Genomic DNA, 166560 nt, shown 5'->3' on the forward strand with positions numbered 1-166560 from the left:
GCTTTCCCGGCGGCTGCGCCGCTTTCCCGGCGGCTGCGCCGCTTTCCCGGCGGCTGCGCCGCTTTCCCGGCGGCTGCGCCGCTTTCCCGGCGGCGACGCCACCTCCGTGCATGGTCACCCCCGGCGGCTGCGCCGCCGACGCGCGAGGCACTACCTCTGCCGCCCGCGCCAGCCTCGGCGGACACAAAGTTCTTTACATAAGCATGTTCTTTGCGATACAAAGTAGGAGTGACTGAGGTGAACACGGTGCTCTCCGAGGTGGAGCAGCTTCGTCAACGGGTGAGGACGCGGGCACACGGCGGCGCCTGGGTGCCTGCCCTGGCTATCGGAACCTTCTTGGTGTGCAGCAGCTTGCTCTACAGCCAGCCCTTCTCGAGGTGGCTGGTCAAAGAGATCCAGTTCCCCTATTGGGCCGGGTTGCCAGACGAGCAGCGTAGTCCCGTCGTCTCCTATCTGTTCTGGTTCCTGGGCCTGCCGTTGCTGGTCGGGCTCATCGGCTGGTGGTACAGGTGGCGGTCGCGCAGACTCGGCATCCGGGTCGCCTGGAAATGGTTTGCCATCGTGGCCATCGGATCGCTTGTCCTGCTTGGACTGCTCAGTTCGGTGCCCGCGTCAACCATTGAGGTAGGTTCGGCGACCGCCACGGTTCGGCTCAACCGGGACCTCGACTGGCTCAGCGCTTTCGCCACGCCGTTGATCGCGATGGCGCTTGGCGTCGTGGTGCTCGGCTGGGTGGAGCGAAGCGGCTGGCTCATCTTTGCCGGGCTGTGGATCGGATGGCTCACCTGGTGGCAGGGTGCATTCCTGACCTACGGGGGATTGGGTGGGCTGCCGCCGTGGGCGGGCGGGCCGGGCGTCGTCACTCTGCTGGGCGTAGATCGTCCGGGCTGGCTGCTCATGTGGATGGCGTTGCCACTGATGGTCTTCGGCGTCGTCCGCGGTTTGAGGGCGCGCGGATGACCACCGACAAGCCGACGCATCCCGCGATGGATCTCGATGACACCGTCCATCAGCGCGTGCGGCTGGGAATTCTGGCGGTGCTGAGCGAGGCGAGCGAATGCACCTTCGCCACCTTGCGCAGCGAGCTGGAGCTGACCGACGGAAACCTCAGCCGCCACCTGCAAACCCTGGAGGCGGCAGAGTTGCTGGAAATCAAGAAGGGTTACGAAGGCAAGCGCCCCACCACCTGGCTGCGCCTGACCGGCAAGGGCAGATCGGCGCTCAAACAGGAGCTGGAGGCGCTGGAGCGGCTGGCGCAACGGCTACGTGGCAGCCTTTGACGCCCGGATCGGGTGGCGCGGCGCGAGCCAGGGCAGAGTGAGACCCGCGCCGCGCGCTTTCTCAGGTGAAGTTCCGGATCGCGCCTTCGCCGCCGCAAGGGAACCCGCCCGTACGGACGAAGTAAGCCTTGTAACGGCCGTAGAGGCCATAGATCGTCTTGGAAATGGTGGCCTCGCTGCCGGAATCGCCGCTACCGACAAGAACGCCGTTGCCCGTGTCGTAGACCTTCCACTTCACCCCGCAACCCCGTTCCTTCGCGTCGAAGGTGACCTTGACCCAGTGCTGGCTGGAGTGTGGCGGGATGTCGATAGTGGTGCACTCCCAGCCGAGCCCGTTGATGTTGCAGTACTTCGCGTCGTAGGCGGCCTGGGCCGGGCTGGCGATGCCAAGCGTTGCCGTGGTGGCCATGACAGCAGCGCCCACCAGCGCTGCCAGCCTCTTTTTCGTGAGGGCCATGGTGTTCCCTTCCCCCGTAGCGATGGGACCATTTCCCATCCTTCGATGGGCTGATGATGAGTGGGGTCCGGTCGCGTTTGGAAGGTGTTTAAGGCACGGCTACATGTCCCAGGTCGCGAGGACTTCGGCGACCGAATGCTCGCCCGGCTCGGGGGGTTTGCTCCGCAATTCGGCCGCGGTTCTGGAGAAGCGCGGGGCCGGTGAGGGCTGCATCACACCGTCGCTTTCAAGATACGTGCCCCGGGCGCGCAGGTGGGCGTCGGCGGCGGCTTCCCGCATTGACAGAACCGGTGCCACGCAGGCATCCGAGTCGGCGAACAGCTCGGTCCAATGTGCCTGCGGGTGGGCGGCGAAAGCCGCCGCGAGCAGCGCGCGCAAACCGGGCCAACGCTCCCGGTCAAAGTAGTCGGCGGCGTGGTCGGTCAGGTCGAGGCGGCGCATCATCTCGGCGAAGAACTGCGGCTCCAGCGGCCCGACCGCCATGTGTCTGCCGTCGGCGGTCTCGTAGACGCCGTAAAAGGGGGCGGCGCCGTCGAGCAGATTGACGCCGCGCTCGTCGCGCCAGGTGCCCCCGGCGAGCATGCTCCATTGCAGGGTCAGCAGGTGGGCCGCGCCGTCGACGATGGCCGCGTCGACGATCTGGCCCTGGCCGGAGGAGCGTGCTTCCCAAAGCGCGGCAAGGATTCCGGCGGCCAGGTACATGGCGCCGCCACCGAAATCGCCGAGCAGGTTGAGGGGAATCTGAGGCGGGCCGTCGTGCTCGCCGATCGTGTGCAACGCCCCCGACAGGGCTATGTAGGCGATGTCATGCCCGGCGGTGTGTGCGCGCGGGCCGGTCTGGCCCCAGCCCGTCATGCGGCCGTAGACGAGCCGCGGGTTGCGCTGCAGGCAGACCGACGGCCCGACGCCGAGCCGCTCGGCCACCCCGGGGCGGAAGCCCTCGATGAGCACATCGGCCTTTTCGATCAGCTGAAGCGCCGTCTCCGACTCGGTTTTCAGGTCGAGCGCCACGGATCGCTTGCCACGATTGAGTAAATCGAGTTTGTACTCCACCGCGGACGTTCCGCCGCTGGGCCGGTCGATGCGCACCACATCGGCGCCCAGGTCGGCAAGAAACATGGCGCAGAAGGGCCCCGGGCCGATGCCTGCCAGCTCGATCACCCGGAGCCCGGAAAGCGGACCGGTCATGGCTTCTTGTACATCGTGACGACGGCAGCGCCGCCCAAGCCGATGTTGTGTTGCAACGCCACGGTGGCCCCGGGGACCTGGCGGGCGTCGGCTGTGCCACGCAGCTGCCAGGTGAGCTCGGTGCATTGGGCGAGGCCGGTGGCGCCCAGCGGGTGGCCCTTGGAGATGAGGCCGCCCGACGGGTTGACGACCCAGCGGCCGCCATAGGTGGTGTCGCCGCGATCGATGAGACCGCCGCCTTCGCCCTCACCGCACATGCCGAGCGCCTCGTAGGTGAGCAGCTCGTTGACGGAGAAGCAGTCGTGCAGCTCGATGACGTCCACATCGGCGATGGTAAGCCCGGACTTCTGGTAGACCCGTTGCGCCGCCAGCTTGCTCATCTGCGCGCCGACGATGCTGATGGCGCTGCGGTCGTCGAAGGTGGCCGTGGTGTCGGTGACCATCTCCTGCGCGGCGATCTCGATCGCGCGATCGGCCAGGCCGTGCTCGTTGACAAAGCGTTCGCTGGCAAGGATCGCAGCCGCCGCGCCGTCGGAGGTCGGCGAGCATTGCAGCTTCGTCAGCGGTTCATGGATCATCGTGGAGCCCAGGATCTCTTCCAGCGAGTAGATGGTCTGGAACTGAGCGTAGGGATTGTTGGCCGAGTGGCGATGGTTCTTCTCGGCGATCCGCGCGAACTGTTCCGCCGTGGTGCCATATTTCGCCATGTGCTCGCGGCCGGCGTCGGCGAACATCTGCGCTGCCATGGGCGCGGCCGTGAGTTCATAAAGCTCCGAGAGCGCGGCCAGGTGGCGCATCAGCGGCTGTTCGCGGTCACCGAATTGGGCGGTCAGCGAGCCGGGCTGCATCTTTTCGAACCCGAGCGCCAGCACGCAGTCGGCGAGCCCGCCCTGCACCAGCTGGCGGGCCAGGAAGAGGGCGGTGGAGCCGGTCGAGCAGTTGTTATTAACGTTGCTAATCGGAATGCCGGTCAGCCCGAGCTCGTAGACGCCGCGCTGCCCGCAGGTCGAGTCACCGTAGACGTAGCCCACGACGGCCTGCTCTATAGCGCTATACGCGACACCGGCGTCATCGAGCGCCTTCTTTCCCGCCTCGCGCACCATCTCCGGGTAGTCGATTTCGTCGCGGCCCGGTTTGCGAAACGGGGTCATGCCGACGCCGACCACGTACACCTTAGAAACAGTCACGACTGTATGTTAATTGGCTTCCGGCGATCGGGATAGAGCCATGCATAATGCCACAGTGGACGATGCGAAGAAGGGCTCATCCTGGTCGTCGACCATCGCGATGATCACTGCTGCGGGCACCCTGTTGGCAGCACTGGTAGCCCTGGCCAGCTTCCTGGTCGGCCAGCAGTTCTTTGGCGATACACCGGCCGGCCGCAACCCCGACGGCCAGCCCGCCGACGGACCGGCCGTGACCGATACGCAGGGCAAGCGGCTCAACGAGGAGGTGCTCTGGCCGCCGAGCAAAATGCTGCTGGCGTCCAGTATGGACTTCGACGGCAGCCAGGGCCCGATCCGCGACTCGGAGTACCCAGACACAGACGTCTATCAGTGGTTCACCGACGACGCCATCTCCTCGCCGCACTGCATGGTCAAGTGGACCGGGGCGGGCGTCCCCGGCCAGAACGATTGCGCGACCCTGCTGGCCACCCACGGCGTGAGCGATCACCTCAGCTACGAAGCCGGTGACCGCTTCTGCTTCAGAACAAGCAAGGCCCGGATAGCGATGTTCGAAGTGCTCGGCCCGACCGACACCGGCGTGGAAGTGCGAGCCACCACCTGGAAACAACGCCTCTAGCCGGAGACGCCGTCCTCGACGAAGCGGGGGCGGGCGACGGCGAGACCGGCGAAGACCTGCACGATGGCCGCGGCGACCAGGAAGCCGATGGGGATTTGCCAGGCGCCGGTGAGGTCGTGCAGCATGCCGACCACCAGCGGGCCGAGCGCGGCGATCACGTAGCCGGTGCTCTGCGCGAAGGCGGAGAGGGCGACTATTCCGTCCCGGGTTCTTGCCCTCATGCCGATCATCGCCAGCGCCAGCGGGAAGGCGCCCTGGCCGATGCCCAGCAGCGCCACCCAGAGCAGGGCCCCGGTGTGCGGCGAGAAGGCGAGGCCGAGATAGGCGAGGATCATCGCGGTGGACAGCCCGAGGACCAGCGGGCGCAGGTCCTTGCGGCGTCCGGCGAGGGTCGGCATCAGCAGGGCGATCGGCAGGCCGAAGGTGGTCACTCCGGCCAGCAGCAGGCCGGCGTTCGCGGGGCTGAACGAGGCGTCGCGGAAGATCTGCGCGAGCCAGCCCATCGTGGCATAGCCGGAAAGTGATTGCGCCCCAAAGTAAAGGGCCATCCCCCAGCCGAGCCGGGTTCTGCCCACTCTCAAATCCGATTTTCTTTGCCGGGTACCGGGTAAAGCCCGACCGATCCAAGGAAGCGCCGCGACCGCGGCCAGCAGCGCCCAGACCCCCAGCCCGGCGCGCCACGACCCGAGGGCGTGCGCGATGGGCACGGAGGCGGCCGCGGCGGCGGCGCTTCCGGCGATCAGGGTCATCGTGTAGATGCCGGTCACAAGCCCGGCCCGGTGCGGGAAGTGTTCGCGGACCAGCGCCGGCAACAGCACGTTGGCCACCGCGATCCCGGACATGGCCAAGGCGGTGGAGATGAGGAAGACGAGCGAGGAATCGGTAACAACACGGGCGCCCTGGCCGATAGCTAGGACAACCATGGATCCGAGCAGGATCTGGGTGGAGCTGAATCGCCGGGTCAGGTGCGGGGTGAACGCGCCGAAGGCGGCGAAACTGAGCGCAGGGAGGGTGGTGATCAAACCGGCGACCGTGCCGGACAGGTGCAGGCCATTGGTGACCTCGGGAAGCAGTGCCCCCAAACCTGTGATCGCGGCACGTAGATTGAGCGCCACGAGCAGGATCCCGGCAAGCACGAAGCCGCGGCTGACCGTGCGGGCCTCGATGATCGGGCGCGCCGGAGCCGGCACCGTGGGCGCGAGGGTCATCGCTGGAGGCATGATTTCGATCGTAGAATCATGGGATGAATTGAGCGAGGGGTTGTAAGCAATGACACTGCGTGCGCCGAAGCGCGAAGCGCTCGTACCGCAGATCATCGAGCAGCTGCGCGCTCAGATCAGCTCGGGGGAATGGCCGGTGGGCACCCGCATCCCGACCGAGCCCGATCTGGTCGCCGCGCTCGGCGTCGGGCGCAACACCGTGCGGGAAGCCGTGCGGGCGCTGGTTCACTCCGGGGTGCTGGAAAGGCGTCAGGGCTCCGGCACCTACGTCACCGCGCGCCATGAACTGACCGGGGTGGTGGCGCGGCGTATGGAGGCCGCCGAGCTCGCCGAGTCGATCGAAGTGAGGCGGGCGTTTGAGGTTGAGGCGGCACGGCTGGCCGCGCACCGGCGCACCAACCGTGATCTGCGCGAGCTCGATGCCGCGCTTGAGGCACGCGAGGCGGCTTGGGCCTCGGGCGTGGCCGCGGACTTCGTGGAGGCCGACGCCGCGCTGCACATGCTGATCGTCCGGGCAGCCCACAACTCCATGCTGGCAGAGCTTTACGCCTCTTTTCATGAGGCCCTTTTGGCCAGCCTGCGAGGTCAGATAGGTGATGATCTCACCCCGGAGGCCTACGTTGACCACTCTGAGCTGGTGGACGCCATCCGGGCAGGTGATTCGGTCCGTGCGGCGGGTGCCGCGGGTGCCTTCCTGGAGCTGTAGTGCCACCATGCGTCTCCTGTCCGCCGCGGTCGTCGGAATATTGATGTCCATGTTTGTAGTGGCACCCGCGGCGGCAGCGGCGACGATCACGGTCAAGTTGGAGCCGAAGTATCTGGTGACCGACTCGGTCCGGCCGACGGTGACCATTTCCGGCGCGAGCGGCAATTCGACCCTGGCCTACCGGCGTTACAACAACGGCGACTGCGAAGGATCGCCGCAGATGTTCTCCTCGGTGTCCGCCGCGAACGGGACCCACACCGGCCCGGATCTGCAGACGGGAAATCCGGGTCCGCACAGCCTGCGGGTCAGCTATGGCGGCCTGAACGCGCCGTGCCAGCCGTTTCTGGTGCAGCGCAAGGTGACCGCCGTGACCGCTCTGCCGAAGAACACGTTTGAGTCCAGCGAGCGGGTCGAGCCGGGCATCGCGCTGTCCGGCGGGCTGGGCAACGCCGCCGGTCAGGTCGAAGTGGGTCGATGGCCAGCCGCGGGATGCGGGCCGGGCAAGGCCACCTCCGTGAGCATTCTGCCGGTGACCGGCCAGCCGCAGGGCTCGGTCAACCTGCAAGATGGTTCGCTCGGCACGAAATCCTTCGCGGCCACCTATTCCGGCGATGAGCGGCACACCGAGGCGGCTGCCGCGTGCCGCGACTACACCGTGGGCGCCTTCATCCGGGGCAAGGTCTTCGAGGACGCCGATGGCAGCGCCACCGCGGATGCGGGCGAGGCCGGTAAGGCGGGTGTGGTCATCACCCTGCGCCGGCCACAGGGCAGCACGGCGACGGCGACCACGATTGAGACCGGCGCCTACGAGTTCTTCGTGACCGCGAGCGGGAAATACACGCTGATCGCTGCCCCGCCACCCGGATTCGACAAGACGACAAACCTTGAGCTTCAGGTGCAGATGGTGGCGTCGTCGGTGGGGGAGCAGAACTTCGGGGTGGTCGAGCTGCCCTCGACGCTGCTCCCGTTCGCCACCGCTGCCCCGCAAGTGACCGGCGGTGTGCCCACGCTGGACGGCCTGGAGGAGCTTTCCACCTCGAGCGAGGGCTTCGCTCTGATCCGGTTGCTGGCGCTCGGGCTGGTGGTGATCGCGGCCCTGGTGTTGCTGTGGCTCATCTTCGCCGCCCGGTCGCGTCGCGAGGACGACCCGTTCTAGAGCGCGGGCAGCCGGACAATGAACCGGCATCCGTCGGCGATGTTCTCCACCGCGACCCGGCCCCCGTGCGCTTCCACGAGCCCGCGCACGATCGCCAGCCCAAAGCCGCCGCCTGCGCCCGGGGTGCGTGCCGACTCCCGGGCGCCGCGGTAGGCCACGTCGAACACCCGCGGCAGGTCGATCTCGGAGATGCCGCCGCAGGTGTCGGAGACGGCCAGCCAATCGCCCTCGCCGTCACGGCCACCGGTGACGGTCACCGTGCCGTCCTCCGGCGTGTAATGGATGGCGTTGAGCAGAAGGTTGCCGACCACCCGGGAGAGCTCGGGTGCGCTCGCGGTGACGTGAGGCCAGTGGCCGGTGGTGGAAAGCAGCTTGATGCCGCGCGCGGCGGCCATCGGCTGGGCGGCGGCCACCGCGTCGGAGACGACGTCGCCCAGCGAAACCTCGGAAAGCTTGAGCCGCAACGTTCCCGAGCTGATCCGGGACAGCTCGAAGAGGTCATCGACGAGCGCGGCCATGCGATCGGTCTCGGTTCTGATGCGCCGGTGGTACTCGGCCACCGAGACCGGATCGCTGACCACTCCGTCCTCGAGCGCCTCGGCCATCGCGCGCATCCCGGCCAGCGGGGTGCGCAGGTCGTGCGAGACCCAGGCGACCAGATCGCGGCGGCTCGCCTCGGCCAGGCGTTCCTGCTCACGCGCGTCGGCGGCCCACATCGCGGCGCGCGCCAGCCTGCGCCCGAGCCACCAGCCCATCCCCAGACTGACCGCGCCTGCCATCGGTACCACGACAAGAAGCACTTGAAGATCGTGCGCAGAGATGAACATGGCCTCGGCGACGGCCATGATGCCGGCGAGCATCGCCAGCACGGTGATGGCAAGCAGTGCCAAGACGTTGAGGGTGATCGAGCGACGGTGCATCGCCCGCAGGACCAGGGCCCCCGGCAAACACACCACCAGCGCGCCGATGAGTGCGGCGAGCAGGATCAGCGCCAGATCACGAACCATAGCGGTAGCCGACTCCCCACACGGTCTGAATGCGTTGCGGGTCAGCCGGATCCTTCTCGATCTTTTCACGGAGCCGTCTAACATGGACGGTCACCGTGGACTGGTCGCCGAAGGTCCAGCCCCACACCGCTTCCAGCAACTCGGCCCGTTTCAGCGCGACGCCGGGCCGGGACATCAGGAAGTAGAGCAGATCGAATTCCCGGACGGTGAGAGCCAGCTCGGCCCCGTCCAGCACAGCGACCCGGCGCACGGGGTCGATGTGCAGGTTGCCGTCCTGGATCGGCTGATCCTGGACGGGCGGCTGGGCCCGGCGCAACACCGATTGCGCGCGCAGCACCAGCTCGCGTGGAGAAAACGGTTTCGTCACGTAGTCGTCGGCACCCAGCTGAAGCCCGACGATCCGGTCGACCTCCTCGCCGAGTGCGGTGAGCATGATTATCGGTGCGCTGCCCGGGGTGGCACGCAACCTGCGGCACACCTCAAGCCCATCGACGCCGGGAAGCATGAGATCGAGGATCATCAAGTCCGGCCGTTGCCGTGCATATTCCTCAAGTGCCGCGAGCCCATCGCCAACGAGGGCGACGGTGAAGCCGGCGTGCTCCAGATATCGCCGGACGACATCGCTCACGGTCGGATCGTCGTCGACGACCAACACTCGGGTGCCCATGGGATGAAGCCTACTGCTTAGATCATTACAGAGGGCTTACGTTCTGAGCCGCAATGCCAAATGGCGCATAGGGTTTTCCTCATGCGAAGGAAGATTCTGTGGTGGGGTGTGGCGGCCGTCTTCATCCTGGGCGCCTTCGGGTTGTACTGGTTCCAGCCGTGGAAGTTGTTCACGTCCAAGACGGTCAACGACGCGGCGCCTGTCGTGATAGCGACACAACCGGCATCCTCGTCCGCTCCTGCCCCTTCTGCCGCGCCGGTGGCCACGCTGGTCGGGCAGGGCGCGCTGGTGACCCATGAGCACACCACCTCGGGCACCGCACAGCTGGTGCTCCTGCCCGACGGCAAGCTCCAGCTCGTGTTGCGGGATCTGGCCACTTCGGACGGTCCGGATCTGCGAATCTGGCTGACGGATCAGCCGGTTCTGGAGGGCCGGGCGGGGTGGCATGTCTTCGATGATGGGAAATATGTCGAACTCGGTAGGCTCAAGGGCACCCATGGCACCCAGGTCTACGACGTTCCGGCCGACGTCCGGGCGGGTCAGTACTCAAGCGTGACCATCTGGTGCAAACGATTCGCGGTCTCCTTCGGCGCCGCCCCGCTGGCACCCCTCTGACCAGGCAATACGTGGGCCGTTGCCGGGGTGCGGCCGCACCCCGGCAACGGCAAGGTGCGTTTAGATGTTCAGGGTCCACGAGTCGATGAACCCGGAGTCGCTGCCGAAGACGTCGTCAACGCGCAGCCGCCAGGTGCCCGCGCCGGCTTCGCCGGACAGGTTCACCGTGTAAGTGGCGTTCACGTTGTCGGCGCTGTCGAAGAAGTTCCAGTTCTTCAGCAGGTAGAGCGTGCCATCGGGCGCCTGCAGCCGGATGCGCAGATCACCACGGAAGGTGTGCTGGATGTGCACCTCCACCGTGGAGGTCGCGGAACCGTTGCGGTTGCAAGCAAGAGCGATGTCGCTGAACGCCGTCCCCGGGTCGGGGATGGCGACATCGGTGGCGTTGGTGCCGTTGCACTGGTTCACCGGGCCACCGGTGGTGGTCAGCGTGAACGTCGTCGACTTCGTTCCGCTGGCGCCCGTGCCGGAGATGGTGATGGCGTGGGTGCCGTCGGGCTTGGTCGAGGCCACCGCCAGCGTCAGGGTCGACGAGAAGGTGGAAGTACCGGAGGCCGGCGCGAACGAGGCGGTGACGCCCGTGGGCAGGCCGCTCGCGCTCAGGTTGACGTTCTGGCCCGCACCCAGCGTCGTGGTGACGGTGACCGTTGCGGTGCCGGAACTTCCGGCCACGATCGTGCCGGAGGCCGGCGAGACCGCGATCGAGAAGTCGTCGGTCGGCGGTGTCGCTGCCCCGACCTGAAGCAGCAGGTTCGGCGACCCGGTACCCGGACTGGTGATCTTGTTGGGCACGGCGGCCGCCACCATGGCGTTGCGCACCTGGGCCGGCGTGAAGCTCGTGTTGGCCGACAGGATGAGCGCGGCCGCGCCGGCGGCATGCGGTGTCGCCATTGAGGTTCCGCTGATCGTCATGGTGGTGGTGTCGTCGCCGACGCCCCATGCCGAGGTGATGTTCACACCGGGTGCGAACAGATCGAGGCAGGTGCCGAAGTTCGAGAAGCTGGCCCTTGCGTCGTTGATGTCCGAGGCGCCCAGCGTGATCGCTTCCGGAACCCTTGCGGGCGAGAAGTTGCACGCGTTCTGGTTGCTGTTGCCCGCCGCGATGGCGTAGGTGACGCCGTCGGCGATCGAGGTGCTGACCGCACTGTCGATGGCGGTGTCGACGCCGCCGCCGAGGCTCATGTTGGCCACGGCGAGTTCGCCGGGGTCGTGGTCGCCGGTGACGAAGTTGATGCCACCGACCACCTGAGCCGTGGTGCCGGAGCCTTGGCAGTTGAGCACCTTGACGGCGACCAGGGACACGCCCTTGGCCACGCCGTAGGAGGTACCACCGGTGGTGCCCGCCACGTGCGTGCCGTGGCCATGGCAGTCGGTGTTGTTGGTGTCAACGGCATTGAAGCCCCAAACCGCACGACCGCCGAAGTCGACGTGCGTGGTGCGGATACCGGTGTCGATGATGTACGCAGTGACGTTCGACGCCGTGTTGGGGTAGGTGTAGCTGTTGTCCAGCGGCAGGTTCGGCTGATCGATGCGGTCCAGCCCCCATGACGGGGGATTGGGCTGTACGCCCTGGATCGTGTAGATGCCGTTGCGCTGAACGAAGGAGACCGACGGATCCCCGGCAATCTTCTTGGCGACCGCTTCGCTGGCGTTGAGCTCGAAGCCCTTCAGCGCGGCTCGCCAGGATTGGCCTGGCTTCCCGCCGAAGCGGGACAGCAGTGACGACTGCGCGGAGTCTGCGTCCACATTGGACTTGAGGACCACCACGTAGCTGTCGGGGACTACCCGATCGGTGCCCACGCCGAGAATGGAGCCGTCGGCGGCGGAAACGGGGGTTGCGGTGAAGGCGGCGGTGACCGCACCCACCAGCAATGCTGCGAGACGCAACATGTGCCTCTCCTCTCCAAGAATCGATGTAACGCCCTACATCGATATGTTGGGAAGGATAGGTGAGTCGATGAATGGTGGATAGGGGTAAAGAATCCGAACGCCTGTGCTAACGTGTGATCACTCCTGCATCGGCCCAGCGTTCGTGTATTGACGGTCCATTTTGAGTCTCATCGACAGGGGCTCACGCGACACGCCCGGACGATATGGGGTCGCTTTTGGTCGGACGCCACTAGATGTAGTGTTTGGCGGAGCGGGGTAGGCCGCGCGGGAAGGTCCACGGTAGACACAGCGCTGGGAGCAGCGCCGCTTTGCCGTGCCCATTCCGCCCTAAATCTCCAGGGGGAGCGCACGTTGACCAGCACGATTTCAGCACCATCCTTCGCCGACGCCATCGCCCAGGCCGCGCGGGACCTCCCGCATACCGACCCTGAGGCGATTGCCGGTCCCGTTCTGGCCGGAATATGGCCGGGGGCCACCGAAGCAGAGCTGCGCATGCGGGCCATCGAGACCGCTGCCGCGCTGGTGGCCGAGGAGCCGTCCTACAGCCGCCTCGCGGCGCGGTTGCTCGCGGTCCACGTCGCGCAGGAGGCGGCCACTCAGGGCGTAATGTCCTTTCCGGACGCCGTCCGGGCCGGGCATGACCTGGGGCTGCTCGCCGACGACCTGGCGAAGTTCGTTGCTGTCAATGAGGGTGAGCTGGCCGCGCTCATCGACGACACCGCCGACGAGCGGTTCGAATACTTCGGGTTGCGCACGGTTTATGACAGGTACCTGTTGCGTCATCCCACCACGCGCAAGGTGCTGGAGACCCCGCAGCATTTCCTGCTGCGGGTCGCCTGCGGGCTGATGGGCGAAGTGGGCAGCGCGGGCACGGCCGGCGCCACCCTGCCCGGCAATCTCGACGATGTCGCCCAGCTCTACCGGATCCTGAGCCGCCTGGCCTACCTGCCGAGCTCGCCGACCCTGTTCAATGCGGGCGCGCGGCGGCCGCAGCTGTCGAGCTGCTTCCTGCTTGACTCGCCCCGCGACGAGCTCGACTCGGTCTATGAGCGCTATGCCCAGATCGCCCGCCTTTCCAAGTACGCGGGCGGCATCGGGGTGTCGTGGTCGCGCATCCGTTCCCGTGGCTCGCTCATCCGCGGCACGAACGGGCTTTCCAACGGGATCGTGCCGTGGCTGCGCACCCTTGACGCGAGCGTCGCGGCGGTCAACCAGGGCGGCCGCCGCAAGGGCGCGGCCTGTGTCTACCTGGAGACCTGGCACGCCGACATCGACGAGTTCCTCCAGCTGCGCGACTCCACTGGCGACGAGTCGCGCCGCACCCACAACCTTCACTTGGCCAACTGGGTGCCTGACGAGTTCATGCGGCGGGTCGAGGCCGACACGACGTGGTCGCTTTTCGACCCCAAGGACGTCCCGGAGCTGGTCGACCTGTGGGGGCCGGCGTTCGACGTGGCCTACCGGGGCGCCGAAGCCGCGCAAAAGGCGACAAAGACCGTGATGGCGCGCGAGCTTTACGGACGCATGATGCGCACGCTGGCCCAGACCGGCAACGGCTGGATGACCTTCAAGGACGCGGCCAACCGCACCTGCAACCAGACCGCGCGGCCCGGCAACACCGTTCATCTGTCCAATCTGTGCACGGAAATCCTCGAGGTCACCAGCGACGGGGAGACTGCGGTCTGCAACCTCGGCTCGGTCAACCTGGCGGCCCACCTGAACGCCGACGGCGTCGACTGGGCGGGCCTTCGCGACACGGTGCGGGTCGCGGTGAGGGTCCTCGACCGCACCATCGACCTGTCCTACTATCCGACCGGCGAGGCGTCGGGCGCCAACAACAGGTGGCGTCCGATCGGCTTGGGCGTGATGGGCCTTGCCGACGTCTTCTTCGCGCTCAAGCTCGACTTCGACTCGCCTGAGGCGCTCGCGCTGTCCACCCGGATAGCCGAGGAGATCGCGTTGTCCGCCTATGACGCGTCGGCCGACCTGGCCGCGACGCTCGGGGTTCATCCGTCCTATGCGGACACTCGCGCGGCGCAGGGCATCCTGCACCTCGACCACTGGGCCTCCGCGCAGCCGGTAAGGCCGGATGCCTGGGCCGCCCTGCGGGAGAAGGTTTCCCGCACCGGCCTGCGCAACTCGCTGCTCATCGCGATCGCCCCGACCGCCACCATCGCTTCCATCGCCGGCTGCGCGGAATGCATCGAGCCGCCCGTGGCCAACGTGTTCAAACGCGAGACCCTTTCCGGTGAGTTCCTTCAGGTCAACCGATATCTGGTGGAGGAGCTCAAGACCCGGGGCCTGTGGACGGCGGCGCTTCGCGAGCGCATCGTGCGCGCCGAGGGCTCCATCGCGGAGATCGCCGAGATCCCGGCCGAGCTTCGCTCGCGTTTCCGGACAGCTTGGGAGTTGCCGCAGCGCGCTCTGATCGACCTCGCCGCCGCTCGGGCCCCTTATATCGATCAGTCTCAGTCGCTGAATCTCTTCATGGCGTCTCCCGAGATCGGAAAGCTCTCCTCCATGTACGCCTACGCGTGGCGCAAGGGGCTCAAGACGACCTATTACCTGCGCTCCCGCCCGGCCACCGCGATCGCCAAGACGGTGGCCGCGGCGCCGACATCCTTGATCAAGCTGGATGTGGAGAACCCCGAGGTTTGCGAGGCGTGCCAATGAAAATGCTCCTCGACCCGGGTTTGGATCTGACCCTGCGCCCGATGCGCTACCCGGACTTCTACGAGCGCTACCGCGCCGCGATCCGCAACACCTGGACGGTCGAAGAGGTGGACCTGGGCAACGACCTGCCCGATCTGGCCACCCTGTCGGCCGGCGAGCGCCATCTGGTGAACCGGCTGGTGGCCTTCTTCGCCACCGGCGACACCATCGTCGCCAACAACCTGGTGCTCAACCTCTACCGGCACATCAACTCCCCGGAGGCGCGGCTCTATCTGAGCCGCCAGCTTTTCGAGGAGGCGGTGCACGTCCAGTTTTACCTGACCCTGCTGGACACCTATCTGCCCGACGATGCGAGCCGGGCCGAGGCCTTCGCCGCGGTCGAGAACATCCCGTCGATCGCGCGCAAGGCGCAGTTCTGCTTCCGCTGGATCGACTCGGTCTTCGAAATGACCGCTCTGTCCGATGTAGAGGATCGTCGCCGGTTCCTGCTCAACCTGATCTGCTTCGCCGCGTGCATTGAGGGGCTCTTCTTCTATGGAGCCTTTGCCTATGTGTACTGGCTGCGCTCGCGCGGTCTGCTGGACGGCCTCGCCACGGGCACCAACTGGGTGTTCCGCGACGAGTCGATGCATATGGAATTCGCCTTCGCCGTCGTGGACATCGTGCGCGCGGAGGAGCCGTCGCTGTTCGATGAGCAGATGGGCAAGGCGGTGACCGTGATGCTGGAAGAGGCGGTGGAGGCGGAGCTGGCCTTCGCCGAGGACCTGTGCGGTGCCGGGCTGCCCGGCATGACCACCGCCGACATGCGGGAATATCTGCAATACGTGGCAGATCAGCGCCTGGCGCGGCTGGGGCTGCCCGCTCACTACGGCTCTCGCAACCCGTTCCCGTTCATGGCGTTGCAGGACGTTCAGGAGCTGGCCAACTTCTTCGAACGCCGGGTCACCGCCTACCAGGTCGCGGTCGGCGGCAGCGTCTCGCTCGACGAGGACTTCTAGCTAGTTTCCTAAGATCGCCTTGAACCGCTCTTCGGCGAGGTCAAACTGCTCGCGTATGTGCTGTTTGGCCTCGTCGTCGAGCGGGGTGTCCGATCTGGACAGCAGGTCGCGCAGGATCGGCACCAGCGGCGCGTACTTGGTGGCGGCCTTCACCAGCTTCGGTCCGGTGGTGTGAATGATGCCCACCCCGTTGTCGGTGAAGTCCGAGATCTTGATCACTCTGGCCCACGGCTCGAACTCGAGCGCCTCAGCGACATGGTTGCGATACTGCTCGTTGCGGTCGCGGTGCGGGTCATAGTCGGGGTTGGTCACCGCGTCGACCAGCCGGGCCACCCGATGCCCGTAGCGCTGGGCCAGGGTCAGCAGCGCCTCTGTCGTGGGTGGAGGGTCGTCGGTCTCCGGACGCCCGGTGATGCGCCACGGCTGGTCCTCGACCGCGTCGTGCAGCAGGGCGGCCGTGAGCACCTCGACATCGGTGATGCGGTAATAGCAAAGAATCCGCAGGGTGACCCGCAGCAGATGGTTGAGATAGGGCTCACGCACCCGGCGCTGGCCCTCGTGCAGGACGCGGACATAGTCCAGCACCGCGCTCAGCTGCTCCCGATCGGGCTCCGGCAGCTCCTTGATTTCCAATGCGAACCGGTCACGCAGGCCCTCTTCGCCATAGACTTCGGTTATCGCGTGCAAGGGCATCGTGCGCAGGTACCCCGGTCCCGTCATGGCAATCTTTATAGCCCATAGACGCCATGGAGCTCTCCCTTGGCGGTTCCGCGGTGTTGGCGGACCGCCGGGTGAGGTCCTTGGCGGCGACCAGTTTGATGCGGCGGGATAGTTTGCTGAGGTGGCTGGCAAACCGATGAGGGTGATCGCGCTTGTCGGGATAGACGGCTCCGGCAAGACCACACAGGCGGTGCGCCTGACCGAGGCGCTGCGCGCTTCCGGGCATCGGGTCCGTTACGGGCCCAACCCCGGTGGGCGGCGCTGGCTGGCGCGCGCGTCGCGGCGGCTCGCCGGCACCGACCCGGTTCGCCTGCTCGGCCGGCGTGGGCTGCTTGCGGTCGAGTCGACGCTGCGCTGGCTCGCTATCGCTCGCTCCCTGCTGGCCGCCAACCTCACCGGTCGGATATCCGTCATGGACCGATACTCGGTCTGTCAGCGGGTGAGCGTTCGGGTGCACGGCGGTGGCCGCCTGTTGTCCCGTCTCGTGCATTTGGCGTACTCGATGTTCCCCGCGCCCGACCTCCTCATCCTTTTGGACATCGATCCGCAGGTCGCGTACCAACGTATAGAGCACCGCGGAACTGATCACGAAGAGCTTTCTTACCTGCGTGCGACCGGTGCGGCCTATCGGGAGCTGGCGGAAAACGCCGTCCACATCGACGGCGGGCTGACCGAGGACGAGGTGGCGCAAGCGGTCTGGAAGCTATTGCTTACGCAAAGCGACGTCGATACCGGGTAAAGTCTCGTCGTGGCAAGGATGGCGCGGGTTTCTGCTGGAGCCGACGAAGGACCTGCCGGTCTCATCGTTCAGATCAACGGGCTGCTGCCGGCATTGTCGCCGGCTGAGCAGCGTGTGGCCCGGATTGTGCTGGCAGATCCGGCGGACGCGGCGCGCCGCACCATCACCGATCTTGCTGCTGCCGCCCAGACTTCAGAGGCCAGCGTGGTCCGGTTCTGCCGGTCGATCGGGTTGACCGGCTATCCGCAGCTGCGCATCAGGCTCGCCGAGGAGGCCGCTCGCCGAGTGGAGCCGGTCGATGCGCGGGTGGCGGGAGGGGCGATCCATCCCGGGGCCGACCTTTCTCAGATCATCGCGACGGTGGCCTTCAACGACGCGCGTGCGGTCGAGGAGACCGCTCAGCAGCTCGACCCCGTCGTCTGCGAGCAGATCGTCCACGTGATGCTCAAAGCCACTCGCATCGAGGTCTTCGGCGCCGGGGCGAGTGGCTTCGTAGCCGCCGACTTCCAGGCCAAGCTGCACAGACTCGGCCGGGTCGCCTACTACTGGCCCGATGTGCACGGCGCGCTCGCCTCGGCGGCCATGCTCGGCGTGGGCGACGTGGCCTTCGGCATCTCCCACACCGGCACCACCTGGGACACCATCGAGATGCTCACCCGGGCGCGCCAGGCCGGGGCCACCACCGTCGCGTTGACCAACTTCCCGCGTTCGACGATCAGCGAGGCCGCCGACTTCGTGGTAACTACCGCGGCCCGGGAGACCACCTACCGGTCCGGAGCGCTCGCCAGCCGGCTCGCTCAGCTGACCGTTCTGGATTGCATTTTCGTCGCGCTGGCCGCCCGCACCCGCGGCAAGGCCGGGCGGGCGCTCGCCGCGAACGACGGATCCCACGGAAGGGTGGCTTCCGCGAAAAGGAAGTCATAGCGGGTTTCCGACTCTGTCGCCACTGATAGCGATGCAGCTCACACGGCCATCGTGACCTGCATCGCTGTGATCACTAGGCGCTTACTGGTGTCATAAAACGGGCATCTTAAGGGCCTTGTCATTCCCATATCAGGAAGTTCACAGCTCTTCGTGACACTTTCAGGGGCAACGCGGAATCATCTCCAAGCGTCATCTGTTGTGCAGGTGTCAGCACCGCAGGCCCCTGCGGCGATTACGGGGGAGGACCCGAACGTGGAGAACATGACCATGCTGCGCACGGACCAGGTGGCCGAGGAGCGCGACCTCGTTGGCGTCTACCTGCACGAAATCTCTCGGACGCCATTGCTGGACGCCGCTCACGAGGTCGACCTTGCCAAGGCTATCGAAGCGGGCCTCTACGCGGAAAGCCTCCTCGAGGAAGAAAAACTTCCAAAGGGTGTCACCCGCCAAGAGCTCGAGTTGCTGATGACCGAGGGCACTCAGGCGAAGGACCTGTTCATCAGGGCGAACCTTCGTCTGGTCGTGTCAATCGCCCGCCGCTACGTGCGATCCGGGATGCCCATGCTGGACCTGATCCAGGAGGGCAACACCGGTCTGGTGCGTGCGGTGGAGAAATTCGACTATGTCAAGGGATTCAAATTCTCAACATATGCCACATGGTGGATCCGTCAGGCCATCAGCCGTGCGATAGCCCAGCAGGAGCGCACGGTCCGGCTGCCGGTTCATCTGGTCGAAGACGTCAACCGGATGCGCAACGTTGCCCGTCAGCTCACCCGTGAGCTGGGCGCCGAGCCCGAGCCGGAGCAGATCGCGGCAGCCCTGGGCGTCCCGCTTGAGCGGGTCACCGAGCTGATTCGCTGGTCGCAGGACACCGTTTCGCTCGACACCCCGGTGGGCGACGACGGCGACACCAACCTCGGTGACCTTGTCGCCGATGGTGACGCCCCGAGCCCGGAGGAGATCGTCCTCTCGGCGTTGGAGCGGCAGCGGATCGAGAGCCTGCTCAACCACCTCGATGATCGTTCCGCGGGCATCATGCGCGCCCGTTACGGCCTCGAGGACGGTCGCGAGCACTCGCTGACCGAGGTCGCTTCCCGCTTCTCACTTTCCCGCGAGCGGATCCGGCAGCTGGAAATCCAGGCGCTGGGGCGGCTCCGCGAGCTCGCCCGGGCCGAAGGGCTCCAGGCAGCCGCCTAACCCAATAGCTCCGCAAAATATGGCCGCGTCCAAGCAGACGCGGCCATATTTGTCTTACTTCACCCGTCCATATCCGTATGGGGTCATCATGTCGATACTTGAGATCTTGACGTGGTCGCCGGGCGTGGGCGCGTGGATGACCTTGTTGTCACCGACGTAGATCGCCACATGTCCGAGATCGGAGTAGAAGACCAGATCACCCGGTTCGAGCTGAGAGCGGTTGAGGCGGGCGGTTTGCTCCCACTGTGTCACGGTGTAGTGGGCCAGGCTCTTGCCGGCGGCGGCCCACGCGGCCATGGTCAGACCCGAGCAGTCATAGCTGTCCGGGCCGTCTGCCGCGAACACATAGGGCTTGCCGATGGCTTGGTAGGCAAAGGTCACCGCTGCCCCGGCAGCACCGGCGATCTGCGGGATAGGGCCGGTGTAGGCCGCTGACGAGCCTGATGTGGTGGTACCACGAGCCTTCATCTTCAGCGCGTTGAGCTTGTCCAGCTCGCCTTCGATCGCCTTGCGCTGATCGGCACTGATCTTGACACGCGCATCCTCCTCGGCCTGCCGCTGCTCAAGTGCCTTGGTGGCCGCGGTGTGCTTGGCGCTCGTCTGGTGCGCTTCGGCGATCAGAGCTTGCTGGCCGTTGGCCAGGTGCTGCAAAGTGCCTAGGCGTTCCAGCATCTGGCGTCCGTCGACGCCGGAGAGCAGGATGCTCAATCCGTTCACGCCGGTGGTCTTGTATGCGGTGTCGGCCAGATCGGCGACCCGATCCTGGGCCTGACTGGCTCGCTGCTCCAGCGGCCCGATCGCGGCCTGCAGGGTGGTGATCTCCGCCTGGGTGGCTTTGAGTTGCTCGTTAAGCTGGTTGTACTGCTCGACGATCTTCTCCAGCTCGGTCGACTTCTCGGTGATCTGCTGCTCGAGTTGAGCGACGGTGGGTTCGGCGTAGGCGGTCGAGGTGGCGGCGAGAATGCCTATACAGAGTGCTCCAACGGGAATGAGGAGCCGTAAGGCCGTGCGCATGTTGGGGTGAGCCCTTCCTCATGCCGCTCTGGGGGAAGGCGAGCGGCCCTGGGTAGGTGCTGTCCTGGGGTGGCAGCGGGGGACCTGACCAGTGCAGACAACGTAGCCACGAGGATCAAGACAACCAAGTGACGACTGGGGCAGATATCCGTTTTTACGGTGACTTGCGCATAAAGATTCCACCAATCGTTTGAAGAAATGTGCCAATCTGACAGGTGGCGTTTCGACGCCTTTCCAAACGAGGCACGGTGGAGTAACACTGAGTACGCACGCTCTCGTGTATCGAACTTGGCGAGTCCCGCGGTGACAGCTGCTACGGGTGGCAGCCGGGGTTAGCCCGGTTCACTGAAAGCCCCAACATAGGTCGGCGTCCGGGTGCCACCGGGCGCCGACAGGGTGCCCATGGGAGATCTCATGAATCATGAAGACCCCGACCACAGCCAGCCCGAGTTGACTATCGTGACCATCCGGCCCGGCCTGCACATTACGCAGAGTTGTTTCCGGGTCGGCGCCAGGCACTTCGAGTTCAAGTCCCTTCACGATCTGCAGACGCGCCAGTCCTCCCACGATCCCCTTACCCGGCATTCAGCCCTGCTCGCGGTCGGTGGCCTGGTCGTGCTCGTGCCGTCCGCCCGCTTCCTGCACGCGCCCGGCCTGCTGGCCAGCTGCGCTGTCCTGCTCGGCCTCGTGGTGCTGTCGCTGAGCAGCGCCCATCGCCGTCCCCGGCGCATGGAGCTGTGGGCACGCCACCGGGGTCGCCCGACCCGCCTTTTCGTCAGCGACGACTGGTGGCTTTTCACCTCCGTCGAACGTCATCTGCGCAAAGCGCTCACCGACAACATGCTCGGATACCGATCACGGCCCCCGCGCGGGCCAAGACCCGCCGTGCCCCACCCATCGATGGTGCATCCATCCCGGATGAGCCCGGGCGGCATGGCACCCACCAGCTGATCGGGTGCGGGCCGCTACTGGGCGATCTGGTCGCCGTAACGGGCGGCGAAAAGAGCGATGTATTCCAGCGAATCGGCCGGAGACATCGACGCCGCCGAGAGGCGGTCGAAAACCTGGCGATGTTTGGTGATGCCGTCGGCGCGATCGAGCACATGCGAGGTGCTGACGGCACTCTCCAAATAGACGGCGTCGGCGTCGGCCTGATCGGGGAACTCGAGCACCACGAACGGCCCGCTCAAGGTGTTGATGCCGGCGTTGAAGGCAAGCACCCGCAAGCTGATCCGGGGCGAATTCCCGAGCGTGACAAGGTGGAGCAGCTGCTCACGCATGATGGCCGCCCCGCCGAAGATTCGGTGCAGCACGGACTCGTCGAGGATCGCGTCTATCACCGGGCCGTCGGCGCCGTTGAGAAGGTTGCGCTGGCGCTCGAAGCGAACGCGTTTGCTGATGACGCGTTTCTCCTCCGGCGGCACGGTCGGCGCGGTGCTCGGAATGACCGCCGTCGCATAGGCCTCGGTCTGCATGATGCCGGGAATGACGAGCGGCTGGTAGAAGTAGAGCGCGCTCGCCTCCCTTTCCAGGCCGATGTAGGCGGAGTAGGCGGTCGGCAGGTGCTCTTTGTAGGGCGCGAGCCAGTCGCGTTGCCGGGCTATGCGGGCCAGCGCCAGCAGCCGGTGCACCTCAGCCGGATTGGTCACGTTGTAGAGCTGGAGCGAGGCTCGAAGATCGGTCGAAGAGATGCCCACCGTGCCGGCCTCTATGCGGATCACTTTGGACAGTGACCACTCCAGCAGCTCCGCCGCGTGTTCCTGAGTCAGGCTCGCGCCTTCACGTGCGGCGCGCAGGGCGATCCGGAGCCGTCTTCTTGCGACGGTCGGCCCTTTTGCCTGGCTGGACATGGGGACCTGACACGCCCTCTCTAGTTGCCAGCGGGCTTCTTGCTCCGGTTCAGACACGTAGTGTACAACAGGGCGTTGACCCAACAAGTATCAGTTGATCTTTTGGAGCACGGATGACATTTCGGGTTGCCGGATCATGGCACAAGAGCACCCGCTGCGGTGAAGCAAGCCACTGCGTGGAGATTGCTGATTTTGGCCATACGGTGGGGATACGCAACTCGACGAGTCCAAATGAGACGATCCAGATTTCACGGCCCGCCTTCCAAGACCTGGTGACCAGGATCAAAAACGGCGAACTCGACGCCTGAAATCCATTCATATTCACTCTCGCGAACACCTTGTCTAGCTGTGGCACCCTGGAAAAGAACGACTAGAGCAGGGCGGGTGCCATGGCAGACAAGGGATACACGCGAAAGTGGCTCAGCGCGTGCGGTGAAGCTGGTGAATGTGTAGAGGTTTGCTTCGAGGGCGATGTGGTCTTCGTACGCGGATCACGTGACCGGCATGGGCCCATGCTTACCTTCTCCGCTGACGAATGGCGGGCCTTCTGTGCCGCCGTCGCCGCGGGCGAGCTTGGCGGCTGATCGCAGGCTCAGCCGCCGTCACTGGCTACCTGCTGCCCACCAGCGACCATAGGTGCAGCGCGGCGTCACGTGCGGTGGGCCGTCCGTCCGCGTTCTTGGCCAGACATGAGCGGCACAGCTCGGCGACGCCTGGAGGCAAGCCAGGCAAGGCGAGCACCGGGGCCGGGCCAAGGCTTCGCGACGGACGGGACTGCCCGGTCAGCATGTGATAGAGCAGGGCGCCCAGGGCGTAGACGTCGTCGGTCGGCCGCGTCTGCGTGCCGATCACCTCGGCCAGGCCGAAGTCGACGACCTTGGCGCCGTGCGGGGTCAGCATGACGTTGGCCGGGCTCAGATCGCGGTGAACGACGCCGCGGCGATGGGCCACCGCGAGCACGTCGGCGGCTGTGCCGGCGATCCGCAGGGCTCTGCGCCAAGGCATCGGGCCACGGTTGATGGTGCGGGCGAGGGCTGCGCCGTCGAGCAACTCAAGGGCGAGATAGCCGACCTTCGGACCGCTCGGCACGCTCTCTATCCCGACATCGAAGATCTTCGGGACGTGCGGATGCCGTAGCAGGCGGGTCATCTCCGCCTCATGGCGAATCAGACCGGCATAGTCTTCATCGACAACTTTCACCGCCAAGAGCCGGCCCATGCCGGTGTCAACCGCCTTGTAGACGGTGGACACTCCGCCGCGGGCGATCTGCTTGGTCAGCACGTATCGACCCGCCAGAGTGGTGCCAAGGTGCACGTCCACGGGGGGTGATTCTTCCCCATCCCTGCTAACAAAGCCATGACAGCTGAATTAAATTCAGCTGAGACGGGTGGAGGTGCACTTTGGAGTGCATCGATGCGTTTGGCCGCTTTAGGCCACGGAACCTCCCGGCCGGGTCACGACTCGTTGGTGGCATGCAGCAAGAGGAGCTGGGCCGCCGGGCCCTACTGATATCGGCCGGATGCGCCGCCCTGGGATTGCTTGGCGCGTGCGGTTCAGACCCGGCCCCGTCGCCGCCGGCCCAGGCCGGGCCCGCGCCCAACGGCGGGCTGGTGCGCACGGCCGACGTACCGGTTGGGGGCGGGGTGGTTTCCGCGGACGGGGTGCTGGTGTTGCAGCTGAAAGCGGGGGAGTTCACCGCCTTCGATGCCACCTGCCCGCATCAGAACTTCCGGGTACAGCCGCCCGACAGCAGCGGCACCATCACCTGCATGGGCCACATGTCGCATTTCCGGGCGGCCGACGGCACGGTCATCGACGGACCGGCTTTGGGCCTGGGCGGTCTGCGCCAGGTCGCCGTCAAGGTGTCCGGGGCCGAGGTGGTCCGAGCCTAAGTAGGCTGGCAAGGGTGAGCAATCTCGAGGCGAACCCACAGGAGTCGCTCTGCGCCGCGAAGGCCACCGACGGTCCGGCAAACGAGCTGCTCTACGCGCGTGAAGTGGTCATCGGCACCCGCGACGGCACCGCCGTGCTGCGCACGTTGCCCAACAAGGAACGCCGGATGATCGGTGCGTGGTGTTTCATCGATCACTACGGCCCGACCGATATCACCGGCAAACCCGGCATGAGCGTCGCCCCGCATCCGCATAGCGGGCTGCAAACGGTCAGCTGGCTGGTGGCCGGGGAGGTGCTGCACCACGACAGCCTCGGCAACGAACAGCTGATCGTGCCCGGACAGCTCAACCTGATGACTTCCGGGCACGGCATCTCCCACGCCGAGCAGTCGCCGGCGCAGCGCTCGGCGATCCTGCACGGTGTCCAGCTGTGGGTGGCTCTGCCCGCCTCGGATCGTGAGGTCGGCGCGCATTTCGAGCATCACGCCGAGCTGCCGTCCGGCACCTACGACGGGCTGACCATCACTGTCCTCATGGGACAGTTGGGGGAGCTTGCCTCGCCCGCCAAGGCCTACACCCCGATCGTGGGCGCCCAGCTGAGCGCGCCGGCCGGCACCACGGCCACGGTGCCGCTCGACCCGGAATTCGAGCACGGGCTGCTCGACCTCGATGACGGGAAGGTGCTGGAATACCTTGGCTCCGGCCGAGACCGGCTGGAGCTGACCGCGGAGAGGGACAGTCGATGGCTGCTGCTGGGTGGGGTGCCCTTCCCGGAGGAGATCGTGATGTGGTGGAACTTTGTGGGCCGCAGCCACGATGACATCGTGCAGATGCGCGAGGAGTGGGCTACGGGCGACCGTTTCGGCACCGTCACCGGATTTGACGGCGCACCGCTGCCGGCCCCGCCGATGCCCGCGACCACGCTGGTGCCGCGCGGGCGCACTCGATAGCCGGCTCAGCCGATCGTCTCGTCGACATAACACCAACGCCAAAACTCGCCCTGCTCAAAGGAACGGACCACCGGGTGCCCGGAGTCCTTGAAGTGGGCGGTGGCGTGCTGGTAGGGCGAGGAGTCGCAGCAGCTGACCTTGCCGCAGGTCAGGCACAGCCGCAGGTGTACCCAGGCGGTGAAACCAATCGCCAGGCAGTCCTGACAGCCAGCGGTGGTCTGTGGCTGGACCTCGGCTGATTCGAGAATGTGCACGCAACTCATTCCTCACTCCTTTCCAGGAGCGACTCTTCCAGATCCATGTCCCTTTGCGCACGCACCAGAACCGCTTCGGTGATGCGACCCTCGTCACGGGCGGCGCGGAAGACTTCGCGCTCCGCGTCAAGCATCTCCTGCCGCAGGCGCACGTAGGCCTGGGTTGGGGTTTCGCGATGGCTGCCAAGGCGCTCCCAGGCCTTGTTGGCCCGATATTGGGTCAGGCTTCGCAAACGCTCCACCACGTCTGCCGGGGCGGTTTCGGCAAGCTCGTCAAGTTTGGCTCGGGCCGCGGCGCTGGCCTGGTGCTGCACCGCCGCCTCGGCGAGCACCTCCTTGGTCGGGTCGTCCATCGGCGGTTTCACCCACCGGGCGAAGGCGGGCATCGTCAGGCCCTGGCCCACGAGTGTGCCCACGATCACCGCAAAAGCAAGCCAGATAAACAATTCTCGTGGGTACTCGACACCGCCCTGCAAAGTCAGCGGAAGAGCCAAAGCCGTGGCCAAGGTGATGACACCTCGCATTCCGGCCCACGAGGTGACAGCGGCCACGGACATTGGCGTTTTGGTCAGATAGAACGACGGAAGCACCCACCCGAACCGAGTGAGCACCACGGTGCCCAGAACGGCAGCGGTGATCGCGACGACCTCGAGCCAGGGCGTGTTCAGGTCGGAGATCACCGATCGGAGCTGGAGGCCCAGCAGCAGGAAGACCAGTCCTTCGAGAAGGAATCTCACCATCTTCCAGAAGGCGCCCATCTGCAGCCGCGACGCGGCCGACATCAGTGTGGGCCAGCGGTGCCCCAGCGCGAGCCCGGTGACCACCACCGCCACGAACCCGGAGGCTTCGATCCACTCGGCGACCAGCATCACGGCGAACGGGGTGATCAGGGAAAGAGTGTTGTCCAGCAAGGGATCGGTGGTCCTGCGGTGCAGCAATCCAAACACGACGGCGCCCAGGACGCCGACCAGGATGCCGCCGCCGGCCGCGAGCAAGACTTCGACGCCAATCTCCGCTGCGCTCACCGCGTGGCCCAGCGTCGCGGCGATGGCAACGCGGAAGATGACGAGCGCGGTGGCATCGTTGACCAGGCTCTCCCCTTCGAGGAGCGTGACGGTTTGCGACGGAAGGCCGATCCGGCGGGCGATCGCGGTCGCCGCAACCGCATCGGTCGGCGCCACTGCGGCGCCCAGCGCCATGCAGATGGCCAGCGGGACACCCGGTACCAGCGCGTGCACCACGAACCCGACCGCGGCCGCGGTGAAGATGACCAGGCCGACCGCGAGCAGCAGAATGGAGCGCAGGTTGTAGCGGAAAGCTGGGACGCTGGTTTCCACCGCCGCCACGTAGAGCAGCGGCGGCAGCACCCCGATCAGGATGACCTCTGGGTCCAGGGCCGGAACCGGAAACCCGGGCACGAACGCCAGTGCTAGGCCGCATACCACCAGAAGGATCGGGCTGAGCAAACCGATCTTGCGGGCGAGGGCGGAGACCGCGATGACGACAGCGACCAGCCCGACGATGACGAACAGTTGCTCCACGCGATAGAGCCTAGATCTTCGGTTTGCGAAAGCCGCAGCCTGGGAACTCTGTTGTCATGGATACCAACGACGCTCGTAACAAAGCCGAAGAGTTAAAGGGCAAGGCCAAGGAAAAGGTTGGCGACTGGACCGACAACGAGAGCCTTCAGGCCGAGGGCCTCTCCGACCAGGCGAAGGCGAAGGCCAAGCAGGCCGGCGAAAACATCAAGGATGCGGCTGAAGACGCGGCCGAAAGCCTGCGCAACCGCTAATCCCCGGCAGGTGTCCGGGTGAAATAAAACGACAAGCGCTGCTCCGCCGCCCAGGCGAGCAGCGCTGTCGTTGCGTCATAGCAAAATCTTTTCCAGGGAGATGTAGAGAAGCCGTTGGCGGCTCCGACCCACCTACGAAAGCACCGCCGGAGGACACCGCGAATCGGTGTCTGCATTGGACGAATAGGGAGCCCACCATGAAGTACATGCTGCTGATCTACAACAACCCGGCCGTTCTGCAGGCCCTGCCCGAGCCCGAGCTGACGGCGTTCATGGGCGAGGTGGACATCGTCATGAAGGAGCTGACCGAGTCCGGCGAGCTGGTCGGGGGCGCTGCCCTCGCCGACGCCTCGCGGACCAGGACGGTGCGGGTCCGCGACGGCGTCCCCGCCGTCACCGACGGGCCGTTCGCCGAGGCCAAGGAGCAGTTCGCCGGTTACCTGACGGTCGATTGTGAGACCCCGGAGCGCGCCGAGGAGATCGCCGCCCGCTGGCCGGACTCGCACTACTGGGCGATGGAGGTCCGCCCGATCATGGGCGAGTCGGGTGTGGAGATGTAGAAGCATCCGCGGTTTCCCGCGCGCGCGACTGGGGTACCAAAGGCGACGTATCTTCACGACCGTGCGCGGGAGGCACAAGATGATAATTCTGGGACTGCTGCTTTTGCTTGCTGCAACTGGCCTTTCGCTCGCCGCGATCCAGGCCAACCGCAGCGTGTTCGATGACTCGGCCGGGGTCGTGGGACTGTTCGGTTACAGCATCGAGGCCAGTGTCGGCCAGGTCTTCCTGGTCGGCGCGATCGCCGGGGCGGTGGCCCTGCTCGGCCTAGCCATGATCATTGGCGGGTTCGGCCGTGGCGCCCGCCGCCGCATCGCCGCCCGCCGCGAGTTGCGCCGGCAGGACGCCGAGGTGCGCGACACCCAGCGCCGCGAGGAGGCTGACGTGGCCGAGCGCGCCAGGGCCGAAAAGACCGCCGCCCGAGCCGAGCGCAAAGCTGCGGCCGAGCAGGAGCGGGAAGCTCAGCATCGCGCCGCCGAAGAGCGCGAAGAGGAGCTGGCCCGCCACTAGTCGAGTCGGTGCCGCCGGTTCCCCCGTCCGGCGGCACCGGCCTCGCCCGTCACGCGATCAGGATCGCGACGGGCGGGGGTAGCCGGTTTGTTCGGCCAGCCAGCGGGCGGTTTGCGCGCTGCGGCCGGTCAGGGTGGCCAGGGCCTGGTCGAGGAGATCGGCCGGTGGGTTTTCGCCTCTGAGGTGGAACAGGCCACTTGCTCCGTAGACGCGGTGCTTCAGGCTGGCCGGGTCGTCGCGCAGCGCTTCGAGACGCTCGATGATCCCGGGGAAGGCGTCGCCGAACAGTTCCGCCGCGAACAGGGTGGCTTTGACGTTCGACGCGTCAGCGGCGAGGAGGGCCTCACGCATGAATTGCGGGTCGGCGCCCGCATGGTGGGCGAGGTAACCGAAGTACAGGTCATCGCCGGCAAGTGCTTGCAGCGCTTGGATGGCGATGTCGTCGTCCTCGCCGAGGTCGGCCAGCGCCTGCGCCACCGAGATTCGCCAGCGGGGGTCGGCCGTGGGCAGGGCCTGAGCCAGAACCGGGACAAGCGAGCTGTCTGCCCAGCGGCGGGCCAGCCGGAGCAGGCCGTTGATCTCCTGGACATCCCTGGACAGGCGTTGACCTGCCTGAAGAAGCTCCGCGACGCGTTCGGAGACGGCCGCTTTCAGCTCCGCCGACGGCTCCTCCTGCTCCTCTTCGAGCGCCTGGATGAGCTGTTTGGCAGTCATACCGTCGCGGATCACCTGTGCCGCATAGGGTTTCCAGCGCGGGTCGCCCATCAGCAGGAGGCCGCCGGTGGCAAGCCGCCTGTTCTTCGGGGTGTCGTCGAGCAGAGCCGCTATCCGATCGGCGAACGGGAGCGCCAGGTAGGGCGACGGGCAGATGGTGCGCAAGGCGTCGCGCCTTACCAGCTCGTCGTCGTCGGCGAGCATGTGTCCAATGAAGACGCTCAGATCGCCTGCGGGGTAGAGCCGTCGAACGGCTCGTGCCGCCTCGCGGCGAAGCTCAACCGGCGAAGCCGGTGCCGCGATCACATCCAGGGCCGCGACCCGGTGGTCGCCGAGATAGGCGAGCAGGTCGGCCAGATCGGCGTCGCGCCAGGCCAATTCGTAGAGCGCGTCGGGATCGCGAACCAGCGCGGCCGCCAGCTGCTGTGCGCTCTCGGCGGTGGCGGCGTGGCCCAGCTCGCGCGCCGCGACCAGGGCGGTGACCGGCGAGGTGATGGTGAGGAGGAAGGTGGGGTGGAGCCGGGCGGCCGCGATCTTGGCGGTTTCGTCCTCGAGGTCGGCCAGCCGCGCGGCCAGCTCCGGGTCTCCCGTCCCGTGCCCGAGCACCTGCAGCGCGGCGACCTGAAGGTCGGGCTCGGGCGAACGGGTGAGCTTGAGCAGGGTGGCGGTGTGCCGGCTGATCTCATGCTGGACCGCGGCGGGTGCCTCTTGCCGCGCCAGCTCGATCACCACGTCGAGCAGAGCCGCGGGCAGATCGGCACCGGGATCGGCCGCGCAGGAGATCAGCAGGGCCGTGGCGAGCTGGCGGTCGGCGTCGCTGGCCTGGCTGGACAGCAGATGGATCTCCAGATGCTCGGCCTGCTCGCTATCGGCCGCGGCCTTGGCTACCAGCTCGTGAATCACTCGCGCGAGCATAATCGAGCGCGGGCCGGCGGGCGTATGCAAAACGCGAGCGGGTAACAAATTGATATCGGCCACCATTGACCGGTGTAGATCGGCTCTACCTGGGCATTCCAGGTGGCATGGGTACCAGACAATGGCGTCTCCCCGCGGCCCTCGCGGCGCTGATCCTGCTCGGCGCGTCCGCCTGCGGCGGGGACGACAACCAAGGTAATCAGACCGGTGCCAACCTGCAGATGTACGCGTTCTCCTCGTCCGCGGCCGAGGACGCGGCGCTCAACGCCGCCATCGCCGCCTATAACAAGCTCGGCCGCAACACGGTGCGGCTCAACATCCTTCCCGAATATGACACGGCGCTGCAGACGGCCCTGGCGGGCGGTCAGCCGCCGGACGTCTTCTATGTCAACGACAACAAGCTGCCCGATCTGGCCCGCGCCGGTGCGCTGGAACCGATCGGCGACAAGGTGGACAACCCGGACGACTTTTACGAGAGCCTGCGGCAATCGTTCACCTTCGAAGGCGCGTACTACTGCCCGCCGAAGGACTTCTCCACCCTGCAACTGATCTACAACGTCGACGAGCTGGCGGCGGCCGGTGTGCAGCCACCCAAGACGTGGGAGGAGCTGACCGCGGCGGCCCAGAAGCTGACCAAGCCCGGCCGGCCGGGGCTCGCCATCAACCCCGAGTTCTACCGGTGGGGGGTCTTCCTGGCCCAGGCGGGAGGCTGGCCGACCAACAGCGACGTCACCAAGATGACCATGGACACAGCTCAGGTGCGGCAGGCCCTGCAATACGTGGCTGACCTGCACAAGAGCGGGTCGGCGGCAACCGCGGCCGCGGTCGGGACGGGGTGGGGCGGCGAGGCGCTCGGCAAGGGCAAGGCGGCCATGACCATCGAGGGCAACTGGATCGTCGGGGCGATGAAGGCCGACTTCCCGAACCTCAAGTACGCGGTCGCCGAGCTGCCCGCGGGCCCGAGCGGCAAGGCCACCATGGCGTTCTCGGTCTGCTACGGCGTGGCCAAAGCCTCGAAGAACAAGGCCGCCGCCATCGACTTCGTGAAGTTCCTGACCTCTTCGGAGCAGCAGCTGGCGTTTACCAAGGATTTCCCGGTGATGCCCTCGCGCAAGTCGCTTTCGGAGCAGTGGCTGGCGAGCAAGCCCGAGCTGCGGGCCTTCGTCAACGGCGCGGCCTACGCCAAGAAGGCCGTTTTCATCCCCGGCTTCGCGCCGGTGGTGGATTCCATGAACGATGGGATCCAGGGCCTGGCCGCCGGTGACCGCACCGTTGATCAGGTGGTGATGGCCACGCAGCAGGCCGGCCAGGACGTCCTCAAGTAGCCCGCGGTGGCCCTGTTTCGAAAAAGGTCCCGCATCCACGGACATCAGAGCCTCGCCGGATGGCTATTCGTCTTGCCGGCCCTGGCGGGGCTCGGTGTGTTCCTGCTCGCCCCGATCCTGATGGCCTTCTGGGTAAGCTTCCGGGAGTGGAGTGCCCTTGCGCCGCTTGACACCTCGACCCCGATCGGAGTCAAGAACTATCACGATCTGCTGATCCGCTCCGGGATCGTGCAGACCGACTTCGCCCGCAGCCTGCGCAACAACCTCTACTACGTGCTCGGGGTGGTCCCGGCACAGACCGCGCTGGCCTTCTTCCTGGCCGTGGTGGTGAACTCGAAACTGTTGAAGGGAAAGGCGTTCTTCCGCACCGCGTTCTACTTCCCTTCGGTGACAAGCTCGATCGCGGTGGCATTCATCTTCGTTTTCCTCTTCAGCCCCAGCGGCGTCGTCAACGTGCTGCTGTCGGCTCTGCTGCCCGGCGTCGTGGAAACGGTGTGGCTCAACGAGGCCGACGGGCTCATCCATCTCGCGTTGGGCTGGGTCGGGGTCGACTCCGCGCCCGGCTGGATGGGCGGCAAGGTGATGGGACTGTCCTTATGGGACTGGCTGTCCGGCCCCAGCGTCGCGATGAGCACCGTGATGATCCTCGCTATCTGGACTACCACCGGAACCTTCATGCTCATGTTCCTCGCGGGCCTGCAGAACATCCCGGAGGAGCTGGACGAGGCCGCGCTCATCGATGGGGCCACTGGGCGGCAGCGCTTCTTCAAGGTGACGCTGCCTTTGATGCGGCCGACGCTTTTCCTGGTACTGACGCTCGGCATCATCGGCACGTGGCAGGTCTTCGATCAGATCTACGCGATGACCGCGGGCGGCCCGCAGAAGACGACCCTGACACCGTCCTATCTCATCTACCGCGAAGGGTTTGAGAACTCCGCGATGGGCCGGGCCGCCGCCATCGCCTTCATCCTCTTCGTCGTGATCCTCCTCTTCACCGGGCTGCAGCGGCTTGCCCTGCGCAGGAACGGGTGATTCCGATGACGGCCGCCCGCAAAGCCACCGGCTACCTGGTGCTGACCGCTTTCGCGCTGATGTTCCTGTACCCGTTCGTGCTTTCGCTGGCGAGCACGTTCAAGTCGCGCGCCGAGGTGGTGGCGCATCCGGTGCTGCCGTGGCCGCTCGACCCGTCGAGCCGGGCCTGGGAGAACATTCTCGTGCACAGCGACTTTCCACTGTGGACGATCAACTCGATCCTGGTGACGGTGGCGGCGACGCTGCTGCGCCTGTTCCTCGACTCGCTGGCCGGCTACTCGCTGGCGAGGCTGCGGTGGCGTGGGCGCGGGCTGGTCTTCACGTTTGTGCTCGGCGTGCTGGCCGTGCCGCCGATCGTGCTGACCATCCCGCGGTTTCTGGTACTCAAAGAAATGGGTTTATTGAATTCTTATGCGGGGCTGGTGTTGCCGCTGGCCGTTGACGCAGTCGGCATCTTCATCATGAAGCAGTTCTTCGAAAGCCTGCCGCCCGAGCTGGAGGAGGCGGCCCGCATCGATGGCGCGAACATCTTCCAGACCTTCTGGCGCATCGTGCTGCCGCTGGCCCGGCCCGGCTTGATCACCTTGACGATCCTCTCCTTCCAGGGCACCTGGAATGAGTTTCTGCTGCCGCTCATCGTGGTGCGCGGCGATCCGGACCTGTGGACGCTGCCGTTCGGCCTGTCCACGCTGGGCCGGGGCGGCGCGGGAGGCCAAAGCTTCGACTATCCGGTGATGCTGGCCGGTTCCATGCTCACCATCATCCCGCTCGCGATTGTCTTCGTTGTGCTGCAACGCTTCTTTGTCCGCGGAATTGCTGCAGGCGCTGTCAAAGGCTGAGGTGATGTGCGAAGGTTAGGGCTATGCCCAGTGGTGAGGAGCGCGACGGGGTCTCGCTGACCAACCTTGACCAGCCGCTGTTCGAAGAGGCCGGAGCGAGCAAGCGTGATCTTGTCGACTATCTCGACAGCGTCCGTGACCGGATCATCCCGCAGCTCGCGGACAGGCCGCTGTCGGTGATGCGGGTGCTGCGCGGGCAGAAGCCATTCATGCAAAAGAATGTCCCCAAGTACACGCCGGAGTGGGTCGCCACGGTGCAGGTGTGGGCGGAGAGCTCGCATCGGGAGGTCTCCTACGCCCTGTGCAACGACCGCCGGACCCTGCTGTGGTTCGCCAACCAGCGTGCGGTCGAATATCACCCGGCGCTGGTGCTCGCGGAGAAGTGGACCCACCCCACGCACCTGATTCTCGACCTCGACCCGCCGGAGGAGAACGCCTTCGCCAAAGCCGTTGCGGCGGCGAAACTTGTGCGCCGGGCGCTGGCGGAAACGGGGCTGGCCGGTGCGGTAAAAACGAGCGGGGCCAAGGGAGTGCACGTGTTCGTCCCGATCGATGAGCACGCTTCGATCGAGGACGTCGCCGCGGCCACCCGGGCGCTCGCCGCGCGCGCCGAGCGGATCGATCCCGAGCTGGCCACCACCGCCTTCATCGTCCAGGACCGCGGCGGCAAGGTGTTTCTCGACTCGACCCGGGCCGGGGGAGCGACAGTGGCGGCCGTCTACAGCCCGCGGCTGCGGCCCGGCGTGCCGGTCTCCTTCCCGGTGGGCTGGGACGACCTGGACAGCGTGACCCCCGGCGACTTCACCGTGCACACGGCCGCCGCACTGCTCGGCGAGCGCGATCCGTGGGCCGAGCAGATGCCCAAGCCGCAGCGCCTGCCCGACGACCTGATCGCCGAGGGCCACACCATTCCGATCGCGCGGGTGCAGGCGATGCACGAGGGCAAGCGCCGGGCCCGCGCCAAGCGCGCCTAGCGCGTTCTTTTCGGCGGCGCGATGTACCACTCCTCGAAGGAGCGGCATCGCCCGTCGGGCGCCAGCTTGATGATCCATAGGTCCCGAAACTTTTCCCCGCTGCCGTACTTCACCTCGATGCGGGCGACCGAGGCTTCCTTGTCGACCGCCACCAGCTCGCTGGTCATCGTGAACACCTCGTCCGGGCCGGAGCGCTCCCTTTCCCACATCCTCGCGATGGCCGCGAGCCCCACCACCGGGCGGTGGTAAGGCCCCTGCAGGTAGGTGGCGTCCTCCGTGAAGATCGTTTTTAGTATTTGGGTACCGGGCGTGCGCCACGCCTTCTCATATGCGGCGATCCATCCCGCGACCTGCTTGCGTCCCATAGACGACAAGCTTGCCAGTTGGCTACGCGAAGCATGGCCGATGCCCTAGCATGGTCGGCACGCCGTCGAGTGAAGGGAGGTCAGAACAAATGTCCGATGTTCTGCGCTCCCAGCCCGCTCCGGCGTTGCCGCGGGCCTGAGCGGAGCGCCTTTACCCAAAGGAATCCGCAATGACCCTGCCTGCTGCTCAACAGGAGGCGACCCGGCGTCGCCGTCAGTACCACGCCGAACGCACCGCGCAAAGCCACGCCTCCTTCCTCCTGCCCCACCTGCGGCCCGGAATGTCCCTTCTGGACCTTGGCTGCGGCCCCGGCTCGATCACGGTCGGCCTGGCCGCCGCGGTCGCTCCGGGCCAGACCACCGGCATCGACCTCGACCCCGATCCGATCGACGGGGTCACCGTCGTGGCCGGAGACGTGATGCGGCTTCCGTTTCCGGACGCCAGCTTCGACGCCATCTTTTCCAGCGCGCTCCTGCAACACCTGGCCGATCCGCTTGGCGCGCTTCGGGAAGCCCGTCGGGTGGCCCGGCCCGGCGCGGTCATCGGCATTGTCGATGCCGACTGGGATGGCGAGCTGCTCTACCCCACCAACGACACGTTGCGGCGCTCCAACGAGCTGGCGCGCAAGCTCCGGGAGGGCACGAGTCCGTTTGTGGGCAAGCAACTGCGCCATCTGCTGGTGGAGGCGGGCTTCGTCCGGGCCGACGGATTTGCGCGCGTCATCCATCACGGCATGGCGGCCGAGGTCAGCGAGGTGGCCGCGCTCCAGGCCTCGGTGCTCAGCTATCCCGCGATTGTCGAGCGTGCGGTTTCGCACGGCTGGGCCAGTACCCAGGAAATGGCAGAAATGAGCGAAGCCTGGCTGGCTTGGGGCGAAGAGCCGGGCGCGTTCCTGGCCCGATTCTGGTGCGAGGCCATCGCCTGGGTGGCTAGCGAATGAGGTGCAACGCCGCACGCCTGTCGTGCGTGATTGGGCTATGAGACGCCGCTGCGCCCTTGTCCTGATCGCCGTTCTCGGCCCGCTGGCCGCCTGTTCTCCAGCGGGCCGACCAACTTCAGCTCCCGCCGTCCCGGCCACCGCTACCGTCGACTCGCCTGCGCCCAGTGCTGCACCGACTGCTGATCCGCCGGTCGCGCAAAGTCCACAATGTGTCGACGGCTACCCCCGGCAGCTCCCGGCCAGCCGGATGATTCCTGGCGGCTCGGACATCTGCGTGATCGAGAACGACGATCCTGACGTGATACCCAGGCTGTGTCTGACCGACGGCGACCTTGCGGTGGCCGACATGAGGACGTTGCGGCACACGGTTTCCGAGAAACTCAGCTCGGGAGAGGCGCCGACCGTCTTCAGCCAGACCCTGCTGGTTTTCAAGCCGGGCAAAGCCGCCCACTACCTCGGCCGGCTAAGAACAACATTGAGCTCGTGCCCTTCGAGCACCCGCGCCGGAATGAAGATCACGTACTCGCGTGCCGATGGGCCGAGCGCGGGCGACGAGGTCGTGTCGATGAAGGTCGAGTATCGCTATCTCAAGCCGGTGGAAGGCATGCCGCAGGTGCGGACCTTCCGCGTGATCGTGGTGCGCCTTGGTGACCAGGTGTCGGTGGTCTGCGACCACGGCTGGGAGGGCGCGCCGAGCCAGGACCAGACGATCTTCAACGCCTCCGCCGAAGGCGCCCGTCTGCTTGCTGTGGCCTGACGAATCCATCGATCCTTGTAGCATCGCAGACTATGACGGATTCCGCGCGGTTGCGGCAGGTGATGGTTGAGGGGCTTGTCGCGGCAGGAGAGCTGGGTTCGCCTCGGGTGCGGGCGGCGTTCGCAGACGTGCCACGCGAGCTGTTCGTGCCCGAGATTGCCCAAAGCCATGGCCTCGCCCATGTCTACGAGGACAGGGCGCTGGTGACCCAGGAGCGCCATGGGGTTCCGACGAGTTCGTCGAGCCAGCCAATGGTGATGGCCCTCATGTTAGAAGCGCTCGGTGTGGGGGAGGGAGACCGCGTTCTCGAGATTGGATTGGGGACCGGCTACAACGCCGCGCTGCTGACCCAGCTCGCCGGCCGCGACGGCGGTATCACCTCCATCGACATTGACGAAGGCGTCGTGGGCCGTGCGCAGGGAGTCTTGCGCAGCAACGGCTTTCAGGTCACCACGGCGGTGGCCGACGGGCGTGGGGGCTACCCGGGAGGTGCGCCCTACGACCGGATCATCGTTACCGCCTCCAGCGACGCCGTGCCGCGGGCATGGTGGGAGCAGCTGGCGCCCGGCGGTGTGCTGGTGGTGCCGCTGCGCGTGGACGCGATGCAGATCATCGCGGTGTTCGAGCGGGTCGGGAGCGGGTTTCGCAGCAGGTCGCTCATTCCCGGTGGCTTCATGCCGCTTCGCGACCCGGAGAGCTCGGATGGCTCCGCCCCGGCCGAGGCCACCCCCACGGTGTCGGTCAGGACCTCACTGCCCGGCCGGCCGTCCGAGTACCTGTCGGCGGTTGGCCCGGCCTTGGCGCGGCTGTCGCCGCTGGCCTTGCGGCGACTCCTGGGCCACCTGGTCCTCGACGCGGCGAGGACCAGCGTCGCGGCCTACGACGGCATGCCCGTGATCTGGCACACCGCGCTGACCAGCGACCCGAAGCGCCATATCGCCGCGTACCTCGATTTTCGCGGGATCCGGTTCGGTCTGGCCGACCTCGGCTCGGGGGCGTTTTCCACGTTCGCGGCGCAACGGGTGGGCGGCCGCATAGAACTGGTGGGCATAGACACCTTCGGCCCCGATCCGACCGGCGTCGACGAGCTGCTGGCACATCTGCAGCGCTGGATCGACAGTGGTTCGCCGTCCATGGACAGAATGACCGTCGAGGTGACCTATGGCGACGCGCCGAGCGGGCCCGCCCTGCGCACGGTCGAGCACGCCGACCATCGCCTCAGCTTTGCCTGGAGCTGACTCAGGCCGGGCGGCTCAGGAAGCCCCGGACCTTCTCTCGGGCCTGCTCCCGGATCTCCTCGCCATGGGTGAAGGCGACCAGGTCGTAGTCGACCTCCCCCAGCACCTGGGCGGTGGCTTGGGTCATCAGGAAGTCGGAACAGATGAAACGCATGGGCCAGCGCAGACCCAGAAAATTGAAGATCGCGTCACCGGTGATCAACAGCTTGGTGGGTTCGTGCAGCAGCGAAACGTGGCCGGGGGAGTGGCCCGGGGTGTGCAGCACCCGCAGGCCGCCGCCGACGTCGAGCAGATCGCCGTCGGCCAGCGGGCTGGCCACCGCGAACTTGGCGAACTTTCCCCTGTTGACGCGGTTGAATATCCGTCCACTGAGGAACGAGCTGTCGGCCTTGGGCAGGCGTCCGGCCTCGGCAAACTCGGCGTCAGCGGCATGCGTGAGCACGGGCGCCCCGGTGCGCTGCGCCATCTCGGCGGCACCGCCCGCGTGATCGCTGTGCACGTGGGTCAGCACTATCCGGGTCACGTCGGCGGGATGCTTACCGATCGCGGCCAGGCCGGCCACTATCCGAGCCGGGGCCTTGGCGACGCCGCAGTCCACCAGCGTCACCGAGCCGTCGCCGTCGACGAAGGCGAAGGAGTTGACCGCTGCCTTGCCAATCGTGGGGATTCGGAACACTCCGGGTGCCAGCTCGATGGCGGGAGGACGCGTCATACCGTCAGATCCTAAAGCTACTCACCTTCGCCGCGACCCGAAGGGCGAGCGCCTAGGAATGCTTGGACCCGATTGCGTATGCATGATAGGAGGATGTCCGCTGATCTGGTGATTCCGGCGTGGCCTGCCATGACCGACGAGCAGGCCCGCCGCTGGGACGTGGTCCTGGCCACCCTCGCCGCAGTGCTGCCCGACAGCGCCGATGTGGTGGTCGACGGCCATCGTCCCCAAGCCACCAAGGTGTTCGCCGATCGGCTGGCGGCAACCCTGCACGCGCAGGGCCGGCACACCATCCGGCTGACCGGCGCGGCACCGGCGGCCGATGTGGACGGGTGGTTCAGCGATCGGCGAACACCGATGACGATCGCGCTCGCCGACAGCGGCCGGTGGCGGAGAAGCGGGGATCTGGAAACCGTCATCTGGCTGCGCACCGAACGCGCGCACGGGTTTCCCGCCGATCAGGCGGAGCAGGGCGCGAGCATCGTCATCGACCTGCACGACGGCGGGTGGCCGGTGATCCGCCACATTGACGCAGCCCTTGCCCCGCACCAGCTTTGGTACAGGATTGAAAGCCAGGCGTTCTTCGGCGTGCGCGCCGCCACCTGGGATGCGAAGTTCGGCGATGACATGCCCGTCTACGCCCGCGCGGTCCAGCAGGCCGGCATATCGCCCGGCGAGACGGCCATCGACCTCGGCTGCGGGACAGGCCGGGCGCTGCCCGCGCTGCGCGAAGCCGTCGGGCCGGCCGGAAGGGTGATCGGCATCGATCACACGCGGCAGATGCTCGACGTGGCGCGCTCCAGCGGCCGCGCCGAATCAGCGCATCTGCTGCTGGCCGACGCGCAGCATCTGCCGCTGCGGGACGCAAGCGTGCACGCCATCTTCGCCGCGGGGCTCATCACCCATCTGCCCGATGTCGTCGCCGGTCTGGCCGAGCTGGGGCGGATCATCGCCGGTGGGGGCCGGCTGATTCTGTTCCATCCGTCGGGCCGGGCCGCCCTCGCCGCCCGCCACGGACGCATCGTGAGCCCGGACGAGCCGCTCAGTGAAGGACCGCTCACCCGGCACCTCACCGCTTCCGGCTGGCGCTTGACCTACTACGACGATGCGGCGGACCGCTTCCTCGCTTTGGCGCAACGTTGACTTCCGGATGAGCGCTGGTTGCCTGGAGTTTGCCGGTTTGCTCTGAACTACAGGGATGTTCAGTCGACGGCAAATCATGCGGATCAGCGCGGTAGCGGTTGGGTCCGCCCCCTTTGCGGCCGGGACGGCGGCGTGGGCGGGTCAGCGCCCAGGTCCGCGGCGTTCCTTGGTGATCGGGCATCGCGGCGCTTCGGGGTACCGGCCCGAGCACACGCTGGCCTCCTACGAGCTGGCCGCCCGGATGGGCGCCGACTTCATCGAGCCCGATCTGGTCATCACGGCCGATGGGGTGTTGGTGGCCCGCCACGAGAACGACATCTCCGGGACGACCGATGTGGCCACCCGAACGGAGTTCGCCGGCCGCCGGGTCACCAAGACCATCGATGGTGTCGCCGTCACCGGCTGGTTCACCGAGGACTTCACGCTGGCCGAGCTGAAGACGCTGCGCGCTGTCGAACGCATCCCGGCGACCCGGCAGCGCAACACCCTCTACAACGGATACTTCCCCATCCCCACCCTCGACGAGGTGCTCCAGCTGCGCGAGCGGCTCAGTCGTGAGCTGCACCGAGAGATCGGGGTGTACCCGGAAACCAAGCACCCCAGCTACTTCCGCTCGATCGGCAAGAACCTGGAGGCGCCGCTGGTGCGAACCCTGCGCCGGCACGGTCTCGACCACGGCCGGGCGCCCGTCTTCGTGCAGTCCTTCGAGGCGGCCAACCTGCGCGACCTCAGCGAGCAGATCCGGGTGCCGCTGGTCTTCCTGGCCAACTCGGCCGGAACCCCCTTCGGCGACCCGCGCAGCTATGACGACTACATGACCCCGGCCGGGCTGGCCGAACTGTCTACCTTCGTCTCAGGCGTCGGGCCGTTCAAGAACCGGGTGATACCCCTGCTCGCCGATGGCACGCTGGGCACACCCACCGCGCTGGTGGCCGACGCCCACGAGGCGGGCCTGGTCGTGCATCCGTGGACCTTCCGGGCCGAAAACCAATTCCTGCCAACGAATCTGCGCGTAGGCACCGACCTGACCGGCTACGGCAAGGCCATCGACGAGCAGCTCGCCTTCCTGGCCACCGGCATCGACGGCCTGTTCACCGACCAAGCCGACATCGGCGTCCTCGCCCGAGACCTCCACAACTAACCTTCCCGCTCTCCGCAGATCGCCGGCGGTGCGATCCTGACGATCTTTGACGGCCGAAGGCCTCAAGATCGGGCTTGGATCGCACCGCCTTGAGGGGCGATCTGCCCGCGCGTTGCTTTAGCGCGCGCCAGAATTACAGACCGCCTTCAGGGGCGATCTGCCCGCGCGTTGCTTTAGCGCGCGCCATTGTTGCTGCATGTAGCGCGATTCCGGCGGAGATGAGGATGGCGGCGGCGGTCATGCCGCCGAGGGCCGCGGGGGTGAGCGGTGGGGTCTGGTCGAACAGCACGGCCCCCCACAGCCAGCTGGCCATCGGATCGGCGATCGTCATCGCGGTCACGGCCGCTGGCAGCGATCCGCTCGCGAAGGCGTCCTGGGCCAGGATCGCGGCCACCAGGCCGGAGACCGGCAGCAGATAGATGGGCCAGTGGCTGAACAGCCCGAGCACACCGACCTGTGCCAGCTGATGGGTGATCACGACGATGAGCACGGCGGTCAGGCTGAAGCCGATCCCGGCGGCCGTCCCTATCAGCGGCGTGCGCGCGGGGGCGGCCAGGTTGCGGGCGGCCAGCAGGAGCAGGACGAGCAGGCTGACACCGATCAGCAGCACCGCCGGAAGCAGCCCGAGCCGGTGCATCGTCTGCGGTGTCTGCCCTCTGGTCGAGATGATGGCCACAACGCCTGTCCCCACCGCTGCCGCGGCAAGCCAATCACGCGCTGTGGGCATCACTCTGGTCTGTGCCGCCGCGAGTGGGAGGGTGAACAGCAGCTGCGCGCAGAGCAGAGCTTGCACGATGGTGATGGATCCCAGATGCAGGGCGGTGGAGTGCAGGACGAAGCCGACGACGTTGAGCAGGAGACCGAGCAGCCAGATCGGGTGCCGCAGCAACGGAATCAGCACTCCCAGCACAGGCAGCCAGCTGGACGTGGTGGCGGGCTGGCCGGCTGCGGCGAGCGCGTGACTGGCGCGATGTTGTGCGGCGCCCGCCGCGGCGAAGCTGAACGCCGCTAGCAAAGCGAGACAGATGCTGGCCACCATGGTCAGCAGCATCGGGCCGCCCGGCGAGCGTCGCTGGGCCAGGCCGTTAACGGAAGGCGAACCCGCGCAAAGCATCCGCCGATTCAGGCCTCCAGCGCGGCAAGCGCCATCTCCAGATCCTGGGTGACCCTCAGGTCCAGCAGGTCCGACCGGCCGGCCTGGGCCAGTCGCCACTCCTGCGTGGCCAGGTGCAGCAGATGGGGAAGCAGGTCGGTGGAGCGCCGTAGCATCCACTGCACGCCCTGGGTGGCCATCCACCAAGCCTGCGACATCCGGCTCGGCTCCACGGAGTCCGGTTCTTCGCTCGGCGGTTCGTTTACCGGGCATCCGCCCTCGCGCAGCGCTTCGAACGATTGCCGGGCCAGCCAGCGATGCCCCCGCTCACTGGGATGCAACCGGTCGACGCTCCACATGCGACGGTCGTTGAGCACCTCCGAGTCGCACAGATGCACATGCAGGGCGCGATGACGCCCGCCCACGGTGTGGATGATCTCGTTTAGCGCCAGCACCCGGCGCGCCAGCGGTCGGGCCAGAAGCCCTGGCACGCCCAGCATCCGGCCCGGATCGGGCAGGCAGACCGTCAGCACGCGGGTGCCCTGGGCGGTCAGGCTGGCGACCGTTTCGTGGAACTGCACGGTCATCGCGGTGAGGTCGAAAGCGCCGCGAAGGGTGTCGTTGATGCCCACGAGCACCGACGCCAGGTGTGGACGCCAGTGCAGCGCCTGCGGGAGCTGGCGCGCGTGCACGTCGCGCAGCAGCGCCCCGGAGTCGGCGAGGTTGCGAAAGTCGACCGGGCCCGGTTCGGTCAGGGCGGTGGCGAGCAACGCGCTCCACCCCCGCCAACGGCGGTCCGCGCCCCGGTCTCCAATGCCGAGGGTGACCGAATCGCCTAGCGCGGCGAATCTCAGCACCGCAGGATGCATGGCTGCAGGCTACAAGCGAGATCGCGGTGCCAACCCATGCAGCGCCAAAGCTTCACCTATTGTTGGCCGGACATAAGTGCAGGCCTGTAGCCTCCTATTCCGTCCATCCCGCACAGTGCAGGCCATGAGCTGGCAACTGGAGGACTACCGGCTGGTCACCGCGAGCGCCTATCCCGGGATGATGGCGCCGCTGACAGACCACCCGTCGTGTGTCTGTGTGCTTTCCGGCGACAGCGGCGGGGGCTCCGTGGCGGCACCGACGCTGTCTCTTGAGGAACTCGACGGCGTGCGCCGCAGATGGCGTTTCGGGGACGTGGCACGCCTGGCCGACTTCGTGCCGAAGGTGCTTGCCGGGTCGGCACCGGACGACCGGCCGATGCTGTTGGTGCCACCGCGTTCCAGCGCGGCGTGGCAGGCTGCCGCCCTGGCCTGGCCGGGACGTGTCCAGGTGGTCGGCACCGACCGGCCGCGGGTGCGGGCCATCGCCGAGGACAAGGTGTATGTGCGCGAACAGCTTGAGCGGCTTGGTGTTCCCGTGCCACAGGCGGTGGTGGTGGCCGCCGATCAGATCGACTTCCGCGAGCACGCCCGGCTGCTGGATCTGCCTTTCGTCCTGCAGGCGCCCGAGGGCGCGGGCGGTCAGGGCACCTACCTGATCCACGCCAAGGAGGACCTCTACGAGGCCATCACGCGCCATCCCCACGTCGAGCGCTGGCTCGCCTCACGCTATTGCGGTGACATCACCATCAACGTGGCCGGGGTGGTCCACCGCGACGGCGTCCAGCTCTTTCCAGCCTCGGTGCAGTCCAGCGGGATCGCGTCGGTAGGCTCCGGCTTCGGGGCCTACTGCGGCAGCGATTTCGGCGCGGCCACCACCATTGCGGCGGCGGTTCTGCAGCAGGCACACCACCATGCCGGGCAGATCGGGCAGTGGCTGCGCGAGGAGGGCCATCTGGGACTGTTCGGCGCCGACATCGCCGTCAGCGGCGACCATCTCGCCTTCCTCGAGGTGAACCCGCGGATCCAGGGTTCGTCCTGGCTCCTGAGCCGGGCCCAGCGCGAGCTGCGCCGCAAGCCCTGCCTCGAACAGCACGTGCAAGCCCTGCTGGGCCAGCCGCTGGCCGACCCCGGGCCGGAGCCCGTCGCGGTCGGCGGAAGCCATCTGCTCGTGCGCTGGACCGGACCGCAGGGCATCGTCCGATCCGTTGCCACGCAAAGCGTTGCGGCCGATGTCGCGATCACGGCGGCGCCCCGGCTGGGCACAGTGCTGATGCCGGGCGCGATTGTCGCGCGTCTCGAATCGCCGCACAGCCTGGCCGCTCCGGATGGGCGCAGCCTGCTCCCGGAGACCGAGAGCCGGCTGCGCTCCTTCCTGGCTTCGGTTGAACTCGCCGGATCAGCTGGTGGACAGGACAATTAGCCGATCGATGGCGGGCATCGGCAGCTCCTTGTCCGGGTTGAGCACGATCCCGTGCCCATCTCCGGGCTCGGCGACCCTGTACCCGATGGCGACCTCGCCGCGCCGGCGAGCGGCCTCCACCGCGGTGGCGAAGGTGTAGCCCGGCGTCTGGCGCAGGTAGTAGGTGGACGGGCGGATGTAGATCTCGGCGCCCTCCGGGTCGAAGAGGTCGTCGAAGACCGACACCAGGTTTCGGTCCTCCGAGATCTGCGTCATCAGCAGGCTCACCAGCTGCTCGCTGACCACGAAGTCGTCGGCCTTGGTCAGCTGGGCCAGCGCCCTGTCCCGCTCGTCGCGCATCTCGCTGACGATCGATGCGGATCGGCCCGCGGTGGCCAGCAGGTCGCGAAGGTGCAGCAGGGTTACCAGCACCCGTGAGTCGGCGGTCAGCGGGTCTTCCTGGTCGTCGGAGAGCAGGATGACGTTGCTGTACGAGGCGACGTCAAGCGAGGCGAGCACGCTGCGGTTGCGGATGTCGCCGTGCTTGGAGCGGATCATGACGTGGTGCAGTCGCTGCGCGAGGTTGGAGGCGACCGTGTCCGCGTCGGCGCGGTCGGTGACGATGTCGACCGTCGAGCCGTTGGCCACGTAGACGTCCAGCTGCTCGATGATCCGGGTGGCCCGGCCGTTCCAGCCGAGGAGCAGGGTGCTCTCGGGCGCGGCCGGACCTCGTACCCCATGAAGAATCGCCGTGTCATCGATGGGGAAGGTACGGCTGGCGAGCTTGATCTTCGAGTCGTCCTCGGCGAGCAGCACCAGCTTGTCCTGCGCGGTGATGGGGGTTTCCATCGGCGGGTTGAGGACGGTCTTGCCGTCGCCGGTGAGAATGCCGATCGGGCAACACTTGCGATAGGCCAGCAGCGCCACACCGAAGGTCTGGCCGACGAGGCCCTTCTCGGTCACCATGTAGAGCTCGTCGCCGCCGAAGTCGAACAGGTCGGTGTACACCACGGAAAGCTTGGATTGACGAGCGGTCTGCACCAGCAGGCGAGCGCTGATGTCGTCACCGTCGAGAACCGTTGCGTCACCGCCAGCGAGCTTGGCCACGGCGCGGTTACGGCTGTCGCGCACCGAGGCCACCACGTGATGCGGGCGTCCCCGGAAGGCCGGGCCTTTGTTGATGGCCAGCAGCACCTTGAGCACGAACGCATCGGCGTCCTCGGCCGAGACGCCGTCGGGCGAGAGCACGATGATGGACCGCGCCTCGTTGAGGTTCACCATCTCCAGGTCGGTCAGGTCAAGCGGGCTGCCGGTACGGAAGACGAGCTTGGTCTTTCCGGTCTTGGGCAGGCGATGGGCTACCTTGTCCTCCATCACGACCTTGTCCTGGTCGGCGAGGACGGCGATGGCTGTGCGGCCGCGGCTTTCGTTGGCGTCGAGCAGTTCCGAGATAACCGTATAGATCTGGTCTGACCAGCCGAGAATGACGGTGTGGTTCTTCTCCAGCACCTGGGAGCGGCCCTTGCGCAGCTGCTCCATGCGCCGGTGCAAACCGGTGGTGAGCAGACCGATCAGAGCGCTGGCGAAGAAGATCCCGCCGATGGCGAGCACGAACCACAGCACCAGCACCTGCCACGCGCCGGTGCCGGGTGCGGAGAGGCTGAAGGTGGTGATGAAGGTCTGCCAGAGCAGCACCAACGGCGGTGGCACCTCTTCGCCCGGGGCGGGCGTGGTTGGGGCGACGACTTCGATGGCCAAGGTGACGACGCCCACAAGGGCGAAGGAGGCCACGGCGAGCCAGCCGATCAGCCCCCAGGTGCCTCTGGACATCGTGTTGTCGAACCAATAGCGCAGCTTCGCGCGAGTGCCAGGCCTACGTGACATATCCGGATTCCTCCCGATCGCTGCGCACAGCGATCATCCGATGGTTCCCCCGCTCCGCCGGAAACACTGTAGTGACGTCGGTCCTGAAGCGACACCCCTAAAACCGGTGGCCTGTGAGTCGGTGATCACGGCACACTCTTGCGACGGCACACACCACGCACGGAAGGAGAGGTGTTATGCCATTTAATGTCCTTGGAACGGGGGCACCGCTCCGCCTGTGGGCCGATCCGGCCACGGTCGACGAGCGCGCGCTCGACCAGCTGCGCAACGTCGCCAACCTGCCGTGGGTGCACGCGGTCGCGGTGATGCCCGATGTGCACGTGGGCATCGGCGCCACGGTCGGCTCGGTGATTGCGATGCACGGCGCGGTCTCACCCGCGGCCGTGGGCGTGGACATCGGGTGCGGCATGACCGCGCAGCTGACCTCTCTGCGCGCCGAAGACCTGCCCGACGATCTGTCCCGGCTGCGCAGCGCCATCGAAAAGGCGGTGCCGGTCGGCTTCGGGATGCACAAGCACTCGGTCGATGTGGACCACCTCAAGACCGGCCTGCGCGGATGGCACGGGTTCTGGAGCGACTTCGATGACCTGGCCGCACCACATGTGTTGCGGCGTAAGGGCCGGGCCATGCAGCAGCTGGGCACGCTGGGCGGCGGTAACCACTTCATCGAGGTGTGTCTGGACACCGAAGGCCGGGTGTGGCTGATGCTGCACTCGGGCTCGCGGGCCGTGGGCAACGAATTGGCGCAGTTCCACATCGAACGGGCCAAGGAGCTGCCACACAACATGGATCTGCCGGACCCGAACCTCGCGGTTTTCGTCACCGGATCCCCGGCGATGGAGGCCTACCGGCGGGACCTGTTCTGGGCGCAGGACTACGCCCGGCGCAACCGTGCGGTGATGATGGCGCTGCTTCGTGACGTGATGCTTCGCCAGTTCCGTAAGGTTTGTTTCGAGACCGAGATCTCCTGCCACCACAACTACGTGGCGGAGGAGGTGCACGAGGGCCACGATGTGCTGGTGACTCGCAAGGGCGCGATCCGGGCGGGTGCGGGCGACCTGGGCATCATCCCGGGTTCGATGGGCGCTTCGTCGTTCGTCGTGCGCGGGCTAGGGTCGCCGGCGGCGCTGGAGTCGGCTTCGCACGGCGCGGGCCGGCGGATGAGCCGGGCCCAGGCCCGTAAGCAGTTCAAGGCGGCCGATCTGGCCGAGCAGACGCAAGGGGTCGAATGCCGTAAGGACAGCGGTGTCGTGGACGAGATCCCGGCCGCGTACAAGGACATCGACGAGGTGATGGCACAGCAGTCGGACCTGGTCGAGATCGTGGCGCGGCTCAAGCAGGTGGTCTGCGTCAAGGGCTGAAAAGATGCCCAGACCATGGGTCTGGGCATCTTTGGCTTACCGGCCGTCGGGTGCGATGTTCTGGTTGAGCCGGAACGCGTTGTCGGGATCGTAGGTGTTCTTCAGCGCCACCAGCCGTTTGTAGGTGGTGTCGCCGTAGGCGGCCCGGACGCGGTCAGCGCCTTCCTCTCCCATGAAGTTGACATAGGAGCCACCGTCCGAGTAGGGCTGCATGGCGTCCCACAGCTTCCGTGTCCACGCCACGTGCGGCCCGTCGTCGCCGGGCAGCGCCCAGCGGGCATTGATGTTAAGCACGAATGGTGCGCTGCGGTGGCCGAAAGCGGTGGCGTCTGCGGGCACCCGGCCGGCCGCGCCGCCGAGCGAGGCGAACTTGAAGTCCGAAAGCGGTGAGGTGATTTCGTCGAGGTGCTCGGAAAGGATGGGCAGCGCCTCATCCGGGATCCCGGTGAGATATTCGGCCTTCCAATAGTTCCCGAAGCCCTCCGCCCACGAGCCGTCCAGCATCGACTGGAATTGGGTGTACTGCCGCGGCTGCATCAGGTTGACGATCGGTTTGGCGAAGCCGGAAAGCGGAGCCAGCGCGCGAGCACCCTCCTCAAGCGAGCCCACGTAACAGCCGACCACGGCCACCACCGGCTGCCCGTGCACCTCGGTGGGCAGGAACGGCGCGGCGGGGGCGCGCCGCATCACCAGGAACAGGGTCAGCTCGTCGGGCGCGGCCAGCATGAGGTCGCGGAAGCCGCTGACCACCTGGGGCAGATCCTTGCCGTGGTAGAAGACCAGGCCGGCCATCAGCTCCGGTCCGACCGGATGTTGTTGGTACTCAAAGGTGGTGACGATGCCGAAGTTGCCTCCACCGCCGCGCAGCCCCCACAGCAGCTCGGGATTTTCGGTCTCGCTCACCCGGACCAGCTCGCCCGCGGCGGTCACCAGGTCGGCCCCGGTCAGATTGTCGACAGTGAACCCGTACGGGCGATGCAGCCAGCCGATCCCGCCGCCCAGCGTGAAACCCGCTATCCCTGTGGTGGAAACGATTCCGCCGGTCACCGCGAGCCCGAACGCCTGCGTTTCCGCGTCCAGGTCGCGCCAGAGCAGCCCCGGCTGGGCCCAGGCCGTCCCGGCGGACGGGTCCACCCGCACCCCTTTCATCGCCGACAGGTCGATGACCAAGCCGTCGTCACACGTGCCGCTGCCTGCGACGTTGTGGCCACCCCCGCGCACGGCCATGAGCAGGTCGTGCTCGCGGGCGTAGCGTACCGATGCCAGGACGTCGGCCACGCCCGCACACCGCACCACCATCGCGGGGTGCCGGTCGATGGCGCCGTTCCACACCCGCCGCGCCTGGTCGTAGCCCTCATGCCCGGGCAGGAAAACCTGTCCCCGCACGGCATCCTGAAGAGCTTTCATCTCGGTCTCCCAATTGGTCAAACTCACTCTTGGCGTAAGCCTCTCCCGCCCAGAGTTGGAGAGTAAGGCCGCAGATCGGAGCAACGACGCCCGATTTCTGGACTAGCCCCGGACGTGTGACGGCCAAATACTGTCCTGGTGACCTCCTATCGGCAGTACTGTCCAATCGCGCGCGGCGCCGAGATCTTCGCCGAGCGGTGGACACCGTTGATTATCCGCAACCTCTATCTGGGTTGCCGGACGTTCACCGAGATCCTCGAAGGCGCGCCGGGCATGTCCAAAACGCTGCTGACCGAGCGGCTGCGGGCGATGGAGCGCTACGAGGTGGTGGAGCGCCGGCAGCGGCCCAGCGGCCGCGGCTCCACCTATCATCTGACCCCGTCCGGGGTCGAGCTGGTCGATGTCTGCATGGCCCTGGGCAACTGGGGCGCCCGCTGGCTCGAGGTCGCGCCGGAGCATCTCGGGCCGCACGTGGTGCTCTGGACCATGGCACGGCTGGCCGACCGCAGCGACCTGCCGCAGCCGCGGCTGGTGATTCGCTTCGACATCACCGACGTCGAGCGCCCCAATCGCTATTGGCTGGTACTGGAGACCGCCAACGCCGAGGTGTGCCAGATCCCGCCCGGCTACGCGGAGGATCTCGTGGTCAGTACCACGTCGGAGTGGCTCGCCAAGTGGCACATGGGTTGGATCTCCCTGTCGGCCGCGCAGCGCCGCCAGGTGATCAGCGTCGCCGGCCCGCCGCGCCTGGCCCGCAAGCTCGGCTCGCTGGGCCTGAGCCGTTTCGCCGACGTCGCCCCGGCCCGCCAATCGGTGAACACCCCCATCGGCAGCCCGGCCTGATTTCACGTCGGCATCGTGAGCTTGGAGGCAGAGGTAGGCTCGGCGAATCGTCAATAGAAAGGAGCTGAAGATGCCTTTCGCTCCAAGCCGGGCCATAGTGGCCGCCACCGCGGTCGCGATGACCGGCTTGCTCGCTATTCCGGCCAGCGGCGCCACGCCGTCATCGACGGCAGAGGCGACCGTATTCCTGCCAAACCCGGTGCAGCAGTTGGGTTTGCAGAACCTGGCCGACAACAAGGACGCCGACAGCGCGGCGTTCGGCCCGGCCTATCGCCGGGTCGTGCTCTCCGACCTGGACGGCTCCGGCACGCTTACCGGCGCCTATGTAACGGTCAAAAGCAAGACCGGCAAGCCGGCCGCGGCGGTCAACGGCGCGTTCCCGGTCTGGCACCGCGACGCGGACCAGTTCGAGCAGGTCATGGGCTACTACTGGGTGACCACCGCACAGCACTACCTGCAACACCTGGGTTTCGGCGGTGCCCTGCGCCCGGTGAACCAGCGGCAGATTCAGTTGCGCATCGACCAGTTCGGTGGCGACAACTCCTTCTTCCGTGATGACAAGGCGAACATCACGCTTGGCAAAGGAGGTGTGGACGACGCCGAGGACGCCGAGGTGATCGTTCACGAGTACGGGCACTCTGTCCAAGACGGACAGGTGGCCGGCTTCGGCACCAACCTGGAGTCCGGCTCGATCGGCGAGGCTTTCAGCGACTACCTCGCGGTCGTGGTCACCAGCTGGGCCGCGGGCACACCGACCCTGACCGACGAGGCCTGCGTCGCCGATTGGGATTCGGTTTCCTACACCCTTGCCCCGCATTGCCTTCGCCGTGTCGACGAGAACAAGCACTACCCCGAGGACGTGATCGGCGAGGTACACGCCGACGGCGAGATCTGGTCGCGCGCGCTCTGGGACATCCGTAACGCGCTCGGGGACACCCGGGCCAGCACTCTGATCATCGACGCGCAGTTCGACTTCGCCGTGGACACCTCGTTCCACGACGCCGCGCTGCACACCGTCGCGGCCGCCCAGCGCCTCTACGGCGCCGGCGCAGCCAGCACTGTTCAGGCCGCGTTCCACGCGCGCGGCTTCCTGTAGTCCGGCAAGGCCGCTTACGAGCGGGTCGTGTGCAGCGGGTGCGGCTGCGCACGAACCCACCGACGTCTCAGTCGGAGAAGACTCTCGCCTCCGCGTCAGCGATGATTTCGGCCGGGGTCGGTGGCTGGGTCATCAGCCGCACCTGCACCTCCACGCTCGGGTCGCCCACCTGCCGGGCCTGCGCCACCGCTTCGGCCAGGTCGTAGCGGGTCTGGCGCAGCTGCACATCCGGGCCGAGCAAGGCCCAGAATGCCGTTCCCGGCTCGCTTTCATGGTAGGCAAGGCCCACGCTGCCGGGGTTGACGCTTCGCCAGTCACCCACCCGCCGGTCGAACTGAAGATGGGTGTGGCCGGTGACGATGACCCGCTCATCGATGCCCTCGGCCAGCTCGGCGAAGCGCTGCGCCGAGGTCGCCGGGGTGACGCATTCGGTGTCGCTTCGGGGGGAGCCGTGGCAGAACCGCACCGCGCCCAGCCCGGTCACTTCGACGACCAACGTGAAGGGCATTGCGGCAAGGAATTCGACCGCCTCCGGCGAATGCTGGGAGGGCATCCACCCGTCGCGTGGCCTGTTCGGCTCGGGTGGCCGGCCGTCGCGCACCAGCTGCACGACCATCCGGTCGGCGTTGCCGCGTACGAAGACCGCCGTCAGGTCATGCATCAGCTTGATGGTGCGCTCCGGCTGCGGCCCCCACGTCAGGTCTCCACAGTGGACAATGAGCTCCGCACCCGAGGCGTCGATCTCGGCCAGCACCGCTTCCAGCGCAGGAATGTTGCCGTGGACATCGGAGATCACCGCTACTTTGCGAAACGGGCCCAGCGGCGGCACCGGGCGCTCGCCGGGCCACGGCCCGTGCAGGATCCTCAATTCGCCTTCCATTAACCCATTCTCGTTCGTTACACGGTCGTGAGGAAGCTCGGCATCGTCATCGCTCGGGGCATCGAGCTGATACTGGGCGTATCCGGCCTGAGCTACTTCATCCTCAGCGACGAGGACGCCAAGTGGGAGGTGGCCTTCCTCGCCGCGTGGAGCTTTGTCGCCTTCACCTATATCTGTGTGGGTACGTTGGTGGTGCGCCGATGGAGCAAGACCGATCCCGGCAAGCCGATGCCGCCCACCGCGGGCTGGGCGGGCAGTGTCTTCACCCGGCGGCTCGGCTTCCTGCTCACCGTTGCCGCCAGCCTCACCGGAATGAACGCCGCGCTCAGCGCCCTCGCCGACCATGAGGATGAGGCCATCGGGGCGGTGGTACCGGGTCTCGGGGTGCTGGCGATGGTCAGCGCCTGGGTGCTGCTGCATTCCGGATACGCCCGCTTCTACAGCTATTGGTCCGAGTGGAAGTTCCCGGCGTGCCCGCATCCCGGGCCCACCGAGTTCCTCTACTTCGCCTTCACCGTCGGCGTCTCCTTCGCCGCGTCGGATGTGGAGGTACAGAACCGCACGTTGCGCTGGCACGTGATGGTGCACTCGGTCATCAGCTTCTTCTACAACGCGGTCGTGCTAGCCGTCGCGGTCAGCATCATCACCGGCAAGTGACGTGGATGATGCTTAGTTGACCTTCGCCTCCAGCTCGATTGTCTGCGTCTTCTCCGCCCCGCCGCCCACCGTGTGCAGAATGTATTTGTGCTTGTAGGTTCCGGCGGAGCTGCTGCAGGCGAACGGGAATGATTGGCTGGACTTCTTGTCATAGGTGCCGAACAGTCCCGGCCCATCGATGGACACGAAGACCTGGTTGACGTTGACCGCTTCCCATTCGAGCACCGCGTCGTTGCCCCCGAAAGTCCCACCCGGCCCGCTGCTGGGGCACGACGGCTTGGTCTTGACCCGGAAGTAAAGGATTGTCGGCCCGGTCGGCGGGGCGGTGGTGGCCGGGCTGCTCTTCGGCGTCGAGGTCGGCGAGTTGGTCGCCGTGGCGGTGGCCGCGCCGGTCGGTGCTGCCGTCGGCGTCAGCACCGTGTCCAGGGTGGGCGTGGCCGAAGGGGTCTTGGAGGTGCAGCCGGTGAGGGCGAGCAGGGTGGCGGCAGCAGCGAGCGCGAGGCGGCGGGTCATGCGCCGAGGGTAGGGCCGCAGCCTCCCCACCGCCCCAATATCGTCGCGAACTTGACCAGCCGATCAGTTCCCGACCGTGTGCTCAAAGTCGACATCGGTGCCGCCGATGACGTCGATGACGTTGGGCCGCAACGAAACGAGCGGATTCAGCTGGCGATTGTCGGCCTGGTTCTGCGCCGTGGCCAGCAGGCCGGCATCGTAGGTGAGCACGTCGACGAGGATCGTCTCGGCGTCGGCCATGTCCTGCTTCAGCTGGGTGATCGCCGCATTCATCGAGTCCAGTACGCCTTGCACGTTGCCGCCGCCGACCTCGACCCCGGCCGAATCCGCGCCCAGGCTCATCGCGTTGCCCAGCACGGCCAGCGGCACGGTGAGGACGGGTCCGCCACCGTACATTGCGGCCAGGATCCCGACGACCAGGGCGGCGATGCTGAACATTACGGCCGCGGGGGTTCCGCCGCCGGGCAGCGCGTTGAGCGCCACGATCATGCGGTCACCGATCTCGATGATCTTCGCCCGGCTCTCGGTGAGGATCTTCTCGTACCCCTCCAGCACCGTGGCGAACTCGGCGACGAGCGCCACCTGGTTGTGCCGGATCTGGGTCAGCGGGCCGAGGAAGTTGAGCCGGAACGCCTCGGCGGCCGAGCCGTACCACTCCGCCGTATTGGAGTGGATCTCGTCGATGTAGCCGAGGGCGGGGTCTTCGGTGTTGGTCTGGAAGCTTCCGGTGATGTACCGAAGGCTGTCGCGCATAGCCGCGACCCGCTCCGGATCCGGCTCGGTGAACCACACGAACTCGGGCCGAATGGTCGACGCGACCACGTCGGCGAGGGCGGCGAGCGGTTCCGGGTCTATAGCGATCTGGACAGGTATGGGGTCGCCCGGCATCGGCTGGATGTAGGGCATGCTGACCGGCTGGTACAGCTCGTCGAAGTACTTCTGGCGCACGAGCGCGGCCACCTCATCGGCCTTGGCGAGAATTTCCGCGTTGGTCGTCATCGGACCGGCACCTCGATTCCGTCCGGGCCGACCTGGGTCACGATCGGGTCGCCGGGCTGCTCGACCTCGACCGGGCCTGGGTCCTGTGGCAGCTCGGGGTCGGCCTGGTAGCTGGTGATCTGTTCCTGCATGAGGGTGGAGGCCTCCTGATCGACTTCCGCGTAAGCGTTGGCGATCGAGCACAGCGCGTCCCCGGCCATATCGATGGTGGTCGCCATGTCCGCAAAGAGGGTGACCAGGCTGTCGCGCAGCGCCTGCCAGGGCGCGGCTACCGGGCTGGCCACGCCAAACCGGTTGAATGCCTGGGATTCCTGGAATCCGGTGTTGTGAAGGTCCTGATTGTCTTGCTCATAGACAGTGGCTATCCGGGGTAGCAGGACCTTGCCCGAACGCCAGAGCCGGAACAGGTCTACGCCGAGTTCGGTGTCACTCACAGCCACGAAGGATTCCATCGATGTCACGATTTCGGCAGCGTTCAACTGCGGAACGTTAGGGAGAGCGCTCTCCAATTCAGACTCATTCGGGCTAGCCGGGGATCTTGGCTGGAGCATAAGTCCTGAACAGCGACCTCTTGACGAATCAAATCATTTGAATGATTCTGGCTGTTGGAGAGCGCTCTCCAAGTGTTATCCAAGAGGCCCGATGGCGGCTCGGGCGTGGTTTCCGTCCCTTTAGGAGCTGTTATGTTCCCAGTCCGGAGATCGATCGGCGCGGTCATCGCGGTCGCCGTCGTTTCGATCGCCACCTACACAGTGGTGCTGGCACCGCTCGCCCAGGCCGCCGGCCCCCTTATCTCCCAAGGCAAACCCGCTACCGCCTCGTCGGTCGAGAACGGAGGCAGCCCGGCCGCGAACGCCTTCGACGGCAATACCGGTACCCGATGGTCGAGCGCGTTCAGCGACCCGCAGTGGCTCCAGGTCGACCTCGGCGCCACGGCCGCGATCGATCAGGTCATCCTCATCTGGGAAGCCGCCTACGCCACGGCCTTCCAGATCCAGACCTCGCCCAACGGCGCCGCCCCCTGGACCACCATCTATTCCACGACGACCAGCACAGGTGGCACGCAAACCCTCGCCGTCACCGGCAGCGGCCGCTACGTGCGCATGAACGGCACCGCCCGCTCGACCGGCTGGGGCTACTCGCTGTGGGAGTTCCAGGTCTTCGGCACCATCGGCGGCGGTCCCACCCCGAGCCCCACCCCGAGTACGGGTCCGGGCGGGCCGGTCATCTCCGAGTTCAAACAGGTCGCGGCCTCCTCCTGGGAGGGCGGCAACGCACCCGCCGCGGCGCTCGACGGCCGGCTCAACACCCGCTGGTCGAGCCTGTTCAGCGATCCGCAGTGGCTGCGGATCGACTTCGGTGGCACCGCCACCATCAACCGCGTGGTGCTCAATTGGGAGGGCGCCTTCGCGCGCGGCTACCGGCTCGAAACGTCCAACGACGCCAACACCTGGACCACGATCTATTCCACCACCACCGGCCCGGGTGGGGTGGAGACCCTCAATGTCAGCGGCACCGGTCGATATCTGCGCTTCTACGGCACCGCTCGGGCGACCGGTTATGGCTATTCGCTGTGGGAGCTTCAGGTGCAGGGCAGCGTCGACACCGCCGCCTCTACGCCGCCGATGCTCTCCGGCCCGACCCGTCCGCCCGGCACCACCGGGCAGTTCGCCCTCTCCGCGCCCGGCGACGGGGCGATGGTGACCACCACCCGGCGGCCGGCCCTGTCCTGGGCAGCCGTTTCGGGCGCGGTGCGCTATCAGGTCTGGATCAACATCAGCCGCACCGATTACGACTTCACCCAGTCGGGCAACCTGCTCGACTTCTACACCAAGGTCGCCGAACCCACCGGCACCGGCTACACGCCCAGCTGGGATCTGCCCGACCGGTGGACCTACAAGTGGTACGTCACCTCGGTTTCCGGCTCAGGTGCGACGACCACCTCGAACATCCGCAGGTTCAGTGTCTACGTGCCCACGCTGGAGACCGTCGCCGATGGGGTGAACATCGTCAACGGCAGCCGCGATCTGAGCCGCAACGGCGCGATCGAGCCCTACGAAGACTGGCGGCAGCCGGTCGAGACGCGGGTCAGCGACCTGCTGGGCCGGATGACGCTGGAGGAGAAGGCCTACCAGATGTTCTACAACGCCCAGGCCTTCAACCGGTCGGGGTGGCACTTCGGTCCGGCCCAGGCGCAGGATCTGCACAACACCATGCTCACCACGGCGACCACCCGCCTCGGCATCCCGTTCATCTCGGCCGGGGACACCATCACCGGGTACCAGACCACCTACCCGGCGCAGAGCGCGCTGGCGGCGGCCCGCAACTACCCGCTGGACTACAAGCTCGGTGACATGCAACGCCGCGAGCAGCTCGAGGTGGGCACGCGCGGGCTGCTGGGACCGCTGGCCGAGGTCGGCACGAAGGTGCTGTATCCGCGGATCCAGGAGGGCAACGGGGAGAACGCCGATGTGGCCGCCGCGCAGGTCCGTGCGCTCGTCGCCGGGCTGCAGGGCGGGCCCGAGCTGAACCCGCAGTCGGTGCTGGCCACGGTCAAGCACTGGCCGGGCGAGGGCGCGGGCGGTGAGGCGCTCATCGTGTATGACGCGGTCACCATCAAGTACCACATGATTCCCTTCCGGGCGGCGATGGAAGCCGGAGCGGTCAACATCATGCCGGGCTACGCCGGAAGCTCCTATTTGGACCCAGGCGGACCCGGCGCCGGTGACAGCGCGCCGATTCTGGCCTACCTGCGCCAGAACATGGGCTACACCGGGCTCATCACCACCGACTGGCTTCCCTCGGGGGCCTGGGTCGGCGCGGCCCGCGCCGGCTCGGACGTGATGGGCGGCGCTGACCCTGGCGCGGCCGGGTTCTCCATCACCACCTTCGCCAACACCGTTGGCGCGGCTCGCATCGACGATGCCGTGCGGCGGGTGCTGCGGCTGAAGTTCCAGCTCGGCATCTTCGAAAACCCATACGGCGACCCGGTCAACGGCCCGTACAGGTTCCACACCCCCGCCTACACCGCGCTGGCCAACCAGGCAGCCCGCGGGGCGATGACGTTGCTGAAGAACACCACGGTGCTCCCGATCCGGCTCAACCCGGGTGACAACATCGTGGTAGCCGGCCCGCGCGCGGCCGACGGCAACGCGTGTTGCATGTGGACCAGCTATTTCCACTCCGAACACGGATCGCGCAACATAATCGAGGCGATCAGAGCGCGGGCGACAACCGCGGGGGTCAACGTTTACCAGGACAGCGGCCCCGCGCCCAAGCTCGCCATCGTGGCCGTGGGCGAAGCCTCCTACACCCATGGCACCAACTGGGTGAAGGAACAGCCCTATCTTCCGCCGGACCAGCTTTCCATCATTCAGAACTTCCGCAACCAAGGGATTCCGGTGGTGGTCGTGCTGGTGATGCCGCGGCCCTATGTCATCACCGAGTGGCACGACCTCGTTCAGGCGATCGTCGTGACCTATCGCGGCGGCGAGGAGATGGGTCCGGCCCTGGCCAGTCTGCTCTTCGGCGACTACACGCCCAGCGGCAAGCTGCCCTGGCAGCTTCCGCGCAGCCTGGCCGATGTGCTGCGTCCCGGCGGCACGGACACCCCCGCTGACGCTGTCGAATTCTGGGACCTGCCATACGATCTGGGCGCCACGGCGGCGCAGCGCAACGAGATCCGCGCTCGCATCGACGCGGGTCAGACCGTGGCGACGACCTACGGCAACCCGCTCTACGCCTACGGCGCCGGCCGCACCGGCTGGTAGCCAACGAAACCCGGTTCCCCGCCTGATCCAGGCGGGGAACCGGAGTGGTGCTACACCACCCACCATTCCTGCGCGGTGGAACCGTTTTCGGTCCATAGTCGTACCCGATAATCCTGGGCGAACGGGGGAGCGTCGATTGCCCTCTTGTGCTGCCCCTCGTCGTAAGCCTTGGCGTTGAAGAAGAAGTAGCCCCCGTTGGGCCCGTTGCTCAGAATCCAGGACTGGCGCAGCGTTCCGGTGCGGCAGTCCCACTGCTCCAGGGTGGTGCCACTGCTGGTGCCGCCGCCCTTGGGCTCGAAGCACTTGCCGTTCTGCTCGCTGTGCAGGCGGTAGAGGGCGACCTCGACATAGCGGTTGCAGTTGCCGAGGAAGTCCTCATAGTCACAGATGAGTTTGTTGCCCTGGAACTCGAAGGTCCACCGGAACCACGGCTCAGGCCCGGCGTTGCAGGGGTAGTGGCCGATCGGCGTGCCGTTGGCCGATCCGCCGCCCACGAGCGCCAGGCACTCGTTGTACCGAACGTTGATGACAAAGCGCGGGCCGTCGATCGCGGTGGTGGCGAAGTCTGGCCGCTGCACGTCCGCTGCCTGCGCGGGCGAATAACCGAATGCCACCGAGGCCATCAGGCCCGCGATCGTGGCGAGAGCGACTGCGATTCTCTTCATGTGGGCACCGTAGGAGCCGTCGATTAGCCTGTTCTGTGTCAGTCCTTAGCCGAGGCGACCAGCGTCGCCTCCCGCTGAACACTCTCCGCGAAGGTGGCCAGCAATTCGTAGCCGTTGCGGCGAGCCGTTGCCAATGCCATTTCTATGTTTCGGTTCCCAGGTCCAGCCTGCCCGGTGCGCAACTGGGCCGCAGCCAGCCCAATGAGCGCCTCGGTCTGCAGGTATTCGTTGCCCACCAGGTGCGCTATTCGCAACGCGCCCTGGTAGCCGTCGACGGCCAGCGAGTACTGGCCCATGCGGTGGTGCAGGCTGGCGCGGGTGGCCAGGGCGCCGGACTCGAGCCGCCGGTCACTGTTGACCCGGGCCAGGTCGACAGCGGTCGCGGCCAGATCGAAGCCGTGGGTGTGCCGTCCGGTCTCCCGATAGGTGCCGGCCAGGGCGCGCAGAGTGTCGCCTTCGGAGTTGCGATCGCCGATCGAGCGGATCTTCGTGAGCGCCTCTTCGAGCGCCGCCACCGACTCGTCCAGCCGACCCTGTGCCCGGTACACCTCGCCGAGATAGGTGAGGGTTCTCGCTTCGCCGCTTGGTGATTCGACCTTGCGGTGCAGGTTGAGGGCCAACGTGTAGTGCTTCTCGGCCAGATCCAGCTTGCCCTGCCCGAAATAGGCCAGGCCCAGGTTGCCCAGCGCGGTGGCCTGGCTCGCCGGCATCCCCATCTCCTCGTGGCGCGCCAGCGCATCGCGATAGTGGGCGACAGCCTGATCCAGCCTGCCCAGCGCCCAGTGCAGGTTGCCCAGGTTTCCCAGCGCCGCCGATTCGCCGGCCGCCCAGCCGACCTGGCGGGCCAGCCGCAGCGCCGAGGTGAACTCGTCGATCGCCTCCGGGTGCTTTCCCTGAACCCAGTGCAGGGTGGCCAGCCCGGTGTGCGCGGCCGCCTGTCCGGAAAGGTCCTCATCCGCTTTGGCGGCGGCGAGCCCGGCTTCGGCGATCGTGCGCCACTCGAGGATGTGCATCCGTAGATACAGGTATCCGCGCAGGGTGTCGGCCAGCCGCCAGGCCACCGTGGGCGATCCGTGGACTGCCGCGTGGGTCACCACCGCCACCAGGTTGGCCCGTTCGGCGTCCAGCCAGGCCGCGGCGTCGTCGGCGTCGGCAAACGGGCTTTCGGCCGGGTTTTGCGCGGCGGGCAGCCGCAACACGTAGGGGTACATGCGGTCGGCGGCCGCGACCGCGGTTACCTGATAGTGGTCGTAGAGCCGCTCGGTCGCGGCCCGCCGCTCGTCCTCGGTTTCGGCCTGCCCGGCTTGCGCGGCCGCGTATTCGCTGAGCAGATCGTGCAACCCGTACCGGCCGCGGTCGGGCTCTTCCACCAGGTGCGCCGCGACCAGGCTGGTGAGCAGCTTCTGCGCCTCGGCGACCGGAAGCTGGGCCAGAGTGGCCGCCACCTCCACCGTGAACTGAGGCCCTGGAATCAGGCCGAGGAGCCGGAACAGGTGCCGGGAAGGGACGGGAAGGCTTGCGTAGGAAAGGTCGAAGGCCGCTCGCACGGTAGCCTCCGGATCCCCGTCGACCTGCAGTGCGGCGAGGCGGCCGCCCTGCGAGAGAAGGTCTACATAGTCGGCAATAGTCATCCCGCGCTGGCCCATCACGTTGGCGGCGGCGATGCGCAGCGCCAGCGGCAGGTGCCCGCAAAGCTCGGCGAGCCGGGTCGCGACCGGCTCAGACGCGACCACCCGCTGTCGCCCCATCAGCAATGCCAGCAGGCCCTGCGCCTCGACGGCCGCCAGCACACCCAGGTTCAGCCGCACCGCGCCGTCGAGGGCGACCAGGCCGTCGAGGCGGTCGCGGCTGGTCACCAGCACCAGGCAGCCGGGACTGTTGGGCACCAGCGGCCGCACCTGCGCCGGGCTGCTGGCGTTGTCCAGCAACACCAACAGCTTGCGTTCGGAGAGCAGGCTGCGATAGAGGGCCGCGGCTTCGTCCACATCAGACGGGATCTGGGTGGCCGGAACCCCCAGCGCGCGCAGGAATCGGCCAAGCGTCTCGGCCGGCTCAAGCGGTGTTCCGGGCGCGTAGCCGCAAAGGTTGGCATAGAGCTGACCGTCCGGGAAGTGATTGCGCACCCGATGTCCCCAGTGCACCGCAAGCGCGGTCTTGCCCACCCCCGCCGTGCCCGCGATGACCACCTTCGCCGGGCGTTCCGAGGGCAGTAAATCGTTGAGCTGGCCCAGGTAATCCGCTCGTCCGGTGAAGCCGGAAACATCTGCGGGCAGCTGCGCCGGCACCGCGGGGGCGCTGGAGGAGACGCGCGGCCGCCGCGGCGGCGGGACCAGCCGCGGGTCCTCGGTGAGGATCGCCGAGTGCAGCTCGCGCAGGGGGAGATCGGGCTCGATGCCGAGCTCGTCGACCAGCATTCTGCGCGCGTTCTTGTAGGCGTCGAGCGCCTCGGCCCGCCGCCCGCACCGGTGCAGAGCAAGCATCAGGTGGGCCCACAGCCGTTCCCGGAGCGGATTTTCGCGGGCGAGCCCGGCCACCTCGTCGACCACTTCGGCGTGCCTGCCCAGCTCGATCTGGGCACCCAGAAGATCTTCCAGCACGGACAGCCGGGTCTGGTTGAGCCGGGTGGATTCGGCCGCCACCGTCGGGCACGCCGGGACATCGGCGTAGGGCAGCCCGCGCCACAGCGCGAGTCCCTCGGTCAGCTCGGCGTCGGCCGACTCCAGGTCTCCGCTGGCCAGGCTCCGCCTGCCCCGCTCGGTCACCGCCTCGAACGTTCTCACGTCGAGATCGTCGGCGGCGATCACCAGCTGGTAGCCGCGTCCCCGGGTGACCAGGAGGTCGCGCTCGGTGTCGGACAGCAGCTTGCGCAGCCGGAACACGTATCCGTGCACCGTTGCCAATGCCGTCGACGGCGGCTGTTCGCCCCAGATCTCGTCGATGAGCCGGTCGGTCGAGACCACCTGACCTGCCTCGATCAACAGAATGGCCAGGACGGCTCGCTGCTGCGCCGCCTGTATCGGCGACCAGGTAACCCCGTCCCAGACGCGCATTGAGCCAAGTACACGGAACCGCATGACACCGACCTAAGCAAGTCCGACGCCAACCGATACAGCCGTCAACTAAGAGCCAGCTTAGAGCGTCGCTCTACTTTGCTCACTATTAGGCAACCCGCTCCATAAGGAGGGAAAATGCGTCGCTGGATTACGGCTGTCACCACGATGATCATGTTGCTGTCGGCGTCATTGTGGGTCTCGACGCCGGCCGCGGCCGAACCCAACACGTTGACCGTGGTGAGTTCGGCCTCCTACTTCCGCAACACCGTCTCGATGGGATCCCTGGTCAGCCTGTTCACCAGCCAGCCGCTAACCGGTGCCCCGGACAAATATTTCGATCCGTGGGTGACCGATGGCCCCGGCGGCATCTACGTGCTGGCGAACTGTGCCGACGAGGAACACTTCATGAAGCTGCCGATCCTCTACATAGGACGCTTTCAGGTCAACGCCTACATCCCCAACGCGATGGGCCCTGAGCCGTGGGGCACCTGCGCCTACTCCGGTCCGGCCACCTTCGTGCTGCAGCCAGCCGCCGGTTACGGGACTTATCTGGTGAGCAACCTCGTCACCGTCGCCACCCACCCAGGCATCTTCTCGGCCGGCCCAGCGCCCAGCGGCAAGCATGTCGCCGCGGGCGCGGAGAAGGATCTGATCGACTGCAGCAACCTCGTTCCGGCCAATCCAGCCCTGTGCCGGACCCGCACCGGCGGCGTACCCGCCGAACTGATCCTCTACCTCACCGGGTCGGAGTGGTACCTGTGCGGTTCCTGCCCGCCCGAGGGCCTCATCTTCGAGCTTGCGCCCGTCGCCAACGGGGTGATCGGAGCCTATGTGCCGCAAACCTTGCTACGGCTCGAACGCAACAGCAACGGCCTGGAGATGGCCCGTGTCCGGCTGCGCACAGATGTCTCGCCCGGGGAGAACCGCCTGCGGGTGCGCAACTCCGTCAGCCCCGACATCCCGCAGCCGTTGCCGATCTGGTTCGGCCTGCCCACCTGAGCGTGCCGCATTGGGGAGCCCGTCCACCCAGTACTAGGACGGGCTCCGTGCGGCGACCGTAACCGGGCGCGATGAGCTGACGCTAAGTTCACGCTGAGCCGCGTCTGCGCCGGCCCTCCCGGCCCATGTGATCGGGCACCCGCGCCCAGTGCTTTTCCAGATCGTCCATGATGGTCTCGTACTCGGCCGTGCGCTGCGCTTTGAGCCGCGCCCTGCCCACGGCCAGGTTCGCCTTGGCGTCCTCGGCCCAGCCTTCGGCGTCGGCCGCGTCCTCGGCGCGGCGGGCGCCGTAGCGCAGCTCGCCGAGTTTGAGGTTGGCGCTGACCAGCCGGTCGTAGGTGGTCGTCGAGGAGGTGAACTTCGCCAGGGCCGGTGCCAGATCGACCAGAATGAACAGCGCGCGCACCGCCCAGATGCCCAGAGCCAGGGCAAGATGCTTGGCCGACAACAGGTTCAGTGCCTCGATGCGTTCCAGCAGCCCGACGTCGCCGCGTCCTTGACTCCACCGCTGCACCTGCTCGTCCACGTACTGGTCGCGTTTGGCCGCCCACGCCGCGCTTTCCGCTTGGATCTCGTCGGAGAGCTTTTGCACCTCGCCACGGCGGGCGGTCACGTCGGCGAGGAGCTGATCCATGTGATGGCTGGCCCAGTAGGCGTCGGCGGTGGCGTAGAGCTGGCGGCAAACCGGCCCGAACCCGTAGTGTCCGGTTGATCCGTTGCAGTCATTCTTGGCCGCGTCCACCAGTTTGGTGTGTTCGGCGGTGTTGGTGGCCAGCTCGGCTTCCATGACCGTTAGTTGCGTCTTCTTCTGATCGCGTTCGGTGGCAAGGGATCTGACCCGGTCCGGCAGCGGGATCGGGTACAGGGCACAGTCCACCCCGTTCACCACCGGCGCCTTCGTCGGCGCCGGCGTCGGAGCGGCGGTCGGGGCGGCCGATGGCCCAGCCGATGCGCCCGGAATCGGGGCGACACCCGCACCGAGCCCCGCGATGCTGCCCAGATCGGGGTTGCAGGCCATCCAGTTGCCGCGGTAGGCCTTGAGCTCCTCGGCGCGAACCTCATGCACCTTCTGTTCCACCGCGGTGTTGAAGACGGCCAGCACCAAGGGTTCGGCGATGACGATGCCGAAGACGAAGGCCATGCCCATCCGGACCACGATGGTGGGCACCTTCTGCCAGCGATGCTCGGGCACCGGCGCCGACACGATCCAGCGGTCGAAGTTGAGGATCAGCAGGAACCAGAGCGCGGCCAGCAGCCACACCAAGGGGGAGCGGGTGCCGAAGGCGAGGCTGAGCGCGATGCCCATCGAGACGAAGGCCATCAACGCGGTGAACAGAACCGTTCCCCCCAAACCGGTGTAGCGGGGGCGTTCCTGCGGCACCCAGGCCAGCAGCCTTTCGTCGGAGCCGGCGAAGCGGCGCAATAGCCGGCCAACATTCCATTTGCCCGGCAGCGGATCCGGTTCCGGCTGCCCTGAGATTTTGCTGAAGATTTCTTGTGGGTACCGGAAAAGGCCAGGCTCTGTCTCGGCGGCCGCGGGCTGGTGCGGCTCCGGTTGGTAATCGTCGGGGTCCACTCGGTGCGGGGAGGGCATGGTTTCCGTCCTCGGATTTCGGCGGTGGCTAGCTGACGTCGACCTTGACGAAACCCAGCTCGATGCGCATCCCCGGGATCTCCGGCGGCTGAACACTGAATTGGGCGCTAATGCGTTGCTGGATCAGCAGGTAGGTCTCGTGCAGCCGGTCGGGGCTGCTGGGCGCGGCAAGCCGGCGAAGCCGTGAACTCTGGGCAAGGTAGCCGTCAAGCGCGCTCTGCAGATCGTGCAGGTGCAGCTGGGCCACGGCGGCCGGCTCGACGACCTGACAGCGGAAGCTGACCCGCACCTGGCAGGCGATGGCGCCCGGTGGCGGGGTCATCTCGATGCTGACCTGGACCAGGCGCGGGCTCATGTCGACGATCGAAACGGAGGTCGCGGCGCGCACCTTGGCCTGGCCCGGTTCGGGAAGATAGCGCCCTTTCACGGCGAAAACCCGCACCGTGCCCGGCTGGGTGGGCGGGAGGGTCACCTCGCGCTGGCGAAGCCTGGACCAGCCGAGCCCCACCGGCTCCAAAGCGTGCTCGCTGAGCACGGGGAATGAGTCAGCCATGGGCGGCTCGCCCATCCTCGTCTGAACAGAATCCCTGGCGCACCTTGCCGAGTGTAGGCGGCGTCCCTGAATACGGCGTCCCGATGGGAGGTAAGCCTCCAAACCCGACAGATTACCTGTATTTCCGTCAACAGCGTCCTATCGGGATGCCAGCCGCCGGTAGTTGATTTTGTAACGTGTTCTAATTTTGTCGGTGGATGCTCTGGTGTAGCGGTATCGGCTCTTGCTAATCTCCACCGCATGATTTCCACAGTTGTCTGGGGAACCGGCAACGTAGGTCGCGCGGCCATTCGCGCCGTCGAGGCACATCCAATGTTGAAACTCGTTGCAATACTGGTCCACGACGCCGAAAAGGTGGGCCGAGACGGGGGCGACCTTGGCGACCTCGGCCACCCACTGGGAATCGCGGCCACCGATGATATCGACGCGGTGTTGGCCGCCGGCCCGCAGGCCGTGGTCTACGCGGCGTCGGGGGAGATCCGCCCCGATGAAGCCCTCGACGACATCGTCAGGGCCATCCGAGCCGGAGCCGTGGTGGTCACCCCCTCCATCTATGCGCTCTATGACCAGCGCAACGCGCCCGACTACCTGCGAGAGCCGGTGCTCGCCGCGATCGGCGAAGCGGGCGGCTCGCTGTTCGTCTCCGGTGTCGATCCGGGCTGGGGCAACGATGTGCTCCCGCTGCTCATCAGCGGGCTGGGCTCCACCGTGGACGTGATTCGCTGCCAGGAGATCTTCGACTATTCCACCTACGACCAGGAGAACTCGGTCCGATATCTGGTCGGGATGGGCCAGCCGATGGAATACGAGCCGCCGATGCTGGCCCCCACCGTGCCGACCATGGTGTGGGGCGGGCAGATCCGGCTGATGGCCAGGGCGCTCGGCGTCGAGCTCGACGACGTGGTCGAGACCGTTGACCGCCGTCCGCTGGAGACCAGCGTGAGCACCACGTCGATGGGCGAGTTCGAGGCCGGCACCCAGGGGGCGCTGCGCTTCGAGGTGCTAGGCATCGTGGATGGCCGGCCCCGCATCGTCATCGAGCACGTCACCCGCATCCACGCCTCGTGCGCGCCCGACTGGCCCACACCTCCCACCGGCGACGGCGCCCATCGCGTGATCATCGAGGGCCGCCCACGCATCGAGGTCACGGTGGAGGCGACCGATGAGGGCGGCAACCGCTCCGCGGGAGGCAACGCCACCGCGGCCGCCCGGCTGGTGAACGCCATCGACTGGCTGGTGGAGGCAGCGCCCGGGTTCTATGACGCGCTCGATGTCCCGCTTCGCCCCGCGGTCGGCAAACTAGGAAGGACCCAACCATGAACATCGACATTCCCGAAGGCAAGGACGCTATCGCCTATGTGTGGGGCGAGATGGTCCCCGGCATCGGAGTCGCCGCGGCCGCCTTCTCCCTGTCGGTGTACGAGTACTCGACCCTCGGGCTGCGTGAGTTCGAAGCCGCGCGCCTGCGGATAGCGCAGATCAACGGCTGCCTGTTCTGCTTGGACTGGCGCACGGAACGCGACGGGCAGATGGTCGAGGAGGAGTTCGCCGACGCGGTGACCGACTGGCGCACCACCGACAGGTTCGACGAGCGCACCCGAATGGCCGCCGAGTACGCCGAACGCTACGCGCTCGACCACCACGGCCTCGACGACGAGTTCTGGGCCCGCATGGGCGAGCACTACAGCCAGCTGGAAATCGTGGAGCTGAGCATGAGCATCGGCTCGTGGCTGGCGTTCGGCCGGCTCAACCACGTGCTCGGGCTCGACACGGTGTGCTTCCTGCCCCGCAGCGGGGCCGCCGCGCAAAGCTGATCGCCCCGCGGAAGACATCGCAGGTTCCCCGCCCGGCGCTGCCCTCGTGCTGCCCGCCGGCGGATCGGTGCGCCCCTGGACCGCCTGGCCCGTCATCGTCCACTTCGGACTGCCCGCAGCAAAGGTGGGCATGGATACGTGTTGACTTGACCCCGGGGTGAAGTTGTAACTTGTTCTCATTCCGTCCAGAGTGAGGAGCGTCCAATGTCAGACGCTACCATGCACAACAATGAAACCGACCGCGTGTCGCGCCGCGGTTTCATTGTGAGAACAGGTTCTATTCTTGGAGCCGTGACGCTTGGCGGGCAAGCAGTAGTCACGGCCCAGGCAAGCGCCGCCCCCGCCGCCGCGGGGGTCGGCGCCGAGGCCACCATCCCGGTCCTGGTCATCGGCACCGGCTACGGCGGCTCGGTCGCCGCGCTCCGATTGGCCCAGGCAGGCGTCAACGTGCAGATGTACGAGATGGGGATGGCCTGGGACACGCCGGGTTCCGACGGCAAGATCTTCTGCAACACGACCAGCCCCGACCAGCGCTCGTATTGGCTGCGGACGAAGACCAAGCAGCCGCTGAGCAACTTCCTGGGGTTCCCCATCGACAAGAACATCCCGCGCTACACCGGGATCCTGGATGCCGAGGAGATGGGCGGCATTATCGTGTACCAGGGCCGCGGGGTCGGTGGCGGCTCGCTCGTCAACGGCGGTATGGCGGTCACCCCCAAGCGGGAGAACTTCAGCGCGATCCTGCCCTCGGTGAACGCTGACGAGATGTACAACACCTACTACCCCCGGGCCAACGCGGCGCTCGGGGTGAACACCATCGACCCGGCGTGGTTCGAGACCACTGCTGCCTACCAGTACGCCCGGGTCGGCCGTAAGCACGCTCAGCGCTCAGGTTTCCCATTCGTCTTCGTGCCCGACGTGTACGACTGGGACTACATGAAGCAGGAGGCAGCCGGCACCGTTCCTAAGTCGGCGTTGGCCGGTGAGATCCTGTACGGCAACAACTACGGCAAGAAGTCGTTGCAGCGCACCTACATCGCTCAGGCCAAGGCGACAGGCCGAGTAACGATCTTCCCGCAGCACAGGGTGACCTCGGTCGCCCCGGCGGCGGGCGGGGGCTACAACGTCGTCATCGAGCAGATCAGCACCAGCGGAGACACGGTGGCCACCAAGAACGTGGTGGCGGCCAAGGTGTTCTTCGCGGCGGGAAGCGTGGGCACGAGCAAGCTGCTGGTCAAGCTGAAGGCCACCGGCGCGCTGCCCAACCTGAACGCCGAGGTGGGCCAGGGCTGGGGTGACAACGGCAACGTCATGTGTGGCCGTGCCAACCACCTGTGGGATCCGACCGGAAGCCTTCAGTCATCGATTCCGTGCAGCGGCATCGACAACTGGGCCGCGGGCGGTGCTTTCGCCGAAGTCGCACCGCTGCCGACCGGGATCGAAACCTACGCCTCGTTCTACCTGTCCATCACCAAGAACCCGAATCGTGCCCAGTTCTCCTGGAACGCCGCCGCGGGAAAGGTCGATCTGAACTGGCAGACCGCGTGGAAGCAGCCGTCCATCAACATGGCGAAGACGATCTTCGACAAGATCAACGCCAAGGAGGGGACGATTTATCGCACCGATCTTTTCGGGACGTACAAAATCTGGGGCGATCATCTGACCTACCATCCGCTGGGCGGGGCGGTGCTGAACAAGGCCACCGACAACTATGGTCGCCTGCACGGGTATCCGGGTCTCTACGTCATCGACGGCTCGCTGATTCCGGGTAACACCAGCGTCAACCCGTTCGTCACCATCACCGCGCTCGCCGAGCGCAACATCGAGCAAATCATCGCCACAGATCTGTAGTGGCTTGCGCAAGGGCCTGACAGCGTGGTCGGGCCCTTGCCGCATTCTACTTTGGACTATCGATCGTAATCGGCTCTAGTGGGCGCGGCGCGCGCTCGCCGGTCATCGCGTTCGGCGATACTGACAGTCTCCCCTCACCTTTCGCGGTGGGAAGCGGGATGCGGCGATGAGCATGGCCGAGCGAACCATACGGCTGCACCTTCAGGTGGAGGGCGTCGTGCAGGGCGTCGGGTTCCGGCCCTTCGTTTACTCGCTGGCGAAGTCCTGGCAGCTCTCGGGGGTAGTTGGCAACAACTCGCTGGGCGCGTTCGTGGAGCTTGAGGGCAGCGAAGACGCGGTGGCCGGGTTTCAGCGCGACCTGCGCCTGCAAGCGCCGCCGCTCGCGGTGATCGATCGGGTCACGGCGCGGGAGGTCACCCCGACCGGGCTGCAGACCGGGTTTCGGATCGCGGGCAGCCAGCTGGCCAGGCTCGGCCAGACGCAGATCGCCCCGGACTGCGCCACCTGTGCCGACTGCCTGCGTGAGCTGACCGATCCGGATGACCGCCGCTATGGCTACCCGTTCATCAACTGCACCAACTGCGGGCCACGGCTCACCATCGTGCAGGACGTGCCCTACGATCGGCCGCGCACGACGATGGCGGGATTCCCGATGTGCGAGCCGTGCCGGCGGGAGTACGACGATCCGGGCGACCGGCGATTCCACGCGCAGCCGGTCTGTTGCGCCGATTGCGGGCCACGGCTGCGGCTTTCCGGCTTCGAGGGCGGGCCGGGTGAGGTCATAGCGAAGGTGGCGCAGCTGTTGCGTGAGGGTCAGATCGTGGCGGTGAAAGGACTGGGCGGGTACCACCTCGCCGTGGACGCCACCTCGGACCGGGGCACCCGGACCTTGCGCCAGCGTAAACATCGCGACGAGAAGGCCTTCGCGGTCATGGTGAGCGACCTGGAAATGGCGCGTAGCCTGGCCGAGATCGCCCCGGCGGACGAGCTTTTGCTGACCAGCCCAGCGCGGCCGATCGTGCTGGTGCCCCGGCGAGAGCCAGCTGGGTTGGTGGCGGCGGCGGTTGCGCCGGGGCAGCGGCAGTTGGGGTTGATGCTGCCTTACACGCCGCTGCATGTGTTGCTGATGCGGGAGTTTGCCGGGCCGCTCGTGCTGACCAGTGGCAACGTTTCGGAGGAGCCTATTGCTTTTCTTGACGGGGATGCGCGGCAGCGTCTCGGCGGCATCGCTGACGCCTTCCTCACCCACGACCGGCCGATCCATCTTCGCGTCGACGATTCGGTGGCGCGCAGCTTCCGCGGCGAGCCGATGCTGATCCGGCGGTCCCGGGGCTATGCGCCCCGGGCGATCCGGCTTCCGGTCACCGCGGCGCGGCCGGTGCTGGGCTGCGGGGCGGAACTGAAGAGCACCTTTTGCCTCGCGCAGGGCGACAGCGCGACGCTATCGCCTCACCTCGGCGACCTGAAGAACTACGAGACGTTCCGGTCCTATGCCGACGGGATAACGCATCTAAGCCGGCTCGTCGGGATCAGCCCGGTGGTGGTGGCGCACGATCTGCACCCCGACTACCTGTCCACAAAGCACGCGCAGGAGCTGGCCGAGAGCGGGCTGGAGCTGGCCGGCGTTCAGCACCACCACGCCCACATCGCCTCCTGCCTGGTCGACAACGGGTCGCCCGGCCCGGTCATCGGGGTGGCCTTCGACGGCACCGGCTATGGCACCGATGGCACGCTGTGGGGCGGCGAGTTCCTCGTGGCGGACCTCGTTCAAGCGCGCCGAGCCGGGCATCTGGCCGCGGTGCCGATGCCGGGCGGCGAGTCGGCGGTGCGGCAGCCGTGGCGGATGGCGGCCGCCTATTGCGCCCAGCTGGCGGCGACACCCGCTGTGGCGCAACGGTATCCGCGGGAGTGGGAGGCGGTGACCAGGCTGGCCGGATCCGGGTTCGCGGCCCCGCCCACCTCGAGCGCGGGCCGGCTCTTCGACGCGGTGGCCTGCCTGGTGGGAGTACGCGACGAGGTCAGCTATGAGGGACAGGCGGCGGTGGAGCTGGAGCAGCTGGCCAACCAGGCGGCTCGTGGCTGGTACCAGTCAGAAATAAGAGAATTCGGAGAGATGCCGTTTCAGATTCGTGGGGCCGATCTGGTCGCCGCGGTCCTCGCGGACCTGGAGCGCAATGTGCCGGCCGCGGACATCGCGATGCGCTTCCATCGCGGGCTGGCACTGTCCATTGCCGACGGTTGCCAGCTGATCCGGGAAACGTCCGGGCTGGGCACGGTCGCGCTGTCGGGTGGCGTGTTCCAGAACGTGCTGCTGCTTGAGCTGGCTGTGGCGCACCTGGAGCGGCGGGGGTTCAAAGTGCTGACCCACCGCCGCATCCCAGCCAACGACGGCGGCATCAGCATCGGCCAAGCCGCCATCGCCGCCACCCGCGACGCGGGGTCAGCAGATGCGAGGTAGGGGGTCGCCGATGAGGACGTCGACGATGCGGGTGCCGCCGAATTCGGTCTTCAGCAGGACGAGGCCGGGCGGGTCGGCTACTACGCGGCCGATGATCGCGGCGCCGGTGCCCAGGGGGTGTGCCCGCAGGGAGGCAAGGGCCGCATCGGCTTGAGCGCCTTCGACGAAGGCGACGAAGCGGCCTTCGCAGGCGAGGTAAAGCGGGTCGATGCCGAGCAGTTCCGCCGCGCCCCGAACCTCGGCTCGCATGGGGATGGCGCGTTCGTCGAAAACGACAGCGACGTCGGCCGCGCGGGCGATTTCGTTGACGATGGTGGCCACGCCGCCGCGGGTGGCGTCGCGCAGGCAGCGCACCCCATCGACGGCCGTGAGCAGATCGGCGACGATCCCGTGCAGTGGGGCGGTATCTGAGCAAAGGTCACTGTCGATGTCGAGCTCGCCACGGGCGAGCATGACGGTGACGCCGTGTTCGCCGATCGGGCCGGAGATGAGGACGGCGTCGCCCGGCTTGACCGCGTCGGCCGTAAGCGCGAACGGGTGCTCGATGACGCCGATGCCGGCGGTATTGAGATAGCAGCCATCGGCCTTGCCGCGCTCGACGACCTTGGTGTCGCCGGTGACGATCTGGACGCCGGCGGCGTTCGCGGCGCGGGCCATCGAGGCGACGACGCGTGTCAGCGACTCGAGCGGAAAGCCCTCCTCGAGGATGAAACCGGCTGACAGGTAAAGCGGACGGGCCCCGGCCATGGCGAGATCGTTGACGGTGCCGTTGACAGCGAGGTCGCCGATGTCGCCGCCCGGGAAGAACAGCGGGCGCACCACGTAGGAGTCCGTGCTGAAGGCCAGCCGCGCGTTGCCAATACCGAAGACGGCCTGATCGGACAGGGGCTCGAGCAGCGGGTTGCGGAAGGCCTCAAGAAAGACGGCGTCGGTGAGGGTCTGGCTGGCTTTGCCACCCGCGCCGTGGGCGAGGGTCACCCGCTCATCGGTGATCTTCGCCTTGCGACGGCGTGCCTTGTCTATCCGGTCCAGGACACGCAACTCCAGCTCGCCGGTGGTGGTCATCGTGAGATCACCGCCAGCGGCGAACCCGCCTGCTGTAGGCGTTCGCGGCTGAACCGGCCGAAGTTGTAGTAGGCGGCGCAGGCGCCCTCGGGCGAGACCATACAGGTGCCGATCGGCGTCTCCGGGGTGCACGCGGTGCCGAACACCTTGCACTCCCAAGGTTTGAGCACCCCCTTGAGCACCTCCCCGCATTGGCACGCCTTGGGATCGGCCACCCGGACCCCGGGCAGTTCGAAGAGCCGTTCGGCATCGAAGGCGGCGTACTTTTCCCGCACCTGCAGCGCGGAGTGCGAGATGAAGCCGAGCCCACGCCACTCGAACTGGGGTCGCAGCTCGAACACCTCGGTCAGCACCGACAGCGCCTTGGCGTTGCCCGCCCAGGCCACCACCCGCGAATACTGGTTCTCGATTTCGCTGCGGCCCTCGCTGAGCTGCACCATCAGCTGGTAGATCGACTGCAGGATGTCCAGCGGCTCGAATCCGGCCACCACCAACGGTTTGGCGTGCTGGGCAGCGATGAAGTCGTAAGGCGTGCAGCCGATGACCGTCGACACGTGACCGGGGCCGAGGAATCCGTCCAGCCGCAGGTCGGGGGAGTCGAGGATGGCTTTGATGGCGGGGATGATCGTGACGTGGTTGCTGAAGACGGAGAAGTTCGTCAGCCCATCGCGCGCAGCTCGCAGCACGGTCATGGCCGTGGACGGGGCAGTGGTCTCGAAGCCGATCGCCATGAAAACCACCCGCCGGTCGGGGTTCTGGCGGGCGAGTTTGAGGGCGTCCAGCGGCGAGTAGACCATGCGGATGTCGCAGCCGGCCGCCTTGGCGTCCAAAAAGGAGCGACTCCCACCCGGTACCCGCATCATGTCTCCGAAGGAAGCCATGATGACGCTGGATTGCTCGGCGAGGTGGATGGCATCGTCCACGCGGCCCATCGGGATGACGCACACCGGGCAGCCCGGTCCGTGGACCAGGGTGATGGCTTCCGGCAAATAGTCCTCGATGCCGTGCTTGTAGATGGTGTGGGTGTGGCCGCCGCACACCTCCATGAACTTGTATTGCCGTCCCGGCTCACACAGCTGCGCTATCCGGGCGGCCAATGCCCGCGCCTTGTCGGCGTCGCGGTACTCATCCACGTACCGCATCGGGCACCTCCGCCTGCTGCTCGTCGAGGATGGCCGACGATTGCAGCGCCATCAGCTCATCGGCATAGGCGTCGCCGATGTCCTCCAGGAACTGAAGCGCCGCCTTGGCCTCGGTCTCGTCAATCTTGGAAAGCGCGAACCCGACGTGGATCAGAATCCAGTCACCGATCTGGATATTTTCCTCGTCGAGCAGGCCGATGTTGATGACGCGGCGCACACCGCTGACGTCAACCCGGGCCAGGTCTGGATGTTCGGTCATGAGCTCGAGGACCTGACCGGGGATGCCAAGGCACATCTGTGTTTCACGCGCCGATCGGGGAGGGGACATGGGTGTGGCCGTCGCCGGACTCGTGAATCGGGTCGTTGGCGGGCTGGTGCACCCCGGCCGCGAGCCGGATCGATTCCAGCATCAGCTCATCGCCGCCGACGAGGGTGAGCGACGTCCCCGCGCACTGCGGGCACGCGGGCAGCAGCTCGGTTCCCTGTGCCTGCGCCGCACAGCTGTCGCAGTTCATCCGCACCGGCATGGTGGTGATGGCGACGCGGGCGTTCTGGGCCACCGTGCCCGTGGCGGCGAAGGCGAAAGCCTGGTTCATGGCCTCGTCCTGTACCCGGTGCAACGCGCCGATGCGCAGCCGCACCTCGGTCACCGGCCGCCCGGCCGCCCGGCGCTGGACCGCTTCGAGAATCGACTGACACAGCCCGAACTCATGCATGGTGTGTGGTGCCTTTCTGTTTCAAGCGATGATTGGGTCTTCACGCCGGGCGTGAAGCTGCAGGGCGAGGTCGCGAACCAGGAGAACCGCGCCGTCGACGGCCGCGGCGACCGCGGGGCTCAAGCCCATCCGCTCGCCGAGGTCGGCCGGCTCGCAACCGACGACATAGAGGTGTTTTACGGTGCCGCCCAGCGCTTTGAGGAGGGCGAAGACCGTGTCCGGCGACATCGAATGGGCGTCCATGGCCGGGGCTTCGGAGGCCGGCAGATCGTCCAGGTCCGGCTCGATCAGGTAGACCTCCCCGGGCTCGCCGCCGCGCTGCACGGCGTCGACGAGGATCAGCCCGTCGTAGCCGTCGAGCAGCTCGTAGGCCAGGTGCATGCCGCGGATTCCGAAGTCGCGCACCTTGATGCCTTCCGGCAGCGGCGAGCCCGGATGCGTGGAAAGCCGGCTGGCCACCTCCACCCCGAAGCCGTCGTCGCCCAGGAAGATGTTGCCGACCCCGGCCACCAGAATGCCGTTCACGCGTTGTCTCCCAGAAGCTCTACCTCTTCCGGGCTGAAATACAGGTAGCGGCCTTGCCACTGGAGCAGGTCACCGGCGGGATCGTCCTCCAGCGTCACGGCGAGATGGGTGGCACCGTCTACATCGGACAGAACGGCTTCGACAAGCGCGGTGCGGTCGCGCAGGAACATGTCCTGGGCATCTGTACCGCTTTCGCGTGGGCGCAGCCGCACCCGGCTGCCACGGCCGGCCTCACCGCCGGGCACGGCGATCCGATCGGTTTCCGGTGACACCGAGCTGTCCGCGCCCGGGTCCCACCAGGGGACCGGGACGGTGGCGGCCTCCGGTTCGCCGACGCGGCGCAGATAGCGGATGGCGCCGTGCAGACGGTCGAGCAACTCCGGCGGCATCGACTCGACGCGGTCGATGATTTCGGCCGAGCGCGCGTCGGTGGCCCGCGCCTCGTGCTTCTCGTCATCGGTGAGCGTCAGCGTGCGCAGCACCAGCATCTCGTCCATCTCGGTGGCGTCGCACAGGTCCCCGGGACTTTCGGGGGCGATCTGCGGGTAGTCGTACAGGATGATGGGCGAGGAGAGCATCACGTCCGTGCGTCCCTCACCCACCAAGACAGGAAAGGTGTGCTCGTTGACGCAGGAGGCGACGGCGGGCTTGGCCCACTCGGGCGGCTCCAGCAGCGAGACGAAGGTCGCGCCGGTCACCGCGAGCAGAGAGTGGGCGGTGATCAGGCTGTGCCGCAACAGGTCTGGGCGATCCAGCGGGGCCGGATCGCAGCCGGACGTGTTGGTCACCTCGATGCGTAGCCGCATCAAGCCATAGGGGCCCTCCAGCGGGTAGCCGGTGACATGCACCTCGCCGGACAGCGGCCACCGCTGCCGGGTGGTCGTGCCATCGGAGTCGACCCCGGCGTCGATGGTGAACGGAATGGTCACGTCCACCCCGGCCGGGTCCAGCGCCACCCAGGCGGGCACCTCGCGCAGCACGCCCTCGTCCCAGACCGGCTCGCTCCAGCGGCGTTGTAGCTGAAGGAAACGCAGCACCAGGTCGAGCTCCGCCTTGTCGCCGAGCTCGATCAGGCACTCGGTCACCTGACGGTGCGGCTCGTCATGGCCGGATGGGAAGATCACGCCGAACTGCCAGCGGATCTGGTTCTTCTGCGCCGACGCGCGGTACGGGTAGAGCACGTATCCCTCAAGGAGGATCGTGTCCGCCACCTGCTGAGCCAGCTCGGTGCTCACGACCGACACGATACCGACATATTGTCAGCGAACTGGCAAATGGGACGGCGACGCGCGGACGGCCGGGCGTCGCTCACATATTGCGCATTCGCAAATACCGGCGGATGTCCGGCAGCGAGGTGTAGACCACCGCCGCGACCCCGATGACCACCGCCGAGATGACGAGCTTCTTGAACATCCGCCTCAGATCCTCTCCGCCAACAGCGCTTGCACGGCTTCGTTCCACGTCACCAAAGCGCGGCTTGACTTGAACGCGGCCAGCGCATCCAAGGTGTCCCGGCGCAGCCGCAACCATCCTGCGTCGGGGAAGTACATGTCCATGATCTCCCGCCAGACCGCCACCGGCAGCCGATACGCGCATTCGCAGTGCCACGGCACCTGTTCGATCAGCAGGCCGGTCGGCCCCTGGTGAAAGACCGTGCCACTGAACAGAAGCAGCATGGGCACCAGCCCGTCGTCCAGCGAGGCGAAATAGCGGCTCCCGGCGACCTCGAGGTCGTAGGAGCAGGGGATCGGAATGTCGATCTCGATGCTGTCGCTGAACGTCGGCACCATGACCGTCAACGTGGTGAGGTGCAAGGGTTTGAGGGTCTCGCCCCAGCGGGAGGGGTCGCCGAACAAGTCGTGCAGCCGCTGCCCCTCCTTGGCCGAGTAGCGCCGCTGGGCGGGCAGGATCTGGATCTGGCAGCGCAGCGCGATCGCGCCCACCCTCACCCCGGTGCGCTCGGTCACCCGCAGGCGCAGCGTCAGCGTGGGCACAGCCGCGTGCGGGGTCGCCCGCGCCCCCACACATTCGAAGCTCAGCTCACCCATCAGTGCCGCCCGCGGGTGACCGGGGCGGCGCGCTCGGCCAGCTCGCCAAAGAAGTCCGCCACGGCCTGCCAGAGCTCCTCGCCACCGCCGAATCCCTTCCACTTCAACCGAACTCGGCCCACCAGGTCATAGCAGGCGTCGATGGGGATCAGGTATCCGTCGAAACGTTCGCCGTCGCGGCGCAGCAGCACCGCCTCGACGTCGGGCCGCACCTCCGCGAACCCCGGGTTGGCTTGCATCACCTGATCCCAGATGCCAAGCGGCAGCAGGGATTCGGTGGCGCCGGCGGGGCTGGGGTAGAACGCGACCGGCTCGGTCGAGTTTGATTGGGCGAACACGAACACCACCCCCACCGGAATCGCCAGCTCGTCCCATTGCGCCTGGGTGAGCTGGAAGGCGGGGTCGTGCAGATACCGCTCGGGCACGGGCCGGTACCGGCCGGCGGCCGCGCCTTCGGGCTCGAAGAGGAAGAAGCAGGCGCGGCAGCAGCACATCAGCGAACGCGAAGTCATGTCCACCAGGTGGGTGTGCCGGTCGGGCAGGCGCTGTGCGCACATCTCGCACCGCTCACCCACCCGCGCCGGGCTTGCGCGGTAGTCAGCGGAAAGGCTTTCCGCGGCAGCGCCCTGCGCCTCCGAGCCGCTTTCCCTGGCGGCGTGGGCGGTGGCTGTGCCGCCTGCCGCGGTGGCGTGAGCAGTGGCTGTGCCGCCTGCCGCGGTGGCGTGAGCGGTGGCCGAGCCGCCTTCCGCGGTGGCGTGAGCGGTGGCCGAGCCGCCTTCCGCGAGGGCGGGTGCGGTGGCCGTGCCGACTTCCCCAACGGGCACGGGCCGCACGAACCGGCGCAGTCCGGTCTGCGTCACCGGTTCACCACCGACGCCCGATCGCGAAATAGTGACTCCACCGGGATGAGGGTGGGCGCTTTCGGAGACTCGATCTGCTCGACCTCCACCGCGGTCACGTCGGCGACCGCGTCGAGGATGGCTTCCTCCAGCCGTTGCCGGTCACCGGATCCGCCCGAGCCGCAGCCGCCCGAGCCGCAACCGGAGGCGGCGGCGGTCCACCGCAACCGGACCGCGCCGGCATCGCTGACCGCGAGCAGCTCGACCTTTGGTGCGGGCTGGGCGAGCGAGGGCACGACGCGATCGAGGACCGCTTGCACCCTGGTGCGCAGATCAAGCGGGTGCAGCCCATGCAGCACCAGCAGTCCTGACACGAGCTCGTCGGAAATCATCAGGCCGGTGATGCGGGCGGCTTCGGCGGGGGACTGTTCGCCGACGATCGAAACGATGCGGTTCAGACCTTCGCCGTAGAGCTCGACGAGCAGACCCACCAGCTCTTCGGCGTGCATGCGCAGCTGCGGCTCGGCGGTGGAGGCCAGCGAGTCGAGCAGCTGCTCGACCCGCCGGCCCGTTTCCCGGATGTCCGGGGCCGCCGGTATTACCGCCCGCTCAGCCATTGCCGGTGAACGCGGTTGGTGTGTGCAGCTTCTGCAGGGTCTTGCCGCCGCCCAGATACATGTGGACGCCACACGGCAGGCAGGGGTCGAAACTTCGTACCGCCCGCATGATGTCGATGCCTTTGAAGGTTTCCGGCGGGTTCTCCTCGAAGATCGGCGTGTTCTGCACCGCGTCCTCGTAGGGGCCGGGTGTTCCGTAGGAGTCGCGAACGCTTGCGTTCCAAGGCGTCGGCGGGTAGGGGTGATAGTTGGCGATCTTCCCGTCGCGGATCACCATATGGTGCGACAGCACGCCGCGCACCGCCTCGGTGAAGCCGACGCTGGCCGCCTCCTGGGGCACCTTGAACGTCTCCCACGTTTTGGTCTTGCCCGCGCGCACCTCGGCCAGCGCCTGCTCGGCGAAATGCAGCGCGCTCGCCGCGGCGTAGGCCTGGAAGTAGGTGCGGGCCCGGTTGCGCTCGATGGCGTTGCTGAGCCAGTTGCCCTGCTTGTCTTTGGGCGGCGTCCACTCGAACCTGGCTTCCGGCTTGAGCATGGTGCGCGGCAGGTTGATGACGACGCTGTGCCCGGTGGCCTGGACGTAGTCATTGTTGACCAGACCGGCCAGCGCGGTCGCCCACAGCCGGGCGATGGGACCGCCGCCGGTGTCCAGGGCCAGGTGGTCCTTGCCGTCGAACCAGCGCGGCGACATCACCCAGCTGTACTTGTCGTCGAAGTCGCGGCGCTGTGGCTGCGGGATGGTGTGCTGGTTCCACGGGTGCCGCTCGTCGATCGCGTTGCCGAGCGCGTCGTGGGTGACGAACTTTTCCTTGCCGGCCCAGTCGTCGTAATAGGAACTGCCGAGCAGGATGCGCATGCCGACGTTGATGTCGACGAGGCTTGTGGTGACCAGCTTTCCGTCGACGACCACGCCCGGGGTCACGAACATCTTGCGGCCCCAGTTGGCCATGTTCTCGTAGCGGAAGTCGCAATACTCCGGGTCGTTGAAACTTCCCCAGCACCCCAACAGAACCCGGCGCCGGCCCACCTCTTCGTAGCCGGGCAGCGCCTCGTAGAAGAAGTTGAACAGGTCGTCGTGCATGGGCACGACCCGCTTCATGAACTCGACGTACTTCATCAGCCGGGTCATGTAGTCGGTGAAAAGCTGAATGGTCGCGACCGTGCCGACGCCGCCCGGGTAGAGCGTGGAGGGGTGCACGTGGCGTCCCTCCATGAGACAGAACATTTCTCTGGTGTACCGGCTCACCTGCAGCGCTTCGCGATAGAACTCGCCGCTGAGCGGGTTGAGCGCGCGCATGATCTCGCCGATTGTCTTGTAGCCGTGGGCTTCCGCGCCCGGGCTCGCGGTGCGGTCGGCGAGGTCGAGCACGCCCGGGTTGGTCTCGCGCACCATCCGCTCGCAGTAGTCGACCCCGACCAGGTTCTCCTGGAAGATGTTGTGGTCGAACATGTATTCGGCGGCCTCGCCGAGATTGATGATCCACTCACCGAGCGCGGGCGGGCGTACCCCATAGGCCATGTTCTGGTTGTAAACCGAGCAGGTGGCGTGATTGTCGCCGCAGATGCCGCAGATCCGGCTGGTGATGAAATGCGCGTCGCGCGGATCCTTGCCCTTCATGAAGATGCTGTAGCCGCGGAAGATGGAGGAGGTGCTGTAGCACTCCGCCACCCTCTTCTCGGTGAAGTCGATTTTCGTATAGATGCCAAGGCTTCCGACGATCCGGGTGATCGGATCCCAGGCCATCTCGATCAGACCGTCACCAGGCCGGTCTGATTTGGTTTTTGCCATGCTTATGTTCCTCCTAGAGACCATTGCCGAGTTTCGAAAGCGCGGATCACCACCGAGGGAGATATCCGGTGAGCAGTTCGGTGCCGCGGCGGCGCCACTTCGGCTCCTGGTCAACGGTCTTGGCGGTCACGCTGCGCAGCTTGCGGATCGCACCGCCATAGACGCTGCTGGCAGCCGTGGAAATCTTCGCTCCGGGTGGCTCATCCATGAAGGGCATGAACTTGTCCGGGAACCCGGGCATGGTGCAGCCGATGCAGATGCCGCCGACGTTCGGGCACCCGCCTAGGCCGTTCATCCAGCCTCGCTTGGGGACGTTGCACTTCACGACCGGCCCCCAGCAGCCGATCTTGACGAGGCACTTCGGCGACCCGTATTCGTGGGTGAAGTCACCCTGCTCGTAGTAGCCCGCCCGGTCGCAGCCCTCGTGGACGGTCTGGCCGAACAGCCACATCGGGCGGTGCGCGTCATCCAGTGGGATCATCGGCGCCTGACCGGTGGCCTGATAAAGCAGATACAGCAACGTTTCTGACATGTTGTCCGGCTGCACCGGGCAGCCCGGCACGCACACCACCGGAATACCGGCCCGGGTGGTGAAGTCCCAGCCGAGATAGTCGAGCACGCCCATCGCGCCGGTCGGGTTGCCGGCCATCGCGTGGATGCCGCCGTAGGTGGCGCACGTGCCGGCCGCGACGACGACCAAAGCCTTGCGCGCCAACCGATCCAGCCACTCGCTGGTGGTCATCGGCTGGCCGGTCTCGGGGTTGTTGCCGAACCCGCACCAATAGCCCGCCGACTTTATCGACTCGTTCGGGATCGAGCCCTCGACCACCAGCACGAACTGGCCCAGCTCACCGCGATCGGCTTTGTGGAACCATTCGATGAAGGTGTCGGCGCCCTGTTCCGGGCCGCACTCGAAGTCGATCAGTGGCCAGTGCACGGCGAGCTTGGGCAACCCGGGCAGCGCCCCGAGGACGATCTCCTCGATGCTGGGCTGGGTGGCGGCGGTCAGCGAGACCGAGTCGCCGTCACAGCTGAGCCCCGCGTTGATCCAAAGCAGATGCACCACACCTTCATCGGTGGTCGTCGTCATGATGTGCAACCTCCAACTTCAGACTCTGATGCCACGAGCTGCCGCTGGGTCAGTTCCCAGAGCAGGTGGTAGAGGGTCGTCTGGACTTCCTGGATGCGGTGAATCGAGGAGGAAGGGACTACGAACAGGAAGTCGACCAGCCCGGCGGTGGCCATCGCGCCGCCGTCGTAACCGGCCAGACCGACCGTGAGCATGCCCAGCCGCCGGGCCTCACCGAAGGCGCGCACCACGTTGGCGGAGCCGCCGCTGGCGGACAGCCCGAAAGCGACATCGCCCGCCTTGGCGAGGGCGGCCAGCTGCCGCGCGAAGACCAGGTCGAAGCCGACGTCGTTGCTGAGCGCGGTGACCAGCGCTATGTCGTTGGTCAGCGATATGGCCGGTACGGGCCAGCCGCGCGCCGGGTGCAGGAAGATCGTGGCGACCTGCTGGGCGTCGCAACTGCTGCCACCGTTGCCGAACGTGAACAGCCGCCCGCCCCGCCCGGCCGCGGTGGCGATCGCCTGCGCGCAGGCCGCCAGCTGATCGCCGCAGGACTCCACCATCTCCCGCCGCAGATCGACGATTTCTGTCGCCTTGCGCGCCACGGATTCGGTCAGGGCGGCAAGCACTTCATGCCGTTCTGCGGGCGAACCCGCAGGTGTGCCATCGTCGGCCAGGAACGGATAGAGCGCTTGCAAACCGGCTCGCTGAACCTCAGACATCGTGCCCGCCCACCATCCCGATGGCTTCCCCGGCGTGGACCAGAACCGTGTCGCCGACCCGGGCGTCCACCAGCGCCACGCTGACCTGCTGCACGGTGCCGGCAAGGCGCACCAGGGCCATTTCCGCGTCGTCCAGCCGCAGCACCTCGGCGGGCGCGGCATAGTCCGAACAGGTCACGCAGACGTCGTCGGGGCAGTCGGCGGCGGTCATGCCGGCACCGCCGCGGTGTCCTGCTTGGCCAGCAGCAGCACGGCCGGCTCGGCGAGCAGCAGGTGGACCAGCTCCCACAGCAGGTGATAGATGGTCACGTGGACCTCTTTCACCACCGCCGGGTCGGTGTCGTGGGCGACCAGCAGGTGGTCGGCGAGCCTGCCGTCGGCGCCTGAGTTTCCGGTCAGCAGCACGGTCAGCAGACCGCGCTCGCGGGCGGCGATGACGCCGGCGTAAACGTTGGGACAGGTGCCGTCCGCGGAGATCGCGAGCGCGATGTCGGACGGGCACGCCAGCGTCCGCAGCTGGTCGGCGTAGACATCGGCGAATCCGCGCCGGCCGGCGACGCCGGTGACGGTGGCGATGTCGTTGTTGAGCGCGATCGCCGGAAGCGCCGGCTTGCCCACGATCACCGGATGCATGAACTCGACCGCAAGATGGGCCGCGTCTGTGCTCGCGCTGCCGTTGCCGAAGACCAGCAGCTTGCCGCCGGAGTGAAACCGTTGCGCCATCGCGTAACCGGCTTCGGCGACAGCTGCGGCGTCAGCCACCAGCGAAGTTCCAGCCGCGTCCCTGCGGGCCAGAAGGTCGGCTGCCACGGTCCGCGCACTCTGCTGCACCGTCACATAACGCATGCTGCCACAAATAACAATGAGGACACCCAAAACGGACTATCTAGCCACGTGTCGTCACTAATTGGCCTACCGTGGGGGCCTGAAGCGCGAAGTGGCCGGCCCGTTCTCGGGCCGGCCACTTTCACCACTGCGCCTAGGTGACTGGGATGTCGCGCCTGCGGAAGGTCGCCAGGCCGACGGCGGCCAGCGCCACCGCGAGCGCGGTCAGGATGAGCAACGGGGTGAACGCGACGGACCCTCCCGGTACCCGAGGAATGTGGGTGAACGGAGAGACGTCCAACAGCGACTGGCTCAGCTGCAGTGCCGCCCCGATCTGCCCGAGCACGATGCACAGCGACAGCGCACCCCAGCCGATCGCGGGGGCCAGGCGTGGCCGCAGCCCGAACATGGCCACCGCGAGCGCGCCCAGCACCCAGATCGCGGGCAGCTGCACGAGCGCTCCGCCCACCACCCGCGGCACCTCGCGGCCGATGTTGTCGACGCTGGCGCCGTAGACCAGCCCGGCGAACAGCCCGGTCACCGCCATGACCACGGTCGGGCCGAGGAACGCGAACACGAGATGGCTTGCGGCCCATCGCATCCGGCTGACGCTGGCGGCCAGCAGCGGCTCACTGCGCAGGCTCGCCTCCTCGGTGCGCATGCGCAGGGCGGCCGCTATTCCGTAGGCGGCGATGGCGGTGGCGCCCATGCCGAGGGTTCCCGCGAGGAAGATGTCGGCCGCGCCGGACTTGCCGCCGATGCGCGCGAGAATCTCGGTGAGCTGTTCGTTGTCCTCCAGAAGTTTGGTCGAGGTTTCGGCCACCCCGCCAAAGAGCACCCCGCCGACCACGCCCAGACCGACCAGCCAGCCGTAGAGCGAACCTTTGTGCAGCCGCCAAGCCAGGGCCAGCGGGCTGCTCAGGCTGGGCGCAGCCGTGGCTGGGCCGAGGCGTGGTGGCAACAGCCCCGCGCCCACATCACGGCGAGCCGACAGGCGCAAAGCCAAGGCGGCCAGAGCAACCGTGGCCACGATGGCCAGAGCGAACACCCACCACCGGTTGTCGGTGAAGGCGTGGACCTGGTTCACCCAGCCCAGCGGGGAGATCCAGGAGAGCCAGGCCCATCCGCCCGCGACCACGTCGCCGACGCCGCGCACGGCGAAGGCCAGGCCGAGCAGCCCGATGCCGATGCCCCGGGCCGCGCCCGCACCCTCGGTCAGCTGTGCGGTCACCGCGGCGATCGCGCCGAACATGATGCCGGCGAACGCCCACGCCATCCCCATCGCGAAGGCACCGGAAGCCGGTGTCTGCTGGCTCATCATGCCAAGCGCCACAAGCACTCCGACGCCGAGGCTGGCGCCCGAGATGGCGACGAGGGCGGCGGTGAGGCCGGCATGCCTGCCGACCACCGCCGAGCCGAGCAGCTCGCGGCGGCCGGCCTCCTCTTCCAGCCGGGTGTGCCGGATGACGAACAGCACGGCGATGAGCGCCATGATGACGATCCCGGTCGCCGAGCGCCAGAAGATGAGCGCGCCGAGGTTTGGGTCGCTCGGCTTCTGGCCGTAGAACAGGATGAGCATCGGGCTGCTGCCGAGATCGTCGATGTAACCCTGGCGCTCGGCATCGGTCTTGTAGATTGCCGCCGTTCCCGACGCCAGGCTCAACGGCAGCACAGCCATGAACAGCATCCAGATCGGCATGAGCACGCGGTCGCGGCGCAGGATCAGTCTCACCAGCGAGCCGGTGCCTGTGAAGGCAGTCATTTCACCGGCTCCGTCTCGTAGTGACGAAGGAAGAGCTCCTCAAGCGTTGGCGGCTGGCTGACCAGACTGCGTACGCCGTGGGAGGTGAGCTGGCGCAGCACCGGGTCAAGCTGAGCGGAGTCGACCTGGAGCTTGACGTGGTTGTCGGAGACGTGCAGATCGTGAACACCGGCCATGCTGCCCAGACCGTTGGGCGGGGTGGCCAGCTCGGCGGAGATGAAGGTGCGGGTCAGGTGGCGCAGCTGGGTCAGCGTGCCGGTTTCCACCGTCTTGCCCAGCCGGATGATGCTCACCCGGTCACACAGCGCCTCCACCTCGGCCAGGATGTGGCTGGAGAGCAGCACCGTGCGCCCGTTGTTCTTCGTCTCCTCGGCGATGACCTGCCGGAACACTTCTTCCATCAGCGGGTCGAGACCGGAGGTCGGCTCGTCGAGCAGCAGCAGCTCCACGTCGGAGGCGAGCGCGGCGATGAGCCCGACCTTCTGGCGGTTGCCCTTGGAGTAGGCGCGGCCCTTCTTCTTCGGGTCGAGGTCGAAGCGCTCCAGCAGTTCCTTGCGGCGCTTCGGATTCAGCCCGCCGCGCAGCCGCCCGAGCAGGTCGATGACCTCGCCGCCGGACAGGTTGGGCCACAGGGTGACATCACCCGGCACGTAGGCGAGGCGGCGGTGCAGGGCGACCGCGTCGCGCCAGGGGTCGCCGCCGAGCAGAGTGGCCGTGCCGCCGTCGGCGCGCAGCAGACCCAGCAGAATACGGATGGTGGTGGTCTTCCCTGACCCGTTGGGGCCGAGGAACCCGTGTACTTCACCCTGCGCGACCGCCAGGTCAAGGCCGTCAAGCGCTTTGGTCTGGCCAAAACGCTTGGTCAGGCCGGAGACCGAAATGGCATTTTCCATGTTTCAGACGCTACACTTACTTCACAAACTTGTGAAAGTTCCATACGAAATTTTGACGAGGGAGCCAGCCATGTCACAGCGACCCGATCGCGACGACGTCGCGCTGCGCAGCTTCGTGGAGAACATGGCCGCGCTCCTCGCCGACTGGGGCTTCCCGCGGATGGCGGGGCGGGTGGTGTTCACCCTGATGGCCGCCGATGAACGGTCGCTGAGCGCGGGTGAGCTCGCCGACCGGCTGGGCGTCAGCCCGGCCGCCATCTCCGGGGCGGTCCGCTATCTCACCCACCTGCAGATGGTGATGCGGGAGCCGGTGCCAGGCTCGCGCCGTGACCGTTACCGGCTGGTCGACGACTCCTGGTACGAAGTGACCATCGCCAAGATGACGCTCCTCAAGACCCTCGCCGACGCCGCCGATCAGGGCGCCGCCGCGGCGGGCGGGCCGAAAACCATTGCGGGGGCACGGCTTGCCGGCATGGCCGACTTCTACAACTGGGTGCAGGAGAACATGCCGAGCATGCTGCTGCAGTGGGCCGAGGTCAAGGCCGCCAAAGCCGCCGAAGCGGAGTAACACCTACCTCTGGAAGCAGTCTGTTCACTGTTGACACCTGCTGGACACCGGTCGAGAATCTGAGCTGTTCAGCTACTGCGCACAGCGTTCCGTCCTGTTGAACAACAGACTCCATGAGGAGCACAGATGAGCGAACCCGCAAGTCCGGCTGGCTCCGCGATCGTCTTCCGTAACGGACTCGTCCTCACCATGGATGACCGCCGCACCGTGCACAACCGGGGCGACGTGCTGGTGGTCGGCGAGCGGATCGCCGAAGTGGGCCCGAACCTGTCCGTCCCCGAGGGCACCGTCGAGATCGACGCCTCCGGTGGCATCGTCATGCCTGGAATGATCGACACGCACCGGCACATGTGGCAGACCGCCATGCGCGGCTACGGCGCGGACTGGACCCTCACCCAATATTTCGTCTGGTACTACCTGGAGCACGGCAAGCTTTTCCGGCCCGAGGACATCTACGCGGGTAACTACCTTGGCGCGCTCGAAGCCATCGATGCCGGGGTGACCACGACCGTCGACTGGTCGCATGGGCTGCAGACGGTGCAGCACGCCGATGCCGCGGTGGACGCGTTGCAGGCCACGCTCGGCCGTTTCGTGCTGGCCTACGGCAACATTCAGCAGGGGCCGTGGGAGTGGTCGGCTTCCCCCGAATTCCGTGACTTCGTCAGCCGCCGGATGTCCGGGGGCAACGACATGCTCGGCTTCCAGATGGCCTTCGACGTGCCCGCCACGCCGGAGTTCCCGGAGAAGGCCGCCTTCGAGGTGGCGCGGGAGCTGGACGTCGCGGTCACCACCCACGCCGGGGTTTGGGGCGCTACCAACGATGAGAGCATTCGTCTCATCCACGAGCACGGATTTATGACACCTCGCAACGTTTACGTTCATGCTGCGACGCTGAGTGCCGACTCGTACCAGCGCATAGCGGCCAGCGGCGGCTCGGTCTCGATCTCGACCGAGAGCGAGCAGAGCGCGGGCCAGGGTTACCCACCCACCTGGCAGCTGCGCCGCTACGACATCCCGATCTCGCTGTCCATGGACACCAGCGTCTGGTGGAGCGGCGACCTGTTCACCGCCATGCGCACCACGCTCAGCGCCGACCGCTCCCGGGAACACCTTGAGGCACATGGCAAAGCCGAAACCGTGACGCACCATCCGTTGCGGGCACAGCAGGTCGTGGAGTGGGCCACCCGCGGCGGCAGCAAGGCGCTGGGGATGGACGGCATCGTGGGCAGCCTGGAGCCGGGCAAGAAAGCCGACGTGGTGCTGATCAAGAACGATCAGTCACCGGCGATGACACCCATCATCAATTCCTATGGCCATGTCGTGTACCAGGCCCAGCGTGGCGACGTCCACACCGTCGTCATCAACGGGCGTCTGGCCAAACACGAGCACAAGCTGATCGGCGTGGACCTGGCCGCGGCCAAGGCGGGCGTCGCGAGCACGATCGACTATCTGGTGAGCCAGATGGGCGAGGAGCAGTGGCAGCAGGGAATGAACCCGGAGATTCCCGAGCAGAAGATGCTGCACAACCCATACCAGTACACGGCTGATTGGCAGCCGGAATCGGCCTAGCCGCCGCGCAGCAGCTTCGCCAGGGCGCTCATGTCGCGGTCGCCATAGCCGCGCGTGAGCGCCTCCTCGACGACACTCGCGTTGGCAGCCAGCTGGGGCATGCGTGCGCCAACGCTTCCGGCGAGGTCGCCGATCAACCGAAGGTCCTTGGCCACCAGCTCCAAAGCGAAGGCGACAGCAGCCGTGTCGGGATTTAGATAAGCCTCTCGTTTGTACTGAACGAACGGCGCTGCGACCGCGCTGGAGGCGAAAACGTCATACGCCGCGGCCCGATCCACTCCCGCCCGCTCGGCGAGCACGAGCGCCTCGGCCACCGCCTGGTTGAGCCCGTGCACCACCGAGTTGACGACGAGCTTCATCGTGGCGCCGGAGCCCTGCCCTCCTAAGTGGGCGATGCGGCTGCCGAAGGCGCCCAGGATCGGCCGAGCCCGCTCTAAAGCGTCGCCGTCGCCCCCGGCGAGCACGGTCAGCTCACCGCGCTGCACCAGCGCGACGCTGCCCGAGACCGGCGTGTCAAGCAGATGGGCGCCCCGGCCGGTCACCGCGGCGGCGAGCTCGCGCACGGTCGCGGGATGAATCGTGCTGGTCTCCATCACCACCGCACCTTGACCCAGCCCGGCGACGATGCCCTCGGCACCGGAGTAGACAGCGCGGACAGCGTCATCGTCGGCCAGCGACACGACCACAAACCGAGCCTGCGCCACGGCCTCACGCGCGGTCGCCGCGACCGGGGCGCCAAGGGCCGCAGCCCTTTGCGGGCTCCGGTTGTAGAGGGTGACGCGGTGCCCCGCGCCGAGCAGGCGGCCCGCCATCGCCGCCCCCATCCTGCCCGTGCCGACGACGGCGACGGACTCGGCCGTCACCGCCAGCCACCGTCCAGGATCAGGTCCACGCCGTTGGCGCTGCCGTTCTCCAGCAGGAAGACCGATGCGCCAACCACTTCGGCCATCGTGGTGAGCTTGCCGGTGAGAGTGTTGGCCACCACCGCGTCGAGCGTCTTGCCGACCCAGAACGGGCTGTCGCCCACGATGCCGGGATGGATGGAGTTGACCCGGATGGGCGCCAGCTCGACCGACAGGGTGCGGACCATGCCCAGTACCCCGGCGTTGATCGAGCTGACCGTGGTCGAGCCGGGATAGGGGCGGACCCGGGCCATGCCACCGAAGAGCAGAACCGAACCCATTCCGGTGAGCCGATCGGTGAGCGCGTGCACCACCTCGGTGTAGCCGACCAGCTTCAGTGTCACCAGATGCAGCGCATCGGTGATGCTGTAATCCGTGACGGTGTTGGCGTCCCGGTCGATCGCGGCGAGCACGAGGAAATCCACCGGCCCGACTCCGGCCAGGTTGGCGGCGATGTCGTGGGGCTGGGAAAGGTCGAGCGCGATGCCCTGCACCGCGCCGCCGATTTCCTCGGCCGCTTTTGCCGCGCGCCCGGCGTCGCGGCTGGTGAGCACCACATTGCAGCCCCGGTCGGCGTAGTGGGTGGCCAGCTCCCGGCCGATCCCCGAGGTGCCGCCGACGATGAGCACCGAATCGGCCATGTCAATGTCCTTCCGTCATAGAACGAAGGTAGTCCCAATCGCGGACGAACCTGTAGGAGTGCCGGCCCGGCGGCTGCGGTGCCTGGGTTTCCAGCCAGCGCACCGGGCCGTCGCCGACGTTGCGGAAACCGTGCACGCAGCCGACACCCGCGAACGCAACGTCGCCCACGCCCAGGCGGTAGGTCTGCCCATCGAAGACCGCCTCCGCCTCGCCTTCGAGGAACAGGTAGGTCTCCTCGAACGGATGGTCGTGCGGCCCGGCCACTCCGGCGGGCTCGTACTGCACCATGAACATGGTGGTCAGCTCGGCCCCGAGATCGCTGTCCACCATCATCTTCACCGTGATGCCGCTGTAGACCAGCAGCGCCGTGCGCATGCTCGCGGACATCGCCAGCAGCTCCTGACGCTGCTTGTCGACCTCCATGTTGACCGCCTCGATGTGCCCGAACGAACGGGTCCGCGGGTCGCGCGGATCGACGGCGGCCGGCTCGGTGCGGGCCAGCGTGGGCACGCTATAGACGTCGTATGCGTAGGCGGCCCGCGGCTGCGGCGCCCGCATCTGCGCCCAGCGGGCCGGCTCCGCGCCCGCGTCGTTCCGCCACTCGTGTGGCACACCGGTGTGCAGCAGGCCGTAATCGCCGGGCCCAAGGCGGGTCGCGCCTTCGGGGGTCTGCACGACAGGATTGCCTTCAAGCACGTAGAAGCATTCCTCGTAGGACTGCACCGCGGTGGCTGCGTAACCGCCGGAAGCCAAGGCGCATATGGAGAATTCCGTGTGTACCGCGCCAGGGGTGGTTTCGTCCGCGATACTCCACCGGGTCAGGCCCTCGCCGCCGCGCGCTTCCGCGGGCGGCGAGTATTGCGCCTCGGCTGCACGCTTGACGACGTGCCGTGTCATGAAGTCCTCCTAGAAGTTCGCGACCGACTCGGCTGCGGCCACCACCTTGTCGACGGTGGGCATCACCTCGTCCTCCAGCGCGTCGGCGAAGGGCAGCGGGACATTGGCCGAGGCGACCCGGCGTACGGGGGCGTCGAGCAGCTGGAAGCCCTCGTCGACCACCACCGAAACGACCGTCGCGCCCCAGCCGGCCTGATGCGGGTTCTCCTCCACGGTCACCAGGCGCGAAGTCTTGGCCACCGAGGCCAACACGGTGGTCATGTCCATCGGAATGAGGCAGCGCAGGTCCACCACCTCGGTGGAGATTCCTTTGGCGGCAAGCCTTTCCGCGGCGGCAAGGGCGATGGGCACGGTGTAGGCGAGCGCGACCAGGGTGACGTCGGTGCCCTCCCGGACCACGGCCGCCTTGCCCAGCTCGACGAGGTGGCCCTCGGGCGGCAGCAGGCCCTTGCTGGCGAACAATCCCTTGTGTTCAAAGAACACCACCGGATCGTCGCTGCGGATGGCGGATGCCATCAACCCAATCACATCGGCGGGCGTGGAGGGCGCGGCGATTTTGAGCCCGGGAATGGTCAGCGCCCAGTTCTCCACCGCCTGCGAGTGCTGCGCGCCGAAACCGAGCCCGCCACCGTTGGCCGTGCGGATCACCAGCGGGACGGTGACCTGGCCGCCGGTCATGTACCGCACCTTCGGGATCTCGTTGGCGAGGTAATCCCAGCAGCAGGCCAGGAAGTCGGAGAACATGATTTCGGCGACCGGGCGGATGCCGGTCATGGCCGCGCCCATCGCCGCGCCCACGATGGCCTGCTCGGAGATGGGGGTGTCCCAGATGCGCTGTGGCCCGAATTCGGCGAACAACCCAGCCGTCGTCTTGAACACGCCTCCGGCCGCGCCGATGTCCTCACCGAGGCACACCACCGCCGGATCGCGGCGCATCTCGCGGGCAATCCCCTCCGCGACCGCCTCGCGATAGCTGATCGTGCCAGCGTCGGCCTTCACACTCGCCATGCCATCCCTCCCGTTCTCAGCTGCGGCCGCGAGGCAGTTCCGCCGCCGCCCATCTGGCGTCGCGGTGGTTTGTCGGGTGCGGCCGTGCGGCGCCTCGGCCGCCTGCCCGTCGGGTGTCGCCAAGGGTTTGTCAGGTGCGCCATGCGGAGCCTCCGTCGGCCCACACGTCGGTGAAGGCCTCGGCGATGTCGGCCGGTGGGGCGGCCTTCGCCTCCGCCACCGCTTCAGCGACCTGTGCGCTGGCGCGGTCGTCGACCTTGCCTATGGCGTCGGGAGTGACGCCGAGCGCTTCCAGCCGGGCACGGGCAACATCGAGCGGGTCGTGCTTGAGCCAGCGCTCGACCTCCTCGGCCGGGCGGTAGGTGGCCGGATCGGTGCGGCTGTGACCGTAGTGGCGATAGGTTTCCGCCTCGATGACCGTGGGGCCTTCGCCTTCCCGCGCGCGCAGCGCCGCCGCGGCCATGGCGTCGTGCACGGCAACCACATCGTTGCCGTCGACGACCTGTGCCGGGAGTCTGTACGCCGGCGCGCGATCGGCGGCGGGATGATCAGCGGCGGTGACCGCGCCGATCGGCGTGTACTCCATGTAGAGGTTGTTCTCGCACACGAAGATGACCGGCAGCTTCCACACCGCCGCCAGGTTGAGCGCTTCGTGGAAGGCGCCGATGTTGGTCGCGCCGTCACCGAAGAACGCGACCGACACCTGCTCGGTGCCGCGCAGCCGCGCCGACCAGGCGGTGCCGACCGCCATCGGCAGGTGCGCGCCGACAATGGCGTAGGAGCCGAGCATGTTTCCGGCCGCGTAGGTCAGGTGCATCGAGCCGCCCTTGGCCTTGCACAGGCCGGTGGCCTTCTGCATCAGCTCGGCCAGACACGCCTGCGGGCTCGCGCCGCGGGCCATCGCATGGTGGTGGCCGCGATAGGTGGCGAACACGTAGTCGTCGGGGCGCAGCGCGGCGCTTGCCCCAACCGCGATCGCCTCCTGGCCGGAGGCCAGATGGGTGGTGCCCTTCACCAATCCGGCGAGGAAAAGATCGTAGACGGCTTTCTCGGTACGCCGGATCACCGCCATCTGTTCGTAGAGATCGAGCAGCCGGGCCGCCTCGATCGCGGGCGCGCTACTCACCGCGCCCTGCCGCGGTGTTGAGATGGGACTGTGCCTCCCGATTCAGCGGCAGCGGGCCACCGACCGTCCAATAGCGACGGCCCGCGACGAGCAGCTCCTCCGCCGGGAACTTGGTGATCACCTGGCATCCATCGGCGGTCACGACGACCTCCTCCTCGATTCGCGCCGCGGAGAAGCCGTCCTTGGCCGGCCAGTAGGTCTCCAGCGCGAAAACCATGCCTTCCTCCAGCACCTCTGGGTGGTCCAGCGACACCAGGCGGCTGAAGATGGGCTTCTCCCAGATGGACAGGCCCACGCCGTGGCCGTACTGGAGCGCGAACGCGGCCTCCTCGTTGGCGAAGCCGAACTCCTCGGCCCGCGGCCACAGCGAGACGATGTCGGCGGTCGTCGCGCCGGGGCGCACCGCGGCGATCGCGCGATCCATGTACTCGCGGCAGCGCACGTAGGCGTCGCGCATGGCCGGGGACGCGCTGCCGACCGCGAAGCAGCGGTAGTAGCAGGTGCGGTATCCCATGTGGCTGTGCAGGATGTCGAAGAACGCCGGGTCGCCGGGGCGGATCAGGCGGTCGCTGTACACGTGTGGGTGGGGGGAGCAGCGTTCGCCGGAGATGGCGTTGACCCCTTCCACGTACTCGCTGCCGAGGTCGTAAAGCTTTTTGGCGACGAGGGCCACGCACTCGTTCTCCTTGACCCCGGGGCGCAGGAACTCGTAGAGCTCCTCATAGGCGGCGTCCACCATGGAGCAGGCCTGGGTGAGCAGCGAGATTTCGTCACCGGTCTTGATGCGCCTGGCTTCCAGGAACAGCTGCTGTCCGTCGACGACCTCTATTCCGGCCCGCTGCAGCGCCAAGAGCACCGGCATCTCCGCGATGTCGATGCCGAGCGGCGCTCCGAGCAGGCCGCGCTCGGCCAGCTCGGCGGCGATCTTGCGGGCCAGCTCCTCGGCGATGCCGGCGTCGGGATGGAAAGCACCACGCAGCACCGAGATCCCGGCCCGCGCCCGCTTCGGCCCGTCGAGCCAAGGGTTGTAGAGCTGGTGATGACGTGCTGCCGAGCCGAAGTCCCACACGATCGGCTCGCTGCCCCGGCACAGCAAGGAAAAGCGGATGAACTTATCCATTGCCCAGGTACCGATATGCGTCGCCGTCATGTAGCGGATGTTGGCGAAATCGAAGGCCAGGACAGCGCCCAGCTCGGAGCGCTCAAGCGCGTCGCTGAGGCGGGCAAGCCGTTGCGAGCGCAGCCTGTCCAGATCGATGCGCTCTTCCCAGTCAACAGCGTTCATGCCATATGTGCCGATCGCCACTGTCAGCACCCCTCTGCTACTGTTCGAGCTGTTCAGTATTGGTTACCAAAACGCTAGTCTTTCGTTCAGTCGAGCGTCAAGACGCTGACACGGGCGGTAACAGCGGACAGGTACCGTGTACCGGACAGTGCACCGTTAGCCAGTTACCAGCGTGGGAAGAGGGGCGGCACCGACCGTGACCGGACCGGCATTGCCTCCGATCGGGGAGCGGCTGCGCCAGGCGCGCATGGAGCGCGGCATGACCGTGCGCGGGCTGGCCAGGATGGTCGACCTGTCGGCGAGCCTGATCTCCCAGATCGAGACGGGCCGCAGCAGCCCCTCGGTCAGCACGCTCTACGCCCTCACCGCCGCGCTCGACATCTCCATCGAAGACGTCTTCAGCGCCGGCACTCCCCGCCGTTCCACCACCGACCCCGCCAACGGCACTGCCGAGCCCACCGGCTCAACCCCAGCAACCGCTTCGCCCACCGATCGGGCCGCCATCGGTGCCCCGAACGCCGGCGCCACCGCGGCCGGCGGCCTTCGCCCCGGTGCACCCGGCCACGCAGCGGCGGAAGCCGGCGGGGTGAACACGGCAACCGGTGGTGCCCCGGCCGGAGCCGGCGGGGTGAACACAGCCGCCGGTGGCGCCGTTCGCCCCGGTGCGGCTGGAGCCGGTGGGGTGAACATTGCGGCCCATGGTGGCCATGACGCTGGTGGGCCTGGCGCAGCGATGGCCGGTGGGGTGAACGCTGCCGCCCAGGGTGACCTTGCCGTTGGTGCGTCTGGCCAAGCAGGGGCCGGTGCTGGGAACGTCGCGGCCCGTGGTGGCCTTGACACTGGTGCGCCCGGCGTGGCGGGGAACGCTGGAAACGCTGAAGCGGCAAGGGGTGTAGCGGCGGGGGCTGGGCCGGGTGGCGGGTTGGATCCGGCGGTGATCGCGGCTTTGCCCGCGGCCGCGGGGGCGCTGGCTGCCGCGGACAGGTCGGCGAATTCGGCGGCGAATCAAGGGCTGCGCCAGCTTCAGCGCAAACGGCGGGTCGGGCCGGTGGTCGCGGCGGGGGAGCGCGAGGTGTTGCAGCTGGACTCGGGGGTGACCTGGGAATTGCTGGGCCAGCTGCCCGACGCCCATATCGACTTCCTGCGCATCACCTACGCGCCCGGCGGGAGTTCCTCCGGCGCGGGCGTGCTGATGCGCCACTCTGGAACGGAGTTCGGCCACGTGCTCTCCGGCCAGCTGACGCTGACCCTCGGCTTCGACACCTATGTGCTCAATCCCGGCGACTCGGTGTCGTTCGACTGCTCCACGCCGCATTCCTATGCCAACCACGGCACAGAGCCGGCGATGGGCGTCTGGTTCGTCGCGGAACGGTAGTTCCGGCGATCGATGCGTAGTGCTATTGCACACTGTCTGCTGGCACCATACACTCTCACCTCAGCACCTGGTCCCGAGTCACCTTGCGGGCTGCTGGTGGGTCTGCGCTGCGACCGCCCTGAGGAGTTGGATCCGCGCGGTCGGCGATGCCGCACGAGCGCCCAGAACCAGGGAGGGAGTTTCCGTGCACAGACGTCTTCTGCCTGCGCTCGTAGCGACATTGACGATCGTCGCAGTCGCGGCGTGTACCACCAAAAAAGAACCCAGCACCACCAACCAGAATCCGATCGTGGTCGGCTCGACCCTGTCGCTGACGGGTTCCTTGGCCGCCACCGGTCTCATCCACAAGATCGCAGGCGAGCAGTTCCTGGAAAGGCTTAATGCGCGTGGCGGTCTGCTGGGCCGTCAGGTCCAGTGGAAGGTGCTGGACGACCAGTCCGATCAGGCCAAGGTGGGCCAGCTCTATGAGCAGCTGATCAGCCAGGACAAGGTCGATCTCATAATGGGGCCCTACGCCACCCCGAACATTCTCTCCGCGATGGCGGTGGCGGAACGGCACAACTTCGTTATGCCGCAACATACTGCGGTGCTCGCGCCGCAGCTGACCTACGACTGCCAGTTCCCGGCCTGGTCGATCGGGACCACGCCCAACCGGTTCGTGCCCAATCTGCTTCTCGACGCGGTGGCGACCCTGCCCCGCCCGCCCAAGCGCATCGCCGTTTTGACCAGCCAGAGCGGTTCGGCAGCTTTCGTCACGGACGGGCTCGGCGACGACAAGACCGGAATGATCACGATCGCCAAGGAGCGTGGTCTGGAGGTCGTGGTGGACGCGCATTACGCGCCGAACCCGTCGAGCTGGGGGTCGATCGCGGCTCAGGTGCGTGACGCCAAGCCGGATCTGCTTATCAGCAACAGCCTTGGCGTCGACACGGTCAACGCGCTTACCGCGATGAAGCAGCTGGGCTACCGCCCGCCGCTGACCTTCAGCCTGTTTCCGGCACCCGGCCCGCTGCTGGGCCTGGGCGCCGACGGCGTGGGCGTGCTGTCGGTGTCGATTTTCGAGCCGAACAAGGCGCTGATAGACAAGGCAGGTGCCGATGCACAGGCCATTGTGGACGAGTTCAAGACGAAGGCCACCGCGGCGAGCGTGCAGTTCCCGGTCTTCGAGACCCAGGCCGCGGCGAGCTGGAATGCCTGGGAGATTCTGGTCGCCGGGGTCAAAGGCGCCGGCCGGATAGATCAGAAGGCGATCTGCGACTCGCTGCACAGCCGCGGCGCGGACACCACGTTCAGCGGTCACCTGGCGTTTGACGTCAACATGAACAACTTCTGGCCGACGAACCTCGGCCTGAAGCAGATCCAAAATGGACAGTGGGTCATGGTCTGGCCCGCCAGCCGTGCTGCCGCGCCGATTCAGGGTCCGGCGAGCCCCTAGCCCGCAGCAACCGAACGTGGGGCGTTGCCGGTGCCGTGGCCCGCGGCACCGGCGGCGTCCCACCGGCGGATACCGAGGGGAGAGCGCATGATCGCCGTTCAGGCGGCGCTTACCGGGGCTCTGATCGGCGGCCTCTACGCCTTGATGGCGGCCGGCCTGTCGGTCACCTGGGGCGTGCTGCGGGTCATCAACCTGGCCCACTTCGGGCTGATCCTGGCCGGCGCATACCTGACCTACGAGTTGGTGACGGGCTGGGGCCTCGACCCGATCCTCACCGTGGTGGTGACCGCACCGGTGCTGTTCGGCGTGGGCGCCTGCCTGCAGTGGGCCTATGAGCGAATGAACATGGTGGAGTTCAACTCGCTGCTGGTCAGTTTCGGGTTGCTGATGGTGACCATCCAGCTCGCCACCAACACCTGGACTGCCGACTTCCGCCGCCTGGCCGCGACCGAAAACCCTTACGCGACAAGCTCGCTGGAGCTGGGCAGGCTGATCCTGCCCACCACGACGCTGCTCGCTTTCGTCATCGCTGCGGTGTTCATCGGTGGTGGCCATCTCCTGCTGCGTCACACCTTTCTGGGCCGGGGCATGCGCGCCTTCGCCCAGGATCGCACCGTCGCGGCGGCGTTCGGCATCGACCACCGCAGGCTCGGGCTGCTGGTAGGCGGTGCGGCCGGGGCGAGCGCCGCGGTGGCCGGAATGATCTTCACGTTGACCAATAGCCTGACCCCGGCGGTGGCCTACGAATGGTTCGGCATCGTTTTCGCGGTGGTCATTCTCGGCGGAGTCGGTAACCTGCTCGGGACGCTGGTCGCCGGCGTCGGCGTCGGCCTGCTCTCCGGGCTGGTGTCGGTCATCTGGTCACCCTCCACCGAGCCCTTCGTGCTCTTCCTCGCCATCATTCTCGCGCTGCTGTGGCGGCCGCACGGCCTGTTCCACCGCCGAGGTGTGGCATGACCATCCGAAAAGGACTGTCGTATTTGGCCGCGGTGACCGCCTTGCTCGCGGTGCTGGCCCACTTTCACTCGTCGGTCGGAATAGCGCCTTACAGCATCGTGCTGACCACCACCGTGCTGTTCTGGATCGCACAGGCCACCAGCTGGAACCTGCTGTCGGGATACGCCGGCTACTTCAGTTTCGGCCAGGGCGCGTATGTGGGTGTCGGCGCCTATTCGATGGCGGTGCTGACGGGACGCCATGACGTTGGCTTTCTGTGGAGCATTCCGATTGGCGGCTTGCTCGGTGGCGTTCTCGCCCTGGCCGTAGGCGCGGTCGCCTTCCGCCTCGGGTCACTGCGCGGCGAGATCTTCGCCTTGCTTACGCTGGCTGTGCCGTTCCTGCTCGCCACATTCGCGCGCATCAACATGGACATCGACGGTGGGCAGGGCACCGTCATCGCGCTTCCCGCCTACCCGCAATGGGTTGGCGACGCGCAGCACATGCTGTTCTACCTGAGTCTGGCGGTGGCCGCCCTCGCCGTCGCGGTGGCGCTAGCCGTGCACGGATCGCGCTATGGCCACGGCCTGGCAGCGGTGCACGATGCCGAGGACGCGGCGGAGGTGCTGGGCGTGCCCACGTTTCGCTACAAGATGGTGGCCATCGTCCTCGGCGGCGTGCTGGGCGGCATGGGTGGCGCGGTCTTCGCCATGCAGATCGGCTTCGTAGCGGTGGAGAGCGTGTTCGGGCTGACCATTCCGCTCTTCGTCATCGTCATCAGCGTGCTCGGCGGGCGTCGGCACTGGCTTGGGCCGGTGATAGGGGCGGTGCTTGTGGTGGTGTTGCAGGACAGGCTTTCCGCCGGGGGACTGGAGTCGCTGGAGAACATTGTCATGGGGGCGCTCCTCGTCGGCCTGGTCATCGTGGCCCCCGACGGCCTCTACGGCCGGCTGCGGGCACGCCCATGGCTGGCTCTCGGCGCGTTCGCGGTGGTGCTGATCGGCATGTCGCTAACCGGCTACTGGGCCGAGCTCGACGCCCTGCTCTACGCCATGTTCGCCGCAGCCATCGTCGCCACCCTCGCCGACCGCTTCCTCGCCCAGCCAACCCCCAAATCGCCCGACGCCACCTTCTCTCCAACGCGAGTCGCGGCCGATAGGTCCGGCCGAACACCGCAGCCCGCCGCCCGCGCCGCTGGTGCGGCCGATGCGGGGGCGACCGAGGTGGCCCAATTGCCGTTACTGCACGCGGCTGAGGCGTTGCCGGGCCTTGCCGAAGCGGCGCCGCAAGCGGGGGAGGCGCGGGCGGCCGAGGCGGTGGTGGGTCTTGGCGAAGCGGCGCCGCAGGCTGGGGAGGCGCGGGCGGCCGAGGCGGTGGTGGGTCTTGGCGAAGCGGCGGCGCGGGGGCGGGCGTTGGTTTCGTGTGTGGGGGTGACGCGGGACTTTGGGGGTGTGCGGGCGCTGGATGGCGTTTCGCTGCAGGTGTTTCCGGCGGAGATCGTGGGGCTGGTCGGGCCGAACGGCTCCGGCAAGACGACGCTGGTGAACCTGCTCTGCGGGGCGTTGCAGCCCACCCGCGGCACGGTGGCCATCGGCGGGCGGCCCATCGGCGGGCTGGCGCCGCATCGGGTGGCGCACACCGGGGTCGCGCGCACCTATCAGATTCCACGGCCGTTTGAGTCCATGACGGTGCGCGACAATGTGGCGATGGCCGTCATGTTCGGCCGGACCGGTGCCTCGCTGAGCCAGGCGAGAAGCAAGGCGCAGCAACACCTGGCCACCGTCCACCTTGGACACTTGGCCGATGTCCGGCCGGGCTCGCTCAACCTGCATCAGCGGCAGCTGCTGGAGATGGCCCGCGCGATAGCGGCCGAGCCGGTCGTGTTGCTGCTCGACGAGGCGCTAGCCGGGCTCAACCCGGCCGAGATCGACGACGCGGTCGCGGTGATCCGGCGCATCCACGCTACGGGCATCTCCATTGTGGTCGTCGAGCATCTTTTGCGGGTACTGAATCAGCTCTCCACCAGAATCGTCGTCCTGGACCGCGGCGCAGTCATCGCCGACGGCGACCCGGCGCAGGTGCTCTCCGACCCGGCGGTGGTGCGGGCGTACCTTGGGAGGCAACGTGCTTGAAGTCCGCGGAGTCGACGCGCGTTACGGCGACGCGCAGGCCCTGTGGGGCGTGGCGATCGACGTGGCCGACGGCGAGATGGTGTGCATCGTCGGCCCCAACGGCGCGGGCAAGACCACCCTCGTGCACACCATCGCCGGGCTGCATCCGTGCGCGGCGGGCACCATCACCATCGGCGGGGTCGATATCGCGCGGCTTCCCGGCCACCGGGTGGGCGACCACGGTGTGGCTACCGTACCGGAGGGGCGGCGGGTCTTCGGCCACATGACCGTGCGCGACAACCTGCTCCTCGGCGCCTACCGGCGGCGGGCCCGCTCCCGGTACAGGCAAACCGAAGCCGAGGTATACCAGCTGTTTCCACGGTTGCAGGAGCGGGCCAGGCAGCCCGCGGGCAGCCTGTCCGGAGGCGAGCAGCAGATGCTGGCCATCGGCCGCGCGCTCATGGCGCGCCCCCGGCTGCTGCTGCTCGACGAGCCCTCGCTCGGGCTGGCGCCGGTGATCCTGGACGAGGTTTTCCACGCCATCGCCGTGATTGCCGCGACCGGCGTCGGCGTCCTGTTGGTGGAGCAGGACGTCGAGCGGGCGATGTCCGCGTGCAGCCGGGGTTACCTGCTTCTCGAGGGCCGCATCGCCGCCGCCGGGACGACGGCACAGCTGCGTGAGGACGCGGACGTGCGCCAACGCGTGCTGGGCGGGTGAGCCTTGCCGTCTTCTCCAGGGCTGCATCGCGGCCGCCGGGACGGCCCAACTGCTCCAGGACGTGCGCCAGCCGGTGAGCGGGATCAGTCGTTGCGGGCGGTTTCGGGTCCGGTGATCCGGTTCAGCAGGGGGAAGGTGGAGCCGATGATGCCGAGTGAGGCGGCCAGCCCACCGAGCACGATGAGGTAGTAGGCGCTGTCCGGCGGCTTGAGCGTGTAACCCATCTGTGCTTTGAGGAACAGCTGGGCGGCAAGGAATCCGGTGCCGATCGCGACCGCGGCGACGGCCAGCAGCGGCACCGCGCTTTCCAGGGCTACGACGCGGCGCAGCACGCGCAGCTGCACGCCGCTGAGGCGCAGCAAGCTGAACGGGCGCTTGCGATCGCTGAGCCCACCGGCCACGGCCACGGCGAGGCTGCATCCGGCGATGGGCAGGCTGGCCAGGATGACGACGTTGGCCAGTTGCTGGTACCCGGCCAGCTGCGAGGCGAAGGCGGCGTTGAAATCGTCCTCTCTGGACGGTGCGATCCAGAAGTCGGGAAAGGCGACTTCCATAATTGTGCGCGCCTGTTCGACGGCGGCGATCGAGCCGTCGGTGCCGGTCACAATCGACTGCACCGGCAATCGCTGCAGCTCCTCGAGGGACACCGGCGCGGCCTGCAAAACCGTTGCGGCGCCTTGGGATCTGCGGTAGCCGATGAGGTCCGCCCAGACCTGCGCGACGACGGCGCCCTCCTCGCAGCGGCCGTAGGACTGGGCCAAGGCCAGGTCGGCGCAGGAGGCCAGGCCGGGCAGGCCGTCTTTCCCCGGGTTGATCCGCACCACGGTCACGCTCTGTACGCCCGGCACCGAGCGCAGGCCGGCGATGACATCCTCGGAAATCGAGGCCTGTTCGGTGTCGAACTGCTTGGACAGTGTGGTGGCGGTGGGGCCGTAGCCGACGTTGCCACGGTTGGCGACGATGGTGGTGATGACGCCGACGGCGACGCTGGTGACGAAAAGCCCAAGCACCACACCGCTGACGGCACGGAACCCGGCGTGGGGGTTGTCCGCGAGCCGGCGTGCCGCGATGAGCGTGGCCGGGCGGCTGGAGCGGTGGGCAAGCGCTCGGGCGCCAACCATGGTCAGCCAAGGGCCGGCGATGATCAGGCCCACCATGATCAGGAGGAACGGCGGGAGGAATGCCGCTACCTGTCCGGTGGACGTATCTGGTACCCGGCCGATGAAGAATGTCAGCAGGCCGATGCCGATGGCCAGCGGAATCAGCCGGTAGACCCGAGGTGGGCGAGGGGTAACCCTGCGCACCACGCCAAGCGGGGAGATCCGCACCCGTCGCAGCGCGATGCGGGCCGCCGTCGCCGCCGCGGCCGGGACGCCGAGCGCGACCAGCAACGCCGATAGCGCACCGACGCTCATGTCGCTGGGAAAGAAGGGCTCGCCGGTGAAGGGAATCGAGGCGACAGCCCCACGTAACAAGAAGAACAGCGCGAAGCCGCCCGCGGTGCCGATTACGGCGGCGGCGGTCGACTCGACGGCCGAGATGACTGAGACCTGGCGGGGGGTCGCGCCGATCAGGCGCATCGCGGCGAAGCGCTGCTCCCGGCGGACAGCGGTGAGCCGGGTCGCCGTGGTGATGAAGATGAGCACGGGAAACAGCAGGCCGCCGGCCACGACGGAGAGGATGAGGTCCACGGCAGCGACGGGCACACTCGGTGCGGTGGTGAGGATTTCGGTGACCTGAACCGCTCCGCGCAGATGCGACAGCTCTTCGGGCGGATGGCCGACGACGATGACCAGCGATTGCGGCGAGGGCAGCGCCGACGAGCCGATCACCCCAACCTGGTGCGCGGGAAAGCGGGCCCCGAGCTGGGCGGCCGGGGTGGTGGCCAGCAGGGCGGCAAGGGCAGGCGAAGCGTAGAACTCGCCCGGGCCGGGCAGCCGCGGGATGCCGGGCGGGACCGGGGCGCGGGATCCCGTTGCGGCGACATCGATCCGGTCGATGGACCGGCCGTCGAAGTAGTCGCCGCGATGCAGCCACCACACCGGATCCACCGAAGCCGCCGCCGTGCTCGCGGGTGCCGCGTTCATCCACGCGGACCTTCCGAACTGAGCGTTGACAGCGTTGACGGTGGCCACGGTGGCCAGCAGCATGCCGACGCCGAGCGCCACGGCCACGGCGATGATGACAAGGCGGATGACCGCTTCCCGCCCGCTGGTCACGGCCAGGCGAAGACCCAGGCGGATCATGAGCCGATCCGATCGGGGGTCAGGGTGTTCACCAGGCCGTCGCGCATGATGACCTCGCGATCGGCGTAGACGGCCACCCTGGGCTCATGGGTGACGAGGATGACGGTCGTGCCGTGCTCGCGGGCGGAGGCGACGAGCAGCTCCATAACCCGTTCGCCGGTAAGCGAATCGAGCGCGCCCGTCGGCTCGTCGGCGAAAAGGATCTCAGGCCCGCAGACCAGCCCCCGGGCCAGCGCGACGCGTTGCGCCTGGCCTCCCGACAACTCGCCGGACCTGCGCTGCTCCAGCCCTTCCAGGTCAAGGCGTTCGAACCAGGCTCGGGCCTGGCGCAGCGCCGCCGCTCTGCGCTGGCCGCCGAGCAACAGTGGCAGGGCAACGTTTTCCTCCGCGGTCAGCTCGGGCACGAGCTGACCGAACTGGAAGACGAACCCGAATCGTTCCCGGCGCAACGTGCTGCGCTCGGGCTCGCCCATGGTGTCGACCCGGCGGCCGTCGAACCAGATCTCTCCCGAGTCGGGGGCCAGGATCCCGGCCAGGCTGTGCAGCAGAGTCGACTTTCCCGACCCGCTCGGGCCCATGATGGCGACGATCTCGCCACGCGACGCGGAGAGGTCCGCGCCGCGCAGAGCCGGTGTCGAGCCGAACGACACCACGACATCCTTGGCCGCGATGAGGGTCATGGCCGCACCGCCTTGGCCAGGGCGTCGAGCCGGGCCACGGTCAGATCGATCCAGCGCAGATCCGCGTCGAGGTGGAACAGCCCGTGGTCGGCAAGGAGCATGTCGACGAGGTTTTCGCCCCGTTTGATCTCGTTGAGCTCACGCATGCGCCGCAGATGGGCGCGGCGTTGGGTGTCGAGGTACTCCTCGGCCGGCCGGCCCAGCATCAACGCGAGCACCACCTTGGCGAAAAGCACCGTCTGCAGGTGGGGCTCGGGCTCAACGGGCTCGGTCAGCCAGGTGTCGACCTCGGTCGCGCCCAGATCGGTGATCACGTAGCGTTTCCGCTCCGGACCCTCGCCGGGCCGGACATCGCCCATGACCACCTTGCCGTCGCGGGCGAGCCGGGCGAGGGTCGAGTAGACCTGGCCGAAGGGCAGCGGCTTGCCGCGGCCGAAGAAGGTGTCGTAGTCGCGTTTGAGGTCGTAGCCGTGGCTAGGCTCCCGCTCAAGCAGGCCGAGGAGGGTAAGAGGAACGCTCACCCGGAGGACCATACACCGGGTGTATACGCCGCGTACATACCTGCTTAGTCGAGAAGTGATTTCATCTTGCTCGCCACCAGCGCGGTGGCCCGCTGCGGCATCAGCCGGGAAAGCCGATCGAGCAGACGGGCGTCGCCGCCGATGCGCACCCGGAAGCTGCCCTTCTCGACCGCCTCGATGATCTGCCTTCCGGCATCGGCGGGCGTGGTCAGCTTGGTCTTGGCGGCACTTGATTCCATGTCCATGCCGCGCATGCTGACCCCGGAGTTGCCCAGGATGTTGGTGGCGACGCCGCCGGGAAAGACGACGGTCACCGCCACCGAGGTGCCGCGCAGCTCCGCGTAGAGCCCCTCGGTCAGCAGCTTCACCGCTGCCTTGCTTGCGCCGTAAGCGCTTTGGCCCGGTACAGGAACCAGCGCGCCCATGCTCGAGACGTTCACCAGGCTCGCCTCGTGGCGGTGAAGAAGCTCGGGCAGGAAGGCCTTGGTCATGTTCAGGACGCCCCAGAAATTGACTTCCATCACGCGTTCGATCTCGTCGAACTTCAGGTCTTGCACGCGCGCGAAGCGCTGCACGATGCCCGCCACATTGATGACGCCGTCGACCCGGCCGTGGGTGGAGATGACCTCCTCGGGCAGGGCCTCCACCGCGTCCCGGTCGGTGATGCTCAGGGCATGGGCGCTCATCCGGGCCTGGCCCGCTCCGGCGAGGCGGGCGGTTTCGGCCAGACCCGTGTCGCTCAGGTCGACGGCGGCGACGCGCGCGCCACGGGCGATGAGCCCGAGCACGACCTCGCGGCCGATGCCGTTTCCGCCTCCGGTGACGACGAAGACCTTATCCTCGATCTGCATTTTCGATCTGCCTCCTTCTTATTGGGTACCAGGTAAGCCCGGCCGCCGACGGCATAACGGCGATTCAGCCCGTGGCACTGCGGGCGGAGGCGTGACGCCCGGCGAGGAAGCCGAAGACGGCGGCCGGCGCGATGGTCGACCCAGGCCCCGGATAGGTATGTCCCATAACGGATGCGGTGCTGTTGCCCGCGCCGTAGAGGCCGCCGATCGGTTCGCCGTCGGCGTCCAGGCACCGCGAATGCTCGTCGGTGAGCAGGCCGCCCTTGGTGCCGAGGTCGCCCGGCACCAGTTGCACCGCGGTGAACGGCCCCTTCTCCAGCGGCCCAAGGTTCGGGTTCGGCTTGACCCCGGGGTCGCCGTAATAGTTGTCGTAGACGGTGCGGCCGCGGCCGAAGTCCTCATCCACGCCGCGGCGGGCGAAGCCGTTGAACCGGTCCACCGTCGCGCGCAGCTTGGCCGGCTCCATGCCCAGCTCGATCGCCAGCGCCTCAACGGTTTCGGCCGACCGGACGGTGCCGGCCGCGCGCAGCTTCTTGGTGCCCTGGGCGAGCGAGGAGAACAGGTACCGGCGGCGGTGCCGCGCGTCGACGATCAGCCAGCTCGGGATCGCCGGCACGGTCTCGTCGCGGTGCAGCATGGCGTGGCCGAAATCCACGTAGCTCGCCGACTCGTTGGTGTAGCGCTGCCCGCTCGAGTCGACGACGATGCTGAATGGCATCGAGCGTTCCGACACCACGAACCCGTGGGATCCGTCGGGCATCGGCACCGATGGCCCCCACCACGCATCGTCCATAAGCGACAGTTGCGCGCCGATGTCCCCGGCGATGCGGATGGGATCGCCGAGGTCTCCCTCGGCGGCGGAGGTGTAGCCCGGCACACCGTGGTATTTCTGCCGCCATTCAGCATTGCGGGCGAAGCCACCGGCCGCGATCACGACACCGCCCTTGGCCCGGACCCGTACGGGTTTGCCGTCAGCCCCGGCCACGATCGCCCCGGTGACGGTGCGCCCTTGCACGACGAGCTCGGTCAGCGGCGTATTGAGCAACACTTCGGTGCCCTGGCGCACCACGATGGCCATGAGGTTGGCGCTCAGCCCGGCGCCGATGCCGTAAAGGCGCTTGCCGCGGGCAACGCCCCACAGCGCGCGGAACACAAAACGTGCGCCCCGCCGGAAACCCGAGAACGTCGACCAAGCGCGGCTCAACAGCCAGACGTCGTCGGTATTCAGCGGCACGGGTGGGGTCGCGCCGACGAACCGGGCGCTTGCCAGCCAGGGGCCAAGCTGGCGTACGTCGAAGGGTTCCGCTTCGATGCCGCGGCCGGTCATGCCACCGGGCCGGTCGGGGTAGTAGTCGGGGTAGTCGGGCGCGGCCGCCCACCGCACACCGAGCCGTTCGAGGAAGGAGAAAACCTGTGGCACCGTTTCGACGAAGGCGCGCCTGCGCGCGGGAGAACTGGCCGGACCAGCGTCGCCGATGCTGGCTTCCAGGTAGGTCAGGGCCTTGGCCACCGAGTCGTCGCGGCCCATCTTGCGGATGAGCGGGTTGGTCGGCATCCACAGTCCGCCACCGCTGAGCGCGGTGGTGCCGCCCCATTTCGAGGTGCTTTCCACGACCAGCACCCGGCGGCCGGTGTCGGCCGCGGCGATGGCAGCGGTCAACCCGGCCGCCCCTGTGCCCACGACAAGCACGTCAACTTCGCGATCCCACGTGCCGTTCACAGCGCCTCCACCAGTAGGTTTACCGTCGGCATGGGTAGCCGATCGGCTATTCGAAAAGCTAGCCGATCGGCTACCCTGGCGCAAGGGCTCGTATCATCAACCGGGGGCAGAGCCCACTGAAGCGACGGGGGTGTGTGATGGCGGATCCGGGCACGCGGCCCGATCGTCCGGCCCGGGAGCGCGTGATGGAGGCGGCGTTGGACCTGTTCGCCGCGCACGGCGTCACCGGCACCTCACTGCAGATGATCGCCGACCACATGGGCGTCACCAAAGCCGCTGTGTACCACCAATTCCACACCAAGGAAGACATCGTCCTGGCGGTGATCGGCCCGGCGCTGGAGACGCTGACCAAGGTCGCTGACGCGGCCGACCGGCAGCGCGCCCACCGGCGGCGCCTGGAGTCCGCGCTCAACGGCATCGTCGATCTGATCATCAAGAATCGCCGGCTGACCGCCATCGTCCAGTTCGATCCCATGGTCGCCGAGCTGGTCCGCGCCCACCCGTCGCGCACCTCGATCGAGCGGATCCGCGGCATGTTCACCGGCGCCGATCCGGATGCCTCGGCTCTGGTCAGCGCCGCGATGGTCAGCGGTGGCCTGGTGATGGCCGGCATCGACCCGGCCCTCGACGGCCTCAGCGATGAAGAGCTGCGCCGCCACCTTTTCGACACCGCTTGGCGTTTGCTCAAACCGCGCACGGCCAGCTTGTCGGCTTCCGGTGGCCGAGTGGCCCAACCGACCGGGCGGGTCTAGCATGCCATCATCCAGTCGACTTTGGACCCGGGAGACCGAGCATGACCCAAGATCCGATGCAGGGCCTCGACGCGCAGGGCATCCGTGACGCTGCGGCCAACGTCGTGGAGCGCGACATCGACGGCGATGGGCAACCCGACAGCTTCCTGGTCGACGTCGACGGCGATGGCGAAATCGACATGGCGCTCTACGACGACGACGGCGACGGCGTGACCGACCGCGTAATCCGCTCCGCGGAGTAGCCCGCTGCCCGGTAACAGGCGCGGCAAGCCAACGGCGACGACGGCTTCATCCGCTCCGCGGGGCAGCCTGCCGCACGGTGCCAGGCGCGGTCAGCCGCTGCGCTGCCAACCGGATCGGCGGGCCAGGCGGTGTTAGCAGTGTGCGAATTCTCCTAGCGCTTTTGTGTGCCGGTGCGGTGGTCGGCGGTTGCACGCCCGCCACCGAGCGTGGGGCCGTGGCGTCGTCTGCTCCGGCGCCGGGGCCGGCTGCCAGTGCCGCTGACAGTGGTTGGCGCGTGCAGTCCAAAACCGACCTCGGTGGGGCAGAGGCGTATGGCCTGGCCGTGACCGAGGACACGGTCTGGGCGGTGTCCTATCAGGCCGGCACGCTGGTGCGGGTGAACGTGGACGACGGCGCGGTGGTGGCAACGATTCCGCTGGCCGGGCAGCCGGCGTCGCTGCTGTCCGCCGCGGGAAGCCTCTGGGTCGCCGCTTACGGCGGTCACCTGTATCGCCTCGACGCCGCCGCCGGATCGGTGACCGCGGACGTGCCCGAAGTCGGGGAGATCTGCTGCGACCTCAGCTTCGGCGGCGGCCTGGTGTGGGCGCTCAATCCGGCGGGCTTTCTGCTCGGGGTGGATCCGGTGACCGCTGTGGTAGCGAAGCGGTATCCGGTACCCGTCAATAGAAATGCCCATTCAAATGTTGTCTTTGCGGGCAACTCGGTATGGGTCGCCAGCGATGGTGGGCCAATGCTGCAAATCGATCCAAAGACCGGAAACTCCACCCAGGTCGACGTCGGCGGTGGCGTGCCCTTCTTTGCTCGCGGCGCGCGGCTGTGGGGTGCTGACGCGACAGCGGTTTGGGCCCTCGACCCGGCGACAGCCAAAGTGGTGCAACGTGTTGCGCTGACCGATTCGGCGGAGGTGATGGCGCTCGCGGTCGACGGCAACACGCTGTGGGCGGGCATTCGCCACCCCGGGCGAATAGGGGCCGTGCAGCGGATCGACCTCGGAACCGGCCGGGTGCTGGCAGAATCGCGCGACATCACCATTCCCGCCCGGATCGAGATCGGTCATGGCTCGGTCTGGATCACCGACTCGGGCAGCAGCTTGCTTTGGCGCGTCGTGCGCTGAGCCAGCCGCGGTCCAACAGGATTGCAACATAACTCCAACCGCCGGCAGGTCGGATGACGGGCGCAGGCCGCAACGTGTGGCGTGCTCGTAACGACCTGACGGAGGATCCATGTTGACATATCTGTCCCGCCGCCTGGCCATCGCGGTGAGTGTGGCCACGGTCATCGGTGGCCTGGCCGGCGTGCCCTCGGCCGCGGCCGCGCCGGATGCCGGCGGCGTCGGCGAGGTCCGGATGGCCGACCCTGCCAAGGCTCTGCCCGACAGCTTTATCGTCGTTCTCAAGGACAGTGCAGGGGTGGGGATCCAGGCGGCCGGAATCGCGGCCAAGCATGGCGTGTCACCGCGGTTCACCTACACCTCGGCGCTCAAGGGTTTCGCGACGCAGACCACGCTGGCCCAAGCCCGCCGCATCGCCGCCGATCCGGCCGTGGCCTATGTCGAGCAGGACCAGATCGTCACCACCCAGGTGTTCGTGCAGCCCAATCCGCCCTCATGGGGGTTGGACCGGATCGATGAAAGGTCGCTGCCGCTGGACATGAAGTACCACTATCCGAACACCGCCCAGCGGATCACCGCCTTCATCATCGACACCGGGATTCGCTTTACCCATCAGGAGTTCGGCGGTCGTGCGGTGCTCGGCATCGACACCGTCGGCGATGGCCAGAACGGCAACGACTGCCACGGGCACGGCACCCACGTCGCCGGGACCGTCGGCGGCCGGTCGGTCGGCATCGCCAAGCAGGTGAAGCTGGTCGCAGTCCGGGTGCTCGACTGCACCGGCTCGGGCAGTTTCGCCGGCGTCATCGCGGGCGTCGACTGGGTGACCACTCAGGCGCTGACGACCCACGTGCTGGGCGTGGCCAACATGAGTCTGGGCGCGCCTGGCACCAGCGCGGCCATGGAGACGGCCGTGACCAACTCCATCGCCGCCAACGTGCACTACTCCCTCGCCGCGGGCAACAGCTTCGGCGCCGACGCGTGTAACTTCACCCCGGCCCGCACCCCGCGCGCCACCACCGTGGGCGCCACCGACATCACCGACACCCGGGCCGGTTTCTCCAACATAGGAACCTGCCTGGACCTGTTCGCCCCCGGCGTGAACATCTACTCGGCCTGGGCGACGGCCGACAACGCGTACAACACGATCAGCGGGACTTCGATGGCCTCGCCGCATGCCGCCGGCACCGCAGCGCTGTGGCGTCAGCGGTTCCCGGCCGACAACGCCGACCAGGTGGCGGCCGCTCTGGCCGCCAACGCCACCCCGGGCGTGGTGATCAATCCTGGTGTGGGCTCGCCGAACCTCTTGCTGTTCATGGGAATGATCCCGATGTGACCTCAGTCGGGTGAGGACGCGGTGGTGCGGCGAAGGGCCCGCACCACCGCACTAACTGATCTTGGCGAGCATCCCGGCGACGGTGGCTGTCCCGCCCCGGATCCGAGCCGTTCGCAAGTCCTGTTCGGACAGTCGTTCCTGGACGGCGTCCCAGGTCGCTTGCCAGGCAGGCAGTTCGATGGCCGGCACCACGGTGCCGATCGTCTCCCGCAAGGCGGCCGCCAGCGCAAGCAGCTCGGCGGCCCGGCTCACCTCGCCGCGCGCGACGAAGGCCTGGGCCAGCGCGTCGAGCAGGCTGGACTGCCGCCATCGATCGCCCAGGGCCAGATGCAGATCCAGGCTTGCCCGCAGGGTGCCGATGGCGCTGGAGACCTTGCCCTGGCGCAGCTCGACCAGACCGAGCAGGTCGAGCGCCCACGAGATGCCCTCCTTGACCTCCAGCTTGGAGAAGGTGGTCAGCGCGTCATCGACCAGCTCCCGTGCCTGTTCGTTGCGCCCGCGATAGTAGGCGACAGCGGCGAGGTGGATCTGCGCCGAGGCAAGGCATTCGCTGTCGCCGGAGCTCTGGTATCGGCGGTATGCCTTGTCCAGCAACTGTTCCGCCTGGTCGAGATCGCCGGCGAGCCAGGCGGTGAAGCCGCTGAGCATGAGCACCCCGGCGGCCGCGAAGTCGTCACAGGGCAGGGCTGCGGCCTGCTGCAGACAGGCCAGGGAGGCCTCGTACTCGCCGCGTTCCCGAGCCACCGAGCCGAGCAGGCGCAAGGCCCGGCAGGCCCCGGCGTGGTCGTCGTGGCGACGGTGAATCTCCAGGGCGCGTTCGGCGGAGGCCTGCGCCTCGCCGTAATTGCTGACAAGGAACGAGAACATGGCGTCGCTGGCCCATGCCGCGCCGACCGTCACCGTTTCGGCGGCCGGCAGCTCGTGCTGGCGGGCCAGCGCCTGCCTGATCCAGAGCTGACCCTGGCGATACTGCCCGCGCAGCTGGCAATAGCGGGCCAACGCGACGGCCAATCTTAGCTGTGGCAACGGGTTTGGTGTTTCGGCATACCAGGCCATGGCCGTGCGGACGTTGTCGTGGTCGGCCGCCAGCCGCTCCAGCCCATCGGCCATCGACGGGCCACACAGGCCCTGATCGGCTTGCTCCGCTTCGTGCAGGACGTGGGCAGCATGCCTTTCCCGCGCGGCCGTCCTCTCCGGCGGGCACTCAGCAAGCCGATCCCAAGCCCACCGCCGAATCGTTTCCAGCAGCCGATATCTGGTACCGGTGGGCTGCCGCTCCACCACCACCAACGACTTGGCGACGAGGTCGGACAGGGCATCGACGGCGGGACGCTCACCCGGTTGCGGGTGCCACACCGCCTCGGCGGCGGCAAGGGAGAACCCTCCGGCGAAAACCGCGAGCTGCCGAAAACGGGCCTGCGTCGGCATATCGAGCAGGTCGTGACTCCACTCGATCGACGCGTCGAGCACCCGATGGTGCGGATGCTCGGCGTACCGTCGCACGCGCAGCAGGCTGGGTTCGTTGAGCCGGGCGGCGATCTCCTTCACGGTGAGCACCTCTGTCCGGGTGGCGACCAGCTCAAGAGCCAGCGGCAGCCCGTCCACGGCCGCGCACACCGCCGCGAGCGCGGGCGCGTCGGCATCGGTCAGATAGCGCACGGTCTGCGCGGTGGACCGTTCCAGCAGCAGGCACACCGCGTCGTATCGCTTCACCTCGTCCAGCCGCATCGGTACCGCGCCGCCCTCGCCCAGCGGCGGCACCGCCAGCAGCGGCACCGGGAAGGTCACCTCGCCGGGCAGCCCCAGCGCCTCTCGGCTGGTGGTCAGCACCCGCAGCGCGGGGCACGACGACAGCAGGGTGGCGGTGAGCGCGGCGCAGGCGTCGAGCAGATGCTCACAGTTGTCCAGCACGAGCAGGCATTGCCACGAGCGCAGGTTTTCGGTCAGGGCTTCCAGCGGGCCGAGGTAGGGGCCTTCCGAGATGCCCAACGCGGCCGCCACCACAGCCTGTACCTGCGCGTGTTCGGTGACCGGGGCGAGATCGATGAACCACGCCCCGTGCGCGAAGCCCGGCGCCAGCTCGCGAGCGACCGCGATCGCCATGCGGGTCTTGCCGCAGCCGCCGACACCGGTCAGGGTGACCAGGCGATGCTGGGTCAGCTGCGCGCGCACCTCGGCCAGCTCGGCGTGCCGCCCCACCAGCCGGGTCAGCGGGCTGGGCAGCGCCGGCTGCGCCCGCCTGGTGGCCGAGGCGGCCGGTTTCTGCTGCTGCCGGCTGTCGTCCGCCAAAATCGTCGCCTCCAATCGGCGCAGGCCGGGGCCCGGTTCCACACCCAGCTCGTCGACGAGCCGGGCCCGCGCTCGCCGATAGGCGTTCAACGCCTCGCCCCGCCGGCCGGCCTGGGAAAGGGCGAGCATCAGCAGCTCCCACAGCCGTTCCCGCAGCGGATGGCGGGCCACAAGGGATTCCAGCTCCGAAGTGACCGCCGCGTAGTCGCCCAGCTTCAGCTGTGCGGTCAGCAGGTCCTCGGTCGCGAAGTGCCACAGCTCCCGCAGCCGGGTCGCCTCGGCTCGTGCCCATGCGCCGGTGGTGCAGTCGGCGAGCACGTCGCCACGCCATAGGCGAAGGCCGGCCTTGAGGTGCGCGACGGCTTGCGGGATCGCCTCCGCCGCCAGGGCTGTTCCGGCGAGCCGGACGCGTTCCTCGAAGCGGCGCACGTCAACCCATTCCGGCGGAACGTTTAGCGCGTAACCCGAGGCGCGCGTCGTGATCAGACCGTCCAAGCTCGACGCGGTGAGCCGGCGTCGAAGGTGGGCGACGTAGGTGCGCAAGGTCAGGGCGGCGGCGGTGGGCGGATTGGCGTCCCAGATGCCATCGATCAGGGCTTCGCGCGACACCACGGCGGGAGCTCGCAACCCCAGCAGTCCCAACAGGGTGCGCAGCCGTGGGCCGCCGATGCGCATCGTGCCGGTGGGGTCTGCGAACTCCACCGGCCCGAGCAACCGGAGGTCGATCGTGGCTCCTGCATCATCGTCTATGCCTTATGCTATCGCTTCCGATCGATTCTTTTCGACGGGTACGGGCCGGGCGCTCGCCGCGCCCGGCCCGTACTCTGGTCGATTTTCAGCTGGCGGTGCAGGTTGGGGTCGGGTTGGTGTTGGTGCTGTTGTTCCAGCTGGCGAGGAAGCCGAAGGTGATGTTCTGCCCCGCGTTGATGGTGCCGTTGTAATTCACGTTCGTCGCGGTCACGCTGGCACCGGTCTGCGGCGCGTTGGCGCCCCAGACCTGGGTGATGGCCTGGCCGTTGGCCCAGGTCCAGGTGACCCGCCAGCCGGTGATGTTCTGCGATCCGGCGGTGACCTTTATTTCGCCCTGGAAGCCGCTCGGCCACTGACCGATCCGGGTGTAGGTGGCGGTGCAGCTACGGGTGCCGCCGCTCGGGCTGGGGCTCGGGCTTGGCGACACGCTGGGGCTGGGCGACGGGCGGGGGCTCGGCGACACGCTGGGGCTGGGTGACGGCGAGCAGGTCGGGCAGTTGTAGACGCTGGCCTCCCGGGCGGTGGCCCGGATGCCGTTGGTGCCGTTGAAGATCCGCTGACCCCAGGTGGTGAGCTGGCTGGGGTTGAAGCTGGTCGCCATGTCCAGGATCGGATCGGTGTTCCCGCTCCAGGACCAGCCGAGGTAGCCGAGCCCGCGGGCCTGCGCCTCGGACAGAATCGTCTCATGATCCACTTCGCCGGTGTTGAACCTCCACCCGAACTCGCCGATGACCAGCGGCCATCCCGCGGTCTGGAACCGGTTGAGGTAGTCAGTGATGCTGGCCGCGGTGTTGAACACGGCGTACATGTGGATCGACAGCACGGTGTTGCGCCTGGTGTCGGCGTTCAGAATCGTCTGTGCGTTGTCGCGCATGGTGAACTGCCAGTCCTGGCCCCAGTTCGGCGCGTCGACCATGAGCAGGTGCTCGAAGCCGTTGGTGCGCATCCGCTGGATAGCCGCGGTGGTGGCGGCGGTCCACTGGGCGGCATTGTTGTTGCCGATCGGCTCGTTGCCGATGTTGATGACGACGTAATTCTCCTGACCGACCAGCGCGGCCTTCTGGCTGATCCAGTAGGTGACCGCCTCGTCGAGGCTGGCAGCCGCGCCGTCCTCGCCGAAACCGGTGGTGTCATGCACTTCCAGCACACAGATCAGCCGGTTCTGCTTGCACATCGTGATGACGGCGGCGACGTCGGTGGACGGGCCCCACCGCTTGCCGCTGCCCAGCACCACCCGCACGGTGTTGGCGCCGAGCGCTTTGATGTTGGCGAAGGAGCTGGTCTGGTTGGTGAACCAGATGTGGGGGTGGTTGACCCCTCGCATGATGAAGTTCTGGCCGTTGGCCTCGACAATGTTGCGGCCGCTGATATGCAGCCCGACGGCCGCGGCCGCGGGCTGGACATTCACCAGGATGGACACGGCGGCAAGGGCGGCGGCCGCTAACGCGACGCCAAGAATGCTGGGACGACTTTTCATGACCTACCTCGGGAAGGGCCCCGGAATTGGGGGCACGACGGACTCACCCCAGGCGTGAAGCTGCGACGATCACTGCCCTGATCTCGTGGGATGGGCGCAGTCCATTGGCGTTGTTACGTTTGCAATTCCGGCTCCTGGTGGCACGGTACGCTTCACCATCGTCCAGCGCAATCGATGCACGTCGACCGGTCGGGAGGAGCGCGGATGGCCAATGACGCGGGTGTGCGTCGCAGCAGCATGCGGGAAGTGGCGCGGGCGGCGGGCGTGTCGGTGTCGACGGTGGCCAATGTGCTCAGCCGGCCGGCGATCGTCGCGCCGGAAACCCGCCGCCGGGTCGAGCAGGCCATCCGCCACATGGGCTACGTGCGCCACGGTCCCGCCCGCCAGCTGCGCGGGCTGCCCAGCCCGATCGTCGGCAGCGTCATCCTCGATCTGGCCAACCCGTTCTTCGCCGAGCTCAACCGGGGCATCGAGGACCGGCTGGCCGAAGCGGGCTGCCTGGTCCTGGCCTGCAGCACCGATCTTCAGCCGGCCAAGGAGCGACAGGTCCTGGATCTGTTGGAGGAGCAGGCGGTGCGGGGCGTCATCATCGCCCCGATCGGGCCGGATCCGGCTGTCCTGCTGGAGATGAGCCGGCGCGGCACGCCGGTGGTCCTGGTCGATCGCCCGCGCGACGGGCTCGACCTGTGCGCGGTGGGGGTGGACGACGTGCTGGGCGGCAGGCTCGCCGCGGAACACCTCCTCTCCCTGGGCCATCGCCGGATCGTCTACCTGGGTGGGACTTTTGAGACCGGGACGGTCATCCGCCGCCGCGAGGGGGTGCGTCAGGCGATGCGGGCGGCCGGGCTCGATCCCGATGACCTCCTGATCGACCTGCGGTTGCCGATCCATCCGCCGCCGCTGGTGGAGGCCGCGGCCGCCGGGGTGCAGCAGATCCTCGCCGAGCGGCCGCTGCCCACGGCCGTGTTGTGTCTCAACGACACCGCGGCCCTCGGCGTTCTGCACGGGCTGGGTGTGGCGGGCGTGAAGGTGCCGCAGGACATCTCTGTCGTCGGCTACGACAACCTGGCCTTCGCGGCCGGGCTGGCGCCCGCGCTGACCACCGTGAACCAGCCGAAGTATCAGCTGGGCCGGGCCGCCGCCGATCTGCTGCTGGACGAGGCGCGGCCCGACCACGCCCACCGGGAGATCAGATTCCGGCCGTCGCTGGTGATCCGGGCCTCCACCGCCCCACCGCGCCGCGCCTAGTTACCACGTTTGTAACCGCCCGGCCGCTTTCGGTTGTATCGATCTTGATCCATCGTGCGACGCATGACGGTTGGTGTTCCGGCGCCCGCACGCCTGCCACGGCCCTTTCCTGTCCTGGGACATGCGATTCATCTGATGAGGTCGCCGCTGCGGTTCGTGGAAACCCTGCGCTCCCATGGCGATGTGGTCCGGATCCGGCTCGGCCCGCAGCCGGTGCATTGGGTGAACAATCCGGATCTGGTGCGGCAGGTGCTGGCCTCGGGCTCGTTCACCCGTGGTGCCCAGGGCGACAAACTGCGCATCGTGATCGGCAGCGGGTTGGTCACCATCGATGGCGATTTGCACCGGCGGCACCGGCGGCTGATGCAGCCGGCTTTCCACCGAGCGCGCATCGCGGGCTACGTCGAAACCATGCGTGAGCTGACCACGGAGATGACGCAGCGATGGCGTGACGGCGAGCGGATCGAGGCCGACCGGGAGTTCGCCGAGCTGACTTTGCGGGTGGTCGGCAAGACCCTCTTCTCCACCCATCTTGCCGGTGATCTCGTCGACGAGGTGGTGCGATCGATCCCGTTGATGCTGCGCGGGGTCGGCCGTCGCATCCGCGATCCGATCGGGCTGCGGGGCAAGCTGCCCACCCCGGCCAACCGCGAATTCGACTCGGCCATCCGCCGCCTGCGCAAGGTCGTCGACCGGATCATCGCGGAGTATCGCGCCGGCGGCGACGACCACGGCGATGTGGCGTCCATGCTGCTGCTCGCCCACGACGAGGAGACCGGCGAAGGGCTGTCAAATCAAGAGATTTCCGATGAGGTACTGACCCTGCTCACCGCGGGCACAGAAACCACCGCGAACATTCTCGCCTGGGCGATGCACCATCTCGCCGAGCGCCCCGAGGTCGAGGCCCGCCTGCACGCCGAGGTGGAAGCGGTGCTCGGCGACCGCGCGGTGACCGCCGAGGACTTAGCGAGCCTGCGCTACCTGCACGCCATCGTCATGGAAGCGTTGCGGCTCTACCCGCAAGCGTGGATCCTCACCCGGCGAGCCCTCGCCCCGGTGCGGCTGGGCGACATCGAGCTGCCCACCGGCGCCTCGATCTACTTCTCGCCCTATGCGCTGCAACGGGATCCGGCTATCTACCCGAACCCGGACCGGTTCGACCCCGACCGCTGGGCCGACGATCGTTCCACGCTGACCCAGCGCCCTTCCTTCGTCCCCTTCGGTGGGGGCCGGCGGCAATGCATCGGCGATGTCTTCGCCATGACCGAGCTGACCGTCGCCCTCGCCACGATCGCTCAGAACTGGCGCCTGGAAAGGGTTTCCGGGCCACCGGTGCGCATCGACTCCAGCTCGACCCTCAAGCCGAGTCACCTGCCAATGACACCGCGCCACAAACCTCGCGGGTGACTGGAGTGCCACTACATTCTCAGTCGCAAGTCGCTATTTGACGAGGTATAGCCGTAGTCCATTCGATTCCAAGACCTGCACCACCCAATTAGGATTCGGGGATGCTATCGCCGCGGGTGCAGCGCAGCGTTCTCGTCACCGGCGCTACCGGAATCGTCGGGTCGGAGGTTTGCCGGTGGCTGCGCGAGCGACCCGAGCTGGCGGTCACCGCGGTAAGCGCGCGCGGCTCGGCCGAAGATGGCGTGCTGGCCTGGAGAATGGGTGTCGACGAGCCACCTGAGAGTCTGTGCCGGCATTGGGATGTCGTCGTGAACGCTGCCGCCAGCACGCGCTGGAGCATGACCGAGCAGGAGGCGCTGACCGCGAATGTGCGCAGTGTGGAAGCACTGCACCGGCTGGACCCGAGGCCCGGTTTGCTGGTGCATCTTTCGACCACGCATGTCATAGGGCTGCGCGGCAGTGTCGAGTCGCCTCGGCTGGCCGACTATCACAACTCCTATGAGTGGTCGAAGGCCGCGGCCGAGCGCTTTGTGCGCGGCCACTTCCCGGGCACGGTCATCCTTCGCTTTCCCATTGTGCTGGGTCGCCGGCGCGACGGCGAGATCGCTCGCTTCACCGGATTCTTCAAGCTGCTCAAGGCGATTGCGTCGGGGATGATGCCGGCCATCGTCGGTCTTCCCCATGCCTACCTGGAGATGGTTTCGGTCGACGACGTGGCGCGAGCCGTCACCCGGATAGTCACCGAGTCTCGCACCGATCTGACGATGGTGCTCGGCCGGGCCGAGCGGGCGCCTACCGTCGACCACGTATTCGAGTTGCTTTTCTCCGTCATCAACAGCTGGCGCGCCGGGCGCGGAGTCGCCGAGCTGGCCCGGCCGCCGCTGCTGCACCCGGACAGGTGGGACAGATTCTTCCTGCCTTTCGCGCGCCAGCACCTTTCCCCGGCGCAGCAACGGGTCATCGACGTGTTCAGCGAGTTCCGCCCCTACCTGGCGATGACCGAGCCGTTGCCGGCCAGCGAGGTCGTGGGAGAGGTGAGCTCGGTGATCCGGCGCACGGTGGCCTGCTGGGCACAGCGAAACCCAGCCGCGGCAAGCGCTATTCCGCAAGCTTGGTCGTGAGTGGACTATGCCGGGCATCCTCGATCTTCTGGCCGACGCCGCCACCGAGCGGGCCACGCTGCGGACCATCCCCGGGCCGGCCGAGCCGGTGACCCTGGCGCAGGTGTGGCGGCGCAGCGCGGATGCGGGCCGCTATCTGGCGCACCGGGCCGGTCGCGGCTCGGCTGTCGCCATGATGCTGACCACCTCGGCCGACTGTGTCACCGCGCTGATCGGCGGATGGCGGGCCGGGCTCTGCATCGCCTCGCTGCCAACGCCGGCGCGTGCTGTCCCGATGCCCGAATATGCGCAACAGATCGGGGCTGTGCTGCGGTTGATGGAAGCGAAGCTGCTGGTCGTCGACGACGAAGTCGCCTCGGCCATCCCGGAGTTGCCCGTGCCGGTGGTGACGTTCTCGCAAACCCTTTCCGGCTGGGGAGCAAAGACGGCCGACGAGGCCGGTTCGTTTGTTCAGTTCACCTCCGGCAGCACGTCGACGCCGAAGGGCGTGCGGCTGAGTATGGAAGCCATCGGCGAAAACGTCCGCGCGCTCCTCGATGGTGTGGCCAGCCCCGATCCCTTGGTGTCGTGTTCCTGGCTGCCGCTGTCGCACGACATGGGCCTGGTGGGCATGTTCCTCGCCGCGTGGGCCGGGCAGCGGCACGTCTCGCCCGGCGGGCTGGTCCTGATCCGGCCGGAGCGGTTTCTGCGCCGCCCCAGCACCTGGCTTTCGGCCTGTGCGCAGTTCGGTGCGACGGTGACCGCCGCCCCGAATTTCGGGCTGGAGCTGGCTTTGCGCGACCTGGCCGGCTGCGCCTCGCTTGACCTGTCCGCGCTGCGCGTATGCATTGTCGGAGCCGAGCCGGTGAGGGCGGAAACGTTGCGGCGCTTCGCCAAGGAGCTTGCGCCGTTGCGGTTCGACAGCGACGCCCTCTGTCCTGCCTACGGGATGGCCGAGGCGAGCCTGGCCGTGAGCGCCAAGCCGCCGGGCAAGCCTTGGAACAGCTGCCATGTCGACACCTCTGCGCTCGAAATGGGCCGCTGGCAGGAAAGCGGGCCGGGCGAGGGCACGACGGAGCTGGTGGGGCTGGGGGCACCGCTGCCCGGCATCGAGGTCGCGGTCGGTGGGGAGCCGGCCGCGGTGGGCGAGGTTTTGGTTCGCGGCTCTTCCATGTTTGACGGGTACCTGGGCGGCGCTGACCCCCGAGGAGCCGATCGCTGGTTCCCGACCAGGGATCTGGGGATGCTGCGAGACGGCGAGCTCTATGTCACCGGGCGCGCCGACGAGGTGCTCCTGGTCGCGGGCCGCAACCTTTACCCGCACGACGTGGAGGAGGCCGCGGCGCGGGTCGGTGGTGTGCGACGGCATTGCACCGCTGCCGTCGCTTACGGTCCGTCCGACTACGCGATAGTCCTGGAACGGCCCGGCAAACTCGTCGCGGAGGAGGAGCTCAAGCGACTGTGCCGGGCCGTGCGTTTGGAAGTGGCCAAGCGGATCGGCATCGGTCCCGCGGCAGTGATCGTCATCGCGCGGGGGTCGTTCCCGCGCACCCCCAGCGGCAAGCCCCAGCGCAGGCGGCTGGCCGCCCAGGTCGCGTTGCCCGATGCGGCGCTCGAGCTGGCCATGCATTTCGGGTGAACGCCCGCCAAGGTCGCGCACGAAAACGGGAGGGTGCAAAATGGTGCAGGACACTATCTCTGATGTGGTCATCGAGATCCTGGCACGCCATACCGGCCTGGCGCCGGAAGAGATCACGCCGTCGCTGTATGTGCGCGACGACCTCGGCCTGGACTCGATCGACGCCGCCGAGATCATGCTGGTGCTGGAGAAGCGAACCGGCCGGCGATGCGAGGTGGACGAGGCGAGGACGATAAACACGGTCTCGGACATCATCGCCACGATCTCTAGCGGGAGCACGGCATGATCACCGCCGTGGAGATGCACAGCCATCTCGAGCGCTTCCTCGCCGATCGCGACATACCGATGACACGGCTCACCGATCATGTCGAGGAGGTCTTCGGCGTCCCCAGATTGGTGGTCGCGGCCGGATCGGTCATCCACGGCTTCGGTAACCCCGGCAGCGACGTCGATGTCCTCGTCCTGGTGGACAACCCCGGCGTCACAAATTTCCCACTGTCCTCGTACGACGGTCAGCAGGCCTTCGACGTGACGTATCTGGACACCGCCTGGGCCCGCGAGGTCGGTGAGCAGATCGGCGACGGGTCGGCGCTGGCTTGCGTCCACGAGCCGGCGGGATGCGCGAAGACACATGAAACCCTGGTCCAGTTTTCGCGTCTGCCGCTCGGTTTCGTCATCGAGGCCGAGCCGGAGTGGAACGCCTGGGTCTCGCGGATGCGGGGGCCGGCGCTCGGGCGCATCCTGCGGCGCTGGTGGCTGCTTCGGGCGCTTCGCGCCTGGACAGCGGCCCGCATCTTCGGGGCCGACAAACCCTGGCTGGCCGCACACCGCTATTGCGACGCGGGCCTGGCGCTGCTCAACGCCCGGGTGACCGCGGCGGGCGAGGCGTATTTCGGGCCCAAGTGGGTGGCCGCGAAGCTGGCACGGCTCGACGATCAGGCGGGCTTGGCGGTCTACGAGCGCCTCCTGGCCGTCCCGGGCGACGGCGCCGCGCTTCCATCCTATGTGGACAGATGCGAAGAGCTGCTGGAGAGCCTCTCCGCGATCGGGCCGGAATCGCCGCAGGTGCATCTGGTGGCCTCATATGCGCCGGGTGTCAACGTGTTCCGGGCCAACGGCAGGACACTGGTCAGCCGCTGGATGATGCGCGGCGTGGAGTTTGCGGGCCCGCTTCCGCAGGCGGCGATGTCGGCCGGCGGCCCGATCTGGGCGGGAAGGCTGACCGAGCTGCCGTCCTGGCTACGGGCTCTGCTGGTGGCCGACATGGCGTGGCTGGGCATCGCTGATTGGGGTGGACATGACAAGCCGGGTGATTGACGACTCGCGCCGCTGGGCCGCGTTTCACGGGGTGGGCACCTATCAGCTGCTGATGGAGATTCACGCGGCGGTGGAGGACACCCACGGCATGATCTTGCAGGGGCAGCCCCGGGTCGCCGCTTACTGTGCCCGGGACGCGGTGGTGTGCTGCCTCGCCGTGCGATCGCTGGCCACCCGCGGCGAGCTGTGGATGGAGGATCAGGACCCGTTCTACGATCCGTTCAGCGACTGTGGCGAGGCGGAGCACGCGTTGCTGTCGCAGATAGTGGGCGGCCTGACCCGGGCCGGTGACGACGCGGAAGTCGACCTCGCCTATCGGGGATTGGTGGACTTCGTCGGCGAGACCGAACGCCTGCTTGGGTTTTCGGCCTCGCCGGCTTCCATCCGTACCCCCCAGGGAATGTTCCCGGCGCTGCGAGTGGCCCGGGATCTGTTTCACGTCATGGAAACCGCCGGCCTGCCCCAGGTACTGCCAAAATCCTGGACGGCCACCGGGAAGCCGCCAGCAGAGGAGTAGCCAGCATGCCAACTGTTTCTACGGTCAGTCTGAGCAGCCAGCCCATCGACCGGGTCTGGCAGGAGGTGCTCGACATCGCCTCGTTCCCGTCCTACATGGACGAAGTGCGCGAAGTGGAGATCCTGCACCAGGAGCAGGACGTGCGCCGAAGCCGGTGGTCGATCCTGCTCAAAGGGTCGATCCTGGAGTGGGAGGAGGAGGAAAGGATCGACACCGAGAATCGTAAAATCACCTTCCACCAGATCGAAGGCGACCTCGCTTACTTCACCGGCTGGTGGCACGTCAGGCAGACCGATCGGGGCGTGTCCACTCAGATGCATGTCGAGTTCGACATCGGCATCCCGTTGCTCGCCGACATGCTCAACCCGGTGGCCGCGCGGGCGCTGGAAGAGAACGCGCAGAAGATACTGTCGCGCATCGATACCCGGGCTGGTTCACCGGCCTGACTCGTCCAGCTTTTCCAGCTGTGGTGCGGCCTCGTCGAGATCGAGCTGGGCCGGCAGGCCAAGCGCGACACGGCCCAGGTATTGCCGGGTGCTGGCGCGGGTCGGCGGGTGGAAGCGGATGGCCTGCGCGTCGCGCCACAACCGTTCCAGTGGCAGGGAACGGGAATAGGCCATCCCGCCACACGCCTCGATGGCGGCCGCGATCGCGTTGGGGACGACCTCCATCGCCTGCTGTTTGACCGCCAGGCACATCGGGAGCAGCGCCTGCGGCGACCCGCCCTGGCCCATCAGTGCGGCCAGGCTGGCGCAAGCCGACTCCAGCGTCAGCAGCGCCCCGGTGTGGTCGCCGATCGCCCCCTGATAGCTGGGCAGCCGGTCGCGGGTCGCCGCAAGGTGGTTGATGCGGCTGCCGGCCAGGGTTGCCCGCGCGGAGTCCATGGCGGCCTGAGCCACGCCGAGATAGCAGGCGGTGCTGGTGAGGCTGAACCAGATGACCCCGGCGGCGAGGATCTCGTCGTCGTCCTGGCCGGCTGGCGCGCGGTAGTAGATAAGCTCGTCGGGCACCAGACAATCGTCGAACCGCACGGTTTCCGACCCGGATCCGCGCATTCCCATGGCGTCCCAGGAGCGTTGCACGGTCAGCCCGGGCGCATCGGTCGGCAGCAGCGCCACCAGAACCTCATCCTCGCCCTCGACCTGCATTTGAAAGCACACCAGATCCGCCTCCGCGGCCAGCGAACACGGCCGCTTCAGCCCGGAGAGCCGGAAACCGCCAGGGGATCGGCGTGCCCGCAGGGTGGACCGGCTCACCGAGCCGCCCAGATGGGGCTCGGCGAACGCTGACGCCACTATCCGGCCCTGGCTCGCGATCGCCTCCAGCAGCAGCCACGACACGTCCGCGCGGCGCTTCCAGTGCTCGACCATCAGGCCTACCGAGAACAGGTGCATGTTGAGCGCGATCGCCAGCGCGGGATCGGCCGCGCCCAGGGCCCGCTGCGCCGCGCAGCACTGGGCCAGCGACGCTCCGCCGCCCAGAAGCTTGACCGGGACGGGCAGTCCCGGCCAGCCGAGCGCGCGCAACACCTCGAGGCTGTCGCGGCAGGGGCGGCCCTCGCTGTCGGCCGTGGCCGCGCCCGCCGCGACCGCGGCCACGGCTTCGGGTGGCAGCAGACCGCTCACGTCGGGCCAGATGGCCTCGAAACAGGCGCTCAGACCGGCCGGCTCGACACGCGGCCGCGTGTCGTCGGAGATCAGTGCTGGTTTCATGATGCCCATCGGCTTAACCCGGCAATCCTTGACCGACCGCCGCGGCGGCCTCGGCTATCGCGCTGGCCAGCAGGTCCAATGCCAGAACGACCTGGGTGGGGGTGGTGATGAGCGAAGGCAGCAGGCGCAGGGTCGTGGGCCGGCTCAGGCACGGCGAGATCAGCAATCCCCGTTGCAGCAGGTTCACCATCACCTCGCCCGCCACCTGGGCGGAGACGAAATCGATGCCCCACAACAACCCCCGGCCGCGAACCTCGGTCACCAGGCCGGGCCGGGTGGCCTGAATCTCGCGCAGGCCTTGTTCCAGCTGCCGCCCGATCCTGATGCCGGACTCGCTCAGCTCCTCCAGAGCCGACAGAGTCGCCTCCACCGCCGCCACACACAGCGGATGACCGGCGAAGGTGGCCGTGTGCAGGAAGGGGTTCTCTGCCAGCGGCCGATAGAAGTCATCTGTGCACAGCATCGCCGACAGCGGTACCACGCCGCCGCCGAGCGCCTTGCCCACAAGCAAAGCGTCGATCGGCAGACCGGCGTCGAGGGCCACCGAACGCGGCCCGCACCGGCGCAACCCGGTCTGGATCTCGTCGGCAATCACCATCGCGCCGTGCCGGCGAGCGTCGGTGCACCATTGCGCCAGCACCTGTGCGTCGATCGGCCTGATTCCGTGCTCGCCCTGGATCGGTTCGAAAACCACCGCGGCCACATCGCCTGCGGCGGCCTCCTTGGCCACCGCGCCGGGATCGTCCGGCCGGATGTGCGAAACGGCCGACAGCGCCTGCGCCGACCCGTGGCGGAACTGCTCGCTGTGGGTCAGCGCCAGCGCGCCCAGCGACTTGCCGTGGTAGCCGCCCTCCACCGCGATGATGCGCGGACGTCCGGTGCCCAGCCGGGCCAGCTTGGTCGCCGCCTCCACGGCGTCGGTGCCGTTGAGGCCGAAGTAGACCCGGGGCAGCGCATCGTCAAAGTAGCCGGAAAGGCGCGCCGCCGCCGACGACAGCGTCGGGTTCCCTAGCGATCGGGTGGCGGTCGGCTGCACGTCCAGTTGCGCCCGCACCGCCTGGAGCACCAGCGGATGCCGGTGACCAATGAGCGCGACCGCGTACGAACCGAAGTCGAGCAGGCGGCGGCCGTCGGAAAGGCTTATCCACACGCCATCCGCGGCCACCTCCACCGCGCCGCGCCCGGCCAGCTTCGCGGCCATCGCCAGCGAGGGTGGCAGATGCCTGCGCATCTGCCGGAAGACCTGTTCCGCCTCAACACCCAGGACAATGTCCGCTGTCATCCCCACGACTCCTTGCCGCGATCCGGCCGCAGCAGCAGCGCACCCGCTGTCCCCGCGGCGAGCGCCACGCCGCCAAGGACGGCGACGCTGGGCCACACCTGACTCAGGCCGCTTCCCTCCACGATGACCTTCTGGCAACCCAGCACCGCCCAGTAGGACGGTGCCGCCGGGGCCAGCGGCTGCAGCCAGGTGGGCAGAAGCGCCACCGGGACAAGGGCTCCGCCCAGCCCGGCGAAGACCAGGGTCAGAATGTTGTTGACGGCGTTGAACTGCGCGACGGTCGGACACAGCGCTGTCACCAGCAGGCTGACGGCGACCACATTGGCCCCGAAGACCGCGAGCACCGCTGCCAGCGCCACGACCGATCCAGCCACGTGCATGCCGAAGACGGCGACGCCCACCGCGAATATCGCGGCCAGCTGGGTGAGGACGAGCAGTAGCGGTACCAGCAGCTTGCCCGCCACCAGAATGGGCACCGGAATCGGCAGGGTGCGCGTGCGCTGCCAGGTGCGCCAGCCGAAGTCGCGGAAGAACGGCAACCCGAACTCGCCGCCCATGAACATCGCGAACATGATGGCAAAGCCGGGCACAGCCTGCTCCGAGCCGTTGCCGCCGTAAAGGCCGGTCAGCTGCAGGATCTGCCGGTAGGTCGGCGTGAGCACGAGCACCAGCACCACCGGCATGACGGTGAGCATGAAGGCCCGCACCAGATCGCGCCGCTGCAGCCGCCACTCGTGGCGGACCACGCAGCCGAGCGTGCCGAATGTCTCAGCCACGAACCAGCTCCTTCTCCGCGGTCACCCGGAAGAAGACATCCTCCAAACTGGACCGATGAACCGTGATCCCGGCGAGGGCGCGCCCCTGCCCGTGCAGACCGGCGATGATGCCGGGCAGCTCGCCGTCGGGATCGGCGACCGGTATCCGCACGCTCGGCGGTGAGCCATCGCTGAAGGCAATCTCCACCGTGGTACCACTGAAATCTCGAACGAGCGAATCGATGTCACCGCATGCGGCCACCCGCCCACGATGGAGGATCACGGTGTAGGCGCCCAGTTGCTCGATCTCGGTCAGATAGTGGGTGGAATAGAGCACAGCGGTGCCGGCCGAGGCAAGCGTGCCAACGTAATCCAGCAGAGCTCGGCGGCTCGGCGGATCCACGCCCACCGTCGGCTCGTCGAGCATCAGCAGGGGAGGGCGGCCGACCATGGCCATCGCGCAGTGCAACCGTCGCTGCTCGCCGCCGGACAGCAAGTGGGCCGGGCGATCGGCAAGCCGATCCAGCCCCATCGCCTCCAGCACCTCTCGCACGGCCAGGCGGCGCTGCCGCCCACCGACCCCGGCCAAAGCGGCCCAGCCCACCAGGTTCTCGGTGACCGTCAGTGGGGGATAGATGGCAAGCTCCTGCGGGGATACCCCCATCATCGCGCTGGTGGCCCTGGCGTTGCCCCGCACGTCGAGGCCACCGACCAGAATGCTGCCCCGGCTCGGTTTGACGAGACCGGCCACGGCATTGACCAAAGTGGACTTTCCGGCGCCGTTGCGGCCCAGCAGCCCGACCACCTGGCCCCGGCCGACTACCAGGGACACCCCGAGCAGCGCTGGATGAGTTCCATAGTGGACCTCGAGGTCGGCTATCTGAAGCATCGACACCTGCGCAGGCTAATCCCGGCTACACGAAGGTGAACCGGAGCGCGAGTCGAGCGCGGCTGGAGCCCGGGTTTAACGCCGCTGGGCGAGATCGTCCAGCCAGTCGCGGCTGGCGCGGCTGACCCGGGCCGGTACCCCAAGGGAGTCAAGCAGTTGCGCCGCCGCCTCCATCTCGTGCGATCGGCGCACGGCGTGGACATGGGAGCCGGTGACCAGCCGCTCGACGGTGGCGGCATTGGCGCGGGTCAGCTCCTCAGCGATGTTGGCGCTGAGCCAGTCATGCAGGCCCGCCGCCTGTGCCGCTTCGAGCGCCTCGACGACGGCCGCTGCGAGACCCTTGAAGAAGACGCTGCGCAACAGTTTGTGGGTGGCGGCCGCGCCCACCGGGCCCTCGATGACCTCCACATTGCCGCCCAGCTGCCGCATGGTGAGCGCGAATCGTTGCGCCGCAGGGCCGCTGACCGTCATCGGGGTGTGCAGCCCGCGCGGCGGCACCGGCGCCATCAACGCGACGTCGGCGACGAGCAGGTGACCGGCGGCGTCCTGGACGGCCTGTTTCACCGCGGGCGCGGCGGTGTTGAGGTCGGCCCAGATGGTGCCCGGGGCGCAGCCGGGCAGGCCCTGGGCGAGGGCGTCCAGGGCGTCGGCCGCGCTGTTGACGCTGAGCACGAGATCCGCGCCCCGGCAGGCCTGTGCGGCGTCGGCGGCGTCACGAACCGCGCCGGTCGCCGTGACCCGCGGGTCGTAGCCGTTGACCACGGCACCGGCCTGGGCGAGCCCGGCGGCGATGAGGCTGCCGGCCTCGCCGAGACCCAGCACGGCGACGGTGGTCACGCCAGCCCGATCTCGTCCAGGTTGTGCAAAGCCTCGATGACGCTGGCGATGTGCTCGCGCATGGCCAGCTCGGCCTCCGCGGCATCGCGTGCCCGGATCGCTTCGATGATGCGCTCGTGCTGGGGCAACGAGATGGCGGGCCGGCCCGGCAGCAGCGACAGCGCGAACTGCCGGCGCACCAGCTGCCCCCGCATGGTCTCGATGAGGGTGTCCGCGGTGCGATGGCCAGCGATGGCGCGGATCAGCGCGTGCAAACGCTGGTTGAGATCGCTGTAGCGGCGGAACTCGCCCGCGGTCACGGCTCTGCGCATCAGCAGCCCGATCTCGTCGAGCTCGATCGCCTGGTCCTCGGTGACCCGGGCGGCCGCCTTGGCCGCGACCAGACCCTCCAGGACCATGCGCACCTCGGTGATCTCGACCGCCTCGGCCAGCGAGATCTTTCGCACGTGGGCGCCTTTGTTGCGCTGAACCTCGACGAGCCCTTCGGCGGCGAGATCCTGCAACGCCGTGCGGACAATGAACCGGCTGACCCCAAGCCGCTCACACAGCGAGGCCTCCACCAGTCTTTCGCCGGGCAGATAGGCGCCATCGAGAATCGCCGCGCGCAGGACATCACGTGCTGTCGCGGACTCTCGGGCCGACTGTGGAGACATCTCCTGTTTCTCGGCGGGCATCTTCTCTCTCGCGGTCAGAGCTGTTGGCAGGCCAAATGTCACCACAGCAGATCATGGGTGTCGAGCGATTGTCAACACTTGTGTGACTGCCATGTTGCGCGTAAGTTGCCGTCTCACTGGTTCTCGTTAGCGAAATTGTTGACAATCGGCTCCCGATAGAGCCGATCGGGAGGTAACCGTGTCTGATCGCACGTTGCTCGTGCTCACCGCGCATCCTGGTGATTTCGTCTGGCGCTGCTCGGGCGCGATCGCGCTTGCCGTGTCGCGCGGCGAACGGGTCGTCATCGGGTGCTTGAGCTACGGCGAGCGCGGCGAGTCGGCATCGTTGTGGCGCAAGGGTTTCGACCTCGACCAGGTCAAGGCGCAGCGCCGTGCCGAGGCGGAGCAGGCCGCCGCTGTGCTGGGTGCGGAGATCCGCTTCTACGATGCCGGCGACTATCCGCTGCAGGAAACGCCTGAGCTGCGTCAACAGCTGATCGCGCTTTATCGCGAGCTGCAGCCTTCGGTGGTACTGACCCACGCCGCCCAGGATCCGTACAACGACGACCACGCGGTGGCCCACGCCATCGCCCTGCGAGCCCGAGTCTTCGCGCAGGCCGCGGGGGTGCAGGCACCGGGCGAGGTGATCGGCGCCCCGCCGGTGTTCTGCTTCGAGCCACATCAGCCCGAACAGTGCGGCTTCCTGCCCAACGTCCTGCTCGACATCACGCCGGTGTGGGACCGAAAGCTCGAAGCCATGCGGATTCTCGCCGCGCAGGCCCACCTGGTCACCTATTACACCGAGCTGGGTCACCGCCGCGGCACCCAGGCGGCACGCAACTCGGGACCCAACCTCGGCCTGCCCACCGAGGTCTTCGCCGAGGCCTACCAGCGGATCTATCCCCAGGTCACGCAGGAGCTGACATGACTGCTCACGTGGTGGTTCGCGACTTTGACCGGGTGGAAAGCTCCATTGTGGACGGCCTTGCCGGTCTTGGTGTCTCGACCGCGCACGAGGCCGACCACAGGCGCGGTGCGCTGGCACCACAGATCCGGCCGATCCAGTCCGGGGCACGGATCGCCGGGACAGCGGTTACGGTCTCCTGCCCACCGGGGGACAACCTGATGATCCATGCCGCGGTGCAGACGTGCCGGGCAGGTGACATTCTCGTCGTCACCACGACCTCGCCCTCGACCGACGGCATGCTCGGCGAGCTGCTGGCCACCTCGCTGCGCGCGCATGGCGTGGTGGGCGTGGTGCTGGACGCCGGAGTCCGCGATGTCGCTGAGCTGCGGGCGATGGCCTTCCCGGTCTGGGCGCGCGCGATCAGTCCACAGGGGACGGTCAAGGCCAGCCCGGGGTCGGTGAACGTTCCCGTGATCTGCGGCGGGCAGCCGGTCAGCCCGGGAGACGTGATCGTCGCCGATGACGATGGGGTGGTCGTGGTACCCCGCACCCGCGCGGCGGCCGTGCTGCAGGCCGGCCGGGCACGGGAATCGGCCGAAGCAGCCAAACGTGAGCGGCTGGCCAGTGGGGAGCTGGGCGTCGACATGTACGGCCTGCGCCCGCTGCTGGCCCAGCTCGGTGTGGTCTACCTCGATCGGCCACCGTCATGAGCCCGCGGCGGGGCATTCCGGTCATGGTGCTGCGGGGAGGAACGTCGAAGGGCGCCTACTTCCTCGCCGACGATCTCCCCGCCGACCCCGGCGAGCGCGACGCGCTGCTGCTGTCGGTGATGGGGTCGCCCGACCCCCGGCAGATCGACGGCATCGGCGGCGGCCATCCGCTGACCAGCAAGGTGGCCGTGATCCGGCGATCGGGCGAGGCTAGCTCCGATGTGGACTATCTGTTCCTTCAGGTTCAGGTCGACGCCGCAGTGGTCAGCGCGGAACAGCCCTGCGGGAACATTCTGGCCGGAGTCGGGCCGTTCGCCATCGAACGCGGTCTGGTGGCGGCGCAGGATCCGGTGACGCCGGTACGGATCCGGATGGTCAACACCGGGGCGCTGGCGATCGCCCACGTTCCCACCCCGCAGGGGCGGGTCAACTACGCGGGCAGGACAGCGTTGGCGGGTGTTCCCGGCACCGCGGCCCGGCAGGTCATCGACTTCCAGGAGACGGCCGGATCCGTTGCGGCTGCGCTGCTTCCGACCGGCAACGCCACCGATGAGGTGTGCGGGCTGCCGGTGACCCTCATCGACAACGGCATGCCTGTCGCCATCGTCGAAGCCGCCCGCCTGGACGTGTCAGGGCACGAGTCGCCGGCCGAGCTGGAGTCGCAAACCGTGCTGCGGCAACGGGTCGAGGCGCTGCGGCTGGAGGCGGGCCGGCGGATGGGGCTGGGCGACGTGGCCGCGACCACGGTGCCGAAGGTGTGCTTGGTGGCAACGCCTGCTGCCGGCGGCAGTCTTGCCACGCGAATGTTCATCCCGCATCGCGTGCACACGGCGATCGGGGTGCTGGCCGCCGTCACCGTCGCCACCGCGGCCGCCCTGCCGGGCAGTGTCGCGGCGCGGATCTGCCAACCGGTGACGGCGGCTGCCGTACCACCCGATGTCATCCGGCTGGAACACCCGACGGGCTGGTTCGACACGGTGGTCTCGCCGGGCGGGGCGGCCGTGGTCAGTACCGCACGGCTGCTGCTGGACGGCGTCGTCTTCGCGCGAGAGGAAGCCCAATGACACGAGACATCGCCCACCTTTCCGCGGTGGAGCTTTTCTCCCCGGTACCAGGCGAAAGCGTCCAATTCTTCGCCGACCTCATGGCGATGGAGGTGGTCGCCCGCAGCGGCGACAGCGTGTACCTGCACTCCTGGGACGACTACGAGCGCTTCACCGTCAAAGTGACCGGGCACCACACCTCGGGCATCGGCCGCACCTGGCTGCGCGCAAGCAGTCCTGAAGCGCTGCAGCGACGGGTTCGGCTCATCGAGCAGGCGGGTCTCGGGGCGGGCTGGAGCGAGGAGGAACCCAACTACGGCCCGGTTTTCCACTTCACCGACCCCGACGGCCATCCCTTCGGGATCTATTGGGAAACAAGGCGATACCAGCCCACGCCGAAGATGAAGCCGTCGCTGAAGAACCAGGCTTCCCGCTTTCCGGGGCGGGGATCCAACGTGCGGCGGCTGGACCACGTCAACTTTCTCGCCTCGGAAATCCCCTCGCACGACCATTTCATGGCCGAGATCCTCGGCGCCCGCAAGAGCGAACAAATCATGTTGGATGACGGCTCCCTCGCCGCCATCTGGTGCACCGTGACCGACAAGTCCTACGACCTCGTCTACACCCAGGACTGGACCAAGACGCGGGGACGGCTGCACCACATCGCCTTCGCCACCGACACCCGCGAAGACATTCTGCGAGCCGCGGATGTCTTCCTAGAAGCCGGAATTCACATCGAGACCGGACCGCACAAACACGCGATCCAGCAGACCTTCTTCCTCTACGTGTGGGAACCCGGCGGCAACCGCATCGAGCTGTGCAACGCCGGGGCGCGCCTGCTGCTCGCCCCCGACCACCAGGTCGTCACCTGGACCCAGGCCGAACGCGCCAAGGGTCAGGCCTGGGGTCTGAAAACCATCGATACCTTCCACACCCACGGCACGCCGCCGATCACCGCTGGTTGACCTACCCCGATGGAGTCCCTCATGATCAGAAGGTTCACGGCCGTCCTCGCCGGCGCCGCAATGCTGTTGTCCGCAGCCGCCTGTGGCGCAAAGGAAACCCCGCCCAGCACGCCGGGCACACCGGACAAGGTGACGGCGGGTGTGGTGGCGATCGTCGACGTCGCACCGATTTACCTTGGCAAGCAAAAAGGTTTCTTCACCGAGCAGAACATCGACCTGACTCTGCAGACCGCTCAGGGCGGGGCCGCGGTGGTACCGGCCGTGGCCGCGGGCACCTACCAATTCGGCTTCAGCAACTCCATCTCGGTCCTGGTGGCGCACACCAACGGCGTGCCCATCAAGGCGATCGCCAGTGGCAACGGCACCACCGGCAACGCCACCGCGGACTTCAGCGGGCTGGTGGTGAAGGATCCGGCCATCACCAGCCCGAAAGCGCTGGTGGGTAAAAAGGTCGCCACCAACACCTTGAAGAACATCGTCGACACTTCGATCAAGGAGCTGGTCAAGCGCGACGGCGGCGATCCCGCGGCGGTAAGCCTGGTCGAGCTGGCGTTCCCGGACATGGTGGGCGCGCTTGACACCAACAAGGTTGACGCGATCTTCGTGGTCGAGCCGTTCCTGTCGGCGGCGAAGGCCAAGGGCTGGAAGGTGATCGGCTCCTTCGCCGCGCTGGACCCGGCGATGTGCGTGGCGCTCTACGTGACCTCGCAGGCCCTCGCGCAAAGCAATCCCGATCTCGTGGCGCGTTTCACCACCGCGATGAAGAAGTCGTTGGCCTACGCGGAATCCCACCCCGACGAGGTCCGCGCCATCCTCGGCAGCTACACCCAGATCGCCGAAAACGTCCGCCAGGGCATGACCCTGCCGAAGTGGCCGGCCGACATCAACCGGGCGTCGCTGGACAAGCTCGCCGACCTGATCGTGGCCAACGGTCTGACCAGCAAGAAGCCTGACGTGGCGGCAGTGGTCTCGTGACCCGGTCACGTCACCTCCCGAGCGGGGCCGGATGCCCGGCGGCCCTGCTCGGGTTGGGCGGGCTCGCCACCTTCGCCCTGCTGCTCGAGGTTCTCCCGCGCGCCGGAGTGCTGCCCGCCGATTACTTCCCACCCGCGAGCCGGATCGCCCTGGCGTTGCTGGACGAGTTCGGGCAGCCCGCCTTCCGGGAAGCGCTCGGCGACACCCTCTTGACCTGGGTCACCAGTCTCGCGATCGCGGTCGGCGCGGGCATAGCAGTCGGCGTCGCGATCGGCTCGACACCCCTGGTGCGCGACCTCACCGCGTCGACCATCGAGTTCCTGCGCCCCATTCCGTCAGTGGCCTTGATTCCAGGGCTCATCGTTTTGCTGGGTACGGGGATGGAGTCCACTCTGGTGATTGCCGTCTACGCCTCGTTCTGGCAGGTGCTCGTACAGGTGCTCTACGGCGTCGCCGATGTCGATCCCGTAGCGCGCGAAACGGCGCACTCGTATCGGCTGAAAGCCAGACACCGAATCCGCTATGTGGTGTGGCCGACCACGCTTCCCTATGTGATGACTGGGATCCGGCTCGCCGCAGCCGTGGCCCTGATCCTCACCATCACCGGCGAGCTGGTCATCGGTACCCCGGGATTGGGAAAGAAGATAGATGTCGCCTACTCCAGCGGCGACGTGCCGTCGATGTACGCATTGATCGCGGTCACCGGTCTCATCGGGGTCCTCGCCAATGTGGTCACCCGGCGGGCTGAGCGCTGGGCGCTGGTCTGGCACCCCTCGGTGCGCGGGGAGAGTCCGGCATGACCTCCGCGCTGCGCCGGGCCGCCGTCTTCTTCGCCCTGCCTATAACGCTATTGGCGATCTGGTGGTTCGCCAGCGCGGGCAGCACCGACTTCCTGATGCCCCCGCTGGCGAAGATCCTGGAGGTCTTCCCGGAGACGTGGTCCCGGCACCGGCTGACCCACGACGTGGCGCCGAGCCTGATCCGCCTCGCTGTCGGCTTCGCCGGCGCGCTGCTGATCGGGATCGGTGCGGGTGTGGTGATTGGCTCCAGCCGCGTGGTGCGTCTTTTCGCCGAGCCGGTACTGGAGTTCCTGCGCGCCATCCCGCCACCGGCCCTCGTGCCGATCTTCATTCTCGTCGCCGGGATCGACAACGTGATGAAGGTGCTGGTCATCATCTCCGGCTGCGTCTGGCCGATCGTGCTCAACACGGTCGAGGGCGTACGCGGCGCGGACCCGGTGCTCGCCGAAACCTGCCGCAGCTATCGCATCGGCGAAATGCTGCGCCTGCGCATGTTCGTGCTGCGCTCGGCGAGCCCCCAGATCGTCACCGGCGCCCGGCAGGCGCTCTCCATCGGCATCATCCTCATGGTGATCAGTGAGATGAAGGCGGCGAGCGAGGGTCTCGGCTTCACCATCCGTGAATTCCAGACCGGGTACCAGTTTCCGCAGATGTGGAGCGGGGTGCTGCTGCTCGGCCTGATCGGGGTGGTGCTGTCGCTGCTTTTCCGGGTCGCCGAGAACCGTGTCCTTGTCTGGTACCACGGTCAGCGCGCGGCCGCTCGCGTCTCCCGCTGACCCCACTGTTGAATCGCTTGGAGGATTGGTGCTCGAGATCCGGGCTCTGCGCAAGGTTTACGAGGGACACGGTCGTCAGGTGGAGGCGTTGCACAACATCACTTTTTCGGTGCGCGCCGGCGAATTCGTCTGTGTGGTCGGCCCGTCGGGTTGCGGCAAAACGACTTTGCTGCGCTGTCTGGGTGGGCTGCTCCCACCTACCTCGGGCGAGGTGACGGTGGCGGGGGCGCCGGTCGCCGGTCCACCGGACGGGCTGGCCATAGTCTTTCAGGAATATGGCCGCAGCCTGTTCCCGTGGCTGCGGGTGGCCGAGAATGTGGCGCTGCCGCTGAAAAGCAAGGGCCTCGGCAAGGCGCAGCGGGCCGCCATAGTCGGCGAGTCGCTGGCCGCGGTCGGGCTAGCCGACGCGGCGGGCGCCTATCCGTGGCAGCTTTCCGGCGGCATGCAACAACGAGTGGCGATCGCGCGAGCCTTGGCGTTCCAGCCCCGCGTGCTGTTGCTCGACGAGCCGTTCGCGGCCGTCGACGCCCAGACGCGAGCCGATCTGGAGGACCTGGTCAGGTCGGTGTGGCAACGGTTCGGCGTGACCCTGCTTTTCGTCACCCACGACATCGACGAGTCGGTCTACCTCGCCGAGCGCGTCATCATCCTCTCGTCCTCGCCGACCGTGGTGGTGGAGGACCTCGCGATCGACCTGCCTGCCGCCCGCGACCAGCTAACCACCCGGGCCGATCCGCGTTTCATCGAGCTGCGCGGTCACGTCTACGCCCAGGTCCAGAAAGCCAAGCGGTCCCACGAATGAAAGCGGGCCGGCTGTCGCGCCGGCCCGTTTCCTTCACAGACAGGTGATGTAGGCCTCGGGCGGGAAGAAGAACTTGCTCAACGACTCGTGCGGCGTGAAGTCGACTCTGATGACGAACGCGGCGATCCACCAGTCCTCGATGCAGGGCCCCACCACGGGGTTGAAGGGTGTCCACGTGGTAAGCGGCCCGGCCAAGTCGCCCATGGTCTTGTACTCCTCCGGCCCGTTGCGGCGGACCAGACCCTCGCCGTAGTGAGCGGCCACCACGGGCGCGTCGCACCCGATGATCGACCTGTACGCGACGTTGTAGAAGATCCGGAACGGCGGCGTCACATCGTCGACGTAACAGGTAATGGTTTGCGGGCCGGCGTAGTCCGCGGGCATCGCCGCGGTCTCGTTCGCCAGCATCTTGCCGCTTTTCGTCTTGATCTGCATGACCAGTGTCTCGCTGCCGGCCGCATAGGACGGTCCGGCCGCGCCGAGCACCAGTGCGAGAGCTACCGCGGTTGCGGCGACTATCCTGGAAATCTTCACGATTACACCTCCAAGCTGTGGAACGACAACGCGAAGCTATGCCGTCAGCGGAGGCTCGCAATAGATGAGACGCGATGACTAAAAGCGGTGCCAAGACCGCATCGCTAATCCAGTCAGCCGATCGCCTCTCGGACAGCGGGCACGATCTCGTTGGCCCAGCGGCTGAGCGACTCGGGGTCTGGGGTGCCGCCCCTGGACGAGAAGAGCATGAAGCCCGACGCGTGGTGCTGCAGAACGGCTCCGGTGAGTTCCTCGACCCATTGCGCGGGAGAGCCACCGATCCAGCGGCCTTGACCGTCCCGCATTGCGGGCAACGGCTCGCTGGTGATCCGTCCGGGGAGGTTGTAGAACGTGCCGATCTCGCTCGGGTCGCGGCCCACCTCGGCCGCGGCTTCGTCGATGATGGGGCGCGACTCGCGGTACCGCGCGCTCAGCCAGTCCGCCGCGTGGCCGGGGATCCAGCCGTCCGCGACGCGGCCGGTGGCGGCAAGGGATTTGGGGCCGACCGATCCCGTCCACACCTTTGGCGCGGCCACCTCAGCGGGCTCGATCTGGTTCAGCTGATAGTGGCGGCCCTGGTAGCTGACCGGCGGGCCGCCCCCGGCGAGCATCTTGACCACCACGATCGCCTCTTCGAAGGCGGCCACAGCATCGGCCGGTGACAGCCGGGCCACCCCCATGTCGGAAATCCTGTCCCACAACCCGCCCGCGCCCATGCCGAGCACGACGCGGCCGCCGGACAGCGCCGACAGGGACGTCACCGCTCGCGCCAGCATCGGGGCCGGCCGGGTCGGCAGATTGGTGACGTTGGCGAAGCCGGCGAGACGCTCGGTGCGGCCGAGCACGAACCCAAGCGCCGCATAGGCGTCCAGCCGCGCGCCGAGGTAGGGGTGATCCGACAGGGAGAAGAGGTCGAGCCCATCCCGGTCGGCCTGTTGGGTCAGGCGCAACAGCTGGGGCCCGTCGGTGATGGTGCTGTGCGCGCCGAAGCCGAAGACCACTGGCGATTCAGACAATGCGCTGCCTCTCATTGCGGTTCAGCGTCTGCGCTGAAGATGCGGGCGAAGTGGGCGGTGAACAGGTCGGCGCCCTTGTATTCCGACACTGTCGCGGCCGGGACGACGATGGGGCCGTCGGGTGTCGGCAGCTGACCGACACCACCCGAAGGCCCAAGGGGGAGCAGAATCATGGGGTCCGGAGCGGGTCGGTAGGTGGCGCTGGGTTCCTCGCCGTTGAGCTGGGCGACAATGTTTTTGGCGATGACTTCGGCATGCTGCATGGCGTAGCCGGCCATCTTGGCCTCGCCCAGATCGGTGATGTCGCCGAGCGCGTAGACATGGTGGTAGCCCACCACGTTGAGGTTCTCATTGACGCAGACTCCTTTCTGGGTAAGGGAAGTGAGCCGCCCATCGTCGAGATAGTCCCCGTTGATCTGACCGCCGTAGGCGCGAAACCAGATATCGGCAGTGATGTCCTCCCCGCCGGCGGTGGTGACGGTGAATGTCCCGGCCCGCCCGGGCGGAGTTGACGGCGGCGACTTCAAGCCCGTGTCCAGCCGCACGCGGATGCCCAGATCGTCGAGCTGGCGGTGCAAGTCCTCGCGTAGCTCGGCCCGGAAACCGGGCAGGAGTTCCCCGGCGGGATCGATGACGGTCACGTGTTTTTCGGGCCAGACCTCTTTGACCTCACCGGCCAGCTCCAGCCCGACCGGCCCCGCACCGAGGATCAGCACCCGGTTGGCATCGGCCAGCTCCTTGTGGGTAAGGCGCAGATCGTCCAGAACCGCATCGGTGTTGTCCGCGTTGGGTTTGGCCGGGTAGGTGTAACTGGAGCCGGTGGCCAGGACCAGATAGTCGGCCTCCACCCGTCGGCCCGACGCCAGCGTCACGCCGCCGGGATCCACCGAGACCGCGCGGTCGCGAATGACCGTGCCCTGCGGAAGCCAGTCAGGGTAAGGAAAGAACATGTTGCGCGCCCAATCCGGCTGGGTGAGTGCCCGCAGCGACCCGGCCGTATTGATGAACGCCTCCCGTGGATCGATGAGGGTGACGTCGGCCTCGGCAACCAGCGCTTTGGCCAGTGCTGAACCCCCGTAACCCCCGCCGACGATCACGACTCTGCGACCCATTGCGCACCTCCGAAACAGCAGGGATAAGTTCGTTGAACGAACTATATTAGTTCGCGGAACGAACTACAACCCCGCCGCCGAAGGTGTGGCGCGGCCCTCCTAGTCGTGATCGATGAAGACCACCGGAACCTTGTTGTCTGTCACCACCCGGCCCAGCAGATCGGCGAGCGTGTCGCGGTCACGGGCGCTGAGCTCGCTCGGCAACTGCGCGATGCGCCGGCAGGTCTCCTCGTAGAACCCCTCGGCGAGCCTGCTTCCCTGCGGTGTCAGCGCGATCCGCACGGTCCGCAGGTCCTGGGGGTCTGATTCGCGTCGCACCAGACCGCTGCGCTCGACGCGATCCACCAGACCGGTAAGGCTCGATTTCGCCAGACCCAGCATGGTGCTCAGCTCGCCCATTCCATAGGGCTGCGCCATCAGCACACACAGCAGCTGTCCCTGTTGCGAGGTGAGGCCGTGCTTCTGTGCCGACTCGGCGTACACGGCATTCACCAAGAACGTGGAACGTACCAAAGCGGCCACCACCCCGATCTGGCCATCGTCGTGCTTACCCACCAGGCCAGGGTAACCGAGGTTGCCGTCAGTTCGCGCAGCGAACTTACGGCCGTTTGTTGCATCAAACTGGTTTGATGTATTCTGGCGGCATGGGCCGGCATGACTCCGTACCACCTGCAATCTTTGGCCTGGCCGGCCACCCGGTGCGCTGGCGGTTGCTGGGCGAGCTGGCGCGCAGCGATCGGCAGGTGCACGAGCTGACCGCACTGGTGAATCAGCCGCAGAACCTCGTCTCCTACCATCTCGGGCGGCTGCGTAAGGCGCAGCTCGTCGCCGCCCGGCGCAGCGCCGCGGACGGCCGCGACACCTACTACAGCCTCGATCTGTCCCTGTGCACGACCTTGCTGGCCGCTGCCGGTGGCCAGCTGCACCCCGCGCTGTCGCTGACCGCACCCGCAATGCCGGTGCCACGCCAGGCTGCAGTGCTATTTCTGTGTACCGGCAACAGCTCCCGCTCGCAGATGGCCGAGGCGTTGCTGCGGCGGTCAGCAGGCGATGCCGTGACGGTGTTCAGCGCGGGCAGCCGGCCGAAACCGGTGCACCACCATGCGGTGGCGGCTATGGCCGAGCACGGCATCGACCTGACCGCGGCCGAGTCCAAGCATCTCGACAGGTTCGTCAACCATCGGTTCGACTACATCATCACCGTGTGCGACCGGGTCCGGGAGGTCTGCCCGGAGTTCCCCGGCCACCCGCGGCCGATCCACTGGAGCATCCCCGACCCCGCTCAAGACGGGCGCTACCCGGCTTTTCAGCGCACAGCATCCGAGCTGGCCAGCCGGATCGGGTTCCTGCTGCACGACATCGCCTTAGACCACACCACTCGGGAGGAATCATGAGCATCGTTTCCAGCGGCACCGTGAACGTTCGATACATGGTCACCGACGTGCAGGCCGCCGTCGACTTCTACACCACCCAATTCGGCTTCGCCGTCAACACCACCGCGTTTCCGGCGTTCGCCGATGTCACCCTCGGCAACCTGCGCCTGCTGCTGGCCGGCCCACGCAGTTCCGCAGGCCGGGCGATGCCCGACGGTCGCGTGCCCGAGCCGGGCGGCTGGAATCGTCTCCACTTCATCGTCGACGACATCGCCGCAGAGGTGGACCGGCTGGCCGCGGCCGGGGTGAAATTCCGTAACGACATCATCTCCGGCCCCGGCGGGAAGCAGATCGTTCTGGACGACCCCTCCGGCAACCCCATCGAGCTGTTCCAGCCCGCCGGGTCATAAAGCCGTCGCTGACCGAAACCGTCCTGATCTGAAAGAGCCCCTAAGCTTTGCCAGTGGCCAATTTGGCGGCCTGCTCGATCTTCGTGCGGAGTGCTTCCCAGATGGCCGGGTCGCGCTGCGAGCTCGCGTACTCGGCTGTGGTGCCGGTCGAGCCGTCGAGCTGTTCGCGCAGGATGTCCGCGTGTCCGGCGTGCCGGCTGGTCTCGCTGACCGTGTGGACCAGGATGTTGAACAGCATCACGTTCGGCCGTGGCCACCAGGGCACGTAACCGGGAGAGTCAATGGCGAGCGCGGTGATCGTCGCGTCCGAGTGCGCCGCCACGCGACGGTAGCGGTCGACAATCTCGTCACGCGTCTCCTCCTCGGTCGCCCACATGTCGGCGCCACGCGCCTCGAGGTCGTCCCACCGGGGCATCGGCTCCGGGAACGGTCGATGGAACACCTCACCGAAGTACCTGGATTCCGACAGCGACAGGTGCTTGATCAGGCCAAGAAGGTTGGTTCCCGTCAAGGTCAGCGGGCGGCGGATGTCGTACTCGGAGAGCCCGTCGAGCTTCCAGACCATGACCTCGCGACGCACGCGCAGTTCATTGTGCAGATACTCTTTCGCGAAGTCATCGATCATGGGCTCAGATCTTCCCACACAAACCCAACCCCGGTGTCCCTCGATCCATCCGCACGATCGCGCGGACTGTCCATCTGGACAAGGTCGTCGCGGTCCTCTCGGCACTCGGCTTGCACCTGGAGGTTCATCGCGGGGCGGGCCAAGAGATCAGACCCGGATGCGGTTGGGGGTGGCTGTTCAACTGCGGGGAAGGTGCCTGAGCCAGGCCGCCTGACCAGCGCCTCGGCGGGATCTGTGGCCGGTCAAGTGTTCCATCGAGCCTGGTGACTAGGTATGCAGATGCGCCTATGCTGCACGGCCGTGGGGCAATCGGACGATGAGGTCGGCGTCGATCTTTACATGCTGTGGGTGGCCGGTTCCATCCACCTGCCTCGCACCGCTGAGGTGTGCGAGGACAACAACCAGGACGTGCACAACACGGCGTTCTGGGAAGGCACCGCTTTTCGCAACGAATGGGGGCAGGAAAGCGATGTGGCCGCGCCGTGGCGGGCGCTTCGCGACAGCGTGCAGCGGGTCTTTTCCACCTCGGCGATCAACACCGATCTCGCCGGGCACGCGCTGGTCGCGATCGCGCAGAACTACGCCAACAACGACGCGGAGGCGGCCGAGACCATGAACAGTCTCATCGCCGATTATCGCGCCAGCGACGAGCTTCCGCAGCCGCCGGGGCCGCTGGAGCTGGAGAATCCGGGAGACCCGGTACAGACCACGACAGGTCCCGACGGGACAGAGGTGCCGGTGCGCGATGACGACGAATGAGCAGATCACGGCGGCGGCCGACGACTTGGCGGAAACCATTCGGAACAAGATGAACGAGGAGTTCTACCACACCTACATCGTTTATCAGGAGCACCTGTGGAGCCGGATCGAGTCCACGGCGACGTCGGCGCGTAACGCGATAGTCGTCTACACGGTCCTGAACGCCACCGACGCCGATGGGATGCTGGGCAGCCTGCGCAACATCTTCGGCGGCAGCTTCGGCAATCCCCTGGCCGACCCGGCCCGCGGTTACATCGACGATGTCGCCTCGTACATCACCGACTGGTACGGCACCGCCGCGGAGGCCTTCCGAATCAACTTCCTCAACCCGTATCCCGAGATACGCCAGAATCAGATTGCTTTGGTACGTGAGCTTGCGCTAGCGATAGAGGGATATCAGGCCATAGTCGAGGAGACCCGGGCCAAAGTCGTCGCGATCGCCAATCAGGGTTGCGCCGCGCTCAACTCGATCGGCACGCCGTTGCCTGTTGTGCTCTCGGTGGCGGCGGCCTTCGTCGGGGTGGTGGCGGCCGTGGCCACCGCGCCCGCGACGATCATCGGGGTCAGCGGCGCTCTGATCGCCGGAGGTCTGGCCATGCTCGGCGGCGGTCTCAGCGTCGCCGGAGCGGTGGCGGGCGAGACGCCCACCCCGAGCGAGGCGATCATCCAGGGTGGCAACGTGGAAGAGGTGGTCTCGTCCATCTACAGCGCGCTCACCCTGCTGCGCCAGGACAGGGACAACGCCGAGGCGAAACTCGTCGCCGTGCTGCAGCACGATCTGGCCCTGGTCGAGACAGCGCGAACGCTTGCGGCACAGCGGGAAGTGAACCTCTTCGTCCCTTACCAGCCGGGGGTGATCGGGGTCTTCTCCGGCGAGGACGTCGATTTCCGCCTGTCCACCAGCGGGAGCTAATGCCCACGATCGACCGCGCCGTGGCTCTGCGCCAGGGCGGGTCGGGGAAGCAGAGCTAGCGCGAGCGTGGGCAGGGCTGCGCCCAGACCGACCAGGACGATCAGGCTGAACGCCGGCTGGCCGAGCCACTCCCACAGGGGATGCCACCGGAAATGCGTCTCACTCAGATGATGGTCGATCTGGTATGGCACGGTGAAGACAATCGGCATCGCCGTCATGAACATCGAAAATCCAAACAGGACTGTCGACAGCGAACGTTGCCACGGCCGGTATTCGTTGCGGCGGCTGGCCCAGCCGAAGATCAGCCAGGTCGCCAAGGCGCCAATCACGAATCCCAGGATCGCGGCCGGGTGCACCGGCCAGGGCGTGGCCCGGCTCAGGCTCATGGCCAGACGCAGCTGACCGAGCCGCGGGTCGGAGACCGTGTGGATTTCGAGGATGTTGTCCCCGCGCCGAGCGGTCAGCAGCGTCTGGGTGGGAAGTGTGGTGGGATCGCAGGCGGCTGTCGCGCACTCGGCCGCGTTGCTCGTCACCGGCTCACTGGCCTCCCAGCCGTTGGCAGGCAACCGTTCCAGGGCGCTGGCGATGATCGCGCGTTGGCCGGTGGAGGCGGGAAGCGAGGTGCTCGTGTTGGTGTCGCCAAGTCCGTACTCGCCGCCGTCGAAGGAAAGCAGCGTGTCGAGGTTGTCCAGGCTGAGCGGCTCACCATAGATGGTGAACATCGCCTTGCTGCGATAGATCTCCCCGGTGACCCCATGCTCGGGAAAGATTGAGGTGAAAATGGCCGCGGCTTCGGCTCGTTCCGGCAGCGGGCGGGCGGTTTCCCAGCCGACGCGGGCTCCCAGGGCCGACCCATACAGTCCACAAACGACAGACATGAGCACTGCCCACAGCGCCACGCTGCGGCTCGCCGGACGTCCCAACCGGCAACGCATTCCATGCACCACCAGATTGAACGTCACCCGCCACCCCGGCCGGGCATGCCCGGCGTCCAGCAGCGTGCTCACCATCTCCACGCCTCGCTCACGCCGATAGTCGCGCGGGTAGGCCCAGAGCAGGAGGCGATAGCGGCCAGTCATCACGGTCACGCCACCTTCGGCCGGGCGACCCGCAACCGCGCTTCCGCCACGGTGGCCAATTGCCGCAGGCGAGCCGTTTCCACTGCCAAGACCTCGATGCCGTCACCGGTCAACCGGTAGTAGCGGCGCAGCCGGCCGTCCGTGATCTCCTCTCGGTCGCGTTGCACCAGGCCCTGTGCGGCAAGCCGATCCAAAGCCGTGTACATCGTGCCCGGCAGCAAAGCCACCCGGCCGTCGGACAGAGCGGCGACCTCGCGAATGATCCCGTAGCCGTGCATAGGGTTTTCGGCGAGCGCGGTCAGTATGAGGAAGGTCGGCTCACGCATCTCGGTCACTCGGGAAATATATATTGTTGATCAATCTATAGCAACACCGCATCCTTCGTCGCCGGTGGCTAATGGATCCGGCCCACGCCGGGCCCGCGTCTCAGCGTCAACCACCGATGGCGAAGGGAAAGGTCAATGAGGACGTGGCAGCCGTGGCTCTCCACCGGGGCAAGGGCGGTGCTGGCCGCGGCATTCCTGATCGCGGGCGCGATTAAGGTGACCGATCTCGATGCGTCGGCACGGGCGGTGAACGCCTATCAGCTGCTGCCATGGGAGTTGGCGCGGTTCGTCGGCGTGGTCCAGCCGGTCCTGGAGATCGGGGTTGGCCTGCTCCTGCTGGCTGGTTTGGCCACCCGGCTCGCCGCCGCGCTGGCGGCGGGCGCCATGACGGTGTTCATCGTCGGCATCGCGTCGGCATGGGCGCGCGGCCTGACCATCGACTGCGGGTGCTTCAGCCGCGGCGGCGCCCTGCCGGTGGGCCAGAACCCGAACTATGCGTGGGACATTGCGCGCGATGCCGCGCTGTTGGCGCTGGCGATCTATCTCATCGTGTTTCCGGCAAGCCGGTATTCGCTCGACAGGAGGATGGCGTGAGCAAGCATGGCCGGCGTGAGGCCAACAGGCTGATCAGACAACAGCAGTTGCAGGAGGCCAAGCGCAAGCGAAGTATTCGGATTTCAGCCATCGCGGCGGGCGTCCTGATGCTGGTGAGCGTCGGCGCCTATGTGGTCTACACGAACACCGCAGACACCACGCATAACGTTCCGCAGCAGGCCAATGCGGCCGGGACAGGGATCGTCGCGGGTAGTGGGCCGATCAAGGTGGAGGTCTATCAGGACTACCTGTGCCCGTCGTGTAGAGCGTTTCACGCCGCGGCGGAGGAGAGGCTGCAGGCGATGGTGCGGGAAAACAAGATCACGCTCACCACCTATCCCATCGCCATTCTCGACCGGCTGTCCACCAACCGCTATTCCACGCGCAGCGCGGCGGCCGCCGGGTGCGCAGCCGACTCCGGCAAGTTCGCGCAGTTCTCCGATGCGCTTTACGACAAGCAACCGGCCGAGGGCGGTGCCGGGTACACAGATGAAGAGCTGGTGAATGTGGGTCGCTCAGCGGGGCTGGGGGACCCGTTCGCCAGTTGTGTTCGCGATGGGACCTATTCGGGCTGGCCGGGTTTTGCCACCGAGGAGTCGAGCCGGCGCGGGGTGACCGGGACACCGACCGTCTTCGTCAATGACAAGAAGGTTGTCCCCGGGCAGGGGCAGACCATCACCGACGCTGTCTTCAACGCGATCGCGGGCTCGTAGAAAATCGGCGCGACATGACGCGATTCGAGACGCCGGGCGGGTGAACGCTGACCTGGCACACTCTGCACATGGACGAGGTCACCGAGGACCGGCCGCGCACCGGCTGGGAAAGAAGCCCGATGCTGGTGCGGGTGGCGGTGGGCGCGGGAAGCTTCCTGCTTTTGGCGGCCGCGGTCTATGTCCTGGCGTCGGTGGCCGCGCGGCTGGCGTCCTTGGTGATCGCGCTTGCGGCCGCGTTGCTCATCGCCGCGTTGCTGGAACCGGTGGTGCAACTGCTGCAGCGGGCCAGACTCGGCCGGGGGCTGAGCGCCCTGGTGTCTGTGCTGCTGTTGATGGCGGCGTTCGTGGCTCCGGTGGTGCTGCTGTGGAGCCTGGCCTCGAGCCAATATTCCGAGCTGGCGCAACGGTTTCGAGATGGCGCCGAGCAGTTGCGCGCGGGCGCCAGCCGGGTGTTGCCGCTCACCGACTCACGCATCGACCAAGCGCTCAACGAAATGCAACTGCGCTTCCAGGCCGGTTTGCTTTCTGGTGTGCTTTCCGGCGCGCTGACGGTGGCGGAGATAGTGACCGCGGCCATCGTCACGTTATTCGTCGCGTTCTTCCTCCTCAAGGACGGCCCTGCCATGTGGCGGTGGTTGCTCGATCAGCTGCCACGCCGCACGCGGCCTCTGTTGGAGGATCTCGGGCCGCCCAGCTGGGACACGCTGACCCGCTATCTGAGAGGCATTCTGATTGTCGCGGTCATCGACGCGGTCGGAATAGGTATAGCGCTGGCGCTCATCGGAGTGCCATTCACGATTGCTTTGGCGCTGCTGGTTCTCGTGGGCGGCTTCGTGCCCTACATCGGGGCGACCGTGAGCGGCGGTGTCGCCGTCCTGGTGGCCCTGGCCGCGAATGGCCCGGTGGACGCCCTGCTCGTGCTGATCGCGGTGCTCGCCGTGCAACAGATCGAGGGCAATTTATTAGAACCATTCATTGTCGGGTACCAGGTCCGCCTCCACCCGGTCGCCGTGGTCATCGCCGTCTTCGCGGGCGCGCTCCTCGCCGGGGTAGCGGGCGCCATCATGGCCGTGCCGCTCGTGGCGGTCGCTTACCGCGTAGTTCGCGTCCTGCGCGAGCGGGCGGGCATCGAGCTCCTTGAGCGCCCCTGAACAGGCTGGTGGCCGGATCCGAACCGGATCCGGCCACTGCGTACTTTCAGGTCAGGCGTTCACGGTCTCGCGCCGTGGTTGCGGCTCGACCGCGGCGAAGGGGACTGTCCTGGGGGTGAGGAAGGCGTGCACCAGCCCGGCGAGGGCGAGCAGGAGCATGACTGCGGCGGCCAGATAGGCGACGGTGGCGGCCTGGCCCGCTTTGGTGCCGAACTCGCTGAAGCCGTAGGTGGTCAGCAGCAGCCCGCGCAGGGTTTCGCCCTTGAACACGGTCTCGCGCTGGGCCGTGATGTCGGTGAGCTGCTTTTGCAGGTCGGGCACGGCAGCGGGATTCGTCTTCTGCGCCTCGGCGATCCTCGTGCGCAGCTCGGCTTGCGGCACGCCAAGGTCGGCGTAGGTCTTGCCGCCCGCGGTCGACTTGAGGTGCAGACCGATGAAGTTGTTCGCATAGCACTCAGCCTGTTTTCCGGTGGTCAGTTTCTGGCCGGCGTTTTCCACCAAGCAGGGGAACTGCTTCTCCTCCTGGGTCAGAGTGTCAGCCGTCTTGAACGTGATGTTCTGCTGGGCAAGCTGGTCTGCGACATAGGTGGTGGCGAAGTTCGCGTTGGCGGACAAGACGATTCCGGCGATGAGCAGCAGAGCCGCGATGGCGACACCGCCCACGCTGAACAGGATGTCGAGGGTTCTGCGCTTCATGGTGTGCTCCCTGGGTGACGACTGCGCTTTTGTTGGCTGAGAACAGCTTGCAGCCCACAGCACAGGTCACGTCAGGAGTACAGGTCCTGTCCGGATAGGACCTAGGACATCAATTCGGAGCAGGACCTTCGGCCCTTGCCTGCTTAGTCAGCACTCTGGTCGGAGGCCGGCTCGATCCGTGCCTCCGAGCCGGGAACAACCAGCGTTTCGTGGCCGTCGTCAAGCCAGCGCACGGTGTAGGGAGGGCTTCCGTCAGGGTGGGACACGGCCAGGATGACGCCGACGCGCCGGGTGTCACCCACGTGGATTCCCTCGACGACGAGACGGTCGCCAGTTCTTGCCTTCATGGCGGTTCTCCCTTCGAGGATCAATTTTCTCACATATCCGGCACGGTATTGGGCGAAGGCGGGAAGGCATAGCATCGTCAGCGTGGCGGAGCAACAACAGTGGGCGTCGCTCGGGCTGACCCCCTTGTCCAGAGTGCGGCTCGACGAGCTCTTGCAGGAGCTGCTTGACCGGGTCGCCGAGGTGATGACCAGCCGGGAAAGGCTCAGCAGCCTGCTCGACGCGGTGGTGGGCATCGGCACCGACCTGGACCTGCGGTCGACGCTGGAGCGCATCGTCGTTTCCGCGTGCCATCTGGCCGGGGCCAAGTACGGCGCGCTGGGCGTGGTGGGCAGCGACCGCAAGCTTGTCGAGTTCATCACGCACGGGGTGGATCCGCGCACCCATGCGGCCATCGGCGATCTGCCCACCGGCAAGGGCGTTCTCGGCATGCTGATCGCCGATCCGCGTCCGGTGCGCATGCCGGACATCACCAAGCACGAACAATCGGCCGGATTTCCGCCCAATCACCCCCCGATGCACAGCTTTCTGGGCGTCCCGGTGCGCATCCGCGACAAGGTGTTCGGCAACCTGTACCTGGCGGAGAAACAGGGCGCTGCCGAGTTCTCCGACGACGACGAGGAGATGATGGTCGCGCTGGCCGCGGCGGCCGGTGCCGCGATCGAAAACGCGCGCCTCTATGAGCTGGCCCAGCGTCGCCAGGACTGGCTGTCGGCCACCGCGGAGATCATCACCACCATGTCGGGCGCGGTCAGCCGTGACGAGTCGCTCGGCCTGCTGGTGCGCCGCACCCGGGAGGTGGGCCAGGCGGCCATGGTGGCGATCCTGCTGCGCGACGAAGCCACCGGCACGATGACCGTGGAAGCGGCCGAGGCCGGGCCGGAGATGATGCAGGGCCTGGTCGGGTTGACCTTTCCGGTCGCGGGCACCGCGTTTGAGGCGGTGCTGTCCGGAAACGCGCCAACGGTGCTCGAGCATGTCGGCAAGGCCGCGCCGTGGCCGGTGCCGTTGCCCGCGCTGCGAGCGGTGGTGGCGCCCTTCGCCGGGCGGCAGGGCGTGCTGCTGGTGGCCTGGCCGGGCGAGGCGCCGGGCGAGGATGAGCTGCTGCTGATCAGCTCGTTTGCGGCGCAGGCCGGTTTGGCGATGGAGCAGGCTCGGGCCCGCGACGATCGCGAGCAGCTGCTGGTGCTCTCCGACCGTGAGCGCATCGCGCGCGATCTGCACGACGTGGTGATCCAGCGCCTGTTCGCCACCGGGCTTCAGTTGCAGATGGTGGCGGCGATGGCGGGCAAGCCGGAAGTGGCCACGCGGGTCAACGCCGCGGTGGACGAGCTCGACAGCACCATCCGTGACATCCGCGCTGCCATCTTCCAGCTGCGGGCTCCGGTCGAGCAGTCGCTGCGCGGCGAGATCCGGGCGCTGGTGGACGCCGCTGCCGAGCCGCTGGGATTCAAGCCCACCGTGGTGATGGACGGCCCGGTGGACAGCGCGGTGCCCGACGAGGTGAAGGGCGATCTGCTGGCGGTGGTCCGGGAAGCACTGTCCAATGTGGTCCGTCATGCCCACGCGAGCAGGGTCGACGTCTTGATCAGGATCCACGGCGGTCAGGTGGCCGTGGAGGTGACCGACAACGGCCGGGGCGGTGCCGCCGAACGCGGCGGGCTGCGCAATCTGCGCGGCCGGGCCGAGCTTTTGGGCGGCCGGTTCAGCGTCTCCGAAGTGGAACCGAGCGGGACGAAGGTGGCGTGGAGCGCCGCGACAAGCTCCCCGGCGACCTCCGGCTAGGGTCTTTGGACCCTGATTTGAAGGGCCGGACGGCCCGTGGCGTTGCCGACATCCGGCACTGACCGGCGATGCCCTGGCGGCGGATCGTGGACCTATGCCAGCACAGGAGAAGTCCATCAAGCAGGTGTTGCGGGATGCGGCGGTCGCCGCGACCGCGGCGCCATCGATATTCAACACCCAGCCTTGGCGCTGGCAGGCCGACGGCACCACGTTGCGGCTGTGGGCCGACCGCGAGCGCCAGCTGATGGTCGCCGACCCGGATGGGCGGCTGCTCACCATCAGCTGCGGGGTCGCCCTGCACCACGCGCGCCTGGCGCTTGCCGCGTCCGGTCATGAGGTGTCGGCAAAGCGGCTGCCCGACCCGGCCGATCCCGATCTGCTCGCCACCATCGAGCTGGCCGGCGCCCACCAGCCCACGGCGCAGCAGCTCCGGCTGCACGCTGCGATCGCCCGCCGCCGTACCGACCGGCGGGCCTTCGGCCCCGAACCGGTGCCGGCGGAGATCGCTCACGAATTGGTTGACGCGGCCGAAGCCCAAGGAGCCCACCTGCACTTGGTGCGGCGCGCCGACATCGCCCGGCTGGCCTTCGCCGCCGCCCAGGCCGCAGCGCTTCAGCTGGCGGATTCGGACTATCGCAAGGAGCTCATCCGCTGGACACACCGGCCGACGTGGAGCGGTGACGGTGTGCCGACCGCGACCGCGGTGCAGGCCGCGCCGCGCGCGGTGCCTGTCCGTGACTTCGCACCCTTCGGCGGTCCGTCGATGTCAGCCGGGCCGCAGACCGACAACGGGGCCCTCTACGCGGTGGTGTTCACCGACGAAGACTCACCGGCGAGCTGGCTGCGCTCCGGCGAAGCGCTCTCCGCGGCCCTGCTCACCGCGACCGCCCACGGGCTGGGCACCGCGCCGATGAGCGATGTCACCGAGCTGACCGTCACCCGGGAACGGCTGCGGCACCTGCTTTCCGACATCGGCGTGCCGCAGCTGGCCGTGCGCATCGGCCATGCCCCGGCGGGCGAGCCGCCGCCGGTCCCGCGGCGCGCCCACGACCAGATCATCTATCCCTGACCTCACAGGCCGAGATAGATCTTCCGCACCCGGGCATCGTGGGTCAGGTCCGCCGACCGCCCGGACATCGCCACCTGACCGTTCTCCATGACCAGACAGGTGCTGGTCGCCTCGAAGGTGAGTTTGGCGTTCTGCTCGACCAGCAGCATGCTCAACCCCTGGCCCTTGAGCCGTTGCAGGACACCGAGAATCGTCTCCACCAAGATCGGGGAAAGGCCCATCGACGGTTCGTCGAGCAACAGCAGTTTGGGCTGAGACATGAGCGCGCGCCCGATGGCCAGCATCTGCTGCTGGCCGCCGGAAAGTGCGCCCGCCAGCCGGTCCTTCATCTCACCCAGCACCGGGAACAGCTCGTACACATCGGCCAGGCCAGCTCTGGTCTTGGCGTCCCAGGGCCGCGCATACGCGCCCAACAGCAGGTTCTTCTCCACCGACAGCCCGGAGAATACATGCCTTCCCTCGGGTACGTAGCCAATGCCGTGGCGCACCATATCCCTGGCCTTGACCCGGCTGAGGTCCACGTCACCGAAGCGCATCGACGACACCCGCCGGGGGACGAGTCCCATCAACGCCTTCAGCGCGGAGGACTTGCCCGCGCCGTTGGCGCCGATCACCCCGACCGACTCCCCGGCGGGCACGGTGAACCCGATGCCGTTGACGGCGCAGACGCCTCCATAGTGGACAGTCAGGTCGCTGACGCTGAACTCGAGTCCTTGCGTCATCGTGCCGCCTCCGTCTCGACGATCTCGGGTACGTCCTCGGACATGGCCGAGTCGCCCAGGTACGCCTCCACCACCTGTGGCGCGCGGGCAACCTCGGCCGGGGTGCCGTCGGCGATGACCCGCCCGCTGGCGAGGACGGTCACCCGTTCGCAAAGCGACATCACGAGCCCCATGTTGTGTTCGATGATGACGACGGTGACTCCGCTCGCCCGGATCGATCGCACGATCTCACTGAGCTGCCTCACCTCCTCGCCGTTGAGGCCGGCCGCGGGTTCGTCCAGCAGCAGCAGGGACGGCCGCCGCGCCATGGCCCGCGCGATCTCGACCCGGCGCTGCGTGCCGTAGGGCAACTCGCCGGGCGCCGAGTCGGCGAAGTCCGTCAGCCCAAATCGTTGCAGCAGCTCGTCGGCCTCGGCACGCAGGCTCTGGTCGTGACGCCAGACCCCGGCCTGCCACAGCACGTAACGCCAGTTGCTCAGAATCGAGGTCTGGTCGAGCGCCACCAGAAGGTTGTCGCGGACAGAGAGCAGTGCGAAGAGCCGCAGATTCTGGAACGTGCGGGCAATACCCTTGCGGGCCAGCACATGCGGGCTGGCCGCGGTCATGTCCTTGTCCGCCAGGTAGACCCGGCCGGCCGTGGGCCTATACAGGCCACTGACCACATTGAACAGTGTGGTCTTGCCCGAGCCGTTCGGGCCGACGATTCCCCTGATCTCTCCGGCGTTGACGGTCATCGAGATTTCCTGCAGCGCCTTGAGACCGCGGAAGTGCATGCTCACCTCGTCGATCCGCAGGATGGGCTCTGCGGCCGGCCGCGGCGTCTCGGCATAGGGCAGGAACGGACCCAGCTTGGGCACGGGCCCGGTATCGCCGGGCAGCCAGCCGACCCGGCGCAACAGTCCCCGTATTCGCTTGGGCAGCCCGGCCAGGCCGGTGGGGGCGAACACCACGGTCAGCACCACCACCGACCCGTAGGCCACCTGTGCGTAGGTGGGGTAGTCGACCAGAACCTCCCGCAGCAGGGACAGCGCCACCGCTCCGACCACGCAGCCGATCAGGCTCTGCCGCCCACCGATGATCACCATGGCGAGCAACAGGAACATGTTGGCGATGCTGAACGATTCGGGTGCCACATAACGGATCAGCCCGGCGTAGAGCACCCCGGCGAGGCCGCCGTAGATGCTGGAGAGGAAGAACGCGGTCATCCGCAGTTGCGGCACCTCGACCCCCACCGCGCCTGCGGCGAGTGAGTCGTCACGCATCGCCCGCATCTTGCGCCCCAGCGGCGTGTGCACCACGAACAGGCCGAAGGCCAGCGCGAGCAGGAACACCACGAGCTCGAGATAGTAGAAGAAATAGGCGTTGTGAAGGTCGATGCCGGGCAGCTCCGGGGCGGGGATGCCGGAAATGCCCTCGGCCCCACCGGCGATGTGGGCGTTGGTGACCCAGTTGGTCAGGGCGAGCGCCAGGCCGAGCGTGACGATGCCGAGATAGTGCGATTGCATGCGCAGCGCCGGAGTGCCGACCAGCAGGCCGATCGTGGCCGCGATGAGCATGGCCAGCGCGGCGGCGGTCCAGAACCCGAAACCGGCCCGGGTGGTCAGGATGGCCGTTCCGTAGGCGGCTGCGCCGAAAAACGCGATCTGCGCCAGGTTGATCTGTCCGGCGACCCCCATCACCAGACCGAGGCCGATCGCGAGAATGGCGAACACGATGATGACGTTCGCGACGTGGATCATGTACGAGTCGAGTTGGTAGGGCAGGTACCAGGCAAACGCCACGAGCGCCGCAATGCCAGCGATGCGGTATTTCATGCCCGGTTCACCGTCCTTTCGCCAAAGATGCCGGTCGGCCGGATCATGATGATCATCGTGAAGACCAGGAAGGTGACCAGATCGGAGTAGCCCTGGAACCACCCTCCGGCGAAGGAGTCCAGCACCCCGATCGCGATGCCGCCGACGATCGCCCCGGGGATGCTGCCGAACCCGCCCAGGATGGCGCCGGCGAAACCTTTGATGCCAAGCATTCCGCCCATGGACGGGTTCACGTAGAGGAGCGGGCCGACCAGTCCACCGGCCAGGGCGGCCAGGGCCGCGCCGAGCATGAAGGCGATCGCGTTGCTGCGACCCACGTGGATGCCCACGGCGGTGGCCGCCTCGTGGTCCATGGCGACCGCCTGCATCGCCGCGCCGCGCTTGGTTCGCTGCAGGAAATAGACCAGAAGCAGGGTGGCAGCCGTGGTAATAGCGAGCACCACCAGGTCGTAGGTCCGGATCCGCAGCCCGAATATTTGCACGGGCGCGACCGCGACCGGGTTGGGAACCGCGCGCCCTGTCGCGCCCCAGATGATGATCGCCACCGCTTCGAGCACGATGCCAAAGCCGATCGTGCCGATCAGCATCAGGTCGAAGTCCTTGTTCTCCAACGGCCGCAGCACGCGCTCGATGAACACGCCGATGAGCCCGGTCAGGCCGAGCGCGATGACCATCGCCACCGCGAAGGGCAGCTTGACGGAGAGGTAGAACGTCGACGCGATGTATGCCCCGATCATCACCACGTTTCCGTGTGAGAAGTTGACCAGGCCCATCGTGCGGAACACGAGCGAGAACCCCATGGCCACGAGCGCGTAGATGGCGCCGAGGCTCACCCCGCCGATGAACGTTTGAAGGAATACCTGCATGGCGCTCCCTGTGCAGACAAAGTCGTGGACCGAAACGGCCATCGCAGGCCAGGTGCTTGGCCCGCGATGACCGCCTTTTCCTGTCGGCTAGGCCGACACCAATTTCCCGTTCTTGATCAGCCCGATCGTGGTGGCAAAGATACCCACGCCGGTGTCGTCGAAGGCAAAGTTGCCCAGCAGCCCGGCGTGCTTAGTGCCCCGGATCGCGGTGGCCAATGCCTCACCGGTCGCGCCTTTGTTGTTCTTCAGAGCTGTGAAGAGGATCTGCGCGCCGTCGTAGGCCTTCGCCCCGTGCAGTTCGGCGTCCTCGTTGAACTTGGCTTTGTATGCGGCGGCGAACTTCTTCGTGGCGTCGTTGATGTCGTTGCTCAGATAGGGCGAGCTGACGATGCTGCCCTCGGCGTTGGCCACGCCGGCCGTGTCGACGAAGACCGGGGTGCCCTGCGGTGCCGCCCCGGCGAACGGAACTGTCAGGCCGAGGTCGCGGGCCTGCTTGACGATCAGACCGGATTGCACCTCTTCAGCTCCGATGAAGACCACCTGAGGGTTCTTCTGGCGAATCGTGGTCAGCGCTGCGCTGAAGTCCTTTTGATCCGTGGTCACGACCTGGTCGTCGAGCGGTGTCACGCCTCGGCTGGAGAGCGCCTTGAGGAAGGCGTCGTGCTCGCCTTTTCCGTACCCACCATTGTTGGTAATCATGGCAATGCTCTTGATTCCCTTGGTGTCCACAATGTACTTGGCCAGGGTCTCGTCATAGGTGGTACTGGTGGGGCCGTTGAGGAACAGGAAGGGGCTCTTCACCGCGACCAGACCGGGGGACTGGCCGGACGTGATGTTCGGGATCTTGCTCTCTTTCAGGATCGGCGCCATGGCAATGGTTACCGCGCTTTCGGCAGTGCCGAGCATGGCGATGTAACCTTCGGCGGCAATCTTGCGCGCCAGGTTGGTGCCGACCGTCGGGTCGCCCTGGTCGTCGAAGATGCCGAGCTCGATCTGCCGGCCGTTGATGCCCCCAGCCGCATTCCATTCATCCATCGCCAGCCGAACGCCTTTGAGCTCCCAGGCGCCGAGCGAGCTGAGCTGTCCGCTCTGGGCATCCACGAGCGCGATCTTGATCGGGCCTTCGGTGTTCTGTTTGTTGTTGTTGTCGCTGCCAGGTGCGGCGCAAGCCACGAGCACGACCGGTGTGGCGAGCGCCAGGAACAGGACGGCGGCACGCCGTCGCACGGACGAGAACATGAACACATCACCTCTGGAGTCGGGAGGAACGGGGTGGAGGTGCGATTAACTGTGGACCACTGTGTGGTACTACTAGACCGCTGTATGGACTGGCTGTAACGTACGGGCGTCCGCTCGTTCTGGCAATAGGTCGAGTCCAGAACGTTACGGTTGGGTAAAAGACCGCTCTGACCAGGCAAGAGAGCCCGGGGGAGAGGTTAGCGCTGGATTTACGCGTGCGGCTCATCCCTGCCTCGCCTAAGTCGTCGAAGGACTGGTCAGGGAGTGGAAGTGCCGGTGCATGCGCTCGGCGTCGGGCGCGAGTCCGGTGATCAGACGGAACGCTTCAGCCGCTTGGGCTACCACCATCCCGCCCCCGTCGAGGGTGCGGCAGCCGATCTCGCGCGCCTGCCGAAGCAACTGCGTCTCAAGCGGGCGGTAGACGATGTCGGCCACCCACATCCGCGGATGCAGCAAGGCGGCGGGCAAGGGCGTTACACGTTCCCCGCTCATTCCGACCGGCGTGGCATTGACCAGACCGTCGGCCCCCGCCAATCGATCGAGCACGTCCTGGACCGTGTGCGCCACCTCGATCGTGACGCGGGCCGAGTCGTCGGCGATCGAATTCTGCACCACGGCAGCGAGCCGTTCGGCTCGTTCCCTCATCACGTCCACCACCGTGAGGTGGCGCGCGCCCAGTCGTACCAACGCGAAAGCCACCGCGGTCCCGGCTCCGCCGGCGCCCAGCAGCACCACATCACGGACGGCGACATCGGGCAGGCCACGCTGAAACCCGGTGAGGAAGCCGGACCAATCGGTGTTGTGCCCGATGGCCCGCTCGCCGTCGAACACCACGGTGTTCACCGCGCCCAGCTCTGCGGCTTCTGGGGACAGCTCGTCGAGGTACTTCACGACGGTCTGCTTGCAGGGGTGGGTGATGTTCAGGCCGGCGAAGCCGAAGCGCCGCGCCTGGGACACCAGATCGCCGACATCCTCGGCGCCGAGGCCGAGCACGTCGAGGTCGATCAGCTGGTACAGGTAGCGCACTCCCAGCTCGTCGGCTTCCTGCTCGTGCAGCGGCGGGCTCAGCGAAGGCCCCAGGTCGGAACCGATGAGCCCCACCACGAAACGCCGTCGGTGCGCCACCAGACCTCCCGAATTTGTTATACGAACTGGTACGTTAGTTAGCCACTTGGCGGCGTCAGAAGTCAAGGGTCGTGAGACCCTCTTGAGATGCCCGCACCATCTGGAGTCCGGAGGATTTGATGACTGCGATCGGTGTCGAGCCGACGGCTGAACGAGTTAGGGATGCAGGCCGCACCCGCACCGAGATTCTCGATGTGGCCACCGCGGAATTCGCCGCGCACGGCTACCACGGCGCGAAGGTCGACGAGATAGCAGCCTTGACCCGGACCACCAAACGAATGATCTATTACTACTTCGGTGGCAAGAAACAGCTCTACATCGCGGTGCTGGAACGCGCGTATGCGCGCATCCGCACGGCCGAACAGCAGGTCAACGTCGACCACATGGACCCGATGACGGCTGTGCGCCGCATCGCCGAGGTGACCTTCGACCACCACGAGGCGCATCCGGAATTCATCCGCCTGGTCAGCATCGAGAACGTGCACAACGCCGAACACGTCAAGGAGCTGACGACCGTCGTCGATCTCGGTACCCCGGTCATCAGGCTCCTCGAGGAACTACTCGACCGAGGCCGCAGCACCGGGCTGTTCCGCTCCGGCATCGACGCCATCGACGTGCACATGATGATCAGCGCCTTCTGCTGTTTCCGTGTCTCCAACCGGCACACCTTCGGCGCGATCTTCGGCCGCGATCTGGTCGACCCCGAACGGCACCACTACTACCGAACGATGTGCGGCGACATGATTGCGCGCTACCTCGCCGGCGACGCCGCGCTCGGCTGATGGCAGACCGCCTCAATATTGTTGCCGTCGGGGTCGTAAACGAACGCACCGTAATAGTTCGGGTGATACATGGGCCGCGGCCCGGGCGCGCCGTTGTCCTTCCCGCCCGCCGCCACCGCCGCCGCGTGGAACGCGTCCACCAAAGCGCGGCTCTGAGCCGAAAACGCCACGTGGACCCGCTGGGACGGCTCACGCGTCGCCACAAAGAACCACGGCTTGTCACCGTCGCCAAATCCGAGGTAGCCCGGCAGGTCAAGCATGACCCTTACCCCCAGCGGCGCCAGCGCCTGCTCATAGAACGCGCGACTTGCGGCAATGTCCTCAACACCAAGCACCACGTGATCGATCACGAGACAAGGATGCAGCATCGTCAGCCGATGTGGAACCTCAGCAGACGTGTCGTGTCTCTGCCGAGCACAGGAAGGGCTTGGTCGATGAGCTTCGCCAGCTCTCCGAATTGATGGGGTGCCGGACCGCGGTAGGCGGTCGCAGCATCGCTGTCCAGCCAGAAGCCGATATCTGAACGCGCGGCGTTGCGCAGGCGATCGTCTTCATCCTGGATCAGGCGCAGGTTGGTGATGAGCCGCTGCCATACGTCGCCGGCGACCAACAGCCGATACCCGGCAAACCTTATGTGCCAAGGGTTATCGGGGTCGAGCATAGTGTTCAGCAGGGCCGGGTCAAGAGTTGCCGCATGCTGGCGTAGCGCAAAAACGGCCTGCCGGGTCACTCCTCCAAATTCATCATTCAGCAGTGGTACCAATGCTTGCACCCGAATGACACCAAGGCGGCGCATGGCGCGGATGGCCTCCACCCGTGCGGCCGGGCGAGGGTCGGCCAGGCTTGGCGTCAGCAGGTCGGCGTCCTCGGCGGCGCCGGTCTCGCCGAGCCCCGCGAGCGCCCCCGGTCGCGGCGGTGACATGGCCACGAGCTGCCGGTAGGCGGCGGCCAGGTCGACGCCGGCGCGCCGCAGCGCCCCTTGGGCTGTCTCGCGAACCAGGGGATGCCGGTCAGCCAACGCCGCCTCGGTCTCGGCCAGGTGACCGCGGGCCGCCAGCGCGGTGAGCGCCTCGGCTCTTACCACGGCGCTGTGGCTGGAAAATAAAGCGCGCAGAACCGGCAGGTCTGGGGTAGCCAGCATCGCCGCCCGCGCGCACATGATGCGAATTGGAAGGTCCGCATCGTTGACCGCCGCGCGCATCAGGCGATCGGGGCTCAACCGGCCGGCTGCTGTCGCGGCGCGATAAGCGGCTCGCCTGGTCCGGCGGTCGGCCGCCGTCAACAGCGGCTCCAGGTGCTGGGCTGGCACATCTTGCAGCAATAGTTCGACCCTGGCGACCAGCCAGCCGCCCGCACGCCGTGCCTGCAGGGCGAAGGCCATCGCGGTCAAGCTGGTCAAGGCTGGGCCGCTCGGAGGTGACGGCCAGCCCTCGATCACGCCACGCGCCGCCGTTCTCACCTCGGACACCCAGTCGCAGGCGCGAATCGCCAGCACGGCCGCTGTCGCCGGATGTATCGGACCTGCCATCCGGATGACCGCGGCCTCGCGCAGCCGCCCGTCGGGGTGACAAGCGGCGACGAGTAACCGCAACACCTCCGGCTCGCCGTGGGCCAGATCGGGCACCGCCCACAGCTGATTTCGCAAGGCCTCGTCGATAGCGAGCCACCGGCTCGCCGCCAGCTCGGCGAGGGCCTCGGCGACCTCGGCCCGCAGGCTGATGTCGCCGTCGCGAGAAACCGACAGCAGTGCGGCGGCGATCTCGGCGGCGGCTCTGGTGGGGCGGGCCGCGCTGAGCGCACCCAGCAGCGCCTCGGGACTCATCGGATCCCGAACCGAGACGGAGGTGGCACCGCGTAGCCACCGCCGTAGCCGCTTGCCCAGCGAGACCATCAGCTGAGGATGCCGCACAAATAGGGGCAGGCCAAACGGTTTTTGACGAAATAGATGCACATCACTATAATCTGATACTGAACATCATGGATATGCATTCGGGGGGACCAGACTCGAAAGGATCAGCCATGCAAGCGAATCCAGCCCTGTGGTCGCGCGCAATGGTCGCGCTCGGAGCCGCAGCGCTCGTCACCATGCTTGCCGTCGACGTGCCAGCCGTCGCCAACCAGGACGACGAGAAGCAGCACAGCGCTCACGACCAGGGCAAGCACCAGGATACGTTCGTGCCGCGGACCAGGCAGCAGGTGGCCTTCCACGATGACATGCGCAAGCTCTGGGAGGACCACGTCACCTGGACCCGCTTGGCGATTGTGACTTTCGCGGACGGCGCGGCCGGATTCGACGCGACCGCCGCTCGGCTGCTGGCCAACCAGGCCGACATCGGCAACGCCATCAAGCGATTCTACGGTGGCGCCGCGGGCCAGCAGCTTACCGCGTTGCTGCGCGAACACATCCTCACCGCGGTCGAGTTGCTCCAGGCGGCCAAGGCCGGGGACACCCCGGCGTTTGAGGCGGCTCGGATTCGCTGGTATGCCAACGCAAACGAGATCTCCGACTTCCTCTCCGCGGCCAATCCCCGGTGGTGGCCGCGGGACACCATGCGAGCGGCCATGCGGGCGCACCTCGATCAGACTCTGGCCGAAGCGGCGCATGAAATCGGCGGGGACCACGCTGCCAGCGTCGCCGACTACGAGCCCATCCACGCGCATATTCTGATGATGGCCGATCTGCTCAGCTCCGGGATTATGCGCCAATTCCCGCACCTGTTCCACTAACCTCGGGCAGACAAGCCTTGTAGCGCAGGCTCAGTGGATGCCGCCTGCGCTACGCTGCTTGGGCGTGAGGCCCTATGACTCAACCGTGGTGATGGCCGCCTTCGTGGTGGCTGTGTGAGTGCGCTCGAATCCCTTTGATTTCAGACATTGTCAGCTCGGTAACCTGTCCACCGTGGACGGTGATCACCGTGTAGGGTGACCCGTCATGGTTCCACACGGTGTATTCGCCGGCCGGTACGGTCGGAAACACCGCCGCGTAGGCCATCACCACCTCTCGGTTGCGCCGCGGATGCACCACGTTGTGCGAGCGATGCGCGGTCGGGTCAACGCCGGGGCTGATCTCGATTTCTTCCTCGGCGAATTCGGGGCCGGTGGTGATGACCAGGGCTCCGACGGTGCCGCCGATGTCCAGGAGCAAACTGTCCATGGCGGTCACTTCGATGGCGTGCTGAAGCCGTCGCTCGGCGTGCCGAGGTACGGGAACCGGTTGAGGTAGGGCACATCCAGGTCGTCGGGGGTGACCCCGTCATCGACCTGTGCGGCCGCGCCGTCCGGGGTGAACGTCTTGTCCACCAGGGCGTAGGTCGCCCCGGCGATCGCCCGCAGCTCGATGGCGACCACGTCGTCGAAAACCCTGCGGCCGTTCGGGAAACCGGCGAGGTCGCCGCCGAGCAGGCCGTAGATGCTGGGCTTGGCCGACGGCTTGATGGCGGTGTTGAGCCGCATCAGGTCGGCCTGCACCTTGCCGGTGAAGTTCTGGAAACCGGGGATGAGACCCGAAGGAATTCCGGTGAGCAGAATGGCGAGCAGGTCAGCCCGATCCTTGCCGGACTTGTTCAGCGCGTCCAGATTGGGGAAGACACCGGGGAACAGAACTGGCAACAACTGGGCGACCTCGGGCTTGGCAACGTACTTCGCGAAACGCGAGTCGCCTTCCGGGGACTGGGTGTTCCAGAAGTCCTTCTGCCCCATGGGAACGACCACCTCGTTGAACAGTGGGTTCGCCAGCCTCGACACCTGCCGGAACGGCCCGGTGCTCCAGGTGTTGTGGAGCTGGCTGTCGAGCATGCGCACGCGCTGACGGCTCGCACTGGTCCACACGCCGATGGTGGCGCGCGGGTCGTTGACGTTGCTGCCGGTCCAGCCGTCGCGGGTCAGGTCGCCGATCGGCACCTGCAGCGCGATGGTGTGCACGTTGAGATCCTTGGTCGCGTTGACCCCCGGACCCGACTTGGGCGCACTGGGCAGGCCGAATTTGATGTGCAGGTCGGCGAAGGGGCGCGGGTTCAGCAGGTCGAAGACCGCACCGAGATCGACGTAGAAGCCCTCGGCCCGCTGGCCGCAGAACACCCGCCGGTTACCGCCCAGGTCCCTGATGGCCGCCGTGGCAAGTGACGCGTAGTTGGGGGTGGACAGGGGGCCGATGTTGCAAGGCGGGCAGGGCAGGCGCTTGCCAAGCGTGTCCGGGCGTTTGCCTTTGACATCGCGGGTCACCGTGTAGAACTGCCGGCGGTTCCAATTCGCCGAGTCGAGCGACTGGATCGGGCCGGTGTTGTAGAGGAAGGTGTTGGGGTTGCGCACGTCGGTGGTGAACCGGAAGTCGTAGCGGACGTCCTCCTTGCCATCGCCGTCGTTGTCGATGTGGATCGAGTAGAGCACGTCGTCACCGAACTCGTAGAAGTTCGGGCCGCCAGCCGGAGACTGCAGCGGAACATAGTTCGCGATGAGCGTGACAGTGTCCGGCTTGTCGGGGCTCACGAAGGCGTAGACGTCGGTGGAGTCGGCAACCGGATCCTTCGAGATTTCCGGCGCTTCACGATGCGAAGACATTAGCTATCTACCTCACTGGGAATGGGTTGGGAGTCACGCCGCGACAGCGGCGGCAGTGGCGAGCTTCGCCGCGAAATTGGTGTCGACGATCTCGACCTTGACGTCGCCGAAGAAGACGTCGAAGTGACCGGCACGCGCGTCCCGCAGATGCACCATCACCGGCACCTTCGGGTTGTCTTCGGGCGCGCTCAGCAGGCCGCCTTCGGTGAGTTGCGTGGTGACCAGTGCGCCCGCTGCGCCGGCCGCGACAAGTCCGGCCCCGGTCAGGAGGGCCCGCCGGCGGGAGAAGCCGCGCGGGTGTTGAGCATCAGTCATTTCAGACTCCTTCGTCGTGGGTTGCGGCAGGTATTCGGCCGCACTTCCCACTCGGATTGCCCGCTCGCGCAAGATTTTCAAGGACCGGCCACCGGGTAACAGTCCGGTCACGATCCGGCTCGCGCTCCCATCCGAAATCGCCGTGCCCCGAATCTGTCGCGGAACTCAGATCGGAGGGAGTCGATACATGAGTTATCCCACCCGAAAGTTGCCGCCCGCGCTCGTAGCGCTGGTGGCGATGGTGGCGGCGATGGCAGGAATCGCCGCTGCATCGGCAACCGCGTGGGGCCGCCCAGGTTTCTCGGCCATGCCGGGATCCGCGTTTCCCGAGCCACCGGTGACGGCGCCGCCGCCAACACCTGCGGAACCCACGCAGTCACCGGATCCTTCAGAGTCACCGGATCCTTCAGAGTCACCGGATCCATCACAGTCGCCCGAACCGGACCCGACGGTGTGTCCGGTGGAAAGCGCCAGCGCTTTCCGCGCCATCGCCTATCGCCTGGCCGCGGAAAAGCCTTGTGTGCGGCACTACGTTCCGTTCCGCGGATTCAACGCCGCAGTCCAGCCGGAGCCCACGAAGCTGACCGTCTACATCACGGCCAACAATCCAAAATGCACGGTGAAGTCGATCGGCTGGGTGTTCGACGAGCTCTTCGACGCGCAGCCGCGAGGCAGTCAGCCCACCGACAACGCCGACCCGAACAGAGGAGGGAAAGGCCGCGTCTTCATCTTCGACCACGCGAACGCCAACCCTAAGACGTTCACGGTCAAGATAACCCTCACGGTGACCTACACCTGCCCCGACGAGAACGGCAAGGACACGGATTATCAGTTCACCTGGTCGTTCTTCTGGGTGGTCACCGCGAACGGCAACACCTTCCGCCCGACGAGCGACTAGCAGGAAAGAAAGGCGAGACAATGCTTTTGCGGGTACGCAACACACTGATCGCCGTGGTGACGCTGACCGGGTTGACGGCCGGCATCACCGTTGCCGCATCGGCTTTGGCCACCGGCCCCACCGCGGCTCCGGCGTGGGTGGCCTCGGCAACGCCGTCGGGCGAACCGGAACCCACCCCTTCCAGCGATCCCATCCCTTCGGCCGAGCCGACTCCGACTCCGTCAGCCGAGCCGACCGAGCCGGTGCCCACCCCCACCGAGACCTCTTGTCCGGCGCCACCCGACACCGCGATCCGGTTGGTGGGCCTTGCCAAAGCGGCGCCGTGCGCCAGTGAATACGACATCAGTGACGGCTTCAAGGCGACGGTCACCCCGGAGGACAAGAAGCTGACCATCCGTATCTTCAGTCGCAACAACACCTGTCAGGTCGACAAGATCACGTGGGTGTTTCTCGTGGGCCAGAAGCCCGATGCCGCCACCATCAATGACAACCCCGATCCGGCGCAGGGCAAGGGCCACAGCTGGGTCTTCGATCACACCAAGGTGAAAGATGGGGTGGCCGTGAAGATCAGGCTAAGGGTCAGTTACACCTGCAACGGAACCAAGGGCGAATTCACGTGGACCTTCCTGTGGAACACCACAGGTGACGTCAACGTGTTCTCCCCGCAAGGCGCATAAAACGGTTGCTGCCCGGGACGATTGTCTCGGGCAGCGCTGTGTCCCTATGCGCCTGCGTCGGCGCTCAGCAAAGCCTTGCCGATCTCGGACTGGCAAACCTCGGCCGAATAAGCCATGAGCGCTCCCGCCTGGGCATCGCGAAAGTGGCGCTGGATCGGGGAGGTCTTCAGGTAGCCCGAGCCGCCTCCGATCTTGACTCCCAGCGCCGCCGCGTCCTTGGCCACCTCGTTGGCGAGCAGCTTGGCCTCCAGCGAGCTCGGGTTGACCAGCGGCGACCGTTGATCGGCCAGCCACGCGGTCTGCGCCGCCAGCAGGGTCGCCGCCCTGAGCCGCACATGTTCGCCGGCGGCCGCGAACTGCACCCATTGCATGGCGGCCAGCGGCTGCCCGGTGGTCGGAATGACCCGGCCGCACGCATGCTCCCGCAATGCCTCCAGCGCCGCCTCGGCGACACCGATGGAGAGGAAGGGCAACCCGATCGGAATCGGATTCGGCTCCTCCGAGCGTTTGGTGCAGCGGCGTGCCTGCGGTAGCAGCGTCGAATCGAAGGTGATCAGCTGGCTGCGCGTGGCCCGCAGGCCTACGCTGTCCCAGACCGGCAACAGTTTGACCGTGTCGTCCGGGCTGACGCCGAAGAACGCGGGGACGTCATCGACGAGCGCGTTGACCAGCAGGTAGTCCGCGATCTCGCAGCCGGAGACGAATCTCTTCGCCCCGTCGAGCACGAAACCGCCCTCCACCGGACGGGCCACTTGAAGCGGTACCAGAAACAGGTTGCCGCCCGTCGGCTCCGACAGCGCGTTCGCGAAGCGCTTGCCGGCGGCCAGCTCCCGGGCGAAGAAACCGGCGTTCTCCTCCTCGCTCAGGTGCACCAGCCCGTAGGCCGCGCCCAGGTGCATCAGCCAGATCGTGGCGGTGGACGGGCAAGCTCGGGCCACGATGGTCAGCACGCGGCCGAAGCTGAGCCAGGACAGCCCTTGTCCGCCATAGCTTTGCGGCAGCCATGCCGTGTCGAAGCCCGCCTCGTGCAGCCGGCGCAGGTTGTCCACCGGCAGCTGCGCCGTCTCGTCCAGCTCGGCTGCGTGCTGGGCGAAGTCCACGGCCAGCTCGGTGGCACGTGCGATCCAGGGCATCTCGGAAGCGGGCGGGTCCAAGGGAAACGGCGAAGCGATCGGCATCCCCCGATCTAACCAAACGCGGCGGCACGGCGTGGGCCGTGCCGCCGCGGGTCACACGAGCGCGGCGAACGGGTTACCAGATGTAGCCGTAGCCACCGAGGATGACCTCCATGGTCCACATGTCAAGCCACGAGTAGGCGGGCACGCTGCTCCAAACCGTGGTGGCCGGGTCGGCGTACCAGACCTGGCTGGGGCTGGTGTTGTAACCGCCGATGGCGATCCAGTGCCCGATCTCCTGGCTCACCGGGTGGCCGACCAGATGCGGGCCGTAGGGCACCTCCCAGGCGAGGCCCGCGATGGGCGAGCTGACGCCGACATCGGCCACCAGGCGGTTGTAGAAGTCCTGCTGCTGGGCGGCGCTGGGTGGGTCGCTCATCCAGACCATGCCGTAGAAGTTCCACCCGAAGTCTGGTACCCCGACAAAATGGTTGAGGCCGTTGGTTTGCGCGGTTGCCCCGGTGCCGCCTGCCGCCGGGGTGCCCATGTAGTTGGCGGCGTCCCACTGGTTGAGGTTGTAGGGGCTGGAGCCGGGCACGGTCGCGGAGAAGATCGAGACCACCGCTGGTCCGCAGAAGTAGTTGGTGACCTGCCCGTAGTGGTACATCCAGGAGATCTGCCCGGAGGCCATGGTCGATCGGCCGGCACAGCTCACCTGCTGCCCTTTGATCTCCCCTTTGGCGAACATCTCCTCCTTGCGGGCGGCGTGCGCCGCCGACTCGGCGAGCTCGGCGGCCGTGGGCTTGGCGAAAAGCTCGTGGGTGGACTTGTACTGCGACACCGCCGCCACGACCTCGGGGGTGAGGGTCGCGGTCGCGGCGTTGCGGCCGGCCTGAAGTTGTTCGGGCCTAAGGACATTGGCGCATACATCCTTGTCGGCGCCGCCGGCCGAGGCGGGTGCGGCGCTGCCGAAGATGACGGTCGAGCCGGCGAGGACGCAGACGGCGACCGAGGCGAATGTGGATCTCACAAGGCGTCTCATGTCGCGATTGTGCGGTAAAGACAGTGATGCATATACATTTCTTGCAGTCTCGATCGGGCGGTGCAAGAACCCGGCGACGGCGCGGGGGCAGCCTGTCCAGCGGTGTCCAACGCTGGCCAACATCCGGCGCCGATCGGGGGCTCACAGCGCATTATGACCATCGTTTCTTCCCGCCAGGAGGTCTGTCACATGTCGATGTCGCCGCGCCGCCTCGCCGTGGTCTTTATGGCTGTCGTGCTGGCGGTGTTGCCGGTTCCGGCCTCGGCGAGGCTGGCGCAATTCGGCACGATCTCCGGGTTGTTCGCCGGCCCGGCGGGCATGGTGGCCAACGTCAGGGTGGTGGCCAACTCGCTGACCAACCCGTTCGACTCCGTCGTCACCAGGACCAATCGTTCCGGGAGCTTCACCCTGCGACCCGCGGTGGGCAGGTACAAAGTGTCGTTCCAGCCGCCGCCCACGCTGCTGGACCAATGGGCGACCGGCAAGGAGTCGGAGTGGGCCGCGGACGTCATCACGGTGGAGGCCGACAAGGAGGTCGTGCTGGAGGAGAAGGCGCTGCCCACCGGCCGCGTCGAGGGCCGCCTGCTGGATGCCGCGGGCCGGCCTGTCGCTTTCGCCGGGGTGGCGATCGAGAATCCGAGCCTTGACCGCTTCTTCCAGGCCACCACGGACGCGGACGGCCGATGGTTCCAGACTGTGCGACCGGGCACCTACGCGGTCCGGTTCGACACCTCGAACCAGGCGCAGTGGGCTCACGGCAAGGCAACCCCCGAGGCGGCCGATCCGATCACCGTCCTGGCCGACAAGACCACGATCGTCGACGACAAGCTGGCTCAGACGGGTTCGCTGTCGGTGCGGGGGATGGATGCCCGGTCCGGGGCGCCGGTCACGAGCTTCTGCGTCGACGCTCACACCGACTTCAAGATTGTCTTCGCCTGTACCGACAACGGCGTCGCCGAGCTCACCGAGCTCGGCGCCGGCACCTACACCGTGAAGGTGACCGACGGCGAGCATCTCGACACCTCGACGCCGGGGGTGCTGGTCACCGCCGGCAACGCCGCGACGGTCACGGCCCGGATGCACCAGGGCGCGACGATCGCGGTGACGGTGACCGATGCCGCGACCGGTGAGCCGGTGGGCGGGATCTGCCTGAGCGGCAAGCCCGCCGACCGCGCCACGGAATACGGCGGGTTCGTCGGCGACTGCGCGGACTTCTCGGGCAAGCTCACCCTCACCCGGGTGGTGCCCGATCGCTACGTCTTCTTCGCCTCGGCCTTCGACGGCCAGCACGGCTCGCAATGGGTTGGCCCGCAAGGAGGTGTAGGCGCCCAGACCCAGGCGGCGGTGGTGACCGCGATCGAGGGCGAAACGACCGCCCTCGCGATCCGGCTGGATGGCCAGGGAACGATCGCGGGTGTCATCACCGACGAGGCCACCGGCGAGCCGGCTGGCAACGTGGAGATCCTGGCCGGTAACTCCGGTGGGACCAGCGAGCCCGATGGAAGCTATGAGCTGCCTGGACTTGGGCCCTACGAGTGGGTGGTGTCCTTTGCCGGGCAGTGGTCCGGCGGGGGTGCGAACCGGTTCGCCGCGATTCCGGTTCCGGTGCGCGAGAACTCCACGACGCCGTACAACGTGAAGCTGCAGAAGAAAACCACCCTCACCGGGCGGATCACGGGGCCGGCCGGGCAGCCGCCAAGCTTCGCCGAGCTCAGCGTGGTCAATGCCAAGTCCTTCGACATCATGGGCCGCCCAACTGTCGAAGCCGACGGCACCTACTCCGTCGGCCTCCTCGGCCCGCAGGACGTGAAGATACACATCATCGCCGCGGCGGGCGATCGCTTCGTCGTCATGTGGTACCCGAACGCGGCCGGCTTTGCCGACGGCCAGGCCGTGTCCATTCCCGACAGCGGCAGCGCGGTGGTCGACATCCCCATCCGTTAATGGGCTTCGGGGTATTGAAACGGCGTCGTATCGTCGACGAGTGGACCTCACCCCGCTGCTTGACCAGCTGCGACCCTCGGAGCTAGCCCTGCGCGACGCAGTGCGTTCCCTGATGACGGCCGAGATCGTGCTGGACATGGCTTGCCTGGACTATGGCGAGAAGGCGGAGGAGCACCGGTTCGCGATCGAAGAGCTGCTGGTGGTCCACCATTTGCCGGAGCAGCTGCCGTGGCCGCCGCGCGAGGTGCTCGAGCTGGCGAGCTACCACCGCTGCGAGTCGGAAGCCGAGCACATCGCTCGGCTCCTCGCCTGCTTGGTGCTCATCCGGGCCGACTACCCGCAGCAACCGGCCGCGACCACGGCCGCACTGGTGGAATCGGCGCTGGAGCTGGGTCCCGAAACGACCGAGGAGGCGATGCGCTACCTGGCCTGGTGCAGGTTGCATGAGCCCGGCGGCTGGCGCGACGACCTTGCCGCCCGGCCGTTCCTGACCCTCGGCGTGCTGCTGACCTATCTGTCGGCACCGGTGGACCGAGACCCGGAAGTGGTGTCCGGATTGGAGCGCGCATGCGTGGCGGAGGTGCGGGCGGCGCTTGCCGAGGACCATCCGTGGTGGCCGGACCAGCCGCCGCGGAAGCTGTTCAGGAAGACGGCAGGCGGCGATGGCATGCGCAAGTGGCGGGCCATGGCCAGCCGGTGCCTGATCGATGGCGAGCAGGACGAGCGCGCGACGCTGCGTCAATGGTTCAGCGTTGCCTGATGCCGCGCGCTGCTATGAAGCCGTCCAGGTGCCGGTGACGAAGACGCCGTCGGCCGTGAACGGATAGGCATTCGGGGTGCAGCCATTAAGCGCGATCGTCTGCGTCTGCATCACCGGGGCGAGCCGGCCCGAACCCGGGCACAGCATGTGGTCGAAACCGAGATAGTGCCCCATCTCGTGGTCGATCACCATGTGCCGGTAGGCGGGGACGTCGATGGGAAACCCGGTCGCGCCGTTCAGCCAGCGCCGCAGGTTGATCATTAGGGTGGTGCCGAAGCGGCAGGAGTAGACGCCGCGGGTGCTGACGCCGGCCGCGCCACACAGGCGATCGACGGTGTCCGGCGTGGCCAGGCGCACCCGCACGCTGTAGTCGTCACCGCTGACCCGCTGGAACGCCCACGACGCGGCGGTCATGTGCTCGTCGGAGTTGGTGATCGGCGACTCGGCCGAGCGGGTCCAGCCCCGCGGATTGGCGATGATCTGATCCACCGTGGAGGCGAAACCCGATGGGGCCCAAGGGGTATGGGCGAGCCAATCGATGCCCTCCTCGACCTCCACCCGGTACTTGACCAGGGTCAGGCCGGTGCCCACCACCTCGGTGCCACCCTCCGCGATGGCGAAGGTCCCCGCGCCGTGCGTTGGCACACCGTCGTTGGTCGGCGCGGTCGTGGGAGTGGCCGGGATGTCGCCGCCGGCCGGCACCGGCTTCTTCAGCGTGGTGCTCGGCTTCGGGCTCGGCTTGCGCGACGGGCTCGGCGACGGCACGGCGCTCGTCGGCGGTGGCGTCGGTGACGCGACGACCGTCTCCGCGCGGGTGGGCGACTGACTTAGCGCCTGCGGTGGCTGCACGGGTGGCTTGGTGCACGCGACAAGCGCGGTCGCACAGGCGAGCGCGACCGACAGGACCATGACACGAGGGGACATGTTGGGACCTCCGAGGGACCCGAGCAGTCTAGAGCCTCACGTTTCGGGTCCTGTTGATTCCAGTACTTCATCTGATACAGTACTGAACGTGCCCGACAAATTTGACAGCGATACCTTTCTGGCGAGCGACGCGTTCGCCGCAGACCTTTTGCGTGGGCATACCGACACGATCGTGTTGGCGGTGCTGAGCCGGGGCGAGAGCTACGGCTTCGAGATCTTCAAAACGATCCGGGAGGCCACCGGCGGCGCCTACGAAATCAAGGAGGCGACGCTCTACGCGAGCTACCGCCGCCTGCTCAAGGACGGCCTGGTCGAGGGCTACTGGGGCGACGAGACACAGGGTGGGCGCCGCAAGTACTACCGCATCACCGATGCGGGGCGGGCTGTCTACCGCGACAACGTACAGGCCTGGGAGATCACCCGCGGCCTCATCGACTCTCTGCTCGATCTCGGCAAGTCCGCCGGCACGGGC

168 protein-coding genes are annotated in these 166560 nt (G+C 67.3%); 82 read left to right on the forward strand and 86 right to left on the reverse strand.

The genetic code is table 11. The features are described from left to right. Nucleotides 1–228: 228 nt before the first annotated feature. Nucleotides 229–960 carry a hypothetical protein gene (locus Rhe02_RS14205; protein WP_203908672.1) on the forward strand — a complete coding sequence of 244 codons (732 nt, stop codon included), beginning with the start codon at nt 229–231 and terminating at the stop codon, nt 958–960. Further along, entirely contained in the window at nt 957–1280 is a 324-nt protein-coding gene (locus Rhe02_RS14210; RefSeq protein WP_203908673.1) for a winged helix-turn-helix domain-containing protein, read from the forward strand. Before Rhe02_RS14205 ends, Rhe02_RS14210 begins: the two co-directional genes overlap by 4 nt. Before the next feature lie 61 nt (nt 1281–1341). On the opposite strand, the gene Rhe02_RS14215 is transcribed toward Rhe02_RS14210, so the two are convergent. From Rhe02_RS14215 to Rhe02_RS14225, 3 genes are all read right to left on the reverse strand, one after another. Further along, a complete protein-coding gene (locus tag Rhe02_RS14215) occupies nt 1342–1737 on the reverse strand; it encodes a hypothetical protein (RefSeq protein ID WP_203908674.1) in 396 nt (131 codons plus the stop codon). A 99-nt stretch (nt 1738–1836) separates the two neighbouring features. Next, entirely contained in the window at nt 1837–2925 is a 1089-nt protein-coding gene (locus tag Rhe02_RS14220; protein WP_203908675.1) for a CaiB/BaiF CoA transferase family protein, read from the reverse strand. After that, a complete protein-coding gene (locus tag Rhe02_RS14225; RefSeq protein WP_239123817.1) occupies nt 2922–4112 on the reverse strand; it encodes a lipid-transfer protein in 1191 nt (396 codons plus the stop codon). The genes Rhe02_RS14220 and Rhe02_RS14225 overlap by 4 nt, the downstream gene beginning before the upstream one ends. 55 nt (nt 4113–4167) lie before the next feature. On the opposite strand from Rhe02_RS14225, the gene Rhe02_RS14230 reads away from it, so the two are divergent. Further along, complete coding sequence (locus Rhe02_RS14230; RefSeq protein ID WP_203908676.1) at nt 4168–4728, forward strand: hypothetical protein; 561 nt, start codon at nt 4168–4170, stop codon at nt 4726–4728. Here the strand turns inward: Rhe02_RS14230 and Rhe02_RS14235 are convergent. Further along, nucleotides 4725–5936, reverse strand: coding sequence for a CynX/NimT family MFS transporter (locus tag Rhe02_RS14235; protein WP_203908828.1), 1212 nt, complete (start codon nt 5934–5936; stop codon nt 4725–4727). The genes Rhe02_RS14230 and Rhe02_RS14235 overlap by 4 nt on opposite strands. A 61-nt stretch (nt 5937–5997) precedes the next feature. Between Rhe02_RS14235 and Rhe02_RS14240 the strand changes: the two genes are divergently transcribed. Beyond that, nucleotides 5998–6654 (forward strand): FadR/GntR family transcriptional regulator, encoded by a 657-nt coding sequence (locus tag Rhe02_RS14240; protein ID WP_203908677.1) that lies wholly within the window; start codon nt 5998–6000, stop codon nt 6652–6654. 49 nt (nt 6655–6703) lie between these two features. Further along, on the forward strand, nt 6704–7810 hold the full coding sequence (locus Rhe02_RS14245; protein WP_203908678.1) for an SdrD B-like domain-containing protein: 1107 nt from the start codon (nt 6704–6706) through the stop codon (nt 7808–7810). Here the strand turns inward: Rhe02_RS14245 and Rhe02_RS14250 are convergent. Continuing rightward, nucleotides 7807–8817, reverse strand: a complete 1011-nt coding sequence (locus Rhe02_RS14250; RefSeq protein WP_203908679.1) for a sensor histidine kinase — start codon at nt 8815–8817, stop codon at nt 7807–7809. The two genes, Rhe02_RS14245 and Rhe02_RS14250, sit on opposite strands and share 4 nt — an antisense overlap. Beyond that, on the reverse strand, nt 8807–9484 hold the full coding sequence (locus tag Rhe02_RS14255; protein WP_203908680.1) for a response regulator transcription factor: 678 nt from the start codon (nt 9482–9484) through the stop codon (nt 8807–8809). The genes Rhe02_RS14250 and Rhe02_RS14255 overlap by 11 nt, the downstream gene beginning before the upstream one ends. Before the next feature lie 81 nt (nt 9485–9565). Here Rhe02_RS14255 and Rhe02_RS14260 point away from each other — a divergent pair, with 81 nt between their 5' ends. Beyond that, complete coding sequence (locus tag Rhe02_RS14260) at nt 9566–10099, forward strand: DM13 domain-containing protein (RefSeq protein ID WP_203908681.1); 534 nt, start codon at nt 9566–9568, stop codon at nt 10097–10099. A 60-nt stretch (nt 10100–10159) separates the two neighbouring features. Here the strand turns inward: Rhe02_RS14260 and Rhe02_RS14265 are convergent, their stop codons facing one another. Then, entirely contained in the window at nt 10160–11989 is a 1830-nt protein-coding gene (locus Rhe02_RS14265; RefSeq protein WP_203908682.1) for a S8 family serine peptidase, read from the reverse strand. A 351-nt stretch (nt 11990–12340) separates the two neighbouring features. Between Rhe02_RS14265 and Rhe02_RS14270 the strand changes: the two genes are divergently transcribed. Both Rhe02_RS14270 and Rhe02_RS14275 read left to right on the forward strand, forming a co-directional pair. Then, nucleotides 12341–14662, forward strand: coding sequence for a ribonucleoside-diphosphate reductase subunit alpha (locus tag Rhe02_RS14270; RefSeq protein ID WP_373320631.1), 2322 nt, complete (start codon nt 12341–12343; stop codon nt 14660–14662). 2 nt (nt 14663–14664) lie between these two features. Then, nucleotides 14665–15660, forward strand: a complete 996-nt coding sequence (locus Rhe02_RS14275; RefSeq protein ID WP_203908830.1) for a ribonucleotide-diphosphate reductase subunit beta — start codon at nt 14665–14667, stop codon at nt 15658–15660. On the opposite strand, the gene Rhe02_RS14280 is transcribed toward Rhe02_RS14275, so the two are convergent. Next, nucleotides 15661–16380 (reverse strand): HD domain-containing protein, encoded by a 720-nt coding sequence (locus Rhe02_RS14280; protein WP_203908683.1) that lies wholly within the window; start codon nt 16378–16380, stop codon nt 15661–15663. It lies immediately after the preceding gene. Nucleotides 16381–16501: 121 nt separating this feature from the next. Between Rhe02_RS14280 and Rhe02_RS14285 the strand changes: the two genes are divergently transcribed. From Rhe02_RS14285 to Rhe02_RS14295, 3 genes are all read left to right on the forward strand, one after another. Then, nucleotides 16502–17119 carry a dTMP kinase gene (locus Rhe02_RS14285; RefSeq protein WP_239123819.1) on the forward strand — a complete coding sequence of 206 codons (618 nt, stop codon included), beginning with the start codon at nt 16502–16504 and terminating at the stop codon, nt 17117–17119. Nucleotides 17120–17128: 9 nt separating this feature from the next. Continuing rightward, nucleotides 17129–18043 carry a MurR/RpiR family transcriptional regulator gene (locus Rhe02_RS14290; RefSeq protein WP_203908684.1) on the forward strand — a complete coding sequence of 305 codons (915 nt, stop codon included), beginning with the start codon at nt 17129–17131 and terminating at the stop codon, nt 18041–18043. A 261-nt stretch (nt 18044–18304) separates the two neighbouring features. Further along, nucleotides 18305–19240, forward strand: coding sequence for a sigma-70 family RNA polymerase sigma factor (locus tag Rhe02_RS14295; protein WP_203908832.1), 936 nt, complete (start codon nt 18305–18307; stop codon nt 19238–19240). A gap of 54 nt (nt 19241–19294) precedes the next feature. Here the strand turns inward: Rhe02_RS14295 and Rhe02_RS14300 are convergent, their stop codons facing one another. Beyond that, nucleotides 19295–20254 carry a C40 family peptidase gene (locus Rhe02_RS14300; protein WP_203908685.1) on the reverse strand — a complete coding sequence of 320 codons (960 nt, stop codon included), beginning with the start codon at nt 20252–20254 and terminating at the stop codon, nt 19295–19297. 414 nt (nt 20255–20668) lie between these two features. On the opposite strand from Rhe02_RS14300, the gene Rhe02_RS14305 reads away from it, so the two are divergent. Next, entirely contained in the window at nt 20669–21205 is a 537-nt protein-coding gene (locus tag Rhe02_RS14305; RefSeq protein WP_203908686.1) for a DUF6232 family protein, read from the forward strand. Between the two features lie 14 nt (nt 21206–21219). Here the strand turns inward: Rhe02_RS14305 and Rhe02_RS14310 are convergent, their stop codons facing one another. Then, nucleotides 21220–22104 carry a helix-turn-helix domain-containing protein gene (locus Rhe02_RS14310; protein WP_203908687.1) on the reverse strand — a complete coding sequence of 295 codons (885 nt, stop codon included), beginning with the start codon at nt 22102–22104 and terminating at the stop codon, nt 21220–21222. A 113-nt stretch (nt 22105–22217) separates the two neighbouring features. On the opposite strand from Rhe02_RS14310, the gene Rhe02_RS14315 reads away from it, so the two are divergent. Together Rhe02_RS14315 and Rhe02_RS14320 are read left to right on the forward strand one after the other, a co-directional pair. Then, nucleotides 22218–22412, forward strand: coding sequence for a DUF397 domain-containing protein (locus Rhe02_RS14315; RefSeq protein WP_203908688.1), 195 nt, complete (start codon nt 22218–22220; stop codon nt 22410–22412). Between the two features lie 81 nt (nt 22413–22493). Continuing rightward, nucleotides 22494–22688: a DUF397 domain-containing protein gene (locus tag Rhe02_RS14320; protein ID WP_203908689.1), complete on the forward strand. Its 195-nt coding sequence runs from the start codon at nt 22494–22496 to the stop codon at nt 22686–22688. Between the two features lie 25 nt (nt 22689–22713). Here the strand turns inward: Rhe02_RS14320 and Rhe02_RS14325 are convergent, their stop codons facing one another. After that, the gene (locus Rhe02_RS14325) at nt 22714–23424 is read right to left on the reverse strand and encodes a serine/threonine-protein kinase (RefSeq protein ID WP_203908690.1); all 711 of its coding nucleotides are present in this window, start codon (nt 23422–23424) and stop codon (nt 22714–22716) included. A gap of 152 nt (nt 23425–23576) precedes the next feature. On the opposite strand from Rhe02_RS14325, the gene Rhe02_RS14330 reads away from it, so the two are divergent. Continuing rightward, complete coding sequence (locus tag Rhe02_RS14330) at nt 23577–23996, forward strand: Rieske (2Fe-2S) protein (RefSeq protein ID WP_203908691.1); 420 nt, start codon at nt 23577–23579, stop codon at nt 23994–23996. 14 nt (nt 23997–24010) lie between these two features. Further along, nucleotides 24011–24946 (forward strand): pirin family protein, encoded by a 936-nt coding sequence (locus tag Rhe02_RS14335; protein WP_203908692.1) that lies wholly within the window; start codon nt 24011–24013, stop codon nt 24944–24946. A gap of 5 nt (nt 24947–24951) precedes the next feature. On the opposite strand, the gene Rhe02_RS14340 is transcribed toward Rhe02_RS14335, so the two are convergent. Then, nucleotides 24952–25209, reverse strand: coding sequence for a UBP-type zinc finger domain-containing protein (locus Rhe02_RS14340; RefSeq protein WP_203908693.1), 258 nt, complete (start codon nt 25207–25209; stop codon nt 24952–24954). Continuing rightward, nucleotides 25206–26741 (reverse strand): Na+/H+ antiporter, encoded by a 1536-nt coding sequence (locus Rhe02_RS14345; RefSeq protein WP_203908694.1) that lies wholly within the window; start codon nt 26739–26741, stop codon nt 25206–25208. Before Rhe02_RS14345 ends, Rhe02_RS14340 begins: the two co-directional genes overlap by 4 nt. Before the next feature lie 56 nt (nt 26742–26797). Between Rhe02_RS14345 and Rhe02_RS14350 the strand changes: the two genes are divergently transcribed. From Rhe02_RS14350 to Rhe02_RS14360, 3 genes are all read left to right on the forward strand, one after another. Further along, a complete protein-coding gene (locus Rhe02_RS14350) occupies nt 26798–26992 on the forward strand; it encodes a CsbD family protein (RefSeq protein WP_203908695.1) in 195 nt (64 codons plus the stop codon). Nucleotides 26993–27189: 197 nt separating this feature from the next. Continuing rightward, entirely contained in the window at nt 27190–27552 is a 363-nt protein-coding gene (locus Rhe02_RS14355) for a YciI family protein (RefSeq protein ID WP_203908696.1), read from the forward strand. Between the two features lie 79 nt (nt 27553–27631). Continuing rightward, on the forward strand, nt 27632–28060 hold the full coding sequence (locus Rhe02_RS14360; RefSeq protein WP_203908697.1) for a hypothetical protein: 429 nt from the start codon (nt 27632–27634) through the stop codon (nt 28058–28060). 57 nt (nt 28061–28117) lie between these two features. Here Rhe02_RS14360 and Rhe02_RS14365 read toward each other — a convergent pair whose 3' ends face one another. After that, nucleotides 28118–29677, reverse strand: a complete 1560-nt coding sequence (locus Rhe02_RS14365; RefSeq protein ID WP_203908698.1) for a hypothetical protein — start codon at nt 29675–29677, stop codon at nt 28118–28120. A gap of 77 nt (nt 29678–29754) precedes the next feature. Between Rhe02_RS14365 and Rhe02_RS14370 the strand changes: the two genes are divergently transcribed. The 4 genes from Rhe02_RS14370 (at nt 29755) to Rhe02_RS14385 (ending at nt 33859) form a co-directional block, all read left to right on the forward strand. After that, the gene (locus Rhe02_RS14370; protein ID WP_203908699.1) at nt 29755–31014 is read left to right on the forward strand and encodes an extracellular solute-binding protein; all 1260 of its coding nucleotides are present in this window, start codon (nt 29755–29757) and stop codon (nt 31012–31014) included. Nucleotides 31015–31086: 72 nt separating this feature from the next. Next, the gene (locus Rhe02_RS14375) at nt 31087–32046 is read left to right on the forward strand and encodes a carbohydrate ABC transporter permease (RefSeq protein WP_239123820.1); all 960 of its coding nucleotides are present in this window, start codon (nt 31087–31089) and stop codon (nt 32044–32046) included. Between the two features lie 5 nt (nt 32047–32051). Continuing rightward, nucleotides 32052–32885 (forward strand): carbohydrate ABC transporter permease, encoded by an 834-nt coding sequence (locus Rhe02_RS14380; protein ID WP_203908700.1) that lies wholly within the window; start codon nt 32052–32054, stop codon nt 32883–32885. A 23-nt stretch (nt 32886–32908) separates the two neighbouring features. Beyond that, nucleotides 32909–33859 (forward strand): DNA polymerase domain-containing protein, encoded by a 951-nt coding sequence (locus tag Rhe02_RS14385; RefSeq protein ID WP_203908701.1) that lies wholly within the window; start codon nt 32909–32911, stop codon nt 33857–33859. On the opposite strand, the gene Rhe02_RS14390 is transcribed toward Rhe02_RS14385, so the two are convergent. Beyond that, nucleotides 33856–34224: a nuclear transport factor 2 family protein gene (locus Rhe02_RS14390; protein WP_203908702.1), complete on the reverse strand. Its 369-nt coding sequence runs from the start codon at nt 34222–34224 to the stop codon at nt 33856–33858. The genes Rhe02_RS14385 and Rhe02_RS14390 overlap by 4 nt on opposite strands. A gap of 170 nt (nt 34225–34394) precedes the next feature. Here Rhe02_RS14390 and Rhe02_RS14395 point away from each other — a divergent pair, with 170 nt between their 5' ends. The 3 genes from Rhe02_RS14395 to Rhe02_RS14405 are packed head-to-tail and all read left to right on the forward strand — an operon-like array spanning nt 34395 to nt 37160. Next, a complete protein-coding gene (locus Rhe02_RS14395; protein WP_203908703.1) occupies nt 34395–35165 on the forward strand; it encodes a methyltransferase domain-containing protein in 771 nt (256 codons plus the stop codon). Nucleotides 35166–35202: 37 nt separating this feature from the next. Then, nucleotides 35203–35922 carry a hypothetical protein gene (locus tag Rhe02_RS14400; RefSeq protein WP_203908704.1) on the forward strand — a complete coding sequence of 240 codons (720 nt, stop codon included), beginning with the start codon at nt 35203–35205 and terminating at the stop codon, nt 35920–35922. A gap of 32 nt (nt 35923–35954) precedes the next feature. Beyond that, nucleotides 35955–37160, forward strand: a complete 1206-nt coding sequence (locus Rhe02_RS14405; protein ID WP_203908705.1) for a protein-L-isoaspartate O-methyltransferase family protein — start codon at nt 35955–35957, stop codon at nt 37158–37160. A 1-nt stretch (nt 37161) separates the two neighbouring features. On the opposite strand, the gene Rhe02_RS14410 is transcribed toward Rhe02_RS14405, so the two are convergent. After that, complete coding sequence (locus Rhe02_RS14410) at nt 37162–37872, reverse strand: MBL fold metallo-hydrolase (protein WP_203908706.1); 711 nt, start codon at nt 37870–37872, stop codon at nt 37162–37164. 93 nt (nt 37873–37965) lie between these two features. Here Rhe02_RS14410 and Rhe02_RS14415 point away from each other — a divergent pair, with 93 nt between their 5' ends. Both Rhe02_RS14415 and Rhe02_RS14420 read left to right on the forward strand, forming a co-directional pair. After that, nucleotides 37966–39015, forward strand: a complete 1050-nt coding sequence (locus Rhe02_RS14415; protein WP_203908707.1) for a class I SAM-dependent methyltransferase — start codon at nt 37966–37968, stop codon at nt 39013–39015. A 55-nt stretch (nt 39016–39070) separates the two neighbouring features. Next, nucleotides 39071–40156 carry a glycerophosphodiester phosphodiesterase gene (locus Rhe02_RS14420; protein ID WP_203908708.1) on the forward strand — a complete coding sequence of 362 codons (1086 nt, stop codon included), beginning with the start codon at nt 39071–39073 and terminating at the stop codon, nt 40154–40156. A gap of 133 nt (nt 40157–40289) precedes the next feature. Here the strand turns inward: Rhe02_RS14420 and Rhe02_RS14425 are convergent, their stop codons facing one another. Both Rhe02_RS14425 and Rhe02_RS14430 read right to left on the reverse strand, forming a co-directional pair. Next, a complete protein-coding gene (locus Rhe02_RS14425; RefSeq protein ID WP_203908709.1) occupies nt 40290–41207 on the reverse strand; it encodes a DMT family transporter in 918 nt (305 codons plus the stop codon). Between the two features lie 71 nt (nt 41208–41278). After that, nucleotides 41279–42118: an SGNH/GDSL hydrolase family protein gene (locus tag Rhe02_RS14430; protein ID WP_203908710.1), complete on the reverse strand. Its 840-nt coding sequence runs from the start codon at nt 42116–42118 to the stop codon at nt 41279–41281. 124 nt (nt 42119–42242) lie between these two features. Between Rhe02_RS14430 and Rhe02_RS14435 the strand changes: the two genes are divergently transcribed. After that, nucleotides 42243–43538, forward strand: a complete 1296-nt coding sequence (locus tag Rhe02_RS14435; RefSeq protein WP_203908711.1) for an ATP-grasp domain-containing protein — start codon at nt 42243–42245, stop codon at nt 43536–43538. On the opposite strand, the gene Rhe02_RS14440 is transcribed toward Rhe02_RS14435, so the two are convergent. Further along, the gene (locus Rhe02_RS14440; protein ID WP_203908712.1) at nt 43515–45401 is read right to left on the reverse strand and encodes a CASTOR/POLLUX-related putative ion channel; all 1887 of its coding nucleotides are present in this window, start codon (nt 45399–45401) and stop codon (nt 43515–43517) included. The genes Rhe02_RS14435 and Rhe02_RS14440 overlap by 24 nt on opposite strands. A gap of 176 nt (nt 45402–45577) precedes the next feature. Here Rhe02_RS14440 and Rhe02_RS14445 point away from each other — a divergent pair, with 176 nt between their 5' ends. Further along, entirely contained in the window at nt 45578–46762 is a 1185-nt protein-coding gene (locus tag Rhe02_RS14445) for an RtcB family protein (protein WP_203908713.1), read from the forward strand. Nucleotides 46763–46798: 36 nt separating this feature from the next. Here Rhe02_RS14445 and Rhe02_RS14450 read toward each other — a convergent pair whose 3' ends face one another. Continuing rightward, a complete protein-coding gene (locus Rhe02_RS14450) occupies nt 46799–48169 on the reverse strand; it encodes an FAD-binding oxidoreductase (RefSeq protein WP_203908714.1) in 1371 nt (456 codons plus the stop codon). A 138-nt stretch (nt 48170–48307) separates the two neighbouring features. On the opposite strand from Rhe02_RS14450, the gene Rhe02_RS14455 reads away from it, so the two are divergent. Next, complete coding sequence (locus tag Rhe02_RS14455; protein ID WP_203908715.1) at nt 48308–49012, forward strand: winged helix-turn-helix transcriptional regulator; 705 nt, start codon at nt 48308–48310, stop codon at nt 49010–49012. A 70-nt stretch (nt 49013–49082) separates the two neighbouring features. Beyond that, complete coding sequence (locus tag Rhe02_RS14460; protein WP_203908716.1) at nt 49083–50108, forward strand: M36 family metallopeptidase; 1026 nt, start codon at nt 49083–49085, stop codon at nt 50106–50108. Between the two features lie 67 nt (nt 50109–50175). Here the strand turns inward: Rhe02_RS14460 and Rhe02_RS14465 are convergent, their stop codons facing one another. Beyond that, nucleotides 50176–50988 (reverse strand): metallophosphoesterase family protein, encoded by an 813-nt coding sequence (locus Rhe02_RS14465; protein ID WP_203908717.1) that lies wholly within the window; start codon nt 50986–50988, stop codon nt 50176–50178. Nucleotides 50989–51015: 27 nt separating this feature from the next. Between Rhe02_RS14465 and Rhe02_RS14470 the strand changes: the two genes are divergently transcribed. Further along, nucleotides 51016–51645 (forward strand): DUF1345 domain-containing protein, encoded by a 630-nt coding sequence (locus tag Rhe02_RS14470; RefSeq protein WP_203908718.1) that lies wholly within the window; start codon nt 51016–51018, stop codon nt 51643–51645. Nucleotides 51646–51657: 12 nt separating this feature from the next. On the opposite strand, the gene Rhe02_RS14475 is transcribed toward Rhe02_RS14470, so the two are convergent. The 3 genes from Rhe02_RS14475 to Rhe02_RS14485 form a co-directional block, all read right to left on the reverse strand. Then, on the reverse strand, nt 51658–52158 hold the full coding sequence (locus tag Rhe02_RS14475; RefSeq protein ID WP_203908719.1) for a hypothetical protein: 501 nt from the start codon (nt 52156–52158) through the stop codon (nt 51658–51660). Between the two features lie 63 nt (nt 52159–52221). Next, entirely contained in the window at nt 52222–53157 is a 936-nt protein-coding gene (locus Rhe02_RS14480) for a hypothetical protein (protein WP_203908720.1), read from the reverse strand. Further along, nucleotides 53154–53591 carry a hypothetical protein gene (locus tag Rhe02_RS14485; protein WP_203908721.1) on the reverse strand — a complete coding sequence of 146 codons (438 nt, stop codon included), beginning with the start codon at nt 53589–53591 and terminating at the stop codon, nt 53154–53156. Before Rhe02_RS14485 ends, Rhe02_RS14480 begins: the two co-directional genes overlap by 4 nt. Nucleotides 53592–53840: 249 nt before the next feature. Here Rhe02_RS14485 and Rhe02_RS14490 point away from each other — a divergent pair, with 249 nt between their 5' ends. After that, the gene (locus Rhe02_RS14490; RefSeq protein ID WP_203908722.1) at nt 53841–56927 is read left to right on the forward strand and encodes a discoidin domain-containing protein; all 3087 of its coding nucleotides are present in this window, start codon (nt 53841–53843) and stop codon (nt 56925–56927) included. Nucleotides 56928–56977: 50 nt separating this feature from the next. Here Rhe02_RS14490 and Rhe02_RS14495 read toward each other — a convergent pair whose 3' ends face one another. After that, entirely contained in the window at nt 56978–57592 is a 615-nt protein-coding gene (locus tag Rhe02_RS14495) for an RICIN domain-containing protein (protein ID WP_203908723.1), read from the reverse strand. 38 nt (nt 57593–57630) lie between these two features. Next, a complete protein-coding gene (locus Rhe02_RS14500; protein ID WP_203908724.1) occupies nt 57631–60642 on the reverse strand; it encodes an AfsR/SARP family transcriptional regulator in 3012 nt (1003 codons plus the stop codon). Nucleotides 60643–60780: 138 nt separating this feature from the next. Here Rhe02_RS14500 and Rhe02_RS14505 point away from each other — a divergent pair, with 138 nt between their 5' ends. Then, nucleotides 60781–61644: a hypothetical protein gene (locus Rhe02_RS14505; RefSeq protein ID WP_203908725.1), complete on the forward strand. Its 864-nt coding sequence runs from the start codon at nt 60781–60783 to the stop codon at nt 61642–61644. Nucleotides 61645–61732: 88 nt separating this feature from the next. Here Rhe02_RS14505 and Rhe02_RS14510 read toward each other — a convergent pair whose 3' ends face one another. After that, on the reverse strand, nt 61733–63238 hold the full coding sequence (locus Rhe02_RS14510; protein WP_203908726.1) for a DUF4407 domain-containing protein: 1506 nt from the start codon (nt 63236–63238) through the stop codon (nt 61733–61735). Nucleotides 63239–63266: 28 nt separating this feature from the next. Beyond that, nucleotides 63267–63791 (reverse strand): hypothetical protein, encoded by a 525-nt coding sequence (locus tag Rhe02_RS14515; RefSeq protein ID WP_203908727.1) that lies wholly within the window; start codon nt 63789–63791, stop codon nt 63267–63269. A gap of 312 nt (nt 63792–64103) precedes the next feature. On the opposite strand from Rhe02_RS14515, the gene Rhe02_RS14520 reads away from it, so the two are divergent. The 4 genes from Rhe02_RS14520 to hypF all read left to right on the forward strand — a co-directional run bounded on the left by Rhe02_RS14520 (nt 64104) and on the right by hypF (nt 69914). Continuing rightward, nucleotides 64104–65111: an NAD(P)H-dependent amine dehydrogenase family protein gene (locus Rhe02_RS14520; protein ID WP_239123821.1), complete on the forward strand. Its 1008-nt coding sequence runs from the start codon at nt 64104–64106 to the stop codon at nt 65109–65111. Next, on the forward strand, nt 65108–65605 hold the full coding sequence (locus Rhe02_RS14525) for a carboxymuconolactone decarboxylase family protein (RefSeq protein ID WP_203908729.1): 498 nt from the start codon (nt 65108–65110) through the stop codon (nt 65603–65605). Before Rhe02_RS14520 ends, Rhe02_RS14525 begins: the two co-directional genes overlap by 4 nt. A 291-nt stretch (nt 65606–65896) precedes the next feature. Continuing rightward, nucleotides 65897–67456, forward strand: a complete 1560-nt coding sequence (locus Rhe02_RS14530) for a GMC oxidoreductase (protein WP_239123822.1) — start codon at nt 65897–65899, stop codon at nt 67454–67456. A 172-nt stretch (nt 67457–67628) separates the two neighbouring features. Continuing rightward, complete coding sequence (gene hypF / locus Rhe02_RS14535) at nt 67629–69914, forward strand: carbamoyltransferase HypF (protein ID WP_203908731.1); 2286 nt, start codon at nt 67629–67631, stop codon at nt 69912–69914. Here the strand turns inward: hypF and hypE are convergent. The 17 genes from hypE to Rhe02_RS14615 form a co-directional block, all read right to left on the reverse strand. Beyond that, nucleotides 69897–70979, reverse strand: a complete 1083-nt coding sequence (hypE, locus tag Rhe02_RS14540; RefSeq protein ID WP_203908732.1) for a hydrogenase expression/formation protein HypE — start codon at nt 70977–70979, stop codon at nt 69897–69899. The genes hypF and hypE overlap by 18 nt on opposite strands. Beyond that, a complete protein-coding gene (gene hypD, locus Rhe02_RS14545; RefSeq protein WP_203908733.1) occupies nt 70976–72121 on the reverse strand; it encodes a hydrogenase formation protein HypD in 1146 nt (381 codons plus the stop codon). The genes hypE and hypD overlap by 4 nt, the downstream gene beginning before the upstream one ends. Beyond that, nucleotides 72105–72449, reverse strand: coding sequence for a HypC/HybG/HupF family hydrogenase formation chaperone (locus Rhe02_RS14550; protein ID WP_373320632.1), 345 nt, complete (start codon nt 72447–72449; stop codon nt 72105–72107). Before Rhe02_RS14550 ends, hypD begins: the two co-directional genes overlap by 17 nt. Next, nucleotides 72424–72837, reverse strand: a complete 414-nt coding sequence (locus Rhe02_RS14555) for a hydrogenase maturation nickel metallochaperone HypA (protein ID WP_203908735.1) — start codon at nt 72835–72837, stop codon at nt 72424–72426. Before Rhe02_RS14555 ends, Rhe02_RS14550 begins: the two co-directional genes overlap by 26 nt. 21 nt (nt 72838–72858) lie before the next feature. Next, entirely contained in the window at nt 72859–73362 is a 504-nt protein-coding gene (locus Rhe02_RS14560; RefSeq protein WP_203908736.1) for a hydrogenase maturation protease, read from the reverse strand. Continuing rightward, entirely contained in the window at nt 73359–74597 is a 1239-nt protein-coding gene (locus Rhe02_RS14565; RefSeq protein WP_203908737.1) for a hypothetical protein, read from the reverse strand. The genes Rhe02_RS14560 and Rhe02_RS14565 overlap by 4 nt, the downstream gene beginning before the upstream one ends. A gap of 73 nt (nt 74598–74670) precedes the next feature. Next, the gene (locus Rhe02_RS50890) at nt 74671–74775 is read right to left on the reverse strand and encodes a DUF6893 family small protein (RefSeq protein ID WP_373320633.1); all 105 of its coding nucleotides are present in this window, start codon (nt 74773–74775) and stop codon (nt 74671–74673) included. A 5-nt stretch (nt 74776–74780) separates the two neighbouring features. Continuing rightward, nucleotides 74781–75410: a DUF6084 family protein gene (locus Rhe02_RS14570; RefSeq protein ID WP_203908738.1), complete on the reverse strand. Its 630-nt coding sequence runs from the start codon at nt 75408–75410 to the stop codon at nt 74781–74783. Beyond that, nucleotides 75410–76270, reverse strand: a complete 861-nt coding sequence (locus tag Rhe02_RS14575; protein WP_203908739.1) for a DUF5947 family protein — start codon at nt 76268–76270, stop codon at nt 75410–75412. Before Rhe02_RS14575 ends, Rhe02_RS14570 begins: the two co-directional genes overlap by 1 nt. Next, nucleotides 76267–76866: a NifU-related iron-sulfur-binding protein gene (locus Rhe02_RS14580; RefSeq protein WP_203908740.1), complete on the reverse strand. Its 600-nt coding sequence runs from the start codon at nt 76864–76866 to the stop codon at nt 76267–76269. Before Rhe02_RS14580 ends, Rhe02_RS14575 begins: the two co-directional genes overlap by 4 nt. Beyond that, nucleotides 76859–78655: a nickel-dependent hydrogenase large subunit gene (locus Rhe02_RS14585; protein WP_203908741.1), complete on the reverse strand. Its 1797-nt coding sequence runs from the start codon at nt 78653–78655 to the stop codon at nt 76859–76861. The genes Rhe02_RS14580 and Rhe02_RS14585 overlap by 8 nt, the downstream gene beginning before the upstream one ends. A gap of 46 nt (nt 78656–78701) precedes the next feature. Further along, nucleotides 78702–79745 carry an NADH-quinone oxidoreductase subunit B family protein gene (locus tag Rhe02_RS14590; RefSeq protein WP_203908742.1) on the reverse strand — a complete coding sequence of 348 codons (1044 nt, stop codon included), beginning with the start codon at nt 79743–79745 and terminating at the stop codon, nt 78702–78704. Beyond that, the gene (locus Rhe02_RS14595; RefSeq protein WP_203908743.1) at nt 79742–80446 is read right to left on the reverse strand and encodes a D-sedoheptulose-7-phosphate isomerase; all 705 of its coding nucleotides are present in this window, start codon (nt 80444–80446) and stop codon (nt 79742–79744) included. Before Rhe02_RS14595 ends, Rhe02_RS14590 begins: the two co-directional genes overlap by 4 nt. Next, nucleotides 80439–80657 carry a HypC/HybG/HupF family hydrogenase formation chaperone gene (locus Rhe02_RS14600; RefSeq protein ID WP_203908744.1) on the reverse strand — a complete coding sequence of 73 codons (219 nt, stop codon included), beginning with the start codon at nt 80655–80657 and terminating at the stop codon, nt 80439–80441. Before Rhe02_RS14600 ends, Rhe02_RS14595 begins: the two co-directional genes overlap by 8 nt. Continuing rightward, nucleotides 80654–81283, reverse strand: a complete 630-nt coding sequence (locus Rhe02_RS14605; RefSeq protein ID WP_203908745.1) for a D-sedoheptulose-7-phosphate isomerase — start codon at nt 81281–81283, stop codon at nt 80654–80656. The genes Rhe02_RS14600 and Rhe02_RS14605 overlap by 4 nt, the downstream gene beginning before the upstream one ends. 142 nt (nt 81284–81425) lie before the next feature. Further along, nucleotides 81426–83033: an ABC transporter permease gene (locus tag Rhe02_RS14610; RefSeq protein WP_203908746.1), complete on the reverse strand. Its 1608-nt coding sequence runs from the start codon at nt 83031–83033 to the stop codon at nt 81426–81428. Then, nucleotides 83030–83926, reverse strand: a complete 897-nt coding sequence (locus Rhe02_RS14615) for an ABC transporter ATP-binding protein (protein ID WP_203908747.1) — start codon at nt 83924–83926, stop codon at nt 83030–83032. Before Rhe02_RS14615 ends, Rhe02_RS14610 begins: the two co-directional genes overlap by 4 nt. 70 nt (nt 83927–83996) lie before the next feature. On the opposite strand from Rhe02_RS14615, the gene Rhe02_RS14620 reads away from it, so the two are divergent. Together Rhe02_RS14620 and Rhe02_RS14625 are read left to right on the forward strand one after the other, a co-directional pair. Beyond that, the gene (locus Rhe02_RS14620) at nt 83997–84494 is read left to right on the forward strand and encodes a GbsR/MarR family transcriptional regulator (RefSeq protein ID WP_203908748.1); all 498 of its coding nucleotides are present in this window, start codon (nt 83997–83999) and stop codon (nt 84492–84494) included. Nucleotides 84495–84620: 126 nt separating this feature from the next. Continuing rightward, nucleotides 84621–86063: an amidohydrolase family protein gene (locus tag Rhe02_RS14625; RefSeq protein WP_203908749.1), complete on the forward strand. Its 1443-nt coding sequence runs from the start codon at nt 84621–84623 to the stop codon at nt 86061–86063. On the opposite strand, the gene Rhe02_RS14630 is transcribed toward Rhe02_RS14625, so the two are convergent. From Rhe02_RS14630 to Rhe02_RS14655, 6 genes are all read right to left on the reverse strand, one after another. Continuing rightward, nucleotides 86060–86926 (reverse strand): NAD(P)-dependent oxidoreductase, encoded by an 867-nt coding sequence (locus tag Rhe02_RS14630; protein ID WP_203908750.1) that lies wholly within the window; start codon nt 86924–86926, stop codon nt 86060–86062. The two genes, Rhe02_RS14625 and Rhe02_RS14630, sit on opposite strands and share 4 nt — an antisense overlap. Then, nucleotides 86923–87606 (reverse strand): SDR family NAD(P)-dependent oxidoreductase, encoded by a 684-nt coding sequence (locus Rhe02_RS14635; protein ID WP_203908751.1) that lies wholly within the window; start codon nt 87604–87606, stop codon nt 86923–86925. Before Rhe02_RS14635 ends, Rhe02_RS14630 begins: the two co-directional genes overlap by 4 nt. A gap of 1 nt (nt 87607) precedes the next feature. Continuing rightward, nucleotides 87608–88504 carry a cupin domain-containing protein gene (locus tag Rhe02_RS14640; protein WP_203908752.1) on the reverse strand — a complete coding sequence of 299 codons (897 nt, stop codon included), beginning with the start codon at nt 88502–88504 and terminating at the stop codon, nt 87608–87610. A gap of 9 nt (nt 88505–88513) precedes the next feature. Continuing rightward, nucleotides 88514–89512 (reverse strand): alpha-ketoacid dehydrogenase subunit beta, encoded by a 999-nt coding sequence (locus Rhe02_RS14645; protein WP_203908753.1) that lies wholly within the window; start codon nt 89510–89512, stop codon nt 88514–88516. A gap of 130 nt (nt 89513–89642) precedes the next feature. Beyond that, a complete protein-coding gene (locus Rhe02_RS14650) occupies nt 89643–90638 on the reverse strand; it encodes a thiamine pyrophosphate-dependent dehydrogenase E1 component subunit alpha (RefSeq protein WP_203908754.1) in 996 nt (331 codons plus the stop codon). Next, nucleotides 90631–91944, reverse strand: coding sequence for a M24 family metallopeptidase (locus tag Rhe02_RS14655; protein WP_239123824.1), 1314 nt, complete (start codon nt 91942–91944; stop codon nt 90631–90633). The genes Rhe02_RS14650 and Rhe02_RS14655 overlap by 8 nt, the downstream gene beginning before the upstream one ends. Nucleotides 91945–92119: 175 nt before the next feature. Between Rhe02_RS14655 and Rhe02_RS14660 the strand changes: the two genes are divergently transcribed. The 5 genes from Rhe02_RS14660 (at nt 92120) to Rhe02_RS14680 (ending at nt 98498) form a co-directional block, all read left to right on the forward strand. Continuing rightward, the gene (locus tag Rhe02_RS14660; RefSeq protein WP_203908755.1) at nt 92120–93298 is read left to right on the forward strand and encodes a helix-turn-helix domain-containing protein; all 1179 of its coding nucleotides are present in this window, start codon (nt 92120–92122) and stop codon (nt 93296–93298) included. Between the two features lie 184 nt (nt 93299–93482). Continuing rightward, the gene (locus Rhe02_RS14665) at nt 93483–94733 is read left to right on the forward strand and encodes an amino acid ABC transporter substrate-binding protein (protein ID WP_203908756.1); all 1251 of its coding nucleotides are present in this window, start codon (nt 93483–93485) and stop codon (nt 94731–94733) included. An 87-nt stretch (nt 94734–94820) separates the two neighbouring features. Continuing rightward, complete coding sequence (locus tag Rhe02_RS14670; RefSeq protein WP_203908757.1) at nt 94821–95690, forward strand: branched-chain amino acid ABC transporter permease; 870 nt, start codon at nt 94821–94823, stop codon at nt 95688–95690. Beyond that, nucleotides 95687–97801 (forward strand): branched-chain amino acid ABC transporter ATP-binding protein/permease, encoded by a 2115-nt coding sequence (locus tag Rhe02_RS50515; RefSeq protein WP_203908758.1) that lies wholly within the window; start codon nt 95687–95689, stop codon nt 97799–97801. The genes Rhe02_RS14670 and Rhe02_RS50515 overlap by 4 nt, the downstream gene beginning before the upstream one ends. Continuing rightward, nucleotides 97794–98498 carry an ABC transporter ATP-binding protein gene (locus Rhe02_RS14680; RefSeq protein ID WP_203908759.1) on the forward strand — a complete coding sequence of 235 codons (705 nt, stop codon included), beginning with the start codon at nt 97794–97796 and terminating at the stop codon, nt 98496–98498. Before Rhe02_RS50515 ends, Rhe02_RS14680 begins: the two co-directional genes overlap by 8 nt. An 83-nt stretch (nt 98499–98581) precedes the next feature. Here the strand turns inward: Rhe02_RS14680 and Rhe02_RS14685 are convergent, their stop codons facing one another. The 5 genes from Rhe02_RS14685 to Rhe02_RS14705 all read right to left on the reverse strand — a co-directional run bounded on the left by Rhe02_RS14685 (nt 98582) and on the right by Rhe02_RS14705 (nt 104516). Beyond that, complete coding sequence (locus Rhe02_RS14685) at nt 98582–100744, reverse strand: FtsX-like permease family protein (RefSeq protein ID WP_203908760.1); 2163 nt, start codon at nt 100742–100744, stop codon at nt 98582–98584. Next, nucleotides 100741–101424 (reverse strand): ABC transporter ATP-binding protein, encoded by a 684-nt coding sequence (locus Rhe02_RS14690; RefSeq protein WP_203908761.1) that lies wholly within the window; start codon nt 101422–101424, stop codon nt 100741–100743. Before Rhe02_RS14690 ends, Rhe02_RS14685 begins: the two co-directional genes overlap by 4 nt. Beyond that, a complete protein-coding gene (locus Rhe02_RS14695) occupies nt 101421–101945 on the reverse strand; it encodes a PadR family transcriptional regulator (RefSeq protein WP_203908762.1) in 525 nt (174 codons plus the stop codon). Before Rhe02_RS14695 ends, Rhe02_RS14690 begins: the two co-directional genes overlap by 4 nt. 44 nt (nt 101946–101989) lie before the next feature. Further along, nucleotides 101990–102796 carry an SDR family NAD(P)-dependent oxidoreductase gene (locus Rhe02_RS14700; protein ID WP_203908763.1) on the reverse strand — a complete coding sequence of 269 codons (807 nt, stop codon included), beginning with the start codon at nt 102794–102796 and terminating at the stop codon, nt 101990–101992. A 64-nt stretch (nt 102797–102860) separates the two neighbouring features. Beyond that, nucleotides 102861–104516, reverse strand: coding sequence for an FAD-binding protein (locus Rhe02_RS14705; RefSeq protein WP_203908764.1), 1656 nt, complete (start codon nt 104514–104516; stop codon nt 102861–102863). A 185-nt stretch (nt 104517–104701) separates the two neighbouring features. Here Rhe02_RS14705 and Rhe02_RS14710 point away from each other — a divergent pair, with 185 nt between their 5' ends. The 4 genes from Rhe02_RS14710 (at nt 104702) to Rhe02_RS14725 (ending at nt 107958) form a co-directional block, all read left to right on the forward strand. Next, the gene (locus tag Rhe02_RS14710; RefSeq protein ID WP_239123826.1) at nt 104702–105268 is read left to right on the forward strand and encodes a TetR/AcrR family transcriptional regulator; all 567 of its coding nucleotides are present in this window, start codon (nt 104702–104704) and stop codon (nt 105266–105268) included. Nucleotides 105269–105309: 41 nt separating this feature from the next. Beyond that, nucleotides 105310–105510: a hypothetical protein gene (locus Rhe02_RS14715; RefSeq protein WP_203908766.1), complete on the forward strand. Its 201-nt coding sequence runs from the start codon at nt 105310–105312 to the stop codon at nt 105508–105510. Nucleotides 105511–105785: 275 nt separating this feature from the next. Continuing rightward, nucleotides 105786–106625 carry a PQQ-binding-like beta-propeller repeat protein gene (locus Rhe02_RS14720; RefSeq protein ID WP_203908767.1) on the forward strand — a complete coding sequence of 280 codons (840 nt, stop codon included), beginning with the start codon at nt 105786–105788 and terminating at the stop codon, nt 106623–106625. A 109-nt stretch (nt 106626–106734) separates the two neighbouring features. Further along, entirely contained in the window at nt 106735–107958 is a 1224-nt protein-coding gene (locus tag Rhe02_RS14725) for a S8 family peptidase (RefSeq protein WP_203908768.1), read from the forward strand. 51 nt (nt 107959–108009) lie between these two features. Here Rhe02_RS14725 and Rhe02_RS14730 read toward each other — a convergent pair whose 3' ends face one another. Continuing rightward, complete coding sequence (locus tag Rhe02_RS14730) at nt 108010–110949, reverse strand: AfsR/SARP family transcriptional regulator (protein ID WP_203908769.1); 2940 nt, start codon at nt 110947–110949, stop codon at nt 108010–108012. A 133-nt stretch (nt 110950–111082) separates the two neighbouring features. Beyond that, the gene (locus Rhe02_RS14735) at nt 111083–112474 is read right to left on the reverse strand and encodes a cellulase family glycosylhydrolase (protein ID WP_203908770.1); all 1392 of its coding nucleotides are present in this window, start codon (nt 112472–112474) and stop codon (nt 111083–111085) included. A gap of 204 nt (nt 112475–112678) precedes the next feature. On the opposite strand from Rhe02_RS14735, the gene Rhe02_RS14740 reads away from it, so the two are divergent. From Rhe02_RS14740 to Rhe02_RS14775, 8 genes are all read left to right on the forward strand, one after another. Beyond that, nucleotides 112679–113722, forward strand: coding sequence for a LacI family DNA-binding transcriptional regulator (locus tag Rhe02_RS14740; RefSeq protein WP_203908771.1), 1044 nt, complete (start codon nt 112679–112681; stop codon nt 113720–113722). Nucleotides 113723–113785: 63 nt separating this feature from the next. Beyond that, complete coding sequence (locus Rhe02_RS14745; protein ID WP_203908772.1) at nt 113786–115129, forward strand: cytochrome P450; 1344 nt, start codon at nt 113786–113788, stop codon at nt 115127–115129. Between the two features lie 101 nt (nt 115130–115230). Continuing rightward, nucleotides 115231–116250: an SDR family oxidoreductase gene (locus Rhe02_RS14750; RefSeq protein ID WP_203908773.1), complete on the forward strand. Its 1020-nt coding sequence runs from the start codon at nt 115231–115233 to the stop codon at nt 116248–116250. 7 nt (nt 116251–116257) lie between these two features. Then, on the forward strand, nt 116258–117868 hold the full coding sequence (locus Rhe02_RS14755; protein WP_203908774.1) for an AMP-binding protein: 1611 nt from the start codon (nt 116258–116260) through the stop codon (nt 117866–117868). A 64-nt stretch (nt 117869–117932) separates the two neighbouring features. Then, a complete protein-coding gene (locus tag Rhe02_RS14760) occupies nt 117933–118154 on the forward strand; it encodes an acyl carrier protein (protein WP_203908775.1) in 222 nt (73 codons plus the stop codon). Continuing rightward, on the forward strand, nt 118151–119185 hold the full coding sequence (locus Rhe02_RS14765) for a hypothetical protein (protein WP_203908776.1): 1035 nt from the start codon (nt 118151–118153) through the stop codon (nt 119183–119185). Before Rhe02_RS14760 ends, Rhe02_RS14765 begins: the two co-directional genes overlap by 4 nt. Further along, nucleotides 119166–119702 carry a hypothetical protein gene (locus tag Rhe02_RS14770; protein ID WP_203908777.1) on the forward strand — a complete coding sequence of 179 codons (537 nt, stop codon included), beginning with the start codon at nt 119166–119168 and terminating at the stop codon, nt 119700–119702. Before Rhe02_RS14765 ends, Rhe02_RS14770 begins: the two co-directional genes overlap by 20 nt. Before the next feature lie 5 nt (nt 119703–119707). Then, entirely contained in the window at nt 119708–120148 is a 441-nt protein-coding gene (locus Rhe02_RS14775; RefSeq protein WP_203908778.1) for a type II toxin-antitoxin system RatA family toxin, read from the forward strand. Here Rhe02_RS14775 and Rhe02_RS14780 read toward each other — a convergent pair. The 6 genes from Rhe02_RS14780 to Rhe02_RS14805 all read right to left on the reverse strand — a co-directional run bounded on the left by Rhe02_RS14780 (nt 120137) and on the right by Rhe02_RS14805 (nt 125893). Next, complete coding sequence (locus Rhe02_RS14780; protein ID WP_203908779.1) at nt 120137–121414, reverse strand: acyl-CoA dehydrogenase family protein; 1278 nt, start codon at nt 121412–121414, stop codon at nt 120137–120139. The genes Rhe02_RS14775 and Rhe02_RS14780 overlap by 12 nt on opposite strands. A 13-nt stretch (nt 121415–121427) precedes the next feature. After that, nucleotides 121428–122696, reverse strand: coding sequence for an aspartate aminotransferase family protein (locus Rhe02_RS14785; RefSeq protein WP_203908780.1), 1269 nt, complete (start codon nt 122694–122696; stop codon nt 121428–121430). Further along, nucleotides 122693–123472, reverse strand: coding sequence for an ABC transporter permease (locus Rhe02_RS14790; protein WP_203908781.1), 780 nt, complete (start codon nt 123470–123472; stop codon nt 122693–122695). Before Rhe02_RS14790 ends, Rhe02_RS14785 begins: the two co-directional genes overlap by 4 nt. Continuing rightward, complete coding sequence (locus Rhe02_RS14795; RefSeq protein WP_239123835.1) at nt 123465–124340, reverse strand: ABC transporter ATP-binding protein; 876 nt, start codon at nt 124338–124340, stop codon at nt 123465–123467. The genes Rhe02_RS14790 and Rhe02_RS14795 overlap by 8 nt, the downstream gene beginning before the upstream one ends. 75 nt (nt 124341–124415) lie before the next feature. Continuing rightward, on the reverse strand, nt 124416–125177 hold the full coding sequence (locus Rhe02_RS14800; protein ID WP_203908783.1) for an NAD(P)-dependent oxidoreductase: 762 nt from the start codon (nt 125175–125177) through the stop codon (nt 124416–124418). Further along, nucleotides 125174–125893 (reverse strand): GntR family transcriptional regulator, encoded by a 720-nt coding sequence (locus Rhe02_RS14805; protein WP_239123829.1) that lies wholly within the window; start codon nt 125891–125893, stop codon nt 125174–125176. The genes Rhe02_RS14800 and Rhe02_RS14805 overlap by 4 nt, the downstream gene beginning before the upstream one ends. Before the next feature lie 136 nt (nt 125894–126029). On the opposite strand from Rhe02_RS14805, the gene Rhe02_RS14810 reads away from it, so the two are divergent. From Rhe02_RS14810 to Rhe02_RS14845, 8 genes are read left to right on the forward strand one after another with little or no spacing between them, the layout of a single operon-like run. Beyond that, nucleotides 126030–126758, forward strand: coding sequence for a PIG-L deacetylase family protein (locus Rhe02_RS14810; protein WP_203908784.1), 729 nt, complete (start codon nt 126030–126032; stop codon nt 126756–126758). Further along, the gene (locus Rhe02_RS14815; RefSeq protein ID WP_203908785.1) at nt 126755–127447 is read left to right on the forward strand and encodes a 4-carboxy-4-hydroxy-2-oxoadipate aldolase/oxaloacetate decarboxylase; all 693 of its coding nucleotides are present in this window, start codon (nt 126755–126757) and stop codon (nt 127445–127447) included. The genes Rhe02_RS14810 and Rhe02_RS14815 overlap by 4 nt, the downstream gene beginning before the upstream one ends. Further along, nucleotides 127444–128511 carry a 4-oxalomesaconate tautomerase gene (locus tag Rhe02_RS14820; RefSeq protein WP_239123830.1) on the forward strand — a complete coding sequence of 356 codons (1068 nt, stop codon included), beginning with the start codon at nt 127444–127446 and terminating at the stop codon, nt 128509–128511. The genes Rhe02_RS14815 and Rhe02_RS14820 overlap by 4 nt, the downstream gene beginning before the upstream one ends. Then, nucleotides 128508–129455, forward strand: coding sequence for a VOC family protein (locus Rhe02_RS14825; RefSeq protein ID WP_203908786.1), 948 nt, complete (start codon nt 128508–128510; stop codon nt 129453–129455). The genes Rhe02_RS14820 and Rhe02_RS14825 overlap by 4 nt, the downstream gene beginning before the upstream one ends. A gap of 21 nt (nt 129456–129476) precedes the next feature. Then, nucleotides 129477–130430, forward strand: a complete 954-nt coding sequence (locus Rhe02_RS14830; protein WP_239123831.1) for an ABC transporter substrate-binding protein — start codon at nt 129477–129479, stop codon at nt 130428–130430. Then, a complete protein-coding gene (locus Rhe02_RS14835; protein ID WP_203908787.1) occupies nt 130427–131230 on the forward strand; it encodes an ABC transporter permease in 804 nt (267 codons plus the stop codon). The genes Rhe02_RS14830 and Rhe02_RS14835 overlap by 4 nt, the downstream gene beginning before the upstream one ends. After that, nucleotides 131227–132006 carry an ABC transporter permease gene (locus Rhe02_RS14840; protein ID WP_203908788.1) on the forward strand — a complete coding sequence of 260 codons (780 nt, stop codon included), beginning with the start codon at nt 131227–131229 and terminating at the stop codon, nt 132004–132006. Before Rhe02_RS14835 ends, Rhe02_RS14840 begins: the two co-directional genes overlap by 4 nt. A 28-nt stretch (nt 132007–132034) precedes the next feature. Then, a complete protein-coding gene (locus tag Rhe02_RS14845; protein ID WP_203908789.1) occupies nt 132035–132808 on the forward strand; it encodes an ABC transporter ATP-binding protein in 774 nt (257 codons plus the stop codon). Between the two features lie 33 nt (nt 132809–132841). Here the strand turns inward: Rhe02_RS14845 and Rhe02_RS14850 are convergent, their stop codons facing one another. From Rhe02_RS14850 to Rhe02_RS14865, 4 genes are all read right to left on the reverse strand, one after another. Continuing rightward, on the reverse strand, nt 132842–133342 hold the full coding sequence (locus Rhe02_RS14850) for a hypothetical protein (protein WP_203908790.1): 501 nt from the start codon (nt 133340–133342) through the stop codon (nt 132842–132844). 113 nt (nt 133343–133455) lie between these two features. Next, complete coding sequence (locus Rhe02_RS14855) at nt 133456–134358, reverse strand: LLM class flavin-dependent oxidoreductase (RefSeq protein WP_203908791.1); 903 nt, start codon at nt 134356–134358, stop codon at nt 133456–133458. 11 nt (nt 134359–134369) lie between these two features. Beyond that, a complete protein-coding gene (locus Rhe02_RS14860; RefSeq protein ID WP_203908792.1) occupies nt 134370–135470 on the reverse strand; it encodes an NAD(P)/FAD-dependent oxidoreductase in 1101 nt (366 codons plus the stop codon). A gap of 99 nt (nt 135471–135569) precedes the next feature. Continuing rightward, nucleotides 135570–136025, reverse strand: a complete 456-nt coding sequence (locus Rhe02_RS14865) for a MarR family winged helix-turn-helix transcriptional regulator (protein WP_203908793.1) — start codon at nt 136023–136025, stop codon at nt 135570–135572. Between the two features lie 89 nt (nt 136026–136114). On the opposite strand from Rhe02_RS14865, the gene Rhe02_RS14870 reads away from it, so the two are divergent. Continuing rightward, nucleotides 136115–136864, forward strand: coding sequence for an arsenate reductase/protein-tyrosine-phosphatase family protein (locus Rhe02_RS14870; RefSeq protein ID WP_203908794.1), 750 nt, complete (start codon nt 136115–136117; stop codon nt 136862–136864). Further along, nucleotides 136861–137253 carry a VOC family protein gene (locus Rhe02_RS14875; RefSeq protein WP_203908795.1) on the forward strand — a complete coding sequence of 131 codons (393 nt, stop codon included), beginning with the start codon at nt 136861–136863 and terminating at the stop codon, nt 137251–137253. Before Rhe02_RS14870 ends, Rhe02_RS14875 begins: the two co-directional genes overlap by 4 nt. Nucleotides 137254–137293: 40 nt before the next feature. Here the strand turns inward: Rhe02_RS14875 and Rhe02_RS14880 are convergent, their stop codons facing one another. Next, nucleotides 137294–137878, reverse strand: coding sequence for a DinB family protein (locus Rhe02_RS14880; RefSeq protein ID WP_203908796.1), 585 nt, complete (start codon nt 137876–137878; stop codon nt 137294–137296). A 300-nt stretch (nt 137879–138178) separates the two neighbouring features. On the opposite strand from Rhe02_RS14880, the gene Rhe02_RS14885 reads away from it, so the two are divergent. Beyond that, nucleotides 138179–138637, forward strand: coding sequence for a hypothetical protein (locus Rhe02_RS14885; RefSeq protein ID WP_203908797.1), 459 nt, complete (start codon nt 138179–138181; stop codon nt 138635–138637). Beyond that, entirely contained in the window at nt 138624–139550 is a 927-nt protein-coding gene (locus Rhe02_RS14890; protein WP_203908798.1) for a hypothetical protein, read from the forward strand. The genes Rhe02_RS14885 and Rhe02_RS14890 overlap by 14 nt, the downstream gene beginning before the upstream one ends. Here the strand turns inward: Rhe02_RS14890 and Rhe02_RS14895 are convergent. Continuing rightward, a complete protein-coding gene (locus Rhe02_RS14895) occupies nt 139547–140638 on the reverse strand; it encodes a hypothetical protein (protein ID WP_203908799.1) in 1092 nt (363 codons plus the stop codon). The two genes, Rhe02_RS14890 and Rhe02_RS14895, sit on opposite strands and share 4 nt — an antisense overlap. Then, complete coding sequence (locus Rhe02_RS14900; RefSeq protein ID WP_203908838.1) at nt 140635–140955, reverse strand: PadR family transcriptional regulator; 321 nt, start codon at nt 140953–140955, stop codon at nt 140635–140637. Before Rhe02_RS14900 ends, Rhe02_RS14895 begins: the two co-directional genes overlap by 4 nt. A 135-nt stretch (nt 140956–141090) precedes the next feature. Here Rhe02_RS14900 and Rhe02_RS14905 point away from each other — a divergent pair, with 135 nt between their 5' ends. The 3 genes from Rhe02_RS14905 (at nt 141091) to Rhe02_RS14915 (ending at nt 143413) form a co-directional block, all read left to right on the forward strand. Next, nucleotides 141091–141549, forward strand: a complete 459-nt coding sequence (locus tag Rhe02_RS14905; protein WP_203908800.1) for a MauE/DoxX family redox-associated membrane protein — start codon at nt 141091–141093, stop codon at nt 141547–141549. Continuing rightward, on the forward strand, nt 141546–142262 hold the full coding sequence (locus Rhe02_RS14910; protein WP_203908801.1) for a DsbA family protein: 717 nt from the start codon (nt 141546–141548) through the stop codon (nt 142260–142262). Before Rhe02_RS14905 ends, Rhe02_RS14910 begins: the two co-directional genes overlap by 4 nt. 68 nt (nt 142263–142330) lie before the next feature. Beyond that, the gene (locus tag Rhe02_RS14915) at nt 142331–143413 is read left to right on the forward strand and encodes an AI-2E family transporter (RefSeq protein WP_203908802.1); all 1083 of its coding nucleotides are present in this window, start codon (nt 142331–142333) and stop codon (nt 143411–143413) included. 51 nt (nt 143414–143464) lie between these two features. Here Rhe02_RS14915 and Rhe02_RS14920 read toward each other — a convergent pair whose 3' ends face one another. Together Rhe02_RS14920 and Rhe02_RS14925 are read right to left on the reverse strand one after the other, a co-directional pair. Then, the gene (locus Rhe02_RS14920; RefSeq protein WP_203908803.1) at nt 143465–144109 is read right to left on the reverse strand and encodes a hypothetical protein; all 645 of its coding nucleotides are present in this window, start codon (nt 144107–144109) and stop codon (nt 143465–143467) included. Between the two features lie 143 nt (nt 144110–144252). Then, nucleotides 144253–144456, reverse strand: a complete 204-nt coding sequence (locus Rhe02_RS14925) for a DUF1918 domain-containing protein (RefSeq protein ID WP_203908804.1) — start codon at nt 144454–144456, stop codon at nt 144253–144255. An 82-nt stretch (nt 144457–144538) separates the two neighbouring features. On the opposite strand from Rhe02_RS14925, the gene Rhe02_RS14930 reads away from it, so the two are divergent. Continuing rightward, nucleotides 144539–146239 (forward strand): GAF domain-containing sensor histidine kinase, encoded by a 1701-nt coding sequence (locus Rhe02_RS14930; RefSeq protein WP_239123832.1) that lies wholly within the window; start codon nt 144539–144541, stop codon nt 146237–146239. A gap of 94 nt (nt 146240–146333) precedes the next feature. Further along, nucleotides 146334–147308, forward strand: a complete 975-nt coding sequence (locus Rhe02_RS14935) for an Acg family FMN-binding oxidoreductase (RefSeq protein WP_203908806.1) — start codon at nt 146334–146336, stop codon at nt 147306–147308. Nucleotides 147309–147310: 2 nt separating this feature from the next. On the opposite strand, the gene Rhe02_RS14940 is transcribed toward Rhe02_RS14935, so the two are convergent. From Rhe02_RS14940 to Rhe02_RS14960, 5 genes are all read right to left on the reverse strand, one after another. Beyond that, nucleotides 147311–148030: an ABC transporter ATP-binding protein gene (locus tag Rhe02_RS14940; RefSeq protein WP_203908807.1), complete on the reverse strand. Its 720-nt coding sequence runs from the start codon at nt 148028–148030 to the stop codon at nt 147311–147313. Continuing rightward, nucleotides 148027–149844: a branched-chain amino acid ABC transporter ATP-binding protein/permease gene (locus Rhe02_RS14945; protein ID WP_203908808.1), complete on the reverse strand. Its 1818-nt coding sequence runs from the start codon at nt 149842–149844 to the stop codon at nt 148027–148029. Before Rhe02_RS14945 ends, Rhe02_RS14940 begins: the two co-directional genes overlap by 4 nt. Further along, nucleotides 149841–150710 (reverse strand): branched-chain amino acid ABC transporter permease, encoded by an 870-nt coding sequence (locus Rhe02_RS14950; RefSeq protein WP_203908809.1) that lies wholly within the window; start codon nt 150708–150710, stop codon nt 149841–149843. Before Rhe02_RS14950 ends, Rhe02_RS14945 begins: the two co-directional genes overlap by 4 nt. Before the next feature lie 87 nt (nt 150711–150797). After that, on the reverse strand, nt 150798–151949 hold the full coding sequence (locus Rhe02_RS14955) for an ABC transporter substrate-binding protein (protein ID WP_203908810.1): 1152 nt from the start codon (nt 151947–151949) through the stop codon (nt 150798–150800). Nucleotides 151950–152186: 237 nt separating this feature from the next. After that, nucleotides 152187–153074 (reverse strand): shikimate dehydrogenase, encoded by an 888-nt coding sequence (locus Rhe02_RS14960; protein ID WP_203908811.1) that lies wholly within the window; start codon nt 153072–153074, stop codon nt 152187–152189. 119 nt (nt 153075–153193) lie between these two features. On the opposite strand from Rhe02_RS14960, the gene Rhe02_RS14965 reads away from it, so the two are divergent. Beyond that, the gene (locus Rhe02_RS14965; protein ID WP_203908812.1) at nt 153194–153856 is read left to right on the forward strand and encodes a TetR/AcrR family transcriptional regulator; all 663 of its coding nucleotides are present in this window, start codon (nt 153194–153196) and stop codon (nt 153854–153856) included. On the opposite strand, the gene Rhe02_RS14970 is transcribed toward Rhe02_RS14965, so the two are convergent. Beyond that, complete coding sequence (locus tag Rhe02_RS14970) at nt 153826–154206, reverse strand: VOC family protein (RefSeq protein WP_203908813.1); 381 nt, start codon at nt 154204–154206, stop codon at nt 153826–153828. The genes Rhe02_RS14965 and Rhe02_RS14970 overlap by 31 nt on opposite strands. Before the next feature lie 20 nt (nt 154207–154226). Further along, a complete protein-coding gene (locus tag Rhe02_RS14975; RefSeq protein ID WP_203908814.1) occupies nt 154227–155747 on the reverse strand; it encodes a HEAT repeat domain-containing protein in 1521 nt (506 codons plus the stop codon). Nucleotides 155748–155875: 128 nt separating this feature from the next. On the opposite strand from Rhe02_RS14975, the gene Rhe02_RS14980 reads away from it, so the two are divergent. Beyond that, nucleotides 155876–156583, forward strand: a complete 708-nt coding sequence (locus Rhe02_RS14980; protein ID WP_203908815.1) for a hypothetical protein — start codon at nt 155876–155878, stop codon at nt 156581–156583. Nucleotides 156584–156662: 79 nt separating this feature from the next. Here Rhe02_RS14980 and Rhe02_RS14985 read toward each other — a convergent pair whose 3' ends face one another. From Rhe02_RS14985 to Rhe02_RS14995, 3 genes are read right to left on the reverse strand one after another with little or no spacing between them, the layout of a single operon-like run. Beyond that, nucleotides 156663–157010: a phospholipase gene (locus Rhe02_RS14985; RefSeq protein ID WP_203908816.1), complete on the reverse strand. Its 348-nt coding sequence runs from the start codon at nt 157008–157010 to the stop codon at nt 156663–156665. Between the two features lie 5 nt (nt 157011–157015). Then, nucleotides 157016–158413, reverse strand: a complete 1398-nt coding sequence (locus Rhe02_RS14990; protein WP_203908817.1) for a DUF4331 domain-containing protein — start codon at nt 158411–158413, stop codon at nt 157016–157018. Nucleotides 158414–158446: 33 nt separating this feature from the next. Continuing rightward, nucleotides 158447–158728, reverse strand: coding sequence for a hypothetical protein (locus Rhe02_RS14995; RefSeq protein ID WP_203908818.1), 282 nt, complete (start codon nt 158726–158728; stop codon nt 158447–158449). Between the two features lie 187 nt (nt 158729–158915). Between Rhe02_RS14995 and Rhe02_RS15000 the strand changes: the two genes are divergently transcribed. Both Rhe02_RS15000 and Rhe02_RS15005 read left to right on the forward strand, forming a co-directional pair. Beyond that, nucleotides 158916–159626 (forward strand): hypothetical protein, encoded by a 711-nt coding sequence (locus Rhe02_RS15000; protein ID WP_203908819.1) that lies wholly within the window; start codon nt 158916–158918, stop codon nt 159624–159626. A 20-nt stretch (nt 159627–159646) separates the two neighbouring features. Beyond that, nucleotides 159647–160303, forward strand: coding sequence for a hypothetical protein (locus Rhe02_RS15005; RefSeq protein WP_203908820.1), 657 nt, complete (start codon nt 159647–159649; stop codon nt 160301–160303). A 44-nt stretch (nt 160304–160347) separates the two neighbouring features. Here the strand turns inward: Rhe02_RS15005 and Rhe02_RS15010 are convergent, their stop codons facing one another. Both Rhe02_RS15010 and Rhe02_RS15015 read right to left on the reverse strand, forming a co-directional pair. Continuing rightward, the gene (locus tag Rhe02_RS15010; protein ID WP_203908821.1) at nt 160348–161481 is read right to left on the reverse strand and encodes an acyl-CoA dehydrogenase family protein; all 1134 of its coding nucleotides are present in this window, start codon (nt 161479–161481) and stop codon (nt 160348–160350) included. A 73-nt stretch (nt 161482–161554) separates the two neighbouring features. After that, a complete protein-coding gene (locus tag Rhe02_RS15015) occupies nt 161555–162460 on the reverse strand; it encodes a C39 family peptidase (RefSeq protein ID WP_203908822.1) in 906 nt (301 codons plus the stop codon). A gap of 189 nt (nt 162461–162649) precedes the next feature. On the opposite strand from Rhe02_RS15015, the gene Rhe02_RS15020 reads away from it, so the two are divergent. After that, nucleotides 162650–164404: a carboxypeptidase regulatory-like domain-containing protein gene (locus Rhe02_RS15020; protein WP_203908823.1), complete on the forward strand. Its 1755-nt coding sequence runs from the start codon at nt 162650–162652 to the stop codon at nt 164402–164404. Nucleotides 164405–164444: 40 nt separating this feature from the next. Next, complete coding sequence (locus Rhe02_RS15025; protein WP_203908824.1) at nt 164445–165164, forward strand: hypothetical protein; 720 nt, start codon at nt 164445–164447, stop codon at nt 165162–165164. A gap of 12 nt (nt 165165–165176) precedes the next feature. Here Rhe02_RS15025 and Rhe02_RS15030 read toward each other — a convergent pair whose 3' ends face one another. Beyond that, a complete protein-coding gene (locus tag Rhe02_RS15030; protein ID WP_203908825.1) occupies nt 165177–166088 on the reverse strand; it encodes a DUF3152 domain-containing protein in 912 nt (303 codons plus the stop codon). A gap of 88 nt (nt 166089–166176) precedes the next feature. Between Rhe02_RS15030 and Rhe02_RS15035 the strand changes: the two genes are divergently transcribed. Then, nucleotides 166177–166560, forward strand: a 384-nt coding sequence (locus tag Rhe02_RS15035; RefSeq protein WP_239123833.1) for a PadR family transcriptional regulator, incomplete at its 3' end; no start/stop codon positions are given.

Origin of the sequence: Rhizocola hellebori (genome assembly GCF_016862955.1) — a bacterium.
GTDB classification, from domain to species: domain Bacteria; phylum Actinomycetota; class Actinomycetes; order Mycobacteriales; family Micromonosporaceae; genus Rhizocola; species Rhizocola hellebori.

Bases quoted from the DNA above. Each gene is read 5' to 3' on its own strand.
- Rhe02_RS14295 (WP_203908832.1), top strand. From the start codon at position 18,305: ATGACCATGCTGCGCACGGACCAGGTGGCCGAGGAGCGCGACCTCGTT.
- Rhe02_RS14875 (WP_203908795.1), top strand. From the start codon at position 136,861: ATGAGCATCGTTTCCAGCGGCACCGTGAACGTTCGATACATGGTCACC.
- Rhe02_RS14300 (WP_203908685.1), bottom strand. From the start codon at position 20,254: ATGCGCACGGCCTTACGGCTCCTCATTCCCGTTGGAGCACTCTGTATA.
- Rhe02_RS14550 (WP_373320632.1), bottom strand. From the start codon at position 72,449: ATGTCCCCTCCCCGATCGGCGCGTGAAACACAGATGTGCCTTGGCATC.
- Rhe02_RS14620 (WP_203908748.1), top strand. From the start codon at position 83,997: ATGTCACAGCGACCCGATCGCGACGACGTCGCGCTGCGCAGCTTCGTG.
- Rhe02_RS14905 (WP_203908800.1), top strand. From the start codon at position 141,091: ATGAGGACGTGGCAGCCGTGGCTCTCCACCGGGGCAAGGGCGGTGCTG.
- Rhe02_RS14690 (WP_203908761.1), bottom strand. From the start codon at position 101,424: ATGACCCTCATCGCGGCCAAGGATGTCGTGGTGTCGTTCGGCTCGACA.
- Rhe02_RS14955 (WP_203908810.1), bottom strand. From the start codon at position 151,949: ATGTTCTCGTCCGTGCGACGGCGTGCCGCCGTCCTGTTCCTGGCGCTC.
- Rhe02_RS14990 (WP_203908817.1), bottom strand. From the start codon at position 158,413: ATGTCTTCGCATCGTGAAGCGCCGGAAATCTCGAAGGATCCGGTTGCC.
- Rhe02_RS14215 (WP_203908674.1), bottom strand. From the start codon at position 1,737: ATGGCCCTCACGAAAAAGAGGCTGGCAGCGCTGGTGGGCGCTGCTGTC.
- Rhe02_RS14340 (WP_203908693.1), bottom strand. From the start codon at position 25,209: ATGAGTTGCGTGCACATTCTCGAATCAGCCGAGGTCCAGCCACAGACC.
- Rhe02_RS15020 (WP_203908823.1), top strand. From the start codon at position 162,650: ATGTCGATGTCGCCGCGCCGCCTCGCCGTGGTCTTTATGGCTGTCGTG.
- Rhe02_RS14625 (WP_203908749.1), top strand. From the start codon at position 84,621: ATGAGCGAACCCGCAAGTCCGGCTGGCTCCGCGATCGTCTTCCGTAAC.
- Rhe02_RS14580 (WP_203908740.1), bottom strand. From the start codon at position 76,866: ATGGCTGAGCGGGCGGTAATACCGGCGGCCCCGGACATCCGGGAAACG.
- Rhe02_RS15005 (WP_203908820.1), top strand. From the start codon at position 159,647: ATGCTTTTGCGGGTACGCAACACACTGATCGCCGTGGTGACGCTGACC.
- Rhe02_RS14450 (WP_203908714.1), bottom strand. From the start codon at position 48,169: ATGAAAGCTCTTCAGGATGCCGTGCGGGGACAGGTTTTCCTGCCCGGG.
- Rhe02_RS14445 (WP_203908713.1), top strand. From the start codon at position 45,578: ATGCCATTTAATGTCCTTGGAACGGGGGCACCGCTCCGCCTGTGGGCC.
- Rhe02_RS14815 (WP_203908785.1), top strand. From the start codon at position 126,755: ATGACTGCTCACGTGGTGGTTCGCGACTTTGACCGGGTGGAAAGCTCC.
- Rhe02_RS14900 (WP_203908838.1), bottom strand. From the start codon at position 140,955: ATGCGTGAGCCGACCTTCCTCATACTGACCGCGCTCGCCGAAAACCCT.
- Rhe02_RS14280 (WP_203908683.1), bottom strand. From the start codon at position 16,380: ATGACGGGACCGGGGTACCTGCGCACGATGCCCTTGCACGCGATAACC.
- Rhe02_RS14210 (WP_203908673.1), top strand. From the start codon at position 957: ATGACCACCGACAAGCCGACGCATCCCGCGATGGATCTCGATGACACC.
- hypD (WP_203908733.1), bottom strand. From the start codon at position 72,121: ATGCGGTACGTGGATGAGTACCGCGACGCCGACAAGGCGCGGGCATTG.
- Rhe02_RS14400 (WP_203908704.1), top strand. From the start codon at position 35,203: ATGAGACGCCGCTGCGCCCTTGTCCTGATCGCCGTTCTCGGCCCGCTG.
- Rhe02_RS14460 (WP_203908716.1), top strand. From the start codon at position 49,083: ATGCCTTTCGCTCCAAGCCGGGCCATAGTGGCCGCCACCGCGGTCGCG.
- Rhe02_RS14305 (WP_203908686.1), top strand. From the start codon at position 20,669: ATGAATCATGAAGACCCCGACCACAGCCAGCCCGAGTTGACTATCGTG.
- Rhe02_RS14710 (WP_239123826.1), top strand. From the start codon at position 104,702: ATGGAGGCGGCGTTGGACCTGTTCGCCGCGCACGGCGTCACCGGCACC.
- Rhe02_RS14735 (WP_203908770.1), bottom strand. From the start codon at position 112,474: ATGAAAAGTCGTCCCAGCATTCTTGGCGTCGCGTTAGCGGCCGCCGCC.
- Rhe02_RS14245 (WP_203908678.1), top strand. From the start codon at position 6,704: ATGTTTGTAGTGGCACCCGCGGCGGCAGCGGCGACGATCACGGTCAAG.
- Rhe02_RS14390 (WP_203908702.1), bottom strand. From the start codon at position 34,224: ATGGGACGCAAGCAGGTCGCGGGATGGATCGCCGCATATGAGAAGGCG.
- Rhe02_RS15010 (WP_203908821.1), bottom strand. From the start codon at position 161,481: ATGCCGATCGCTTCGCCGTTTCCCTTGGACCCGCCCGCTTCCGAGATG.
- Rhe02_RS14915 (WP_203908802.1), top strand. From the start codon at position 142,331: ATGGACGAGGTCACCGAGGACCGGCCGCGCACCGGCTGGGAAAGAAGC.
- Rhe02_RS14700 (WP_203908763.1), bottom strand. From the start codon at position 102,796: ATGCAGATCGAGGATAAGGTCTTCGTCGTCACCGGAGGCGGAAACGGC.
- Rhe02_RS14830 (WP_239123831.1), top strand. From the start codon at position 129,477: ATGATCAGAAGGTTCACGGCCGTCCTCGCCGGCGCCGCAATGCTGTTG.
- Rhe02_RS14380 (WP_203908700.1), top strand. From the start codon at position 32,052: ATGACGGCCGCCCGCAAAGCCACCGGCTACCTGGTGCTGACCGCTTTC.
- Rhe02_RS14670 (WP_203908757.1), top strand. From the start codon at position 94,821: ATGATCGCCGTTCAGGCGGCGCTTACCGGGGCTCTGATCGGCGGCCTC.
- Rhe02_RS14405 (WP_203908705.1), top strand. From the start codon at position 35,955: ATGACGGATTCCGCGCGGTTGCGGCAGGTGATGGTTGAGGGGCTTGTC.
- Rhe02_RS14310 (WP_203908687.1), bottom strand. From the start codon at position 22,104: ATGTCCAGCCAGGCAAAAGGGCCGACCGTCGCAAGAAGACGGCTCCGG.
- Rhe02_RS14890 (WP_203908798.1), top strand. From the start codon at position 138,624: ATGACGACGAATGAGCAGATCACGGCGGCGGCCGACGACTTGGCGGAA.
- Rhe02_RS14265 (WP_203908682.1), bottom strand. From the start codon at position 11,989: ATGTTGCGTCTCGCAGCATTGCTGGTGGGTGCGGTCACCGCCGCCTTC.
- Rhe02_RS14240 (WP_203908677.1), top strand. From the start codon at position 5,998: ATGACACTGCGTGCGCCGAAGCGCGAAGCGCTCGTACCGCAGATCATC.
- Rhe02_RS14570 (WP_203908738.1), bottom strand. From the start codon at position 75,410: ATGGGTGAGCTGAGCTTCGAATGTGTGGGGGCGCGGGCGACCCCGCAC.
- Rhe02_RS14415 (WP_203908707.1), top strand. From the start codon at position 37,966: ATGTCCGCTGATCTGGTGATTCCGGCGTGGCCTGCCATGACCGACGAG.
- Rhe02_RS14430 (WP_203908710.1), bottom strand. From the start codon at position 42,118: ATGCATCCTGCGGTGCTGAGATTCGCCGCGCTAGGCGATTCGGTCACC.
- Rhe02_RS14775 (WP_203908778.1), top strand. From the start codon at position 119,708: ATGCCAACTGTTTCTACGGTCAGTCTGAGCAGCCAGCCCATCGACCGG.
- Rhe02_RS14330 (WP_203908691.1), top strand. From the start codon at position 23,577: ATGCAGCAAGAGGAGCTGGGCCGCCGGGCCCTACTGATATCGGCCGGA.
- Rhe02_RS14725 (WP_203908768.1), top strand. From the start codon at position 106,735: ATGTTGACATATCTGTCCCGCCGCCTGGCCATCGCGGTGAGTGTGGCC.
- Rhe02_RS14780 (WP_203908779.1), bottom strand. From the start codon at position 121,414: ATGAAACCAGCACTGATCTCCGACGACACGCGGCCGCGTGTCGAGCCG.
- Rhe02_RS14770 (WP_203908777.1), top strand. From the start codon at position 119,166: ATGACAAGCCGGGTGATTGACGACTCGCGCCGCTGGGCCGCGTTTCAC.
- Rhe02_RS14745 (WP_203908772.1), top strand. From the start codon at position 113,786: ATGACGGTTGGTGTTCCGGCGCCCGCACGCCTGCCACGGCCCTTTCCT.
- Rhe02_RS14320 (WP_203908689.1), top strand. From the start codon at position 22,494: ATGGCAGACAAGGGATACACGCGAAAGTGGCTCAGCGCGTGCGGTGAA.
- Rhe02_RS14440 (WP_203908712.1), bottom strand. From the start codon at position 45,401: ATGTCACGTAGGCCTGGCACTCGCGCGAAGCTGCGCTATTGGTTCGAC.
- Rhe02_RS14275 (WP_203908830.1), top strand. From the start codon at position 14,665: ATGCTCCTCGACCCGGGTTTGGATCTGACCCTGCGCCCGATGCGCTAC.
- Rhe02_RS14610 (WP_203908746.1), bottom strand. From the start codon at position 83,033: ATGACTGCCTTCACAGGCACCGGCTCGCTGGTGAGACTGATCCTGCGC.
- Rhe02_RS14995 (WP_203908818.1), bottom strand. From the start codon at position 158,728: ATGACTGATGCTCAACACCCGCGCGGCTTCTCCCGCCGGCGGGCCCTC.
- Rhe02_RS14250 (WP_203908679.1), bottom strand. From the start codon at position 8,817: ATGGTTCGTGATCTGGCGCTGATCCTGCTCGCCGCACTCATCGGCGCG.
- hypE (WP_203908732.1), bottom strand. From the start codon at position 70,979: ATGACCACCACCGGCGAGCTGGAGTTGCGTGTCCTGGACCGGATAGAC.
- Rhe02_RS14520 (WP_239123821.1), top strand. From the start codon at position 64,104: ATGTTGAAACTCGTTGCAATACTGGTCCACGACGCCGAAAAGGTGGGC.
- Rhe02_RS14505 (WP_203908725.1), top strand. From the start codon at position 60,781: ATGCGTCGCTGGATTACGGCTGTCACCACGATGATCATGTTGCTGTCG.
- Rhe02_RS14555 (WP_203908735.1), bottom strand. From the start codon at position 72,837: ATGCATGAGTTCGGGCTGTGTCAGTCGATTCTCGAAGCGGTCCAGCGC.
- Rhe02_RS14385 (WP_203908701.1), top strand. From the start codon at position 32,909: ATGCCCAGTGGTGAGGAGCGCGACGGGGTCTCGCTGACCAACCTTGAC.
- Rhe02_RS14945 (WP_203908808.1), bottom strand. From the start codon at position 149,844: ATGAAATACCGCATCGCTGGCATTGCGGCGCTCGTGGCGTTTGCCTGG.
- Rhe02_RS14315 (WP_203908688.1), top strand. From the start codon at position 22,218: ATGACATTTCGGGTTGCCGGATCATGGCACAAGAGCACCCGCTGCGGT.
- Rhe02_RS14435 (WP_203908711.1), top strand. From the start codon at position 42,243: ATGAGCTGGCAACTGGAGGACTACCGGCTGGTCACCGCGAGCGCCTAT.
- Rhe02_RS14635 (WP_203908751.1), bottom strand. From the start codon at position 87,606: ATGGCCGATTCGGTGCTCATCGTCGGCGGCACCTCGGGGATCGGCCGG.
- Rhe02_RS14785 (WP_203908780.1), bottom strand. From the start codon at position 122,696: ATGACAGCGGACATTGTCCTGGGTGTTGAGGCGGAACAGGTCTTCCGG.
- Rhe02_RS14360 (WP_203908697.1), top strand. From the start codon at position 27,632: ATGATAATTCTGGGACTGCTGCTTTTGCTTGCTGCAACTGGCCTTTCG.
- Rhe02_RS14260 (WP_203908681.1), top strand. From the start codon at position 9,566: ATGCGAAGGAAGATTCTGTGGTGGGGTGTGGCGGCCGTCTTCATCCTG.
- Rhe02_RS14740 (WP_203908771.1), top strand. From the start codon at position 112,679: ATGGCCAATGACGCGGGTGTGCGTCGCAGCAGCATGCGGGAAGTGGCG.
- Rhe02_RS14750 (WP_203908773.1), top strand. From the start codon at position 115,231: ATGCTATCGCCGCGGGTGCAGCGCAGCGTTCTCGTCACCGGCGCTACC.
- Rhe02_RS14870 (WP_203908794.1), top strand. From the start codon at position 136,115: ATGGGCCGGCATGACTCCGTACCACCTGCAATCTTTGGCCTGGCCGGC.
- Rhe02_RS14475 (WP_203908719.1), bottom strand. From the start codon at position 52,158: ATGACCCGCCGCCTCGCGCTCGCTGCTGCCGCCACCCTGCTCGCCCTC.
- Rhe02_RS14395 (WP_203908703.1), top strand. From the start codon at position 34,395: ATGACCCTGCCTGCTGCTCAACAGGAGGCGACCCGGCGTCGCCGTCAG.
- Rhe02_RS14595 (WP_203908743.1), bottom strand. From the start codon at position 80,446: ATGTCTGAGGTTCAGCGAGCCGGTTTGCAAGCGCTCTATCCGTTCCTG.
- Rhe02_RS14795 (WP_239123835.1), bottom strand. From the start codon at position 124,340: ATGCTTCAGATAGCCGACCTCGAGGTCCACTATGGAACTCATCCAGCG.
- Rhe02_RS14355 (WP_203908696.1), top strand. From the start codon at position 27,190: ATGAAGTACATGCTGCTGATCTACAACAACCCGGCCGTTCTGCAGGCC.
- Rhe02_RS14840 (WP_203908788.1), top strand. From the start codon at position 131,227: ATGACCTCCGCGCTGCGCCGGGCCGCCGTCTTCTTCGCCCTGCCTATA.
- Rhe02_RS14465 (WP_203908717.1), bottom strand. From the start codon at position 50,988: ATGGAAGGCGAATTGAGGATCCTGCACGGGCCGTGGCCCGGCGAGCGC.
- Rhe02_RS14500 (WP_203908724.1), bottom strand. From the start codon at position 60,642: ATGCGCGTCTGGGACGGGGTTACCTGGTCGCCGATACAGGCGGCGCAG.
- Rhe02_RS14980 (WP_203908815.1), top strand. From the start codon at position 155,876: ATGCAAGCGAATCCAGCCCTGTGGTCGCGCGCAATGGTCGCGCTCGGA.
- Rhe02_RS14495 (WP_203908723.1), bottom strand. From the start codon at position 57,592: ATGAAGAGAATCGCAGTCGCTCTCGCCACGATCGCGGGCCTGATGGCC.
- Rhe02_RS14685 (WP_203908760.1), bottom strand. From the start codon at position 100,744: ATGATCCGCCTGGGTCTTCGCCTGGCCGTGACCAGCGGGCGGGAAGCG.
- Rhe02_RS14640 (WP_203908752.1), bottom strand. From the start codon at position 88,504: ATGACACGGCACGTCGTCAAGCGTGCAGCCGAGGCGCAATACTCGCCG.
- Rhe02_RS14985 (WP_203908816.1), bottom strand. From the start codon at position 157,010: ATGGACAGTTTGCTCCTGGACATCGGCGGCACCGTCGGAGCCCTGGTC.
- Rhe02_RS14425 (WP_203908709.1), bottom strand. From the start codon at position 41,207: ATGCTGCTGACCATGGTGGCCAGCATCTGTCTCGCTTTGCTAGCGGCG.
- Rhe02_RS15030 (WP_203908825.1), bottom strand. From the start codon at position 166,088: ATGTCCCCTCGTGTCATGGTCCTGTCGGTCGCGCTCGCCTGTGCGACC.
- Rhe02_RS14825 (WP_203908786.1), top strand. From the start codon at position 128,508: ATGACACGAGACATCGCCCACCTTTCCGCGGTGGAGCTTTTCTCCCCG.
- Rhe02_RS14510 (WP_203908726.1), bottom strand. From the start codon at position 63,238: ATGCCCTCCCCGCACCGAGTGGACCCCGACGATTACCAACCGGAGCCG.
- Rhe02_RS50515 (WP_203908758.1), top strand. From the start codon at position 95,687: ATGACCATCCGAAAAGGACTGTCGTATTTGGCCGCGGTGACCGCCTTG.
- hypF (WP_203908731.1), top strand. From the start codon at position 67,629: ATGGCCGAGCGAACCATACGGCTGCACCTTCAGGTGGAGGGCGTCGTG.
- Rhe02_RS14420 (WP_203908708.1), top strand. From the start codon at position 39,071: ATGTTCAGTCGACGGCAAATCATGCGGATCAGCGCGGTAGCGGTTGGG.
- Rhe02_RS14615 (WP_203908747.1), bottom strand. From the start codon at position 83,926: ATGGAAAATGCCATTTCGGTCTCCGGCCTGACCAAGCGTTTTGGCCAG.
- Rhe02_RS14925 (WP_203908804.1), bottom strand. From the start codon at position 144,456: ATGAAGGCAAGAACTGGCGACCGTCTCGTCGTCGAGGGAATCCACGTG.
- Rhe02_RS15015 (WP_203908822.1), bottom strand. From the start codon at position 162,460: ATGAGACGCCTTGTGAGATCCACATTCGCCTCGGTCGCCGTCTGCGTC.
- Rhe02_RS14755 (WP_203908774.1), top strand. From the start codon at position 116,258: ATGCCGGGCATCCTCGATCTTCTGGCCGACGCCGCCACCGAGCGGGCC.
- Rhe02_RS14585 (WP_203908741.1), bottom strand. From the start codon at position 78,655: ATGGCAAAAACCAAATCAGACCGGCCTGGTGACGGTCTGATCGAGATG.
- Rhe02_RS14920 (WP_203908803.1), bottom strand. From the start codon at position 144,109: ATGAAGCGCAGAACCCTCGACATCCTGTTCAGCGTGGGCGGTGTCGCC.
- Rhe02_RS14525 (WP_203908729.1), top strand. From the start codon at position 65,108: ATGAACATCGACATTCCCGAAGGCAAGGACGCTATCGCCTATGTGTGG.
- Rhe02_RS14235 (WP_203908828.1), bottom strand. From the start codon at position 5,936: ATGACCCTCGCGCCCACGGTGCCGGCTCCGGCGCGCCCGATCATCGAG.
- Rhe02_RS14820 (WP_239123830.1), top strand. From the start codon at position 127,444: ATGAGCCCGCGGCGGGGCATTCCGGTCATGGTGCTGCGGGGAGGAACG.
- Rhe02_RS14935 (WP_203908806.1), top strand. From the start codon at position 146,334: ATGCCAGCACAGGAGAAGTCCATCAAGCAGGTGTTGCGGGATGCGGCG.
- Rhe02_RS14480 (WP_203908720.1), bottom strand. From the start codon at position 53,157: ATGACGACCAACGCGGAAATTCTCGCCAAGGCCGATGAGGTGGCCGCG.
- Rhe02_RS14965 (WP_203908812.1), top strand. From the start codon at position 153,194: ATGACTGCGATCGGTGTCGAGCCGACGGCTGAACGAGTTAGGGATGCA.
- Rhe02_RS14715 (WP_203908766.1), top strand. From the start codon at position 105,310: ATGACCCAAGATCCGATGCAGGGCCTCGACGCGCAGGGCATCCGTGAC.
- Rhe02_RS14860 (WP_203908792.1), bottom strand. From the start codon at position 135,470: ATGGGTCGCAGAGTCGTGATCGTCGGCGGGGGTTACGGGGGTTCAGCA.
- Rhe02_RS14975 (WP_203908814.1), bottom strand. From the start codon at position 155,747: ATGGTCTCGCTGGGCAAGCGGCTACGGCGGTGGCTACGCGGTGCCACC.
- Rhe02_RS14600 (WP_203908744.1), bottom strand. From the start codon at position 80,657: ATGACCGCCGCCGACTGCCCCGACGACGTCTGCGTGACCTGTTCGGAC.
- Rhe02_RS14350 (WP_203908695.1), top strand. From the start codon at position 26,798: ATGGATACCAACGACGCTCGTAACAAAGCCGAAGAGTTAAAGGGCAAG.
- Rhe02_RS14255 (WP_203908680.1), bottom strand. From the start codon at position 9,484: ATGGGCACCCGAGTGTTGGTCGTCGACGACGATCCGACCGTGAGCGAT.
- Rhe02_RS14515 (WP_203908727.1), bottom strand. From the start codon at position 63,791: ATGGCTGACTCATTCCCCGTGCTCAGCGAGCACGCTTTGGAGCCGGTG.
- Rhe02_RS14490 (WP_203908722.1), top strand. From the start codon at position 53,841: ATGTTCCCAGTCCGGAGATCGATCGGCGCGGTCATCGCGGTCGCCGTC.
- Rhe02_RS14880 (WP_203908796.1), bottom strand. From the start codon at position 137,878: ATGATCGATGACTTCGCGAAAGAGTATCTGCACAATGAACTGCGCGTG.
- Rhe02_RS14410 (WP_203908706.1), bottom strand. From the start codon at position 37,872: ATGACGCGTCCTCCCGCCATCGAGCTGGCACCCGGAGTGTTCCGAATC.
- Rhe02_RS14590 (WP_203908742.1), bottom strand. From the start codon at position 79,745: ATGACGACGACCACCGATGAAGGTGTGGTGCATCTGCTTTGGATCAAC.
- Rhe02_RS14950 (WP_203908809.1), bottom strand. From the start codon at position 150,710: ATGCAGGTATTCCTTCAAACGTTCATCGGCGGGGTGAGCCTCGGCGCC.
- Rhe02_RS50890 (WP_373320633.1), bottom strand. From the start codon at position 74,775: ATGTTCAAGAAGCTCGTCATCTCGGCGGTGGTCATCGGGGTCGCGGCG.
- Rhe02_RS14940 (WP_203908807.1), bottom strand. From the start codon at position 148,030: ATGACGCAAGGACTCGAGTTCAGCGTCAGCGACCTGACTGTCCACTAT.
- Rhe02_RS14765 (WP_203908776.1), top strand. From the start codon at position 118,151: ATGATCACCGCCGTGGAGATGCACAGCCATCTCGAGCGCTTCCTCGCC.
- Rhe02_RS14645 (WP_203908753.1), bottom strand. From the start codon at position 89,512: ATGGCGAGTGTGAAGGCCGACGCTGGCACGATCAGCTATCGCGAGGCG.
- Rhe02_RS15000 (WP_203908819.1), top strand. From the start codon at position 158,916: ATGAGTTATCCCACCCGAAAGTTGCCGCCCGCGCTCGTAGCGCTGGTG.
- Rhe02_RS14220 (WP_203908675.1), bottom strand. From the start codon at position 2,925: ATGACCGGTCCGCTTTCCGGGCTCCGGGTGATCGAGCTGGCAGGCATC.